Origin of the sequence: Stenotrophomonas nitritireducens, assembly GCF_001700965.1 — a bacterium.
Classification (GTDB): Bacteria; Pseudomonadota; Gammaproteobacteria; order Xanthomonadales; family Xanthomonadaceae; genus Stenotrophomonas; species Stenotrophomonas nitritireducens_A.
On sequence record NZ_CP016756.1, the window covers coordinates 1974419 to 2205104 of the forward strand.

General features: G+C 64.5%; 205 protein-coding genes, 1 tRNA gene and 2 pseudogenes (2 of these 208 cut by a window edge). 113 read left to right on the top strand and 95 right to left on the bottom strand.

Annotated elements, in window-relative coordinates; translation table 11 throughout:
- Positions 1-1417, top strand: partial view of an SIR2 family protein gene (locus BCV67_RS08365; RefSeq protein ID WP_231732421.1) — the 3' portion only. It extends 449 nt beyond the left edge of the window; 1417 of the gene's 1866 nt are visible here — the last part of the coding sequence; its start codon lies beyond the left edge, outside the window; it ends in the stop codon at positions 1415-1417.
- A gap of 218 nt (positions 1418-1635) precedes the next feature.
- The gene (locus BCV67_RS08370; RefSeq protein WP_231732420.1) at positions 1636-2865 is read left to right on the top strand and encodes an argonaute/piwi family protein; all 1230 of its coding nucleotides are present in this window, start codon (positions 1636-1638) and stop codon (positions 2863-2865) included.
- A gap of 873 nt (positions 2866-3738) precedes the next feature.
- On the opposite strand, the gene BCV67_RS20030 is transcribed toward BCV67_RS08370, so the two are convergent.
- From BCV67_RS20030 to BCV67_RS08385, 3 genes are all read right to left on the bottom strand, one after another.
- Positions 3739-3966, bottom strand: coding sequence for a hypothetical protein (locus BCV67_RS20030; RefSeq protein WP_156455933.1), 228 nt, complete (start codon positions 3964-3966; stop codon positions 3739-3741).
- Positions 3967-4028: 62 nt separating this feature from the next.
- On the bottom strand, positions 4029-5207 hold the full coding sequence (locus tag BCV67_RS08380) for a tyrosine-type recombinase/integrase (RefSeq protein WP_062171238.1): 1179 nt from the start codon (positions 5205-5207) through the stop codon (positions 4029-4031).
- A gap of 162 nt (positions 5208-5369) precedes the next feature.
- A tRNA-Arg gene (locus tag BCV67_RS08385) sits at positions 5370-5446 on the bottom strand.
- A gap of 126 nt (positions 5447-5572) precedes the next feature.
- Here BCV67_RS08385 and ubiA point away from each other — a divergent pair.
- Complete coding sequence (gene ubiA / locus BCV67_RS08390) at positions 5573-6466, top strand: 4-hydroxybenzoate octaprenyltransferase (RefSeq protein WP_062171236.1); 894 nt, start codon at positions 5573-5575, stop codon at positions 6464-6466.
- A gap of 158 nt (positions 6467-6624) precedes the next feature.
- Here ubiA and BCV67_RS08395 read toward each other — a convergent pair whose 3' ends face one another.
- The gene (locus BCV67_RS08395) at positions 6625-7206 is read right to left on the bottom strand and encodes an HdeD family acid-resistance protein (protein ID WP_062171234.1); all 582 of its coding nucleotides are present in this window, start codon (positions 7204-7206) and stop codon (positions 6625-6627) included.
- 138 nt (positions 7207-7344) lie between these two features.
- On the bottom strand, positions 7345-8070 hold the full coding sequence (locus BCV67_RS08400; protein WP_062171233.1) for a ComF family protein: 726 nt from the start codon (positions 8068-8070) through the stop codon (positions 7345-7347).
- Between the two features lie 49 nt (positions 8071-8119).
- On the opposite strand from BCV67_RS08400, the gene bioB reads away from it, so the two are divergent.
- From bioB to bioC, 4 genes are all read left to right on the top strand, one after another.
- Entirely contained in the window at positions 8120-9148 is a 1029-nt protein-coding gene (gene bioB, locus BCV67_RS08405; protein WP_062171230.1) for a biotin synthase BioB, read from the top strand.
- A 91-nt stretch (positions 9149-9239) separates the two neighbouring features.
- Positions 9240-10448, top strand: coding sequence for an 8-amino-7-oxononanoate synthase (gene bioF / locus BCV67_RS08410; RefSeq protein ID WP_065868083.1), 1209 nt, complete (start codon positions 9240-9242; stop codon positions 10446-10448).
- Between the two features lie 17 nt (positions 10449-10465).
- Positions 10466-11233: a pimeloyl-ACP methyl ester esterase BioH gene (gene bioH / locus BCV67_RS08415; RefSeq protein WP_062171228.1), complete on the top strand. Its 768-nt coding sequence runs from the start codon at positions 10466-10468 to the stop codon at positions 11231-11233.
- A gap of 92 nt (positions 11234-11325) precedes the next feature.
- Complete coding sequence (gene bioC / locus BCV67_RS08420; protein WP_062171226.1) at positions 11326-12213, top strand: malonyl-ACP O-methyltransferase BioC; 888 nt, start codon at positions 11326-11328, stop codon at positions 12211-12213.
- Positions 12214-12915: 702 nt separating this feature from the next.
- Here bioC and BCV67_RS08425 read toward each other — a convergent pair.
- Together BCV67_RS08425 and BCV67_RS08430 are read right to left on the bottom strand one after the other, a co-directional pair.
- On the bottom strand, positions 12916-13536 hold the full coding sequence (locus BCV67_RS08425; RefSeq protein ID WP_062171224.1) for a YdcF family protein: 621 nt from the start codon (positions 13534-13536) through the stop codon (positions 12916-12918).
- Positions 13521-14483, bottom strand: a complete 963-nt coding sequence (locus BCV67_RS08430) for a pyridoxal-phosphate dependent enzyme (protein ID WP_062171222.1) — start codon at positions 14481-14483, stop codon at positions 13521-13523. The genes BCV67_RS08425 and BCV67_RS08430 overlap by 16 nt, the downstream gene beginning before the upstream one ends.
- A gap of 143 nt (positions 14484-14626) precedes the next feature.
- Between BCV67_RS08430 and BCV67_RS08435 the strand changes: the two genes are divergently transcribed.
- From BCV67_RS08435 to BCV67_RS08480, 10 genes are all read left to right on the top strand, one after another.
- Positions 14627-15262: a hypothetical protein gene (locus BCV67_RS08435; protein ID WP_062171220.1), complete on the top strand. Its 636-nt coding sequence runs from the start codon at positions 14627-14629 to the stop codon at positions 15260-15262.
- Positions 15263-15754: 492 nt separating this feature from the next.
- Positions 15755-17644, top strand: a complete 1890-nt coding sequence (gene mnmG / locus BCV67_RS08440; protein WP_062171218.1) for a tRNA uridine-5-carboxymethylaminomethyl(34) synthesis enzyme MnmG — start codon at positions 15755-15757, stop codon at positions 17642-17644.
- 429 nt (positions 17645-18073) lie between these two features.
- Positions 18074-18613 (top strand): gamma carbonic anhydrase family protein, encoded by a 540-nt coding sequence (locus tag BCV67_RS08445; protein ID WP_062172049.1) that lies wholly within the window; start codon positions 18074-18076, stop codon positions 18611-18613.
- 78 nt (positions 18614-18691) lie between these two features.
- Entirely contained in the window at positions 18692-19600 is a 909-nt protein-coding gene (locus BCV67_RS08450) for a DUF2167 domain-containing protein (protein WP_062171216.1), read from the top strand.
- 181 nt (positions 19601-19781) lie between these two features.
- Positions 19782-20477: an RDD family protein gene (locus BCV67_RS08455; RefSeq protein ID WP_231732418.1), complete on the top strand. Its 696-nt coding sequence runs from the start codon at positions 19782-19784 to the stop codon at positions 20475-20477.
- The gene (locus BCV67_RS08460; protein WP_062171212.1) at positions 20474-21466 is read left to right on the top strand and encodes a stage II sporulation protein M; all 993 of its coding nucleotides are present in this window, start codon (positions 20474-20476) and stop codon (positions 21464-21466) included. The genes BCV67_RS08455 and BCV67_RS08460 overlap by 4 nt, the downstream gene beginning before the upstream one ends.
- On the top strand, positions 21456-23045 hold the full coding sequence (locus tag BCV67_RS08465; protein ID WP_062171210.1) for a DUF4129 domain-containing protein: 1590 nt from the start codon (positions 21456-21458) through the stop codon (positions 23043-23045). The genes BCV67_RS08460 and BCV67_RS08465 overlap by 11 nt, the downstream gene beginning before the upstream one ends.
- The gene (locus tag BCV67_RS08470; protein WP_062172047.1) at positions 23042-24193 is read left to right on the top strand and encodes a DUF4350 domain-containing protein; all 1152 of its coding nucleotides are present in this window, start codon (positions 23042-23044) and stop codon (positions 24191-24193) included. The genes BCV67_RS08465 and BCV67_RS08470 overlap by 4 nt, the downstream gene beginning before the upstream one ends.
- Positions 24190-25215, top strand: coding sequence for an AAA family ATPase (locus BCV67_RS08475; RefSeq protein WP_062171208.1), 1026 nt, complete (start codon positions 24190-24192; stop codon positions 25213-25215). The genes BCV67_RS08470 and BCV67_RS08475 overlap by 4 nt, the downstream gene beginning before the upstream one ends.
- A gap of 208 nt (positions 25216-25423) precedes the next feature.
- Positions 25424-26722, top strand: coding sequence for a DUF58 domain-containing protein (locus BCV67_RS08480; RefSeq protein ID WP_062171206.1), 1299 nt, complete (start codon positions 25424-25426; stop codon positions 26720-26722).
- A gap of 433 nt (positions 26723-27155) precedes the next feature.
- Here BCV67_RS08480 and BCV67_RS08485 read toward each other — a convergent pair whose 3' ends face one another.
- Positions 27156-28343 carry a glutathionylspermidine synthase family protein gene (locus BCV67_RS08485; protein ID WP_057630257.1) on the bottom strand — a complete coding sequence of 396 codons (1188 nt, stop codon included), beginning with the start codon at positions 28341-28343 and terminating at the stop codon, positions 27156-27158.
- A gap of 4 nt (positions 28344-28347) precedes the next feature.
- The gene (locus BCV67_RS08490; RefSeq protein WP_057630250.1) at positions 28348-28914 is read right to left on the bottom strand and encodes a DUF1190 domain-containing protein; all 567 of its coding nucleotides are present in this window, start codon (positions 28912-28914) and stop codon (positions 28348-28350) included.
- A 545-nt stretch (positions 28915-29459) separates the two neighbouring features.
- Here BCV67_RS08490 and ilvD point away from each other — a divergent pair.
- Positions 29460-31298 carry a dihydroxy-acid dehydratase gene (gene ilvD, locus BCV67_RS08495; RefSeq protein WP_062171204.1) on the top strand — a complete coding sequence of 613 codons (1839 nt, stop codon included), beginning with the start codon at positions 29460-29462 and terminating at the stop codon, positions 31296-31298.
- 9 nt (positions 31299-31307) lie between these two features.
- Here ilvD and BCV67_RS08500 read toward each other — a convergent pair whose 3' ends face one another.
- The gene (locus BCV67_RS08500) at positions 31308-32333 is read right to left on the bottom strand and encodes an integron integrase (RefSeq protein ID WP_065868084.1); all 1026 of its coding nucleotides are present in this window, start codon (positions 32331-32333) and stop codon (positions 31308-31310) included.
- 169 nt (positions 32334-32502) lie between these two features.
- On the opposite strand from BCV67_RS08500, the gene BCV67_RS20035 reads away from it, so the two are divergent.
- The 16 genes from BCV67_RS20035 (at position 32503) to BCV67_RS08550 (ending at position 41627) form a co-directional block, all read left to right on the top strand.
- Positions 32503-32883: a hypothetical protein gene (locus BCV67_RS20035; RefSeq protein ID WP_156455931.1), complete on the top strand. Its 381-nt coding sequence runs from the start codon at positions 32503-32505 to the stop codon at positions 32881-32883.
- 76 nt (positions 32884-32959) lie between these two features.
- Positions 32960-33235 (top strand): hypothetical protein, encoded by a 276-nt coding sequence (locus tag BCV67_RS08505; protein WP_065868085.1) that lies wholly within the window; start codon positions 32960-32962, stop codon positions 33233-33235.
- Between the two features lie 104 nt (positions 33236-33339).
- Positions 33340-33615, top strand: a complete 276-nt coding sequence (locus BCV67_RS08510; protein WP_065868086.1) for a hypothetical protein — start codon at positions 33340-33342, stop codon at positions 33613-33615.
- A 398-nt stretch (positions 33616-34013) separates the two neighbouring features.
- The gene (locus BCV67_RS20040) at positions 34014-34394 is read left to right on the top strand and encodes a hypothetical protein (RefSeq protein WP_156455930.1); all 381 of its coding nucleotides are present in this window, start codon (positions 34014-34016) and stop codon (positions 34392-34394) included.
- A gap of 62 nt (positions 34395-34456) precedes the next feature.
- The gene (locus tag BCV67_RS08515) at positions 34457-34696 is read left to right on the top strand and encodes a hypothetical protein (protein WP_062171200.1); all 240 of its coding nucleotides are present in this window, start codon (positions 34457-34459) and stop codon (positions 34694-34696) included.
- Positions 34697-34760: 64 nt separating this feature from the next.
- Positions 34761-35090: a LysR family transcriptional regulator gene (locus tag BCV67_RS20690; protein ID WP_156455929.1), complete on the top strand. Its 330-nt coding sequence runs from the start codon at positions 34761-34763 to the stop codon at positions 35088-35090.
- Positions 35091-35443: 353 nt separating this feature from the next.
- A complete protein-coding gene (locus BCV67_RS08520; protein ID WP_065868087.1) occupies positions 35444-35818 on the top strand; it encodes a hypothetical protein in 375 nt (124 codons plus the stop codon).
- 76 nt (positions 35819-35894) lie between these two features.
- Positions 35895-36173: a hypothetical protein gene (locus BCV67_RS20050; RefSeq protein WP_062171196.1), complete on the top strand. Its 279-nt coding sequence runs from the start codon at positions 35895-35897 to the stop codon at positions 36171-36173.
- 160 nt (positions 36174-36333) lie between these two features.
- The gene (locus BCV67_RS20695) at positions 36334-36645 is read left to right on the top strand and encodes a DUF7677 family protein (protein WP_428999513.1); all 312 of its coding nucleotides are present in this window, start codon (positions 36334-36336) and stop codon (positions 36643-36645) included.
- Positions 36646-36686: 41 nt separating this feature from the next.
- Positions 36687-37067 (top strand): type II toxin-antitoxin system PemK/MazF family toxin, encoded by a 381-nt coding sequence (locus BCV67_RS20700; protein WP_082746674.1) that lies wholly within the window; start codon positions 36687-36689, stop codon positions 37065-37067.
- Positions 37068-37140: 73 nt separating this feature from the next.
- Complete coding sequence (locus BCV67_RS20055) at positions 37141-37416, top strand: hypothetical protein (protein WP_156455928.1); 276 nt, start codon at positions 37141-37143, stop codon at positions 37414-37416.
- 623 nt (positions 37417-38039) lie between these two features.
- Complete coding sequence (locus BCV67_RS08535; protein ID WP_062172043.1) at positions 38040-38846, top strand: trypsin-like serine protease; 807 nt, start codon at positions 38040-38042, stop codon at positions 38844-38846.
- A 91-nt stretch (positions 38847-38937) separates the two neighbouring features.
- A complete protein-coding gene (locus BCV67_RS20060; RefSeq protein WP_156455927.1) occupies positions 38938-39153 on the top strand; it encodes a hypothetical protein in 216 nt (71 codons plus the stop codon).
- 522 nt (positions 39154-39675) lie between these two features.
- On the top strand, positions 39676-40056 hold the full coding sequence (locus BCV67_RS08540) for a VOC family protein (RefSeq protein WP_062171192.1): 381 nt from the start codon (positions 39676-39678) through the stop codon (positions 40054-40056).
- A gap of 523 nt (positions 40057-40579) precedes the next feature.
- The gene (locus BCV67_RS08545; RefSeq protein ID WP_156455926.1) at positions 40580-40825 is read left to right on the top strand and encodes a hypothetical protein; all 246 of its coding nucleotides are present in this window, start codon (positions 40580-40582) and stop codon (positions 40823-40825) included.
- Between the two features lie 10 nt (positions 40826-40835).
- Positions 40836-41627 carry a hypothetical protein gene (locus tag BCV67_RS08550; protein WP_231732417.1) on the top strand — a complete coding sequence of 264 codons (792 nt, stop codon included), beginning with the start codon at positions 40836-40838 and terminating at the stop codon, positions 41625-41627.
- A gap of 147 nt (positions 41628-41774) precedes the next feature.
- Here the strand turns inward: BCV67_RS08550 and BCV67_RS08555 are convergent, their stop codons facing one another.
- Both BCV67_RS08555 and BCV67_RS08560 read right to left on the bottom strand, forming a co-directional pair.
- Positions 41775-42314 (bottom strand): pseudouridine synthase, encoded by a 540-nt coding sequence (locus BCV67_RS08555; protein WP_062172038.1) that lies wholly within the window; start codon positions 42312-42314, stop codon positions 41775-41777.
- A gap of 143 nt (positions 42315-42457) precedes the next feature.
- Positions 42458-43351, bottom strand: a complete 894-nt coding sequence (locus tag BCV67_RS08560) for a class I SAM-dependent methyltransferase (RefSeq protein WP_172837735.1) — start codon at positions 43349-43351, stop codon at positions 42458-42460.
- Between the two features lie 144 nt (positions 43352-43495).
- Between BCV67_RS08560 and BCV67_RS08565 the strand changes: the two genes are divergently transcribed.
- Together BCV67_RS08565 and BCV67_RS08570 are read left to right on the top strand one after the other, a co-directional pair.
- Entirely contained in the window at positions 43496-44452 is a 957-nt protein-coding gene (locus BCV67_RS08565) for an aldo/keto reductase (RefSeq protein ID WP_062171187.1), read from the top strand.
- A 78-nt stretch (positions 44453-44530) separates the two neighbouring features.
- On the top strand, positions 44531-44818 hold the full coding sequence (locus BCV67_RS08570) for a hypothetical protein (protein WP_062171185.1): 288 nt from the start codon (positions 44531-44533) through the stop codon (positions 44816-44818).
- A gap of 537 nt (positions 44819-45355) precedes the next feature.
- Here BCV67_RS08570 and BCV67_RS08575 read toward each other — a convergent pair.
- Positions 45356-46261, bottom strand: coding sequence for a LysR family transcriptional regulator (locus BCV67_RS08575; RefSeq protein WP_062171184.1), 906 nt, complete (start codon positions 46259-46261; stop codon positions 45356-45358).
- Positions 46262-46383: 122 nt separating this feature from the next.
- Between BCV67_RS08575 and BCV67_RS08580 the strand changes: the two genes are divergently transcribed.
- Entirely contained in the window at positions 46384-47598 is a 1215-nt protein-coding gene (locus BCV67_RS08580) for an MFS transporter (RefSeq protein WP_062171182.1), read from the top strand.
- Between the two features lie 79 nt (positions 47599-47677).
- Positions 47678-48478, top strand: a complete 801-nt coding sequence (dkgB, locus tag BCV67_RS08585) for a 2,5-didehydrogluconate reductase DkgB (RefSeq protein WP_062171180.1) — start codon at positions 47678-47680, stop codon at positions 48476-48478.
- Between the two features lie 10 nt (positions 48479-48488).
- On the opposite strand, the gene BCV67_RS08590 is transcribed toward dkgB, so the two are convergent.
- The 3 genes from BCV67_RS08590 to mgtE form a co-directional block, all read right to left on the bottom strand.
- Positions 48489-49211 carry an alpha/beta fold hydrolase gene (locus BCV67_RS08590; protein WP_062171178.1) on the bottom strand — a complete coding sequence of 241 codons (723 nt, stop codon included), beginning with the start codon at positions 49209-49211 and terminating at the stop codon, positions 48489-48491.
- Positions 49212-49368: 157 nt separating this feature from the next.
- Positions 49369-52068 carry a bifunctional acetate--CoA ligase family protein/GNAT family N-acetyltransferase gene (locus tag BCV67_RS08595; RefSeq protein ID WP_062171176.1) on the bottom strand — a complete coding sequence of 900 codons (2700 nt, stop codon included), beginning with the start codon at positions 52066-52068 and terminating at the stop codon, positions 49369-49371.
- A 299-nt stretch (positions 52069-52367) separates the two neighbouring features.
- Complete coding sequence (gene mgtE, locus BCV67_RS08600; RefSeq protein WP_062171174.1) at positions 52368-53738, bottom strand: magnesium transporter; 1371 nt, start codon at positions 53736-53738, stop codon at positions 52368-52370.
- 302 nt (positions 53739-54040) lie between these two features.
- Here mgtE and BCV67_RS20705 point away from each other — a divergent pair.
- Together BCV67_RS20705 and BCV67_RS20710 are read left to right on the top strand one after the other, a co-directional pair.
- A pseudogene (locus BCV67_RS20705) lies at positions 54041-55171 on the top strand (monovalent cation:proton antiporter-2 (CPA2) family protein); the annotation flags it as partial.
- A 69-nt stretch (positions 55172-55240) separates the two neighbouring features.
- A pseudogene (locus BCV67_RS20710) lies at positions 55241-55852 on the top strand (NAD-binding protein); the annotation flags it as partial.
- 151 nt (positions 55853-56003) lie between these two features.
- On the opposite strand, the gene BCV67_RS08610 reads toward BCV67_RS20710, so the two are convergent.
- The 3 genes from BCV67_RS08610 to BCV67_RS08620 form a co-directional block, all read right to left on the bottom strand.
- Positions 56004-57800, bottom strand: coding sequence for a DUF885 domain-containing protein (locus BCV67_RS08610; RefSeq protein ID WP_062171171.1), 1797 nt, complete (start codon positions 57798-57800; stop codon positions 56004-56006).
- 355 nt (positions 57801-58155) lie between these two features.
- Positions 58156-60381 carry a S9 family peptidase gene (locus BCV67_RS08615; protein WP_062171170.1) on the bottom strand — a complete coding sequence of 742 codons (2226 nt, stop codon included), beginning with the start codon at positions 60379-60381 and terminating at the stop codon, positions 58156-58158.
- Between the two features lie 72 nt (positions 60382-60453).
- Complete coding sequence (locus BCV67_RS08620; protein WP_062171167.1) at positions 60454-61146, bottom strand: glutathione binding-like protein; 693 nt, start codon at positions 61144-61146, stop codon at positions 60454-60456.
- A 107-nt stretch (positions 61147-61253) separates the two neighbouring features.
- On the opposite strand from BCV67_RS08620, the gene BCV67_RS08625 reads away from it, so the two are divergent.
- Both BCV67_RS08625 and BCV67_RS08630 read left to right on the top strand, forming a co-directional pair.
- A complete protein-coding gene (locus tag BCV67_RS08625; protein WP_057629130.1) occupies positions 61254-61844 on the top strand; it encodes a TIGR00645 family protein in 591 nt (196 codons plus the stop codon).
- A gap of 198 nt (positions 61845-62042) precedes the next feature.
- A complete protein-coding gene (locus tag BCV67_RS08630) occupies positions 62043-63047 on the top strand; it encodes an energy transducer TonB (RefSeq protein WP_062171165.1) in 1005 nt (334 codons plus the stop codon).
- Positions 63048-63386: 339 nt separating this feature from the next.
- Here the strand turns inward: BCV67_RS08630 and BCV67_RS08635 are convergent, their stop codons facing one another.
- From BCV67_RS08635 to BCV67_RS08660, 6 genes are all read right to left on the bottom strand, one after another.
- The gene (locus BCV67_RS08635; RefSeq protein WP_062171163.1) at positions 63387-64580 is read right to left on the bottom strand and encodes an ABC transporter permease; all 1194 of its coding nucleotides are present in this window, start codon (positions 64578-64580) and stop codon (positions 63387-63389) included.
- The gene (locus tag BCV67_RS08640) at positions 64577-65332 is read right to left on the bottom strand and encodes an ATP-binding cassette domain-containing protein (RefSeq protein WP_057629133.1); all 756 of its coding nucleotides are present in this window, start codon (positions 65330-65332) and stop codon (positions 64577-64579) included. Before BCV67_RS08640 ends, BCV67_RS08635 begins: the two co-directional genes overlap by 4 nt.
- A 30-nt stretch (positions 65333-65362) precedes the next feature.
- On the bottom strand, positions 65363-66892 hold the full coding sequence (locus BCV67_RS08645) for an alpha/beta hydrolase (protein WP_231732415.1): 1530 nt from the start codon (positions 66890-66892) through the stop codon (positions 65363-65365).
- Positions 66893-66961: 69 nt separating this feature from the next.
- On the bottom strand, positions 66962-67159 hold the full coding sequence (locus BCV67_RS08650; RefSeq protein ID WP_062171161.1) for a helix-turn-helix transcriptional regulator: 198 nt from the start codon (positions 67157-67159) through the stop codon (positions 66962-66964).
- Positions 67160-67168: 9 nt separating this feature from the next.
- Positions 67169-67753, bottom strand: coding sequence for a hypothetical protein (locus tag BCV67_RS08655; protein ID WP_065868089.1), 585 nt, complete (start codon positions 67751-67753; stop codon positions 67169-67171).
- Positions 67754-68115: 362 nt separating this feature from the next.
- Entirely contained in the window at positions 68116-68865 is a 750-nt protein-coding gene (locus BCV67_RS08660; protein ID WP_062171159.1) for a ferredoxin--NADP reductase, read from the bottom strand.
- A gap of 98 nt (positions 68866-68963) precedes the next feature.
- Between BCV67_RS08660 and BCV67_RS08665 the strand changes: the two genes are divergently transcribed.
- From BCV67_RS08665 to panE, 3 genes are all read left to right on the top strand, one after another.
- Complete coding sequence (locus tag BCV67_RS08665; RefSeq protein WP_062171157.1) at positions 68964-69917, top strand: ABC transporter ATP-binding protein; 954 nt, start codon at positions 68964-68966, stop codon at positions 69915-69917.
- Positions 69914-70708: an ABC transporter permease gene (locus BCV67_RS08670; RefSeq protein WP_062171155.1), complete on the top strand. Its 795-nt coding sequence runs from the start codon at positions 69914-69916 to the stop codon at positions 70706-70708. Before BCV67_RS08665 ends, BCV67_RS08670 begins: the two co-directional genes overlap by 4 nt.
- A gap of 230 nt (positions 70709-70938) precedes the next feature.
- Entirely contained in the window at positions 70939-71877 is a 939-nt protein-coding gene (gene panE, locus BCV67_RS08675) for a 2-dehydropantoate 2-reductase (RefSeq protein WP_062172029.1), read from the top strand.
- A 15-nt stretch (positions 71878-71892) separates the two neighbouring features.
- On the opposite strand, the gene BCV67_RS08680 is transcribed toward panE, so the two are convergent.
- Positions 71893-72702, bottom strand: a complete 810-nt coding sequence (locus tag BCV67_RS08680) for a TatD family hydrolase (RefSeq protein ID WP_062171154.1) — start codon at positions 72700-72702, stop codon at positions 71893-71895.
- A 251-nt stretch (positions 72703-72953) separates the two neighbouring features.
- Here BCV67_RS08680 and hrpB point away from each other — a divergent pair, with 251 nt between their 5' ends.
- Together hrpB and BCV67_RS08690 are read left to right on the top strand one after the other, a co-directional pair.
- Positions 72954-75563 (top strand): ATP-dependent helicase HrpB, encoded by a 2610-nt coding sequence (gene hrpB, locus BCV67_RS08685; protein WP_065868091.1) that lies wholly within the window; start codon positions 72954-72956, stop codon positions 75561-75563.
- Between the two features lie 407 nt (positions 75564-75970).
- Positions 75971-76327, top strand: a complete 357-nt coding sequence (locus tag BCV67_RS08690) for a hypothetical protein (protein ID WP_062171150.1) — start codon at positions 75971-75973, stop codon at positions 76325-76327.
- A 94-nt stretch (positions 76328-76421) separates the two neighbouring features.
- Here BCV67_RS08690 and BCV67_RS08695 read toward each other — a convergent pair whose 3' ends face one another.
- The 8 genes from BCV67_RS08695 to BCV67_RS08735 form a co-directional block, all read right to left on the bottom strand.
- Complete coding sequence (locus tag BCV67_RS08695; protein WP_065868212.1) at positions 76422-77537, bottom strand: CaiB/BaiF CoA transferase family protein; 1116 nt, start codon at positions 77535-77537, stop codon at positions 76422-76424.
- Positions 77538-77553: 16 nt separating this feature from the next.
- The gene (locus BCV67_RS08700) at positions 77554-78732 is read right to left on the bottom strand and encodes a CaiB/BaiF CoA transferase family protein (protein ID WP_062171148.1); all 1179 of its coding nucleotides are present in this window, start codon (positions 78730-78732) and stop codon (positions 77554-77556) included.
- 535 nt (positions 78733-79267) lie between these two features.
- Complete coding sequence (locus BCV67_RS08710) at positions 79268-80440, bottom strand: acyl-CoA dehydrogenase family protein (RefSeq protein ID WP_062171145.1); 1173 nt, start codon at positions 80438-80440, stop codon at positions 79268-79270.
- A 7-nt stretch (positions 80441-80447) separates the two neighbouring features.
- A complete protein-coding gene (locus BCV67_RS08715; protein WP_062171143.1) occupies positions 80448-80966 on the bottom strand; it encodes a MaoC family dehydratase in 519 nt (172 codons plus the stop codon).
- Between the two features lie 90 nt (positions 80967-81056).
- Entirely contained in the window at positions 81057-81911 is an 855-nt protein-coding gene (locus BCV67_RS08720) for an HpcH/HpaI aldolase/citrate lyase family protein (protein WP_062171141.1), read from the bottom strand.
- Complete coding sequence (locus BCV67_RS08725; RefSeq protein ID WP_062171140.1) at positions 81908-82774, bottom strand: polysaccharide deacetylase family protein; 867 nt, start codon at positions 82772-82774, stop codon at positions 81908-81910. Before BCV67_RS08725 ends, BCV67_RS08720 begins: the two co-directional genes overlap by 4 nt.
- A 113-nt stretch (positions 82775-82887) precedes the next feature.
- Positions 82888-83730, bottom strand: a complete 843-nt coding sequence (locus BCV67_RS08730) for an SDR family NAD(P)-dependent oxidoreductase (protein WP_062171138.1) — start codon at positions 83728-83730, stop codon at positions 82888-82890.
- Between the two features lie 20 nt (positions 83731-83750).
- Complete coding sequence (locus BCV67_RS08735) at positions 83751-84059, bottom strand: REDY-like protein HapK (RefSeq protein ID WP_062171136.1); 309 nt, start codon at positions 84057-84059, stop codon at positions 83751-83753.
- A gap of 139 nt (positions 84060-84198) precedes the next feature.
- On the opposite strand from BCV67_RS08735, the gene BCV67_RS08740 reads away from it, so the two are divergent.
- The 7 genes from BCV67_RS08740 to BCV67_RS08770 all read left to right on the top strand — a co-directional run bounded on the left by BCV67_RS08740 (position 84199) and on the right by BCV67_RS08770 (position 91475).
- Entirely contained in the window at positions 84199-85437 is a 1239-nt protein-coding gene (locus BCV67_RS08740) for an MFS transporter (RefSeq protein ID WP_062171134.1), read from the top strand.
- 30 nt (positions 85438-85467) lie between these two features.
- The gene (locus BCV67_RS08745; RefSeq protein ID WP_062171132.1) at positions 85468-86142 is read left to right on the top strand and encodes an isochorismatase family protein; all 675 of its coding nucleotides are present in this window, start codon (positions 85468-85470) and stop codon (positions 86140-86142) included.
- Positions 86139-87074, top strand: a complete 936-nt coding sequence (locus BCV67_RS08750) for a polysaccharide deacetylase family protein (protein ID WP_062171130.1) — start codon at positions 86139-86141, stop codon at positions 87072-87074. The genes BCV67_RS08745 and BCV67_RS08750 overlap by 4 nt, the downstream gene beginning before the upstream one ends.
- Positions 87071-87991, top strand: a complete 921-nt coding sequence (locus tag BCV67_RS08755) for a polysaccharide deacetylase family protein (protein ID WP_062171128.1) — start codon at positions 87071-87073, stop codon at positions 87989-87991. The genes BCV67_RS08750 and BCV67_RS08755 overlap by 4 nt, the downstream gene beginning before the upstream one ends.
- Before the next feature lie 63 nt (positions 87992-88054).
- Entirely contained in the window at positions 88055-89734 is a 1680-nt protein-coding gene (locus BCV67_RS08760) for an electron transfer flavoprotein-ubiquinone oxidoreductase (RefSeq protein ID WP_062171126.1), read from the top strand.
- A 28-nt stretch (positions 89735-89762) separates the two neighbouring features.
- Positions 89763-90647, top strand: coding sequence for a methylisocitrate lyase (prpB, locus tag BCV67_RS08765; protein ID WP_062171124.1), 885 nt, complete (start codon positions 89763-89765; stop codon positions 90645-90647).
- Positions 90648-91079: 432 nt separating this feature from the next.
- Positions 91080-91475 (top strand): c-type cytochrome, encoded by a 396-nt coding sequence (locus BCV67_RS08770; protein WP_062171122.1) that lies wholly within the window; start codon positions 91080-91082, stop codon positions 91473-91475.
- Between the two features lie 8 nt (positions 91476-91483).
- Here the strand turns inward: BCV67_RS08770 and BCV67_RS08775 are convergent, their stop codons facing one another.
- Positions 91484-92260 carry a glucose 1-dehydrogenase gene (locus tag BCV67_RS08775; RefSeq protein ID WP_062171120.1) on the bottom strand — a complete coding sequence of 259 codons (777 nt, stop codon included), beginning with the start codon at positions 92258-92260 and terminating at the stop codon, positions 91484-91486.
- Positions 92261-92497: 237 nt separating this feature from the next.
- Between BCV67_RS08775 and BCV67_RS08780 the strand changes: the two genes are divergently transcribed.
- The 7 genes from BCV67_RS08780 to BCV67_RS08810 all read left to right on the top strand — a co-directional run bounded on the left by BCV67_RS08780 (position 92498) and on the right by BCV67_RS08810 (position 97538).
- A complete protein-coding gene (locus BCV67_RS08780) occupies positions 92498-93172 on the top strand; it encodes a hypothetical protein (RefSeq protein ID WP_197430041.1) in 675 nt (224 codons plus the stop codon).
- Positions 93173-93191: 19 nt separating this feature from the next.
- Positions 93192-93644, top strand: a complete 453-nt coding sequence (locus BCV67_RS08785; protein WP_065868092.1) for a c-type cytochrome — start codon at positions 93192-93194, stop codon at positions 93642-93644.
- Positions 93645-93714: 70 nt separating this feature from the next.
- Positions 93715-94206, top strand: a complete 492-nt coding sequence (locus BCV67_RS08790) for a VOC family protein (protein ID WP_062171115.1) — start codon at positions 93715-93717, stop codon at positions 94204-94206.
- A complete protein-coding gene (locus tag BCV67_RS08795; protein ID WP_062171114.1) occupies positions 94203-94922 on the top strand; it encodes a hypothetical protein in 720 nt (239 codons plus the stop codon). Before BCV67_RS08790 ends, BCV67_RS08795 begins: the two co-directional genes overlap by 4 nt.
- A 1-nt stretch (position 94923) precedes the next feature.
- A complete protein-coding gene (locus BCV67_RS08800) occupies positions 94924-95586 on the top strand; it encodes a hypothetical protein (protein ID WP_062171111.1) in 663 nt (220 codons plus the stop codon).
- Entirely contained in the window at positions 95583-97166 is a 1584-nt protein-coding gene (locus BCV67_RS08805; protein WP_062171110.1) for an FAD-binding oxidoreductase, read from the top strand. The genes BCV67_RS08800 and BCV67_RS08805 overlap by 4 nt, the downstream gene beginning before the upstream one ends.
- A 75-nt stretch (positions 97167-97241) precedes the next feature.
- A complete protein-coding gene (locus tag BCV67_RS08810; RefSeq protein ID WP_062171107.1) occupies positions 97242-97538 on the top strand; it encodes a resistance to Congo red protein in 297 nt (98 codons plus the stop codon).
- 9 nt (positions 97539-97547) lie between these two features.
- Here BCV67_RS08810 and BCV67_RS08815 read toward each other — a convergent pair whose 3' ends face one another.
- From BCV67_RS08815 to BCV67_RS08830, 4 genes are read right to left on the bottom strand one after another with little or no spacing between them, the layout of a single operon-like run.
- The gene (locus tag BCV67_RS08815; protein ID WP_062171105.1) at positions 97548-98966 is read right to left on the bottom strand and encodes an aldehyde dehydrogenase family protein; all 1419 of its coding nucleotides are present in this window, start codon (positions 98964-98966) and stop codon (positions 97548-97550) included.
- Complete coding sequence (locus BCV67_RS08820) at positions 98959-100002, bottom strand: nitrilase-related carbon-nitrogen hydrolase (RefSeq protein ID WP_062171103.1); 1044 nt, start codon at positions 100000-100002, stop codon at positions 98959-98961. Before BCV67_RS08820 ends, BCV67_RS08815 begins: the two co-directional genes overlap by 8 nt.
- Positions 99999-100331, bottom strand: coding sequence for a DUF1330 domain-containing protein (locus tag BCV67_RS08825; RefSeq protein WP_057629164.1), 333 nt, complete (start codon positions 100329-100331; stop codon positions 99999-100001). The genes BCV67_RS08820 and BCV67_RS08825 overlap by 4 nt, the downstream gene beginning before the upstream one ends.
- A 7-nt stretch (positions 100332-100338) precedes the next feature.
- On the bottom strand, positions 100339-101118 hold the full coding sequence (locus BCV67_RS08830; RefSeq protein WP_062171101.1) for an enoyl-CoA hydratase/isomerase family protein: 780 nt from the start codon (positions 101116-101118) through the stop codon (positions 100339-100341).
- 56 nt (positions 101119-101174) lie between these two features.
- On the opposite strand from BCV67_RS08830, the gene BCV67_RS08835 reads away from it, so the two are divergent.
- Positions 101175-101963: a GntR family transcriptional regulator gene (locus tag BCV67_RS08835; protein ID WP_065868093.1), complete on the top strand. Its 789-nt coding sequence runs from the start codon at positions 101175-101177 to the stop codon at positions 101961-101963.
- Positions 101964-102173: 210 nt separating this feature from the next.
- Positions 102174-103112 (top strand): VOC family protein, encoded by a 939-nt coding sequence (locus BCV67_RS08840; RefSeq protein ID WP_062171097.1) that lies wholly within the window; start codon positions 102174-102176, stop codon positions 103110-103112.
- Positions 103113-103157: 45 nt separating this feature from the next.
- Here the strand turns inward: BCV67_RS08840 and BCV67_RS08845 are convergent, their stop codons facing one another.
- Complete coding sequence (locus tag BCV67_RS08845) at positions 103158-104759, bottom strand: alpha/beta fold hydrolase (protein WP_156455924.1); 1602 nt, start codon at positions 104757-104759, stop codon at positions 103158-103160.
- A 366-nt stretch (positions 104760-105125) separates the two neighbouring features.
- On the opposite strand from BCV67_RS08845, the gene BCV67_RS08850 reads away from it, so the two are divergent.
- Together BCV67_RS08850 and BCV67_RS08855 are read left to right on the top strand one after the other, a co-directional pair.
- Complete coding sequence (locus BCV67_RS08850) at positions 105126-107240, top strand: TonB-dependent receptor (RefSeq protein ID WP_082746668.1); 2115 nt, start codon at positions 105126-105128, stop codon at positions 107238-107240.
- A 61-nt stretch (positions 107241-107301) separates the two neighbouring features.
- The gene (locus tag BCV67_RS08855; RefSeq protein ID WP_062171090.1) at positions 107302-107964 is read left to right on the top strand and encodes a hypothetical protein; all 663 of its coding nucleotides are present in this window, start codon (positions 107302-107304) and stop codon (positions 107962-107964) included.
- A gap of 354 nt (positions 107965-108318) precedes the next feature.
- Here the strand turns inward: BCV67_RS08855 and BCV67_RS08860 are convergent, their stop codons facing one another.
- Positions 108319-109611 carry an MFS transporter gene (locus BCV67_RS08860; protein ID WP_062171088.1) on the bottom strand — a complete coding sequence of 431 codons (1293 nt, stop codon included), beginning with the start codon at positions 109609-109611 and terminating at the stop codon, positions 108319-108321.
- A gap of 177 nt (positions 109612-109788) precedes the next feature.
- Here BCV67_RS08860 and BCV67_RS08865 point away from each other — a divergent pair, with 177 nt between their 5' ends.
- The 7 genes from BCV67_RS08865 (at position 109789) to BCV67_RS08890 (ending at position 116700) form a co-directional block, all read left to right on the top strand.
- Complete coding sequence (locus BCV67_RS08865; RefSeq protein WP_062171086.1) at positions 109789-110586, top strand: GntR family transcriptional regulator; 798 nt, start codon at positions 109789-109791, stop codon at positions 110584-110586.
- A gap of 8 nt (positions 110587-110594) precedes the next feature.
- Complete coding sequence (locus tag BCV67_RS08870; RefSeq protein ID WP_062171084.1) at positions 110595-111866, top strand: 3-isopropylmalate dehydratase large subunit; 1272 nt, start codon at positions 110595-110597, stop codon at positions 111864-111866.
- Positions 111863-112360 (top strand): 3-isopropylmalate dehydratase, encoded by a 498-nt coding sequence (locus tag BCV67_RS08875; protein ID WP_062171082.1) that lies wholly within the window; start codon positions 111863-111865, stop codon positions 112358-112360. Before BCV67_RS08870 ends, BCV67_RS08875 begins: the two co-directional genes overlap by 4 nt.
- Positions 112357-113199, top strand: coding sequence for a hypothetical protein (locus tag BCV67_RS08880; RefSeq protein WP_062171081.1), 843 nt, complete (start codon positions 112357-112359; stop codon positions 113197-113199). The genes BCV67_RS08875 and BCV67_RS08880 overlap by 4 nt, the downstream gene beginning before the upstream one ends.
- A 251-nt stretch (positions 113200-113450) precedes the next feature.
- The gene (locus BCV67_RS08885) at positions 113451-115376 is read left to right on the top strand and encodes a CocE/NonD family hydrolase (protein WP_062171079.1); all 1926 of its coding nucleotides are present in this window, start codon (positions 113451-113453) and stop codon (positions 115374-115376) included.
- A 532-nt stretch (positions 115377-115908) separates the two neighbouring features.
- On the top strand, positions 115909-116160 hold the full coding sequence (locus BCV67_RS20065) for a hypothetical protein (RefSeq protein WP_156455923.1): 252 nt from the start codon (positions 115909-115911) through the stop codon (positions 116158-116160).
- A gap of 189 nt (positions 116161-116349) precedes the next feature.
- The gene (locus BCV67_RS08890) at positions 116350-116700 is read left to right on the top strand and encodes a BON domain-containing protein (RefSeq protein ID WP_062171077.1); all 351 of its coding nucleotides are present in this window, start codon (positions 116350-116352) and stop codon (positions 116698-116700) included.
- Between the two features lie 253 nt (positions 116701-116953).
- On the opposite strand, the gene BCV67_RS20070 is transcribed toward BCV67_RS08890, so the two are convergent.
- Positions 116954-117118: a hypothetical protein gene (locus BCV67_RS20070; protein ID WP_156455922.1), complete on the bottom strand. Its 165-nt coding sequence runs from the start codon at positions 117116-117118 to the stop codon at positions 116954-116956.
- 92 nt (positions 117119-117210) lie between these two features.
- Here BCV67_RS20070 and BCV67_RS20075 point away from each other — a divergent pair, with 92 nt between their 5' ends.
- Positions 117211-117357, top strand: a complete 147-nt coding sequence (locus tag BCV67_RS20075; RefSeq protein WP_156455921.1) for a hypothetical protein — start codon at positions 117211-117213, stop codon at positions 117355-117357.
- Between the two features lie 33 nt (positions 117358-117390).
- On the opposite strand, the gene BCV67_RS08895 is transcribed toward BCV67_RS20075, so the two are convergent.
- Both BCV67_RS08895 and BCV67_RS08900 read right to left on the bottom strand, forming a co-directional pair.
- Positions 117391-118035 (bottom strand): hypothetical protein, encoded by a 645-nt coding sequence (locus BCV67_RS08895; RefSeq protein ID WP_062171075.1) that lies wholly within the window; start codon positions 118033-118035, stop codon positions 117391-117393.
- Between the two features lie 2 nt (positions 118036-118037).
- On the bottom strand, positions 118038-118964 hold the full coding sequence (locus BCV67_RS08900; protein WP_062172023.1) for a Ku protein: 927 nt from the start codon (positions 118962-118964) through the stop codon (positions 118038-118040).
- Positions 118965-119353: 389 nt separating this feature from the next.
- Here BCV67_RS08900 and BCV67_RS08905 point away from each other — a divergent pair, with 389 nt between their 5' ends.
- The 3 genes from BCV67_RS08905 (at position 119354) to BCV67_RS08910 (ending at position 121586) form a co-directional block, all read left to right on the top strand.
- Complete coding sequence (locus BCV67_RS08905; RefSeq protein WP_062171073.1) at positions 119354-119947, top strand: NADPH-dependent FMN reductase; 594 nt, start codon at positions 119354-119356, stop codon at positions 119945-119947.
- Between the two features lie 171 nt (positions 119948-120118).
- Complete coding sequence (locus BCV67_RS20085; protein WP_156455920.1) at positions 120119-120442, top strand: hypothetical protein; 324 nt, start codon at positions 120119-120121, stop codon at positions 120440-120442.
- A gap of 571 nt (positions 120443-121013) precedes the next feature.
- Positions 121014-121586: an Ax21 family protein gene (locus BCV67_RS08910; RefSeq protein ID WP_062171071.1), complete on the top strand. Its 573-nt coding sequence runs from the start codon at positions 121014-121016 to the stop codon at positions 121584-121586.
- A gap of 521 nt (positions 121587-122107) precedes the next feature.
- Here BCV67_RS08910 and BCV67_RS08915 read toward each other — a convergent pair.
- The 5 genes from BCV67_RS08915 to BCV67_RS08935 form a co-directional block, all read right to left on the bottom strand.
- Positions 122108-123136 carry an NAD(P)H-dependent glycerol-3-phosphate dehydrogenase gene (locus BCV67_RS08915; protein WP_062171069.1) on the bottom strand — a complete coding sequence of 343 codons (1029 nt, stop codon included), beginning with the start codon at positions 123134-123136 and terminating at the stop codon, positions 122108-122110.
- Positions 123137-123155: 19 nt separating this feature from the next.
- Entirely contained in the window at positions 123156-123671 is a 516-nt protein-coding gene (secB, locus tag BCV67_RS08920) for a protein-export chaperone SecB (protein ID WP_062171067.1), read from the bottom strand.
- A 104-nt stretch (positions 123672-123775) separates the two neighbouring features.
- On the bottom strand, positions 123776-124213 hold the full coding sequence (locus BCV67_RS08925) for a rhodanese-like domain-containing protein (RefSeq protein WP_057629188.1): 438 nt from the start codon (positions 124211-124213) through the stop codon (positions 123776-123778).
- A gap of 64 nt (positions 124214-124277) precedes the next feature.
- Positions 124278-124706, bottom strand: a complete 429-nt coding sequence (locus BCV67_RS08930; protein WP_062171064.1) for a hypothetical protein — start codon at positions 124704-124706, stop codon at positions 124278-124280.
- 25 nt (positions 124707-124731) lie between these two features.
- Positions 124732-125190, bottom strand: coding sequence for a YiiD C-terminal domain-containing protein (locus BCV67_RS08935; protein ID WP_062172019.1), 459 nt, complete (start codon positions 125188-125190; stop codon positions 124732-124734).
- A 42-nt stretch (positions 125191-125232) separates the two neighbouring features.
- On the opposite strand from BCV67_RS08935, the gene BCV67_RS08940 reads away from it, so the two are divergent.
- From BCV67_RS08940 to BCV67_RS08955, 4 genes are all read left to right on the top strand, one after another.
- Positions 125233-126015, top strand: coding sequence for a uroporphyrinogen-III synthase (locus BCV67_RS08940; RefSeq protein ID WP_156455919.1), 783 nt, complete (start codon positions 125233-125235; stop codon positions 126013-126015).
- Between the two features lie 114 nt (positions 126016-126129).
- Positions 126130-127107, top strand: coding sequence for a uroporphyrinogen-III C-methyltransferase (locus tag BCV67_RS08945; protein ID WP_062171060.1), 978 nt, complete (start codon positions 126130-126132; stop codon positions 127105-127107).
- On the top strand, positions 127104-128366 hold the full coding sequence (locus BCV67_RS08950) for a heme biosynthesis protein HemY (protein ID WP_062171058.1): 1263 nt from the start codon (positions 127104-127106) through the stop codon (positions 128364-128366). The genes BCV67_RS08945 and BCV67_RS08950 overlap by 4 nt, the downstream gene beginning before the upstream one ends.
- Positions 128367-128411: 45 nt before the next feature.
- Positions 128412-128849: a hypothetical protein gene (locus BCV67_RS08955; RefSeq protein WP_062171055.1), complete on the top strand. Its 438-nt coding sequence runs from the start codon at positions 128412-128414 to the stop codon at positions 128847-128849.
- A 55-nt stretch (positions 128850-128904) separates the two neighbouring features.
- Here BCV67_RS08955 and BCV67_RS08960 read toward each other — a convergent pair whose 3' ends face one another.
- The 3 genes from BCV67_RS08960 to BCV67_RS08970 all read right to left on the bottom strand — a co-directional run bounded on the left by BCV67_RS08960 (position 128905) and on the right by BCV67_RS08970 (position 131979).
- Entirely contained in the window at positions 128905-129453 is a 549-nt protein-coding gene (locus BCV67_RS08960) for a hypothetical protein (protein WP_062171053.1), read from the bottom strand.
- Positions 129454-129604: 151 nt separating this feature from the next.
- Positions 129605-130540: a hypothetical protein gene (locus BCV67_RS08965; RefSeq protein WP_062171051.1), complete on the bottom strand. Its 936-nt coding sequence runs from the start codon at positions 130538-130540 to the stop codon at positions 129605-129607.
- Positions 130541-130683: 143 nt separating this feature from the next.
- Positions 130684-131979: an acetyl-CoA C-acetyltransferase gene (locus tag BCV67_RS08970; protein ID WP_156455918.1), complete on the bottom strand. Its 1296-nt coding sequence runs from the start codon at positions 131977-131979 to the stop codon at positions 130684-130686.
- Between the two features lie 72 nt (positions 131980-132051).
- On the opposite strand from BCV67_RS08970, the gene BCV67_RS08975 reads away from it, so the two are divergent.
- Positions 132052-132957 (top strand): hypothetical protein, encoded by a 906-nt coding sequence (locus BCV67_RS08975; RefSeq protein ID WP_062171047.1) that lies wholly within the window; start codon positions 132052-132054, stop codon positions 132955-132957.
- Between the two features lie 393 nt (positions 132958-133350).
- Here the strand turns inward: BCV67_RS08975 and BCV67_RS08980 are convergent, their stop codons facing one another.
- The 6 genes from BCV67_RS08980 to BCV67_RS09005 all read right to left on the bottom strand — a co-directional run bounded on the left by BCV67_RS08980 (position 133351) and on the right by BCV67_RS09005 (position 140648).
- Positions 133351-133965: a superoxide dismutase family protein gene (locus BCV67_RS08980; RefSeq protein WP_062171045.1), complete on the bottom strand. Its 615-nt coding sequence runs from the start codon at positions 133963-133965 to the stop codon at positions 133351-133353.
- Positions 133966-134010: 45 nt separating this feature from the next.
- Positions 134011-134583, bottom strand: a complete 573-nt coding sequence (locus BCV67_RS08985; RefSeq protein ID WP_062171043.1) for a superoxide dismutase family protein — start codon at positions 134581-134583, stop codon at positions 134011-134013.
- A 118-nt stretch (positions 134584-134701) separates the two neighbouring features.
- Entirely contained in the window at positions 134702-137185 is a 2484-nt protein-coding gene (locus BCV67_RS08990; RefSeq protein WP_062171041.1) for a serine/threonine-protein kinase, read from the bottom strand.
- 203 nt (positions 137186-137388) lie between these two features.
- Positions 137389-138825 carry a nitrogen regulation protein NR(I) gene (gene ntrC / locus BCV67_RS08995; protein WP_062171040.1) on the bottom strand — a complete coding sequence of 479 codons (1437 nt, stop codon included), beginning with the start codon at positions 138823-138825 and terminating at the stop codon, positions 137389-137391.
- Positions 138818-139873 (bottom strand): two-component system sensor histidine kinase NtrB, encoded by a 1056-nt coding sequence (locus tag BCV67_RS09000; protein ID WP_062171037.1) that lies wholly within the window; start codon positions 139871-139873, stop codon positions 138818-138820. The genes ntrC and BCV67_RS09000 overlap by 8 nt, the downstream gene beginning before the upstream one ends.
- A 28-nt stretch (positions 139874-139901) precedes the next feature.
- The gene (locus tag BCV67_RS09005; protein ID WP_062171035.1) at positions 139902-140648 is read right to left on the bottom strand and encodes an N-acetylmuramoyl-L-alanine amidase; all 747 of its coding nucleotides are present in this window, start codon (positions 140646-140648) and stop codon (positions 139902-139904) included.
- A 39-nt stretch (positions 140649-140687) separates the two neighbouring features.
- Here BCV67_RS09005 and BCV67_RS20425 point away from each other — a divergent pair, with 39 nt between their 5' ends.
- A complete protein-coding gene (locus BCV67_RS20425; RefSeq protein ID WP_197430038.1) occupies positions 140688-141107 on the top strand; it encodes a DUF6500 family protein in 420 nt (139 codons plus the stop codon).
- A gap of 244 nt (positions 141108-141351) precedes the next feature.
- Here the strand turns inward: BCV67_RS20425 and BCV67_RS09015 are convergent, their stop codons facing one another.
- The 3 genes from BCV67_RS09015 to glnA all read right to left on the bottom strand — a co-directional run bounded on the left by BCV67_RS09015 (position 141352) and on the right by glnA (position 144968).
- The gene (locus BCV67_RS09015) at positions 141352-142767 is read right to left on the bottom strand and encodes an ammonium transporter (protein WP_062171032.1); all 1416 of its coding nucleotides are present in this window, start codon (positions 142765-142767) and stop codon (positions 141352-141354) included.
- An 88-nt stretch (positions 142768-142855) separates the two neighbouring features.
- Positions 142856-143194 (bottom strand): P-II family nitrogen regulator, encoded by a 339-nt coding sequence (locus BCV67_RS09020; protein WP_057627937.1) that lies wholly within the window; start codon positions 143192-143194, stop codon positions 142856-142858.
- Positions 143195-143558: 364 nt separating this feature from the next.
- The gene (gene glnA / locus BCV67_RS09025; RefSeq protein ID WP_062171030.1) at positions 143559-144968 is read right to left on the bottom strand and encodes a type I glutamate--ammonia ligase; all 1410 of its coding nucleotides are present in this window, start codon (positions 144966-144968) and stop codon (positions 143559-143561) included.
- Positions 144969-145181: 213 nt separating this feature from the next.
- Here glnA and BCV67_RS09030 point away from each other — a divergent pair, with 213 nt between their 5' ends.
- On the top strand, positions 145182-145976 hold the full coding sequence (locus BCV67_RS09030; protein ID WP_062171029.1) for an undecaprenyl-diphosphate phosphatase: 795 nt from the start codon (positions 145182-145184) through the stop codon (positions 145974-145976).
- An 83-nt stretch (positions 145977-146059) separates the two neighbouring features.
- Positions 146060-146869 (top strand): META and DUF4377 domain-containing protein, encoded by an 810-nt coding sequence (locus tag BCV67_RS09035; RefSeq protein ID WP_062171027.1) that lies wholly within the window; start codon positions 146060-146062, stop codon positions 146867-146869.
- 257 nt (positions 146870-147126) lie between these two features.
- Here the strand turns inward: BCV67_RS09035 and BCV67_RS09040 are convergent, their stop codons facing one another.
- The 4 genes from BCV67_RS09040 to BCV67_RS09055 are packed head-to-tail and all read right to left on the bottom strand — an operon-like array spanning position 147127 to position 151714.
- Positions 147127-147738, bottom strand: a complete 612-nt coding sequence (locus BCV67_RS09040; RefSeq protein WP_062171025.1) for a YbhB/YbcL family Raf kinase inhibitor-like protein — start codon at positions 147736-147738, stop codon at positions 147127-147129.
- A 13-nt stretch (positions 147739-147751) separates the two neighbouring features.
- Complete coding sequence (locus BCV67_RS09045; protein WP_062171022.1) at positions 147752-149821, bottom strand: tetratricopeptide repeat protein; 2070 nt, start codon at positions 149819-149821, stop codon at positions 147752-147754.
- A gap of 57 nt (positions 149822-149878) precedes the next feature.
- Positions 149879-150865: a YheT family hydrolase gene (locus BCV67_RS09050; protein ID WP_062172016.1), complete on the bottom strand. Its 987-nt coding sequence runs from the start codon at positions 150863-150865 to the stop codon at positions 149879-149881.
- A 57-nt stretch (positions 150866-150922) separates the two neighbouring features.
- Entirely contained in the window at positions 150923-151714 is a 792-nt protein-coding gene (locus BCV67_RS09055) for a lysophospholipid acyltransferase family protein (RefSeq protein ID WP_062171020.1), read from the bottom strand.
- 212 nt (positions 151715-151926) lie between these two features.
- Here BCV67_RS09055 and BCV67_RS09060 point away from each other — a divergent pair, with 212 nt between their 5' ends.
- Entirely contained in the window at positions 151927-154497 is a 2571-nt protein-coding gene (locus tag BCV67_RS09060; protein WP_062171018.1) for an EAL domain-containing protein, read from the top strand.
- Positions 154498-154983: 486 nt separating this feature from the next.
- Here BCV67_RS09060 and BCV67_RS09065 read toward each other — a convergent pair whose 3' ends face one another.
- Genes BCV67_RS09065 through BCV67_RS09085 form a run of 5 tightly spaced genes read right to left on the bottom strand, consistent with a single transcriptional unit; the run spans position 154984 to position 159125 of the window.
- On the bottom strand, positions 154984-155412 hold the full coding sequence (locus tag BCV67_RS09065) for a hotdog fold thioesterase (protein ID WP_062171016.1): 429 nt from the start codon (positions 155410-155412) through the stop codon (positions 154984-154986).
- A gap of 29 nt (positions 155413-155441) precedes the next feature.
- Positions 155442-157400: a phospholipase D family protein gene (locus BCV67_RS09070; protein WP_062171014.1), complete on the bottom strand. Its 1959-nt coding sequence runs from the start codon at positions 157398-157400 to the stop codon at positions 155442-155444.
- A gap of 23 nt (positions 157401-157423) precedes the next feature.
- Entirely contained in the window at positions 157424-157993 is a 570-nt protein-coding gene (locus BCV67_RS09075; protein ID WP_062171013.1) for a YceI family protein, read from the bottom strand.
- Between the two features lie 4 nt (positions 157994-157997).
- The gene (locus tag BCV67_RS09080; RefSeq protein ID WP_062171011.1) at positions 157998-158474 is read right to left on the bottom strand and encodes a SixA phosphatase family protein; all 477 of its coding nucleotides are present in this window, start codon (positions 158472-158474) and stop codon (positions 157998-158000) included.
- Between the two features lie 18 nt (positions 158475-158492).
- Positions 158493-159125: a ParA family protein gene (locus BCV67_RS09085; protein ID WP_062172013.1), complete on the bottom strand. Its 633-nt coding sequence runs from the start codon at positions 159123-159125 to the stop codon at positions 158493-158495.
- 133 nt (positions 159126-159258) lie between these two features.
- On the opposite strand from BCV67_RS09085, the gene BCV67_RS09090 reads away from it, so the two are divergent.
- Complete coding sequence (locus tag BCV67_RS09090) at positions 159259-160740, top strand: AAA family ATPase (RefSeq protein ID WP_062171009.1); 1482 nt, start codon at positions 159259-159261, stop codon at positions 160738-160740.
- Between the two features lie 477 nt (positions 160741-161217).
- On the opposite strand, the gene BCV67_RS09095 is transcribed toward BCV67_RS09090, so the two are convergent.
- From BCV67_RS09095 to BCV67_RS09105, 3 genes are all read right to left on the bottom strand, one after another.
- Entirely contained in the window at positions 161218-162282 is a 1065-nt protein-coding gene (locus BCV67_RS09095) for a hypothetical protein (RefSeq protein WP_156455916.1), read from the bottom strand.
- Positions 162283-162322: 40 nt separating this feature from the next.
- A complete protein-coding gene (locus tag BCV67_RS09100; protein WP_062171005.1) occupies positions 162323-163237 on the bottom strand; it encodes an AEC family transporter in 915 nt (304 codons plus the stop codon).
- A gap of 106 nt (positions 163238-163343) precedes the next feature.
- Complete coding sequence (locus BCV67_RS09105) at positions 163344-163982, bottom strand: tetratricopeptide repeat protein (RefSeq protein ID WP_062171003.1); 639 nt, start codon at positions 163980-163982, stop codon at positions 163344-163346.
- A gap of 169 nt (positions 163983-164151) precedes the next feature.
- On the opposite strand from BCV67_RS09105, the gene BCV67_RS09110 reads away from it, so the two are divergent.
- Positions 164152-167862, top strand: a complete 3711-nt coding sequence (locus BCV67_RS09110) for an indolepyruvate ferredoxin oxidoreductase family protein (protein WP_062171001.1) — start codon at positions 164152-164154, stop codon at positions 167860-167862.
- Positions 167863-168218: 356 nt separating this feature from the next.
- Here BCV67_RS09110 and arsC read toward each other — a convergent pair whose 3' ends face one another.
- The gene (gene arsC / locus BCV67_RS09115; RefSeq protein WP_062170999.1) at positions 168219-168641 is read right to left on the bottom strand and encodes an arsenate reductase (glutaredoxin); all 423 of its coding nucleotides are present in this window, start codon (positions 168639-168641) and stop codon (positions 168219-168221) included.
- Positions 168638-169378: an arsenical resistance protein ArsH gene (gene arsH, locus BCV67_RS09120; protein ID WP_062170997.1), complete on the bottom strand. Its 741-nt coding sequence runs from the start codon at positions 169376-169378 to the stop codon at positions 168638-168640. The genes arsC and arsH overlap by 4 nt, the downstream gene beginning before the upstream one ends.
- Before the next feature lie 38 nt (positions 169379-169416).
- Between arsH and BCV67_RS09125 the strand changes: the two genes are divergently transcribed.
- Entirely contained in the window at positions 169417-169731 is a 315-nt protein-coding gene (locus BCV67_RS09125; RefSeq protein WP_062170994.1) for an ArsR/SmtB family transcription factor, read from the top strand.
- The gene (arsB, locus tag BCV67_RS09130; protein ID WP_062170993.1) at positions 169731-170783 is read left to right on the top strand and encodes an ACR3 family arsenite efflux transporter; all 1053 of its coding nucleotides are present in this window, start codon (positions 169731-169733) and stop codon (positions 170781-170783) included. The genes BCV67_RS09125 and arsB overlap by 1 nt, the downstream gene beginning before the upstream one ends.
- A 217-nt stretch (positions 170784-171000) precedes the next feature.
- On the opposite strand, the gene BCV67_RS09135 is transcribed toward arsB, so the two are convergent.
- Positions 171001-172218: an FAD-dependent monooxygenase gene (locus tag BCV67_RS09135; protein ID WP_062172011.1), complete on the bottom strand. Its 1218-nt coding sequence runs from the start codon at positions 172216-172218 to the stop codon at positions 171001-171003.
- Positions 172219-172355: 137 nt separating this feature from the next.
- Here BCV67_RS09135 and BCV67_RS09140 point away from each other — a divergent pair, with 137 nt between their 5' ends.
- Positions 172356-173273 (top strand): LysR family transcriptional regulator, encoded by a 918-nt coding sequence (locus BCV67_RS09140; RefSeq protein ID WP_062170991.1) that lies wholly within the window; start codon positions 172356-172358, stop codon positions 173271-173273.
- A 1447-nt stretch (positions 173274-174720) separates the two neighbouring features.
- On the opposite strand, the gene BCV67_RS09145 is transcribed toward BCV67_RS09140, so the two are convergent.
- The 4 genes from BCV67_RS09145 to BCV67_RS09160 all read right to left on the bottom strand — a co-directional run bounded on the left by BCV67_RS09145 (position 174721) and on the right by BCV67_RS09160 (position 178605).
- A complete protein-coding gene (locus BCV67_RS09145) occupies positions 174721-175167 on the bottom strand; it encodes a DUF1579 family protein (protein WP_062170989.1) in 447 nt (148 codons plus the stop codon).
- Between the two features lie 278 nt (positions 175168-175445).
- Positions 175446-175817, bottom strand: coding sequence for a hypothetical protein (locus tag BCV67_RS09150; RefSeq protein ID WP_156455915.1), 372 nt, complete (start codon positions 175815-175817; stop codon positions 175446-175448).
- 202 nt (positions 175818-176019) lie between these two features.
- Positions 176020-177924, bottom strand: a complete 1905-nt coding sequence (locus BCV67_RS09155) for a M61 family metallopeptidase (protein WP_065868097.1) — start codon at positions 177922-177924, stop codon at positions 176020-176022.
- A gap of 48 nt (positions 177925-177972) precedes the next feature.
- Positions 177973-178605, bottom strand: a complete 633-nt coding sequence (locus tag BCV67_RS09160; RefSeq protein ID WP_062172008.1) for a DUF938 domain-containing protein — start codon at positions 178603-178605, stop codon at positions 177973-177975.
- A 153-nt stretch (positions 178606-178758) separates the two neighbouring features.
- On the opposite strand from BCV67_RS09160, the gene BCV67_RS09165 reads away from it, so the two are divergent.
- Complete coding sequence (locus BCV67_RS09165; protein ID WP_062170983.1) at positions 178759-180387, top strand: TldD/PmbA family protein; 1629 nt, start codon at positions 178759-178761, stop codon at positions 180385-180387.
- Between the two features lie 239 nt (positions 180388-180626).
- Here the strand turns inward: BCV67_RS09165 and BCV67_RS09170 are convergent, their stop codons facing one another.
- Complete coding sequence (locus BCV67_RS09170) at positions 180627-181400, bottom strand: SDR family oxidoreductase (protein WP_062170981.1); 774 nt, start codon at positions 181398-181400, stop codon at positions 180627-180629.
- Positions 181401-181504: 104 nt separating this feature from the next.
- Here BCV67_RS09170 and BCV67_RS09175 point away from each other — a divergent pair, with 104 nt between their 5' ends.
- From BCV67_RS09175 to BCV67_RS09220, 10 genes are all read left to right on the top strand, one after another.
- Complete coding sequence (locus BCV67_RS09175; RefSeq protein WP_062170979.1) at positions 181505-182404, top strand: LysR family transcriptional regulator; 900 nt, start codon at positions 181505-181507, stop codon at positions 182402-182404.
- Positions 182405-182682: 278 nt separating this feature from the next.
- The gene (locus BCV67_RS09180) at positions 182683-184317 is read left to right on the top strand and encodes a TldD/PmbA family protein (protein WP_062170977.1); all 1635 of its coding nucleotides are present in this window, start codon (positions 182683-182685) and stop codon (positions 184315-184317) included.
- Positions 184318-184338: 21 nt separating this feature from the next.
- A complete protein-coding gene (locus BCV67_RS09185) occupies positions 184339-185673 on the top strand; it encodes a TldD/PmbA family protein (RefSeq protein ID WP_062170974.1) in 1335 nt (444 codons plus the stop codon).
- A gap of 242 nt (positions 185674-185915) precedes the next feature.
- A complete protein-coding gene (locus BCV67_RS09190; RefSeq protein WP_156455914.1) occupies positions 185916-186647 on the top strand; it encodes a DUF4159 domain-containing protein in 732 nt (243 codons plus the stop codon).
- Between the two features lie 16 nt (positions 186648-186663).
- Positions 186664-187659, top strand: a complete 996-nt coding sequence (locus BCV67_RS09195; RefSeq protein WP_062170972.1) for an AAA family ATPase — start codon at positions 186664-186666, stop codon at positions 187657-187659.
- Positions 187660-187674: 15 nt separating this feature from the next.
- Complete coding sequence (locus BCV67_RS09200; RefSeq protein WP_062170970.1) at positions 187675-188577, top strand: DUF58 domain-containing protein; 903 nt, start codon at positions 187675-187677, stop codon at positions 188575-188577.
- Positions 188574-189722, top strand: coding sequence for a BatA domain-containing protein (locus BCV67_RS09205; RefSeq protein ID WP_062170968.1), 1149 nt, complete (start codon positions 188574-188576; stop codon positions 189720-189722). Before BCV67_RS09200 ends, BCV67_RS09205 begins: the two co-directional genes overlap by 4 nt.
- Positions 189719-191860: a hypothetical protein gene (locus tag BCV67_RS09210; RefSeq protein ID WP_062170967.1), complete on the top strand. Its 2142-nt coding sequence runs from the start codon at positions 189719-189721 to the stop codon at positions 191858-191860. The genes BCV67_RS09205 and BCV67_RS09210 overlap by 4 nt, the downstream gene beginning before the upstream one ends.
- Entirely contained in the window at positions 191857-193587 is a 1731-nt protein-coding gene (locus tag BCV67_RS09215) for a hypothetical protein (protein WP_062170965.1), read from the top strand. The genes BCV67_RS09210 and BCV67_RS09215 overlap by 4 nt, the downstream gene beginning before the upstream one ends.
- Positions 193588-193913: 326 nt before the next feature.
- Entirely contained in the window at positions 193914-195860 is a 1947-nt protein-coding gene (locus BCV67_RS09220; protein ID WP_062170963.1) for an N-acetylmuramoyl-L-alanine amidase, read from the top strand.
- Positions 195861-196498: 638 nt separating this feature from the next.
- Here the strand turns inward: BCV67_RS09220 and BCV67_RS09230 are convergent.
- From BCV67_RS09230 to BCV67_RS09240, 3 genes are all read right to left on the bottom strand, one after another.
- Entirely contained in the window at positions 196499-198412 is a 1914-nt protein-coding gene (locus BCV67_RS09230) for a M61 family metallopeptidase (RefSeq protein WP_156456011.1), read from the bottom strand.
- A gap of 296 nt (positions 198413-198708) precedes the next feature.
- Positions 198709-199893: an OmpA family protein gene (locus BCV67_RS09235; protein WP_062170958.1), complete on the bottom strand. Its 1185-nt coding sequence runs from the start codon at positions 199891-199893 to the stop codon at positions 198709-198711.
- A 78-nt stretch (positions 199894-199971) separates the two neighbouring features.
- Positions 199972-200877 carry a LysR family transcriptional regulator gene (locus BCV67_RS09240; protein ID WP_062170956.1) on the bottom strand — a complete coding sequence of 302 codons (906 nt, stop codon included), beginning with the start codon at positions 200875-200877 and terminating at the stop codon, positions 199972-199974.
- Between the two features lie 123 nt (positions 200878-201000).
- Here BCV67_RS09240 and BCV67_RS09245 point away from each other — a divergent pair, with 123 nt between their 5' ends.
- From BCV67_RS09245 to BCV67_RS09255, 3 genes are all read left to right on the top strand, one after another.
- Entirely contained in the window at positions 201001-201867 is an 867-nt protein-coding gene (locus BCV67_RS09245; protein WP_062170954.1) for a pirin family protein, read from the top strand.
- A gap of 183 nt (positions 201868-202050) precedes the next feature.
- Complete coding sequence (ycaC, locus tag BCV67_RS09250; protein ID WP_062170952.1) at positions 202051-202677, top strand: isochorismate family cysteine hydrolase YcaC; 627 nt, start codon at positions 202051-202053, stop codon at positions 202675-202677.
- A 140-nt stretch (positions 202678-202817) separates the two neighbouring features.
- Positions 202818-204239 (top strand): short-chain fatty acid transporter, encoded by a 1422-nt coding sequence (locus BCV67_RS09255; RefSeq protein WP_062170950.1) that lies wholly within the window; start codon positions 202818-202820, stop codon positions 204237-204239.
- A 100-nt stretch (positions 204240-204339) separates the two neighbouring features.
- On the opposite strand, the gene BCV67_RS09260 is transcribed toward BCV67_RS09255, so the two are convergent.
- On the bottom strand, positions 204340-205392 hold the full coding sequence (locus tag BCV67_RS09260) for an AI-2E family transporter (protein WP_062170948.1): 1053 nt from the start codon (positions 205390-205392) through the stop codon (positions 204340-204342).
- 215 nt (positions 205393-205607) lie between these two features.
- Between BCV67_RS09260 and BCV67_RS09265 the strand changes: the two genes are divergently transcribed.
- Both BCV67_RS09265 and BCV67_RS09270 read left to right on the top strand, forming a co-directional pair.
- On the top strand, positions 205608-206060 hold the full coding sequence (locus tag BCV67_RS09265) for a nuclear transport factor 2 family protein (protein WP_082746663.1): 453 nt from the start codon (positions 205608-205610) through the stop codon (positions 206058-206060).
- Between the two features lie 229 nt (positions 206061-206289).
- Entirely contained in the window at positions 206290-207468 is a 1179-nt protein-coding gene (locus BCV67_RS09270; protein WP_062170946.1) for a DUF3667 domain-containing protein, read from the top strand.
- Positions 207469-207593: 125 nt separating this feature from the next.
- Here the strand turns inward: BCV67_RS09270 and rlmF are convergent, their stop codons facing one another.
- From rlmF to BCV67_RS09290, 4 genes are all read right to left on the bottom strand, one after another.
- Positions 207594-208583 (bottom strand): 23S rRNA (adenine(1618)-N(6))-methyltransferase RlmF, encoded by a 990-nt coding sequence (gene rlmF, locus BCV67_RS09275; protein WP_062170944.1) that lies wholly within the window; start codon positions 208581-208583, stop codon positions 207594-207596.
- Positions 208584-208862: 279 nt separating this feature from the next.
- The gene (tmk, locus tag BCV67_RS09280) at positions 208863-209546 is read right to left on the bottom strand and encodes a dTMP kinase (protein ID WP_062170942.1); all 684 of its coding nucleotides are present in this window, start codon (positions 209544-209546) and stop codon (positions 208863-208865) included.
- 88 nt (positions 209547-209634) lie between these two features.
- Entirely contained in the window at positions 209635-210075 is a 441-nt protein-coding gene (locus BCV67_RS09285; protein ID WP_062170941.1) for a hypothetical protein, read from the bottom strand.
- Between the two features lie 124 nt (positions 210076-210199).
- Positions 210200-212338, bottom strand: coding sequence for a prolyl oligopeptidase family serine peptidase (locus BCV67_RS09290; RefSeq protein WP_062170939.1), 2139 nt, complete (start codon positions 212336-212338; stop codon positions 210200-210202).
- Between the two features lie 352 nt (positions 212339-212690).
- Between BCV67_RS09290 and BCV67_RS09295 the strand changes: the two genes are divergently transcribed.
- Positions 212691-215174, top strand: coding sequence for a DEAD/DEAH box helicase (locus tag BCV67_RS09295; RefSeq protein WP_062170937.1), 2484 nt, complete (start codon positions 212691-212693; stop codon positions 215172-215174).
- Positions 215171-216304 carry a ribonuclease H-like domain-containing protein gene (locus tag BCV67_RS09300; RefSeq protein ID WP_082746662.1) on the top strand — a complete coding sequence of 378 codons (1134 nt, stop codon included), beginning with the start codon at positions 215171-215173 and terminating at the stop codon, positions 216302-216304. The genes BCV67_RS09295 and BCV67_RS09300 overlap by 4 nt, the downstream gene beginning before the upstream one ends.
- 182 nt (positions 216305-216486) lie before the next feature.
- Here the strand turns inward: BCV67_RS09300 and BCV67_RS09305 are convergent, their stop codons facing one another.
- From BCV67_RS09305 to BCV67_RS09320, 4 genes are all read right to left on the bottom strand, one after another.
- Positions 216487-218322, bottom strand: a complete 1836-nt coding sequence (locus tag BCV67_RS09305; RefSeq protein ID WP_062170935.1) for a M56 family metallopeptidase — start codon at positions 218320-218322, stop codon at positions 216487-216489.
- Positions 218323-218325: 3 nt separating this feature from the next.
- A complete protein-coding gene (locus BCV67_RS09310) occupies positions 218326-218712 on the bottom strand; it encodes a BlaI/MecI/CopY family transcriptional regulator (RefSeq protein WP_057629239.1) in 387 nt (128 codons plus the stop codon).
- A gap of 97 nt (positions 218713-218809) precedes the next feature.
- A complete protein-coding gene (locus BCV67_RS09315) occupies positions 218810-219925 on the bottom strand; it encodes a saccharopine dehydrogenase family protein (protein ID WP_062170933.1) in 1116 nt (371 codons plus the stop codon).
- Between the two features lie 114 nt (positions 219926-220039).
- Entirely contained in the window at positions 220040-221089 is a 1050-nt protein-coding gene (locus BCV67_RS09320) for an SDR family oxidoreductase (protein ID WP_062170931.1), read from the bottom strand.
- Positions 221090-221364: 275 nt separating this feature from the next.
- Between BCV67_RS09320 and BCV67_RS09325 the strand changes: the two genes are divergently transcribed.
- On the top strand, positions 221365-221691 hold the full coding sequence (locus BCV67_RS09325) for a hypothetical protein (RefSeq protein WP_065868098.1): 327 nt from the start codon (positions 221365-221367) through the stop codon (positions 221689-221691).
- Here the strand turns inward: BCV67_RS09325 and BCV67_RS09330 are convergent.
- Positions 221675-222718, bottom strand: coding sequence for a DNA topoisomerase IB (locus tag BCV67_RS09330; RefSeq protein WP_062170929.1), 1044 nt, complete (start codon positions 222716-222718; stop codon positions 221675-221677). The two genes, BCV67_RS09325 and BCV67_RS09330, sit on opposite strands and share 17 nt — an antisense overlap.
- 104 nt (positions 222719-222822) lie before the next feature.
- On the opposite strand from BCV67_RS09330, the gene BCV67_RS09335 reads away from it, so the two are divergent.
- The 3 genes from BCV67_RS09335 (at position 222823) to BCV67_RS09345 (ending at position 229513) form a co-directional block, all read left to right on the top strand.
- Entirely contained in the window at positions 222823-223209 is a 387-nt protein-coding gene (locus BCV67_RS09335) for an I78 family peptidase inhibitor (RefSeq protein ID WP_062170928.1), read from the top strand.
- A gap of 308 nt (positions 223210-223517) precedes the next feature.
- Positions 223518-227972, top strand: coding sequence for a glutamate synthase large subunit (gltB, locus tag BCV67_RS09340; RefSeq protein ID WP_062170926.1), 4455 nt, complete (start codon positions 223518-223520; stop codon positions 227970-227972).
- Between the two features lie 95 nt (positions 227973-228067).
- Positions 228068-229513 (top strand): FAD-dependent oxidoreductase, encoded by a 1446-nt coding sequence (locus BCV67_RS09345; protein ID WP_062170924.1) that lies wholly within the window; start codon positions 228068-228070, stop codon positions 229511-229513.
- Between the two features lie 97 nt (positions 229514-229610).
- Here BCV67_RS09345 and BCV67_RS20090 read toward each other — a convergent pair whose 3' ends face one another.
- Positions 229611-230084: a hypothetical protein gene (locus BCV67_RS20090; protein ID WP_156455913.1), complete on the bottom strand. Its 474-nt coding sequence runs from the start codon at positions 230082-230084 to the stop codon at positions 229611-229613.
- A 173-nt stretch (positions 230085-230257) separates the two neighbouring features.
- Here BCV67_RS20090 and BCV67_RS09355 point away from each other — a divergent pair, with 173 nt between their 5' ends.
- Positions 230258-230686: the 5' end (the start) of a methylglyoxal synthase gene (locus BCV67_RS09355; protein WP_062170922.1), read on the top strand. 444 nt of this gene lie beyond the right edge of the window; only the first 429 of its 873 coding nucleotides appear in the window; its start codon is at positions 230258-230260; its stop codon lies beyond the right edge, outside the window.

Genomic DNA, 230686 nt, shown 5'->3' on the forward strand with positions numbered 1-230686 from the left:
AGAATCCAGCCTACTGGCGGCATCGCTAATGTCTCCTGGCACCGCAGCCAAGCCGACGGTTGCGACTCTAGACTCTGCCAACCTGGCTACGCGCTGTCTGGATGAGTCTGATTGGCCCCTCATCACCAAGCTTCATGGCGACTACCGTTCAACATCCCTGAAGAACACCACAAGCGAGCTGGCTTCCCAAGACCATGACCTGCGCCGGGCCATGGTTGAAGCCTGCAAGCGATTCGGTCTGGTCGTCGTTGGCTACAGCGGCCGCGATTCCTCCGTGATGGAGGCACTTGAGTCCGTCCTGACCTACGAGAACCCCTTCCCCAGCGGTCTCTATTGGTGCGCGTCTTCCCGCTCCAAGCTCCTACCAACTGTGAGTGATTTCCTGAAAAAGGCTGCCTTTGCGGGCGTCAATGTCTTCATCATCGAGTCCGCCACGTTCGACGAATTGGCCGGCGACCTGCTCAATCAAATCAGCCTTCCAGCCCCGCTGCTGGACCATGTTCTATCGTTCCAGCCTGTCCAGCTCGCAGCCCCCATCCCCGTGCGCACGGCGGAAGCCCGGAAGTTCCCCGTGCTGCGCCTCTCCGCGTTGCTCGTGGAGAGTCTCCCCACCACAGCCAGAAAAATGACCCTGGGTCATCCATCCTCCATTTTTGAGGTGCGGGAAATGCTCAAGGCCAGCAAGTGCCGGGCAGCGGTGGCAATGGTTGGAAACGAGCTCGCAGCCTTCGGCAAAGACGCTGAGATCCTCGCGTCATTGCACAGCCTGAAGCCAGTGCTAAACGGGCATTGGGCACTGGATCCCATCCAAGAAAGTTGGGCGCTAGGACTCATCTACGATGCCCTTCTGCGTGCTTTGGCTCGGCGGCGACCGCTGATTCCCAGACTGAAACGTTCTGGGCACTCCCTTTTTGTTGCCAGCGCGAGAGACGGCGAAACCGACGAGCAGCGACATCGCCGCGAAAGCCAATTATCCAAGCTCAGAGTCGCCTACGGAAGCGAGCTCACGGGGACCAAGTTTGGTCGCAACTACAACGAAGCCATTTCGATTCGGCTCGAGGAGATTGAGGGACGCTGGTGGTGCACGTTTGACCCCTACACCGCCGTGGAGGTGCCGCGTGATGAGCGGACTGCTCCTTCAGACGCAGCCGAGAGCGACCCTCTGGCTTGGTCGTCGCAGCGCCGGCCAGATCCGACTGCTGACTGGAGAAGAGAGCTGTGGGCCACCAAATACAACGGCGCTTGGGCCAACATCATCGAGGCGTGGGCGAGCTTGCTCACGTCTCCACGGGGGATAACCTTTCAAGCGTTCGGAATCGAAGATCAAGAGGGAGTCGACGCGGCTTTTCGCATTTCACCGCTCACCGGCTTCAGTCGCCCTGGACATCAAGACAAATACTTTGACCGGAGACAGTGATGGTAGATGTTTCTCGCTCGCAGCTACCGCCGCTGTCCTTGCTTTCGGAACCGGAGCTGGCCTTTTCTCCTGAGCACTCCGGGTGTCGAGACGTCCACCCCCTTCGCGGGCTGGCGCACTATGGCCCCTTCTCGTCCCAGACATTCAGCCAGTTCACGCCCACCGTTCGCATTGCCACAGTGGGCCCGGCAAGTACGTTCAGGACTCGAGGGGCGCTTATGGCATCGCTGAAGGAGCAACATGCAGCCAGCGATAGAAGCGGCTACGCCCCAGATTTCCCAGGCTTCGCCAGCGTCTTCGGCGTGGACTTGGCTTCCTCTGACAAGGCCAACCACATCCGTTGGCCCGACGCCATCAACGATCTTCCAGGATCGGGACCACCTCAGCAGCGCCTCGTGACCGCCTTCGATGCAGCCCTCTCGCAACTAAGCGCAAGACATGAGCAGTTTGATGTGGTCCTGGTTCATCTCCCAGAAGCGTGGCTTCCTCACACGGCCGGGGACGGTTTTGACGCGCACGATGTCCTCAAAGCATTGGGAGCAAAGCACGGCATCCCAACCCAAGTGGTCAACGACCGGACCTTCAGCTTCTCAAACAGAGCTCAGCTGGCTTGGAGACTGTCGATCGCGCTCTATGTCAAAGCCGGAGGCATTCCTTGGAAGCTCGCCCCTCTGGCGGGAGTGCCTGCGGATACTGCCTACATCGGTTTGGCATACGCGCTGAAGAAGGTCAACGACGAAACCCACTTTGTCACCTGCTGCTCGCAGGTGTTCGACATGGACGGGGGCGGCATGCAGTTTGTGGCGTTCGAAGCCAAAGATCCCGTCAAGGACGTGCGCGAAGCACGAAGGAATCCTTTCTTATCACGAGAAGACATGCGAGCGGTCATTGCCCGCAGTCTGTCGATCTACCAACAGCGCAATGGAGGCATTCTTCCCCGGCGAATGGTCATTCACAAGAGCAATGCGTTCAAGGAAGACGAAGTTCTGGGTGCTCGCGATGCGTTGACCGCCGTCCCCGAGGTAGAGTGCATTGAGATCAGCTCCAGACCGACTTGGCGGGGCGTATGGTTGGTCAAATCCTCTGGCGGCACCGCGCCCACCCGACCCGCCAGATACCCGGTGCCGCGAGGCACTTTTGTTCCCCGGTCTGGCACGTCTGCTCTTCTCTGGGCCGCTGGCAATGTTCCAGATGTCTCAAGCAAGTCAGACTACTACCAGGGCGGGAAGAGCATTCCCCGACCACTCCTGCTGACCCGTCACGCGGGAACTGGGCCGCTAGAAACGATCGCTCACGAAACGCTGGCGCTGACGAAGATGGACTGGAACAACGACGCGCTCTACGACCCAGTGCCTGTCAGCATCCGCTACTCCCAGAAGCTCGCTAGGACCATCTCCAACGTCCAAGATCTTCCTGGAAATAGTTATCCCTACCGACTGTTCATGTGATCCCAACTCTCAACAACAGAAAAAGGAGCTCAACGTCACGATCGGCAAGATGTAGGAAGCTTTCATCGAAAAGCAGTCTGGGGAAGTGAAAGGCCCCTACCAAGCCACCTTTGCAGGAACCACCGTAATCTTGAAGGACCCGACCGCAGACGTGGACTCTGGCGACTACGTGACCCGAGCGCTTTCAAGCGGTAAAGCTGAGCGTTCCTACATCCAGAACGCCACCTTCTATGACGTCGGCATCGGTGGCATTGCGCCACACTTTCAACTCAAGATTGGCACTCCCCCTCACTTCAGTCGCGCTCGCACTCCATCCAAATTGGCAACCACAACACTCAGAACGTCGTGAATTCAGCCCAAACGCTCGCCCATGCGATCGAGGCCTCAAGCGGAACCGAGGACCAAAAGGTAGACGCAGAATCCAGGCTGGCCAAACTTCTTGAGCACCCAATCCTAGCAAACGTGCTGGGCGGCCTCGCTGGAGCGGCCGCCAGATCAACCCCGATTTTCGGACAACGTGGCATCTAGAGCAGGCATTGGCTACGGGTTTTCTTTATTGTGAATCCGCGCACATCGCCAACTCTTGCCGATGCGGAAACAGCTGTTTGGATGAGTATCTATTCCACCGCGCCAAGAAGCACTATGCCATCCCCTCAACTTCGAATCGCGTCAAGGCTTCTGGGGCATCAGCCTTGGCAAACACTGACGAGAGAACTCCCTGAGCGCAAGGAGGAAGTCCAGCAGGCGGGGAATGTCGCTAGCGCGCTACTACAACTGTCACGGGACATCGAACCGTAGGTCAGTGACTGGTCAACCCATTCACACAAGACTTTGGACAAGCCCCTTCATCAGGCGCACCGAGAGACAGACTTATCAGTTGGTTGGCGAGGATTGGAATTCTGAAACTGCAAGGAGACCTTGCGATCCATCCTGGAAGGTATGGTCAGCACAGAGCACACGATCACCACGAGTGAATTCCCAAACCTCGTCCAGATCCTGCCACTCATCAATGATTTCAAACACGTGATCGGAGATTCGCTTAGCATCCACCGGGCGGAACACTTCGACGCCCTCATTGACCAACCGAACAAAAACAATCATCTAAAACTCCGACAGACCACTGGTCGAGTTGCGCAACGCGGCATTGGGCACAGATCTTTCTTCTAAGCTCGCAGCTTGTCCAAATAGTCTGCCCATTCCTGCATCATCTTGCGGCGCTCGCCCAAGTGAGCAGTGCGGTTGTAGGCACGTCCATTGGGATCACGAACCGCATGAGCAAGTTGATGCTCGATGTAGTCGGGGCGGAACCCTAGTATCTCATCAAGAATAGTCCGCGCCATTGCACGGAACCCATGCCCCGTCATGGTTTTTGAGTCAAACCCCATCCGGCGTATGGCCGCGTTTATCGTGTTCTCGCTCATCGGACGTCCTTTGCCATGAAGGCTCGGGAAAACGTACTGGCCTCGTCCGGTGAGAGGGCGCAGCTCAGTGAGAACTTCAATTGCTTGCTTGGACAACGGAACAATGTGGGGTGTGTCGGTCTTGGTAGCGACATACCTCCACTCCGCTGCATCAAGGTCGATATCTGCCCAGCGTGCGCTACGCAGCTCGCCGGGGCGAGGAAATAGCAAGGGCGAGAGCTTCAACGCGGCGGTTACTATGGCACTACCTTCGTACCCCCAAATGGCACGTAGAAGCGGCGCAACCGCGGATGGCTCCGTCAAGCTAGCGAAGTGCTTCGTCTGAGGCGCTTCCAACGCGCCGATCAGGTCCACAGCAGGATTTCGCTCTGCCCTACCTGTAGCGATTGCGTACCGGAAAACCATTCCTGCAATGCCACGCGCTCGATGCGCCGTCTCCACCGCCCCCCTCTTCTCCATCTTTCGCAGCACTGCGAGCAGTTCGACGGCGGAAATTTCATTGATCGGCCTATCGCCAATGTAAGGATTGAGATCCTTCTCAATGATCCTTCCGTTCCTTACAGCCGTAGATTTCGCGTTCTTCTTGGTTCGCATAGCGAGAAGCTCCAGCGCAATCGCGCCAAAGCTGTTCTCAGAGCCTCCGCTGCGAACCAGCTTTTCGAGCTTCCGCTGCTCGCCAGGGTCAATGCCGTTAGCCAAGGTCTTTCGTGCCGCCATGTGCTTCTCACGGGCTTCAGCCAAGCTCACCTCGGGGTATGAACCCAAGGCCAGCCGCTTTTCCTTTCCAGCAACGCGATACTTCCACCGCCACAGCTTGCCACCCGAAGGGCTGACCTCGAGGTATAGCCCTCCGCCATCGAAGAGTCGCTGGGGCTTCTCGGCAGGTTTGGCTTTACGTACTTGGATGTCAGTCAGGGCCATTGGGGGCATGTCCGTATTTCGGGGGTCGGGATGCCCCCGAAGTTGCCCCCGGATGACCCGGATTGCAATAGATGCCCCCGGACCTGATTGGACTACGGATAAAGAAAAACCCCAGATTTCTCTGGGGTTTTGGACATCCTGAGACATGCTCGGACTTCAATCTGGCGCGCCCGGAGGGATTCGAACCCCCGACCAATGGCTTCGGAAGCCACTACTCTATCCGGCTGAGCTACGGGCGCATTGTCTACCGCACGGCTTGGCTGGGCGGACGCGCATTCTAACGGCAAAAGCGCCCGCAGGTCTGCCCCCATCGGCAGATCACTGCGGGTGGGCGGAAAATTCCGGCCAGCTGGTAACCTTTACGCATGAGCCGTCTCCCACATGCACCGCCCACCGCAGGCACCACCTCGCGGTTCGGGCACTATTGGAAATTGATGCGCGCCGACCGCCCGATCGGCACCTTGCTGCTGCTGTGGCCCACCTGGTGGGCGCTGTGGCTGGCTGCCGACGGCCTGCCGCCGCTGTGGATACTGTTCGTGTTCAGCGCCGGCGTGTGGCTGACCCGCTCGGCCGGTTGCGTGATCAACGATTACGCCGACCGCTGGCTGGATCCGCACGTCAAACGCACCAGGGATCGCCCGTTGGCCACCGGCGCGATCTCCGGCCGGGCGGCGCTGATGCTGTTCGCCGGGCTGATGCTGGCCGCGTTCGCACTGGTGCTGACGCTGAACGGCCTGACCATCGGCCTGAGCTTCATCGGCGTGTTCCTGGCTGCCAGCTACCCCTACCTGAAACGCTACACCCACCTGCCGCAGGTCTATCTGGGCATGGCCTTCGGCTGGGGCATCCCGATGGCGTTTGCCGCCATCCAGGGCGAGATCCCACCGCTGGGCTGGGTGCTGTATGCCGCCAACATCCTCTGGTCCACCGCCTACGACACCTGGTACGCCATGGTCGACCGCGACGATGACCTGAAGGTTGGCTCGCATTCCACCGCCATCCTGTTTGGCGATCTGGACCTGGTCATCCAGGGCATCCTGTACGCACTCTTCTTCGCCGCGATGGCCCTGGTCGGGCAGCGCGCGGGGCTGGGCTGGGCCTACTGGGCCAGCATCGGCGTGGCGATGGCGCTGGTGATCTACGAGTTCTGGATATGCCGCGACCGCGAGCGCGAGCCCTGCTTCAAGGCCTTCCTGCACAACAACTGGGTCGGTGCGGTGCTGTTCGCCGGCATCGTTGCCAGCCAGTATCTGGATTAAAAAAAACGGCCCGCAATGCGGGCCGTTTTTTGTTGCTGTGCCGTTGTCCCGTTGTAGGAGCGGCGTAAGCCGCGAAGCCCACAATGTCGGATGGCGCAGCCCTCCCTGGATCTGATGGACTATCTGCTTCGCGGCTGACGCCGCTCCTACAAGCAGCCTCAGACCGCGCCGATGGTTTTGCCCAGCGAGCGCAGGCGGAAGGCAGCGATTATCTGCAGCACGCCGTACATCAGCGCCAGCACGCCGATCCACAGCGAGGTCACCGCCAGCCCGGCCAGCGGGTTGAGGGCGAACATCACGCCCAGGGCCACTGCCAGCAAACCGCTGAGGATCAGCAGCCACTCGCCGCTGATCTGCTTGCGTACGCGGATGGCGAACACGATCCGATAGATGCCGCCCACCACCAGCCATGCGGCCAGGAACAGCAACAGCACACTTGCCGTGGCCAGCGGGTTGATCACCGCCAACACGCCGAATGCGATCGACACCAGCGCATAGAAAATCGCCCAGCCGCGCGATACCGGCGCCGAGCCTTTGAAGGCCGAGATCAGTACGACCACGCCTTCGACAATCGCCATGATGCCCAGCCACCACGCCAATACTGCGGCGGTGCGCACCGGCGCCATCACCGCCAGTACGCCGAAGATCACCGCGAACAGGCCGAACAGCAACAATACCCACCAGTTGCGCGCCACCGTGCCAAACAACGAACCAGCAGGAAATCCGGGGGATGCACCCATGTCTGTCTCCTCATGTTGACTAGTTGTAAACGCCTTGGGTCCAGTCTAGGCCCATAACTGTGCCAATGACATGTAGCGCCACCCGGCGCGGTTTCAACCCCGCTGTGCAACCTGACGTACAGGCCGTGTACCGCGAAATCACGGCACCCGTGCGCAGACCCAGGCATCCACCCGCTGCACGCCTGCGCGGTGCAGGGTGAGCGCGGCCGCATGCAGGGTAGCGCCGGTTGTCATCACGTCATCCAGCAGCACCACATGCGCCGGCAACACCCCCACCGCGCTGAAGGCACCCCGCAGGTTGCGCCGGCGCTGCACCGCATCCAGCTCCGATTGCGGCTGGGTTGAATGGCGCCGCTGCAGGCCCCGGCACAAGGGCAACTGCAGCGCGCGCGCCACCGGCCTGGCCAGCTCCCAGGCCTGGTCATAACCGCGCTGGCGCAGCCGCGACAGGTGCAGCGGCACCGGCACGATGGCCTGCGGCCGCTCCGCGCTGGCCACGGCATCGACCAGCAGCGCCGACAGCAAACGCCCGGCACTGAGATCATGGTGAAACTTGAAGCGCAGCAGCAGGCCGTCAACCGGCGCGCCGTACACGAACGCCGCCCGCACCGCCTGCAGTGGCGAGGACGAGCGCTGGCAGGAGCCACACAGGGCATCGGCATCGGCGCCGGGCAGCGGCAATGCACAACGCCGGCAGGCAGCCCACAGCCATGGCAGGCCGGTGCTACAGGCCAGGCACAGGTCCCGCCCCGGCAGCCCCGGCTCGGCGCATACCAGGCAGCGCGGCGGGAACAGCAGCCCCGACAAGCGGCCCCCAAGCCTGTAAACCCAATCTTTCATGTGATGGTTGACAGCAATGCCCATGCTGACCAGACTGCGCCGCTTCCATCGCCCCATCTGTCAGGTAACACCGATGTCCACTGTCCTCCGCCACGACTGGAAGCGCGAAGAGCTGCTGTCCCTGCTCGAACTGCCCTTCCCCGAGCTGCTGCACCTGGCCGCGAGCGTGCACCGCCAGCATTTCGATCCGGCGCAGGTACAGGTCTCCACCCTGCTTTCGGTCAAGACCGGCGGCTGCCCGGAAGACTGCGCCTACTGCCCACAGGCACAGCGCTACGACACCGGCGTGGACGCACAGAAGCTGATGGACACCGACAGCGTGGTGGCCCGCGCCCGCGCCGCCAAGCAGGCCGGCGCCTCGCGCTTCTGCATGGGCGCGGCCTGGCGCTCGCCCAAGGACCGCGACATCCCCAAGGTCGCGGCGATGATCCGCGAGGTGAAGTCGCTGGGCCTGGAGACCTGCGCCACCCTGGGCATGCTCGAAGGCCACCAGGCGCAGGCACTGAAGGACGCCGGGCTGGACTACTACAACCACAACCTGGATACCGCGCCGGACTATTACGACTCCATCATCCACACCCGCCAGTACCAGGACCGGCTGGATACCCTGGAGCACGTGCGCAACGCCGGCATGAAGACCTGCTGCGGCGGCATCGTCGGCATGGGCGAAACCCGCGAGCACCGCGCCGGCCTGCTGCAGGCACTGGCCAACCTGCCCGCCCACCCGGACTCGGTGCCGATCAACCGCCTGGTGCAGGTCGCCGGCACCCCGCTGCATGGCAGTGCCGAGCTGGACCCGTTCGAATTCGTGCGCATGATCGCGGTGGCCCGCATCGTCATGCCGCGCTCGATGGTGCGGCTGTCGGCCGGCCGCGAAAGCATGAGTGACGAGCTGCAGGCGCTGTGCTTCCTGGCTGGCGCCAACTCCATCTTCTATGGCGAAAAACTGCTGACCACCGGCAACCCGGACACCGAGCGCGACCAGGCCCTGTTTGCCCGCCTCGGCATCAGCCCGATGCAGGTCAGCGTGGATGCCGAGGAACATGACCACCCCGGCACCGTGCACCTGGATATCGCTCCGGCCTGCGCCCAAAGCGCCTGACCCGGCCGGCGCTCCCCGGCGGGGGGCGCCGCTTGGGCATTCTTACAGGCAACCGGGTACGCTACCTCCCCGTTTGACCATGAACACTGCCATGGCCCGTCCTGATATCCACGAGCGCATCCAAGACCAGCGCAAACTGCGGCTTGCCCAAGGCCGCATCCGCACCCGGCGCAGCATCAGCCGCCGTGATGGCGTGCGCCTGGAGCTGGACGGCCGCTGGTTGACCGGCTTCTGCAGCAACGACTACCTCGGCCTGTCGCAACAGTTCGAGGTGATCGCCGCGCTGCAGGACGCGGCCGCGCGCGAAGGCGCCGGCAGCACCGCCTCGCATCTGGTCTGTGGCCACCACAGCCTGCACGAGCAGCTCGAGCGCGAGATGGCGGACTGGCTCGGCTATCCGCGTGCGCTGCTGTTCGACAGCGGCTTCATGGCCAACCTGGCCGTGCAGCAGGCGCTGCTGAGCGAGGAAACCGACATCTGCGTGCAGGACCGGCTCAACCACGCCAGCCTGCTCGATGCCAGCCGTCTGGCCGGTTGCCGCCTGCGCCGCTACCCGCACCTGGACAGCGAAGGCGCCATGCGCCAGCTCAAGAACACCGCCGACGGCGCCGCCATGCTGGCCACCGACGGTGTCTTCAGCATGGATGGCGACATCGCCCCGCTGCGCTCGCTGGCACTGGTGGCACGCATGCAGGAGGCGTTGTTCTATGTGGACGACGCGCACGGCATTGGCGTGGTCGGCGAGCACGGCCGCGGCTGCGTGGCCGATGCCGGCCTGGGCGTGAACGAGGTTCCGCTGCAACTGCTGACGCTGAGCAAGGCGCTGGGCGGCCATGGCGCGGTGGTGGTGGGCGAAGAATCGCTGATCCAGCACCTGGCCGAAACCGCGCGCCCCTACATCTACACCACCGCCCTGCCCCCTGCACAGGCCGCCGCCTCGCTAGCCGCGGTGAAGCTGGCGCGGCGCGACCATTGGCGCCGCGACAAGCTCACCGAGCTGATCGCCGGCTTCCGCGAAGGCGCGCGTCGCAACGGGCTGGAGCTGATGGCCTCGGAAACCCCGATCCAGCCGCTGCTGTGCGGTGACGAAGCCACGGTGATGGCCTTGTCGGCAACGCTGGAGCAGTCCGGTTTCCTGGTCAGCGCGATCCGTCCGCCAACCGTGCCCGAAGGCAAGGCGCGCCTGCGCGTGACCCTGTCGGCGCTGCATACGCTGGACCAGGTCAAGGCGCTGGTGGATGCCATCGCCAAGGCCCGCGATGTCGTGCTGTACCAGAAGTCCCTGAACACTGTTGCCTGAGAACCGGTTGTAACGCCATGCATATCCACGTCACCGGCAGCGGACCGGCCCTGGTCCTGATCCACGGTTGGGCATTGCACGGCGGTATCTTCGCGCCGCTGGTCGAACGACTGGCGCCGCATTTCGAACTGCATGTTGTCGACCTGCCCGGCCACGGCCACAGTCGCGACGACGCCACCCCGTTGCGCCTGCCCCATCTGGTCAACGCCATCGCCAGCGCCACCCCGGCAGCGGTGTGGTGCGGCTGGTCGCTGGGCGGGCTGGTTGCCCTGCATGGCGCCGCCACGCTGCCGCAGGTGCGCGGGCTGGCGATGCTGGCGGCCACGCCACGCTTCGTCCGCGATGCCGATTGGCCCGACGCGGTGGAGCCGCAGGTGTTCGAGCAGTTCGGACGCGATCTGGAGCAGGACTACCGCGGCACGCTGGAGCGCTTCCTCGCGCTGGACGTGATGGGCTCACAACACGCGCGCAGCGAATTGCGCGCCCTACGTGACGCGCTGGTCGAACGCGGTGAGCCGACGCCACGCGCCCTGCACGAAGGCCTGGCCCTGCTGGAGCGCGCCGACCTGCGCGGCAGCCTGCCCAGCCTGCTCAAACCCGGCCTGTGGATAGGCGGCCAGCGCGACCGGCTGGTGCCGTCCAAGGCCATGCACCAGGCCGCGGCCTTGGCGCCGCCGGGCCTGCATGCCGCACACACCATCGACGGTGGCGGCCACGCCCCGTTCCTGGGCCATGCCGACCACGTCGCCAGGCTGCTGCAACAGTTTGTTGCCGGCTGCGCGTGAGCGGTTACGCAGCCATTGCTGCAGCCTGGCCGATCATGCTTCAGGCAGGCTGAAAGCACCGCCGTTCCCAACCCGAATTCCGAATTACTGCCATGTCTTCTCTGTTCGACCCAAAACACGTCCGCCGCGCCTTCTCGCGCGCCGCCAGCAGCTACCGTGCCGCCGCCGTGCTGCAGCAGGAAGTGGCCAAGCGCCTGCTGGAATCGCTGGACTACCTGGAAGACCGGCAACCGCAGGTGGTGCTGGACGTGGGCAGCGGCCCGGCCCACGCCACCGCAGCAATGAAGAAACGCTGGCCCAAGGCGCAGGTGATCGCGCTGGATCTGGCCCTGCCGATGCTGGCCGAAGCCAAGAAGCAGGCCGGCTGGTGGCGCCCATTCTCGCGCATCTGCGCCGACGCCCGCGCCCTGCCGCTGGCCGACAACAGTGTGGACGTGATCTACAGCAACCTCTGCCTGCAGTGGGTGGAAGACCTGCCGGCGGTATTCGCCGGCTTCCGTCGCGTGCTCAAGCCCAACGGCCTGCTGGTCTGTTCCACCTTTGCACATGACACGCTGGTGGAGCTACGGCAGGCGTTCGCGCAGGCCGATGACACCGCGCACGTAAGCCATTTCGTGCAGATCGCCCAGTTCGGCGATGCCCTGATGATGGCCGGCTTCCGCGATCCGGTACTGGACCGCGACATGTTCACCCTCACCTATGACGACCTGCCCACGCTGATGCGTGAGCTCAAGGCGATTGGCGCCACCAATGCCATGCACAACCGTCGCCACACCCTGACCGGACGCAGCCGCTTCGCCGCCGCCCGCGACGCCTACGAGCCACTGCGCCGCGCCGACGGCAAACTGCCGAGCAGCTGGGAAGTGGTCTATGCACACGCCTGGGCACCCGCACCAGGCGCACCAATCCGTGAGCAGGGACACGACGTGGCGAGCGTGCCACTGTCGGCGATTCCGATCCGGCGGAAGACGACGGAGTAAGGATTCGGGGAAGTTGGCTTTGGCTTTGGCAGTTGATTTTCTCCTCTCCCCTTGTGGGAGAGGATGCCGAAGGCAGGAGAGGGGACGCGGCGAAGCCGCCAAGCTCCTGCCCCACCAGATTTCAAGCCAATCGATCGCCAAGCGCCATCAGCTTCGCGGCTGACGCCGCTCCTACAAAAAAGCCAGAAAGCCAGCCTGCTCGTCGCCACTGCAGGCTGCTGCTTGGCACCTGCTTTTGACTTTCTCCTCTCCCCTTGCGGGAGAGGATGCCGAAGGCAGGAGAGGGTGGCGGCGCAGCCGCCAAGCTCCTGCCCCACCAGATTTCAAGCCAATCGGTCGCCAAGCGCCATCAGCTTCGCGGCTGACGCCGCTCCCACAAAAAAGCCAGAAAGCCAGCCTGCTCGTCGCCACTGCAGGCTGCTGCTTGGCACCTGCTTTTGACCTTCTCCTCTCCCCTTGCTGGAGAGGATGCAGAAGGCAGGAGAGGGTGGCGGCGCAGCCGCCAAGCTTCTGCACCACCAGATCTCAAGCCAATCGGTCGCCAAGCGCCATCAGCTTCGCGGCTTACGCCGCTCCTACAAGAGCAAACGAAAACGCAGCTACGTAGTGCCCAGCCATGCTTGGCAGGGGCTTTGCAGACAATCCATCGGAAAGCGCGCCAGCTTCGCGGCTTACGCCGCTCCCACAACCCGACTACGCCGCTCAAGCACCTTTTACGAACAGGTCGCGGTGGAAGAAATACACTTCCTGCAGCAGAAATCGCCAGCTGGTATGAAAGCTGCGGAAGCGCGTACTCGGCGTGGACGATGCCAACGCATCAATCCCCAATTCCTTGGACAGGCGCAGCGCGCGGGCCATGTGCAGCGGATCGCTCACCACGATGACCTTGTGCATGTCGTGCTTGCGCATCACCTGCTTGGCTTCCACCAGGTTCTGCCGGGTGGTACGTGACCGCGTTTCGATCAGGATGTCCCTGCCCGGCACCTGCTGCTTGAGTGCATAACGGCGCGCCACCTGCGACTCGGAAAAACGCGCGCCCGCGCCACCGAAGCCACCGGTGAAAATCAGCTTCGGCGCATAGCCCTGATGGTAGAGATCCAGTCCGTGGCGGATGCGCTCTTCGAACACCGGCGAAGGCTTGGCGTCATAGGCCGCAGCACCGAGCACGATGATGGCGTCGGCGGGCGCGGCCTGGTCGCGGTCGCCCACCCAGATGATCCACGCTGCCACGCCCAACAGCCACAACAACACCAATGCACACAAGCGCCACACCCAGCCCAGCAAGCCCGTGCGTCCAGCAGCTGCCTTCATGCCTGCCCCCATGGCAAGGCATCCAGGTCGACGTTGCCGCCGGACAACACCAGGCCGACAGTGCGCCCGGCAAAGCGTTGCGGCTGTGCCAGCACTGCCGCCAGGGTGATGGCCGACGACGGCTCCACGGTCTGCTTCATCACCTGCCAGATCAGGCGCATCGCCGCCACCGTATCGGCATCCTCCACGCTGATCACCTGCGCCGCATCGCGCAGCAGCCCGAAATTGGGCGCACCCAGTGCGCCGCGCAGGCCATCGCAGAGCGTGTCGGGAACAAAATCGATCAGGTGCTCACCTGCGGCCAGCGAACGTGCGGTATCGGCAGCACCGGCCGGTTCGGCCAGTACCAGCTCGCAGTGCGGCAACAACTGTTGCATGGCCAGCAGGCTGCCGGCGGCCAAACCGCCGCCGCCCACCGGCACCACCAGCACATCCAACGGTGCCGCCGCCTGGCGGATCAGCTCCAGCGCGGCCGTGCCCTGGCCGGCGATTACCAGCGCATCGGTGTACGGATGCACCAGCGTGGCGCCGGTTTCCCGCTGCACGCGCAGGCATTCGGCCTCACGCGCGGCCTGCGTGGGTGCGCAACGCCACAGCGTGGCCTGGTTGCGTTCGATATTGGCCAGCTTCGCCGCCACCGCGCCTTCGGGCACAACCACGTGGCAGGGAATACCGCGCGAATGCGCCGCCAGGGCCAGCGCGGCACCATGATTACCCGAGGAATGCGTCACCACGCCGTGGCGGGCATGTTCCACATCCAATGCCCATACCGCGTTGCAGGCGCCACGGAACTTGAATGCACCGCTGCGCTGCAGGTGCTCGGCCTTGAAATGCAGGCTGGCGCCGGACAGTGCATCCAGCGCGCGTGAGCGCAGCACCGGGGTGACGGTCGCATGGCTGGCAATCCGCGCTGCTGCTGCCAGTACCTCGGCAAATCCGGGCAAAGGGAGTTGATTCATGGTGAAAGGTTAGCCCAGGCCCCGGCCCTGCGACCATCTCATCTGCGCACACGTTGTATGTTCAGCCACGTAGATGCGAATTAAGGGCCGATTCAACGCCATGGCCCGAAGCTGGATGCCATTCCCACTGGGGGGGACAACTCATGATCAAGCGCCTGATTATTTCCACCGGCCTGCTGCTGGGCCTGTCTGGCTGTGCCACCTATGACTATGTCGGCGGCGGCTCGGGCGGCTATTACCATGGCTCCCCTTCAGTGCAGTACAGCTACCCGTATGGCTACCCGAACAGTGGTTACGGGTATGGCGGCTATGGCTACGGCAGCGGTTATTACGGCTATGGCAGCTACGGTTACCCGGTCTACCGGCCCAACTACAACCGCCCGCGCCCGCCGTACCACGGCAACGGCAACGGCCAACGTCCGCCAGGCCATGGCCATGGCGGCAACCGGCCCCACCCCGGCGGCGATGGCGACCATAACCATGGTGGCAACCGCCCGCGCCCACCCGGCAACGGCAATGGCGGCAACGAAGGACGTCCGCCGCGGCCACCACCGGTGAATGGCGGCGGCAACAAGTCGCCCTGGCGCAACCTGGACAACCTGCACCGGCCGCAACCGCGCGCCAACGCCCAGCCGATGCAGCGGGCCCAGCCCATGCAGCAGGCCATGCAACGCCCGCAGGCGGTAGCGGACCGTCCGGCTGTTCAGTCGCGGCCGGCACCGGCACGACAGCCGTCACAAACTCGGCGACCGACCGGCATCCGGATCCAGGAGCGATAAAAAGGTTGCATTTGGTGAAAATGCAGGCATTCTTGAATCCACGGGTGACCGCTAGCGTCGCATAGTGACCTAAACCGGCCTTGCCCAGACAGTTCAATGTCGATGTCCGTCAGGAAATCTGGATCCCCCCTGTTCCGGCCCTGTCGGGCATCGGCGCCTAAAAAGACAAAGCCCCGGCCTAGGCCGGGGCTTTGTCTTTTAACGCTTTCCCGCCAAGGCGGGCCTTGCTGGATTGCAAGGCCGGTAGTCCCCCGACTACCGGCCCCCTGCTTCCCCAACGTACGCTTCGGTCGGCCCCTGTTCCAATTCCGACCTTGTTGCGCCTATGTCGCATGCCACGTTGGGTGCAATGTATTAACTGCAGGTTGCGTGCCAACTTTAGGGTTCATGCGTACCTGATTGCCCTTGGCGGTAAAATCGCCATACACGCCGTCGAGCCGTGGGTTTACCCCGGCGACCAACTTCACACTTTCCCTTACCGATCTCACGCCCATGAGCGACTCCTTCTACCGCTACGACGTCATCGTCATCGGCGGCGGCCATGCCGGTACCGAGGCGGCCTTGGCCGCAGCACGCGGCGGTGCCCGTACCCTGCTGCTGACCCACAACGTCGAAACCGTCGGCGCGATGAGCTGCAACCCCGCCATCGGCGGCATCGGCAAGGGCCACCTGGTCAAGGAGATCGACGCCCTCGGCGGGGCCATGGCCCACGCCGCCGACCGCGCCGGTATCCAGTGGCGCACGCTCAACGCCTCCAAGGGCCCGGCCGTGCGCGCCACCCGCTGCCAGGCCGACCGCAACCTGTACCGCATGGCGATCCGCGGCATGGTCGAGGCGCAGCCCAACCTGACCGTGTTCCAGGCGGCGGTGGACGATCTGGTCATTGAAGGCGACGCCGTGCGTGGCGCCATCACCCAGACCGGCCTGACCTTCCACGCAGCCGCCGTGGTGCTGACCGCCGGCACCTTCCTGGCCGGCAAGATCCACATCGGCGAAACCCAGTACACCGCCGGCCGCATGGGCGACCCGCCGGCCACCACCCTGGCCGCGCGCCTGCGCGAGCGCCCGTTCGTGATCGACCGGCTCAAGACCGGCACCCCGCCGCGCATCGACGGCCGCTCGCTGGACTACAGCGTGATGGACGAGCAGCCCGGCGATGATCCGTTGCCGGTGATGTCCTACCTGGGCGATGTCAGCGAACACCCGCAGCAGGTGAGCTGCTGGATCACCCATACCAGCGAGCGCACCCACGACATCATCCGTGGTGCCCTGCACCGCTCGCCGCTGTACAGCGGCCAGATCGAAGGCATCGGCCCGCGTTACTGCCCGTCCATCGAGGACAAGGTGGTGCGCTTTGCCGAGAAGAACAGCCACCAGATCTTCGTCGAGCCGGAAGGCCTGGATGTGGTGGAGATCTACCCCAACGGCATTTCCACCTCGCTGCCGTTCGACGTGCAGCTGGAACTGGTGCGCAGCATCCGTGGTTTCGAGCAGGCGCATATCACCCGCCCCGGTTATGCCATCGAATACGATTTCTTCGACCCGCGCGGTTTGAAGAACACGCTGGAGACCCGCCAGGTCAACGGCCTGTTCTTCGCCGGCCAGATCAACGGCACCACCGGTTATGAAGAAGCCGGCGCGCAAGGCCTGCTGGCCGGCATCAATGCCGCACTGTTCGTGCAGGGCAAGGACGGCTGGTGCCCGCGCCGCGACGAGGCGTATATCGGCGTGCTGGTCGACGACCTGATTACCCACGGCACCACCGAGCCCTACCGCATGTTCACCAGCCGCGCCGAATACCGGCTGCAGCTGCGCGAAGACAATGCCGACACCCGCCTGACGCCGACCGGTCGCGAACTTGGTCTGGTCGACGACCGTCGCTGGGCCGCGTTCGACACCAAGCAAGCTGCAGTCGCCAGCGAAAGCGCACGCCTGCGCGGCATCTGGGCAACCCCGGGCAATGCGCTTGGCCGCGAAGTGGCCGATGCCACCGGCGTGGCGGTCAGCCGCGAAACCAATGTGCTGGATCTGATCAAGCGCCCGGAACTGGACTACGCAAAGCTGATGCAGGTGCCCTCACTCGGCCCCGGCGTGGACGACGCACGCGTGGCCGAGCAGGTTGAAATCAGCGTCAAGTACGCCGGTTACCTGGACCGCCAGCGCGAAGAGATCGAGCGCCAGCAGCGCCATGAAAACACGGCGATTGTTGAAGGTTTCGATTTCGCCTCGGTGCGTGGCTTGTCGGCCGAAGCCTTGCAGAAGCTGGAACGCGTGCGGCCGCAGACCATCGGCCAGGCGCAGCGCATTCCGGGCATGACCCCGGCAGCGATCTCGCTGCTGCTGGTGCATCTGGAGCGGGCGCGACGCGGCAAGGTGGCTTGAGTTTTTTAGGTAGGTTTTTGGTTTTTGGTTGTGGGGTGCTGAAGCTTAAAAGCTACCCCTCCCCAACCCTCCCCTGCGCTTCGCGCAAGGGAGGGGGCTGTTCATGCGCCCTGTCAGTTCGCTGCAATGCCGCTCTTGCTCCCTCCCTTGCGCGAAGCGCAGGGGGTGAAGAGGGCCGCTTGCACGCCACTGGCGTGCGGCCTGATGAACGACCGAAGGCTGTGCCTGAGGGCCGGACGGGTTGGGGAGGCGTGCCTTTCGCGAACATCCCACCATCAGCCGCGCACCGCCGACGCCACATCAATGCAGCCGTATTGCAGATGATTCTCAGACAATCGCCATAGGCGCATGCGTACCTGCAGTCACGGCTGTCCATAGGCCCCGCGTTATCATGCGCAGCAACGCTTCTTGCCGAACTTGAGCCGCAGCATGCCCGCACTACGCCCCTTCCTCGACAAAACCCCCACCCTCGGTGAGCGCGTCTATATCGACGAGGCCTGCACCATCATCGGCGATGTGCAGATTGGCGACGATGCCTCGGTCTGGCCGGGCACGGTGATCCGCGGTGACGTGAATTACGTGCGCATCGGCGCGCGCACCAATGTGCAGGACGGCACCATCATCCACGTCAGCCATGACAGCCCCTACAACAAGGGCGGCTATCCGACGCTGATCGGTGAAGGTGTCACCGTTGGCCATGGCTGCATCATCCACGCCTGCAGCATTGGTGATTACTGCCTGATCGGCATGGGCGCCTGCATCCTCGATGGCGCGGTGATCGAAGCCAATGCCTTCATTGCCGCCGGTGCGGTGGTGGGGCCGGGCAAGGTGGTGCGCAGTGGCGAGCTGTGGGCCGGCAACCCGGCCCGCTTGATGCGCCAGCTCAGCGACAAGGACATCGAAGGCCTGCGCTACTCGGCCGACCACTACGTGCAGGTAAAGGACCAGTACCGCGGCATGCAGGGCTGAGCCGGCAGGCATTGTCGAAGCCCGGCCCGGCAGTGCAAACTGCCGGCCCTGGCGTGGGGACGCCTTCGAGGGTTTGACATGAAGTCGATGCGAATCGTGGCGCAGCGCCTGTTGGCGGCTGCGGCACTGCTGTGTGCAGTTTCCTTTGCCGCCTCCGCCCAGGAAGAACCGGGCATGAGCGCGGAGCAGTTCGAGCAGTCGCTGCAGTTCCGCAGCGGGCAGATCGAGGTGCCCGAGGCCCGGGCCCATTTCAATCTGGATGGCGATTTCCGTTTCCTGGACAAGGCCGACGCGCGCCGCGTGCTGGAAGACATGTGGGGCAACCCGCCCGATGACAGCGTGCTGGGTTTGATCGTGCCACGCAGCCCGGGCCTGACCGAGCCGGAAAGCTGGGCGGTGGTGGTGACCTGGTCCGACGATGGTTACGTGTCCGACGAAGATGCCAGCAAGATCGACTATGACGATCTGCTCAAGACCATGCAGACCGCTACCCGCGAGAGCAACCCGGAACGCGAGAAGGCCGGCTACGGCTCACTCGACCTGGTGGGCTGGGCGGTGCCGCCGCGCTATGAAGCCGGCAGCAAAAAACTCTACTGGGCACGCGAGCTGGCCTTCAACGACCAGCCTGACCACACCCTCAACTACGACATCCGCGTGCTGGGACGGCATGGCTACCTGAGCTTGAATGCGGTGTCAGGCATGTCCGAACTGGCGCTGGTGCGCGAGGGCATGGACAAGCTGCTGCCGATGGCCGAGTTCGACCAGGGCGCGCGTTACGCCGACCACAATCCCAGCACCGACAAGGTGGCTGCCTACGGCGTGGCAACCCTGATCGGCGGCGGGCTGGCGGCCAAGGCCGGCCTGTTCGCCAAGCTCGGCCTGCTGCTGGCCAAGTTCTGGAAGCTGCTGCTGATCGGCGTGCTGTTCCTGGGCGGCGCGGTCAAGAAGCTGTTCACACGTGGCGACGACAACCGTAGCGTGCGTTGAACCGGCCCCGCCTGGCCCACTGGTCAATCGGTGGGCTGGGTTTTCCTGCTGCCGCCCGCTACAGTCAGCACTCTGATAAGGACGTAGCAGAGACACGAATGCCACAGGCATCCGTCCGGGCCGGACTCCGGGCTTCCATTGGCTACAGGCAAGGCCAGCACCGCGTGCTGGAGCCATTGCAATGAACACAGCACGGCCGATGCTGGACACCTACCGCGAAGTCATCACCCCTGAAGGCGTGCCCTTGCAGCTGCCCGCCGCCGGTCCGGTGCCGCGCGCCCTGGCCTGGCTGATCGACCTGTGCGTGCGTTTTGGCGTGCTCGCAGTGATGAGCCCGCTGCTGGTGGCGTTGGGCGAATTCGGCAAGGGCCTGTACCTGGGGTTGATGTTCCTGATGTTCTGGGCCTACCCGATCGTGCTGGAGGTGTGGTTCGGCCGCACCCTCGGCAAGAAGGTCATGGGCCTGCGCGTGGTTGCACGCGACGGCGCACCACTGGGCTGGATGCCGGCGATCGTCCGCAACCTGCTGCGTACCGTCGACGCCCTGCCCTTTGGCTATGCGCTGGGCCTGGTCACCTGCCTGTTTGATGCGCACGGCCGCCGCCTGGGCGATCTGGTCGCCGGTTCGCTGGTCATCCATACCGCGCCACGCCCGGCCGCCGCACCGGCGCGCATCGAAGCCGTGCTGGCACCGCCGCTGCCGCTGCAGCCCGGCGAACAGGCTGCCTTGGTCGCGTTCGCCGAACGCGCGCCGGCATTGTCACCGGGGCGCCAGCGTGAGCTGGCCGACATCGTCAGTGGGCTCAGCCATGAACGCGGCCAGACCGGCGTGCTGCGCCTGTATGCGATGGCCAACTGGCTGCTGGGGCGGCGATGAGACAGGAGCAGTTCGTCACCCGCTACCAGCACGAATGGCAGCAGTTCGAGGACTGGCTGCAACGCCGTGGTGAACATTCGCGCAAGCAGCTGCGCACGCCACAACCGGACCTGCTGGGCGATGAAACCATCCCGCAGCGCTACCGCCGCCTCTGCCAGCAGCTGGCATTGGCGCGCCGCCGCGGCTACAGCCCGCAGCTGGTGGAACGCTTGCAACAGCTGATGCAGCGCGGCCACAACCTGCTCTACCGCACGCCGGCACCCCGCTGGCAGCGCGCGGTTGAATTCCTGTTCGCCGATTTCCCCAGCACCGTGCGCAGCCAGGCCGGGGCGATGTGGGTGGCCTGCGCGTTGTTCGTCATTCCGCTGCTGGGCATTTTCGTCCTGCTGCAGTACAAGCCCGACCTGATCCACATGCTGATGGATCCACGCCAGCTCGCACAGATGGAAAAGATGTACGACCCGGCCGCCGATCACCTGGGCCGCGACAGCGGCACCGACTGGGCGATGTTCGGCCACTACATCATGAACAACATCAGCATCGGCCTGCGCACCTTCGCCAGCGGCCTGCTGGCCGGCATCGGTACCGTGCTGGTGCTGCTGTTCAACGGCATCACCATCGGCGCGGTCGCCGGCCATCTGCAGCAGATCGGCTCGGGCGACCCGTTCTGGCGCTTCGTGGTGGGCCATGCGCCGTTCGAACTGACCGCCATCGTCATTGCCGGTGGCGCCGGTCTTCAGCTCGGTCTGCGGCTGCTGGCACCGGGCCGCAAGCGGCGCATCGATGCCTTGATCGAAGGCGGTGTGATTGGCGCGCGGCTGTGCCTGGGCGTGGCCTTCATGCTGCTGGTGGCCGCCTTCATCGAAGCGTTCTGGTCGTCGATCGCCTGGGTGCCGATGTGGGGCAAGTTGAGCGTATCGGCCGTGCTGTGGACGGTGGTGCTGCTGTGGTTGTGGCGCGGCGGACGCGGGGGTGGTCATGCGCATTGACCAACTCGATGTGGTCCTGCGCGCGCGTTCGCAGTGGGAAGCCATGGAGCTGGGTACCGCGCTGGTGCGCCGGCATGCGGCGGCCATCTGGAAGCCGTGGCTGCTGCTGACCTTGCCGGTCTTCGCCCTGCTCAACCTGCTGGGCTGGTGGCTGGACAACTTCTGGCTGTCCAGCCTGATTCTTTGGTGGCTCAAGCCTGCGTTCGAGCGCATACCGCTGTACGTGATATCGCGCGGCGCCTTTGGTGCCGAACCCAGCACCGGCCAGACCCTGCGCGCGCAGTGGAACTGGGGCTGGCGCGGGGTGGTGGCTTACCTCGGCTGGCGAAGGCTCAGCCCGGCGCGTTCGCTGCTGATGCCGGTCGACCTACTGGAAGGTGGCGACGCCACGCAACGGCGCGCGCGCCGGCACGCGCTTGGCGGTGCCAGCTACGGGCATGCCACGCTGCTCACGTGGGTGTGCTGGCATTTCGAGATGATGCTGCAGCTTGCCGGCGTCGCCCTGGTTTTCATGTTCGTGCCGGTGGAACTGCTGTCCGAATCGCTGCGCGCCACCTGGGAGCTGATCGGCACGGACACCCCGGCCTGGGCCTGGATAGGTTTCAACCTGCTGGCATGGCTGGCCATGACCCTGATCGGCCCGTTCTACAGCGGCGCCGGGTTTGGCCTGTACCTCAACCGTCGTACCCAGCTTGAAGCCTGGGATGTGGAAATCGCCTTCCGCCGGCTGCGCGACCGCCTGGCCGGGCTGGCGCCGATGCTGGTACTGCTGCTGGCCGTGTTTGCCTTGCCGTCGCTGCAGGCGCGGGCGCAGGACAGCACCGAGCCCGCCAGCATCAGCAGCCACGGCAACCACAAGGACGCCGCGCCGGAAGCTGCAGCCACCGCCACAGCAACCACGCCGCAACAACTGTTCGGTACCGCGCCAGCCGACACCAACGGCTTCCGCCAGGCCGCCGCGCGCGCCTATGAAGACCCGCAGCTGGGTGCCAAGCGCAAGGTCAGCCGCTGGGTGAAGAAGGCATCGGACAAAATCACCGAGACCAAGCAAGAAAGCGACAAACCCGATCCCGGCCCGATCCTGGGCGCCATCGCCAAGGCCGTGGCGCTGATCGGCGAGAGCATCCTGTGGATTCTGCTTGGCGTGCTGCTGGTGGTACTCGCGCTGACCGCCCGCTGGTGGCTGCCCTGGCTGCGCGGCAGTGGCCGCAGCAGCCGCGTCGTACAGGCGCCGGCCATCCAGGAAGCCCTGCAACTGCCCGAAGTGCTGCCACCGGACATCCTCGGCAGCGCGCGCCGGCTGTGGCGCGAAGGCAAGCCACGGCACGCCCTGGCCCTGCTTTACCGCGCCTCGGTCGACGTGCTGGTCCAGCGCGGCAACGTGGTGCTGCCGCCCGGCGCCACCGAGGCACAGTGCTTGCGCGCGTCACGCAAGATGCCGCAGGAAGCCGACCGCACCCTGTTCGCACGCATGGTCCGCACCTGGCAGTACGCCGCCTACGCCGGCCGCCTGCCCAGCGACGATGAGTTCAATGCGCTGATCAGCGAACTGCACCAGCACTACGGATGGCCGGCATGAGCGCGCCCGTACGCAATACCGTGATCGGGGTGGTGCTGCTGATGCTGGTCGGCTTGATCGCCACCTGGTTCCTGAGCAGCTTCGAGAAGGGCAGCGAGGAAATCACCCTGCCGCCGTATGGCGAGCCCACCTACAACGCGCTGTATGCGCTGCGCGAAACCCTGATCCGCGACGGCAGCAAGGCCGAAAGCCGGCGCCAGCTGGATCTGCCAGCCATGCAGCTGCAGCCCGGCGACACCGTGCTGATGCTGGACGACCCGCGCCAGCTCACCCCGGCACAGGTCGAAGGCCTGCTCGACTGGGTGCAGTTTGGCGGCCACCTGCTGCTGCGCGTGCCCGATGCGGACGAAGACCTCGACGGCAACGAGCAGGGCCTGCTCGAACGCCTGGGCGTGGTGACCACCGATGCGGCAGCACGCTGCCAGATCTGGCAGGTGGAAGGCCAGCCGTCGCACGATGAATTCTGCAGCGGCAGCCGCTTCAGCCTCACCAGCAAGGCGCGCGCCGAACACCGCTGGGCCGATGCCGGCGGTGATGACACGCTGGCCTATGCCCGCCTGCGTTACGGCCTGGGCCGGGTGGACGTGCTGGGCAGCATGGACTTCCTGCTCAACGGCGAAGGCCCACACGACACCGGCCTGCGCGACATCGCCCACCGCGATCTCACCCGCCTGCTGCTGGCCCCCAGTTACGGCAAGGGCACCACCCATCTGATCTACGCGATGGAGATGCCGTCGCTGTGGAAGACGCTGTTCCAACGCGGTTGGCCGGTATGGGTGCCGCTGCTGCTGGCCCTGCTGGCGTGGCTGTGGATGCGCTGCCAGCGTTTCGGTGCGCTGTTGCCTTCGCCGCGCGAAGACCGCCGCTCGCTGCTGGAACACGTCCGCGCCAGCGGCGAGCACCTGCACCGTTATGGCAAATCGCCGCTGCTGTATGACGCGGTACGCCAGGCGTTCCTGACCCGCCTGCGCCGGCGCGCGCCGGTGGCGGCTGCGCTGACCGGTGATGCCCAGGCCCAGGCCATCGCAGACCATCTGCAATGGCCCATCAGCCGCGTGCAGACCGCACTGCAGATTCCTCCCTCGCAGGACGATGTCGCCCTGCGCGAACGCATCCGCTTGCTCATCCAGATGAGAAACCAGCTATGACCGACACGTTCACTCCGCCTGCCCTCCCCGGCGATGCACCCGCACCTGCGACTGCACCCAGCCCGGGCAACGCTGCCCTGATCGAACGTGTCGAACGCATCCGCAACGCGGTCGGTCACGCCTTCATCGGCCAGGCTGACGTACTCGACCAGATCCTGATCGCGCTGCTGGCCGGCGGCCATGTCCTTATCGAAGGCGTGCCCGGGCTGGGCAAGACCCTGCTGGTACGCGCCCTGGCGCAGGCACTGGAGCTGGACTACGCACGCGTGCAGTTCACCCCGGACCTGATGCCCAGCGACGTCAGCGGCCATGCCGTCTACGACCCCAAGACCGAGAGCTTCAAGATCCGCCGCGGCCCGGTGTTCACCAACCTGCTGCTGGCCGACGAAATCAACCGCGCCCCGGCCAAGACCCAGTCCGCGTTGCTGGAGGTGATGCAGGAAGGCCAGGTCACCATCGAAGGCAAGGGCTTCCAGCTGACCCCGCCGTTCCTGACCATGGCCACGCAGAACCCGGTGGAGCAGGAAGGCACTTACCCGCTGCCGGAAGCGCAGCTGGACCGCTTCCTGCTGAAGGTCTTGATCGACTACCCGCAGCTGGAAGATGAAAAGCAGATGGTGCAGGCGATCACCACCGGCCGCACTGCCAGCGACTTCAACCTCAGCCAGGTGCCGCGCGTACTCAGCGGCGCCGACGTGGTGGAACTGCAGAAGGCCGTGGCGGCGATCACGGTTGACCCGCAGGTGATTGATTACGCCGTGCGCATTGTCGCCGCCACCCGCAAATGGCCGGGCATCGCGCTGGGTGCAGGCCCGCGCGGCAGCATTGCACTGGTGCGCGCCGCACGTGCCCAGGCCGTGCTGTCCGGCCGCGACTTCGTCACCCCGGACGACGTCCGCGAGATTGCCAAGCCGGCCCTGCGTCACCGCATCGCACTGGCGCCGGAACTGCAGATCGAAGGCCAATCTGCCGACGACGCCCTCACCGCCCTGCTCGCCAAGGTGGAGGCGCCGCGCAAGTGAGCAAGGCGGCAAGCAGCAGCATTCCAAACGAAACCCTTGCCTCAGCCCCCTCCCTTGCGCGCACAGCGCGAAGGGGAGGTCTGAGGAGGGGTGCCGTTGCTGCCCCCTCCCTTGCGTGCGCAGCACGGAGGGGAGGGCTGGGGAGGGGTGCCTTTGTTCTTGCTCTAGCTCCTCCACCCCCAACACACCCAAAAATCAGGGCCACGCAGTGAGACCCGCCCCCCTATTGATCACCCTGCTGGTGCTGTGGAGCCTGCTCGGCCTGCCGGTGGCCCTGCACTACCTGCCGCTGCAGGCATGGACCCTCACCGGCACGGCCATCGCCCTGCTCGCGTTGCTCGACATCCTGCTGCTCTGGCGCAGGCCCAGCCCGCAGGTGCGACGCGAACTGCCCGACTCGCTGGCCCTGGGCGTCGAACGCGAAACCTGGCTGCAACTGGATTCCTATGGCAAACAGCGCGTCGATGTTTTCGACCTGCTGCCAGATGGCTGGAACAGCGACGGCCTGCCGCGCCGCCTGAAACTCGGCAAGGCCAGCGAAACCCGTTTCAGCTACCGCTTCACCCCGGCCAACCGCGGCACCTTCGCGTTTGATGGCGTGCAGCTGCGCCTGCATTCGCCGCTGCGGCTGTGGTGGCAGCAGCGCACTGTCGGTACGCCGCAAACCGTACGCGTCTATCCCAATTTCGCCCCACTGACCCGCTTCGCCCTGCTCAGTGCGGAGATGGCCTCGCGGCTGGTGGGCGCGCACCTCAAGCGCCGCCGTGGTGAAGGCACCGACTTCCATCAGATGCGCGAATACCGCGTGGGCGACAGCCTGCGCCAGATCGACTGGAAGGCCACTTCGCGCGCGCGCAAGCTGATTTCGCGCGAGTACCAGGACGAAAAGAACCAGCAGCTGGTGATGATGATCGACACCGGCCGACGGATGATGGCCGACGAAGGCGGCCTGTCGCATTTCGACCATGTGCTCAATGCTGCGTTGGTGGTCTCGTATCTGGCACTGCGCCAGGGTGACGGCGTCGGCCTGTTCGCCAGCGGCGGTGACAGCCGCTGGGTAGCGCCCAAGCGCGGCATGGGCGCGATCGACAGCCTGCTGCGGGCCAGCTACGACCTGCAGCCGAAACCGGTGGCCACCGACTATTTGGCCGCAGCCACCGAGCTGTCCTTGCGGCAATCGCGGCGCAGCCTGGTGATGCTGGTCACCAATGTTCGCGATGAAGATATCGAGGACCTGCTGGCGGCCGTGCGCCTGCTGCAGAAGCGGCACCTGGTCTGCGTGGCCAGCCTGCGCGAACGCGAGCTGGACCAGGCACTGGCACGCGAGGTTGAAACCCTGCCGGATGCAATCCAGGCCGGCGCCATCGCCGGCTACCTGCAGCAACGCAGCGACGCGCATGAAGCACTGCGCAGCCATCGGGTGATGGTGCTGGACGTAACCGCTGAAGAGCTGCCGGCGGCCTTGGTTGAACGCTACCTCGCAGTAAAGCGCGACGGCCTGCTGTAAGCGCGTCACCGCCGCAAACCGTAGTGCCGAGCCATGCTCGGCAGAGGCTTCACCAGCAATGCCCACCTGTAGTGCCGAGCCATGCTCGGCAGAGGCTTCACCGGTAATGCCCCAGCCGAGCATGGCTCGGCTCTACAGGGCATTTCAGGCATTGCCTGCTTCGCGGCTTACGCCGCTCCTACAAAAGCCCCACCTGTAGTGCCGAGCCATGCTCGGCAGAGGCTTCACCGGTAATGCCCCAGCCGAGCGTGGCTCGGCTCTACAAGGCATTTCCAGCATTACCAGCTTCGCGGCTTACGCCGCTCCTACAAAAGCTTCAGCTGTAGTGCCGAGCCGTGCTCGGCAGAGGCTTCACCGGTAGTGCCCCAGCCGAGCAGGGCTCGGCTCTACAGAGGCATTTCCAGCATTACCTGCTCCGCGGCTTACGCCGCTCCTACAGATAGATACGCGTTGTGCCCTGCGGGGCGTCATCAATGATGGCGTGCGGTACAAAGCGCGCACTGTCGCGGGTGATGCGGCTGTTGTCCTCGCGGATGCCGACGCCACAGGCGCGGTCGCCCACCACCCAGCTACCTACCAGCGGATAGTTGCCGTCGAACACCGGCAATGCATGGAAGGCCTGGCGAATGCTGGGGCCGGTGTAAGGGCCTTCGCTCTCCTGCCAGCTGCCATCGTTCATGTGCATCGCCACGTTGGCGCCTTCGCGCGAATGCAGCGGCTTGCGCACCCAACCTGCCGGCAAGGCACTGCCGTCATCGAAGTGACATTCCAGCAGATTCGGGTGGCCACGGTGGCGCTGCCACAACAACGGCAGGATGCCCTTGTTGCTCAATACCGCCTTCCACGCCGGCTCCAGCAGCTGCACGCCCGAACGCGGCAAGGCTGCGCCGAATTCTTCGCGCATCAGGTCTTCCAGCGGGTACAGCTTAAACAGGCTGCCGATCACCACATCGTCCAGATCGGTGAAACGACCATCCGCCGACAAGCCGATATCCTCGATGGCGATGGCCGCGGCGCGCAGCCCGGCCTGTGCCGCGCAATCGCGCAGATAGGCCACCGTACCCTGATCTTCCTCGGACTCTCCCACCGCGCTGAAATACAGCGGCGGCGGCAGGCGTGAGGTCAACTCGGCAAACCGCTCCACCAGGGTTTCGTGGATGGAATTGAACTGGTCCGCCTGCTGCGGCAAGGCGCCACGGTTGCGCTGGTCTTCCAGCCATTGCCACTGGAAGAAAGACGCTTCGTACAGCGAGGTTGGCGTGTCGTAGTTCAGCTCGTACAGCTTGGCCGGGCCATTGCCGTCATAGGCAAAATCCAGGCGACCGTAGAGATGCGGGTCGCGGCGACGCCAGCTTTCGGCGATCCAGTCGCGGAACGCTTCCGGGATGGCCAGTTGCGCCATCAACGCCTCGCTGCCTACCACCTCGTCAACCAGATCCAGCGCCATGGCATGCAGCTCGGCGCTGGGGTCTTCGATATCGTTCTCGATCTGGCGCAGGGTGAACGCGTAATACGCGCTTTCATCCCAGTACGGCGCACCGTCGATGGTATGGAAACGGAACCCCGCCTCGGCGGCACGGTCCCGCCAGTTGCCGCGCTCGGCAATTGCTACACGCTTCACTGCATCAACCGCCGACGCTGCTGCGGCCGCCGCTGCGCGAACCAAAACCACCACGGCTGGCGGTAACGGCGCGGTTCGGCTCGGCATTGACCGGGGCCAGGCCGGCCTTGCCGGCACCAATGCCGCTACCGGTGTTCAAACCGCCGCTGCCACCCGGTGCGGCCGGCTTGGCCCAACCATTGGCGTTGTCCTTGAATGCCGGCTGCGACGCCGGCGGTGCGGCCACAGCGCCACGGCTGCCGTTGAGCATCTGCGACATGAAGAAGCCCATCATCATCGGGCCGATGAACGAGGTGCCGGCGCTGGTCTGCTGCTGCACGCACTGCTCGGCCGGGTATTCCTTGGCGCACTCTTCCTTGCTGGCGTACTTGGGCGCGGCATCAGCCGACTGCTTCTGTGCGGTGGCAAATGCCTCGCGGCAGCTGGACGGGTCGCCGGTCGCTTCGCTGCAGGCCTCCACCGAGGTGTACAGCCCTTCCTGTGTCTGCACGGCCTCTTCCTTCTGGCAGGCAGTCAGCAGCAGCGGTACGGCGCTCATCAGCACCAGCGCGGTGGCCTTGGATCGCTTCATGGTCGGTTCCCCGTCAATGTGATCCGCCAATGATGCCCGATGAAGGCTGCAAGGCGGAAACCGGATAGCTCCCGAAGCTGAATCGGATTTCAGGTGATGTATTGGAAATGCTTGGGGCGGCTGGGTTTCCGGTATTTCCCTGCTCTTGGCGCTATTCAACGCATGGGCGCTGCTGGTGCGATGAAAATGCAGAATCCAGAGCACCCCTCCCCAACCCTCCCTTGCGCACAGCACAAGGGAGGGAGCTGTTTGCTGCGCTCGTTCGGATCGCAGCGCAGCCGCTTCTACCCCCTCCCTTGCGCGCAGCGCAGGGGAGGGTTGGGGAGGGGTGCCTTTGCCTTTGCCTTTGCTTTTGGCTTCGTCTGTAACTTCAACTTCGACTCTGGCCCCGGCACACCAGAACCCTGACAACCAACCACCAACATCCACCCAATCGCCCTTTTCCGCCCTCACCCTTCCCCCATCCGATGGTTGCAGCTGCAACCGGGAACTTCATGCAGAATCAATCGCACTGCACTTCTGCACGACCGCCCCGCTCGCTCGCCATGCCTGAATACCGCTCGAAAACCTCCACCGCTGGCCGCAACATGGCCGGCGCCCGCGCCCTGTGGCGTGCCACCGGCATGACCGATGGTGACTTCCACAAGCCCATCGTTGCGGTGGTGAATTCCTTCACCCAGTTCGTGCCCGGCCACGTGCACCTGAAGGACCTCGGCCAACTCGTGGCGCGCGAGATCGAAGCCGCCGGTGGCGTGGCAAAGGAATTCAATACCATCGCCGTGGATGACGGCATCGCCATGGGCCATGACGGCATGCTGTACTCGCTGCCCAGCCGCGAGATCATCGCCGACTCGGTGGAATACATGGCCAATGCCCACTGCGCCGATGCGCTGGTGTGCATCTCCAACTGCGACAAGATCACCCCGGGCATGTTGATGGCCGCCTTGCGCCTGAACATCCCCGCGGTGTTCGTGTCCGGCGGCCCGATGGAAGCCGGCAAGACCAAGCTGGCCGACCACAAGCTCGACCTGATCGATGCGATGGTCGCCGCCGGCGATGACAACATCAGCGACGAGCAGGTAGCGGCGATCGAACGCAGCGCCTGCCCCACCTGTGGCTCGTGCTCGGGCATGTTCACCGCCAATTCGATGAACTGCCTGACCGAAGCGCTGGGCTTGTCGCTGCCCGGCAACGGCACCGTCGTGGCCACCCACAGCGATCGTGAGGCGCTGTTCAAGCGCGCCGGCCGCCTCATCGTCGAACTGTGCCACCGCTGGTACGGCGGCGAAGAAGCCAACGTGCTGCCGCGTGGCATCGCCACTTTCGAAGCCTTCGAAAACGCGATGACGCTGGATATCGCCATGGGCGGTTCCACCAACACCATCCTGCACCTGCTCGCCGCTGCGCAGGAAGCCGAAGTCGCCTTCGACCAGCGCGACATCGACCGCCTGTCGCGGCGTGTGCCACAACTGTGCAAAGTGGCGCCGAACACGCAGAAGTACCACATCGAAGACGTGCACCGCGCTGGCGGCATCATGGCCATTCTCGGCGAGCTGGCACGCGGCGGCCTGCTGCACACCGATGCCTCCACCGTGCATAGCCGCACGCTGGGCGCGGCTATCGCGCAATGGGACGTCACCCAGACCCAGGACGAAGCCGTACATACCTTCTACAAGGCCGGCCCGGCAGGGATTCCAACGCAGGTGGCTTTCAGCCAATCCACGCGCTGGCCGTCATTGGATGTGGACCGCGCCGAAGGCTGCATCCGCGACGTTGCCCACGCGTTCTCCAACGAAGGCGGCCTGGCCGTGCTGTACGGCAACCTCGCCGCCGATGGCTGCGTGGTGAAGACCGCCGGTGTGGACGAATCCATCCACGTCTTCGAGGGCAATGCCCGCGTCTACGAAAGCCAGGATGCGGCAGTCAAAGGTATCCTCGGCAACGAAGTACAGGCCGGCGACGTGGTGGTGATCCGCTACGAAGGCCCCAAGGGTGGCCCGGGCATGCAGGAAATGCTGTACCCGACCAGCTACCTGAAATCCAAGGGCATGGGCAAAGCCTGCGCCCTGCTCACCGACGGCCGCTTCTCCGGTGGCACCTCCGGCCTGAGCATTGGCCATTGCTCGCCGGAAGCCGCCGCCGGCGGCACCATTGGCCTGGTGCGCGACGGCGACCGCATCCTGATCGACATCCCGCAGCGTGGCATCAACCTGCTGGTGGACGATGCCGAACTGGCCCGTCGCCGCAGCGAGCAGGATGCCAAGGGCTGGAAGCCAGCCGAAGCGCGCCCGCGCAAGGTGACCACGGCGCTGAAGGCATATGCCCTGCTTGCCACCAGCGCCGACAAGGGTGCGGTGCGCGACAAGGCGTTGCTGGACGGTTGATTGCCGCCATCACACCGGGAGTAGCTTCACTCCCGGTAGCCGGTCCAAGGGGCTGAGCAGACCTCCTGCGCCCCGCCCAAGCACGTGCGTATAGATCTGGGTGGTAGCGACATCCTTATGCCCCAGCAGCTCCTGCACCGTGCGAATGTCGTGACCGGCCTCCAGCAGATGCGTCGCAAGGGAGTGACGCAAGGAATGGCAGGTCACACGCTTGGCGATGCCTGCCATGGCCCGTGCCAACTTCACCGCATGCTGCAATGGCTCTTCGCTGACGTGATGCCGCCCGATTGCCCTGGTTCGCGGATCGGTAGACATCCGCGCAGAAGGGAACAGGTATTGCCAACCCGGCTCTGCGTTTGCATTCGGATACTTGCGTGCCAGCGCATGGGGCAACTGTGCCCGGCCCATTCCTGCATCGATATCCGCGCGATGCATCAACAACGCCCGTTCGCGTTGCCGCAGCAGCCGCTCACAGAGCGAGATGGGCAGCGGCACACGTCGATCCTTGTTGCCCTTGCCGCTACGCACACAGATTTCGTTGCGCCCGAAATCCACGTCCTTTATGCGAAGCCGAACACACTCCATCAAGCGCATACCCGTGCCGTAAAGCAGTTGAGCCATCATCGCCGTTTGCCCTTCTGGAATGGCTTGCAGCAATCGCGCAACTTCCTCCTGTGACAAGACAACCGGAAGACGACACGGCCGCTTGGCGCGTACCACCTGATCCAGGCGCGGAAGCTCCATGTCAAGCACCACGCGATAGAGAAACAGCAACGCCGACAATGCCTGGTTCTGGGTAGAAGCCGACACGTTTCCCTCCGTAGCCAGACCGGTCAGGAAATCTCCCACTTCGGCAGCACCAAGGTCCTGCGGATGGCGTTTGCCATTGGCAAAGATGAAGCGCCGTATCCAGCCCACATACGCCTGCTCGGTTCGCAAGCTATAGTGCCGGACCCGGATATGCTCCCTTACCCTATCCAGCAATCGCGGGGGTTTAGCTGCTTTTACGCCTGCTGAAACAGGGGTGTATTCCATATCAAGGCTTCCGAGCGGTATTAAGCTTGGAGACTGATATGGCGATACAGGCTTTAGAATCCCGCAAGCCATTGTTTCTTTGTGAGAAATTTCCGATTCAAACGCGACACAAAAGTGGGCATAATCGGCTTTACACCGCTTTTAGGCGGTCTACTAAGAGTTAGCCCTCATGGTGCAACCTAAGTCTCTTCTCCTATCCGAGCAGTTCCCATACAAGGAAGAGCTGATTTCCGCCTTACAGAATGGCGAGCCATGCAGAAGAATGGACGAAGGAGATTTCTTAGCTGGCAGGCTTGCAGGGACATACCAAATCCGTTTGAGAATCGCTAAGGATGCAGCCGTTAGAGGCCACCTGATTTGTGATTATGATTTAGCTGTCCGTGATCTCACGATCCTGGTCGATCGGCTGCTTTCGGCCGCACCTGAAGCTGTCTTAGCTGTCTACTCCGTAGGTCCTACAAAAGATGGGTTCAAATATCACCTCTTTGAAAAAAAGTGTGATGGTCACTTTGTCGGTTGTCTCCGCAGTCCTTATCCGGATGAGGGCTAACAGTTCATTCAAGCCGACGCCGCTTCGCGGCGCGGCTTAATTCCAGAGTTAGGCAGATCAGGCATTGAGTGAGCCAATGACAGAAGACGAGATTCGTCATCGCGCAGAGAATATGCTCTCTGAGTTGCTGAAACTTGATGCTTTAGCTACCAGCGAGGGACAGCGACGAGATTTCAAAGAAGCACGCGAACATTTGGCCCGTGCAGCGAAAAACGGCGTAGAGGCCGATCTTCGGATTGGATCTTACTGGTTGGCGGTTGTTTCCGCCAAGGTCCGCATGGTGCAAGATGGAAAGCTAAAGGGCGAATTGCGTGCGGCAAGAAGAGCAGACAAGGGTAAGGAGTCTGCCTAACAGTTCATTCAAGCCGAACTCGCTTCGCGAGTCGGCTTAATTCCAGAGTTAGGCATCGTATAGTCGTTCCCGCGAGACAACAGACCAAGTCACCGCCAGCTCATATGACCCATTTGTATCGCTACATACCAATTTGGCGTCGTGTACAAAGCGGCGCAGTTCTTTATCGCGTCTTTGAGGTCATCGGTATTGGATTCACCGTTCAAAGCAAAGACTACTTCCACGCAGGCGCACCGGTTGGCGCCATGGCATCACTGGAAGCACAATTCTTGGAGCTGCTAATTGAGCAGGATCCACATCACCGGTTTGGGACTTCATCAACGATTGAGGCGGCGGTTTTGGCGTTCGACCAGTACTTTGAGTCTACCGCCGATGCCTAACAATTCATTCAAGCCGAACTCGCTGCGCGAGCCGGCTTAATTCCAGAGTTAGGCGGTGGTGTTCTTGGTTGGCTGGCCCTTCTCCTTTCGGCAGCATCATCGGCAAGTCACCGGTCGGCTCCGGGTAGCAGTTCCAACTGTTCCTGGCAGCGACAAGCCCGCCACTTCGTCTTACGCTTCACTGCCCTGCCGCAATCATTTCATCGCACTTCGGCGGCAATGCTCGGCAAGGTTTCCTGAGCAAGCTCCGTCTCGCAAGCTGTGGCATGATCGGCTCGCGTTGGGTTGCACAAGCAAGGCAGCATTGGTCCGGGGGTCGGTAAGTGGCCACAGCCGCCTAACAGTTCATTCAAGCCGACACCGCTTCGCGGCGCGGCTTAATTCCAAGGTTAGCCCTCATGGTGCAACCTCAATCTCTTCTCCTATCCGAGCAGTTCCCATACAAGGAAGAGCTGATTTCCGCCTTACAGAATGGCGAGCCATGCAGAAGAATGGACGAAGGAGATTTCTTAGCTGGCAGGCTTGCAGGGACATACCAAATCCGTTTGAGAATCGCTAAGGATGCAGCCGTTAGAGGCCACCTGATTTCTGATTATGATTTAGCTGTCCGTGATCTCACGATCCTGGCCGATCGGCTGCTTTCGGCCGCACCTGAAGCTGTCTTAGCTGTCTACTCCGTAGGTCCTACAAAAGATGGGTTCAAATATCACCTCTTTGAAAAAAAGTGTGATGGTCACTTTGTCGGTTGTCTCCGCAGTCCTTATCCGGATGAGGGCTAACAGTTCATTCAAGCCGACGCCGCTTCGCGGCGCGGCTTAATTCCAGAGTTAGGGCTCACATAATGAATATGCAGCAACTTCTACAAAATATCGTCGCTGGCCACACCAGCTTCGATCCGTCCGGAAGTTCAGAGTCGGAGCTTCGTGCGTTTCAGCTCATTGCGGCATTAGTACTCAAGGCCGAGGAGCTCGGATACGTTACCGATGTTCTGCTCCACCAAGAGTCGGATAGCGGCAACGACTACTACGATACGGTAGTTGTCGGCGGCATCACCAAGCGCGGCCGCGAGGTGGCGGGGTGAGTCCTAACAATTCGTCTAAGCCGATGCCGCTTCGCGTCACGGCTTAACTCAAGCGTTAGGCCTCATGACAACAATCCCACTAGACCAGTTGACGTACCGCAACCTCGTCGCGTTCTACTACGTGGCATCAAGGGGATCACTGAGAGAGGCTGCAAAATGCCTAGAACAGCCACATCGCGAAATCGCAATGATGATTCGCCAGCTTGAAGACCAACATTGTACAAAGCTGGTCATTTTCAACGATTCGTCTGCGGCTATAACCCCAGAAGGTCAGAGGCTCCTAGAGGCTATTGATCCTTGTCTTCTAGGCTTGGCAGCCGCCTTAGATGTCGCCACAAAAGGATCTGTTCTCCCGGATGGGAGTATCGTGTGGAAGCATGCAAATGAGGCCTAACAATTCATTCAAGCCGACGCCGCTGCGCGAGTCGGCTTAACTCCAGAGTTAGGCGCCACGGGAGATTCCTCGATGCACCAAATTTGGGCAGATCTCATATGCGGCGATCATCACTGCTGTTTTTGTGGAGCATGGATAGAGCAAGACCTGCAACCGATTTTACTGCCACTTGCCGGGGAGGCTATTCAAGCCCTCAGCGCTCACGGCTCCTGCTTGAAACAGTGCATTGATAAAGCTATTCCATATCTTTCTTCCAGCGAGGCATGCGAGTGATGACGCCTAACAATTCATTCAAGCCGGCGCCGCTTTGCGGCGTGGCTTAACTCAGAGTGTTAGGCACCTCGCCAAGTACCATGCTCGTTCGGTTCACTACCCTCGTTACTGATCCCGATTCTGGCCATGCGGGCGGAGTATTAGTTGCTGCGCATGATTTGCGCGATGACGGAGACCTGTCTGCCGACGAACACTCGGACCTCCGAACCATACTGGCTTGGTTCAATGAGTATTTGTTCGTTCCTGCCATGCTCGAGGCAAAGAAGCATCGCCGCGCCATTTCCTGGTTCAAGCCCTCGGCATCTGAGGCCATTAGACGGATGTGGCACGTCAAGGAGGTTCTGGACCTCCATGGAATCCACGTTGAGGTGCTTCGCACCTCGGACCCGGGTACAGTTGTTTACGAGGATGATTGGCAGGTCATCGCCAAGCCTCACAAAGGGCAGCGCTTCTAGTTCAACGAGTATTGCCTAACGGTTCATTCAAGCAGAACTCGCTTCACGGGTCGGGCTGATTCCGGAGTTAGGCCTCATGTCAGATGACCAGCACGTCGATCTAGAGAAGCGCCTTCTGAGTGTTGCTTTGTTCAACCTGCGGGTTCTTCTTGCAAGCCACATCGACCCCGAGGATCAAAGCCCAGCGAGTGATGCCGCATGGCTTGCCTACTCTCTTCACAATCAAGCGCTCTCGGTGCTTAACGGGCAAACATTCGATGTCGCCCAAGCACCACAAGCGGTAGAGCGACTGGAACCAAGGCTTGGCAAGGCGTATGTGCGGCAATTTCGGCAAGCCGTTCTCAATGAGGCCTAACAGTTCAATAAAGCCGAACCCGCTGCGCGGGTCGGCTTAGTTTCATAGTTAGGCCACGGACCGCATGCTCGAACTACTCGGAAATGCTCGTTACGACGCGCTTAGAACATTCAGCTTCTCGGTTGCTAATGGTTCTGCCGGCTTGCGACTCCTTTGAGACATCGACTATCGGCAAACGATGATTGACGAGCCGAGCATGTTGGAGAATGCCTATGCGATTTTTGCAAACGTGCTTGAGTTCAATGTGTCTGGTTCCCCGGTCAACGCAAAATACGCCGAGCTCCGTGCCGCCCAATACATACGATGGTACTGTGATGCATCGTACATGGCATCATCTCCGTCTGAGATTTGGGAGCAAGAGCTGCATGATCCACCACCGCGAAGCGACTCCAAACCTTGTCCACCGTGCGCTGGTGCCTGGCAGTTCATGCAGACTCAAGCCGCTTCACGGCTCGGCTTGTTCAGACGTTAGGCCACAACCTGGATATCGTCGCGAAGGATAGAGAAGCAAAGATGAAACACGATGAGGCAGGGCCCCAGATCAATTACGGGGATATATTCTGGGTTGCCGCGGATGAATTTATCGGGTCAATTTCTGGATCACCTCACCCGCATGTCTTGGTCCAAGCCGACGTCTTTAACCATTCCCGGATTACTACAGTCGTGGTCTGCTCGCTCAGTTCCAATCTAAAGCGGGCGTCTGAGCCTGGGGTGCTACTCCTAGATGCTGGCGAGGGTGGGCTGGAGCGGCAAAGCGTGGTGATTGCCTCGCAGGTTTCAAGCATCCCCAAGAGCCGATTGGGTGCGTTTATCGGATCGCTCTCCACTCAACGTACGGACCAAGTTGTTGCAGCATTATGCTATCTGCAGGCCTCTCATTTCCGCGGCCGCTGAGTGGCGGCCAGCCAACGCGTTCAAGCCGAACCCACTTCGTGCGTAGTCTTAACTCCAGAGTCAGGTGCTGAACATGCATCAATCCGAGCTTGTATCTAAGCTAATCAGGCCACTCTCAGAACTTGATGAGCATGTCTCTCCAAAATCCGTAATCATGGCTGCTATCAATTGGCCAACCCAAGGCTGGATTCAAGAAGCATTGGATTGGATCGACCAAGGGGTACCGATAGACGATGAAATTGCAGATGCTCTTGAGTTTTTCGCTGCCGACAAACGCCATGCGCAAGCCATTCGACATAGGGCATTTGCAACTTCCAAAAGGTGGCGTCGCAAGCAGAGTCGCACCTAGCAGTTCATTCAAGCCGACGCCGCTTCGCGGCGCGGTTGGGTTCCGGTGCCAGGTGCCAGGTGCCGCAGATGGTTCCATACGAATTGAGCAAAGATCGGTTCGCATCGATGTATCAGCGCAAACTGGATCGGCTGTCAGATCACGCTGTCCGCACTTTCCAAAGTCTGCCGACCTTACCCATTGCCCCCGGTGAAGATGAGGCAAATCTCGAAATATTCCCGGATGAGTACGGCGGGACACCGGATGTATGCGCGTACTGGTGTGGCAAGAACAACAAGGTCGATCACGCAGACCCAAGTCTCTTCCCCGGGAGCTCGCTTGAGCTTGAGCCTGGCCTCAATGCCTCGCAGAAATAGATGAGCGATACTTCGTAGGGTCTGATGAGTTTCCCGGCCTTCGACTGGCCGTTTCGCTACTCTCACGCTGGCTGGCAGAGGCGTTGTGGAAAGCTGGTGGGTGGGCAGTCCCTGTGCCAACGATACTTGCTGTTAATGACTTTAGGCCTTACGAGTGGGTGCAGCTTTTCGAGGGTAGTGGCTGACAGTTCATTGAATCCATGGCCGCGGCGCGGCTTGGCTAAACTTAGCCATCAGCCTCTTTAGACATCGCCAATGGTTCAGCCCATGCCAAGACTCTTGTTGCTCGCACTGTTTGTTCTTCCCTTCAGTGCAAGTGCCATCGTGATTCGCGATGACATTGACGACTCGAAATATCGCGCGCCAGCGTCTGAATTTCCTGCTCTCGTTGACATGCCTGGCGAAGGGCATGGCGTATTGATTGCGCCGCAGTGGATTGTTACCGCTGCGCATGCGGTCACCTGGCAATCTGAAATTTTGCAGGTGACCATCAACGGAACACCCAGGGAGGTTGATCGTCTCGTAGTACACCCAGGTTACAAAAAGCCGCCGCAGAAACTGCTTGAGCAGGCGCTGGCCACGTGGGATTGGACGCTGTTCAGGGTGCTGCTCGCTGGTTCGGATGACATCGCACTTGTCAGACTGAAGCAGCCGGTTACCGATGTTTCTCCCGTCTCGATCAACAAGAGCGATGACGAGTTCGGGCAAGCAATCAAGGTCCTTGGAAAAGGCGCTACCGGCAATGGCGTTACCGGCTACGAATTCAGCGATCCCCACCGCACGGGGCTTCGCCGCGCGTACAACAAGGTTACCAGCGCCGATGGTCGTTGGCTATGCTACGTCTTCGACGCGCCACCGGATGCGGTGCCGCTGGAGGGCGGAACAGGAAGCGGAGACAGTGGTGGCCCCGTCCTTATCCAGGTGAAGGACGATTGGCTGTTGGCGGGACTGACTTCCTGGTCGGACCCTCAGAGCACCAACCGAACACCCGGACGCTATGGCCAAGTCAGTTGCAATGTTCGTTTGAGTCATTACAAGGACTGGATTGAAGGTGTTATCTCTGCACTGCCATAAGCAATGGCTAGAACCTAATTGAACCAACGCCGCTTCGTGAGGCGGACCAATCTCAGTAGGCATTTGAACGATCAGTCGAGGATCTCGCTGCATGACGAACAGCAATAGATTTCTAGTTGTATTTTTCCTGGTTTTTGCAGCAATCAACCTGATAGATTTTGCGTTCTACGGGCAGAACCTTCGCAACCTTGTGGGAACTGCCGGATTTGGCCTGATAGCGTACGGTTGCCACAAGAATCATCGTTCCGCATCTATCGTTGGTGTCGTTCTGGCAGTCGGTTCGGTACTCATCAAGTACGTGACTTGAACACCGGGGTGACATCCCCACGTTCTTCGAGCCTTTCGGCTCAAGCCCCTTGCCGAAAGATCCTGATGCTCATTCAAACCGGCGATACTCTGCGGTGCTGCTTGATTCGGGCCTAAGCACTGAATGGTTGCAGCAACGTATACGGCGGCAAGGAGCTGGCCCGCGACCTCGCAACGCATCAACTCATCGATGAGTTCTGGTTCACGGTAAGTCCTTACCTCTGTCAGCCGGCCCCAGGATTTTCGACCAGTTGGGCTGCATTCCGTTGGAGCTCATCGGTACCAGAACGTTTTCGGGAGGCATCGTGCAGCTTTGCTACCGGCCTCTGGCTGGGTGGAGATGCACCACGGTCGGGAATGACCTCCAACTGCGATTGTAAGAGTACATTGCGTTCACGATCACCCGTCTCTGCGGCCGCAGTGGTGCTCGTTGACAGTTGCACTCAACTGCAGCCGAAAATGCTGGCTAGGCCACGTTCGAACTGGCAACCCCGCTACAACCACTAAGCCCAGGAGGTTCAGCATGAAGCGCGTAACCGGCATTGGCGGCATCTTCTTCAAGTCGAACGATCCCAAGGCCTTGTCCGCCTGGTATCGCGAGCACCTTGGGCTGGATGTCAGTGACTGGGGCGGAGCGGTGTTTCAATGGGGCGGCGCCGACAGCCCGACGGGTGCGACGATCTGGAGCCCGTTTGCCGCCGACACCGACTACATGGCGCCCTCCCATGCGCCGTTCATGATCAATTTTCGCGTGGATGATCTGGACGCGCTGCTCGCGGCGCTGCGCAGCGAAGGTTGCGATGTGGTGGGTGAGCCGCAGAGTTCCGAGCAGGGAAAATTCGGCTGGGTGATGGACCCCGAAGGCAACAAGGTTGAGCTCTGGGAGCCGCCAGCCGGGCAGTAGCCTGCCCCTGCGCCTGTTGCCGGTCCGGTACGCCCTGTCGGCTTGTGACAACGCCTTCCAGTGCACCGTGTTTTCGCACCACTGCCGCATGGCAGTCATCGCTGATGTCCCAGCTCAACATTCGGACCCGCAACGTGTCAGCAGAATAGATCGGCATCAATGCTGCGGAGCGCCGAGCACAAATGCATCACGTTGCTTCGGCAAGCGACCATGGCGTGCTTACATGCCACCGCCATGCCGCCTCATGCCAAGTGATAACAAGGCGATTCGGCAAAACTCTCGTATCCTCTCGACTCCAAAACAACGGCGCCCATCGCGGTGCATTCGCACCGGCAGGCGATGTTCAACACCATCGGTGATTGAAGACGCTGCGTTGATCCATGTATTCGCCGCAGCCGGGTGGCCATAGGAGAGTTTCATGCACGACGGGCGCCGTTCCCGGAAAACCGGCTGTGCCGACTTCTGCCATTTCGATACGAGAAAGAAATGCGAAGCCGCAGTGCAACGAGATGAGCTGGCCATCTTGCACCTGCTTCCTGAAGAACTTGGCGGCACCTGCGCGGCGGAAAACCGCGTATTCGTGCCGCCATGGGTCGCAGCACAGAAGCGCAGCATCGATCTGCTGACGGTGTTGCCGATGATGCGCGCCGGCAAGTTGAACCGCTACTCGGCCGTACCGGTTTTCCGCGGCAGCAGCTTCGTTCCGGCGGAGATTGCAATCCATGCACAGGACCCGGCCGGCTTTGCCACCACCATCGATATCTGGTGACCACACATGCATGGGCGTGGCCGCCAGTGCATTTCAAACAACGACCAACAAGGATGTAGTCATGGGCTGGGATATTACCTATCACCCAATTGCGGAAGACGATGTTCGCTCCCTGTATTTTGCCGGCATTGAAGACCCGCTTTTCTACAAGACGCTGCTGCAACGCTTCGGTGTTGATGCCTTCTATGCCGAGCAGCTGCGCCTGCGCTTCGACGAGGCGCGCAAGATCGATGACGGCGTTTCATTTGCCCGCGGCCATGCCTATTACGTGGCGATCATCTCCGGGTTTCTGCGCCCACACCATTACATCCGCGGCGGCGGTTTCTCGTTCCTGTTGAAGGATGCGTTGATGGCCAGCTACGCAGGCGACTGGAAATCACTGGTTCCCGAGCGTCTGCAGCATCTGCATTTCGACAACCACTTGACCCAGAATTATTGCGGCGGCGTCTATCTGCCGCATCAGAGCCTGAAGCGCCTGCGCAGTGATTACCACAGCGATGCACGGGTTCGTGCGCAGATGGATGATGTGTTCTCGCATGGGCGGCTGCACATCTTCTGGCAGGCGTTGGATACGGCAATCAGTGCCGGACTTGGCCTGATCGAGGCCTCGGAAGTGGTGGAGCCCAGCCCCTTCAATCTCAACGAAAGCCGCAGCCTGTCAAACCTCTTCAACTGCCATCCCGATGGTGCGCTGCTCTATGCGCAGGCCGCTGCACAGCAGCTGGGCCAAGCCCTGCACGAAAACCAGGACAGCTTGCCGGTCAGGCGCTCCGGAACAATTTCCCGGCTGTTCGGTAAATAGCTTCCGTGCGGCAGTGCTCTCGACAAGGATGTGGGAGCGCCGCCGCCCCCGACGGTCAACAACCAATTGGCTGGTGTCACGTCGGCCCTTCTTCGCGGCGGCTGAGCTATCCGGCGCAGCCCTGCCAGAGCAGGCCAACACATTTGGTCAATCCAGCTGGCGCCACTGCCCAGGCTGAAGGTCGCCCAGTGCGTACGGTCCCATCACTGCCCGCACCAGCCGCAACGTCGGCAAACCTACGGCAGCGGTCATGCGCCGCACCTGGCGGTTGCGACCTTCGCGCAAGGTTATAGCCAGCCAGCTGTCCGGTACGGTCTTGCGGAAGCGTACCGGCGGCGTGCGCTCCCAGATCTTCGGCGCGGCCGGCAGCAGTTCAACGCGGGCAGGCAGGGTTGGGCCGTCATTGAGCTGCACGCCATCACGCAGCGCCTGCAGCTTGTCTTCGCTCGGCACGCCTTCCACCTGCACCCAATAGGTCTTGGCTTGCTTGTGGCGCGGGTCGGTCAAGTGATGGGCGAGCGTGCCATCGTCGGTGAGCAGCAGCAGGCCTTCGCTGTCGTAATCCAGACGGCCCGCCGCATACACATTGGCGGGCAGACCGAAGCCGGCCAGGGTGGCGCGCGGCGGCTGGCTGCGGTCGGTGAACTGGCACAGCACGTTGAAGGGTTTGTTGAAGGCGATAAGCATGTGCAGCAGCAACTGTGGAGGGGGATCGGGGAGCACCGCTGGTGATGCGCAGCAAGTGGCCATCGGCCGCGTTGCAGGCGGGCCGCGTGTCTTCCACGACGGCCCGCTATTGTCTCACTCCCCTGCCCTCAATCGCCGCTCGCTCAGGGCTTCACGAAGCGCAACGTCATGCGGTCGCTTTCACCGATGGCCTTGTACTTGGCGGCATCGGCCTTGTCGTGGTTGTTGGACGGCGGCAAGGTCCACACACCGTTGGGGTGGTCCTTGGTATCGCGGGGGTTGGCATTCACCTCGCTGCTGCCATCGAGTTTGAAGCCGGCCGCTTCGGCCATGGCGATCACCTGCGCCTGGCCCACATAGCCGCTCTTGTCATCGGCTGGCACGTCGGTTTTGGCGCGGTGCTCCACCACACCCAGCGTGCCGCCGGACTTGAGCACGTCAAAGAAGGCCTTGAACATGCCCTCGGCCTGGCCGGACGAACGCCAGTTGTGGACATTGCGGAAGGTCAGCACCAGATCCGCCGAGCCCGGTGCACCCAGCACCGGTGCGGCCGGGTTGTAGGCTACTTCGCTTGCCCGGTCGAACTGCGCCGGAGCATCGGCGAACTTCTTGCCCAGGCCATCGCGCGAACGCTGCTGGTAGTCACGGCCGCCGCCGGCCGGCAGTGCGGCCGGGTCCACCACGGCGGCAACATACTTGCCGCCATCGCGCAGGTAGGGCGCCAGGATTTCAGCGTACCAGCCGCCGCCGGGGGTGATTTCGATGACCGTCTGCTTCGGCTGCAGGCCGAAGAAGGCCAGCGTCTGCGCCGGATGGCGGTATTCATCGCGCAGCACATTGGCAGGGGTGCGCCAGCTGCCGGCGACGGCCGCCTGCAACTGTGGCGAGACCTGCGCCTCGGTGGTACCGGCAACGGCACCATGGGCCAGTACAGCGCTGGCAGGAAGGGCGCTGGCAAGCGCCAGCAGACAGGCACACAGCAGCGGGGCAGGCTTGTTCATGCGTAACTCCGGCGATTGAAACGGCGAGCCTAGCATGCAGCTGCAAGTGCAATGCAGCATGCAAATGTTTACATAGCGTTAGCGCTGAAACGCCACGCGGAACGCAGTTTTCAGCACGCTGCCACGGAATTGGAACCCATGCCGTTTATGCTGTTGCGCTGAACAACAAAGGAGCAAGGCATGCCCCAGTCACGCGAACTTGGTCGCTCGGGCCTACACGTCAGCCCCATCGCTTTCGGGGGCAACGTCTTCGGCTGGAGCGCCGATGAAAAAACATCCTTCGGCCTGCTTGATGCCTTTGTCGATGCCGGCTTCAACCTGATCGATACCGCCGATGTCTATCCGGCATGGGTGCCGGGCAACCGCGGCGGTGAATCGGAGACCATCATCGGCCGCTGGCTGCAGCGCAGCGGCAAGCGCGACAAGGTGGTGGTGGCCACCAAAGTGGCCAAATGGGCCGAGCACCCGGGCCTGTCGGCCGACAACATCAATGACGCGGTGGAAGATTCGCTGCGCCGCCTGCAGACCGATGTGATCGATCTGTACCAGGCCCATGAAGACGACGACTCGGTGCCGCTGGAAGAAACGCTGGGTGCGTTCGCGCGGCTGATCGAAGCGGGCAAGGTACGCGCGATTGGTGCATCCAACTACAGCGCCGAGCGCCTGCGCGATGCATTGAAGGTCAGCGCCGATTACCACCTGCCGCGCTACGAAACCCTGCAGCCGGAGTACAACCTCTACGACCGCAGCGGCTATGAGGCCGAACTGGAACCGCTGGCACGCGAACAGGGCATCGGCGTGATCAGCTATTACTCGCTGGCCAGCGGTTTCCTCAGCGGCAAATACCGCAGCACCGAAGACGCGGCCAAGAGTGCGGCGCGTGGCGCGAAAGTCGCTGATCGCTACCTCAATCCGCGCGGCCTGCGCATTCTGCAGGCGCTGGACGATGTGGCTGCCAGCCACAAGGCCACGCCGGCCCAGGTGGCGCTGGCGTGGCTGATCGCACGCCCGGGCATCACCGCACCCATCGTCAGTGCCACCAGCGTGCAACAGCTGCATGAGGTGCTGGCTGCGGCACAGCTTGGTTTGAGCCCGGCACAGATCGCGCAGCTGGACGCCGCCAGCGCCGAAAGCTGAATGCGGCCGGTTGCGTACCCCCTGCCCGCCCCGTAGGATCGACAGGACAGGGGGTAGACCGCGAATGGAGTCCTACCCATGCAGACCACATCCGCAGCCCAGCGCAACCTGGATCGCGACGCCGAACTGACCTACTGGCGTGGCGTCCACGCCATCGGCCATCTTGGCCAACACGACTTCGACCATTACCAGCGCCTGCTGGAGATGGGTTACGACGTGTATCAGGCCTACCCGCGTGCCAACGAAGAACAGCTCTATAAAGTGCTGCAGGACAGCTATCACCGGCATAGCCCGGCGTTGGCGGTGTCCTGGGATGAAGCACGCTGGCTGGTTCGGCATGCCTGGCACCACGTAGAGCAGCATTAGGGGTGCGGGTTTGTTGATTGGCTTGTTGTAGGAGCGGCGTGAGCCGCGAAGCTGGTGCAGCTTCAGAACGCCAACAGCCAACCCCTCCCCAACCCTCCCCTTGGCCTACGGCCAAAGGGAGGGAGCTGATCGTGCACGCACTGCCTTTTTGTAGGAGCGGCGTGAGCCGCGAAGCCGGTGCAGCTTCAGAACGCCCAACAGCCAACCCCTCCCCAACCCTCCCCTTGGCCTGCGGCCAAAGGGAGGGAGCTGATCGTGCATGCACTGCCTTTTGTGGGAGCGGCGTTAGCCGCGAAGCTCGGGGGTTTCAGGCATCCGTGGTCTCGCGGCTTGCGCCGCTCGTGCCGCACCCTCTCCCCAACCCCTCTCCCGTGAAGGGAGAGGGGCTATAAGAGGCGCAGCCTGCTGCTTCATGGGTCTGCTGCTTCTGGGGTCTTCTGCTGCTTCAGGCGCCTGATGCTTCAAGTGCCTGCTGCTTCAACCTCAGGTATCCGCTATCGCATGCCGCTGCGGCTTCAACATCTGTGGCTTCGCGGCTTACGCCGCTCCCACAACGGGTTGGGCCATCGCTTCGGCCAGGTAATCGAGGAATGAGCTGATGCGTGCCGATACCGCGGTGTTGCGGTAGTACACCGCGTGGATGGGTTGGCGTGAGTCCAGGGTTTGTTTCGTCAGCAGCTGCACCAGCTGCCCTTTCGCACGCGCCGCTTCGGTCAGGAAATCGGACAGGCAGACGATGCCTACGCTTTCCACTGCCAGGCGGTGCAGGATCTCGCCGCTGGATGCGGCCAAGGTCGGACGCACGTGCAGCGGTGCGCCTTCTTCGCCCGGCAACGGCCACTGGTTCAGCGAGTCCGGTTCGTTGAAGCCCAACAAAGTGTGTGCCTGCAGTTGCGCAACCCGCGTCGGGGTGCCGTGCTGCTGCAGGTAGGCCGGGCTGGCGAGGATGCGCAGGCGGCTATGACCCAGCGGCCTGGCATGCAGGGTGGAGTCGGCCAGTGGGCCGATCCGGATGGCCACATCGGTGCGCCGTTCCAGCAGGTCGATGTAGCGTTCGCTGCTGTTGAGCTCCAACTCCACCTGCGGGTAGCGGGCGCGGAAACCGGCTACCAGCGGTGCGATCACGTGCAGCATGAACGGCATCGCCGCATCCACCCGCAGCCGCCCGGAAGGAGTACCACGGCGCGCAGCGATCTGCTCCTCGGCGGCATCCACCGAGGCAACGATGGCGCGGACGTTGGCGAGAAACGCCTCGCCCTCGTCGGTGAGCTGCAGGCGCCGCGTGGTGCGGGTCAGCAAGGTGGTGCCCAGCTTCTGTTCCAGCCGGCCGAGGGCGCGGCTGACGCCCGAGGTGGTCTGGCCCAGTTGTTCGGCGGCGGCAGTGATCGAGCCGGTGTCGATAACGGCAATGAATGCCTGCATTTCGTCGAGGGTGATCTTCATCGGGGTGTCCGCAACGGCGCTAAGCGATTATTGACTTGAATTCAATAGTAATTCATAGAAATGCGCATTTTTCGGCAAGAGTTCAAGGATCAGACTGCGCAGCCCTTTCCGAGGATTCGCCCATGTCCCGCGGTATTCCCCTTGCCCTGCTGGCGTTGACGCTGGGCGCGTTCGCGATCGGCACCACCGAGTTCGTCATCGTCGGCCTGATCCCGACCATTGCCGCCGATCTGCACGTCAGCCTGCCATCAGCTGGCCTGCTGGTTTCCCTGTATGCGCTGGGCGTGGCGGTTGGTGCCCCGGTGCTGACCGCCCTGACCGGGCGGGTACCGCGCAAGACCCTGCTGGTGGCGCTGATGCTGCTGTTCACCATCGGCAACCTGGTCGCGTGGATAGCACCGGGCTACGGCTCGCTGATCGTGGCGCGGGTCCTGACCGGCCTGGCACACGGCGTGTTCTTCTCGATCGGCTCGATCATCGCCACCTCGGTGGTTGCCAAGGACAAGGCCGCCAGCGCGATCGCCATCATGTTCACCGGGCTGACCGTGGCGCTGGTCACCGGCGTGCCGCTGGGCACGTTCATCGGCCAGCATCTGGGTTGGCGGGCGACCTTCCTGGCGGTGGCGGCGCTGGGCGTGATCGCCCTGCTCGGCAGCCTGCTGTTCGTGCCACGCGAGTTGCCGCGCAGTGCTGCGGCCACCTTCGGCCAGCAGTTCGCGGTGTTGGCGCAGCCGCGTCTGTTGCTGGTCTATGCAATGACTGCGATGGGCTACGGCGGCACCTTCCTGTCCTTCACCTTCCTCGCCTCGATCCTGCAGGACGTCAGCGGTTTCTCCGCCAATGCCGTGAGCGCGGTGTTGCTGGTCTATGGCGTCTCGGTGGCGATCGGCAACCTGTGGGGCGGGCGTCTGGCCGACCGTCGTGGGCCGATCCCCGCTTTGAGCTTGATCTTTGGCCTGTTGGCGCTGGTGCTGCTGGTGCTGACCTTCACCGCCTACAACCAGTGGCTGGTGCTGCTGACCGTGCTGGCGCTGGGTGCGGTCGCCTTCGGCAATGTGCCCGGGCTGCAGGTGTATGTGGTGCAGCAGGCACAGCGCTTCGTGCCGCAGGCCACCGATGTCGCATCGGGCCTGAACATCGCCGCATTCAACATCGGCATCGCCCTGGGTGCGTGGCTCGGCGGGCTGGTGGTCGACCATATCGGCCTGATGCACACGCCGTGGATTGGCGCGCTGGTGGTGCTGGCAGCGCTGGCGCTGACCGTGCTGAGCGGCCGCCTGGATCGACGCGACGGCATCGCTGCACGTGCCGACGGCATCGCCGTGGCTACGCACTGATGCAACACGCTGTTACCCCATCCTGGCTTTTCGTTCGCACTACGCGGCGTAGGCTGTCATCGCACTTCTGGAGGTTTCAATGAACATTCCCGCCATCGGCCTGGGCACCTATCGCCTCAAAGGGCAGGTATTGACCGACTCCGTGCACAACGCGCTCGAGCTGGGTTACCGCGCCTTCGACACCGCCCAGATCTACGACAACGAAGCGGACCTGGGGGCGGCCATCGCCAGCGGCCCGGTGCCGCGCGAGCAGCTGTTCCTGACCACCAAGGTATGGATCAGCAACTTTCATCACGACGACCTGCTGGCCAGCCTGGCCGAGAGCCTGCGCAAGCTGCGTACCGATCATGTCGACCTGGCCCTGATCCATTGGCCCTCGCCCAACAACGAGGTGCCGATGCGCGAATACCTCGGTGCGTTGCGCGAGGCCAAGGCACTGGGCCTGACCAAGGCAATCGGTGTTTCCAACTTCACCATCGACCTCACCCGCCAGGCCATCGCGATTCTCGGTGCCGATGCCATCGCCACCAATCAGATCGAAGTGCATCCGTATCTGCAGAACCGTGCGCTGATCACCTACCTGCGCGCGCAGGGCATCCATGTCACCGCGTTCATGAGTCTGGCCTATGGCGCGGTGCTGAAAGACCCGGTGATCCAGGCCATCGCCGACAAGCACCAGGCCACCGCCGCACAGGTGGCGCTGGCCTGGGCGTTGCAGCAGGGCTATGCGGTGATTCCCTCATCAACCAAGCGCGAGAATCTTGCCGGCAACCTGCAGGCGGCAACGCTGCGCCTGGATGATGAGGACATGGCGCGAATTGCTGATCTTGATCGCGGCGAGCGTGTGGCCAACCCGGGGATCGCGCCGGCCTGGGATTGAGGCGCGATCACTACGCTGTCGCAAGCAGCCATGCACGCATGGCTGCGTTGACTTCGCCGGGCTTTTCCAGCGGCGCCAGATGGCCGCAGTCCTCGATCACCACCAGATTCGATTGCGGCATCAGCGCGGCCATCTGCTCGCTGACCGGCAAGGGCGTGATTGCATCATTGCGCCCGCACAGGATCAGCGCCGGGCCCTGCCAATCGCGCAGCACCAGGCTGCCATCCGCCCGCTGCAGCTGGCTTTGGCGCAGGAACACTTCCGCGCCCAGACGCGCGGTCATGCTGCGCACGGTATCCACAAGCACGTGATCGTCCAACCGCGATGCATCGATGTAGCTGCGCATCAGCTTGTCGCCAAAGCCATGGAAGGTGCCGGGCAGGCGCACGCTGTTCTGCTGCGCCTGCCGCTGCGCGGCACGCTCGGGCGAGTCGGGCTTGAACGAGGTATCCAGCAATGCAAGCTTGAGCACCCGCTGTGGTGCGATGCGCAGGATTTCCTGGGCGACGTAGCCGCCAAGGGAGAAGCCGGCAAGGGCGAACTGTGCAGGAGCCTTTTCCAATACGTCTTCGGCGACGGCGCGCATGGTGGTCTGCTGGGTGAGGTCACCGACCTGGCAATTGGCGATGTCGGCAAGCGCGTCGAGTTGGGCCTGCCAGAGGGTGGCGTCGTTGAGCAGGCCGGGCAGCAGTAGCAGCGGGGTTCTGGCTGCTGGATCTTGGTTCGTTTGCATGGCGCTATTGTCGCGCCTTGGGTGTGATTGGGGTGAGGGCCAGAGCAACAGCAACAGTCAAAGGCACCCCTCCCCGGCCCTCCCCTTGCCTGCGGCAAAGGGAGGGAGACAGGCGCTCTCCGCTGCCCCTCTCGTTCCTGGTTCCTGCCCCTGGTTCCTAGCTCTTACCTACCGGCAGCGTCACATTCATGATGGTCGAGTCATCAGGGTCGGCCTTCACCTTGAAGCCCAGGCTCTGGCACATGGCCAGCATGGTGCTGTTCTCGCGCAGCACCTGCCCTTCCACCATGTTCAGGCCCAGCCAGCCGGCGTACTCGATCATGATCTGCATCAGCTTCCAGCCGATGCCATGGCCCTTCAGGTCCGAGCGGATCAGGATGCCGTACTCGCCGCGGTTGTAATCGGCATCGGCATGCAGGCGTACCGCGCCGAGCATTTCACCGGTCTTCGGATCGATTGCCACCAATGCGATCGAGCGGGCGTAATCGAGCTGGGTGAGGCGGGCGATGAACTCGTGGCTGAAATGCTTCACCGACTGGAAGAAGCGCAGGCGCAGGTCGTCATCGGTGACACGGGCGAAGAACGCGCGGAACAGGCCGTCGTCCTCCGGCCGCACCGGGCGGATGAAGGCCTTGCCGCCGTCGGACAAATCAATCGTGCGCTCCCACTCGGTGGGATACGGGAAGATCGCAAAACGCGGATGGCCGCGGCCCTTGTGCAGGCGCTTGACCGGGGTGATCGCGATGCGTGCATCCAGCGCGACCACGCCGTGGCGGTCGGCCAGCAGCGGATTGAGATCCAGCGTGCGGATTTCCGGAATATCCGCCGCCAGCTGCGCCAGTTTGACCAGCACCATCGCCACCGCACGTTCATCCGCCGCCGGCACGTCGCCATAGGCCTTGAGGATGCGCGAAACGCGGGTGCGGCCAATCACTTCATGGGCCAGGCGCAGGTCCAGCGGCGGCAGTGCCAGGGTCTTGTCGTCGATCACTTCCACCGCGGTGCCACCACGGCCAAACACCACTACCGGCCCGAATACCGGGTCGTCGGCAATGCCGGCGATCAGCTCGCGTGCCTTGGGCCGGGTCAGGCTGGGCTGTACCAGCACGCCTTCGATACGGGCCTGCGGGCGCTGCTCGCGGGCGCGCTGCAGGATGGCGGTGGCGGCAGCCTGCACCGCACGCAGGCTGCTCAGGTTCAAGCGCACGCCATCGACTTCGGATTTGTGCGGGATGTCCGGCGAGAAAATCTTCACCGCCACGCTCATGCCCTGCTCCAGCAACGGCTGCGCCAGATCCATGGCCTCGTGCGGATCACGCGCGACCATCACTTCCAGCGTCGGGATGCCGTAGGCCTGCAGCAGCTTGTGGGTTGCCACCGGGTCCAGCCATTGCTGATCGTTGGCCAAGGCCGCCTCCACCAGCGCGCGCGCGGCCGGCACATCCACCACGAAATCCGCTGGCAGGCTGGGCGGGGTTTCCATCAACGCGGCCTGCGCCTCGCGGTAGCGCACCAGATGCTGGAAGCCGCGCACGGCTTCGGCTTCGGTGGGATAGGTGGGTACGCGTGCGGTATTGAGGGTGACCGTGGCGCGGTCGTCGTTGCCCAGCCATACCGCGAACACCGGCTTGTCGCGCAGTTGCCGGGAGCGCTGCCCCAGGGTGGTGGTCAGCGCCTGCGCGGCTTCGGCGGAAGAAGTGAACGCGGTAGGCACGTTGATCACCAGCACCGCGTCGTTGGCATCATCGGACAGCAATGCCTCGATCGCGGCGGCATAACGGCCGCCATCGGCGTCGACCACGATGTCGACCGGGTTGTCGCGCGACCAGCCCTGCGGCAAGGCCTTGTCCAGCTGCGCGACGGTGGCCGGTGACAGATCCGCCAGGCTGCCGCCCAAGGCCTGCAGCTGGTCCACCGCGAGCCGGCCGACACCGCCACCATTGCTGAGGATGGCCAACCGGCGACCGGGGAAGGTACCGAGCCGGCCCAGCGTTTCGGCGGCGGTGAACAGCTCGTCCAGCGCATTCACGCGCAACAGGCCGGCGCGATTGAAGGCCGCGCCGTAGACCGCATCGGAATCGGCCAGGGCCTGCGAATGGGTGGTGACCACATCGCCATTGCCGCGCGGTTTGCGCCCGGATTTGACCACCACCACCGGCTTGGCACGGGCAGCGGCGCGCGCGGCTGACATGAACTTGCGCGCATCGCTGATCTGGTCGACATACAGCAGGATGGCGCGGGTGCGGTAGTCGCTGGCGAAGTAGTCGAGCAGATCGCCGAAGTCGACATCCAGCGCATCGCCCAGCGACACCACCGCCGAGAAACCCACCGAACGTGCCACGCCCCATTCCACCAGCGCGGCAGCAATCGCGCTGGATTCGGAAATCAACGCCAGATCGCCGGCCTGCGGCGTATGTGCGGCGATGCTGGCATTGAGCCGGGCATGCGGGGCGATGACGCCCAGGCAATGCGGGCCGAGCACGCGCATGCCCTTGGGTCGCGCCGCGGCTTCCACCTGCGCGGCCAACGAGCCGGGGCCCTTGCCCAAGCCGGAAGTGAGAATGATGGCCGCTGCCACGCCCAGTTCGGCGGCCTGGCTTACGACCTGCGGCAGCAGGCTTGCCGGCACCGTGATGACCACCAGATCCGGGATCCACGGCAGGTCCTTGAGCTTCTTGACCGTGCGCATGCCGTCGATTTCGGCGTAGCGCGGGCTGACCCAACCGATCTGCCCGGCGAAGCCACCGGCACGCAGGTTGCGGATCACCGCGCGGCCGGCGGAGCGATCGCGCGGGCTGCCGCCAACCACGGCCACCGAGCGGGGGCGGAATACGGTCTGCAGGTGATAGGTGCTCATTGCGACGCCTGTTGCGGGTACCGGCTCAAAGGTACACGGCTGGCGCGCGCGGCGGGCTGCGTTGGATCAAAGTGTGGGGCGTTTGGGGCGTTTGCTTGGGAGCGACCTTGGTTGCTGCGAAGAGCCCCCTCCCCGGCCCTCCCCTTGGCTGACGCCAAAAGGAGGGAGACAAGCTGCGGACTGGCAGCTGGCCGCCAACTGCCCCCTCCCTTTGCCGCAGGCAAGGGGAGGGTTGGGGAGGGGTGCGCTTGCGTTGATCTACGGGCAAAGCCCCTGCCGAGCATGGCTCGGCACTACAGTTAGAGGAGCGTTCCGCCGAGGATCATCGCGGCGATGCTGAAATAGATCACCAGGCCGGTGACATCGACCAGGGTGGCCACGAACGGCGCCGAGGCGCTGGCCGGGTCGAAGCCCAGGCGCTTGAGCACGAACGGCAGCATCGAGCCGGACAGCGAGCCGAAGGTGACGATGCCGATCAGGGCCGCACCGATGGTCAGCGCCAGCAGCTTCCAGTGCTCGCCGTAGTCATGCAGGCCAGCCAGCTGCCAGATGGTGATGCGCACGATTGCCAGCAGGCCGAGAATCGCGCCCAGCACCACGCCGGTCGGCAACTCGCGCAGGGCCACCTTCCACCAGTCGCGCAGGCGCAGTTCGCGCAGCGCCAGCGAACGGATCAACAGCGATGTGGCCTGCGAACCCGAGTTGCCACCCGAGCTCATGATCAGCGGGATGAACAGGGTCAGCACCACCGCGCGGGCAAGCTCATCCTCGTAGTGCTGCATGGCGCTGGCGGTCAGCATCTCGCCCAGGAACAGCACGCTCAACCAGCCGGCGCGCTTGCGCAGCATCTCCAGGAAGCCGATCTGCATGTACGGCTTGTCCAGCGCCTCCACGCCGCCGAACTTGTGCACGTCCTCGGTGGATTCGTCGATCAGCGCGTCCAGGATGTCGTCGACGGTGACGATGCCCAGCATCTGCTGCTGTGCATCCACCACCGGGATTGCCAGAAGATCGTGGCGGCGGATCAGCTGCGCCACTTCTTCCTGGTCCAGCAGCGGGTCCACCGTCACCGGCGGGTTGACCTGCGCCACCGCCAGGATCGAATCCTCCGGTTCACCGGTGATCAAGCGCCGCATCGTCACCACCTGCAGCAGTTGCCGGCTGTGCGGGTCCAGCACGTAGATGGCGTAGACGGTCTCGCGGCTGCGCTCCACCTCGCGGATGTGCTGCATGGTCTGCGCCACCGTCCAGTCCGCCGGCACGGCGACGAACTCGGTGGTCATCAAGGCACCGGCGGTATTGGGCGGGTAGCTCAGCAGCAGCTGGATGGAACGCCGTGCTTCCGGCGCCAGCAGCGGGATCAGCCGCGCACGCTCGGCGGCATCCAGCTCATGCACGATGTCGGTGGCACGGTCGTCGGCCATCAGCCCCAGCAACGCCGCCGCGCGGGTTGCCGGCAGGGCCGCGACCAGTTGCCCGGCACGCTGCAGTTCGGGCGCCTCCAGCAGCTTGACCGCACGCGGCAACGGCGCTGCCGCCAACAGTTCAGCGGCGCGTGGCAGCGCCAGCGTGTTGAGGAATTCCACCGCGTCGGCGGTGTTGTAGTCTGCCAGGGGTGCGCTCAGGGTGGTTGCATCCACCACGGGGCGCAGGAGCTTCTTCTGATTCATCGTGATTCGCCTGTTGCGGGTTGCCATTGCAACGCCAGCACGGGCGAACCGGCCTACTCAGGCCGCTGCCAGTGCTGGCGTCGAACAAGATCGACTTCTACTGTCGCTGGGCATGAGTTGGACTCCGGAAAGATGCTGCGCGGACGTACCGGCAGCGGGGCGAGTCTGGTCCCGCACGGCGCCCGGGTCAACCCGTCCGGGCAGGACCGCAGGTTGCGGTTGGGCCGGCGTTCGCATTCGTTGACGGCGCAGTCCGCATAATGGCGCCCGTCATCAATGGTTTTATCCAGGAGCACGGCAAGATGCATGGCAGCGGTCTCGAACTGGCCTTGGTACTGCTGCTGGCCGCAGTGATCGCCGTGCCGGTGTTCAAGCGCTTCGGGCTGGGCGCAGTGCTGGGCTATCTGGCCGCCGGTGTGGTGCTGGGGCCGCATGTGCTGGGCTTCGTGCAGGACGCCGACCGCATCCTCAATGCCGCCGAGATCGGCGTGGTGATGCTGATGTTCGTGATCGGGCTGGAGTTGTCGCCCTCGCGGCTGATGGTGATGCGGCGGCCGGTGTTCGGCGCCGGCACGGTGCAGGTGCTGCTCAGTGCCGCGGTGCTGGGCGGGCTGTTGCTGCTGAATCATTTCTCGTGGAAGAGCGCGCTGGTGATCGGCACCGCGCTGGCCTTGTCGTCCACCGCGGTTGGCCTGCAGCTGCTGTCCGAGCACAAGGCACTCAATACCGATTACGGCCGGCTCGGCTTCGCCATCCTGCTGTTCCAGGATCTGGTCGCCATCCCCTTGTTGGCGGCCATTCCGCTGCTGGGCGGGGTCAAGAATGAAACCCTGAGCTGGCAGGATGCGTCCATCGCCCTGGGCGCACTGATGCTGGTGATCGTGCTGGGCCGGCCCATGCTGCGCCAGCTGTTCAACATCGTCGCGCGCACCCGCATGCCGGAGGTATTCACGGCTACCGCCCTGCTGGTGGTGCTGGGCACGGCCTGGTTCATGGCCGAGGCCGGGCTCAGCGCCAGCCTGGGGGCATTCATCGCCGGTGTGCTGCTGGCCGATTCCGAGTTCCGGCATGAGATCGAATCGCAGATCGAGCCGTTCAAGGGCCTGCTGCTGGGCCTGTTCTTCATCGCCGTGGGCATGGGCATCGACCTGAAGCGGGTTGCCGCCGAGCCGGAGATCATCGCCGCAGGCGTGGCCATCCTGCTGGCGGTGAAGTTCTCCCTGCTGGTGGTGCTGGGCCTGGCCGCGCGCATGTCGCTGCGCAATGCGCTGATGCTGGGCAGTGTGCTGTGGCTGGGCGGTGAGTTCGCCTTCGTGGTGTTCAACGAGGCCGAGCGCGCGCACCTGCTTGGGCGCATCAACCATGACCGGCTGGTGGCCATCGTCAGCGTGTCGATGGCGATCACCCCCTTGCTGCTGCTCGCCCTGCAGCGCTCGCTGCTGCTCAAGCCAGCCGCACCGCCGCCACAGCCCGCGCCGGACGAGACGCTGAAAGATGCCGGCGCGCAGCGGCCGCAGGTATTGATTGCCGGCATGGGCCGCTTCGGCCAGATCGTCGGCCGCCTGCTCACCGCGCAGCGCATTCCCTTCGTGGCCCTGGAAGCCGACCCGGACACGGTCAAGGACCTGCGCCGCTTCGGCAACCAGCTGTACTACGGCGACCCTACCCGCCCCGACCTGCTGCGGGCGGCCGGCGCCGAGCACATCCGCGTGTTCGTGATGGCGATGGATGACACCGACACCAACCTGCGCGCAGTCCGGCTGGTGCGGCGCATGTATCCCTCCGCCACGGTGCTGGCGCGGGCTCGCAACCGCCAGCACGCCTGGAAACTGATGGACATGTCGGCCGAACCCTTCCGCGAGGTGTTCGGCTCCAGCCTGGAAGCCAGCGAACGCGTGCTCACCGCGCTGGGCATTCCAGAAAGCATTGCCCGCGATCATGTGCAGCGTTTCCGCGAACACGATGAAGCCCTGCTCAAGGCCCAGCACTTGGTCTACGACGATGAGGCGGCGGTGATGCAGACCTCGCGCGATGCCCGCGAAGACCTGATGCACCTGTTCGAGGCCGATGCCAGCGACAGCACCACGGTGGCGCCTTCCAACGGCAAGGATTGAGCTGCGGCCTTTTTGTTCTTGTAGGAGCGGCGTAAGCCGCGAAGCCGCCGCACCATCAGGTAGCGAAGACACCACAGCCTTCAGCAATATCAGCTTCGCGGCTTACGCCGCTCCTACAGGAACAAAGGGCGCCTTGCGGCGCCCTTTGTGCTTACTTGCGGCGCTGGGCCGGTACAAAGACCTCGTTGACCGCGGCGGCCAGCTGATCCGGCGGCAACAGGCCCTGGTCCAGCAGGAAGTTGTTGAAGGCCAGGCGGTCGAACTTGTCGCCCAGTGCCAGCTCGGTCTGCATGCGCAGTTCCATGATCCGCGTATAGCCGTAGAAATAGCTGCAGGCCTGGCCCGGCGAACGCACGGTGTAACGGTCCAGTTCCTGCGTGGCCATGGCCTCGGACAGACCCACACCTTCGATCAGCACCTTGCGTGCGCGCTCACGGTCGGTCTGGCCCAGGTTGAGCGCCGGGTCCAGCATGGCGCGGGCGGCGCGCAGCAGGCGGAACTGCAGGGCGATCATCTGCCCGTCCAGCGGCTCGAACGGCACCATCTCGGCTTCGGCATACAGCGCCCAGCCTTCCACGTTGACCGAGTTGAACGCGAACATGGTGCGCGCCAGCGAGATGCCGCGCTCCACCATCGCCGCGAACTGCAGGTCGTGGCCGGGGCGGCCTTCGTGGGCGCTCAGCGTCCATGCCGCCGAGCCGAAGTTGAAGTCGTCGTACTGCGCCTTCTCGCCCGAGGCCGGATTGCCCAGCGGCAGCACGAACGTGCCCTGCTGCCCGGTGTTGCCGACCAGCGGTGCCGGCAGGTAATGCGGTGCCGGCGAGGCGGCGCTTTCGGCCTCGCTGCCCAGCCGCATCTGCAGCGGGCGCTGCGGCACATCGACGATGCCCTGCTTGCGGATGATCGGATCGATCGCATCGATGACGCCGCGGTAATGCGATTCGAGCTGGTCGTTGCCGATCTTGTCCTGCTTCAGCGCGCGGATCACCGCGATGTAGTCGGTGTTGTCGGCAACCTTCAAGCCCTTGGCCTGCACCACCAGCGGCGCCAGCTGGCGCATCATCGCGCGGGTTTCCATGTATTCAAGCTGGGCGCGCTGCATCAGCAGGGCCGGGTCGATATCCACGCCCACTTCCTTGAGCTGGAAGGCATACAGCTCGGCCGGCAGGCGGTTGTCGGTGCGCGCCTTGGGCAGCACTTCCTTGCTGGTCCAGGCGATGTAGTCCTTCATCTGCGTGGACAGCGCGGCCAGCGAGGCATCGGCGCCGTCGATCTTGTATTTGGCGAACAGCTTGCCGATGCCGGCGATATAGGTATCGACATTGGCCAAGGCCTGATCGACTTCAATCTTGGTCGGCTGCAGCAGGTTGGGCGTGCCGCTCTTTTCCTCGTAACGCTGGCGCGCCAGGGTGGCCAGCGGCTGCGTGCCTGGTGCCTTGCCGAGGTAAGCATCGAGCCGATCCAGCGCCTTGGCCCGGCGCGCTTCGGGCACCTGGTCGGACAGCAGGCCGTTGATGCCGCCAAACACGGTCTGCGGCACATCCATCCACGGCATCAGGTGTTGTTCGTTGAGGGTACTGCTTTCGATGTTGCGCTCGGCCGCGCCGATCATGATCTGCAGGTCCTGGCGCAGGTTGGGATCGCGCTCGACCTGCAGCTTCTCGCGTAGCTGGTCGCGCGCCTTGTTCATGGCGGCGCGGTAGCGCGCGGCGTTGTCCGGCCCCAGGTCGACGACCTTGTCGTCATAGCCGGGCACGCCAAAGAAGCTGGTCATCTCAGGCTGGAACGGTGCCTGCGCCTGCAGCAGGATCTGCGCCAGCTCGTTGCTGCGCGCAACCCAGGCCGGGGCGGCGGGAGTGGTCTTGGTCGTTGCGGGTGCGGCGGCGGTTGCGGTGAGCGGCAGCGGTGCGGCCAGGGCAAGGGCGACGGCGAGAACGAGAGGCTTCATGGGCAGCTCCGGATGGGATGCGCTGACCGTACGCAGTCACCGCCGGGGCGGCAAGGGTAGGAAGTGGGGGTTGGGCCGGATTGGAAATTCGGGGTTGGGGCAGGAGCAACAGCTAGGAGCACCCCTCCCCAGCCCTCCCCTTCGCTTCGCGAAAGGGAGGGGGCGCAACTTACCTCTCCCCGGCCCTCCCCTTGGCCTTCGGCAAAGGGAGGGAGACAAGCGGCAGCTCAGCGCGCTCGCAGGTTGTCGCGAACAGCCCTCTCCCTTTGCCGAAGGCAAGGGGAGGGTTGGGGAGGAGTGCTTTTCGCGTTGACCTGCGACCACCCTCACCCGTCGATCACAAAAACAAAGCGACTCAGGGCTTCAAGCAACGTCCAAGGAAGTTCTCCGCCACCCGGTAACGGTGCAGGGCATCGGCCCCCGCCAAACCATGCTTGGCGCCCGGATAGGTCATCAGCTCGAACGGCTGGCCACGCTTCTGCAAGGCACTCATCAGGCTGGTGGAATTGGAGAACAGCACGTTGTCATCGGCCATGCCGTGGATCAGCAGCAGCGGCGAGGTCAGCCCGGCGATATGGGTGAGCACGCGCGCTTCGCGATAACCGTCGACATTGGCCGCCGGCAGGTTCATGTAGCGCTCGGTGTAATGCGTGTCATACAGGCCCCAATCGGTGACCGGGGCGCCGGCCACGCCACAGGCGTACTCGTCCGATGCCTTGGCCAGCAGCATCAGCGTCATGTAGCCACCGTTGGACCAGCCCTGCACGCCGATGCGGCTGCCATCCACCCACGGCTGCGCCTTCAGCCATTCCACGCCCTTGAGCTGGTCGGCCACTTCCACCGTGCCCTGCGCGCCGTACAGCGCGCCGCCGAAATCGCGGCCGCGACGCGGCGTGCCACGGTTGTCCAGCGAGAACACCACATAGCCGCGCTGGGCCAGGTACTGGTTGAACAGGTGGTCGCCACGACCCGGCCAGCTGTCGGTCACGGTCTGCGACGCGGGGCCGCCGTACACGTAGACGGCGACCGGGTACTTCTTCGCCGGGTCGAAGCCTTCGGGCTTGATCACGCTGTAGTTCAGCGGGGTCTTGCCATCGGCGGCGGTCAGCGTGCCGTATTCGACCGGACGCTGCGCGTCGCGGTATTTGGCGAACGGGTGCTTGGCGTCGGCCAGGTTGTTGTCCAGCAGGGTGGCGATCTTTTCACCATTGGCGCGGAACAACTCGATCTGCGGCGGCGTGCTGTGGTTGGACCAGCTGTCCACGTAGACGCTGGCGTTCTTGGCGAACGCCGCGCTGTGCATGCCCGCGGTCTTGGACAGCTTGGTCGGTGCACCGCCGGCCAGCGGTACGGAATAGATTTCGCTGCGCAGCGCGGATTCCATGCCGGCACGGAAGTAGACGGTGCCGGCCTCTTCATCGACGGCCAGCAGCTCGTCCACCGGCCAGTTGCCGGAGGTCAGCGCGGTCATGTTGCTGCCGTCGGCGTTGGCCACGTACAGGTGCTGGAAACCGCTGCGCTCGGACGACCACAGGAAGCGGCCATCCTTGAGGAACTTCAGGCTGTTATGCAGTGGCACCCAGGTCTTGCCGGTCTCGGTGACCAGCACCTGCTGCTTGCCGTCTGCCAGGTTGGCTTCGATCAGCTCCAGCGTGTGCTGGTCGCGGCTCTGCCGCTGGAAACTGAGGTGCTGCGGATCACGCCAGTTGACGCGGGTGAGGTAGATGTCGGTCTGCTTGCCCAGGTCCACCCAGTTGACCGCCGCATTTGCACGCGGGGCGACCACGCCCAGGGTGACCAGTACGTTGTGGTCACCGGCGGCCGGATAACGCTGCTCGATCATCTCCACGCGGTCGGCATACATTTCGTAGCGCTTCTGCACCGGTACCGGGGTTTCGTCGATGCGGGCGAAGGCAATGGCCGAGTCATCCGGCGCCCACCAGTAACCGGTGTGGCGGTCCATTTCCTCATCGGCGACGAACTCGGCCACACCGTTGCCGATGGTGGCGCTGCCATCGCCGGTCAGCTGCAGCTGCTTGCCGCTGGCCAGGTCGATCACCCACAGGTTGCGCTCGCGCACGAAGCTGACAAAGCCGCCCTTGGGCGAGAGCTTGGCGTCGGTGCTGAAGCCTTCGCCGTTGGTGAGCTTGCGTACCGCATCGCGGCCCTGCTTGCCCAGGTCGTACAGGTACAGCTCGCCGCCGAGCGGGAACAGCAACGTCTTGCCATCCGGCGACCACTGGTAATCGACGATGCCGCTGTAGGCGGCAATGCGCTGGCGCTCGCGGCGGGCCTTTTCGGCATCGCTCAGGGTTTCGGTGCCGGGCAGCACCACCTTGGAATCGACCAGCAGCCGGGTCTGGCCGCTGGCGATGTCGTATTCCCACAGGTCCAGCTGTTTGACGTCACTGTCCTTGCCGCGCAGGAAGGTGACCCGCGAGCCATCCGGGGCCACCTTGGGCTTCATCAAGGTCGGCCCGGACAGCGGCGCATTGCCGGTGATGGCTTCGAGGGTGAGCTTTTCAGCGTGCACGGCGGGGGTGGCTAGGATCATGGCAAGGGCAAGAAACAAGGGACGCATGGTTTACCTGTCGGGGACAGCACGGATCGGGCCATCCTAGCCGAGCCCCGCCCGGACCGCCCCTGCCGTCAGTCAGTCACGCTTGCCGAACAGCAGGCGCTTCTCCTCATCGCTGAGCGACTGCCCGGCCTGCGGATTGACTGTCGGACCTACCGCATAGGCGCGCTGCGTGGCCGGGCGCGCGGCAATGGCCTGGTGCCAGCGGCGCAGGTGCGGGAACGCATCGAAATCCACCGGCAGCTTGGCGTAGGCGCCAATCCACGGGTAACTGGCCATATCGGCGATGCCGTAGTCCTCACCACCCAGATAAGCGCTCTCGGACAGGCGCTTGTCCATCACCCGGTGCAGGCGCCGCACCTCGCTGTCATAGCGCTCGATGGCGTAGGGGATGCGCTCGGGCGCATAGACGTTGAAATGGCCCATCTGCCCGCTCATCGGGCCCAGCCCGCCCATCTGCCAGAACAGCCACTCCAGGGTGGCGGCGCGGCCACGCACATCGGCAGGAATGAAGCGGCCGGTCTTCTCGGCCAGGTACAGCAGGATCGCGCCGGACTCGAACACGCTCAGCGGCGCACCGCCATCGGCCGGGGCATGGTCGACGATGGCCGGCATCTTGTTGTTCGGCGAAATGGCCAGGAATTCCGGCAGGAACTGGTCGCCCTTGCCGATGTTGACCGGGTGGACGCGGTATTCCAGGCCCGCTTCCTCCAGGAACAGGGTGATCTTGTGGCCATTGGGGGTGGGCCAGTAATAAAGGTCGATCATGAATACGCCTCTGCAGAACCATCCTCAGGGGCCCCTACGGTAGCCGCTTGGCAGCCTTCCGGGCGACCGGTAACCTCCCCTCTTTCCGCAACGCACCATCCTTCCCAATGTCTGAATACAAACCGCTGAGCCCGCTTTCCTCCCTGATCTTCGCCTCCCGCTGGCTGCAGCTGCCGCTGTACCTGGGCCTGATCGTTGCCCAGTGCGTTTACGTATTCCTGTTCGGCAAGGAGTTGTGGCACCTGATTTCCCATGCCACCAGCTGGAACGAGCAGCAGATCATGCTGATCGTGCTGGGCCTGATCGACGTGGTGATGATCTCCAACCTGCTGGTGATGGTGATCGTGGGCGGCTACGAGACCTTCGTCTCGCGCCTGCGCCTGCAGGGCCATCCTGATCAGCCGGAGTGGCTGAGCCACGTCAATGCCTCGGTGCTGAAGGTGAAACTGGCGATGGCGATCATCGGCATCTCCTCCATCCACCTGCTCAAGACCTTCATCGAGGCCAGCCAAGTCGGCCTGCCGCTGTGTACCAAGGCGCTGATCGCCTCCGGCGACCTGTGCACCAAGTTCACCAGCGACGGCGTGATGTGGCAGACCATCATCCACTGCGTGTTCATCCTGTCGGCGATCGGCATTGCCTGGACCGACAAGCTGATGTCCAACGGCCACGCCAAGCCGGCCGCCAACGCACACTGAGCCTTCTCCGGTACGGGCGTCACAGCATGTGACGCCCGTCACCTTTTCACCCCGACGTCATCATCGACCGCCGCATCCCATGCCGGCGATGCTAGATTCGCGCATCACTGCTGAAATGGGCACGGCATCGGGAAATGCCGGCAGCCCGCGCCGTCGGGGCATACGCAGTCCACGTTCGTCGATTCAAGGGGATGTTTGATGTCGTACGTCATGAATAAAGGCAAGCTGCGCCTGCTGGCGCCCGCTCTTCTGCTGACCACGCTGGTGGCCTGTTCCGGCAAGGATGAGACCGCCGCACCGGCTGCTGCGCCCGCCACGCCGGCTGCAGCCGCACCCGCCGCACCGGCGGTAGCCGAAAAAGTCCAGACCATGGACACCCAGCAGCTGCGCGACCTGGCCAGTGCCGCCCTGCGCGAGAACCGCATGTATGCGCCGGCCGGCGACAACGCCATGGAGTACTACCTGGCGCTGCGCGACAAGCTGCCCGACGACGCCTCGATCAAGAGCGCGCTGACCGACCTGCAGCCCTACACCCTGATTGCCGCCGAGCAGGCCCTGAGCCGCGAGGACTTCACCGAAACCCAGCGCCTGATCGCACTGGTGGAAAAAGTGGACCCCACCGCTCCGGCACTGCCACGCCTGAAGCAAGGCGTCACCGGCAGCATGCAGGTTGCCGAGCGCCGCACCGTTGAAGAGGCCGACAAGGCCAAGAAGGACGCCGAAACCCGCGCCAAGCAGCAGGTCGAGCAGCAGCGCATGGCCCAGCAGCAGGCTGCCGAAGCCAGCGCCGCCCAGCAGCTGGCCGCCAAGCAGGAAGCCGCACGCAAGGACAGCGAACGCCAGGAAGCCGAGCGCCAAGCCGCCAGCCGCCGTGAGGCCGAGCAGCGCAGCGCAGCACAGGCCGCCGCCCAGCAGGCCGCCGCGCCCAAGCCGGCAGCTGCCGCTGCACCCACCCTGCGTGCGGTCAGCACCCCGGCCCCGCGTTACCCGGCCGACGCCCTGCGCTCGGGCACCTCCGGTGAAGTACTGGTGGAACTGAGCATCGGCACCGACGGCTCGGTCACCGACGCCCGCGTACTGCGCGCCACCCCGGCACGCGTTTTCGACCGCGAAGCCTTGAATGCGGTGAAGCGCTGGAAGTTCGAGCCGATCAACAGCCCGACCACCACGCGTCGTACCCTGGCGTTTGCGCCGAACAAGTAATTGGATTTTGTCTGCGAAAAAGCCCGGAGCGATCCGGGCTTTTTTTGTTTTTGTTTTTGTTTTTTGTAGTGCCGAGCCATGCTCGGCAGAGGCCTTGCCGGGAAAGCCCCTTGCCGAGCATGGCTCGGCACTACAGATTCGGCTTGCCGAGCATGGCTCGGCACTACGGGTGAAGCAAAAACAAAGGCCCGGATCGCTCCGGGCCTTCGCGGCTTTTGGTAGTGCCGAGCCACGCTCGGCAGAGGCCCTACCGGTAAAGCCCCTTGCCGAGCATGGCTCGGCACTACACATCACGCATCCGCCTTGCCGAGCATGGCTCGGCACTAGAGGGGCGTCTTGTCAGCCTGAGATCGCCAGGCGCTCCTGACGGTAACGCCATACCGCTACTGCCCACAGCAGTACCGCCAGCAATGCCGAGGCCGCCAGATACACCGCCCATTGCGTGGCCGATGGCATCTCGCCGCGCGTCACTTTCACCAGCATCTGGTTCTGCGACAGGAACGGCACCGCGTACTGCCACAGCTGGGTGTCCTTCAACGGGTAGGCCATCAAGGCATAGCCCGGCAGCATCGGCAGCAGCATCAGCCAGACCATATGGCTCTGTGCTTCCTTCATGCTCTTGGCGCTGGCTGACAGGCAGGTCAGCAGCGCAGTGCCGATCAGCACCAGCGGCAGCAGGATCACCAGCAGCTTGCCCATCGCCGCGAAGCTGACATCCAGCGAGCGCGCCGCGCCGCTGCCGATGCTGGCACTGATCTTGAACGAGATCAGGATCAACAACATCGAGGCCAAGCCCAGTACCACCGCCGCCAGCATCTTGCCGCTGACCAGCGCGCCGCGTGCGGCCGGCGTGGCCAGCAAGGGTTCCAGCGATTGCCGCTCACGCTCGCCGGCGGTGGTGTCCATCGCCAGGTGCGAGCCGCCGATGAAAGCGAACAGCATCAACACCAGCGGCAATACCACCGACAGGAAGATGCCGCGCTTGGCCTCGGCCGTTGCAAGATCACGTGTGCCGACATTGAGCGGTGCGGCCACCGCCGGATTGACGCCACGTGCCAGCAGACGCAGCGCGCCCACCGATTGCCCATAGGCTCCCAGCACACTGCGTACCCGTGCGATCTGCACGTCGCCGGTACGGCGGGTGGTATCGGCGACGATCTCCACCTTGGCCGGCTTGCCGGCCTGCCAGTCGGCGGCGAAGTTCTCATCGATCACCAAGGCCAGATCTTCGCGCTGGCTGCGGATCAGGGCTTCGTAGTCAGCAGTTGCTTCGGTGGCATTGATGCCGCGGCTGGCCAGGAAGGCGACCAGGTTCGGCGCGCGTGCAATGCCCATCACCGGGATGCTCAAGTCCTTCTCCAGCTGCGTTTCGGCACGCAGGTTGGTCAACTTGTTCATGCCCAGGAACAGCAAGGGGTAAAGCAGCGGTGCGGTCAGCAGGGTCAGCAGGAAGGTGCGCCGGTCGCGCGCGAAATCCCGCAGCTCCTTGCGCATCACCGTGAAGATGGCGCGGAAGTATCCAGTCTGGCTCATGCGTGCAGGCCCTCTTCGCTGCCGATCAGTTTCACGAACGCATCTTCCAGGTTGTTCTCGTGGGCCTGCTCGCGCAGTTCCTCCGGCGTGCCCTGCGCCACCACCCGGCCCTGGGCAACGATCACGATGCGGTCACACAAGGCGGCCACCTCCTGCATGATGTGGCTGGAGAAGATCACGCAGCGGCCTTCCTCGCGCAGTTCCTTGAGGAAGCCACGCAGGCCGCGGGTGGTCATCACGTCCAGGCCATTGGTCGGTTCGTCGAGGATGACGTTGCGTGGATCGTGGATCAGCGCGCGGGCGATCGCGGTCTTGGTGCGCTGGCCCTGGCTGAAGCCTTCGGTTGCACGATCGAGGAAATCCTCCATCTGCAATGCCTTGGCCAGGCGTGCGGTGCGCTCGACGATGGCGGCCGAACTCATGCCGTGCAGCTCGCCGAAGTAGTCGATGTTCTCGCGCGCGGTCAGGCGCTTATAGACACCACGCGCATCCGGCAGCACACCCAGACTGCGGCGCACCGCGTTGGGATCGACGGCGGCGTCGACGCCATCGACCAGCACGCGGCCGCTCTCCGGCGTCATCAGCGTGTACAGCATGCGCAGCGTGGTGGTCTTGCCGGCGCCGTTGGGGCCGAGCAGACCGGTGATCTGGCCGTCATGGGCGGTGAAGCCCACGTCATCCACGGCAATCACCGGCGTCTTGTCCTTGCCCTTGCCGGGGAAGGTCTTGCGGAGTCGTTCTGCAACGATCATGGAAGCGGATTCCTCAGTGATGCGGTGATGTCACGGTTCCCAGCCATTGAAGCTGGTGAACGGCGGCACGTAGTTGAGTTTTTCCAGGCAGGCACCGTCGAGCGCCTTCGGGTCGGTCTTTTCAATGAACTGCGCAAACAGCTTGGGCATGCAGCCGGCACCGATCACGTTGTGGCCCTGGCCACGCAGCACGAACAGGCGCGCGTTGGCCAGGTGCTTGACCACCTCCTCGCCATAGCGTGGCGGGGTGACCGGATCGAACTCGCCTTCCAGCACCAGCGCCGGCACCTTGCCCGACAGCGGCGTGTGGAAGTCGGCCGGTGCGGTGCCCTTCGGCCAGCTGGCACACATCGCGCTCATGCTTTCGGCCATCTGGTTGCCGAGCACGGTGTCCGCATCGGCGCTGTTGGCCACCATGCTTTCGTTGTCCTCGCTGCACACCACCGACAACTGCATGCCCATCGCCATGGCGTCCTTCATCTCGCCCTGCAGCATCTGCGTCAACGCCATCAGGTTGTCGTAGCGCCCGCCATTGGCTTCATGGATCAGCTTGGGCAGCAATGCGCCGGCAGCCGGCATATAGGCGTACATGCGCACCAGCCCGGCCACGGTTTCCGCACGCAGTTCGCCCTGCTGCTGCTCGCCGGTGCCGGCATCGCGGTACTGCACCGTCACCGGCTGCGCACGCAGCTTGGCCAGCAGCGCGTCCAGCTCGGCGCGTGGATCACCCAGCTTGTCCTTGCACGAGGCGGTCTTGGTGCATTGGGCGAACTGCAGCGCCAGTGCGTCATCCAGATTGCGCGCGAAGATGTTGCCCAGCTGCAGGCTGTTTGGCACCACCGAGTCGAGCACGATACTGCGCGTGGCCTGCGGGTGGCGCATCGCATACTGCTGCGCAACGCGGGTGCCGTAGCTGACCCCGACCAGGTTGATCTGCGGCGCGCCAATGGCCTGGCGCACCGCCTCCAGATCTGCCACCGCGTCGGTGGTGGTGTAGAAGCGCAGATCGGCCTTCTGCGACAACTGGGTGGCGCAGTTCTGTGCCGCGGCCTGCATCGCCGCGGTGCTGAAGTCGGCATCATCCGGCGTGTCGCAGGCCAGCAGATTGGATTTGCCGGTGCCGCGCTGGTCCACCAGGATCACGTTGCGGTGCTTGCGCACCTCGGCAAATGCCGGGTCCACCTGCGGATAGGTGGCAACCGCCGCCTGGCCCGGGCCACCAGCGAGGAAGAACACCGGGTCCGGCTGCAGGTCGCTCTCTTTCTCCGGGGCAAGCCAGGCGATGTTCAGTGCGATCTTGCGGCCCTGCGGGTTTGCCCGGTCTTCGGGCACTTCCAGCGTGGTGCACTGCGCTTCCAGGCTGTCGCCGCCGCCGTCCGTGCTCAGACTGCAGGGTTGGAAGTGCAGGCTGCCCAGCGTCTGCGGCTTGCCGGTGACAGCGCTTGCGGCAGCGGCCTGCGCTGCGGCAGGCGCGGGCGTGTCGGTTGACCGCACCAGGCGGTAGCCGACGATACCGGCGATCACGGCCAAGGCGAGGATGGTTTGGGTCTTGCGGGACATCATCGGAACAGCCCCTCACGGTTGAAGGAAAAGAACGGATCTACCTGCATCCAGACGCGGGCGCGGCAGCTATGTGACATCAGGAAAGAAAATTTCTTCGATGCGGCTTTCATACAGGCGGGCGATGCGGAATGCCAACGGCAGGCTGGGATCGTACTTGCCGGTCTCCAGCGCATTGATGGTCTGCCGCGAGACTTCGAGCCTCTCGGCCAACTCACCCTGTGACCAGCCCTTGGCCTCGCGCAGTTCGCGCAGTCGGTTATCCATGGCCGGCGCTCAGTTGTAGCGCCGCACGACCACGGCCTTGGCCAGCCCGTAGGCCAGGCAAACCAGCGGAAACACCCAGATCATTGCCGCACCGGCAGGAATGTCGATCACCTTGGCGACCTGCAGGAAGCCACCGGTCAGGTAGACCAGCGATATGAAACCGGTGGCGAAGCTGACCGCCTCCAGCTCGATGCGTTGCTGCAGTTCATCCACATCGCGGATGTAGCGGACCATCGCCCGCAGCATCAGCACGACCGGCGGCACCGGCAACAAGGCGACGAGTGCACGCAGCAGCGGTTCGTCCACCCGCTTGAGCAGCAGGCTCGATGCGATCAACAGCACCATATAGCCGGCCATGGCCAGCATCACCTCGCGGGTATAGCGCTTGCGCAGCTTGGCCGGCGCGGCGTCGCAGCCATCGGGCATCACGCGGCGCAGCAGCGCGGCCAAGCCCAGACCCAAGGCGATACCAAACAAAATGCCGGCAAACTTCGGCTGCGCGCCCATCGGCTGCCATAGCAGCAGGGCGCAAGCGAGCAATGCGGACGCGGCAGCCGCAAACAGCATGCCGACGGTCCAATAGCTGCGGCTCATCGCCCTGCCCCTTGCGCCAGCAGCTGCTGGCCGCAGGCGACGACGACGGTGATCGCGACAAACTGGCGGGCGACGGAACCCGTCGTCGTGGAACAGACAAGACAGCTGCAATGACGCATGGCCCAACTCCTGTAAAGCACGCTTGACACATCCTGCGGTCAGCCCGGTCAGCCTGTCAAGCAGCCTTTACAGATGGAAACCGCCATTACGCTATCCCTTGCCCGAGCCCAGCCCTGCAAGACCGCATCCACAACGAAAAAGGCGCGAACGAAAGCGTCGCGCCTTTATGCGGATCAAAACCAGATGCGAGCCGGACAGGCCGGCTCGGCAGCAGGGGCGACTGCAGCACAGCCGCCAAGGCCTCATTTGCTGCTGACGTACTTCTCGCGGCGGATCTGCGGCATCGTCAGCCCCGCTTCCTTCAGCGCTTCCACGCAGGTGTCGACCATGTCCGGGTTGCCGCACAGGTAGGCGATATCGCGGGCCGGGTCCGGCGCGATCTCCGCCAGCTGCTGCTGCACATAGCCCTTGCGGACATCCGGGTGCGGGTTTTCCGGCAGCTCGCGCGACAGGCAGGGCATGTAGCGGAAACCAGGGTTGGCCGCGGCAAACGCGTAGAAATCGTCGCTGTAGAGCAGCTCTTCCGGCGACCGCGCGCCCTGCAGCAGCACCACCTCCACGCCACGCTCGACCATCGCCGCATGCAGCTGCGGCAACATCGAGCGGTACGGGGTGACGCCGGTGCCGGTGGCGATCAGCACATAGCGGGCATTGTGGTCGCCCGGCTGCAGGCAGAACCGGCCGAACGGACCGCTGCCGCTGACGTGGTCGCCCAGGTCCATGCCTTCGAACAAGGCCGTGGCAGCACCGCCCGGGACGAAGCTCACCGCGATTTCCACCGCCTCGCCCGGGCCCAGGGCGCGGTCATGGATGGTGGCCAGGGAGTAGCTGCGCTTGGTCGGGGTACCGTCGGCGTAGTCGAAGTGAATCTGAATGAACTGGCCGGGCAGGAAATCCAGCGGCTGACCGTCATCGCGGACGAACTGGTAGTGGCCGATGCTGGGCGCCAGCATGTAGCGGCCGACCAGCTTGAGGGGGAATTGGATTGGCACAGGAGGGGAACAGTGTGTAACCGGGCATGGACCACGGGGCCTTCTATAATACCGGCCTGCACTTATCCGACGCCTGTACTCGGCGCGAAGGCCAACGATTGGACTCCCGTACCCCTCCCAGCGCAGCCGCGCTGCGCATCACCGACCTGCGCAAGACCTATGACAACGGCGTCCAGGCCCTGAAGGGCGTGTCGCTGGAAGTCGCCCCGGGCGACTTTTTCGCCCTGCTCGGCCCCAACGGTGCCGGCAAGTCGACCTTGATCGGCATCGTTTCTTCACTGGTGAATCTGAGCGAAGGCCAGGTACAGGTGTTCGGCAGCGACCTGGTTACCGAACGCAGCGCGACCATGCGCCTGATCGGGCTGGTGCCGCAGGAGATCAACTTCAACCTGTTTGAGAAGCCCTTCGACATCCTGGTCAACTACGCCGGGTTCTACGGTATTCCGCGTGCCGAGGCCGAGGTCCGCGCCGAGGAGGAACTCAAACGCGCGCACCTGTGGAACAAGGCGCAGATGATGAGCCGTACCCTGTCCGGCGGCATGAAGCGCCGGCTGATGATCGCCCGCGCGATGATGACCCGGCCGCGCCTGCTGATCCTCGATGAACCCACCGCAGGCGTGGACATCGAGATCCGCCGCGACATGTGGAAGACGCTGCAGGAGATCAACGCCGCCGGCACCACCATCATCCTCACCACGCACTACCTGGAAGAAGCCGAGCAGCTGTGCCGCAACCTGGCCATCATCAACCACGGCCGCATCGTCGAGCAGGGGCCGATGCGTGACCTGCTGGCAAAGCTCGACGTGGAAGGCTTCATATTCGACATCGACGGTGCGCTGCCCGCGCAGCTGCCGCATATCGAAGGCGCCACCCTGATCGCCACCGACGCGCACACCCTGGACATGGACATGCCGCGCGCGATGGACCTGAACCGTGTATTCGACGCCCTGGGTGCCGCCGGCATCCGCGTGCGTTCGATGCGTACCAAGAGCAACCGCCTGGAGGAGCTGTTCGTGCGCCTCACCGGCAACCTGGAGAACAGCGCCGCATGAGTACCCCCGTTCCCGTGACCGACAGCAGCCGCAACTGGGTGGCGCTGGGCACCATCGTTCGTCGCGAGGTCAGCCGCATCCTGCGCATCTGGGGCCAGACCCTGGTACCGCCAGCCATCACCATGACCCTGTACTTCCTGATCTTCGGCGGCCTGATCGGCTCCAAGATCGGGCAGATGGGTGGCTACAGCTACATGCAGTTCATCGTGCCGGGCCTGGTGATGATGAGCGTGATCCAGAACAGCTACGGCAACATCAGCTCCTCGTTCTTCGGCGCCAAGTTCGGCCGGCATATCGAAGAACTGCTGGTCAGCCCGATGCCGAACTGGGTGATCCTGGGCGGCTATGTGGCCGGCGCGGTACTGCGTGGCCTGATGGTGGGCGTGATCGTGCTGATCATCGCCATGTTCTTCACCCCGGTGCGCATCCCGCATCCGCTGGTGACGCTGAGCACGGTGCTGCTGGGCGCCACGATCTTCTCGCTGGCCGGCTTCATCAACGCCGTCTATGCGAAGAAGTTCGACGACGTGGCGATCGTGCCGACCTTCATCCTGACCCCGCTGACCTACCTGGGCGGCGTGTTCTACTCGGTGACTTTGCTGCCGGGTTGGGCACAGGCGATGACCCATGCCAACCCGATCTTCTACATGGTCAACGCGTTCCGCTACGGCCTGCTGGGCAGCAGCGACGTGCCGTTGTGGGTGTCGTATGCCTTGATGCTGGGCTTCGTAGTCGCGCTCACCAGCCTGGCCTTGTGGCTGCTGCGACGCGGCGTAGGCCTGCGCAGCTGAAAGAAGGCGCCGAAAGGCGCCTTCTTTTTGTTTTTATTTTGGCTTTGTGGGAGCGGCGTAAGCCGCGAAGCTCGTGCAACATCAGCCCAGGATGGCTCTGCAACCAACATATCGCGGGCGATGTTCTCTGCGGCCGGACGCAATATCAGCTTCGCGGCTCACGCCGCTCCTACAACACCCCGAGCACCTATGATGGCTCCACTCCCCTTTGGTTGATGGATATCCAAGCGATGCGCATCCTGATTCTCGGTGCTGGTGGTACTGGTGGTTACTTTGGTGGTCGGCTGGCCCAGGCCGGCATTGATGTCACTTTTCTGGTGCGGCCCAACCGCGCTGCGCAGCTGGACCGCGATGGCCTGGTGATTCGCAGCCCGCTCGGCGATGCCGCGTTTCCGGTCGCCCACGTCACGGCCGAGACCTTGCCGCAACTGGCAAAGGAAAATCCCTTCGATCTGGTCATCCTCAGCTGCAAGGCCTATGACCTGGACAGTTCGATCGACGCGATCGCGCCTGCGGTAGCTGCCACCACCACGGTGCTGCCCATCCTCAATGGCCTGCGCCACTACGCGGTGCTGGATGCACGCTTCGGACCCGAGCGCGTGCTCGGCGGGCTGTGCTTCATCAGCGCGACCAAGGCCGAGGATGGCGCGGTGCTGCACCTGGACAAGCCGGCCAAGCTGACCTTCGGCGAACGTGATGGCGTAGCTGACAGCGCGCGCGTGACCGCCTTGGCCAAGGCCTGCGAACAGGCCGGCATCGATCACGTCGCCTCGGCCGACATCGCCCAGGAGCAATGGATCAAATACAGCTTCCTGACCGCACTGGCCGCCGGCACCTGCCTGATGCGCGCCGATGTAGGCACCATCGTCGCCAGCGACCACGGCAGCGCTTTCATGCAAGCCTTGTATGCGGAATGCCTGGCGGTCGCCGCGCAGGCCGGCCAGCCGATTCCGGCGAAGGCACAGGAGATCGCGCTGGGTGCCATCACCAAACCCGGCTCACCGATCAAGGCGTCGATGCTGCGTGACCTGGAAGCCGGTCAACGCGTGGAAGCCGCGCATATCGTCGGTGACATGCTGGGCCGGGCGCTGGCCGCCGGGCAAGCCGCACCGCTGCTGCAGGCGGCGTATTGCCACCTGCAGGCCTACGAGGCCCAGCGCGCGGTTTGAAGCCGGCGCCTGCGCTCAGACCGGCGGCAGGCGGAAGAAGGCACGGGTCGCCGCGGTCGCATTGGCCGCGGTAACAGCCACATCCTCGCCGCGGTCGCGTGCAAGTTCTTCGACGATATGCGACAGGAACGCCGGCTCGTTGCGGCGGTCCTTGGGCAGCGGCCGCATCGTGCGCGGCAGCAGGTAGGGCGCGTCGGTCTCGATCATCAGCCGCTCGGCGGGGATGTGTTTGACCAGCTCGCGCAGGTGCGCACCACGGCGTTCGTCGCACAGCCAGCCGGTGATGCCGATGTACCAATCGCGGTCCAGGTAATCGAACAACTCGCGACGCTCGGCGGTGAAGCAATGCACCACCGCCGGGCCGAGCTTGCCGTCGAAGTTCTTCATCATCGCCAGGAAGTCATCGTGGGCATCGCGCTGGTGCAGGAACAAGGGCTTGCCCACGCCATCAACTGCCAGGTCCACGGCAATCTGCAACTGCTGCTCGAAGGCCTTGCGCTGGGCCGGACGCGGCGAGAAATCGCGGTTGTAGTCCAGCCCACACTCGCCCACCGCCACCACCTCCGGGTGTGCCTGCAGCGCGCGCATTTCGGCATCGCATTCGTCGGTGTATTCACTGGCGTGATGCGGATGCACGCCGGCGGTGGCGTACAGGAAACCGGGATGGCGCTGCGCCATTGCCAGCGCCATCGGCGAATGCTCGCGGCTGGCGCCGGTGATCACCATCTGCACCACGCCGGCGGCCTTGGCGCGCTCCAGCACCGCGTCCAGGTCGCGATCAAAGGATTCGTGGGTGAGGTTGGCGCCGATGTCGATCAGTTGCATTGAGCTGGAAATAGGCAGACAGAAAACGTGATTGTAGAGGTTTGGTTCCAACCCAGCCCCCGAACCATGAACGAAGCCCGGTAGCCCGGGTAAGCGCAGCGCACCCGGGGCAGTTTGCTGAATCGCAGGGACCGCGCGAAAAGCCCCGGGTGCGCTGCGCTTACCCGGGCTACGGGCTTACCCGGGCTACGGGCTTACCCGGGCTACGCGGCTACCGGGCGCTTGGCGCGTGCGGCTTCTACAATGCGCCGATGGCAACTGCATTCCCCATCACCCCGCTGCTCCCTGACATCCTGCAACAGCTGGCCGCGCATTCGCGGCTGGTACTGGAAGCACCGACCGGCGCCGGCAAGACCACCCAGGTGCCGCTGGCACTGCTGGACGCACCGTGGCTGCAGGGCGGCAAAATCCTCATGCTGGAACCACGCCGCGTGGCCGCGCGCAGCGCCGCCACCTTCATGGCCCGGCAGCTGGGCGAACCGGTTGGCGAAACCGTTGGTTACCGCATCCGTTTCGAGAACACGGTTTCCGCGCGTACCCGCGTTGAAGTGGTGACCGAAGGCATCCTGACCCGGATGCTGCAGGATGACCCGCTGCTGGAAGGCGTGGGCGCGCTGCTGTTCGATGAATTCCACGAACGCCATCTGTCAGCCGACCTGGGCCTGGCGCTGGCGCTGGACGTGCAGGCACAGCTGCGCGAGGACCTGCGCATCGTGGTGATGTCGGCCACCCTGGATGGCGAGCGGCTGGCACAGTTTCTGGACGCGCCGCGCCTTTCCAGCGAAGGCCGCAGCTACCCGGTGGACGTGAGCCATTTCCCGGCGCGACGCGACGAAACCCTGGAAGCACAGACACGCCGCGCGGTGGAACAGGCGGTGGCCGAGCATCCCGGCGATGTATTGGTGTTCCTGCCGGGGCAGCGCGAGATTGCGCGGGTGCAGGCGGCTTTAAGCCCCTCCCCCTCTGGGGGAGGGGTTGGGGAGAGGGTAAGTGGCGCAGCCCACATCGGCCAACTACAGCAGGCTTCGCCCGCACCCTCATCCGGCGCTACGCGCCACCTTCTCCCACAGGGAGAAGGGTACGACGTCCTCCCCCTGCACGGCGAACTGCCAATCGAACAACAAACCCGTGTGCTGCAGCCCGATCCCGACGGCCGTCGCCGCGTGGTGTTGGCCACCAATGTCGCCGAATCCTCGGTCACCCTGCCCGGCGTGCGGGTGGTGATCGATGCCGGGCTGGCGCGCGAGCCGCGTTACGATCCCAACAGCGGTTTCTCGCGGCTGGATGCGGTGAACATCTCGCAGGCCTCGGCCGACCAGCGCGCCGGCCGTGCCGGCCGTGTGGCATCCGGCTGGGCGTGGCGGCTGTGGCCGCAATCGCAACGACTGGAACCGCAGCGCCGCCCCGAAATGGCGCAGGTGGAACTGGCCGGGCTGGCGCTTGAGCTGGCCGCCTGGGGCAGCGACCAGCTGCGCTTCGTCGATCCGCCACCGGCAGGCGCGCTGTCCGCCGCGCGCGAACTGCTGCGTGGCCTCGGCGCCTTGAACGAAGACAACAGCATCACCGCGCTGGGCAAGCGCATGCTGGCGATGGGCACCCACCCACGGATGGCGGCGATGCTGCTGTCCGCGCAGAACCCGCACGAACAAGCCTTGGCCGCCGACCTGGCCGCGCTGCTGGAAGCCCGCGATCCACTGCGTCAGGGCGGCGATGCGCTGGCGGCCCGCTGGCGCGCCTTGGCTGCGTTCCGCAGTGGCCGCGCACCGCACGATGCCAACCGCGGCGGGCTGGCCGCGATCGACGCGGCCGCCAAACAATGGCGGCGGCGCCTGCGCTGCGAGGCGCTGCCCCCGGCCGATAGCGAAGCACACGCGCTCGGCGATCTGCTCGCCCATGCCTTCCCCGACCGTATCGCCACCCAACACCCGACCGATCCACAGCGCTATCAACTGGCCAACGGCCGCAGCGCGCGCCAGTTCGACAACAGCGACCTGCGCGGCGAACCGTGGCTGGTGATCAGCGAACTGCGCCACGATCCGCGTGATGCACTGATCCTGCGTGCGGCACCGGTAGACGAGCAGCGCCTGCGCCAAGACTTCCCCGAGCGTTTCAAGACCCAGGACGTGGTGCGCTGGAACAGCAGCAAACGGGCGCTGGAAGCACGCCGCGAAAGCAGCTTTGAGCGCATCGTGCTGGACAGCCGTTCCGCCGGCCAGGTGGACCCTGCGCGGGCCGCACGTGCATTGACCGATGCGGTGCGTGAGCTGGGGCTGGACGCCTTGCCGTGGACCGAGAACCTGCAGCAATGGCGCTGGCGGGTGATGGGGCTGCGCCAATGGATGCCGGAACTGGAACTGCCCAACCTCTCTGACGCGGACTTGCTCGCCACGCTGGATGATTGGTTGCTGCCGGCCTTCAACGGCAAGACGCGGCTGGATGCCTTGGTCGAAGACGAACTGGGGGAAGCGCTGAAATCCGGTCTTGATTGGGGCAGGCGGCAGCTGGTGGACAAGCACGCACCGCTGCGCGTCAGCGTGCCCTCGGGCATGGAACGGCGCATCGACTACGCACTCGACGATGACGGCATCAGCCCGCGCCCACCGGTGCTGGCGGTGAAGCTGCAGGAACTGTTCGGCCTGGCCGATACACCGCGTATTGCCGATGGCCGCGTGCCCTTGCTGCTGCACCTGCTGTCACCCGGCGGAAAGCCGCTGCAGGTGACCGGCGACCTGCGCAACTTCTGGCAGAACACCTATGCCGAAGTCAGGAAGGAAATGAAGGGGCGTTACCCCAGGCATCCGTGGCCGGATGATCCGTGGAGCGCTACGGCGACGCATAGGGCGAAGCCGCGCGGGACTTGATTGGGGTTTGGCTGGGGTTGCGGCAAAGGCAGAAGCGAGAGCAAAGGCAAGAGCAAAAGCAAAAGCACCCCTCCCCAACCCTCCCCTTGCCTATGGCAAAGGGAGGGGGCGGTTCCTGGCGATCTGTCAGCGTGCAGCGCAGCCGCACTGGCCCCCTCCCTTGCGCTACGCGCAGGGGAGGGTTGGGGAGGGGTTGCCGTTGGCTTTGATCCGGCCGTTGACTCCGATCTAACCTTTGGCGGTGATCCTGACGCTGGCTGCGAGCCTTGCCGGCCGTGCAGCTCCGCGTTGCCATTGCTTCAGCTTCGCCCCCTGCAAACCGCATTTTGCGCTTCCCGGCTAACATCCCCTACACGCCCCTCTGGTAAAACTTAGGGCCTGACCTGTAACCACAAGGAGTCCCCCACATGAGCAAGTTCAGCGATATCACCGGACCGGCACTGGAACGCGCCCTGGAACTGGTCAACAACGCCGGCGGCGGCATCAAGCACGGCGGCTCCAGCGCTGCCGAATGGCTGAAGACCGGCGCGGCGATTGGCGCTATGAAAACCGGCGGCCGTGCGGTTACCCGCGCAGCCAAGCGCAACCCCACCGCTACCGTGGCCGTGGCGGCCGTGGGCCTGGGCCTGCTCGGCTATGCGCTGTACCGCCGCAACAAGCGTGACAACGAAGCCATTGAAGCCAAGTCGCGGCAGATCGCGCAGCGCCGTCGCCATGCGGCCAGCGTGACTGACGAAACCAGCGATATCGGCAGCGACGCCTGAGTCTGGTTTTTTGGGGTGGTGCTTGAAGCACAAGCACCCCTCCCCAGCCCTCCCCTTGCCGTTGGCAAAGGGAGGGAGCCGGTCCCGCAGTTTGTTAGAGGCCCAGCTCGGCCATTACAGCTGCGGTGGATTGGCCGATGCCGTCGAGCTGCGGATTGATGCGTCCCGGCTCGTTGGCGAACTTGATCGGAATGCCCAGGTGGGTACCACCCTGCGCATCGGTCCAGACCATCTCCCGCGCACGCGTATGCGGATCGTTGAAGGCCTCGGTAAGTGTCTTGACCGGCGCCCAGCACACGTCGATGTCGTGCAGGAACAAGGTCCACTCCACCAGCGTGCGGCGTGAGAAGGTCTCCGACAGGAATTCCTTTACCGGATCCTGACCGGGGCCAGGCGGCAGATGGCATAGATGGATCAGATCGGCACGGCCCAGCGCATTGAGCAGGTTCTCGGCGAACTTGTGCTCGGCGCCGCCCAGTGCGATCCAGCGGTCGTCGGAGCAGCGGTACAGTTTGTACAGCGCATTGCCACCCCAGCTGCGTTCTTCCTTGATCACCGGGTCACGGCCAAGCGCGAACGGCGGCCCCAGCACGTTCGGCAGCCAGGCCATCAGCGCGTCCTGCATCGACAGGTCGATGTAATCACCCTCACCTGTCCGCTCGCGGCGGAACAAGGCCATCAGGATGCCGTTGAGCGCCATCAGCGAGCCGGCCATATCGGCCACCGGCATATGCGGCATGGCCGGCGTGCCATCCGGCGCACGGTTGAGGCTGACCACGCCGGTATCGGCCTGCATGGCCAGATCGTGCGCGGGGCGGTTGACCTTGGGGCCGGTCTGGCCGAAAGCACTGATCGCGCAGTACACCAGCCTGGGGTTGATCGCCTTGCAGCTGGCGTAATCAATGCCCAGCCGCTTGGCCACACCGGGGCGGAAGGCTTCCACCACCACGTCGGCCCATTCCACCAGCTTGGCGAACGCCAACTTGCCGGCCTCGCTCTTCAGATCGAGCACGATGCAGCGTTTGCCGCGATGGGTGTTGCGGAACCAGGTGCTGACCCCGGCCTGCTTCAGGCCGACCTCGCGCACCGGCTCACCACTGGGCGGTTCGATCTTGATCACCTCCGCGCCGTGGTCGGCCATCACCATGGTCAGGTGCGGACCAGGCAGGAACAGCGAAAGATCCAGTACACGTACACCTTCAAGCTTCATCATCAACTCCGTTGCCTCACGCGCCAAGCAGGCGCGCGCGGTCTGCATCGTTGTAACCGAGTTCGCGTAGCAGGGCGTCGGCATCGGCATTGAGCGGCGGGCAGGCGTTGCCGCTCAGGCGCTGGCCATCGAGCTTGATCGGATTGCGCAGCAGGCGCTGGCTGCCGCTTGCATGCGCCACGTCCTGCAGCATGTCGACATCGCGCACATAAGGGTTGTCCAACGCCTGGGCGATATCCAGTACCGGCGCGATCGGGATGCGGCCGGCGAACAGCGTCGTCCAGTGTGCGGTTGGCTGGGTGCCGAGGATGGCATCAACCAGCACAGTCAGTTCCTCACGCACCTTGCGGCGCTCGGCGAAATTGGCGAAGCGCGGCTCGGCGGCCCAGTCCGGATTGCCGATGCCTTCGACAAAGGTCTGCCAGAACTTCTCGAGCATGCACATCACCATCACCCAGCCATCGGCGGTGCGGTAGACCTGGCACGGCACGGTGGACGGATGCGCGCTGCGCGACAGCCGCTCGGTGCGGTGGCCTTCGTTGAGGTACCAGGTGGCCGGGTAGCTGAGCTGATGCAGGGCCACATCGAACAGGCTGACATCGACATCGCGGCCCTGGCCGGTGCGCATGGCACCGATGATGGCGGCCAGCAGGCCCATCGACAGGGTGGTGCCGGTCATGAAATCGACCATCGACAGGCCGAAGCGTGCCGGCGGCGCGTCCGGCTCACCGGTCAACGCCATGAAGCCAGCCTCGGCCTGCATCAGATAGTCATAGCCCGGCCACGCCGCGCGCTCGTTGTCGCGGCCATAGGCGGACAGATGGGCACAGACGATCTTCGGGTTGAGCTTGGACAGCGTGGCGTAATCCAGACCGAGCTTGCCGGGCTGGTCGCCACGCAGGTTGTTGAGCACCGCGTCGGCGCTGGCAACGAGCTTCTCGAACACTTCGCGGCCTTCGACGGCCTTCAGGTCCAGGCGCAGGGAGCGCTTGTTGAGATTGAAGGTCTGGAAGAACAGGCTGTCGCCTTCGCCCAGGAAATACGGACCGGTGGCGCGCGAGATATCGCCGCCCGGCGGGGATTCGATCTTGATGACTTCGGCGCCGAGGTCGGCCAGGTGCATCGAACCATAGGGGCCGGCACCGTACTGTTCGACGGCAAGGATGCGTAGTCCCTGCAGGGGAAGGTCTTTCATGTGTGGCCTCTGGTTTGTAAAAAGCACCGCGGCTGGTTGAGGACCGCGGCGAAAGAGATGCTGCTTTCCTTCTCCCTTCGGGAGAAGGTGCCCCGTAGGGGCGGATGAGGGTTGGATCTGCTGCTAGCGCTGGTGCTTTGCTTTTGGCTTTTGGCTTTTGGCTTTTGGCTTTTGGCTTTTGGCTTTTGGCTTTTGGCTTTTGGCTCTTGCTGTTGCTGTTGCTGTTGCTTTGGCTCTTGCTGTTGCTTTGGCTCTTGCTGTTGCTGTTGCTTTGGCTTTGGCTTTGGCTTTTGGCTTTGGCTTCTGGCTGTTGCTTTGCTCCGTCCCTTCTCCCGCCTGCGGGAGAAGGTGCCCAAAGGGCGGATGAGGGGAGCTTTTGGCTTCGCTTGTAGAGCCTGCCCTCACCCCAACCCCTCTCCCGCAGGCGGGAGAGGGGCTACTGGGTTTCCGGCATTGCTTGTAGAGCTTGCCCTCACCCCAACCCCTCTCCCGCAAGCGGGAGAGGGGCTACTAGGGCTCTGGTCTGCTTGGGCTTTTAGATCTTGTTTCTTGCCACCAGTTGCTTGGCAATGATGATGCGCTGCATTTCGTTGGTGCCTTCGCCAATGCACATCAGCATGGCGTCGCGGTAGAACCGCTCGATGTCGTATTCCACCGAGTAGCTGTATCCACCAAAGATGCGCATGCCTTCCTGCGCGCAGTACGCGCCGGTCTCTGTGGCGAAGTACTTGGCCATGCCCGCTTCCATGTCGCAGCGCAGGCCCTTGTCGTAGGCATTGGCGGCGCTCTCGATCAGCAGCTTGGATGCCTCCACCTTGGACGCCATCTCGCCCAGCTTCAGCTGGATGGCCTGGTGCTCGGCGATCGGTTTGCCGAAGGTCATGCGCTCCTGCGCATAACGCACTGACAAACGCAGCGCGCCTTCGGCAATACCGCAGCCGCGTGCAGCCACGTTGATGCGGCCCAGTTCCAGGCCACCAACGGCATGCTGGAAACCCTGCCCTTCCACACCACCGAGCAGGCAGTCGGCCGGCACCTTGTATTCCTGGAAAACCAGCTCGCAGGTGTCGATGGCGCGGTAGCCGGACTTCTTCATCTTCTTGGCGACGATGAAGCCCTCGCCCTTCTCGGCGATGAACATGCTCATGCCCTTGTGGCGCGGCTGCGCCTCCGGGTCGGTCTTGACCAGCAACAGCACCATGTCGCCATACATGGAATTGGTGATCCAGGTCTTGGCGCCATTGATGACGTAATGCTCACCCTCACGCTTGGCAACACTGCGGATCGCCTGCAGGTCGGTACCGGCATTGGGCTCGGTCAGGCCCAGCGAGCCACGCAGCTCGCCGGTGGCCATGCGCGGCAGGTACTTGCGCTTCTGCTCTTCGGTGCCGCAACGCTCGATGGCCGCGGCCATGATCAGGTGCGAGTTGAAGATGCCGGTCGGCGCCATCCATACCGCCGACACCTTGATCACGATCTTGGCGTAGATGCGGGCCGGCAGGCCAAGGCCACCGTACTCGGGCGAGATGGTGGCACCGAACAGTCCCAGATCCTTCATCTCCTCGACCAGGTGATGCGGGTACTTGTCTTCGAGGTCGTATTCCTGGGCGATCGGTGCAACGGATTTCTCGACCCAATGGTCGATCGAATCCAGCAACGCCTGCTCTTCGTCAGGGCCCCACAGCTGTTCCTGTTCCGTGCTCATCATCGTGCCCTCAGTAGTTGACCTTGTCTTCCACCGAGTGACCCTGCTTGGCGATCAGCATGGTGCGGCTGAAGCTGCAGATCAGCTTGCCGTCCTGGTTGAAACCCTCGGTCTGCACGGTGACGATGCCGGCGCCCGGGCGCGACTTGGACTCGCGCTTGTCCAGCACCTTGGACTCGGCCACCAGGGTGTCGCCGACAAACAGCGGGTGGGTCATCTTGATGTCGCTCCAACCCAGGTTGGCCACCGCCTTCTGGCTGACATCGGTGACGCTCATGCCGACCATCAGCGCCACGGTGAACGGCGAGCAGACGATAACCTTGCCGAATTCCGAGGCCTTGGCGTATTCCTTGTCGAAGTGCATCGGATGGGTGTTCATCGTCAGCAGGGTGAACCAGGTGTTGTCGGTTTCGGTGATGGAGCGGCCGGGGCGGTGCTCGTAGATGTCGCCGACATTGAACTCTTCGTAGTAACGGCCAAAGGTTTCGCGGAAGCGGTTTTCGGAGATCTGCTTGACGTTCTGAACCATGACAATGTCCTTTTGGAGCGGGTTGGGCTGGCGCTGGGCGCAGCTTGGTCAAAGAGGGGCGTGAATCAGGCGTTCAATGGAGCGGTGAGGTCAGCCGGCGCGCACGCCAAGCGCACCCAGTGCGATGGCGCGTTCGGCGGCGATTTCGATGGGGCGGTCCACCAGCTTGCCGTCCAGCTGGATGGCTTCGCCGCCGCTGGCGGCCAATGCCGCGACCACGCGTTGGGCGCGGTCAAACTCGGCGGCGGTGGGCAGGTAACGGGCCTGGATGGCGTCGACCTGTGCCGGATGGATGGCGGCCTTGGCGGTGAAACCCAGATCGATGACGCGGTCGGTTTCGCTGACCAGGCCGGCTTCGTCCTTGATGTCCAGGTAGGGTACGTCCATGCAGGCGACGCCGGCTTCGGCGGCAATCGTTGCCAGCTGCACGCGCGGATGGAAGAAGCTCTCCCAGCTGGCGCGGCCGCGCAATGCGACGATGTAGTCGAAGCCACCAAACATCAGCGCCTGCAGGCGCGGAATGGCGGTGGCCAGCGCGCGTGCGTCCAGCAAGCCCTTCGGCGTTTCGATCTGCGCGATGAAGGCGGTGTCGATTGCCGCCAGCGCCGCGTCGGCCTGCTGCAATTCGGCCACGGTTTCGACCTTGGGCAGCATGACGAAGGCCGGCTTCAGGCCCGAAGCAGCCAACGCCTTCAGATCAGCCTGGCCCAGTTCGGTGGACAGCGGATTGATGCGCAGGCCGATCTCGCTGCGGGTCTGCGGCAGTTCGGCGAGAAAGGCGAACAGCGAGGCACGCGCGCTTTCCTTGTCGCCCGGGGCAACCGCGTCTTCCAGATCAATACAGACCTGATCGGCACCGGTGGCCACGGCCTTGGCGTAACGCTCCGGGCGCGAGCCCGGCACGAACAGCAGGCAGCGGCGCGGGTTGTTGATCGCAGTGCTCACGGCGCACCGACCTGGGAGGCGAAGTGTTCGGCGATCTGGCGGCGCGTTGCGTACCAGGTGCCCGGCTTCTGCGCGACGTACTGCAGGAATTTCTCGAACGCGCCGATGCGGCCCGGGCGGCCGATGATGCGCAGGTGCAGGCCCAGCGACATCACCTTGGGGCTGTGCTCGCCTTCGGCGTACAGCGTGTCGAAGCTGTCGATGGCATAGTCCAGCCAGTCCTTGGGCAGGTAGGACGGGGCCACCCACATCTTCATGTCATTGGTGTCCAGCTGGTACGGCACCACGATCATGGGCTTGTCGCTGCCGTCGACATCGCCCCAGAACGGCGCATCGGCCGAGTAGTCGTCCATGTGGTACAGGAAACCTTCTTCCTGCAGCAGGCGACGGGTGGAGGCGGTGTGCAGGTAACGCGACAGCCAACCGACCGGGCGCACGCCGCTGGTCTTCTCGATGCTGTCGGCGGCATCGCGGATGAACTGGCGTTCCTGGTCTTCGTTGAAGCGGAACTGGTGGATCCAGCGGTGGCCATGCGAGCAGACCTCATGGCGGCTGCCACGCAGGTAATCGGCGATTTCCGGCGCGCGCTCCAGCGATACCGCGGCGGCGGTATACGTGCTGGTCACGTTGTACTTGTCCAGCAGCGCGGCGACGCGCGCATGGCCTTCGTTGACGCCGTAACGGTAGTTGGATTCGTTGCCGTAGTTGCGCACCGGCTTGGACAGGGTCACATGCAGCTCGTCCACCGGTTCGGTGATCTTGTCACCCTGGCCGACGTTGTACTCGGACAGCTCTTCGACATTGACGACCACCGACAAGGCCAGGCGTGCGTTGTTGGGCCACTGGTAGACGGGTTTGGACATGGCAATCTCGTTACGTTTATGGGGGTGCGTGGTGGGGACTGCTGTGCTGCTTGGTTCTCATGCCGAGCGTTGTGCGCAGGCGGGTACGAGCCGGTGGTGAGCCGGCGCGGCCTTCAGTGGTTTTCCTCACCACCGGAAACATTGATCGCCTCACCGGTGATGTAAACCGCGTCGTCCGAGCACAGGAAGGCCGTCGCTGCCGCCGTATCCGAGGGCAGGCCCGGGCGACCGGCGGGAATGCGCGCGCGCATGTCGGCCAGGTACTGCTCGACGGTCTTGCCCTGCTTCTCGGCAAAGTATTCGTTCTGCCAGGCGCCCAGGCCGGTGGTGACGTGGTTCGGGCAGACTGCATTGACGTTGATGCCATGGGCCGCCAGTTCCAGCGCGGCAACGCGGGTCAGGCCGACCAGGCCGTGCTTGGACGAGCAATAGGCCGCCGCATGCGGGAACGCCGACTTGGCGGCCTGCGAGGCGATGTTGACGATGCGGCCGCCGCCCTGGGCAATCATCTGCCGGCCGGCGTGCTTGATGGTCAGGAAGGCGCCGCGCAGGTTCACGCCCAACACCGCGTCCCATTCCTTCGCATCGATGTCGACCAGCGACTTCATCAGGTAACCAATGCCGGCGTTGTTGACCAGGATGTCGAGGCTGCCAAAGCGTTCCACCGTGGCCTTGACCACCGCTTCCACCTGCGCCTCTTCCAGTACGTCCAGCGCCATGGCCACGCATTCGCCCCCGGTGCTGGCGGCCAGCTCGGCGGCAACCTGGGCCATTTCCTCGTCGGTGCCCACGGCAGTGACCGGCATCTCGGCGCCACGCACCTGGCCGATGTCGGTCAGCACCACCTTGCAGCCTTCCTGCAGCAGGCGGCGGGCAATGCCCTCGCCCAGCCCGGCGCGGCGACCAGCGCCGGTGATGAGTGCGACCTTGCCCTGCAATTCGGGGAAACGAGCCATGACCAATGTTCCTTGTGCGCTTACAGCGCGCTGGTGAGGATGAACAACGGATTGTCAGCGTATTGCCGGAACTGCGCCGCACCGGCTTGCACCGCCGCATCGGCCATGTCGGCGCCGAAGGCGGCCATGTCCGGGATACGTATCAGCTCGATGTACGCGTACGGCGAGCTGCCCTCACCAATCAACAGACCGCTGGCCTTGAGTACCTCGAACTTCTCCACCGACGGCAGCGCATTGACCACCGGCAGGTCGCTGGCACGGGCCCAGGCCTCGTATTCCTCGGCGCTGACGCCGGGCTTGAGGTTGAACAGGACGATGACGGTTTGCATGGCTTCCTCCCAGGTAAAAGACTGTGGCACACTTTGTCCGGACAAAGTGTAGGCATGCCCTTCGCCCCCGGTCAACGCCGGCGGCGGAAATCCCCCCACAGGCGTATCTACCTGCCGTAACCCACTCTTGAGGTGCTTGATGAAGATGAAGCGTTATTACCCGTGGTTGATGGCGGTGATGGGGATGTTGGTGCTGCTGGTCTCCAACGGCCTGACCGTGACCGGCCTGACCGCCTTTGACGAATCCCTGCTCAAGGATTTCGGCTGGACCCGCAGCGAGCTCAAGCTGCGCGACCTGATCACCCTGGTACTGGCCGGCTGGATGGCGCCGTTCCTGGGCGCGCTGATCGACAAGGTCGGCCCGCGCAAGCTGATCCTGGGTGGCATCGCCCTGCTCGCGGCGCTGTATGCGGCCTATGCGCATATCCATTCGCTGGCCCACCTGTACTGGATACACGTCGGCTTTGCCGCGGTGCTGGTCGCGGCCGGCCTGAATGTGGCGGTGATCTTCGTCTCGCAATGGTTTGCCACCCACCGTGGCACCGCCATTGGTATTGCGCTGGTCGGCACCAGCCTGGGCGGCATGGTGTTCCCCAAGCTCGGCGTACATCTGATGCAGACCATGGACTGGCGCGCCGCGCTGCTGTGGGAAACCGCCATTCCGCTGGCCTTCCTGATCATCGCCTTCCTGTTCGTGCGCAGCCCGCGCGCGGGCGGCATCCAGCCCTGGGGTGCCGACACGCTGGCCGCCAAGGCGGCAGCAGGCAAGCCGGCTGCGTCCTCGCTGCCGGACCTGAGCTACCAGCAGGCGATGCGCACGCGCACTTTCTGGGTGCTGGCGTTCGTGGCGATGACCACCTTCTTCTCGATCATGGCGGTGGCCTCCAACCTGTTCCTGCACATGCGCGACCTGGGCTTTGAACCGGCCACCGCCGGCAATGGCCTGGGCCTGATGTTCGGCCTGGCGATGGTGGGCAAGTTCGTGTTCGGCTTCCTCGCCGACGTGCTGCCGCCCAAGCGCGTATTCCTGGTCAACCTGGCGATCATGGCCGCTGGTGCGGTGATCCTGGCGACCCTGCGCGCCGACCTGATCTGGTATTCGCTGGCCCTGTTCGGGCTGGGCTGGGGCGGCCTGTACACGATGATCCAGCTGCTGGCGGTCAATGCCTTCGGGCTGAGCTCGGCCGGCAAGATCCTCGGCACCATCACCCTGCTGGATGCGACCACCGCCGGCCTGGGCATCTGGGTGACGGCCAAGATCTTCGACCTCACCAAAAGCTACCACATCGCCTTCAGCCTGATCTGCGGGCTGATCGTGCTGGCCCTGCTGGCCGCCACGCTGGTGCGCGACGAACGTTCGCGCGCCGCCCAGGCCTGACCCCAACCACTGCTGCAACGGAGAGACCCCATGCCCGTGATGGAAACGTCCAACCTCACTGCCCGCCAGTACTGGGAGCAGGTCAAGGCCAACCCGAACCGCGCCAAGTTCGGCTTCGGCGCACGCCCGGCCATCGTCAACATCGATGTGCAGCGCGCCTACACCGACCTGGCCGCGTTCAAGACTGCGTATGAAACCGACCCGCGCCAGATCGAACACATCAATGCGCTGTCGGCGCAGGTGCGCGCGCTCGGCCTGCCGGTGGTGTGGACCTATGTGGCCTACCTGGAATCGGGCGAGGACGCCGGTACCTGGGGCACACGCACCAATACGCCGGACTCGCTGCAAAACATCAAGCACGGCTCCGAGCGCGCCCAGTTCGACCCGCGTGCCGACGTGCAGCCGGGCGACATCGTCATGCACAAGCGCATGGCCAGCCCGTTCTTCGAAACCAACCTGTGGTCGCTGCTCACCTTCCACAAGATCGACACGCTGATCATCACCGGCGGCTCCACCTCCGGCTGCATCCGCGCCTGCGTGATCGACAGCCTGTCGCGCGGCTACCGCAGCATCGTTCCGGAAGAGTGCGTGGCCGACAAGCACGAGATCCCACACTTCGCCAACCTCAGCGACATCATGCTCAAGTACGGCGACGTGGAATCGGTCGAGCACGTGGCCGCGCAGCTGCAGGCACTGCGCGCATGAACGGCGCGCCGAAGTCCGACCCGGGCCTGTTTGATTACTGGCCCTACGACAGCCGGCCGAAGATCCAGTGGCCGGGCGGTGCGCGTGTGGCCTTGTGGATCGCGCCCAACATCGAGTTCTACGAGTACGCACCGCCGGCCAACCCGCAGCGCAAGCCGTGGCCGCGCCCGCTGCCCGACATCCAGGGCTACGGCACCCGCGACTACGGCAACCGCGTCGGCCACCAGCGGATGATGCGGGTGATGGACCAGTACGGCCTGCGTGGCTCGGTGTCGCTGTCCACCGCCATGCTCAAGCACCACCCGGAAGTGATCCAGATGGCGGCCGAGCGCAACTGGGAATTCTTCAGCCACGGCATCTACAACACCCGCTACACCTACGGCCTGGACGAGGCGCAGGAGCGGGAGATGATCGAGCATTCGATGGCGCTGATTGCCGAGCACACCGGCCAGCACTGCGCCGGCTACCTGGCGCCGGCGCTGTCGCATTCCGATGCCACCATCGACCTGTTTGCCGAAGCCGGTGGCCTGTATACCTGCGACCTGTTCCATGACGACCAGCCGACGCCGGTGAAAACCCGCTCGGGCAAGCGCTTCGTGTCGGTGCCGTACTCGCTGGAGCTCAACGACACCATCGTCTACGTCACCAACAAGATCGAGCCGCGCCGCTACGGGCAGATGATCAAGGACGCCTTCGACCGCCTGTATGCCGAAGGCGAGAACTCCGGCACGGTGATGTGCGTGCCGCTGCATGCCTACCAGGTCAGCCACCCGCACCGGCTGGCGGCGTTCCACGACGCGATGGACTACATCTGCAGCCACGACAAGGTGTGGAAGGCGACCGGCCGCGAGATCGCCCAGCATTACCTGGACAACCACTACGACGACGCGCTGGCCTCGATGGCGGCGATCAACGCGGAGGACGCGGCATGAGCCTGGATCGCAGCTTCCTGGAATACCCGCACCTGCGCCACGGCATGGACCACGACCGCTACAGCTGGTCGATGCTGGCCGAACGTCCGCCCGTGCGCTGGCCGGACAACAAGCCGCTGGCGGTATGGATCAACCTGAGCCTGGAGCACTTCCCCCTCAACCCCAAGGGTGAGGGCTTCAAGCCGCACGGTTCGATGGTCATGCCCTACCCGGACCTGCGCCATTACACCCTGCGCGACTATGGCAACCGGGTCGGCGTGTTCCGCGTACTGGATGCGCTGGAAAAGTACGGTCTGCGCGCCAGCACCGCCGTCAATGGCGAGCTGGCCGAGCGCTACCCGGCCCTGCTGCGACGGCTCAAGGCGCGCAGCGCCGAGCTGGTGGCACATGGCTGGAACATGGACAGCGTGCACTACGGCGGGCTGGACCCGGCGCGCGAAACTGAATACATCCAGCGCAGTTTGGCCGCGCTGGCCCCTTATTCGGACGGCCCGATCCAGGGCTGGCTGTCACCGGCCCGCTCGCAGTCGCAGAACACCCCGGAACTGCTGCAACAGGCCGGTCTGCAATGGTTTGGCGACTGGATCAACGACGAGCTGCCGTACCTGTTCCAGACCGCCAACGGCCCGCTGACCGCCCTGCCATTGTCACTGGAATTGGAAGATCGCTTCATCGTCGGCGAAAATCTGCATGCCGAGGCCGAGTATGCGGACCAGATGGTCGATGCCTGCGATTTCCTGCTTGAGGAAGCGCAGCGCAGCGGACAGGGTCGCCTGCTCGCGCTCAACATCCATCCGTGGGTGATGGGCCAGCCGCACCGCATCAAGCACCTGGAACGCGTGTTCGCCCATCTGGCCGACCGCGCAGGGCTGATCTGGAATGCTGCGCCTTCGCAGATCATCGCCGCCTCACGTTGAGGCGGCGGTTCCAGGCAACCGTCGTCGCCACAAACGCGCCGGCCTTTACCCAAGAGCCCTTGCATGAACACTGAAGCCAACACCGCCCTGCCGCCGCGCGAAGCGATGGAATTTGACGTCGTCATCGTCGGCGCCGGCCCTGCCGGCCTGGCCACCGCCATCCGCCTGCGCCAGCTGGCCGTGGAGAAGGGCCAGGAGCTGTCGGTGTGCGTATTGGAAAAAGGCTCCGAGCCGGGCGCGCACATCCTGTCCGGCGCGATCATGGACCCGCGCGCGCTCAATGAACTGTTCCCGGACTGGAAAGAACGCGGTGCGCCGCTGAAGCAGGCCGTCACCCGCGACGAGTTCCTGTTCCTGGACGAAACCACCGCCAAGGCCACTCCGCACGCATTGCTGCCCGAGTGCTTCCACAACGATGGCAACTACATCGTCAGCCTGGGCGAAGTGAGCCGTTGGCTGGCGCAGCAGGCCGAGGCGATGGAAGTGTCGATCTTCCCGGGCTTTGCCGCTGCCGAAGTGCTGTACGACGAGGCCGGCGCGGTGATGGGCGTGGCCACCGGCGACATGGGCATCCACAAGGACGGCACGCAGGGCCCGAACTACGAGCGCGGCATGGAACTGCATGCCAAGTACACGATCTTCGCCGAAGGCTCGCGCGGCCATCTGGGCCGCCAGCTGATCAGCAGGTTCAAGCTCGACGCCGGCAAGGACCCGCAGTCCTACGGCATCGGCATCAAGGAACTGTGGCAGATCGACCCGGCCAAGCACGAGCCGGGCCTGGTGGTGCACGCCGCTGGCTGGCCGCTGGACAACGACACCTACGGCGGCGCCTTCCTGTACCACGCCGATGGCGGCAAGGTTTCGATCGGCTATGTGGTCGGCCTGGACTACAAGAACCCGTGGCTGAGCCCGTTCGAGGAATTCCAGCGCTTCAAGACCCACCCGGCCATCCGCAAGCACCTGGAAGGCGGCAAGCGCATCGCCTACGGTGCACGCGCGATCACCGCCGGCGGCATCCTGTCGCTGCCCAAGACCGTGTTCCCGGGCGGCGCGCTGGTCGGCTGCGAAGCCGGCTACCTCAACGTCAGCCGCATCAAGGGCAGCCACGCCGCGATCAAGACCGGCATGCTGGCCGCCGAGGCCGCGTTCGATGCACTGGCCGCCGGCCGCTCGCGCGATGAGCTGAGCGCCTATCCGGAAGCGTTCGAGAACAGCTGGCTCAAGACCGAGCTGCTGCAGTCCAAGAACTTCAAGCAGTGGTTCAAGAAGGGCCGCACCCTTGCCACGCTGATGACCGGCATCGAGCAGTGGCTGCTGCCCAAGCTGGGCATTCGCAATGCGCCGTGGACCATCCACCGCACCAAGGCCGACCACGAGTGCCTGGAACCGGCCGCCAGCCAGCCGAAGATCGTCTATCCCAAGCCGGACAACGTGCTGACGTTCGATCGTTTGAGCTCGGTGTTCCTGTCCTCGACCAACCACGAGGAAGACCAGCCCAGCCATCTGACGCTGAAGGACGCCAGCATTCCGGTCAAGGTCAACCTGGCTACCTATGCCGGCCCGGAGGCCCGTTACTGCCCGGCCGGCGTATACGAATTCGTCGGTGAAGGCAGCGATACCCGCCTGCAGATCAACGCGCAGAACTGCGTGCACTGCAAGACCTGCGACATCAAGGACCCGACCCAGAACATCGTGTGGGTAACCCCACAGGGCGGCGGCGGTCCGAACTACCCGGCGATGTAAGCATCGCCAACCAACCACAGGAGTTTCGATGAGCATTGTCAGTCCAGGTGCCCGCTTCCGCGCGGCGCTGAAGGAAGAGAGCCCGCTGCAGATCCCGGGCGCCATCAACGCCAATCACGCGTTGCTGGCCAAGCGGGCCGGTTTCCGTGCGGTCTACCTGTCCGGCGGTGGCGTCGCCGCCGGCTCGCTGGGCCTGCCGGACCTGGGCATCAACACCATGGACGACGTGCTCACCGACATCCGCCGCATCACCGACGTCTGCGACCTGCCGCTGCTGTCGGACATCGACACCGGCTTCGGCCCGAGCGCGTTCAACATCGCGCGCACGGTGAAGTCGCTGATCAAGGCCGGTGCGGCCGCCTGCCATATCGAAGACCAGGTTGGTGCCAAGCGTTGCGGCCACCGCCCGAACAAGGAAATCGTGTCGCTGGGCGAGATGGTGGACCGGGTAAAGGCCGCGGCCGATGCCAAGACCGATCCGGATTTCTTCCTGATCGCACGTACCGACGCCATCCAGATGGAAGGCGTGGATGCCGCCATCGAGCGCTCGCTGGCCTGCGTGGAAGCCGGCGCTGACGGCATCTTTGCCGAAGCTTCGTATGACCTTGAAACCTACAAGCGTTTTGTCGACGCGGTGAAGGTACCGGTACTGGCCAACCTGACCGAGTTCGGGCAGACGCCGCTGTTCTCCACCGAGGAGCTGGGTTCGGTGGGCGTGGCAATGTGCATCTACCCGCTGTCTGCGTTCCGCGCGATGAACAAGGCGGCGGAGAACGTGTACACCGCGATCCGCCGCGACGGCCACCAGCGCAACGTGGTGGAGACCATGCAGACCCGTGAGGAGCTGTATGAGCGGATCGGGTATCACACGTTCGAGCAGAGTCTGGACAAGAAGTTCGCTGCGAAGAAATGAGGTTGTTGGGGTCGGTGCGTTGAAGCTGAAAGCTAGAAAGCTAGAAAGCTAGAAAGCTGAAAATCCTGAAGGACAAAGGCCTAAGAGCTGCCCTCACCCCTACCCCTCTCCCGTAAACGGGAGAGGGGCTGCTCCGGCAATATGATGTGAGAGCCGGCATTGCTGGCTTCGTCGGGCTCGGCGAAATCCAGCCGGAGCCTCGGGCCCAACGCCGAGGAAATATGTGAAGCATCCCTTCTCCCGCATGCGGGAGAAGGTGCCCGAAGGGCGGATGAGGGGGCCTTTGCTCCGACTTCCGCTCCTGCTCCTGCCTTTGCTCCAAGCCTCTTCAAAAGCTCAGCCTGCACCCAGCCCCCCTTTGCTTTCCCCGCCCAGCACCGGCCATCATTGCCAGCGCCGTACAACCTCGGCCGCCAACGCAATGAGTCAGCAATGTCCCGTCTGCCCTTGATCGCCCTCGCCTGCCTGGCACTCACCGCCTGCGGCCAGCGCGACGCCTTCAACCACAGCGCCAGCGCCGACCCGCACCAGCGCGAACTACAACGCGCCTTCGCCATCTGCGCCGGCTGCCACGACACCCGCGCCGAGCTCGGCCATCGCGTCGGCCCCAACCTGCATGGCGTGATCGGCCGCAAGGCCGGCACCGCACCGGGCTACAACTATTCCGATGCGATGAAGGCCAGCGGCATCGTCTGGGATGCGCAGACCCTGGACGCCTTCATCAAATCACCGGCCAAGCTGGTACCCGGCAGCAAGATGGTCAATGCCACCGCCGACCCGGCGCGCCGCCAGGCCGTGATCGAATACCTGTCCTCGCTGCCGGACTAAGCCGCCGATCAATCCAGCGTCTGCACGCCACCGCCATTGACGAACAGGGTCTGGCCGCTGACCCAGTTGGATATCGGCGCGGCGAAGTACAGCACCGCACCGGCGATATCGTTCGCTTCACCCAGGCGCTTGATCGGCGTATGCGACAGCATGCGCTGCTCGATCTCCGGCGTAAGCACGGTCGCCAGCGCATCGGTACGCACCGCTCCCGGGCCCACCGCATTGACGCGGATTCCGGCCGGACCATAGTCATGCGCCAGGTTCGCGGTCATGTGGTTGATCGCCGCCTTGGACGCCGCATAAGCGCTGATTGCCTGGCTCTTATTGATCGAACTCATCGACGACATGTTGATGATGGAACCGTAGCCACCCTTTTCCATGTGCGGCGCGCACAGCTGCGACAAGCGCCAGGCGCTGAACACATTGATCTGGAAGGGCCGCTCGAACTGCTCCAGTGTGATCTTGTACGGGCTCTCGCGGCCGGCACCACCGCCACCGGCGTTGTTCACCAGGATGTGGATGCCGCCCAGTTCGCTGGCGGTGCGTTCCACCACACGCACCAGATCCTCGTCCTTGAGCACATTGCATTCCAGCGCCAAGGCCTTGCCGCCAGCGGCGGTGATTTCCGCCGCCACTTTTTCAGCGGCGGCCAGCTTCAGGTCGGCGATGGCCACGGCCGCACCATAGGCGGCCAACATCAGGGAACTGGCGCGGCCAATGCCATTGCCACCACCGGTAACGATGGCCACTTTGCCGGTCAGATCGAAATGGGCTTGCGGAATCATGACGGAGCGCTCCTGTTGCGTGGAAGATGCCTATGCCAAGGCGATGATGCACCTGTACAGGCTATCTCACGATGAAGAAGCGTCGCAGGCAGGCCCCGCGATTGTGCTGACCGCATCCGCAGCGAGGGAGATTGCCTCACACACAATGCCACCTTGCAGCTTTTCTTCCCGCGTCCTTTCTGATATTTGTTTGTCCGGACAAATATGGCTACCCGCTTCGCGGGCGAAGGACGGGACGTGGCTGCACTGCAGTATCCAATCCTGGTATATGCACACCTGCTGCTGTTCGTGCTGTGGCTGGGCGCCGACGTCGGCGTGTTCCTGCTCGGCCAGCACTTCCGTCGTCGCCACGCCTATTCGCTTGAGCAACGCATCGCACTGCTGAAGCTGCTGGTGGAAGTGGACATGGTGCCGCGCAGCGCGTGGGCGCTGATGGTGCCGGTCAGTCTGAGCGTGGTGCATGTCGGCGGTTACTGGACGCTGCCGGGCTGGGGCTTGCTGTTGGCCTGGCTTATCGGTGGGTTCTGGCTGTGGCTGGTGTGGGATGCGCATCGTCATGACCAGAGCCCACGCGCCGCGCGCGATCGCCGCATCGAATCGGTGCTGCGCTGGCTGCTGGCGCTGTTCTACCTGTGGCTGGGGCTGGCCTCGCTGCTGCACGGCGCGCCGCTGGCGCCGGCCTGGCTGGCCAGCAAGGCGCTGATGTTCGGCGTGATATTCGCCGCCGCCATCATGATCGATGTCAGCTTCAAGCCGGTCGGCGCGCAACTGGGCGCACTGATCAAGCAGGGCAGCAGCGATGCCACCGAACTGCCGCTGCTGCGCACCATGAACCGCACCCGGATCTGGGTGTGGGTGGTCTACCTGATGTTGCTGGCCACCGCCTTCCTCGGCGTGGTCAAACCCTTCTGATCCCCCACCAGGACTTGTCATGCGCTCTTTGTTGATACTCGCCGCCGCCCTGCTTGTCGTGGGCTGCAGCAAGCAGGCCGAACCCGCCCCAGTCGCTGCCACGGTGCCTGCTGCAAGCCAGGCAACTGCACCGGCAGCAGCGGCCGCTGCTGCACCAGAAGCTGCCCCCGCTGCGCCCGCGATCAGTGGCGAACAGGCCTTCGCCATGTGCACGGCCTGCCACAGCCGCGATGCTGCTGCGCCACAGCGCATGGGTCCCAACCTGCACAACCTGGTCGGGCGCAAGGCCGGCAGCAATCCTGGCTTCGCCTATTCGTCGGCGCTGAAAGCCAGTGACATCACCTGGGATGCCAAGCAACTGGATGCCTATCTCACTGCGCCATCGAAGCTTGTGCCAGGCACGCGCATGGTCATCGCGGTGCCGGACCCGGCACGTCGGCAGGCGCTGATCGAGTACCTGTCGGCCCCCTGATTTTCTCTCCGTGGCAGTGCGGCTGCGGATACCGCTGCCGTTGCTGCCCTGCGCAGCAACGAGGATTGGCATGAAACTTCAGTTCGAACGCTTCACCGTGTTCTGTCGTGACCTGGAGGCATCGCTCGGGTTCTATCGCGATGCACTGGGCCTGATGGTGGTCGAGGAAAAGACCCTGGAAGGCGCAATGGCCGGCGGCCTGCTGCAGCTGCCGGCCTGCCGCATGCGCATCGCGCTGCTGGCGGCCGACGCGGATGCGCCGGTCATCGTCGGCCTATTCGAAATCAGCCAGACACCGCTTGCGGCGCTCAGCCCGCCACTGGGCAAACCGGCGCATGGGCAGAGCGCACTGGTGCTGTCCACCGATCGATTTGATGCGCTGCACGCCGCGCTCAGCGCGGGCGGCCATCGTTTCCTGACACCACCGCTGGCCTATCCCAAGCGGGTGGCCAGCACGCGTTCGCCGGCTGGCCTGTACCGCGAAATGATCGTCTACGATCCGGACCACGTGCCGGTGAGCATCCTGCAGATCGACCCGCTTCCCGAGGAGACCATGGCATGACCGGCATCGCCCGTTCCATCAGCGGCACCATCCAGTACACCAGCAACCAGAGTCACCGCCAGGGCGCCGAGCGCGGCCGCGAGAACTTCCAGCTCGACGTGCACCGCGATGGTTCGCGGGTGCTGGCCGCACATTGCGAGATCGACGATGCGCCGCCAGTGGTACGCGACGTCAACCTGCGCGTGGATGCGGACAACCTGCCGCGCGAGTGCTTCGTACGCATTGCCGTGGGCGGCCAGTTCCGTGGCTCGGGCTGGTTCAACTTCAGCCCGACCGAAGCACAGTGCGAATCCAACACCACGGTCGAAGGCCGGGTCTCGCAGCGCTTTCCATTGCAGTCACCGCTGCTGGCCTTCGGCAACCACGCCATCATCAATGATGCCTATGCGATGTCCTTGTATGACCTGTCGCAGGGGCCCGGCAAGCAGAGCTTCTTCATGCTGCTGTCCTCGCCGGATCACCGCGGCGCCACCGGGCCGATGATCTTCCCGGTGCAGCTGGCCATCGAGTACGTGGGCGAGGAAGAAATCGAGGTGATCGCCGGCCGCTTCAAGGCCCGCCACTTCCGCATCCTCGATGTCGGCATGCCGGAAGAACACCCCGACTACGATCTGTGGGTGACCGCCGACGAGCACTACATCGTGTTGCGCGCCACCGTCACCGGTTACATGCAGACCGCCTACGAACTGAGCAGTTATACCGTGGTGGAGCACTGAGATGCTGCTGCAGATCCTGCTGGTGGCGCATATCACCGTGCTCGGCTATTGGCTGGGCTCGGAGCTGGTGATCAACAGCACCTACCGCTATGTCTCCTACGGCAGCCACATCCCCTTCGCCGAGCGCAACCGGCTGATGGAGCACGTGATGCACGTGGACCAGCACGTGCGCTACGCGCTGGTGCTGCAGGCTGGCTTGGGCTTCTCGCTGGCCGCGCTGTACGGCCTGATCCCCGGCGCTGAAACCACCGCCAGCATCGCCGGCCTGCTGTGCGTGCTGTGGCTGGGGTTTGTCGAAGCTGTGCATCGGCTGCGCCACAGCCGCATCGGCGCCACCCTGGGCGCGATTGATCGCGGCTCGCGCTATGTCTTCATGGCCCTGCTGGTCGCGCTGGCCACCGGCTTGCTCGGCGGCAGCTGGGAGATGCCACTGTGGCTGCGCCTGAAGCTGGCGCTGTATGCCGGCGTGATGGCATCGGGCGTCGGCATCCGCCTGGCCCTGATCAGTCACTTCCGCACCTGGAAAGTGATGGCGCAGGAAGGCCCGAGCGACGCCACCAACGCCATCATCCGCCGCACCTATGTGAAGTCAACTTCGGTGCTGGGCGTGCTGTGGCTGTTCATCGCCGCGATCGTCGTTGTCAGCGTGCTCAAGCCAACATGAGCCTCAGCGACCACAGCGCGCTGCTGGCATATCTGCGCGCCGTGCTGGGTGAGGCCGCCGTGCTGTGCGATGCCACCACCCTGCAGCTGATGGCAGGTGATCTGTACAGCAGCGGGCCGCTGCCATTGGCGGTGATCCGTCCCGGCGGCAGCGCGACGCTGGCGCAGGCGGTCGCACGGATAACTGCCGCCGGTCTGTCGGTGGTCGCGCGTGGCGGCGGCCTGAGTTATACCGGCGGCTATCTATGCGAAGACGCCGGCAGCGTGCTGGTCGATCTTTCCGCGTTGAATCGCATCGAGCACATCAGCGCCGAAGACATGTACGTGGTGGCGCAGGCAGGCGTTACCTGGAAGCAGCTGTACGACGCACTGACGCCGCTGGGCCTGCGCCTGCCCTACTTCGGCACCTTCTCCGGCGCAGGTGCCAGCATCGGCGGTGGGCTCAGCCATGGCGCGCTGTTCTTCGGCAGCGCGCGTTATGGCGCCGCTGCCGACAACGTGCTCGGCGTTGAAGTAGTCAGCGCCGATGGCACCCTGCTGCGCACCGGGCAATGGGCGTTGAAGGCGGACGCGGAGCCGGTATTCCGCAATTTCGGCCCCGACACCACCGGCTTGTTCATGCATGACGGTGGCGCCTTCGGCATCAAGACCCGCGCTGCTTTCCGTTTGATTCCACTGCCCGCGCATAGCGACTATGCCTCGTTCGCGTTCGCTGATTTCGAGGCTGCTGCACTTGCGTTGTCAGCGGTTGCCCGCGCTGGTCTGGCCGAGGAAGCCTATGTACTCGATGCCGGTGCGGTGGCCGCCAATGCCGAGCGTGACCGCAGCCTGCGTGCTGCGTTGCGAGCACTGCGGCAGGTGTTCAACAGCGCATCCGGCCTGCGTGGCAGATACAGGGCGCTCATGGGCATGGTCAAGGCCGGGCGCCAGCTGATTCCCGACAACGCCTTCAGCCTGCACCTGGTGGCGGCTGGTAACTGCGCCGCTGCGGTTGCACATGATCTGGCCTGCGCGCGGGCGCTGGCACATCAGCATGGCGGTATTGATATCGCTGCGACCGTGCCGCGCATTGCCCGCGCCGATCCCTTCCCCGGCCTCGATGCGGTGCTCGGTGCCAATGGCAGCCGCTGGGCAGCGTTGAATGTGAAGGTGGCGCATTCACGCGCATCAGCGCTGATCCGCGCGCATCAGCAATTGATCGCAGCACACAGCACCGCCATCGAACGATGCGGTGTGCGGGTCACCTATCTCTGCTCGGCGCTGTGCAACTACAGCTTCAGTTTCGAAGCGGTGTTCCATTGGCAGGACAGCTGGCAGCCCCTGCATGCTGCCGCACTGCCACCGGCACGCTTGCAGATGCTCACACCGGGGAGTGACAACCCGGACGCACGCGCCTTGGTCGCGCAGTTGCGGCAGCAGACCTGCGCCTTGTTCGCGCAGATGGGCGGCGCATCCAACCAGATTGGCCGCACCTATCCGTTCCTGTCCGAAATGGACGATGCACCCGCGCGCCTGCTGCGTGACATCAAGCACTTGTGCGATCCGCACGGGCGGATGAATCCCGGCGTATTGGGGCTCTGACCACAAGTTGTGGCAGGATCGACCTCTGACGCATCCATCAGGGGAATCGTCCACATGCCATCTGCTGCACCGGGAGTGACCCGGTCCCTGCTCGCCGCTGCCCTTTACGCGGCATCGCCGCTGGCGCTGGCCATGACCCAGTGCCCGCAGGAATCCGGCGAAAAATCCACCGCGTTCTGGCTGCTGGGCTGGGCGATATTCGCGCTGTTCGTGATTGGCGGCGTGGTGTTGATGCTGTTGATCTTCCGCACCACCCGCCATGCGCAGCGGCGCCCACGCTGGCTGCTGCGCATCGCCAGCATCCCGGCGATGCTGGCACTGTGGATGCTGGGCTTCGGTATTTTCCTCAGCCAGTTCGTGCTGGTGTGCTGAGGCAGCGCGTCACGCTGCCGGGAACCACCATGGCGATGCACTGCCGGTATTGATCAGCAAGACACGGGCGCGAACAAAGCGCCGGATCGAGGCGGTGCCCATGCGCGAGCCACCCATGCCGGACAACTTGAAGCTCTGCTTTTCAGCGGTCTGCACCATGCCGGTCAAACAGGCATCGTTGATCGAGATGCCACCGGCCTGCAGCTGACGCGCAACACGCTGCGCGCGCTCCGGGCTCTGCGTGAACACCGCGGCCGACAGGCCGAACTCGGTATTGTTGGCGCGGGCAATGGCCTCGGCCTCATCGGCCACCACCATCACCGGCAAGACGCTGGCAAAGCTTTCATCGGCGACCACCGCCATCTCATCGGTGACATCCACCAGCACCGTCGGCGGGCACCAGATGCCCCCATGGTCGATCAGCTCGCCACCGGTCAGCGCACGCGCACCCTTGGCCTTGGCATCGGCCAACTGCCCGCGCACCAGCTCCACCTGCGATGCAGCGATCACCGGGCCGATCTGGCCCTGCTTCGGGTCCGGCCAGGCCAGTTCCAGTGCGGCGGCTTCTTTCACCAATGCAGCGATGAAGGCATCAGCCACCGGCGCTTCCACATAGACGCGCTCGATCGACATGCAGCTCTGGCCGCCATTGACGAAGCTGCCCCACGCCAATGCTCGCGCAGCATGGTCGATATTGGCATCGGACAACACCAGCGCCGGGTCCTTGCCGCCCAGTTCCAGCGAGGCCGGAATGAAGCGGCGCGCGCAGGCTTCGCCAACCTTGCGGCCAGTGGCGACCGAACCAGTGAAGCAGATCTGGTCACTGGCCTCGATCACCGCCTGGCCGGTAGCGCCGGCGCCAGTGACCAGCTTGAATACCTCGCCCAGCCCCGCCTCTTCCAGCGCATCGCGCAGCAAGGGCACGAAGCGCGAGGTGACTTCGCTGGGCTTGGCCAGGATGCTGCAACCGGCAGCCAGTGCCGGCACTGCATCGATCAAGGTCAGCATCAACGGAAAATTCCATGGGCTGATCACCCCGACCACGGCGTAAGGCACCCAGGTCTGCTGGCTCTGGATGAAGGGGATGGCTTCCTGTTGCGCGGGCTTTTCAAGCAGGCAGGCGGCTGCCTGCTGCGCCCAGCGGCGGATCGCGCCCACCGTGCCATCCACTTCGATCTGCGACTCGTGCCAGCGGCCGGTATCGGCCAGCAAGGCATCAAGAAATCCGTCGCGGCGTGCAACCAAGGCATCGGCCAGGGCATTCAAGCGCGCACAGCGCTCCTCGATGCTGCGTTCGGCCCAGGCCAGCTGTGCCACGCGAAGGCCGGCGCCCAGCGCGGCGACGTCGGCAGCTGCGGTGATCGGCAGCTCGCCGTCGGATTGGCCGGTGCGCGGGTTGCGCAATGGCAGCGTGGTGGCTTCAGTCATTGCCTATAACTCCGGCGCTCAGCAGTGCATCAAGGGTGGCTTTCTGGCGGGCGGCGAAATCAGCCCGCTGCGGAATCTTCAGCGTGTCGCCGTCCAGCAGCGCATTGGGTTTCAAGGCAGTGCTGCCGAGGCCGGCAGTGATCGCGGCCTGCGGCAAACGCGACAGGAAATTACCCATGCCCGGGCGCAGGCGGCGACGGCGCAGGCCGGCGATATCCAGATCGGCATAGGCCGCCATCGATTCACCGGTGCCGGCTGCCGACAGCACGCGGCCTTGGTCGTCGACGATCTTGCTCATGCCATCGGCACTGCCCAGGGGAATATCGACACCGCTGATGCCGGCCGTATTGGCCGAGACCACATACGCCATGTTCTCCAGCGCGCGGGCGCGCTTGGCGATGTCCTTCGGGGTCAGTTCCGGGCTGCCAACTTCGCTGGTGGAATGCAGGAATACCTCGGCGCCACGCAGGCCCATCGCGCGCGCGATTTCCGGATACAGGATTTCTTCGGAGGCGATGCACGACAAGCGCCCGATCGGTGTGCGCGCCACCGGGAATACGCCGTCCACGCCATAGACATCGAGGTACTTGTCCCAGACATCGTGCGGGCTTGGCGCATACAGGGAGATCAGCCGGCGGTAGCGCAGGATCTGGTTGCCGCTGTCATCCAGGATCACCGAGGACTGGAAGTACAGCCCGGGGAAGTTCGGGTCACGCTCGTAGGCGTTGGAGCACAGGTAAACGCCGTTGTCCTGGGCGATGCGGCCGAGCTGTTCGTACTCGGCGCCATCCATCGCGAAGCAGCCCTTGGCCGCCCAGCCCGGAATGGTGTCGCCCAGCGGATAACTGGTGGCGAAGTATTCCGGCAGCACCACCAGCTTCAGGTCGGCGCCGATGAAGGCCTTGGAGGCGCGGATCTGCCGGCCGACACGTTCGATATTGTCGGCCACGGCGGCAGCCGCGTCTTCCGGCGTGGTGCAGCTGTTGATGGCGCGACACGTGGTCTGCAGCGCCAACGCACGATAAGCATCGATCATGGAACCTTACCTTCGGTTGCGGTGTCGGGGAGGATCTGGATCTGCGCACCGTCGGCCAGCAGCACGCGGAACGTACCGGTACCGGCCCGCAGCGGCTTGATCGCGGCGTATTCGGCGCTGTGCCAGAACGCCAGCGCAGCAGCACGGTCCGGCCAGTGCGAGATCACGGTGCGGGCCGGCGCATGCTCGCCTTCCAGGCTCTGCTGCGCGCCGCCCATCACCAGGTACTGGCCGCCGTAGCGGGCAGCGACTTCCGGGGTGGCGCAGGCATAGGCGGCAAAGCCCTGCGGGTCGGTGATATGCGCTTCGATGATCAGATAGGCGGACATGAGGCTCTCAGCTGAAGCGCGGCGCGCGCTTTTGCAGGAAGGCGGCGGCGCCTTCGACAAAGTCGCTGCTGCTGAAGGCGGCGTTGAAGGCCGCATCGGCCTGCGCCAGGGAGATGCTGGCATCGCCGCCCAGATGACCGAGCACGGTCTTGATGGCGCGGCGGGCCTGGCCGGAGGTGGCCAGCAACTGCTGTACCTGTGCCTGTTGCAGCGCCTCGATGCCCTCCTCGCCGGCCAGCTGGTTGACCAGCCCCCAGTCCAGCGCGGTGGCGGCGTCGAGCAGACGGCCGGTGAGCAGCATTTCGCGGGCACGGGCCATGCCAACCGTGTTGAGCAACCGGCGACTGTCATCGGCGCTGTAAACTAAACCGAGCTTGGCTGGGGTGATAGCGAAGCGGCTGCGGCTGCTGGCCAGCCGCAGGTCGCAGGCCAGGGCCAGGCCAAGGCCGCCGCCCACGCAGGCTCCGTCGATGACGGCCAGCGTGGTCTGCGGCAGGCGTTGCAGTTTGAGCTGGGTGCGTTGCACCTGGGCGTTGTTGGCGGCAAAGGCCTCCGGAGCGGTGAGCAGCTGACCGAGTTCGTCGATATCGGCGCCGGCACTGAACGCCCCCGGCACGCCCGACACCACCACGATCTGGGCATCACTGGCGGCAATGGCATCCAGTGCGGTTTCGATCGCTGCCCAGTGGCGGGTGGCCAGGGCGTTGCGCTTGTCGGGTCGTTGGATGTCGATGCGGGCGAGCGCGCCGTCACGGCTCCAGCAAATCACGGTTTCTTCAGTGACCATGGCCTATCCTATTTGTTCTATCGTTATAGCATTAAGCCAAAGGAGGGTGAAGCGAGATGTCCCAAGACACACTGGCCACACTATTGAGTGCCAACGCACACAAGCTGCTGCGTAACGACTTGCCGACGCCGCTTTACCACCAGATGTTCAGCCTGCTGCGCGACCGCATCCTCAATGGCGAGATCCCGCGCGGCGCCCGTATCCCTACCGAGTTCGACCTGGCCGACGGCTTTGGCGTGTCGCGCATCACCGCCAAGCGGGCGCTGGACGAACTGGCCGCCGAAGGCCTGGTGGAGCGTCGCCGCGGCAAGGGCACCCACGTCATCCACCGCTCCCGACCCAAGCCCATGCACAGCCCGCTGACCGGGCTGCTGGAGAGCCTGGAGGTGCTGGCCGAGCACACCAAGGTGCAGCTGCTGCAGTACCGCCGTGCGGTGCCACCGGAGCCGATCCGGTCCCTGTTCGATACCGGCCCGCGCGATGTGCTGGTGCATGCCATCCGCCTGCGCCTGCGCGGCGATACCCCGTTCGGCTACTACAACAGCTGGACCAATACCGATCACCCCGACTTCAACGAAGCCAAGCTGGCCAACAGCTCACGGCTGAAGCTGTTCCAGGCCGCCGGTATCCAGATCAAGCAGGTGGAGCAGGTGCTGTCGGCGGTCAACGCCGACGCGATTGCCGCCCTGCACCTGAAAGTAGAACCCGGCACTGCTCTGCTGGCGCTGGAGCGCCGCTCCTATGACGGTGACGGCAACATGGTCGACCTGCTGAGCGTGCAGTACCGCCCGGATCAGTTCACCTACCAGATGACGCTGGATGTGGACGCCGGCGGCCACGACTGAAGGCAGTTAGATCATGTAGTGCCGAGCCATGCTCGGCATGGGCATTACCCCTGTAGTGCCGAGCCATGCTCGGCATGAGGCCTTCCCTGGTAACGCCTCTGCCGAGCATGGCTCGGCACTACAGTTGAGGTGCACTGGACAATTTGTCCGGACATATTGCAGGATCGGAACAGGTATGACCTTTCCACGTTCCTGTAACAGGAGTCCGGCATGTTGTCCGAAGTGAAGGCTGTCACCCTTGGCGTAAGCGATCTGCAGCGAGCCTGCGCCTTCTATGAAAATGCACTTGGCTACCGCGTGCAGGCACGCGGCGCACTGTCTGCCGAGCTCGCGCCGCTATGGCGTTTCGATCCTGCGCTGCAAGGCGAATACGCGGTCATCGCCCCGGATGATTCCGGCCTCGGTCGGATCCGCCTGGTGGCCTTCGATGCGCCCGGCCAACGGCTGTGGAATGCCGACAATCTGTACAACGGCAGCGGCTACTACGCACTCAACTTCCGTTGCCGTGATGCCTTGGCGACCATGCAGGCGATCAAGACAGCCGGCGGCAGCAGTGCGCACGAGCCCAGCTATTGGGAAGTCAGCGAGGAAGTCGCGGTGCGCGATTCGATCAACGACGATCCCGATGGCATCCGTCTGGACGTGTTTTCCTATGAACGCGGCGGCGACCTGCGCGGCCCGCTCAATACCGATGTCAGCGTGGTGCAGACGATTGCCCTGGCCACACGTGACGTGGCGCGCTCGGTGGCCTTCTACAAGGCGCTGGGCTTCGAGGTGTTGTTCGACCGTGTACTCGACTTCCCCGAACTGCAGACCCTGCTGGGCACCGACCGGTCGGTGCGCATCCACAACGTCAACCTGATCAAGGATGGGCATATCGTGCCGGGGCGCGTGGAAATGTTTGCCTACCTGGACATGGAGCATCTGCCGGATGCGCCGCTGCGGGATCTCGCCGTGCCGCCGAATATCGGCATTCTCTCGGCCACCATGCTCAGCGATGCATTGGACGCCGATGTCGCCCAGTTGCAGCAGCTGGGCGCGCAGTTGATTGCACGTGCCGAACTCGACGTGCCCGGCTTCGGCCACTGCCGCATCGCCACACTGCTCGGCCCCGATGGCGAACAGCTGGAGCTGTTGCAGCCGGCGTGATGCCAACACAAGGCAGCCGCTGCAAGGCGGCTGCCTTGTGTTTGATCAACGTGCTGCCAGCTTTGCCGCCAAGGCCGCGGTACGCCCCTGATAATCGTCCTGTGGCTGGGCATGCAGCGTCACCGGTACCTGCAGTGCGAGCAGTTGTTGATCGCAGCCAGCCAGCGCGTCGCCCTTGAACAGTTCCGGCAACTGCGCGCCGATGCGCAGCAGCTCGACCACATTGGCGTGTACCTGCGCGGTATCCGGCGCGGTCACCATGCGACGCGCAGCTGCGCTGGGCTGCAGCCACGGCCATAGCAGATGACGCTCGCGCTCCCACTGCCAGGCTTCGGCCATATGCCCACCGGCGGCGTGGATGCGCGGATCCGGCAGGCGTGCCAGCAGCGTTTCGCATTCGTCGGGCTGCAGCAGCCAGGGCTTGTGCAGCACCACTTCGGTAAGACGGGTGCCCAGCCAGTCTGCGAGCGCCGGAACATAAGCCACCGCCGCTTCATGTGCATGCACGGCGATGGCCTGCCCTGCTGCCAGCTGATCAATCACCGCACGCAAGGCCGCCTGCATGGTGTCTGCGTTGAGCGGCGCGCTGATTTCCGCCGAACCGGCATGGCCGGGAAGTTCGATGGCGATCTGGCTGCGTGGGTCCATCGGCAAGCTGCCTACCGGCAACGGTGCCTGGCCCGGCGCGTGGATATGCAGCACGGCTTCGTCGCTGCCGCGTTGCAACCACGCTGCGACTTCACCTACCGGCGTATCGACGATGCGCCGTGACCAACCGGGCAGCTCGCGCGCGGCCAGCGCCACCGGTGTTGTTGGCGCCGACGTGGCCTGCTGCAGGATGGCATCCATGCGCCGATGCAGCCCTTCCACGCCATCGGGCTCTTCCACACTGATCACGTTGTCCGGCAAGGCTGGCAGGCGCTGCCGATGGCTCAGCAGTACATCGTCGTGGCGATAGATCAGCCAGCTCGGGCAACGCAGCTCACCCACGCGCTGCCGTTCGGTATAGCGGAACGCGGCGCCGTAGCCACTGCGGTAATTGTCGCCGACATCGAGGATGTCCATCGCTGCATCATGCGTACCCTGCGCGTCATAGGGTTGCAGCGCGATCGCGCACTCCGCCGAAGGATCGCACCACGGGAAGAAGTACAGCTGCTCGCGCATGCGCGACCACAGCCAACGCAGGTGCCCGCCGTCCCAGCTCGGCACGAACGGCGGCAGGTAGCGGTCGGTATAGCGCGCGCGTTCGGCATCGTTGAACAAGGCATAGCCATCGATGATCAGGCAGTGCAGACGCTGCGGTGCAATCCAGGCCAGGTGCATGCCGATCAGGCCGCCGGTATGCATGCCGAACAAGGCGAAGCGCTCGATGCCGAGTGCATCGGCAAGCTCCAGCGTGGCCTCGGCAAAACGGTCGACGCCCGGCGCGGCGTCTGCCAATGCATCGGAATGACCAAAGCCCGGTGTGTCCGGTGCGATCACCGTATAGCGGTCCGCGAAGCGTTCGATCATCTGCAACCACATGCGCGAATTCTGTGGCGATTGATGCAGCAGCATCAGCACCGGGCCCTGCCCTGCGTAGCGGTAATGCACGGTGCGATCACCAATACGGATGAACTGGCGATGGCTGCTTGCTGCGTTCGACATGGGTGTGTCCACGGTGGCGATAATCACTATTGTTATATCAATAATTCAATTAAGTCCGCGTTTGATGCAACGCAGGGATTCGCCCATCAAGTAAATGTGCTGCAACCGCAGCAAAATCCCGCAAATGACTTATCAACCAAACCTATAGAACAAAGAAACTTCCCCATTCACTTTCTATAAAACGATCAATTTCAGCTAGATACGCCTGATTTCAGGTGCGTGGAGCAGGCGTAAAAAACCTGCAATAGTCCGGTTGATTGTCCGGACAAATGGCGGAATACTCATTAGGAAGCATTGATATATCTATATAGCGATGCTTGCCCCCACCCGAACGAGCTTTTCCTTCATCACGCTACGAGGCGAGTCATGAAAGATGTTCTGTACCGGAGTGCTTTGACTGTTGCGATCATGACGGCCATCGGCAGCGGCGATGCCTACGCCCAGTCGTCCGAAAAAGAAGCCGTGCAGCTGGACCAGGTCAGCGTGACCGCCCAGCGACGCGAAGAACAGATCCAGAAAACACCGCTCAGCATGAGCGTGATCAGCGGCCCGGCATTGGACCGCATGCAGATCAAGCGCGTGGATGACATCAAGTTCACCACCCCCAACATCATCATCGAGCAGAACACCGGCACCAGCTCTGGCGCCAAGATCATCATGCGCGGCGTCGGTGCCGACGAGTCGATGTTCACCAATGACCCGGCCGTGGCGCTGTACATCGACGATGTCTATATCGCCCGCCAGAACGGCGCCATGCTCGACCTCTACGACGTGGACCGCATCGAAGTGTTGCGCGGCCCGCAAGGCACGCTGTATGGCCGCAATGCCACCGGCGGCGCCATCCGCTACATCTCCAAGAAGCCGACCGGCGAGGACAAACTCAGCTTCGATGGCAGCATTGGCAACCTCGGCCGCCTGGATGGCCGCGCGATGTTCGCCACCCGCATCGGTGAAACCCTGGACGTGTCGGCAGCAGTATTGAGCCGCAACCGCGACGGCATCATGCATGACATCACCAACGACCGTTGGGTCAACGACCAGAAGGTGCTGGCCGGGCGGCTGTCGTTTGCCAGCACTTGGGGCGAGTCGTCCTATGCCACGCTGAGCATCGACCGTCTGCGCGAACGCTCCACCCCGGCCTGGGGCACGCCGGTAGCGCTGGACAAGGCAACCGACACCGTAACGCCCAAGCTGGGCAGCTATTACAAGACCGAGACCGATACGCGCGGCATCAACGACCTCGACCAGTTCGGCGTGGCCTTGACCAACGAAACCGACTTCGGCGCGTTCTCCTGGCGCAGCATCCTGCACTACCGCACGCTGGACCACCACTTCTACATGGACGTGGATGGCACCAACCAGATGCGTTACCACCTGGAGCAGGACCAGAAGCAGAACCAGAAGGGCTACGAAGCGCAGTTCACCTCGCAGCTGGATGGCCCCTTCAGCTGGGTGGCTGGCGTGTTCGCCTTCTGGGAACACAACAACCAGCCAACCCGCAATGACATCTTCACCCGCGGCGGCACCAACTTCGTCGAGCAGGATACGTCAGCCTACGCGGCCTACGCGCAGGGCAACTACAAGTTCACCGACAAGCTGACCCTGACCCTGGGCGGCCGCTACAGCTACGAAAACAAGGACTTCTCGGTACGCTCGGTGAAGGCCAACGGCGACCCGAACTACAGTAAGGCGCTTGAAAAGAGCTGGAACCGCCCGGACTGGAAAGTGCTGCTGTCCTATGACTTCAGCGACAACGTGATGGGCTATGCCAGCGTCACCACCGGCTTCAAGAGCGGTGGCTTCAACGGCCGTGGCACCACCTATGCCACCGTCACTCCGGTGGATGCGGAAACGCTGCGAGCGTACGAGGTCGGCGTGAAGTCGACGCTGTGGGACAACCGGCTGCGCTTGAATGCGGACTACTACCGTCTGGACTACGACGGCATCCAGCTCACCGCGGTGAACTCAGATGGCGTGTTCGTGATGACCAACGCCACCGGTGCGCTGATCCAGGGTTTCGAAGTTGAAGCGCAGGCGCAGCTGACCAGCAAGCTGCGCGTGGATGCCAGCATCGGCACCATCGACGGCGAGTACAAGGACTATGCGGCGGTCAACGCCGCCTACTTCAACGGCCGTTCGATGAAGAGCTCGCCGGACATGCAGTGGACCCTGGCCGGCACCTACGTGCAGCCGGTCGGCGATGCCGACCTGGTGTTCAGCGCGCAGGCCCGCCACACCGATGAGTACTACCAGAACCAGGACACCTCTCGGCTGATCATGACCCGCGCCAATACCGAGTACAACGCGCGCATCTCCTACGAGCCGCGTGATGCCAACTGGTCGGTGGCGGCCTGGGGCAAGAACCTGAGCAACGAGTTCTCCTCCACCGGTGGCTTCGATATCGCCGGCCTGGGCATCGGCGTGATCTACCCGAACGTGCCGCGCACCTACGGCGTCGAGTTCAAGTACCGCTTCTGGTAAGCCCGAGCCGTTTGCTGCACCCATCGCTCCCAACCGGGAGCGATGTCTTTTGGAGAACACGATGGATTACCAATTGCTGTTGTTGTTGCACCTGTTGATCGGCGGCTACTGGCTGGGCGGTGACCTAGGCGTGTTCTACATCGCCGGCAAGATCGCCGATCCGGCGCAACCGTTGCCGGTGCGCCTGTTTTCGGCCAAGGCGATGATGCTGCTGGACATGATTCCGCGTACCTGTCTGATCATGGCGCTGGGCACCGGCCTCACCATCGCCAGCAAGGCCGGCCTGCTGCCGCTCGAAGGTTGGCTGTGGCTGGTATGGCTGGGCACCCTGGCCTGGTTGGGTTTGGCCTGGGCAGCCTTCATCAAGGAACACTCCGCAGCAGGACTGCACATCGCCCGCGTCGATTTCTATCTGCGCCTGCTGGTGCTGGTGGGCTGTGTCGCGGCCGGCATTGATGCCTTGAGCGATGGCGGCTTCATCGCACAGAGCCGCTGGCTGGGCGCCAAGCTGATCCTGTTCGCCGGCATCATCAGCATGGGCCTGCTGGTACGCATCCAGCTGCGTCCATTCGGCCCGCTGTTCGGCAAGGTGGTCACCGGTACCGCCAGCGATGCCGACCAGCAATCACTCAAGCAACTGGTGGCACGGGTGAAGATCCCGGTGCTGTGCATCTGGATGATCATCCTGGCCATCATGGTATTGGGCAAGCTCAAGCCGTTCTGAGTTGTGCTGCATGCTGTGAACAGCAAAGGCCCGCGTAAGCGGGCCTTTGTTGTTGTGCAGCCCCTCACGATGCCATGGCCGTCGTAGGAGCGGCGTAAGCCGCGAAGCCCGCACATCATCAGATTGCACAACTGTCCGCGACTTCAACAATGTCGGCTTCGCGGCTGACGCCGCTCCTACAGGAAACTCGCGGTCCGCGCCTGCGCTGACACTTGCTTTTTTTCTTTGTGGGAGCGGCGTCAGCCGCGAAGCAAGCGCATCATCAGATGGCACAACTGCCAATGACTTCAGCAATGTCAGCTTCGCGGCTTACGCCGCTCCTACAACAAGCGCGGCGCTGCAGCTACCATTCACTCAAACCAGCCCGCGCACCACCGAAGAATCCTGCCCAGGCACCTGCGTACCTTCGCCCTCGCCTGCCGCCGCCGCATGTGCCAGGCGCCGCTCATCGCGTACGAAGAACGAGGCCAGCAGACCGATCGCCACCAGCACCGCAATCACCGTAAACGCAACGTGGTAGTTGCCGAAGTGATCGAACATCACCGCGGTCAGCCAGATCCCCAGGCCGGCCGAGGTGGCATCCATCAAGGAGATGGTGCCGAGGATCTTGCCGGCGGCGCTGAGCCCGAATGCCTCGACGATCTGCAGCTGCAGGATCGCGTACAGACCGCCCCAGCCCAGCCCCATCACGATCAAGCCGGTCCACAGCAGGTCGCGGTGCTGCAGGGCGATGATCACCGCGCCCACCGCCATCAAGGCCACGTTGCAGACGAACACCTTCTTGGCCGTGGTCACGTCGGCCAGGAAGCCGAACAGGAACTTGCCGACCATGCCCAACCCAAACAGCAGGAACATGCCGTTGCCCGCCTGCTCACCACTGAAACCCAGGTCCTTCATGTTGAGGATCAGGTGCGAGGACAGCGACATGATTCCCCAGAACGTGGTCACCGCCACTACCGCCAATGCCCAGAAGGTGCGGGTGCGCAGGGCCTGACCATAACTGAGGTCGGGCAGGCTGCTGCTGCAACCGGGCGCGCCGGCGCTGCTGGTCTGGCCCTCGCCCCAGCGGCGCAGCCCCTTGCCATCGGGCGAGCGCACCAGCGCCAGGCACAGCACGAACAGCGCTACCGGTATCACCGCCATCAGCAGGAAGCTGCCGCGCCAACCGTGTTCGGGCAACAGCGCGATGATGATCTTGGGTACCAGCATGCCGCCCAGGCTGCTGCCGACCAGGGCGATGCCCAGCGCGGTGCCACGGCGGGTCTGGAACCACTGCGAGACCATGATCACCGCCACGCTCAGGCCGCTGCTGACCACCACCGCGGCGAAACCAACATGGATCAGATAGACGTGGGCGATGGAATGCACCTGCGAGTAGGCCGCATACAGCACCGCCAGCAGCAGGCTGCCGAACAAGGCCAGGCTGCGCACGCCGATGCGGTCGATCAGCGCGCCGACAAAGGGCGACATCAGTGCCGCCAGCAGCAGGTTGAACATGTCGCGGAACTTGAGCTGGCCACGGCTCCAGCCGAATTCATCCAGCAGTGACGGGTCGAAGGCGGTTATCCCGGTCATGGTCATGCCATTGGAGATCGCCAGCATCAGCATGGCCACGATGCAGATCAGCCACGGGTAGAAACGTTTCATCGGCACACCTGTTACGGGAGGGGTGAACGGGGAACGCATGCCACTACAACAATGTCCGGACAAAGAATGGCACAGTCCGGCCGCCGGATGTAGCCCGAACCGCGGATTGCGGCATCGGTCAAATATAGTTATATAGATATATCATTAAGATTATTCTGAGCTGCCAGGCCTGCTGCCGTGGACCCGTTCACCACCCAATCCCTGGAGGGCGTCCTCCGCCGCGACGTGCACGCGCCGCTCTATCACCAGCTGCAGTGCTTCCTGCGCGGGCTGATCGAGCGCGGCGAGATCGGCGATGGCGAGCAGTTGCCACGCGAGGAAGAGCTGGCCCGGCGCCTGCGCATCTCGCGGGTGACGGTGCGCCAGGCCCTGCAGCTGCTGGCCGATGATGGCCTGCTGGTACGCCAGCGCGGCCGTGGCACCCGCGTGGTCGGCGGCAAGGTCCGCACCTCGACCATCCCCATGCCGCTGAAGACGCCGCTCGGCGAGCTGCTACACACGCTGGACACGCTGGCAGGCAACACCCAAGTGCGGCTGCTCGGCTGGGAACGCATCGTGCCGCCCGAGCCCATCCGCGAACTGTTTGGCAGCGCGGCCGATGAGCCACTGGTGCGCTGCGTGCGCGTGCGCAGCCGCCATGGTCATCCTTTCGGCTACTACGGCAGCTGGACCCGCACCGTGCATCCGGATTTCAACGCCGAAAACCTGGCCTATGGCTCGCGCATCGACCTGTTCCGCCGCTGCGGCATCGAAGTGGTCAAGGTGCAGCAGACCGTGTCCGCCAAGCGGGTGGGCGCGCTGTCGGCCATGCACCTGCAGATGTCGACCGGCCAGGCGGTGATGACGCTTGACCGCCGTTCCTACGATGCCAACCAGCAGTTGCAGGATCTGCTGGAAATCCAATACCGCCCGGACCAGCTGCGCTACCAGATGCGCCTGGACTACGAAGCCAACAACCCGGAGACGTCTGCTTGAGTGCGACCGTGAGTGCAACGCTTGCCGAAAAAATCCTCGCCCGTGCCTGCGGGCGTGAGGCCGTGCGCGCCGGTGAAATTCTCACCGCCAGGCTCGACCTGTTGATGATGCACGACTCCGGCGGCCCCCGCCGGGTGGCCTCGCGCCTGGAAAAACTCGGTGCCAAGGTGTGGGACCCGAACAAGGTGGTGGTGGTCTCCGATCACTTCGTACCCGCCGTGGACATGGAAAGCGCCGACATCCTCGCGCTCACCCGCAAGTGGGCGCAGGCCCAGGGCGTCACCCATTACGACATGCTCGGCATCTGCCATGTGGTACTGCAGGAACACGGCCATGTGCAGCCGGGCATGTTCTGCGTGGGTGGTGATTCGCACTCGCCCAGCGGCGGCGCCTTCGGTGCCTTCATGGTCGGCATGGGCGCCACCGACATCACCGGCGCGCTGGTCACCGGCGAAGTCTGGCTGCGTGTGCCGCAGACCACCCGCGTGCAGCTGGACGGCGTGCTCGGCGCCGGTGTCAGCGCCAAGGACGTGATGCTGATGCTGTGCGGCCAGTACGGCATGGGCAACGAAGGCCAGGTGTTCGAGTACGGCGGCAGCGCGGTGCAGGCGATGCCGATGCATGAGCGTCTGACCCTGTGCAACATGGCTGCCGAACTGGGCGCGGAAACCGGCATCGTCGAACCCGATGCGACCACGCTTGCGGCACTGGAACAGGCCGGCAAGCCCTTCCACGGTGACCTGGCGCAATGGTGCAGCGACGCCGACGCCAACTACCTGCATCACTACCGCTACGACGCCGCGCAGATCGCGCCGCACGTGGCCGCACCGCACAGCCCGGCCAATAGCCGGCCGGTGGGTGAGCACGGCAACGTGCATATCGACCAGGCCTATATCGGCGCCTGCACCGGTGCCAAGCTCACCGACCTGCGCATGGCGGCTGAGGTGTTGAAAGGCCGCAAGATCGCCAAGGGTATGCGCCTGTTGATTGCCCCGGCCTCGGTGGCGATGACCGCACAGGCGGCTGCCGAAGGCACCCTGGCCACGCTGACCGCAGCCGGTGCCATCCTGCTGCCGTCCGGCTGTGGCGCCTGCGCCGGCATGGGCGCGGGCATGCTCAGCAGCGGCGAAGTGTGCATGTCCACCACCGCGCGCAACTTCAAGGGCCGCATGGGCTCGGCCGAAGCGCAGGTCTATCTGGGCTCGCCGTACAGCGTTGCAGCGGCGGCGGTGAAGGGCGAAATCTGTGATCCGCGCGAACTGCTGGGAGAAAGCGCATGAATGTCCGTGGCAAGGCCTTCGTCTTCGGCGACCGCATCGACACCGATGTGCTGGCGCCCGGCCCCTACATGCGCGAACCGATGCGCGTGCTTGCCAGCCACTGCCTGGAAGCGGTGGATCCGGCATTCGCCAGTGAAGTGAAGCGCGGCGACATCGTGGTCGGCGGCGAGTCCTTCGGCATTGGTTCCTCGCGCGAGCAGGCGGTGCAGGCACTGGCCGAACTGGGCGTGGGCGCCATCATCGCCAAATCCTTCGCGCGCATTTTCTATCGCAATGCGCTGAACCTTGGCGTGCCGGCGCTGGTGTGTGCGAACCTTGAGGCATCGCGCGGCGATGAACTGGAAGTACGCCCGGTGGAAGGACGCATCATCAATCACACCACCGGCCGCGAATTCGACTGCGAGAAAATCCCCACCGAGCTGATGGAAATCGTCGCCGGCGGCGGCCTGATGCCCTGGCTTGAGCGCAAACTGGCCACGGAGCGCCGCACATGAAGCAAGGCATCATCCACGCCACCTTGATCGCACCGGACCTGCAGCAGGTCTGCGACGCCTATGCCGCGCAGCTGGGGCTGTTCGTGCAGCAACAAGGCACGCTGAGCGGCGAGGATGCCGCCGCGCTGGATCTGCACGATCTGGCAGGCGCGCCGTTGGCGTGGTTGGCCAACAGCGCGGGCGAGCCGGTGTTGCGGGTAATCGAGGACCCCGCTGCGGTTCTCGGTGAACCGATGTACCGCCACGGCTGGCTGTCACTGGAAGTGCTGGTCGGTGACATCGATACGCTGGCCGCCAGTTTGCAGCCGCCCTTCAAAGTGCTGGGCGCCGCCGCCAACCTGGAACTGAGCGATGCCATCCGTGCCGCGCAGGTGCTGGGCCCGTGCGGCGAGCTGCTCTACCTCACCCAGATCAAGGCACAGGTGCCGCCATTCGATCTGCCGGTGACAGATGCCAGGGTGGCCTCCACCTTCATCGGGGTGATGACCACGCCGGATCGCGATGCCTCGCAACGCGCCTGGTCGGCTTTGCTGGGCGCGAAAGGCTGGGCCTTCGACACCAAGATCACCGTACTCAACCGCGCCTATGGCATGCCACTGGAAGGCCGCTTCCCGGTCGCCGTGGTGCCGATGCCGGGGCAATGCATGGTCGAAATCGATCAGGTGGAATTGCCTCCTGCAGCCAAGGTCCGTCATGCCGGTCAGTACAGTCTTGCGATGCGTTTGCCGGCGGTGGAGGACAGCGTGCTGCGTGAGGCCGGTTGGCAGCTATGCGCTGTCGGTGAGTGCCGCAGCCTGCGTGGGCCGGCTGGGGAGCATGTGGAGTTGCTTGCTGGGTGAGTTTGGGGTTGAAGCGTAAAGCTTTAAAAGCACCCCTCCCCAACCCTCCCCTGCGCTCTGCGCAAGGGAAGGGGTAACGGCGGTACCCGTTGACCTGACACGGCGCAGCAATCAGCCCCCTCCCTTGCGCAGAGCGCAGGGGAGGGTTGGGGAGGGGTGCCTTCCGCATCAACCCCATGACCTTTGCCATGTGTAACCACCGCTACACAGGCATAGCGTCAGCGTTTGCCCCGAACGCGTGAGGTCGAGCAATGCGGATCCAGATCCTGGCAGCAACCGTCGCCGTCGTCTGCGGCATCGGCATTGCACCCAGCGCAGCGGCGCAGGTCTCGCCGATGACGCCGGACATCACCGGCAAGAAGTTCGTTGCCCCCGAACCGGCGCGCGACTTCATCAAACGCGAGGTGATGATCCCGATGCGGGACGGGGTCAAGCTCTACACCGTGATCATGATCCCCAAGGGCGCGCACAACGCGCCGATCCTGTTCACCCGCACGCCCTACAACGCGGCCGGCCGGGTGGATCGCACGCCGGGCGCGACACGCCTGGTCGACGCGCTCGCCCAGGGCGATACGGTATTCGCCGAAGACGGCTATATCCGCGTGTTCCAGGACGTGCGCGGCAAGTACGGCTCCGAAGGCGACTACGTGATGACGCGGCCGCCGCGCGGTCCGCTCAACCCGGGCAAGATCGATCACAGCACTGACGCCTGGGACAGCATCGATTGGCTGGTCAAGCACCTGCCCGAGTCCAACGGCAAGGTCGGCATGCTCGGCTCGTCCTACGAAGGCTTCACCGTGGTGATGGCCCTGCTAGATCCCCACCCGGCATTGAAAGTGGCCGCGCCGGAAAGCCCGATGATCGATGGCTGGATGGGCGATGACTGGTTCCAGCACGGCGCCTATCGGCAGGTGAATCTTGGCTACTTCACCGGCCAGATGACCGCACGCGGTGCCGGTGCGAAAATGGCCATGCCCGGCGCCGATGACTACAGCAGCTTCCTGCAGGCTGGCTCGGTCGGCGCGTTTGCGAAGGCGCAGGGACTGGAACAGATACCGGCCTGGCACAAGGTCAGCGAGCACCCGGCCTATGACGCGTTCTGGCAGCAGCAGGCGTTGGACAAGCTCTTGGCCAAGCTGCCCGAAATCACGGTACCCACCATGTGGGAACAGGGCGCGTGGGATCAGGAAGACATCTACGGCGCACATACCGCCTGGGCCGCGCTGGAACCCAAGGACCACGACAACACCCGCAACTTTCTGGTGATCGGCCCGTGGCGGCACAGCGGTGCCAATTACAACGGCAGCTCGCTCGGCGCGCTGGACTTCAACGGTGATACCGCGCTGCAGTGGCGCCGCGATGTGCTCAAGCCGTTCTTCGACCAGTACCTCAAGGACGGTGCGCCAACCGCCAACACACCACCGGTCTGGGTCTATGACGCCGGCGAGAACCGCTGGAACACCTACACCACCTGGCCGCAGAGCTGCAGCAACGCCTGCGGCGCCAGCGCACGCCGCCTGTACTTGAACGCCGACGCGCAGTTGGCTTTTGACAGCAGCGGCGGCGAAGCACAGTACGCCGAATACGTCTCCGACCCGGCCAAGCCGGTGCCGTTCGTGCCGCGCCCGGTGAACATGGGCGACCGCGACGTATGGACCACGTGGCTGGTGCGCGACCAGCGTTTCGTCGATGGCCGCACCGATGTACTCACTTACACCGGGCCGGTGTTGGACAAACCGATGAAACTCGCCGGCATGCCGCAGGTGCAGCTCAATGCCTCCACCTCCGGCACCGACAGCGACTGGGTGGTCAAACTTATCGATGTCTACCCCGATCAGTATCCCGACAACCCGAAGCTGGCCGGCTATCAGTTGCCACTGGCGATCACGATCTTCCGTGGCCGTTACCGCGACAGCTTCAGCCAGCCCGCACCGCTCAGCGCCAATGCGGTGCAGTCCTACCAGTTCGATCTTCCCAACGTGAACCAGACTCTGCAACCCGGCCACCGCTTGATGGTGCAGGTGCAGTCCAGCCTGTTCCCGCTGTACGACCGCAACCCGCAGCAGTACGTCGACAACATCTTCTTTGCCCAACCCGGCGACTACCGCAAGGCCACGCAGCGCATCTGGAACACCCCAGAACATCCGAGCTTCATCACCCTGCCCGTTGTTGAATGATACGGTTGCAGGCGTGCTTCGCATTGCCGATGCCGGTGCAAGCACACCGCGCACGTGGATCACTTCTTCGTGCGCTATGCGTCAACCCACGCGCATCGGCAGTTGATTCACTGCTGATGCTTCACTGTCGGACCATTGCCGCCGGGCAGCAATACTGAACCGGGCGTCACGCACAGCACACACACGTTTGCTTGGCGTTTCGGAAGTGCGTGCTATAGCAGTAGCTGGCACTATCGCCTGCAATGCACAGGAGCGTGTATGAAGCGCAGAAGGTTCAGCCAGCGCAGCATCATCCTGATCGGCATCGCCGTCATCGTCTTGGTCATCACGCTGTCCATCGCGCCTTGGTAATTGTTCCCTGGTAGCTCTTCAACGCTGGCTGGCCCAGCGTGCTACGCCGCACACCAAGGTGCGGCGCCAACCCAATGAGCGCCAATGCGCAGTTCTGCGCATTCAGTCATTGCCGCTCATCCTGCTCCCCGCTATAGCTGCAACAGCCAGATGCGGGGGGATCGCATACCGGAGCATGTAAATGCACAACGTTCAATTTTTTCTGGAAGGCCCTGGCCGTCAACGACGCCCGGTGACGCTGCTGGCAACAGAGTCTAAAAGCGTGCCCAAGGGCAGCAACGATGGGCGTCGCGTGGCCACCATCGGCCTGGTTGATGTCTGCTTCCATACGATGATCGATGCGCAGGGCAACATCGCCCAGCAGATCGACTTCGATGGCTACCGTTTCAAGTTCAGGGATTCCAACCTGCCGTGGGACCTGATGATCGCCTGAGTTGTTTGAGCTGCGCTGATTCCGGCAGATGCCCCCTGCGTCAGCGTCCGCTCTACCCCACTGCAAGCTGTACGCGTTACGCCACGTTTGCATTTCGTGCACCTGCTCGTCACTCCCTGCAGGCACCGCCTTAATCGCCATCCATGCATTCTGCAGGTGGAGCATCGTTGCTCCCTCAGGAGATGCGCCATGGATACCCGCAATATGAAGAAGCTGCTGTTCGCCGGCATGATCGCCGTGGGTTGCGCAGGTACTGCGCTCACCGTGCAGGCTGCCGGTCAGCAGGCCATGCAAGGCCATGAATCCGAGCAACCCGGCACCGACACCTGGATCACCACCAAGGTGAAAGCCGAGCTGCTGACCACCAAGGATGTCTCGGGAATGGAAATCAAGGTCGAAACCGTCAATGGTGTTGTCAGCCTCAGTGGCACGGTTGCCACCAAGGTCGAAGCTGACCGCGCCATCGCTGCCGCCAAGGGCATCAAGGGCGTAACCAGCGTCGACAGTTCACAGCTGAAGGTGGCCGGCGCACATCATTGATCATGCGCTGATGCAGCAACCTGTGTGCATGCCTGGCATGCAACACGGATGAAGAAGGCGGCACCTCACGGTGCCGCCTTCTTTTTCTCTACCGGTTTTTCGCCAGGTGCTTTCTTGTCCGGCGGCTTGCAAGGTGTATCGGGAGCGGGTTGATGTGGCGGTGGATCCTGCACCGGCACGGTTGACGATGCATCGCCGGCCCAGATGCCACGCCACGGCTCAACCCCACCGAAAACCGAGACCCGCGCCGGGGTCACTCTTCTTCTTCGTTGTCGCGCTGCGGGGCCTTCTTCTCGCGACCGGGTTGTTCGCGGTCGGGCTGATCGGGTTTGCCCGGCTGTTGCTGCGCGTGGCGTTGCGGGTTGCTGCGGGGATCCTGAACGTCGCTGCGCTGTGGCGTGTTGTGTTGGGTGGACATCGAACTTGCCTCGCATTTGGCGGCAGGGGCGCCGCACGCACAGACTCGCCCCGGCCCCGTTAGTGCGGGGTCCTTAATTCGTTTTTCCGCGCATGATCCTGATGAACAGGCCAATGCGTTCAGCGCCGCTTGCTGTTGGCACGGCGCACACAGCAGCGTGCGCGGCGATGCTGCTGGCCAGCGCGTTCGGGCCGCGCGATCACGCAGTGCTTTGCGCTGATACCCGCTTCATCGTCTGAACAGAGCAGGCGTGCGCGGACGCCAGCGCGAACTCACCACTGGCCCGCAGCGGTGAGCAACAGGCTGTTGCGCGCGTGCCAGGCGTGCAGCTCGGCGGACACCAGCCCATCGATGGGCAGTTGCAACGCGGCGTAGGCATCCAGCCCGTCGCGCAGGCGCAGCAGCCCCGGGTGTGCGGTGGCGGCCGGCCAGGTTGCCGGCGCACCGAAGCCGCTGCTCGCGGCCTGTTCCGCACTGGCCAGCAGCTCTGCCTGGCGGGCAAGCCGCTCGCGCACCCACACCTGCAACGAAGGGTGCACCGTGAAGCCCTCCAGCTGCAGCGCATCGCGCAACTGGCTCAATTCACCCAAGGCACCGCGCAGCCATTCTGTGTGTCCGCCGGCGCGTGCAGGCACCGTCAGTGGCGCCGGTGCCGCATGCGCGCGCAATTGCCGCTTCCAGCGTGTTTCCCAGCTGCGCGCCTCCTGCTCGGTTTCGGCCTCCACCAACCACCCCAACGGCAGATCGAACAGCGAGTAATAGCGCGATGAGAACGCCTGCAGCCGCGTCATTGGATCGGTGGCGATGCCGAGCTTTGCGTAGTCTTCGCCGGCGCAGGGAAACACATACAGATATGTGCGCCCGCGCAGCCGCCTGCCACCATTGCCCAGCGCCACTATCCGCCGCGCGCCGGCCATTGCTAGCGCGCAGCCGCCTTGCGCGCGGTTTTTGCGGGCTTGCCGGCAGTTGCCGCCTTGCTGGCCTTCTTGGCTACCTTGGCTGCCTTGGCTTTCTTTGCCGGTGCACGTTTGCGCGCGGGGGTACGTTTGTTCTCGTCCAGACTCTTCTGCAGCAGCGACATGAAGTCGACCACATTGGTGGTGGCATCCTCCGGCTCGGGCGCCTGCTCGTCGATGATGCGGGTGGTGGCGCCCTTGGCTTTCAGGCGCTTGCGGATGATCGCCTGCAGCCGTTTGCGGAACTCGTCTTCATAGCTTTCCGGCTGCCACGGCGTGGCCATGGATTCGATCAGGCTGGCCGCCATCTCGGTTTCGCGGCTGCTGATGCGGTAATCGGAAGCCTTGCCGCTGGGCAGCTTGTATTCGGAAGGGTCCACCAGTTCCTGCGGGTAGCGCAGCATCAGCAATACCAGCGCGTCGCCTTCGGCGGCAACAGCGCACAGGTATTCGCGGGTGCGGATGACAACCCGCGCCACCCCCACCTTGCCGGTTTTCTTCAACGTCTCGCGCAGCAGCACATAGCCTTTTTCGGCCTTCTTGCCCGGCACCAGCACATAGGGTTTCTCATAGAAGCGCAGGCCGATGGCATCGCGATCAACGAATGCCTCGACGTCGATGGACTCGTGGGTCTGCGGTGCGGCCGAGGCGATGTCCTCCTTCTCCACCACCACATAGCTGCCCTTGTCGTACTCGAAGGCCTTGATGATGTCCTTCCACGGCACCTCTTCGCCGGTCTCGGCATTGACCCGCTCGAAGCGGATCGGCTTCTTGTCGCGCGAGTCGAGCATGCGGAAGCTGATGTCCACCTTGCGTTCGCCGCTCATCAGCGATACCGGCACGTTCAGCAGGCCGAAGGAAAGGGTGCCACTCCAGATGGGACGGGCCATGGTGTCGACCATAGGTGGGAACTGATGCAACGCTCGCCGGGCAGCGCGAAAACCTGCGTGAAGAAAGCACCACGCGTATTCACACTGAGGGGAACGCCCCGGCCACGCGCGCGGCTTCGCGGGTGCGGCCGGTGAGCGCCTTGTCGATGACCAGCAACGCATGCTGTTTGCGGCGCGGGGGATGGCCGTCACCCAGTCGCTCGGCAACCAGCCGCCTTCGTGCCGGTCCCGAACGCCTGTCTGCTACCAAGGGCGCTGGCGGGTCAACGTCTTGCCCCGCTGCTCTGGGAAAACCTGGCATGCGGCGGCGCGCCGACTGCATCATGGGCATGGCGCTGCTGGCCAGTGCGGCCCTTCTTCTGATTTGAATCACGCAAAAGGAAAACCCGATGTCCCTCGATGCTCGTCCCATACATGTGCTTGCCTTCGCTGGCAGCCTGCGCCGCAACAGCTACAACCGCCACCTGCTGGAAACCGCTGCCCTCGCCGTCCCGGAGGGCATCCAGCTGACGGTGTACGACAGCATCGCCGACGTGCCATTGTTCGACGAGGACCTGGAGGCGGAAAACCCGGCCGGTCCGGACGGCGTGCGCCGCCTGCGTGCCGCAGTCGCGGCCGCCGACGCGGTGCTGATCGCCACGCCCGAATACAACCAATCACTGCCCGGCGTGCTGAAGAACACCATTGACTGGCTGTCGCGCAAAACACCCGATGGCCAGGAAGTGCTGGCCGGCAAGCCGGTCGCCATCATCGGTGCCACTCCCGGCCCGTGGGGCACGCGCCTGGCCCAGGCGCAGCTGCGCCAGGCACTTGTGGCCACCGGCTCGCTGGTGATGACGGCACCGATGCTGTTCGTTCGTGATGCCGCACGCGTCTTCGACGCGGACAGCGGCCACTATGACGCGGCAACCCAGAAACGACTCACGGCCGTACTTCACTCCCTGCAACGCTGGTCCCGGCAGCAACTCGCCAGCCTCGACTAAGCGCGTGGCGCCCAGGCCGCCCTGCGCGTTTGGGCGAACACAGCAGCTGCACGGCGGCGGCCAGCATCAGCACCCTGTCGTTGTCGTTCATCGCCTGTGCGATCCGGCCGTTATCCGCTGTGTTCACTGTTCAACTCCTTTGATTCAAATGGGAAGTGCAAGCACCTCGCGATGCCTGCCAACTGCGTCTGGAAGTACGGTGCCGGGTTCATGCCGCCATCAGCCGCGCAACGCGCGCAGCCCTTCAAACAACGGTCAACGCCGCGCGCGATCCGCATACCGCTGTCGGTATGCCTTGGCGATTCACGCCATAACGCGGCGTCCATGCGTTGGCGGCGTATTGCGAGAACGCTGCTGGTGCCCGCAGCACGCCTGTGCGATTGCGGGCCTGCTATCGCGCTGCACCGCAATGGCAATGGACGGATCGCGGTTTTCTGCCGGCAGGCGTGCAGCGCTTTGAGCTGTTTTATGGGCCTGAAGCAGATGCACCGGTGAAATGGAAACCCGGCGATGGCGGCGAATTATCTGCGTGCACACCGGACAGATACATCAGAAATAACTCAAACCACGCCACTCTTTTCTTGAGCAGGCGTGGGTGTTCCGCTTATGAAGGAACGAGGAAGATGCTGGCTTTCGCCCCACTTGATTCACTAGTGAAACCGCATCGCGAGTGACGACGCTCAAGCAAGTGCCGGTGCAGGTACCGCACGGTGCAACGCAGGACCGCGACCGTCGCCATGAGCGCAGCCTGTGCGCGACGCAATGCGGATCGCAGCGTGATGCGTTCAACCTCCGCCGCGATTATCCAGCGCCATCACTCACCACGATGGGTAGAACGTCATATGGCGGGGACGTCACTGGGAGCGATGACGTTTCAAGCGCGCAAGCGTTCGCTTTGTGGCCAACACAAACCGTAGCCAAAGTTCCCGCGTTGTTCGCCTAATTTATGTACTGGTCAGTTTGGTATTCAGGATGGGTTCCGTCGGCTAACGGATAATTCACAACTATCGAACGGCCACAGATTCAGGTCGACATCGATCAAGACCAATAACGAGGTAATGCCGAAATGAAGACTTCTTTGATCGCTTTGGGCCTGTTGGCCGCCCTCCCGTTCGCCGCTTCGGCTGCCGATGGCCTGTCCTACAACTATGTTGAAGGCGGCTACGTGAATACCGATACCAAGGGCGGAGACGCCGATGGTTGGGCAGTGAAGGGCTCGGTTGCGGTGCACCCGAACTTCCATGTGTTCGGTGAGTACAGCGCCCAGGAAACCGACAAGTTCAAGGATGACGTGGACCAGTGGCGCCTGGGTGTTGGCTACAACTACACCGTGGCCCCGAACACCGACCTGCTGGCTCGTGCGGCCTATCAGAAGCTGGATCTCGAGTACGGCCCGAAGTTCAGCGGCTACAGCGCTGAAGTCGGCGTGCGCACCGCCTTCAACCAGAACTTCGAAGGCTATGCCCTGGCTGGTTACGAGAACTACAGCAAGAAGCGCGGCTACGACCCGGATGGCGAGTTCTACGGCCGCGTTGGCGCCACCGCCAAGTTCACCCCGAACTGGGGCCTGACCGGCGAAGTGAAGCTGGCCAAGGCTGGCGACAAGGAATGGTTCGTCGGCCCGCGCTTCACCTGGTAAGCGACAAAGCTGCAAGCAACAAATAGTGGTGTTGTATGGCGCGTGACCTCTCTCCCACGCGCCGCTGGAAGCCCGGTCCTCCCCCGACCGGGCTTCTTTTTTTTGCGCGCCCGGCGCCGCTTGCTTCGGTAGTGCCGAGCCATGCTCGGCAGAGGCTTCACCAACAACACCCTCAGCCGCAAGATTTCTGTCGAATCCAGAGAGCCAGTACCTCCCGGGTGCGCTGCGCTTACCCGGGCTACGTCCCTGGCTCATGTAGTGCCGAGCCATGCTCGGCAGGGGCTTCACCAACAACCCCGCAGCCGCAAAATTCCTTTGTGGGAGTGGCGTAAGCCGCGAACCCGATGCCTCATCAGATCGCATAGGTTGCCAAGGGTTTCAGCAAAGTTAGCTTCGCGGCTTACGCCGCTCCCACAAAGAGCCAGAGAGCCAGAGAGCCCAGCGCATCCGGGGTGCACGAAAAGAAGGAAGAAAAGAAAAAGCCCGGCATTGCCGGGCTTTTCTTCAATCTTCGCGCATCCTTACTTGAACAACGTGTCCGGGTATTCCGGCTTCTGTTCGCGGGCCAGCAGCTGCTGCAGGCCTTCGGACGGGCTCAGTTCGCCGTGCAACACCGACTGCACCGCCTTGGAGATCGGCAGGTCGATGCCGTGACGGTCGGCCTGGCGCATGACTTCATCGGCGGTCTGCACCGATTCCACCACCTGGCCGATTTCCTTCACCGCATCGGGCAGGCTCTGGCCACGGCCGAGCGCCAGACCCAGGCGGCGATTGCGCGACAGGTCGCCGGTACTGGTCAGCACCAGATCGCCCAGGCCAGCCAGGCCCATCAGCGTTTCCGGTTTGCCGCCAATGGCAGCCGCCAAGCGCAGCATTTCGTTGAGACCACGGGTGATCAGGCCGGCACGGGCGTTCAGGCCCAGCTGCATGCCATCGGCCACGCCGGTCGCCACCGCCAGCACGTTCTTCATTGCCCCGCCCAACTCGGCACCGACCATGTCGTCACCGGTATAGGCGCGGAATGCCGGGCCGTGCATGGCGTCGGCCACCTGCTGGGAAAACGCCTCGTCATCGCCGTGCACGGTGATGGCGGTGGGCAGGCCCAGGGTGACCTCCTTGGCGAAGGACGGGCCGGTGACGACGGCCAACGGCACGTCCGGGCCCAGCACTTCGCGCGCGACTTCATGCAGGAAGCGGCCCGAGCCGGGCTCGAAGCCCTTGGTCGCCCAGGCCACGCCCGCACCCGCCGGCCGCAGCGGCGCCAGCGCGCGCACGGTTTCGGCAAAGGCATGTGACGGCACCACCACCAGGATCCAGTCGGCACCGGCAACGGTGGCCGCCAGGTCGGTGCTGGCACGCAGGGATTCGGGCAAGGGAATCCCCGGCAGATACCGGGGATTCTCATGACGCTGATCAATCGCTTCGATTACCGCTGCATCACGCCCCCATAGCACGGTCGTATGACCGTGCCGGGCCAACAGCGTGGCCAGCGCGGTGCCCCAGGAGCCCGCGCCGAGAACGGCGATCTTTTCCGCGTCGTTCGTACTCATGCTTGAACGCAGACGCCGATCAGGCGTTGCCAGCCGGCTCGGAGTCGGCCAGCGACGGCTCGCCCTGCTGCTGACGCTGACGCAGGGTTTCGGCGTACAGGCCTTCAAAGTTGATCGGCTGCAGGTAGAACGGCGGGAAGCCGCCAGCCTGGATCAGGTCCGACACCATCGAACGCACGTACGGGAACAGGATGTTCGGGCACTGGGTGCCGAGCAGCACGTCGATGGCCTGCGGCTCCAGGCCGATCAGGCCGAACACGCCAGCCTGCTCCACTTCGGCCACATAGGCGGTCTTGTCACCGGCCTTGCAGGTCAGGGTCACGCCCAGCACCACTTCAAAAGCGGTGTCGGACAGGCGCTGCACCTTCTGGTTCAGGTTCAGCTGCAGGTCCGGCTGCACGTTCTCGTTGAAAATGGTCGGGGAGTTCGGCGACTCGAAAGAAACGTCCTTGACGTAGATCTTCTCGATGGTGAAAGCCGGGCCGTTGGCGGATTCGTCGGCCGGGACTACGCCGTTGGTGTTCTCTTCGGACATTGCTCAAGACTCCAGAACAGATTGTTCATTGAATGGGATTAGTACAAGACCAGCGATGGGGGCGGTTGCCCACCGACACAAGCCCTGTCTGAAAATTTGCTGACTCAGTTGCGGCCCTTGACCAGCAGCAGGTCCGCCGCCTGCCATGCCGGCAGGCCACCGTCGAGCACATAAACCTGCTCGTAACCGGCTTTTTTCAGGGCTTTAGCGGCCGTTGCCGAGGCATTGCCGGTACGGCACAGCAGCACCACCGGGCTCTGCTTGGCATTGGCCAGCAGCTTGTGCGCGGGGGTCAACTGCGCCGGCTGCACATTGCGGCTACCGGCAATATGGCCCTTCTCGAAGTCGGCCGCGGCCGACAGATCGATCACGGTCGCACCGCCGGCATTGATCATATGGGTCAATTCGGACGGCTTGAGCGATTTGTAGCCGCGGAACAGGCGCGCGATCTCGGTGGCGATGATGGCCACCGTCAGGCCGACCAGGGCCAGCGACAGCATCGGATTTCGGCCGGCGAAGGCCAGCAACTCTTCGTAATTCACTCAGGTCACGGGTCGATAAGCGGGCGTGGATTGTCGCACAGCCGGTGAAAGCCCAGCCAATGGCTCATTGGCCCTGCCATAGATCCGGCAAACCGGCCGCCTGCCACCAGCGTTTGGTCTGTGCATCCCAGCGCCAGCGCTCGTTCACCATGACCAGGCGTTCGGCCTGGGTATTGCGGTTGATCACGCCCATTTCCACCCGCCGCTCGATGCTGCCATCGGCGCCCACGCCGGCCGAGCGCTCGCGGTAGCTGGACACCTGGATCTGCCGGTAGCGCTCGCGCTGCAGGTCGCTCAGCGGGTGCTGCTGCAGGTACTGCGGGTCGATGAAGCCTTCAGCCTTGTCGAAATCGCCCCAGCGTACCGCCGCCACATAGGCGTCCTGGGTGGGCACCAGCTTGCTGCGCTGCGCCCGGCTCGGGCCTTCGGCCTGGGCCATGCCGGCCACCAGCAACAGCGCGACAGCAGCGGACTTGAACGGATATCGGAACATGCGGTCCCCTCGGTGATGGCTGATCTTAGCCCTTGCTCAGCGCCACGAAACGCCCTTCGAACTCGGCCGCACCGCCTTCGATCGCTGCCCGCACGGTCACCCTGGCCCGGCCGCGCTTGCCGAACAGGGCCAGGAAGTCGTCCCAGTCCTGCTCCGGTGCCAAGCGGGCGGTCGCCAGCAGATCGCCATAGACCGGTGCGCGATAGCGGATATTGCTGTCGGCCACGTACACCTCGGCCTGCTTGCCGGCCAGAGCCAGGCGCATGCTGACCAGCGCCCAGCCGGCCAAGGTCATCACCGAGGCCAGGCTGCCGCCAAAGGCATTGCCCTTGTCGTTGACGTTGGCATCCAACGGCGCCTGCATGCGCAGCACGCCATTGTCGTAGCTGGCAATGCGGATACCCATCGCCGCAACCGGCGGCATTGCCGCCAACGTGCGCTGGAGTTCTTCCAGCAACACGGGTTCATCAATATGTTCGGACATGAAAGAGAACGCAAATCGGAAAGCGCCTGCATAATGCATGGAATGAACCGCCCCGCCTATGTGCCAGCCGACACGGTCTGGCATCTCATCTCGATGCGTCCGCAAGGGCAGCACGACACCCTGCGCAGCGCGGCGGCACGTTTGGGTGCACGTACGCTGGCGTTGTCACCGTGGCGGCTGCAGATGCGTACCGATGAGGCAACCCGCGCGCAGCTGAACGCCGCCCGCGACTACGACCGCGTGGTGTTCACCAGCCCTGCCGCCGCCGAGGCTGCAGGGCGTCTGCTGCGCCTGGCGGAACTGCGTCCGGGCAGCGTGGTTGCCGTGGGCGAGGGTACAGCGCGCGCATTGCGCCGCTACGGCGCGCTGGATGTGCAGGCGCCCAGCCGCATGGACAGTGAAGGCCTGCTCGCCTTGCCGGCCATGCAACAGCTGCGCGGGCTGCGTGTGGCCCTGGTCACCGCGCCCGGTGGCCGTGGCGTGATTGCTGCGCAGATCAATGCACGCGGCGCATCACTGCAGCGCATCGATGTCTACGAGCGGGTGCCGCTGCCGGTGAGCAAGGCCACCCTTGCCCGCCTGCAGGCCCTGCCGCAGCCCTACGTGCTGGCACTGAGCAGTGGCGAAGCACTGCAGACGGTGCTGCCGCATCTGCCCGCCGCATTGCTGCAGCAGTGGCAGCAGGCGCCGGTGGTTGCCGCCAGTGAACGGCTGGCCGAGCTGGCCGCCGAACTGGGCTTCTGCAAGCTGCATGTCGCTGCGGGGCCATTGCCTGGGCAACTGGCCAGCGCTGCCCATGCCGCACTGTTTCCGGCCGCAGGCTGAGCACGCAACCAAAGGCGACTTGCAGGCCTGCAGCGCGCGGGCGATGCTTTGTCAGCACCAATTGCGTGGTCACCCTTGTGCCGTGGCCAGGCCCGCCAAGGATGTTGCCCCCCGATGAATGATGTTGCCCCCGCTCCACCCCGCCGCCCACTGCGCTGGCTGCTGCCACTGATCGCGATTGCCGCACTGGGCGCGGCGGGCTGGTTTGGCTGGCACAGCTGGCAGGCCCGCGAGCAGCAGGCCAACCTGGCCCGCGACAACGCGCTCCAGCAGCTCACCGCCATGCAACAGGGGCTGGAGGCACTGCGCCGCGATCAACGCGCCAACGCCCGCAGCATCCAGGACGCGGCCGCCACCAACCGCGTGCTGCGCGATGAGGTCCTGGGCCTGGGCCAGCGCAGCGCGCTGCTGGAACAGAACCTGGCCCAGCTGGCCAACAGCTCGCGCCAGGGCGCGCAGGCCATACACCGCGAAGAAGCCGAACTGCTGCTCAACCAGGCCCAGCAACGGCTGGTCTATGCCGGCGACCTGGATGGCGCTCGCCGTCTGTACGGCTTGGCTGCCAACGCCCTGGACAGCATCGACAGCCCCGACTATCTCAACCTGCGCCAGGCGTTGATCCAGGAACGCAATGCGCTGGATGCATTGGGCCCGGGTGTGCGCGCCCGCACTGCGGCCCAGCTTGACCAGTGGGCCGGGCAACTGGAGCAGCTGCCCGAACACCTGCCCATGGCCGCCGATACCGCCCAGCCGTGGTGGCAGCAGATGTTGTCGCCGCTGGTGCAGATCCGCCCGGCCGACGGCAAGGTGCTGGTCGCCCGCTCCGAGCGCATCGCCGCCAATGACTCACTGCAGATCGAACTGAGCCTGGCCCGCGCCGCCCTGGAACGCGGCGATGACAAGGCCTGGCAGCAGGCGCTGGACCGCTGCGACGTCTGGCTGCAGCGGCTGTGGCCGGATACCCCGCAGCGCCAGCAACGGCGCGCAGAACTGCGCCAGCTGCGCGCCGTGGAACTGCGCCCCACCCTGCCCGAACTGGGCAGCACCCTGCAGCAGCTGCGCAGCATGCGCGCCGCGGAGGTAACACCATGAAGGCTTTCCGATCCCTGTTGCTGGGGCTGCTGGTCGCGGCCATCGGCATTTTTGGCGCGCAGTGGCTGGGCCAGGACTCGGTGCGTGCGCTGGGCGAGGTGATTGTCCGCGCCGGTGACCACGACTACATCGCCACCTTGCCGCAGGCCGCCTTGGCGGTGCTGATTGCCGCGTTGCTGCTGTGGCTGCTGTGGAGCCTGGTCAGCACCCCGTTCCGGGCCTGGGCTCGCCACCGCCGCAAGCAGGGCCGCGCCCGCCTGATCGATGGCCTGCAGGCACTGGACAACGGCCAGTGGCAGCGCGCCGAAAAACTGCTGCAGAGCGCAGCCAGCGACAGCACCGTGCGGCCGATCGCACTGGTCGCGGCGATGCGCGCCGCTGAAGCGCGCGCGGACAACAGCAGCGCCGGCCAATACCTGCAGCAGCTGGCCGAGGCCGACCCGCACCTGCATGCCCTGCACAGCGCCGAGCGCTGGCTGCAGCTGGACAAGCCTGTCGAAGCAATCAACGCACTGGACCTGCCCGCCCTGCAACCGCTGCCGCCGCGCGGCCTGCTGCTGCGCACCGAGGCGCTGCAGCGTGCCGGCCGCGCCGAAGAGGCTTACGGCCAACTGGGCGCGCTGCGCCAGCAACAGGTGCTGCCGGCCAACGCGGTGGCCGAACTGGAAACCCAGCTGGCGCTGCAGATGCTCGATGAAGCCAGCGACGTCAACGCGCTGGCGGCGCGCTGGGAAGTGCTGCCCAAGTCGCTGCGGGTCAGCCCTGCGGCGGTTGCGCGCTATGCGCAACGCGCGGTGGCGTTGAACTGGGGCGACGTGGCCCTGCGCAGCATCGAGCAGACGCTGGACAGCCATTGGGATGAAGCCCTGGTCACGCTGTACGCGCAGCTGCCGGTGGACAAGCTGGATTCACGTCGCGCCAGTGCGCAGCGCTGGCTGCAGACGCATCCGTCCAGCCCGGCGCTGCTGCTGGCGCTGGCGCGGCTGGCCGGCGGCCAGGGTCAGTGGACGCAGGCCGAGGAATTTCTGCACCGTGCCATCGCCCAGGGCGCTGGCGCCGAGGCCTGGGAAGCCCTGGGTGAGAATTTCGCCGCGCAGGACGAACCGGCGCTGGCCAACCAGTGCCTGCTCAATGCCGTGCACGCACGACGCGGCCAGCCCGTGCAGCCGATCCAACACCGCAGCCTGCACCAGCAGATCCAGGACCAGGCCGTAGCCGAGGAACGCGACGCGCATGGCTACCCGCGATTGCCGGGTTGAGCTCCGGCTCCGGCACCTGCACACCGCCTTTGGCAACGAACCGCAATGAACATACCTACCGATATCCATGCCCGCGTGGTCGCGCTGACCGACGCCATCCTCGACGCCTGCGAGGACCCTGAAAACGACACCGCAACAGCGCTGTACGCACAGCTGCACGCGTATTGCGATGCGGTTGCCGCAGCCGGGCGCGATCACCCGTTCCTGTGGGAAACACTGGCCGACTTCACCGCCGACGACCGCACCGCCATCGCGCACTACAACCGTGCCCTGGCACTTGCCAGCGCGGCCCGGGCCAGCAGTTACGAAGCCTCGATCGGCCTGGCATTGGCCGAGCGGTACTCCAACCTGGGCGATGTGGCCGCCGCCCGTCAACATGCGCTGCAGGCCGATACGGTGGCCCAGCACAGCGACGACCTGCCACTGCGCAAGGCCATCAGCCAGTTCCTGCTGGATCACTCGCAGGCGGCCGACGAAGGCTGAGCTGCAGCCAGGGCCCGCGCGGATGGCGGCGGGCCCTGACAATGACCGTCAGCGGCTAGTCGCGGCGGTACGGGTAGCGCGGCAATCGCGCCAAGAATGCCGTGGATACCCCGCGATACACCGCCAGCTCCACATCGATCTTCTTCGGCTTGAGTATCTGCATTCCGATCAAGCCCCATAGCAGCATCACCAGGAACGCCAGGATACCCAGGCCGATCACCGCGCCGCTGTCGAACAGGAAGCAACCGAACAAGGGCACCAGCGACGACCACGCCATCAGGATGAAATTCAGGCGCCGCTTGCGGTGTTCGGAACACAGCCCGACGTGATGCACCGCCTGCTTGCGCACCGCCAATGCCGCAATCAGATAGACCAGGAAGTGCAGCAGGATGAGCAGGTACAACCAGGGTGAGTGCCAATAGAAACTGCGCTTGCGGTATTCCAGCGCCGGCCGCCCACACTTGACGCAGTACCGTGGCAGATCGCTATGCGGCAGTGCCAGCAGCTGATCATCATCGCGCCAGCAGGTGGCCTCCGCAGACGCGCTGTTGGTCAGCGGCGGCGGCACCGCCTCCGGCGCAGCATATGGGTTGAACTCATCCATCGATTGCATCCCCTGTGAGTGTGCGGCGGGCCGCCTCCCGAGCGACCCGCGCCTGCGCCGACGGCGTGACAACTAAGTATGTGGCAGCCAGCTCTCCCGGCGGAATATCGGCAGGCGGGCAACACGTCGCGCCGCCCTGCACCGGCAGTGCTCAGCGTCGGCGCTGGTCCGGCGCGACCTCACTGGCCGCTTCACCGGCCTCCGCGTCGACGGCCATTTCCGCCGCATGGACCGCATCTGCAGCCGCTGCGGCAGCATCGGCTGCATCAACAGCCGTGTCTGCGGCGGCCTGCGCAGCGGACGCCGACATGTCACCAACCACCGCAGGCAACCTCTCCGTGGACGTGTTGTCCAGCGGCGCATTGGCATCCACCGCCATGGCGCTCATCGCATTGTTGGCGGCGATAAGCTGCAGCTGCTGTGCAATTTCGGCGGCGTACTGCCGGCGGGTAGATTCGCTCTCCGGCCCGACCACCAGCTTTTCCGGCAACGGCTGCAGGCGCTCAAAGCGGGCACGCGCGGCGTCGAACTGCGACAGCCTGCGTTCCCATTCGCCCAACAGCATCTGGCAATGCAACCAGGGCGCATCGCGTTCGGCCGCAGCGCGCGCATCCGGGCACTGCTGGGCAACGGCCGCCGACGCGGCCTGCACGTAGCGCGGGTATTGCTCGGGCGAGGCCTGCCAGGTTGCGCTCTGCAGCACACCGGCGCGGTCGCGGGCCGGCGCGCCAACCGCTTCAAACAAGTGCGCCAGTAGCCAGTAGCTGGTCTCGGTGCCGCGCATTCGCTGGTATTCATCGCTTGCGACCACCGCGCTCAACCGCTTGATCTCCTCGGCGCTGAAATCATCCTTGTAGATCACGAAGCCATTGCCCGGGCACGACACCAGTGGCCAGGGCGACTGGATGGCGCCGTGCAGGCGGCCGTCCAGGAAATGCCCGAACGCCGTGCCCGAACCCATTTCCTGCGCGCTGAAGCGCTCACCGCCAATCGGGCAGACGTGCTCCACCTTCATGAAGGTCATCGCAGCGGCCGGCGCCGCTACCGCCGACAACAGCACAGCCAAACCGATCGCAATGCGCTTCATGCCCTGTCCCCATCCTTTGGTGAGCAAACCTAATGCCGACCCATGGTCGGCAGGATAATCACATGCAGTGCCGACCCATGGTCGGCAAGGGGCATTACCGGTAACGCCTCTGCCGTGCATGGCTCGGCACTGCAAACAGCGCCTCAGCGCTCGACGATGGCCACCACGCCCATGCCCCCGGCGGTGCAGATCGACACCAGCGCACGGCCGCCGCCGCGTGCGGCCAGTTCCTTGGCAACGGTGCCGATGATGCGGGCGCCGGTTGCTGCGAACGGGTGGCCAGTAGCCAGCGACGAACCCAGCGGGTTGATCTTGTCCGGATCGATGCGGCCCAATGCGGCATCCAGACCCAGGCGGTTGCGGCAGTACTCCTCGCTCTCCCACGCGCGCAGCGTGCACAGCACCTGCGCGGCGAAGGCTTCATGGATTTCGTAGATGTCGAAATCCTGCAGGGTCAGACCGTTGCGCTTGAGCATCTCCGGCACGGCGATGGTCGGTGCCATCAGCAGGCCTTCACCATGCACGAAGTCCACCGCCGCCACCTGCGAATCGCGCAGATAGGCCAACGGCTCGTGGCCGTGGGCGCGCGCCCATTCCTCGCTGGCCAGCAGCACGGCAGCGGCACCGTCGGTCAGCGGGGTGGAGTTGGCGGCGGTCAAGGTGCCACGGCCGGAGCTCTTGTCGAAGGCCGGCTTCAAGGTGGCCAGCTTTTCCAGCGAGGTGTCCGGACGCAGGATGTTGTCGCGCTCGACGCCACGGAACGGCGCGATCAGGTCGTTGAAGAAGCCGCGCTCGTAAGCAGCAGCCAGCTTCCTGTGCGAGGACACCGCCCACTCATCCTGGGAATCGCGCGAGATGTTCCATTCCTTGGCCATGTCCTCGCAGTGGTCGCCCATGCTCTTGCCGGTGCGCGGCTCGGCGACGCCTGGGAACTCGGGCTTGAGCTCGGAGAACTTGAAGCCCTTGAGCAGGGTACGGATCTTGTCACCGGTGCTCTTGGCACGGTTGGCGGCCAGCAGGCGCGCCCGCAGCTTCTTGCCATAGACGATCGGCACGTCGGAGGTGGTATCCGAGCCACCGCCGATGCCCGACTCGATCTGCCCCAGGGCGATCTTGTTGGCCACGGTGATGATGCTGTCCAGTGAAGTACCACAGGCACGTTGCAGGGTGATGCCCGGGGTCAGCGGCGACAGCCCGGACGACAGCGCGGCCTCGCGGCCCAGGTTCCAGTCGCTGGGGTGCTTGATCACCGCGCCCATCGCCACTTCGCCCAGCTGCTGGCCGTGCAGGCCGAACCGTTCAACAAGCGCACCGAGCGTACGGACTGACATACCAAGATTGCCAACATCCGAATAAGCAGTGTTCTGACGGCAGAACGGGATGCGGACGCCACCGAGAATGGCGACTGGACGAGCGCTGGGCATGCGGGTACCTGACATGGGAAAGGGTATGCGACGTGGCCTGCACGCGATAGCAGGCATAATGGCGTTGAGTGTAGCTTCGAGGCCGTGATGGGCCAACCGCGAATCATGAGCAATTCAAACCCTGACGTGAACGCCCTTGGCGTAGTGGCATTGGAACTGGCTGGCGGCGAGCAGCCCGGCAAGGCGGCGCTGGGCTCCGAGCAGGCCGGCGAACTGGTGGCGCTGATTGGCCGCGACCTGACCAAACTGGTCCCGCAGGTCAGTGAACTGGATCTGGTTTTCGCTGCCGCGCATTTCGACCCGGCCGAAGTCCTGCGCCCCGGCCTGCCCATTCATCGCCGCCTGGAAGAACTGCAGATGCGCGCGCCAGGGCGCAACCACGGCGCGCGCCTGCTGGCCTTCGGCGCCGATGCCAACGGCGAGATTCCGCTGCCGCTGCAGGCCGATCCGGCCCTGAGTGGCGGCGCGCTGCGGCTGTTGCCATTCGTGCTGGCCGGGGGTGAGGCGGCCGTCCGCAGCGACGTGCGCGATGCGCTGGAAGAGGTGCTGCTGGCCAATGGCATGGCGCAACCGGATACCGCGCTGCTGGCGCAGAACAGCTTTGCCGCGCAGATCGAACATGCGCGCTATTTCACCGTCAACGACTTGGCCGCGATGATGGCCATGCAGTACGACAACCAGGGCCTGGCCGATCTGTGGCCGCTGCTGGAAACGGCGATGTTCGCGCCCAACGAGGAACAGTGGCTGGACATGCCGCCCGAGCCGTTGCTGCGGTATGTGGGTGGCGAAGTGCGCATGGCGCTGTTCGATCCGGCCGGCTGGTGCGCGCACTACGCCCAGGACAAGAGCGACTGCGAGCGACTGCAGCGCGTCTACGAGCAGTACATGATGCGCCAGCGGCAGATGGCCGCCGTGCTGGAAGCACATGGCATCGATGTGCTCTACGTGCACGTGAATGCCGGCCAGGACGCGAAGGCGCTGCTGGCGCACTGAGCGCCAGTGAGTACCTGCTGAAAAGGCCGCGCAAGCGGCCTTTTCTTTCGCTGGAGCCTGAGTGCTGCATGCACAGCCCCTCCCTTTGCCGAAGGCAAGGGGAGGGCTGGGGAGGGGTGCGGTTGTCTTTTGCCCTTGCCTGTCTCACCCAAACAGAAGGATCAGCGGCGAGTCATGGCGAAAAATATGAGTGGAGAGCAAGTGCAAAAGCCAAGGCCAGAGCCAAAGCCAAAGCACCCCTCCCCGACCCTCCCCTGCGCGTTGCGCAAGGGAGGGAGACAAGCCAGAAGCGCAGCTAAGCACACAACAACAGCAAAGGGCCGCGTAAGCGGCCCTTTGCTGTTGTTGTGCTGCCTTTACGAGTTCCTCGTTCCTGGCAACTAGTTCCTTGCTTCAAGGCACCTTGGTAATCACCGCACACGCCAGGCGTGCGCCGGCATTGCCGGTCGGCTGGGTCTTGTAGTCGTCCGGGTCGGCATGCACGATCAAGCCGCGGCCGACGATGTCGAAACCATCGCCTACGCCAACGTTGACATTGCTCGCCACCGGGCCGTCGATGTGCGCGTTGCCCTGCGCGTCGGCCTTGATGTTGGGCATGTCGCCACCGTGGTGCATGGCGGTGCTGATGCTGCCGTGCTCGCTGCTGCCCGGGTTGAAGTGGCCACCGGCGCTGCTGCCGTCCGGCGCGCTGCAATCACCTTTTTCGTGGATATGGAAGCCGTGTTCGCTGTCCGGCTTCAGGCCGCTGATGTCGCCGCTGGCACGCAGCTGGCCATCGACCAGGCTGAAACTGATGGTGCCGGCAACCGTGCTGTCCTTGGTCGGCTGCAGCTGGGCGGTGGCGATCGGCTTGGCCATTTCCGGCGGTGCGGCCGGGTCGGTGGCCGGGGTGGTCGCTGCCGGCGGGGGTACGCTGTCGGCCGGCGCCGCATCGGGCTCGGCACCCTTGTTGCAGGCGGTCAGGGCCAGGGCGCTGGCGAGGAACAGGCTGGTGTGGATCAGTCGCATTGGGTAACTCCTTTGCTGGTCTGGATCGAATCAGGGTTGGCGCGCTCAGCGCACCACGCGGATCACCGCACAGGCGACACGCGCACCGGCGTTGCCGGCCGGTTGGCTGCGGTAATCGTCGGCCGTTGCATGCACTACCAGTGCGCGGCCGGCGACGTCGTTTGCAGCACCACCGCCGAGGGTAACGCCACGCAGGTGTACGTCGACGTGAACCACGCCTTCGGCGTTGGCCTGCAGGTTGTCCATGTCGCCGGCATGATGCGCGCCAGCACCGGCACGCCCGTGCTGCTGCATGGCGGGGTTGAAGTGGCCGCCGGCGCTGCTTGCATCCATCGCGCTGCAGTCGCCTTTTTCATGCACGTGGAAGGCGGCCTGCTGGCCACGCGGCAGGCCACCGATGACCCCGGTGATGTGCACGCCGCCGGTTTCGGGCACCAGCGCCAGACGGCCGCTGACCAGGCTGGCCGAGGCCGGCGCGAGATTGGCTTCAGCCATGCGGGCGGTGCTGACGGTGGCTACCGGCGGCGCAGGCGGCTCGGCCTTGGTGCCTGGGCCGGAACCACAGGCGGCAAGCAGCAGGGTGCTGGTGGCGGTCAACAGGAACAGGCACTGGCGCATCGGGAACTCCTCTGAATACATGCCGGGCAGGCATGGGTCCTGCCACGGCGTTGCGTTGTTGCGAACATGTCGCGTCAACGATGCCTGTTTGTGGCCACGCGGTCGAGCGCTGCGTCGGTCAATCAGCACCCGCGCCGGCCGCCACTGTACCGGTGCCTGCGGCTTCCACCTTCTGCAGGGTGGCACGCGCATCGCGCAACGCGCCCGCATGCTGATCGCCATACACCTGGCGCATCGCCTGCAGCGCGGCGCTGGCGTGCAGGCGTGCGCTGCCGCGCTCGCCCAGGGCCAGTTCGGCTTCAGCCAGGCCGCGCAGGACTTCGGCGGTAACGTGATTGGCACGGCCCAGGCTGCGGTCCGCAATGGCCAGCAATGCCTTCTGCTCATCCCGCGACTGGCCAGCCTGGCCGGCAGCCAACAGCCAGTTGGCATGGTTGTGGCGCGCGACCAGCGTTGACAGCGACTCGGCGCCATAACGCTTCGCACACCACTCCATGCTTGCGCGGTAATGCGGCCCGGCTTCGGCAACTTTTCCCTGTTCACGCAGGGCACTGCCGAGCATGCCGCGCACCCCCATGGGATAGGCGTTGTCGGCGCCATACATGCGTTCGTAGGCTGCCAGCAACTGCCGGAGCTCGGGTTCGGCGCCGGCAAAATCGCGCATGCGCAGCCGTGTCGTCACCAGATCACGGCGCGCAACCAGTGTCAGCGCGTGGTCCGGGCCATTGCGCCGGGTGCGCCGCTGTACCACGTCCTCCATCAGTGCGATGGAGCGCGGGTAGTCGCCACTGGTGGACAACATGTTCGCGTATCGCTTGGCTGCGTCCAGCCGCTGCTGGTCGTCAGCAGGACCCATGCGGTCCAGCGCATCCAGCGCCTGCTTTGCCAACTGCAGGGCTTGCTGTGCCCTGCCCTGCTGGAACCAGACCCATGCCAGCCGCGACCGCAGGTCGGACGCCAACCGCAGATGCCCGGGGCCACCCGCATCGGCCTCGGCGATTCCCTCCTGCAATACCGCCTGTGCCTGTGCAAGCTTGCCGTTGACGACATGCATATCACCCAGTATCTGCAGCGCGCGCAGCCGTTGCTGCTGCAACCCGGGGTGCTGGTCGGCAAGCGCACGCACCGATTGCAGATGGGCGAGCGCGCGCGGGTAGTCCTCGAGCTTGATCTGGTTGGCGGCGATGATCAGCTGCATGTCCGCGAGGATGTCCGGATGTGCCGCCAGATCGTGTGGCGCACGCCGGGACGCGTCCTCCAGCACCCGCAACATCAAGCTGCGGTCCAGGCCATCGGCCATGGCCGGGTCCATGCTGTCCAGCACCGACGCGAGGAAGCGCGAGGACACCTTGGCACGCGCTGCTTCCTGGCGTGCTTCGTGCAGCGCCCAGCTGCTGGCCGCCAGGCCCGCCAGCAGCACCAGCCCGACAACCGCGGCCGCCCCCACCATCAGACGGTTGCGGCGCGCGAACTTGCGCAGTGCCAACAGCCGGGTGCGGCCTGCCGCCTGCGGCGGGTAATGGCACAGCCAACGGCGCAGATCCTCCAGCAGCAACGACACCGACGCGTAGCGTTCGCCACGCGCAGGCCGCAACGCCTTCAACGCGATGGCGTCCAGGCCATCGCGCAACTCCCTGCGCAGACGCGCCGGCGTGCTGGCGCGGGCGCTGGCCAGCTGTTCCTGCCGCTGCGCGGCCAGCCCCTGCAGGTGCTGCGACGGCGATTGCAGCGCGTCGGCATCCACGCAGCTGCCGCAGGCCAGTTCGTACAGGATCGCGCCCAGCGAATACACGTCGCTGCGCGCGTCGACATCGCTGTCTGGCTGCGACTGTTCGGGGCTCATGTAACCCGGCGTGCCACCGCTGCTGCCGCGCTGCGCGGCCTCAGCCTCGATCGCGATACCGAAGTCGATGATCTTCGGCGCCGGCTGCCCGTCAACACTGCCCACCAGCACATTGCCGGGCTTCAGGTCGCGATGGATCACACCTTTCTGGTGTGCGTGCTGGACCCCTTCGGCAACCCTGGCCAGCAGCGCCACGCGTTCGCGCAGACTGGCCCGGTGCTGGTCGCACCACGCGGTGATGGGCTGGCCCTGGATGTATTCCATGACCAGGTAGGCACGGCCTTCCGGGTCGGTCCCGGCATCATGGATCTGCGCGATGGCAGGGTGCTGCATATGCGCCAGCAGGCGACATTCGTACGCGAAGTGCGCGTACCGGCGCTCGCTCAAGGCCGGCGTGTTGACCAGCTTGAGCGCGACCTCGCGGGTGTAGGCACCATCGGCGCGCTGCGCCAGATACACCCGGCCCATGCCACCGGCCCCGATCATCCGCTCCACCGACCACGGACCAAAACGGGTGCCGGCAATCACCTCGGCCTCGGCGGCCTGCAGCAGCAACTCGGCCGCACGTTGCATCGGCTCGCGCAGCCGCCGGGTGGCGTCGGTAGCGGCATCGGCGGCGATCAGCGCCAGCAACTCCCGCTGCAACACCGGATCGTCGGCGGTCTGCGCATGGATGAAACGGATTCGCTCGTTTTCAGGAAGATCGGTTGCTTGGCCGAACAGCTCGACCAGCCGGTTCCAGGCATCGGCGCTCAGCATGTTGCGGGGCGCCGTACACGACGGCGCGGCACCGCTGCGCGGGAGCGGCCGTGCGGGTGCACGGGAAACGCCATGGGCATACGCCGATCAGCGCATTGCCAGCGCCGCATCCGCCTCTTGCCATGCACCAACGGTGTCGTGGTTTCCATGGGGAGCCGAGTATACATACGGCCATTCAGCTGGGTTGGGCGGGCCGTCGCAGCTCAGCGACGGCGGCCCGGCCCCAGCTTGCGGGTGATGGTATTGCGGCCCAGCCCGAGCCGCGCGGCGGCATCGGCACGGTGGCCATCGGTGAAGTCCAACGCTGCTTCCAGCAGCGCCGTGTCCAGCCGCTCGCGGGCCTCGGCGTGCAGGCCGCTGGCACCTTCGGCCAGGCGCTGGCGCGCCCACGCGGCCAAAGCACGATCCCAGTGTTCCGGGGCAAGCGGCGGGGTGGCGTGGGTGGCGCGGCCACCGCGGTTCAAGGCGGCCTTTACGTCCTCGGCCGATACGGTATCGGCCACCGCCAACGCAGCCAACCGCCAGCACACGTTTTCCAGCTCGCGCACATTGCCCGGCCAGCTGTGCTCGCGCAGCGCCTTCACCGCAGCCACGGACAGGCGCTTGGCCGGCATGTCGAGCCGGCGTGCAGCGTTGACCAGGAAGTTCTCGGCCAGTTGTGGCACGTCGCCCAGTCGCTCGCGCAGCGGCGGCAGCAACAGCCGCACCATGTCCAGGCGGTGCAGCAGGTCGGCGCGGAAACGGCCCTGTTCGACCAGCGTTTCCAGATCCTGGTGGGTGGCGGCAACCACGCGTACATCGACGCGGATCAGCTCGCGGCCACCGACGCGGAAGAACTCGCCCTCGGCCAGCACGCGCAACAGCCGGGTCTGCAACGCCAGCGGCATGTCGCCGATTTCATCGAGGAACAAGGTGCCGCCATCGGCCTGCTCGAAGCGGCCGATGTGGCGTTTGCTGGCGCCGGTGAAGGCGCCGGCTTCATGGCCGAACAATTCACTTTCCAGCAGTTCGGCCGGTATCGCGGCGGTATTGAGCGCGACGAACGGGCCTTTGGCGCGCGGCGATTCGCGGTGCAGCGCATTGGCCACCAGCTCCTTGCCGGTGCCGGTTTCGCCATTGATCAACACCGACAACGGTGCCTGCGCAAGCCGGCCGATGGCGCGGAACAAGGCGCGCATGGCCGGGGTGTCGCCGATCAGCTGCGGCGGGCCTTCCTCTTTCTGTGTGGGCGCCAGCACCGCGACGGGCGCGGGCTGCTCTTCGACTTCGGGCAGCGCGCGCCGCGCCAGTTCAACGGCGTCATCCAGGTCGAACGGTTTGGACAGGAACTCATGCGCGCCGCCGCGGAAGGCGCCGGCGGTGCTGGCCACATCGGTATAGGCCGACATCACGATCACCGGCAGCTGCGGGTGCGCGGCCTTGAGCTTGTCCAGCAATACCAGGCCGTCATCGCCGGGCATGCGCACGTCGGTGAACAACAGGTCCGGTGGCGGCTGCTGGGCCAACGCAGCCAATGCAGCAGCGGCGCTGTCGAAACCCTCGACGCTGTAACCGGCATCGCGCAGTGCGGTGCTCAGCACGAAGCGGACCGAACGGTCGTCATCAACCACCCAGACGGTGGCGGCGGTGGGCTTATACATCGCCCACCTCCGGCGCGTCCTCGGCGGCGGGCAACGGCAGTAGCACGGTGAACACGGTATGGCCGGGGCGCGAACGGTAACTCAGCGTGCCGCGGTGTTCGCGGGCTACCTGCTGGGCCAGTGCAAGGCCGAGCCCGGTGCCTTCGGCGCGGCCGCTGACCAGCGGCAGGAACAGGTGCTCGGCTAGTTCTTCCGGCACGCCGCGACCGTCGTCGGCCACTTCAAGGCGCAGGGCAAGCGCATACGGTTGCTCGGCGATGCGCAGGCCATGCTCCACGCGGGTACGCAGGGTGACGCTGGTGGCACCGGCCTGGATGGCATTGCGGACCAGGTTCAACAGTGCCTGGGTCAACCGATCAGCATCACCGGCGAACTCCGGGATGCTGGGATCGTAATCGCGCAGCAGGCGTACCGACCAGCCGGCCTCGTTCTCGACCAGGCGCAGCACCCGCTCCAGCGCGGCATGGATGTTCAGCGGTGCGTGCGGGCGCTGCGGGGCCGGCGACAGCAGTTGTTCCAGCAAGGTGTTGAGGCGCTCGATCTCGGCGCCGATCAGTTCGATCAGCTCGCGTTCGTCGGCATCGCGGCCACTGGCGCGGCGCGCCAGCAGCTGCGCGGCGCCCTTGAGCCCGGCCAGTGGATTGCGCAGTTCGTGGGCCAGGCCTTTGAGCGCGGCACTGAATGCGCCCGGAAGTACCTGGGCCGGGTCGGCACCTTGGAACTCGTCCACCGGATGGGCTTCCAGCAGCCAGCCGCCCTGCTCCACCGCACTCAACCAGCCATCGGCGAAGCGCGGCGCTTCGCCCGGCAAGGCAAGGGTCAATCGCGGCAGGCGGGTCATGTCGGTCACCGGCAGCGCCAGTCGCTGCGCCAGGGCCTCGCCCTGCGCTTCCAGCGACACCAGCGGCTGACCCAGCAGGCGCCGCACGCTGACCCCCAGCCAGCGGCAGAAGGCCGGGTTGGCCCCCTGGATGCGGCCGTCCACATCACTCCAGACCAAGGGAGTGGCCATCAGATCCGGCGAAGGGCTGAAATCAGGGTCGGTCATTGCACCAATATAGTGCAAACCGACCGCATCACTGCTTCTGCTGGAGCAGGGAGTACAGGATGCGGGCGTCTTCCACGTCGAGCTCGGCCGGTAGGGTGTCGCTGCCACGGAAGCGGCGATGGAAGGCGCGCGCGGCGGCTGCACGGTCGTCCAGCGCATAGCCGAAGGCCTGCATCGCCATCCAGCTGTCGAAGCCGGCCGGTGCCGGGCCGTGCTTGGGGTCGGGCCACAGGCCGAAACCGGCTTCGGCCAGTTGCTGCCACGGGAAGTAGCGGCTGGGGTCGGCCTTGCGGGTTGGTGCCAGGTCGGCATGGCCGATGATCTGGCTGCGCGGGATGTTGTAGCGGGTGCACAGGTCTTCGAGCAGGCGCAGCAGGGTGGCGATCTGCGGCTGGGTGAAGGGGCTGCTGCCGTTGTTGTCGATCTCGATGCCGATCGAGGTCGAGTTGAGATCGCTGAAACCACCCCAGCGGCCGCCACCGGCATGCCAGGCGCGTTCGCCATCGGCCACAAGCTGGTAGAGGTCACCATCGCGGCCCACCAGATAATGCGAGCTCACCTGGCCACCGCTGTTGGCGGTGCGCAGCGTGTCCAGGCTCTCCTGCACCGAGCCCTGCTCGGTGTGGTGCAGCACGATCACCACCGGCTGGCGTTCGTTGTAGTTCGGCGACGGCACCCACTTCGCCAGCGGATTGCGCTCCGGCGTGGAGGTACAGGCAGTCAGCGAGGCCAACAGGGCGAGCGGCAGCAGCAGTTTGGTCTTCATGTCCGGCATTGCACGTTGCCGCGCGCCGCTTTGCAAGTGCACTCGGGCATGGAATGGACGCTGCGCCGACAGCTGCGGCGATGGGGCTTGCTTGCATGGGAGGGCCTGCGCAGTGAGGTGGGAAGTCCGGCGGGTGCCGCCGGCGCGGAACAAGCGCTGCAGGTTGGGAACACTTTCTGCTGGGGATGGCTGCCCGTTGTGGCTAGGCTGGGCGGATTCGTTGTTCGGCAGTCTGCTGGAGAGGCAATGCGCGATTCACTGAAACAGAAATTCATCGCCGTCTGCGATGCCAGGATCGCTGCGAAGGGCCCGACGGTAGGGCTGTCGTTCTATGCGTTTTTTTCGAATCGAAACGATGATCCGGAATCGTTGATGGAAGCGGCTACGTGGTGGATCCAGATCCATCGTCTGGATCATTTTGAGAAAGCTGAAAAGGTGAAGGCCTTGGTGTTGGCTGAGGGCCTGTAGTACCGAGCCATGCTCGGCAGGGGCTTTCCCGGTAACGCCCCAAAAGCTGCCCTCACCCCAACCCCTCTCCCGTTAAACGGGAGAGGGGCTAGAGCTGTAGTGCCGAGCCATGCTCGGCAGGGGCTTTCCCGGTAATGCTCCAAAAGCTGCCCTCACCCCAACCCCTCTCCCGCACGCGGGAGAGGGGCTTTGGTCTGTTTCGGTAGAGGGGCTTTGGTCTTTTGCAGGAGAAGGGCCAACGCAATCACGCCTCGTACGCAGACTCACCATGGGTAGTCACGTCCAAACCAGTACGTTCGGCTTCTTCGCTAACGCGCAGACCAACCAGCGCGCGTACAACCAGCAGCACCGCTGCGGTAACCGCCGCCGACCACAGCACGGTGAAGCCGACACTGACCACCTGCACCCACACCTGGTGACCGATATCCAGATCCACCTTGGTGCCGCCCAGCGACTGCGCACTGAACACGCCGGTGAGGATGGCGCCGACAATGCCACCGACACCGTGCACGCCGAATACGTCGGCGGTGTCGTCCGCCTTCAGCAGGCGCTTCAAGCCGGTCACGCCCCAGACGCAGACGATGCCGGTGACAAAACCAATCACGATCGCGCCGAGCGGACCCACGGTACCGCAGGCCGGCGTCACGCCAACCAGGCCGGCAACCGCACCGGAGGCCGCGCCCAATGCCGACGGATGGCCCTTGGTGATGGCTTCCACCAACGTCCAACCCAACACGGCGGCCGCAGTAGCAAGCACGGTGTTGATGAAGGCCAGCGAAGCCACGGTGTCAGCGGCGGCAGCCGAGCCGGCGTTGAAACCGAACCAGCCCACCCACAGCAGCATCGCGCCGATCCAGGTCAACGGCAGGTTGTGCGGCTTCAATGCGGTCTGGCCATAGCCCAGGCGCTTGCCGACGAACCACGCTGCCACCAGACCGGCGACACCGGCATTGATGTGCACCACGGTGCCGCCTGCGAAATCGATCGCGCCCATCTCGCCGAGATAACCGCCACCCCACACGATGTGCGCCATCGGGATGTAGCTCAGGGTGAACCAGAGTGCGGAGAACAGCAGCACCGCGCGGAATTTGATGCGCTCGGCGAAGGCGCCGACGATCAGTGCGGTGGTGATGCCGGCGAAGGTCGACTGGAAGGCGACGAACAGAAAATCCGGCAGTCCGGCGATAGGCGTATTGCCCACCGAGTCCGGGGTGAAGCCTTTGAGGAAGGCAAATTCCGTGAATGAGCCGAAGAATTGGTTGCCGGTACTGAATACCGCGCTATAGCCATAGGCCACCCACAGGATCAGTACCAGCGAGAACACCACCAGCACCTGGCTGAGCACCGACAGCACGTTCTTTGCGCGCACCAGGCCACCGTAGAACAGTGCCAGGCCGGGCACCACCATCATCAGCACCAGCAAGGTGGCGGTGAGCATCCACGCTACGTCGCCCTTGTCGAAGGTAGCTGCGGCCGCTGCCGCAGGTGCGGCTGCAGCCTGCGTTGTTGCGGCAGCCACTTCCGTGGCTGCGGGCTGCGCCTGCGTATCCTGTGCCCAGGCGCTGCTGGAAAACATGCCCAGCATCATCGCGCCAAGTATGAAAGACAGGCACAGGCCTCCGAGCCGGGCTTTCAACCCGGTGAAAAATTCCGTTCGCATTGTCGACTCCGGTTGTGGGGGTGGAACCTGCCAGCGACCCGTTGTCACCTGGCGGTCGCTGCCGCCGGAGGACGGGTTCAGCGGGCTCTTACAGCGCGTCGGCGCCTGTTTCACCGGTGCGGATACGCACCACTTGTTCCAGCGCGGTAACGAAGATCTTGCCGTCACCGATCTTGCCGGTGCCGGCCGCGCCCTGCAGGGCTTCGATCACCGCCTCGACGTTGTCGTCGGTGACGGCGGTTTCGATGCGGATCTTGGGAAGGAAATCGACGACGTATTCGGCGCCACGGTACAGCTCGGTGTGACCTTTCTGCCGGCCAAAGCCCTTGACCTCGGTGACGGTGATGCCGGAAACGCCTGCGGCGCCCAGGGCTTCACGCACTTCGTCGAGCTTGAATGGCCGGATGATCGCGGAGATTAATTTCATGCGCATGTCCCGATGTGGAGGAGACCGGCCTGCGGCTGCGGGCCGGCATCGTGTCTTCCACCGGCCGGTGTGCGGCCGCTGGCTGTTGCGCCGAACGCATCATGGGCCTGGCGGTTGCCACCGGCATTGCTGCCGGCCGCAACAACCACGCGGGAGGGAGGAAGGCCCATGCCGCGCGCTCGGATTCTCTTGCCCCTGCAGATGCGCTGCGGGCTGTTGCCTGGCCTGTGTGCTCCCCAGCAACAAAGGCGGCGGCGATGACGCAGATGGGAGGGGGAGGGTCCACGCCACCGCCGCCTAACAACAGCTAGCAACTGCATCCGGTGTTGCCGGCGGCCAACGCAGTACGCTGGCCGCCGTTACATCAGCTCGCGTAGTACAGCTGGTATTCCAGCGGATGGGTAGCGGCGCGGAACGCGGTCACTTCCTTCATCTTCAGCGCGATGTAGGCATCGATGAAGTCGTCGCTCATCACGCCACCGGCCTTGAGGAACTCGCGGTCCTTGTCCAGTGCTTCCAGCGCCTGGTCCAGCGAGGAACACACCTGCGGGATCAGCTTCTCTTCTTCCGGCGGCAGGTCGTACAGATCCTTGTCGCTCGGTGCGCCCGGGTCGATCTGGTTCTTGATGCCGTCCAGGCCGGCCATCATCAGCGCGGTGAAGGTCAGGTAGCCGGACTGGATCGGGTCCGGGAAACGCATTTCGATGCGGCGTGCCTTCGGGTTGGACACCCACGGAATGCGGCACGAAGCCGAACGGTTGCGGGCCGAATAGGCCAGCATCACCGGTGCTTCGAAGCCCGGCACCAAGCGCTTGTAGCTGTTGGTGCCGGAGTTGGCGAAGGCATTGATCGCACGGGCGTGCTTGAAGATGCCGCCGATGTACCACAGCGCCATCTGGCTCAGGCCGCCGTAGCCGTCACCGGAGAACAGGTTGTTGCCACCCTTGGCCAGCGACTGGTGCACGTGCATGCCGCTGCCGTTGTCGCCGACCAGCGGCTTGGGCATGAAGGTCACGGTCTTGCCGTTGCGGTGGGCAACGTTCTTGATCACGTGCTTCATGCGCTGCAGTTCGTCAGCCTTGGTGACCAGGGTGTTGAACTTGGCGCCGATCTCGCACTGGCCGGCATTGGCCACTTCGTGGTGGTGCACTTCGACTTCGATGCCGACCTTTTCCAGCACCTTGCACATCTCGGCGCGGATGTCGTGCAGCGAGTCGGTCGGCGGCACCGGGAAATAACCGCCCTTCACTGCCGGACGGTAGCCGGTGTTGGTGCCGTCATAGCTCTTGCCGGTGTTCCAGGAACCTTCTTCAGAGTTGATCTTGTAGAAGCTGTTGCCCATGTCGTTGGCGAACTGGACCGAATCGAAGATGAAGAATTCCGGTTCCGGGCCGAAGAAGGCCAGGTCGGCGATGCCGGAGGACTTCAGGTAGGACTCGGCGCGCTTGGCGATGCCGCGCGGGCAGCGGCCGTAGCCCTGCATGGTGGCCGGGTCGAGCACGTCGCAGGTCAGCACCAGGGTCGGGTCGGCGTAGAACGGGTCGATGTAGGCGCTGTCAGCGTCCGGCATCAGCACCATGTCCGATTCGGCGATGCCCTTCCAGCCTGCGATGGAGCTGCCGTCGAACATCTTGCCTTCTTCAAACAGCGACGGCTCGATGATCGAGGCCGGGAAGGTCACGTGCTGCTCGATGCCACGCATGTCGACAAAACGCAGGTCGATGAACTCGATCTGGTTGTCCTTGATCAGCTTCTCAACATTTTCCAGCGACATCGGGTGCAACCTCGAATTGATGGTGACGTGCCTGTATCAAAGCAAATGGCGTGCCAACTTTTTGTTAACTACAAGTTGTTGTTTTGATTGGCATCCGTGGAAAACTGCCAGTGGTTATAAGCACCAATTTGGTGCTGTTTTCGTGCCATGCACCATTCAGGTGCGAAGCACTGAATGCACTATGCTGTGCCCGCCTCCTCAACTCCCGCTCCCATGTCCGACCTGCTCTCCGCCCTGCTGCTGGGCATCCTCGAAGGCCTCACCGAATTTCTCCCCATTTCCAGCACCGGCCATCTGCTGATCGCCCAGCACTGGCTGGGCGCACGCTCGGATTTCTTCAACATCGTCATCCAGGCCGGCGCGATCCTGGCAGTTGTATTGGCGTTCCGGCAGCGCCTGTGGACGCTGGCCACCGGCTTGAACCAGGCCGAAAACCGCGACTACGTGATGAAGCTGGGCGTGGCCTTCCTGGTCACCGCCATTGTTGGCCTGCCGGTACGCCTGGCTGGCTGGGAACTGCCTGAAACCGTCACCCCGGTGGCGTGGGCACTGGTGATCGGCGGCGTCTGGATGCTGCTGGCCGAGCGCTTTGCCGGGCGCCTGCCCGACAGCACCACCATCACCTGGAAAGTAGCCGTGGCCGTTGGCCTGGCACAGGTGGTTGCCGGCGTATTCCCGGGGAGCTCGCGTTCGGCCGCGGCGATCTTCGTGGCGATGTTGCTGGGCCTGACCCGGCGCGCGGCAGCGGCCGAGTTCGTATTCCTGGTCGGCATCCCCACCATGTTCGCCGCCAGCGGCTACGCCTTGCTGGAGATGGCCAAGAAAGGCCAGCTCGGCAGTGAGAACTGGACCGATGTGAGCGTGGCCTTCGTCGCCGCGGCCATCACCGGCTTCATCGTGGTGAAGTGGCTGTTGAGCTACATCAAACGCCGTCCCTTCACCGGCTTTGCGCTATATCGCATTGCATTGGGCTTCGGCCTGCTGCTGTTCCTGCCTGCTGGTAACTGAACGCGCCCGCGCAAGTGCAACCCCGGCAGCCGGCCATGGCCGTTTGTCGTCCTGACTTTCCCAACGCTACCAAGGAGTTCACCATGAAGCGCATTCTTCTGTTGGCACTGCCCATCGCCCTCATGACCGCCTGCAGCAATCCGCCTGCAAGCACCAAGAGCGAAACCACCGCAGCCCCCAGCACCAGCACCGCTGCTCCTGCCGCGAACATCGACGCCGCACAGCTGGGCGCCAACCATTGGCTGCTGGACAACGCGGTGGACTCGGCCGGCAAGCGCGTCGACGGCCTGTTCGTGAACGCCGACAAGCCGCTGACCCTGGATTTCAAGGACGGCCGCCTGTCGGTCAGCAATGCCTGCAACAACCTGGGCGGCGCCTACACGCTGGAAGGCAACACCCTGACCGTTGGCAACATGATGTCGACCAACAAGGCCTGCCAGGGCCCGCTGATGGCGCTGGACGGCCTGGCCAGCGAACGCCTGCAGGGCAAGCTGACCGTGCAGGCGCTGGACGCATCGGCAATGCGCCTGGTCGCCGCCAATGGTGACGTGCTGAGCTTCCGCGCCGAGCCGACCGCCGAAACCCGCTACGGCGGCGCAGGCGAGACGGTGTTCATGGAAGTGGACGCACAGGCCAAGCCCTGCCCGCATCCGCTGATGAAGGACGCTACCTGCCTGCAGGTACGCGAAGTGAAGTACAACGAGCAGGGCCTGGAACAGGGCAAGCGCGGTGCCTACGAAAACTTCTACGGCAACATCGAGGGCTACAAGCACGAGCCGGGCGTGCGCAACGTGCTGCGCCTGAAGCGCTACCAGATCAAGAACCCGCCGGCCGACGCACCGTCGCAGGCCTATGTGCTGGACATGGTGGTGATGTCGGAAACGGTCAAGTAAGCCCATCGGGCTTACGCAAACAGAAAGGGCGCCGCAAGGCGCCCTTTCTGTTTTGCGGTGTCTTGTAGAGCCGAGCCATGCTCGGCTGTGGCCTTACCGGCAACGCCTCTGCCGAGCATGGCTCGGCACTACAGGTGACGCTTTTGCCGAGCACGGCTCGGCACTACACCCCTCCCTTTGCCGCAGGCAAGGGGAGGGTTGGGGAGGGGTTGCTCCTGCCCCTTGCCGAGCATGGCTCGGCACTACAGGTGGCGCGCCTAGGCCAGCTTCGGGTTCAACGTGTAGGTGCCGTGCACCGCTGCTTCGGCCAGCACGTGGCCTTGCATCGCGCGGTAAACGTCGGCAGCGGTGAACGCACCTTCCACCGGCAGACGCTCCACGTCCACCGCGAACAAGCGGAAGAAATAGCGGTGCAGGCGCTCGTCGTTGAACGGCGGGTACGGTCCGTCATAACCGTAGTAGGTGCCGGCCATCTGCGCGTTGCCGGCAAACCAGCCGGTGTAGTCGTTGATGCCCTGACGCGCACCGGCCGGGCCGGCCGGCTGGGTCTTGCCGTGCGCGATGAAGCCGTCGCTGCAGCTGCCGGCTGCGATCTCGCGCAGCTCGGCCGGCACATCCACCATCACCCAATGCACGAAGTCGGCACGCGGCTGGTCCAGCGGAATGCTGACATCATCGCGGCCGACCAGCTCCGGCACGGTCGGTACATCCGGGTCCACGCAGATCAGCGCGAACGAACGCGTGCCGGCCGGCACATCGCGCCAGCTCAGCTGCGGGTTGCGGTTGCCGGCAAAGCCATTGGCATCACCCGCAGCAAACTCGGCCCGCAGCGGCTGCCCGTTGTGAAAACTCTGACTGTCCAGTTTCATGCTTGCTCCTTGATCAGGCTTCGGGATAGCCCAGGCGCACCGCGACCGGGGTCAGCAGCGCGAATTCCGATGCCAGCACCTGCGCGTACTTGCGCCAATGGCCCGCGTCGATCGTACCTTGGCCAAGGCTGCGTACCGGCGGGAAGCGCAGGCCAAAGGCCTGTTCCAGCAGTGCACCCATTGCCGCCGGGTCGTTCACCGCATCGTCGGTACGCAGGATCAGGTGGGTATACAGGTCCTGCTCGTGCAGCAGTGCAACCTGCGCCAGCGCGCGCGCCAGCCACTGCGCGGCCTCGTTGGACGAGGTGACCGCCAGCGGCGCCGGTGCGCCCAGTGCCAGCCACTCCACCAGCATGTCGCGCGGGTCACGCAGGGCAATGACCAGGCGGCCTTCCGGCAGCTGCGGGCGCAGCGCCCACAACAAGGCGTTGTCCCACCACAGCAGCCAGTCGATGACGTTGCCGTCTTCGATGCCGCGTGCCGGCAGCGCGTCGCGCCACTGCTGCACCAGCTGCTCCGGGGTCAACGCATCGGTGGCCAGGCGCTGCAGGGTCAGGAAGTTCTGGAAGGCGTCGTTCGGGGGATTGGGCCCGAAGCGGTCGCCACGCAGCACGCGGCTGCCGGCGGCCATCACCGTTGCCACCCGCTCCACGCCCGAGCCCGGCGCGCCCCACAGGAACATCGGCCGCACCGGGTTGTCAGCGGCCACCTCGCCCATCGCCGGCCACTCGGCCGGCGCGCGGGCCTGCTGCGGCAACGGCAACCGGTTGGGAGCCATTTCCTCATGCATCTGCAACCAGGTCGCCACCGCAGCGGCGTGATCACCGGCACGGTCCTGGGTTGCGCCCAGCCAGCTGCGCACAGCCAGGCGTGCCGGCTCCGGTGCGTTGTCCAGCAGCCGCTGCACATGGGCAATGGCGGCGGCCGGCTCGCGCTGCAGCAGCGCTTCGACAATGCGCTGCTCGCCGCTGACCCGGCCGGGCTCCAGCGCGATGATGTGATGGGCAACCGCTTCGGCTTCTTCAGCCTGGTCGTTCATGTCATGCAGGCGCATGCGCGCTTCCAGCGCCGGCAGATGCTCGGGCATGGCGGCCAGCCAGCGCTCGACCACATCCACCGCTTCCTCGCTGCCCACCGGTGCCACGGCCAGCCGCGCCATCCACAGGTCGTGGTGCTGGGTATGCGCCTGCACGGCCGCGTCCAGTTCGCTGCGCGCTTCCTCTTCGCGGCCCAGGCGCTGCCAGGCCATCAACAGCATCTGCAGCGCGGCACGGTCACCCGGCACCTGCTGCAGCAACGGGCGCAGGTGTTCCAGCGCCTGCAACGGCTGGTCCGAGGCCAGTTCCAGCTCACCCGCCAAGCGGCGCAGGCCCGGGGTATCACCCTGCGCCGTGGCCAGGACTTCGCGCATCATTTCCGCAGCGCGGTCCAGATGCCCCTGGCGCAGCGCCAGCTGCACCACCAGCCCGCGCAGCGCGTGATTGCCGGGGTTCAATTCGATCACGCGGCGGAACGCCTGCTCGGCGAAGGCCAGCATGTCCTTGCCCAGATAGGCGAAGCCCAATGCATACAGCACGCGGACATCGCCCGGCAGCTTGGTAGCGGCCGCTGACAGAATCGCCAGCGCGCGGTCGGCGTCGCCACGGCGCAGTGCCACCATGCCTTCGATCGTGCCCAGCTCGGGGCTGTCCGGGTCCACGCGCGCCGCCATGCGGCTGAGCCGATCGGCCTCGTCGATGTCGTCGCGGCCCAGGGCCAGATGCGCCTGCATCAGGTAGGCGGAAAATTCGTTGGGATTGAGCGAGGTGCTGCGGTCCAGCGCCTGCCCGGCGGCATCGATCTGACGCAGCGCCAACAGCAGGCCGGCATGCTGCAGATGCAGGGCCGCGTCATCCGGGGCCAGCCCCAGTGCAACCTCCAGGCTGGCTTGGGCCTGCTCCAGCTGCTCCTGCTGCTGCAGCGACAGGGCCAGCCAACGGTGGGCTTGGGCCTGTTGCGGTTCCGCGCCAACCCACGCCTGGGCCAGGCTCACAGCCTCGTCGGTGGCGTTGCGGCGCAGGGCTTCAATGATCTTGTCTTGCATGGCGGTCCAGCGTTAGCGCAAACCCGCATTGTAGCGGCGCGGCCGCGCCCGCTGGGTTCAGCCGACGGCGGCGGCCAGATGCTGCGCCACCCAGCGCTCGGAGAAGCCATCGCCACGCAGGTTCTCGATGAAGCCGCAGTGCCCGCCCCAGCGCGCGATCTCCAGGTGGGCACTGGCCGGCAGCTGCCAGTGGTCGAAGGTGGTGAACGGGATCACCGGGTCATCAGCGGCCATCAGGATGTCGGCCGGCACCTGCAGTGCGGCCAGCTTGTTGCCGGCGATGGAGTACCCGTCGAAGTACTCCTGCAGCGAACCGAACTCGGTGTGATGGTCAACCAGCCAGCCGGTCAGCGCGCGGATATCCAGCTTCAATACGCTGTCATCCCAATCGGCCAGCTCCGGGAACAGCGCGCGCTTGCGGCGCAGCGAGCCGGTCCATTTGCGCCGGAAGTACCAGTCATACATCGCCGGGCCACGCTCGATGCTGTCCATGGTGATGGCCGGATCCAACACCGGGCACACCGACGCCACGTGCAGCAGCGGTACCCCGGCGGCGGGCGCATGCAGGGCCAGCCGCAGCACGAAATTGCCGCCCAGCGAATAACCGGCCGCCACCATCGGCAGGCCGGCGAAGCGCTGCGCCACATCGGCGGCGGCGTTGACCACTTCATCGATGCGGCAGGAATGGAAGATGCCCGGGTTGAGGTGATGGGTATTGCCGTGGTCGCGGAAATTCAGCCGCACCACCTCGAAGCCCTGTTCGAGCAGGCGCGCGGCGGTCATTCGCATGTAGCTGGATTCGGCGCTGCCTTCCCAGCCATGCAGCAGCAGCGCCAGTGCCTTGGGGGTCGTACCCGGAAGCCGGCTGTGCCAGGCCTGCAGGCGCACGCCGTCGCCGCCATCAAGGATCAGTTCCTGGGTGAGCGCACCGCTGCCGGCCAGCAGTTGCTGGCCACGCCGCAGCCGCACCCGGCTCGATGCCAGCATCGACTGCAGATGGGGATTGCGCAGCCAGCGCGGGGGCTGGTAATTGCAGGCGCTCAGCATGGCCGGCCCGGTTGGCGTTGATTGCCCACCACAGTGTTGGCCGTGATGCGCACCTTACGGCCCTTCCATCACCGCCACGATGCGCGCACGCGAGGTCTCGGCGATACGCCGGCGGCCTTCCAGGTCCTGGACCGCGATCGGCTCCAGGAAGTGCACCTCGCCACGCCGTGCCGGCTCACCCAGCAGCCGCAGGAAATTCCCGAAGAAGCTCTCGCCCGGCGCGAACGCCACGGTGGTCTGTGCGTCACCGCGCACGCCATAGCGCAGCGCGATCGGCTGCACCGGCACGCCGGCCTCCACCGCAGCCTGGAAGATGCGCGCATGGAACGGACCCACGTCATGGCCGCCACGGGTACGCCCTTCCGGGAACACCGCCACCGGCCGCTGCTCCTGCAGGCGCTTGACCATCTCTTCCATCACCCCGCCCAGCGACTCGGTATTGCCGCGCTGGTGGAAGATGGTGTGGCCACGGCTGGCTACCCAGCCCACCACGGGCCAACCGGCGATCTCGCGCTTGGCGACAAAACCGACCATCTTCTGGCTGTGGATCACGCTGATATCCACCCAGCCCACATGGTTGGCCACGAACAGCACCGCACCCGGCAGGGGCTGGCCGTAACGCTGCAGGCGGAAGCCGAAGATCCACATCAAACCACCCGACCACCAGCGTACGACCCGCTCTTCCAGCGGGTTGTTGGCGGGGCCCATGCGCCCCCACGGCTGCGTCATCAGCAGCAGGATCAGCGGCAGAAACAGGACAATGTGAACCAGCAGCAGCGGGGCGCGGTACAGGTAACGGAACACGCGGGCCACACCGCCCTGGCGGGCGGGACGGGGGGAAGTCATCCGCGCACGATACCGGATGCGGTCCAGCTTCCGCCAGCGTGGCAGGCACGGCCGCCGGCATTGCCAGGGCCTGCCCGAAGCGCGCACCCAAACGGTGCGCCGTGCCACACTATCGCCAGGAAGGACCGGCCTCCCCTTCGATTCGGGGTACGCCGGCAGCTTTCCCGGCATGAAGTGTGTAAAACGACACTATCGTTCAGGGGAGCGGCAAGATGGACCGGCAGCTGCTGTCATCGACAGAAGACATGCTGCATTTGTTTTCCGCGGCATTGGAACAGATCGGCAATGGCGTCATTCTGTTCGACGACGCCAACACCATCCTGTACGTCAACCACGCCATGGAGAACATTTCCGGCTGGTCACGTGCGGAACTCCAGGGCAAGAACCTGGGCACGCTGGCGCCGGCCAGCATGCGTGAGCGCTACAACACCCGCCTGTATCCGGGCGCCAGCAACCGCGTGCAGGAACTGGCCGCCGACCCGCATGACATCCAACTGGTCCGCAAAGACGGCGTTGCCTGCTGGATCAGCGTCACCCTGTCGCAGATCGCCGACAATGGCCGCAACATCCATCTGGCGCTGGTCAACGACGTCACCGCCCGGCGGCTGGCGCAGGCGCGCGAACGGCTGCTGTCGCTGGGCTTCGATGAAACCCAGAGCGCGGTGCTGATCACCGATGCCGATGGCCGCATCGTGCATCTGAACAAGGGCTTCCGGCGTCTGTTCGGCTTCCTCGACAGTGAGGCGATGGGCCAGTACGTGCCGGCCCTGCTGTCCCCGCACGACTACTCGCCCGAGCAGATTGCCAACTACCTCAGCCGGCTGCTGGCCGGCCAGCCGATCCGCGGCGACGAACGGCTCTACCGCAAGAACGGGCAGCCGCTGTGGTGCTCGGTCAGCACCAACCCCATCTTCGACGACTACGGCACCCTGGTGAACCTGGTCATCGTGCTGATGGACATCACCCGCACCAAGGTGCACGAAGTGCTGCAGCACAAGATGCTCGATGCGATGGTGCGCGAAGTGCCCACCGCCGAGGTGATGCAGATGATGTGCCTGGAGGTGGAGAAGATCGCCCCGCAGGTGCTGTGCTCGGTGCTGCGGGTCGAGGACGGGCGCCTGCGCCACCTGGCCGGGCCCAGCCTGCCCGAGGCCTACATCCGGCTGGTGGATGGCGTGCCGGTGGGGCCCAAGACCGGCACCTGCGGCACCGCCGCTTACAGCGGCCAGACCGTGCTCAGCCGCGACATCGCCACCGACCCGAACTGGGAAGGCCTCAGCCACCTGGCCCTGCAGCATGGCCTGGCCGCCTGCTGGTCGACGCCGATCAAGGCCAATGATGGCCGCGTGCTCGGCACCTTCGCCTTCTACTGCCGCCAGCCGTACGACCCGGACGAGTTCCACTACCGCCTGGTCGAGGTGATCGTGCACCTGTGCGCGCTGGCGCTGGAACGCGAGGAAGCCCGCAACCGGATTCGCCGGCTGGCGTTCTACGACGACCTCACCGGCCTGCCCAACCGCAGCCTGCTGCATGCCCAGGCCGACCAGGCGATCACCGCCGCCAGCCATCAAGGGCAGACATTGGCGGTGATGTTCATCGATCTGGACCGCTTCAAGCAGATCAACGATTCCTTCGGCCACCCCGGCGGCGATGAGCTGCTGCGCACGGTGGCGCGCCGCCTGCAGGAAGAAACCGGGCCGATGGATATCGTCGGCCGGCTCTCCGGCGATGAGTTCGTGGTGGTCCTCAACCGCTGCGACATGCCCACCGCCAGTGAACGCAGCGAGCGCATCCTGCGCACCCTGGGCCTGCCGCTGCCGCTCGGTGACATGGAGATCCGCCCTTCGGCCAGCATCGGCATCAGCATCTTTCCGCATGACGGCAACGAGATGGACTCGCTGCTGCACCACGCCGACGTGGCCATGTACCAGGCCAAGCACAACGGCCGCAACCGCGTGCGTTTCTACAGCAGCGAGATGGACGAATGCGCGCAGGAGCGCATGGCCCTGGAAGCGGCGCTGCGCGAGGCGCTGGAGCAGGGCCAGCTGCAGCTGCATTACCAGCCGCAGATCGATATCCACAGTGGCCGCCTGCACAGCGTGGAGGCCTTGGCCCGCTGGCAGCACCCGCGCCTGGGCAGCGTGCCACCGATACGTTTCATTCCGTTGGCCGAGGAAGCCGGGCTGATCGGCGACCTTGGCCAATGGGCGCTGGGCGAAGCCTGCCGGCAACTGGCCCGCTGGCGGCGCGACGGCCTGCAGGTGCCATCGGTGTCGGTGAACCTGTCGCCGACCAATTTCCACAGCGCCGCGCTGCCGGAGTGGATCAGCCAGATCCTGCAGCAGGAATCGCTGTGCGCCAGCGACCTGACCCTGGAGATCACCGAGGACGTACTTCTGGACGGCGACCCGATCACTCTGCAGACCCTGCATCAGGTGCATGCACTGGGCGTTCGGCTGTCGATGGACGATTTCGGCACCGGCTATTCCAGCCTGAGCTATCTGCGCCAGCTGCCGATCAGCGAGCTCAAGCTGGACCGCAGCTTCGTGCACGGCATCGAAGGCGACAAGGTCGCCAGCGCACTGACCCAGGCCATCGCCCATATCGGCCAGAGCCTGCAGTTGAAGGTGGTGGCCGAAGGCGTGGAGAGCGTGGAGCAGCTGCGCCTGCTGGGCGCGCAGGGCTACCAGATCGCACAGGGGTTTCACTTCACCCCGGCGTTGCCGGCGCCGGCGCTGGCGCTATGGGTGCGCGAGCACCTGCCGGTGGCCGTGCCGGTTTAGCTGGCTGGAGCAAGCGCCGAAGCAAGTGCCAACCCCTTCCCCGCCCTCTCCTTGCCTGTGGCAAAGGAGGGAGCAAAGCCGGAGCAAGTGCCAACACCTCCCCAACCCTCCCCTTGCCTGCGGCAAAGGGAGGGAGCGAAGCCGGAGCAAGTGCCAACCCCTCCCCCGCCCTCTCCTTGCCTGTGGCAAAGGAGGGAGCAAAGCCGGAGCAAGTGCCAACCCCTCCCCAGCCCTCCCCTTGCCTGCGGCAAAGGGAGGGAGCAAAGCCGGAGCAAGTGCCAACCCCTCCCCAACCCTCCCCTTGCCTGCGGCAAAGGGAGGGAGCGAAGCAGGAGCAAAGCACGTGCAGACGCAGAAAGCCGCGCCGTTACCCCCTCCCTTTGCCGAAGGCAAGGGGAGGGTTGGGGAGGGGTGCTTTACGCTTCCAGCTCTCCGCTTCAGCTCCCAGCTCCAAACCTCTGGTTCCTGGTTCCTACCGCCTAGTTCCTAGCCTCTAGCCACAACCGCCAAAGTCAGCCGCGAGATGCACACCGGCTTGCCGGCCTCATCCTCGATGCGGATTTCCCACACCTGGGTGGTGCGGCCCACATGCAGCGCACGCGCGGTACCGGTCACCACGCCGCTGCGGGCGGCACGCAGGTGGTTGGCATTGATCTCCAGCCCGACGCAGACCTGCTCGGCGGGGTCCACGCACAGATTGCCGGCGCTGCTGCCCAGCGTCTCGGCCAACACCACCGAGGCGCCGCCATGCAGCAGGCCGTAGGGCTGCTTGGTGCGCGCATCCACCGGCATGGTTGCCTGCAACCAGTCATCGCCAGCGGCGGTGAACACAATGCCCAGATGGTCGATCAGCGTGTTGCGGCTCATGGCGTTGACCAACTGCAGGTCAACCGGCGCGCGGAATACTTGGCTCATTGTTTTACCTGTTGGGGGAACAAGGACAGTTACAGGATCGGCACCAGGCCGGCGCCGAACGCGGTGAGCATGCGCACCAGCACCCACTTCGGGCCGACGTCCACTTCCGGAAAGTCACCGACCGCGGTGTAGCAGGTGTGGAAACGCGGGTCCTGCCGGCGCAGCGGTTGCGGGCACTCCGGGCCGGGCACGAAGGCGTAGTCGGTGGCGTAGCGCCACGGCCAGAAATCCAGCACCGGCAGCGCCTCGGAGGCCTTGCCAAGGCTGTAGTTCAACCCCGACAGCACCGGCGGTTTCTCGCGCGGCGCCACCACCCAGGAATTGTCCGGGTGCACGTCGCGCAGGATGCTCTGCGCCAGTTGCTCGGCGAATACCGGGTCATCGATGATCACCGCGCCTTCGGTGTTGTAGTTCTCGCTGCGCGGGTCGAAGTTGTGGGTGCCGATCACGCCGATGCGGCGGTCCACCACCAGTGATTTGGCATGCAGGCCCATGCGCGCGCCGCGGCGGGTCACCGGCAGCGGCTTGTTGACCGCGCGCGTACCCAGGAACGAGGGCCGGGTTTCGGTACGCAGTACATCGCGCTCGACTTCACTGCCATCGGCGCTGAGCCGGCGCCCGGAACCACTGCCGCGCACATTGCTGCCGGCCGCGCTGCCGCCGATCAGCCGATTACGTGACGTCGGCTGCGGCCGCAACGATGGCTCACCCTCCAAGGGGGCGGGCAGCAGCTGCGCGTAGTTGATCGGGGCATCCAGCGGGAACGGCTTGTACTCGTAGATGTTGAAGCCCAGCTCGCGCATGTTGCGGCGTTTGTATTTGTACGACAGCGCATAGACGATGGGGTTGTCGGTTGCCGCCAGGCTGTTGGTCGACACCACCACGCGCGGCGGTGTCTCACGCTGACGCAGGCCCTTGAACAGCGCCTGCGCAGGCTTGGACAACACCAGGTACGGCGTCTGCAGCAGCACTTCGGTCTGCGCGTGCGAAATCAGGGCATCCAGCCGCGGCTCGGTCAGGTGCTGGCCGTTGAGTGGCTGCGCCTCGCGCTCGCGGCGATGCTTGCGCGGCAGGTCGGCCACATAGCTGACCGAGCGCACCGGCAGGGCGGTAGCGACGAAGGCTTCTTGGATGAACTGCGGATCGGAGGCTTCCACATCCACCCGCGCAATCCGCTCCGGGCGCCGGAACGCCGCCTGCGGCATGGCCGGCACGCCCTCGTTTAACAGGGTCTTGCCGACATCGTTGAGGCGCTCGGCCGGCACGCTGCGGCGCGCATCCCAGAAGGCCTGGAAGTTGGCCGCCATCTCGCGCGCTTCCGGCCCGGCCACCACCACGTCACGGTCGCGGAAGTTGTATTCCTTGTCCCAGTCGTAATAGTCGTCCTGGTAGTTGCGCCCGCCAACCACCCCGATCACATCATCGATCACCAGCAGCTTGTTGTGCATGCGCTGGTTGAAACGGCGGAAGCAGCACAGCACGCTGCCTGCGTAGTCGAAGTAATTGAGCTTGGCCTTGCCGAACGCCGGGTTGTAGACGCGCAGCTCGAAGTTGGCGTGGGCGCCGGCCAGGGCGCCGAGCATCTGCACGTCCGAGATCGCCGAGAGCTGGTCGATCAGCACCCGCACCTTGACCCCGCGCCGGGCCGCCGCCAACAGTTCGTCGATCACCATCCGCGCGCTGTCGTCGGTGTCGAAGATGTAGGTTTGCAGGTCCACGCTGCGGGTGGCGCTGCGGATCAGGTTCAGCCGCGCCACCAGTGCCAGCTCGCCCTCGTCGACGATGGTGGCGTAATGCCGCGGCAGCTGCGCAGTGGACTCGGCAATGGCCTGGCCGCCCAGCGCACGCAGCGGCGAATCCAGCGCGCAGCGATCCGGGCGGTCGCAATCAATCACGGTGGAACGGGCCGCAACCGCGATGCCCTGGGCACGCTCGCGCTGCTGATTGGACAGCGAGGCACAACCGCTGGCCAGCAGGGCCGCCAGCATCAGCAGAAGACGGATAACAGGTTTCACGTTTTGGGGGCGCCAACCAGGCGTGTACGCAGTACGAATATCACTCGATCACTCAGGGCCATCTGCCAGCTGTCCATGCCATAACGGCCGCGCAGGATGACGCCGCGGCTGACGAGGTCGCAATCATAGCCGGGCCGGGCGCATTCAGGCTTTGCCAGACGCATCACTTCGGGCCGGCTGATACCTCGGATCGACAATCGGCCCTGCAGATCGCCGCCGGTCTGGGTCAGCTGCGGCGGGTAGGGATCCGAATCGAACTCCACCACCGGGTAACGGGCCGCGTCAAAAAAGTCCTCGCCGCGGATCCAGCCGGTGTAGCGCGGCCGGTCCGGGATTTCCACGTATTCGCTGTACATACGCAGCCGCACCTGGTGGCGACCGTCGGGCAGCACCGTGATCCAGCCTTCGAAGCGCGGAAAGACACCCTCCACCTTCTGACCGAAGCGGGTACGTATTTCAAACCCAAAACGGGAGTGCGCCGTGTCGAAATGCAATGGCTCGGCCGCAAGGGCCGAGCCAGCCAGCATCAACAGGAGCAGCAGCAGCCCGGACCGCGCCGCCGCCATGGACTCAAGGCCACCAGAATGCGGTCAACTTGGCGATGCCCGGTTCGATCGACGCCTCCATCGGCAGCGACAACACCGCCACCGATGCCGGCGGCATGCCGCGGTAGTCGCCGGTCTGGCCGCTGTGCATCAGCGCCACCAGTTGTTCCAGCCCCGGGTTGTGGCCCACCACCAGCAGGCGCTCCACCTCGTTGTGTTCGTCCAGCAGGGCCGCCAGGGTGCCCGGCACGGCATCGTAGATGCGCTCTTCCAGGCGTTGTTCGACGTAGCCGGTACGCTCCAGCACCGCCTCCAAAGTTTCCCGGGTGCGCCGCGCGGGCGAGCACAGCACCCGGTCCGGCACCAGCTTGTGCTCCTGTAGCCAACGGCCGGCGGCTTCGGCCTCGGCCAGGCCATGCGGTGAGAGGGGCCGGTCGATATCGGCTTGGCCATCGGCCGCCGGTTCGGCATGGGCATGTCGCAGCAGGATCAATTCACGCATGGTCGGGTAGTACTCCTGTCAGACCTTGTTCAACCACTTGAGCAGCGGCTCCCAGTCCTGCTGGTGCTCGCGTACCTGTGCAGAGTGATAGTCGAACAGGCTGCGCCCGAGCCCGACCATCACCACATAACTCTGGCTGTCGCGCAGCTGCGCGACCACCTCGTACGGCCACTCGGCCAGCATCTGCCGGGCCTGTTGCGAGGTCTGTGTCCACGGCTTGGTGCGGTTGAGCACCAGCCCCACCGGCACGGCGCGCGAGTGGATTCGCTTGATCTTGGCCAGGCTGTTGAGGAAGCCGACGATGGCCTCGATATCCAGCGCCGAGGGCAATACCGGCACCACCACCGCATCGGCGGTATCGATGAAGCGCTCCAGGTCCTCGCCATAGGCACCGGCCGGGGCATCGATGATGACCTGCTCGGCACCGTCGGGGATGAGCTTCTCCCAGTTCTTCTTGCGGTGCACATCCACCGGCAGCACGGCGCTCTCCAGGCTGGAGCGGCGCTGGGCCCAGCGGGTGCTGGAACCCTGCGGGTCGGCATCGGCGATCACCGTTGCCTTGCCGGCCAAGGCCGAGTGTGCGGCCAGATGGGTGGCGATGGTGGTCTTGCCGACACCGCCCTTGGAGCCGGCTACCAGGATCGTCTTCATGCACGCCTCGTTTTCGCGGGACTTGCCAGCAGCGTACACCGGCCCGCGTTACCAAAGGTAGTCACCGGGTGAGGAAGCCGCCCCGGCATGGCCCCGGGCTTGCTATCGTGTCGCCCCCGGCATTGGAACCACCATGAGCGAGCTGCAGGACCTGACCGCACTGATCCGCGCCAACACCCCGCTGATCGTCATCGAAACCCAGGACGAGACCCGCATCGTGGGCCTGTTCCGCGAGGCGTTGATGCATGTGTGGCGGTCCCTTTACCGTTGGTCGATCACCGAGGGCCTGCGCCGCATCGACATGGACCGCGAAGACGAGGCGGTCGGCCCACCCGATGCCAGCGCGGCGCTGCGGATGATCCAGGAGGCCGACCAGCGCGGCATCTACCTGCTGCTCGATTTCCACCCCTACCTGGGCTATGCCAGCCACCAGCGGCTGCTGCGCGACATCATCCAGCGCCGCCACAGCCAGCCCCACGTGGTGGTGCTGGTGGGCACCAAGGTGGAGCTGCCGGCCGAGCTGGAAGCGCTGGCGACCCGCTTCAACCCGCGCCTGCCCGATGCCAACGCGCTGCTGAAGATGCTGCGCGAGGAAGCGGCCAGCTATGCCCAGGAGAACGGCGGGCGGCGCGTGGAAGTGGACCAGGAGGCCGTGCAGCAGATCCTGCGCAACCTGCGCGGGCTGAGCATGACCGACGCCCGCCGCATCGCCCGCCAGCTGATCTATGCCGACGGCGCGCTGCAGGCCGATGACCTGCCGCAGCTGGCCAAGCTCAAGTTCGAGCTGCTCAACCGCAGTGGCCACCTGCATTACGAATACGACTCGGCCCGTTTCAGCGACGTGGCCGGCGCGCGCCGGCTCAAGCGCTGGATCGAGCAGCGCCGCGCGGTCTTTGTCTCCGGCAATGCCCCGCCCGGGCTGGACCCGCCCAAGGGCATGCTGCTGCTGGGCGTGCAGGGCTGCGGCAAATCCATGTTGGCCAAGGCTACCGCCGCCGGTTTCGGCGTGCCGTTGCTGCGGCTGGATTTCGGCACGCTTTACAACAAGTACCACGGCGAGACCGAGAAGAACCTGCGCGATGCGCTGGCCTCGGCCGAGCAGCTGGCGCCCTGCGTGCTGTGGATAGACGAGGTGGAGAAAGGCCTGGCCAGCAGCGGCGAGGACGGTGGCGTGTCGCGCCGCGTGCTCGGTTACCTGTTGACCTGGATGGCCGAACGCAAGGCGCCGGTTTTCATCGTCGCCACCGCCAACCAGGTGCAGGAACTGCCGGCCGAACTGCTGCGCAAGGGCCGCTTCGACGAGATCTTCTTCGTCGACCTGCCCTCGCCCGATACCCGCGTCGAACTGCTGCACCTGCACCTGGCACGCCGCCAGCTGCAGCCGGATCTGTTCGCGCTGCCGGCGTTGGCAGCGGCCAGCGATGGGTTCTCCGGCGCCGAGATCGAGCAGGCCGTGGTCGCCGGCCTGTACGCCGCCCACGCCGAGCAGAAGCCGCTGGACACCGAGCTGCTGATGGCCGAGATCCGCAACACCAAGCCGCTATCGGTATTGATGGCCGAGCAGGTGCAATCCCTGCGCCACTGGGCGCACGAGCGCACCGTGCCGGCGGATTGAGGCCGGGCAAAGAGCCTAAGCACTTGTGTCGTTCGGCACGCGCAAGTGAAAAGCCAAAACGTAGTGCCGAGCCATGCTCGGCAGAGGCTTTACTCATAATGTCCAGCACGCAGCCCGGGTAAGCACAGCGCACCCAGCCTACATCGACGGCAAGAAGACCCGCTCTTTGTAGGAGCGGCGTAAGCCGCGAAGCGCGCCCTGCATCAGATGGCACAGCTGCCCAGGTTTTCAACAAGGTCAGCTTCGCGGCTCACGCCGCTCCTACAAGCAGCCCATTTCCCCGATAAACGCAACGCACCCGGCCTACATCGACGGCGAGTGGACCCGCTCTTTGTGGGAGCGGCGTCAGCCGCGAAGCTCGCACTGCATCAGATGGCGCAGCTGCCTAGGCTTTCAACTAGGTCAGCTTCGCGGCTTACGCCGCTCCCACAAGCGTCTCGCAGCTCCCGGCTAAGGGGCCACGCGTTGCGCTTGATGTCAGCGGGTTGGCGTCACTGGCGGCGCTACCCACCCAGCTGGCGGCAGCACGGGCTCACCACGGTGTTGCAGCAATCTGCGCATTGCCGGGATCTCGCCCTCCTCACCAAACCAGCGCATATATACCTGCGGCTCCACAGTCGATGCTTTCTGCGCGGGGTCATTGTTGTTCAACAGCTGGGCGCTACGAAAGAACAACCAATCCAACTGCCGAAGATATTCAGCTGAATTACGGACGCTTTCAGATTGCGCCTCGATCCGTGCCAGCCGTTGCGCACCGGCCTTGGCGATGATCATCGTGTCGCTGTCCACCATTCGCTGCAGCAGGTTGCGGCATTGCTGACGCTGATGGATGTCGGATTCATCCGCTGGACAGAGCGCCAATGCCGCTTTCAACTCCGGCTGCCACATCCCCAGCGCGATGCTGAAAAGCGTTATCACGCGCTCCTGTTCCGCATAACGACCATTATTGGCCTGCTCCCACTGCGCCGCCCGCTCTTGCTGGACCACAGGCCATGGCATGTCCGCAGTCGCCTCATCCAGAAGCCGAATGATCAAACGCAGCTGATCACCGTAGCGCGGCGCATTCAACGCAGCCTGCCTGGCCTTTTCGGCGCCGGCCTGGTCCCCGCGCTGCTGCGCCCACCGCATCAACAACAGTTGCGCATCGGCGGTCTGCTCGCTCTGCAAAGTCAGCACTGCTTTTTCCACGGCGCAGTCGCCACCATCAAGGCAACGACGCACGGCCGTGGCGGCGATCAAGGGCTCATTGCTGCCTTTGGCAATGGCCTCCAGCAACCATGCCTGCGCTTGCGGCTCAGCCTTGAGCTGGCCGTTCTGTAGATCCAGCGAAAGCGGCGCCAGCCCGGCAGCAGCATACAACTTGAGCGGTTCGCCAGTGCTTGCCAGCTTGCGCGCCTGTTCCATCCGCGCCTGATTCTGTGCCTGTACCTGTACCAGCAGTGCTTCAGGAGCAATGCCATCCTGTTCGTCTGCAGGTGACTGTGCGTTCACCGTTGCGGTCACCGCCAACAACAGCAGCATCCACATTCCTTGTCTACGCATAGCCCTCTCCTTTCATCCATCTGCGCACTATGACGCCGGCTCAACCCACCCGACCCAGTACCCAGACCCAGGCTGGCAAGGTCACCAGCGACAACACAATGCCATAACCCACCATCGCTGCTGCCAATCGCGGCGCCAACCGGTGCGAGATGGCCAGGGCGGCGGCGGTGATCATCGTCGGCATCGCGGTTTCCAGCACGTTGACCCGCAGCATCTCGCCCTGCAGGCCGAACGCCCATGACAAGGGCAGTGCTGCCGCCGGCAGCACGACCAGCTTCAGCAGCAGGCCGATGCCCAGCGGTGCCAGTTCGGCGCGCGACAGCCGCAGCTGGATGGTCAGGCCCACCGCCAGCATCACCAGCGGCAGCATGGCGTCGGATACATTCTTCAGCGCGCCGGCAATCCAGCTGGGCGGGGTTGCCGGCATCACCAGCAAGGCGAAGATCAGTGCCCACAGCGGCGGGAAGCGGGCAATGCGCAACAGGATCTGGCCGGTGCTGGGCGGCGTGTCGCCGCTGTAACGTGCAAGCACGTACAGGCCGAACGTGGACAGCATCACGAAGGTGCCGAACTGGTCGTAGACCACCGCATACGGCAGGGCATGGTCACCCAGCAGCGCGCGCACCATCGGGTAACCGATGAAGCTGGAATTGCACAACGCCACACACAACAGCAGCACCGCGTGCACCTGCCGTTCGAACCCGAACACGCGCGTGGCCAAGCTCACCAGTGCCAGCGTCAACAGCATCAGCAGCCACGGCGTGAGCATGATGCCAAGCAGAGAGACATCCAGCTGCAAGCGCGGCACATAGGTCAGCACCGCTGCCGGCTGGCAGATGTACAGCACCACCTTGTTGAGCACGTCCGCCGCATTGTCCGGGAACACCCGTAAGCGTGCGAACAGCATGCCCAGTGCGAGCATGGTCAGGATCAGTGCGAATGCGTCGAGTGCCATGATGCAAGCTTGCGCCGCGCGGCCCCGCAGGGGGAATCAGCGCCGGCTCAAAACCTCCTGTCGCCGTACCCGCCTGTGCTGCGGGTACGGCAGTGCGACCTTGGCCTTACGGCCATGCCGGCGGATTGGCCGCCCATGCCTGCTGCACCTGGGCCAGCTGCGTGCGTTCGGCATCGGTCCACAACGGCAACAGCTGCGGATAGGCCGCCGCCGTGGTCCATTGGCCCGGCTCGGTGCGCACGGCGGCCGCATACCAGGCCACCGCCTCGTCCTTGCGGTCCAGGCTCCACAGGGCCAGCGCCAGCGTCGGCGGCACCCACGATGGATTGCCGCGCGTACCCTCTGCAACCTTGGTCCAGTGGTTCAGGGCGTCCTGCGCATCGCCCCGGCGATACAGGTCCCAACCGTGGTTCCAGCGCAGGCTGCGCGCCTGCATCGAGTTGTCCGCAGTTGACGCCAAAGCCTCCTGGTACAGCTTCAGGCCCAGCTCGTCACGGCCGTCGCGGTAGGCGATGCTGGCCAACTGGGCCGTGGCTTCCACGCCCTTGCGGCCGCGCTCGCGCAGCTTCATCAGCTGGTCCAGCACGTCGGCCTGTTCAGGCGCCACGACGATGAACGGCTTGGCCGCGGCATCCTCGTCGAAATAGAACTCGTTGATCTTCGGCAGGCTCTGCGCCTGCACGTTTGAAACAAGCAGACCCGCCAGCAGCAACGCGCCGGCGACCATGCGCCTTGTAACCCCCATGACTACAACCCCCATAAAACAGTTATCCCCCACCCGGCCCCGATCCTAACCGCTCCCGGCGCTACGCGCGACAGGGTTACAGGGTGATGAAAGCCCCACTGCTACAATCCGCGGCTGCCGCCGGCCCCGCCGGCCGGCGCCTGCCAGCCGTTTCCGCAATGGGCCAGCCATGACCAGTACCGCCGAACTTACCTCGCCCGCTTCCGCCAACGATCCGCTGATCGGCGTGCGTGATTCCGATTACACACTGGAGCACAAGTACACGCGTACCGATGGCCGCATCTACCTGAGCGGTGTACAGGCGCTGGTACGTCTGCCCTTGATGCAGCAGCAGCGCGATGCCGCCGCCGGCCTGAACACCGGCGGCTTCATCAGCGGCTACCGTGGCTCGCCGCTGGGCGGCTTCGACCTGGAGCTGTGGCGCGCGCGCAAGCACCTGGAAGCGGCCAAGGTGAAGTTCATCCCCGGCCTCAACGAAGACCTGGGTGCCACCATGGTCTGGGGCACGCAGCAGACCAACCTGTTCCCCGGCGCCAACGTCGATGGCGTGTATGGCATGTGGTACGGCAAGGGCCCGGGCGTGGACCGCTGCGGTGATGTGTTCAAGCACGCCAATGCCGCCGGCACCTCGAAGCACGGTGGCGTGCTGGCGCTGGCCGCCGACGACCACGCCTGCCGCAGCTCCACCCTGCCCCATGGCAGCGAAGAAGAGTTCGTCAGCGCGATGATGCCTGTGCTGAACCCGGCCGGCGTGCAGGACATCCTCGACATGGGCCTGGTCGGCTGGGCGATGAGCCGCTATACCGGCCGCTGGATCGGCTTCAAGACCATTGCCGAGACGGTGGAATCCTCGGCCTCGGTGGACGTCAACCCGTTCGCCCGCCAGATCATCCTGCCGGAAGATTTCGAGATGCCGGCCGCCGGCCTCAACATCCGCTGGCCGGACCCGCCGCTGGAACAGGAAATGCGCCTGCACCGTTATGCGGTGAAGGCTGCGCAGGCCTTTGCCCGCGCCAACGGCATCGACAAGGTGGTGATGGATTCGCCGCGCGCGCGGCTGGGTATCGTCACCACCGGCAAGAGCTACCTGGACGTGCTGCAGGCACTGGAATACCTGGGCCTGGACGAAAAGGCCTGCGCCGATATCGGCATCCGCGTCTACAAGGTGGGCATGACGTGGCCGCTGGAACCGCAGGGCATCGGTGAATTTTCCCGCGGCCTGGAAGACATCGTGGTGGTGGAGGAGAAGAAGGCCTTCATCGAGCGGCAGATGAAGGAATACTTCTATAACTGGCCGGCAAACTGGGGCGCGCGCCCGTCCATCGTTGGCAAGTACGACGAGCAGGGCGAATGGATCCTGCCATCCACCGGTGAGCTGACCCCGGCCACGATCGCCGGTGTGATCGGTCGCCGCATTCAACGTTTCTTCAATACCGAATCCATCGAAGAGCGCCTGCGCTGGATGGACGTCAAGGAAGCCGAAATGGCCTTGCCGCGCGCGCAGTTCCCGCGCGTGCCGCATTACTGCTCCGGCTGCCCGCACAACACCTCCACCAAGGTGCCGGAAGGCTCGCGTGCGCTGGCCGGCATCGGCTGCCATTACATGGTGACGTGGATGGACCGCGACACCGACACCTTCACCCACATGGGCGGCGAAGGCGTCACTTGGGCCGGCCAGGCCGCGTTCACCGCTACCGAGCATGTGTTCCAGAACCTCGGCGACGGCACCTATTTCCACAGCGGCTCGCTGGCGATCCGCCAGGCCATCGCCGCTGGCGTCAACATCACCTACAAGATCCTCTACAACGATGCGGTGGCGATGACCGGCGGCCAGCCGGTGGACGGCACCCTGACCGTGCCGCAGATCGCCCACCAGATGCGTTCGGAAGGCGTGTACACCATCGTGCTGCTGTCCGACGACATCCAGAAGTGGAAGTCGCGCCGCCACGAGTTCCCGAGTGATGTGGAATTCCACGACCGCGCCGAACTGGACAGCGTGCAGCAGCACCTGCGCACGGTGAAGGGCACCAGCATCCTGATCTACGAACAGACCTGCGCCACCGAGAAGCGCCGCCGCCGCAAGCGCGGCAAGATCGTCGACCCGGCCAAGCGCACCATGATCAACTCGCTGGTCTGCGAAGGCTGCGGTGACTGCGGCGAGAAGAGTTTCTGCGTTTCCGTGCTGCCGAAGGAAACCGAGTTCGGGCGCAAGCGCGACATCGACCAGTCCAACTGCAACAAGGATTTCTCCTGCACCACCGGCTTCTGCCCGAGCTTCGTCACCGTGCACGGCGGCCAGCTGCGCAAGGGCAGCAAGAGCAGCGCCGCCAGCCTGCTCGACAACCTGCCGGCGCCCACTTTCCGCACCGATTTCTCGCAGCCCTGGAACATCCTGATCACCGGCGTCGGCGGCACCGGCGTGGTCACCATCGGCGCGCTGCTCGGCATGGCCGGCCACCTCGAAGGCAAGGGCGCCAGCGTGCTCGACCAGACCGGTCTGGCGCAGAAGGGCGGCGCGGTCACCACCCATATCCGCTTGGCCAACAGCCCCGCCGACATCCACGCCGTACGCATCGCCGCCGGCGAAGCCGACCTGGTGCTGGGCTGCGACATGGTGGTGGTCAACGACTACTGGGCGCTGTCCAAGGTGCGCGGCGAGCGCTCGCAGGTGGTGTTGAACACCTATGAAGCGATGCCCGGCACCTTCACCACCCACCCGGACATGCAGTTCCCGGCCGCCGACATCATTGCCGGGGTGAAGCTGGCATTGGGCGGGCGCGAACCGATCCTGCTCGACGCCACCCAGCTGGCCACGGCGCTGCTCGGCGATGCGATTGCCTCCAACCTGTTCATCCTCGGCTTCGCCTGGCAGCAGGGCCTGGTGCCGTTGTCGCTGGAATCGCTGATGCGCGCGGTGGAGCTCAATGGCGCCGCCGTGACCATGAACCAGACTGCGTTCGCCTGGGGCCGCCTGGCCGCGATCGATCCGCAGGCCGTGCAGCAGGCCGCCGGCCTGGTCCACAACGCGCCGACCGATGCCGAGCGCAAGCCGCACGTACTGCGCGAACTGCCGCCGGGCGAGTGGGAAGGCAGCGAAGCCGGCGCACCGTCGGCACCGCGCAACCCCGGCAACGAGCCGGACGTGCGTGGCCTGCCGGCCGCCAGCCGCAGCAGCGGTGAAGCCGCCTTCGCCTCACTCGACGACGCCCACCTGTCGCGCTCGCTGGACGAGCTGATCGCCCGCCGCAGCAGCTTCCTCACCGACTACCAGGACGCCGCCTACGCCAACCGGTACCGCGCCCTGGTGGACACGGTGCGCAAGGCAGAGCAGCAGGCAATCCCCGGCAGCACTGCATTGAGCGAAGCCACCGCGCGCTACTTCTTCAAGCTGATGGCCTACAAGGACGAATACGAAGTGGCCCGCCTGTACACCAGCGGCGACTTCATCAAGCGCGTGGGCGAGCAGTTCGAAGGCGACTACCAGGTGCGTTTCCACCTGGCCCCGCCGCTGTTCGCCAAGCGCGACGAACAAGGCCAGCTGCAGAAGAAGGAATACGGCCCGTGGATGTTCAAGGCCTTCGGCCTGCTGGCCAGGTTCAAGGGCCTGCGCGGCGGCCGCTTCGACGTGTTTGGTTACACCGAAGAACGCCGCGGCGAACGCCAGCTGATTGCTGACTATGAGAAGACCTTGCAGGAACTGATCAGCGGCCTGGATGCACACCGTCTGGCGCTGGCGGTGGATATCGCCAGCATCCCCGAGCACATCCGCGGCTACGGCCACGTCAAGGAAGCGCACCTGCACGAAGCCAAGGCCCGCGAAGCAGCCTTGCTGGCGACGTGGCGTAATCCGAAAGCGCTGCATATCGTGCAGATGGCCTGAGCAGGCAACGGATAGGTTGCCGATGCGCAATGCAACCTATGGGTTGCATTGCGCGGCTTGAGTTTCAGCGTCTACGTTGAAGCTGCAGATTGTTTCTGAGCTGAAATTGCTTCAGCGGATCTCGAAATCCGTGGACACCAATAATCGCCGCGCTTGCCTGCCAACCTGTGCCGGCGACCATGGGAGCGGGTGTGACGCGTTTGCCTAACGCCGGCTTTGTGCTGCAGGAACCAGGGTTGTTGGAGGATGTCGGGGCAGCGCAGCGTCTTTCAGCAAGGACGAGACAGCGACGTTCAGTGAAGTTGTTTGAAAGTCTTCATCGCCTGCCCTGCAGCGGCTGCGCTTAGCAGTGACTATCAGGATGCGGTTCTGTTCCCGTGCGCATCGATGACCACCTCGCCGTCTTCCTTTACGAAGGGAGTGGCTACCGCCGGCAGGATTGCAAGGACGGTCTCTGACGGGCGAGCAAGCCGCACACCCAGGTCCGTTTCCACGAACGGTCGGTTGATCAGGATGGGATGCGCCAGCATGGCATCGATCAACTGATCGTCGGTAAGCGCCGCATCGTCCAGGCCGAGATCAGCGTAGGGCGTTCCTTTCTGGCGGATTGCTTCCCTCACGGTCAATCCAGCCTTACTGATGAGTTCAGCCAATCGCGCCTTGGATGGCGTGTCGGTCAGATAGTCGACGATCATCGGCTCGATGCCGGCATGCCTGATCAGAGCCAGCACGTTCCTGGAGGTTCCGCAGCTGGGGTTGTGGTAGATGGTTGCCTTCATGCTGCGGCTCCTGCGGCCGCTTGAGGAGAATTGGCGCCGGAGGCCGCCGCAAGAGCCGCCACCGCGGCGTCACCCTTGCGCTCACTGTAGCGATCAACCAGATAGTCACTGCGATCCCTGACCAGCAGGGTGAACTTCACCAGTTCCTCCATCACGTCGACGACCCGGTCGTAGTACGCCGATGGCTTCATCCGGCCATGTTCATCAAACTCCTGCCAGGCCTTCGGTACCGACGACTGGTTGGGGATGGTGACCATGCGCATCCAACGCCCCAGCACGCGCAACGCGTTCACCACATTGAAGGATTGCGAACCCCCGCTGACCTGCATCACCGCGAGCGTGCGGCCTTGGGTGGGACGAATGCCAGCCTCCTCCAGCGGCAGCCAGTCGATCTGGTTTTTCAGCACAGCGGTCAATGTCCCGTGCCGTTCCGGGCTGATCCAGACCTGGCCTTCGGACCACAGCGAGGCCTCGCGCAATTCGCGCACCTTGGGGTGATCGACCGGCACCGCGTCCAGCATCGGCAGCTCATGCGGATCGAACAACCGGGTTTCGGCACCGAAGTGTTGCAGCAGGCGCTGCGCCTCCAGGGCCAGCTTGCGGCTATAGGACTGCGGACGGAGCGAGCCGTAAAGGATAAGGATGCGCGGCCGGTGCGTGCTCGGGCTGATGACGTCCAGAGCGGAGTGGGCAGGTTGTTGCAGGGAGCCGGCGTGGATATTTGGGAGGTCGAGCATGGGTTGTCCCTGGAAATCATTTCCATTATTCTAGATCTATGGAACATAAGTCCGCAACGCAAGCACTTGCCGCTCTTGGTCATGGAACGCGGCTGTCGATCTACCGTCTGCTGGTCGAGGCAGGTCGCGGCGGCAAATTGGCAGGCGAGATCGCCCAGGCACTGACACTTCCCGGCGCCACCCTCTCCTTCCACCTGAAGGAGCTGGCCGCCGCTGGCCTGGTCACTTCCGAGCAGCGCGGCCGCACCGTTTGTTATCGCGCCAATTTCGACGCGATGACCAGTCTGGTCGACTACCTGACCGAGAACTGCTGCGCGGGCGATCAAACCTGCGGCACGCCGACGCGCTGCTGATGAAGGACAAGGCAGAGGCGCCTGCCGAGCGCCTGTCATTCATTGATCGCTTCCTCACGGTCTGGATCTTCCTGGCAATGGCGGTCGGCGTGGGCCTGGGCTTCGCCTTTCCAGGGCTGCAGCAGCGGATAGACGGGCTGAGCATCGGCACCACCAATGTGCCAATCGCCATCGGCCTGATCCTGATGATGTTCCCGCCGCTCGCCAAGGTGGACTACGCGCAGCTGGGCGTGGTGTTCAAGGACAAGCGCGTACTGGCGCTGTCGCTGATCCAGAACTGGCTGATAGGCCCGGCGTTGATGTTTGCCTTGGCGGTGATCTTTTTGCGCGACCAACCGGGGTATATGACCGGGCTCATTCTGATTGGTCTAGCCCGCTGCATCGCGATGGTGCTGGTCTGGAACCAGCTGGCAAAAGGTGACAACCAATACGTCGCCGGATTGGTCGCATTCAATTCACTGTTCCAGATCGCGTTGTTCAGCGTCTACGCCTGGTTCTTTCTCTCCTGGTTGCCGGCTGCGCTGGGGTTGGAGGGAGTCGTACTCAATCTTGGATTCTGGCCAGTTGCCGAGGCCGTCCTGATCTACTTGGGCATCCCGTTCGCTGCCGGGTATCTGGTGCGCCGGGCGTTGACCAGGTCGAAGGGGCTTCATTGGTATGAGCAGACATTCCTGCCTGCCATCAGCCCGATAACCCTGGTCGCCCTGTTGTTTACGATCACGGTGATGTTCGCCATGAAGGGTGGCGATGTGGTCAAACTCCCGTGGGATGTTTTGCGGATCGCTGTTCCGCTGGCGATCTACTTCCTGGTCCAGTTCGCCGTCAGCTTCTTCATGGGAAAACTGATCGCCAAAGACTATCCACGCACTACTGCAATCGCTTTCACAGCTGCCGGCAACAACTTTGAGCTTGCGATCGCGGTGGCGGTAGCTGCGTTCGGCATCAGCTCGCCCGTCGCATTCGCCGCCGTCATTGGCCCTCTGATCGAAGTGCCGGTTCTGATCATCCTGGTGAACGTCGCGCTCCGGCTGAAGCAACGCTGTTTCGCGTAGAAATTCCCCAAAGAGATGCGCGTAATTTGAGTGGCCGCTTTCGGCCAAAAGCGGACACTCTGTACCGATTCCCCGGTCCAAGACTCCATTGCCAAGAGCGACCTGGCCAGCTCCGCTCCGCAACAGGTCGCACTGTGGAAGCGATCATCAGGCTCCGATCATATGGAGGCTTCTTCCGCGCTCCCTTGCCATATGCCGACCAGACCACGATTGCCCTTCATAGGCGATACAAACTGCCAGCGCCATTCGCTGGACTCCGATCGGTGCACGCTGCCATCGGCAATCCCTGCGACCACCCTGCCGCCATCGCATGCGCATCGCGCACCGGATCGGACGCCTTGGCGCGCTCATCGCGAATACGGCAGGCCTCTGGGTCGGTGGTGAAAAGCCCGCGCGCGAACATTCGTCCCTGCTCTGCCAGCTTTGTGGTTTTTGGCCCGCGGACCGATGCGAAGCGCAGCAGTGCTTCGTCCAAACAACCGCCGGCCCCATCCAGGCATCGCGCAAGATGCCACGCGTCTTCCAATGCCTGACAAGCGCCCTGTCCCGAGGTCGGCAGTGGCGCATGCGCCGCATCTCCGATCAACAGCACATTCGCCCGGCTCCATGTCTTCAGCGGCTCCAGATCGTGCACGGCAATCTGTTGTATGGAGTGCGACGGCGTGGCATCGATGAGGCGGGCGACAGGACCGGGCCACCCTGCAAACAGATCCATGACTTCTTTATGCAGATCCGTCGCGGGCTCCTTCCCAGGCAATGGCCGCGCCTGAGCGGCTGCCCAGTACACCAGATCTGTACGGATCGCGACGCAACCAAAACGATGGCCGGAACCCCAGTAGTCCTGGATGCCGATGTCGTTCACCAGTGCATCGTTCCCCTGTGCAACCCCGATCCAGTTCACAAAGCCTTGGTAGATCGCGCGGTTGTCACCTGCGACGAAGCTGCGCGCCACCGAGTTCATGCGCCCATCGGCGCCAATAAGCAGATCTGGGCGGATCCGCTCCCCGTTTTCAAACCGCGCCACGGCCCTGCCACTGCCATCCAGGTCAACTGCTACCACGCGATGTCCGAACTCCACCGGGATACCCGCCCGTGCCACATGGTCCAGCAGCACCGCCTGCAGGTCCCGACGCAGGATCGTGTGGGTCGGGTATCCCATGATCTGGTCCAGCAGCGTGATATCCAGGCCTCCGAGCGAATCACCCGCAGCGTCCCTGCGCTGCACTGACACTGGCCGCCCGCCCGCTGCCGCGACATCCTCCAACAACCCTAGTTCCTGCAGCACAAAGCCGGCGTTGGGCCAAAGTGTCACACCCGCTCCCATGGTCGCCGGCCCGGCCCTGCGTTCGTATACGCGGAGGGTGTGGCCCTGCCTGTGCAACGCGAGCGCAACGCTCAAGCCTGCGATTCCGCCACCCAGTATTCCGATGTCCATTCCGATGCACTCTTGTTGAATTCGCCCGGACGCGCCACTGAAGGGCATCCGTCGGACGGGAGTGCATCCTAGACCCTGCCAAATTCCGGAACTAGCATGCGAAAGTGAGCGACTTTCATACCCAAATCGGGACAATCATGCGCAGCGCCCTCGACCTGAACACCGTCCGCGTCTACGTGGCCGTAGTAGATGAGCAGAGCTTTTCCGGCGCGGCGCGCCTGCTGGCCGTGCCGTCCTCCAACGTCAGTCGCTACGTCGCCTCGCTGGAACGCAGGCTGGGAGTTCGCTTGCTGGAACGCAGCACCCGTCACTTGCGTATGACGGAAGCCGGCAGGCTGTTGTACGAACGCGCGAAACCGCTGCTGGACGCGCTGCTCTCCACCGAAGACGAACTCGGCGCAGTACAACGCGAGTTGAAGGGGCCTCTGCGAATGTGCATGCCAAACGAAGCACCAAGGCTGCTGGCTCCCATCCTCGCCGAATTCTGCAGCCTCCATCCCGGCATTGAACTGGAATGCGATACACGCCCAACCGGCCTGGAAGTGCTGCGGGAAGACATGGACCTCTCCATCGTCTTCCACCGCGGGCGCCAGGATGACAGTGCGTTCATCACGCGCGAACTCGCGACGTTGCCCAGCATCGTGGTCGCGGCGCCCGCGCTACTGGCCAAGACCGGGATGCCACGCCAAGTGCGCGAACTCAAGTCCTTGCCTTGTATTACCACCGTGAGTGCACTGAAGGGGCAACCCTGGCAGTTTCTCGACACGGCGGGCGACATCGTGAAGGTGCCTGTGCGCAGCCGCTATCGCGTCAACAGTGGGGAGCTTGCGGTAGCGGGCGCGCGTCAAGGCCTTGGCTTCGCAATCGTAGCGGCCTACCCATGCCAGGAAGATCTTGCTGCGGGGCGGCTGCAGGAAGTACAGCTGGATCTGGACCCTGCGCCGCTGCAATTGCTTGGCGCCTACAGTCACCGTCATTCGGTCACTGCCCGGGTTCGGGCGTTGCTGGAATTCATCCAGACGCGGCTGCAGTCAATCGAAGGCCTTTCGAGATGAATGCCAAACAGCGGCGTCCGGGCGAAGTTTCCGTAAATCGTTCTGCCTTTGAGCATAGGAGTGCTCAAAGGGCTCGATGCATGAAGCGTCAAAGTCAGACTTCAAGGACGATCTTCTCTGCCGTACCCATCTGACAAATGGATTACGGACAGTCGTATGTCCGGTGTCTGCTTTCGGCCAGAAGCGGACGTCAACCAGCGCCCCGACTCGTCCGAGTGAAGCCGCGCCGGAAATCGGCGTTGGCTTGACGAATTGTTAGTGCTCTGTAGCGTCGTCCTGCACTCTCGCTACTGTGCCACTCTCAATTTTCCAGAGTCCGGCAGGGGTAGAAACGTACATTGGCTTGGCTGCCCATAGCGCCCAGAACACGTGCGCCTCGGTCGGCACTGGGTCAAGCAAGTGCGTGACCATCATCGCCGCAACACGTGGCCCTGATCCAAGTTGGATGCAGGTGCGTGTGAAGCCCCGTTGGCCGAGCACAGACTTTCCATCAGATGCTATGTCCAAGCGATAGGTGCCGCCCAACGGAACCACGCCTTGTTTGGTTGTACCTGGGAGGAGGTAAACACGCCAACCCCGCAGCGGCGTGTCATTCGCTGGCAGAACAACCGTATTGTAAGTAGATGCGCAAGGCGAAAACCCAGAGGCTAGTGCTGCCGATCGAGCAGTGAACGCTGCTGCCTCGTACGCCGTTAGCTCCTCCGGGATATCCAAAGCTAGTGGCGCTCCAACTATTAGGCCTCCAGTAGTAACAACTGCTCGGTACAGGGCCTTCGTGACCAGAGCGTCTTGTGACCCCACAAACGTGACTGAGATATTTCCCTCTTTTTCTTCCGTGACCCAGCCTGCGACACGTCGATCTTTCCGAAATCCTCTGATTTTCAGTAAGGCATCAGTTGCTACCTCGGCTGCGCGATCGTGGACGAACAAAACTCCACCGATAGATTCAGCGGCGGAAATGCTTGCCCTTTCCTCAGTTGAGGTGAGTCCCTCGGGTTGATTGTCTTGCGCCTGAGCGGGGGCGACGATAAGTAGCAAAGTCAATAAACAGGTTCGATACAAGGGGAAACCTCATCAGAAAGCAAGCTACCTAATAGAAGGGCAGGTGGATCCGGTTATGCGGCCTGTACGCAAAGCACCATATGGCGTGCTACCCACTTTGGTACAGCTCGATCCTGGGGCGGCGAGGTCCAGCGAACAAGCTATCATGTGACCTGACTCAGCGGCGGTCTCGACCGTACCAATGCCCGCTATGGCTCGCAACCGGCTATTGAGACAGTCCGACGAGCCAGTAAATGAAGCGGGAAACAATGGTCAAAGGACGGTACACAGGTAACAGAATGGTCATCCAACAAGTTCGACCCCGATCAATCTGAACTTAATCCCTGCAACCCGAATTCCGGAGCTCCGGAATCTGCTATGAGCTACATAGGTTTGACCCTGATTCTTACAACGTCTTCTCAAGCAGGATCCTGACGAATGGCTTCCAGTGGTCGCCATCCAATTGCGTCCACTCGCCCATCAACCGGGACCCATCATCGCTGAAGCGTCCAACGAATCGTTGGCTCCTTCCGTCACTCGTGTAGTTGCACCCGTCGATTCTGGATACGAAATCATTCGTGTTGCCATCGTGATCGTAGCTTCGGCTGAAGAACTCGCCGGAAATGCTGTTGACCCCGATGATCTCGACCGACTGCACGCGCTGCGACCCCATCATGGCATCCACCTCATGCATCAGGAAGTGGCCGTTCGGCAGCCATGAGTAGATATCGGTCGCTCGGGAGGTCTCCCCTTCGCTGCCGTCAGGCTCCAGTGCTGTGATGGTGGTCTGCCACGTGCCGTTCAGGACATCGAGGCGGTGGTGATGCTCGGAATGGAAGGCGCTCTGGATCATGGAATTCTCCTGTGTGTGTCTACTCGACGAACCAGAGCGGTGAATCTCGACATGCCGATGCACTTTTCTTTGTCGGCCAGTCCGTGATCGCAGTGCGCATCTACTGCAAGCATGAAATTCCGCATCGATTGAGGGCGGTGCTCTTGGTCACTGGCAGATCGCTCACAGGTCCACCGCATCAACGACACCTTCATTCCATGCATTTTCTTTCGCCCAGTAGAGACACCTTCAACCGCTGACATGCCGCACCGCGAAACGGCGCCTGCGTGAACAGATTTTCAGTTGCCACGCCTCTCCTGCGAGCAGGCGTAACACATGTCCCGCACCGTCCTGCTGATTGACCAGGCTTCTTGGGATTTGTCATAGCTGAAACAGACGTTGGTGTCCGGAAAGCCTTTGTAGCTGAAATCGATCGTCTGGGTGATCAAGCCGTTAACTTTGAACGTCGCGCTATATGTCCCCGACGATTTGAGAACAACCATGGAGGCAAGCGTGCCCGGGCGCAGGACATCCATTTCGTAGCCATTGCTGAAGGATATTGTGTGCATATCTCCCGCTCTGGCGGGCGTACCGCCATTTACGCAGGCCAGTGGTTCGTCCTCCAGGATCGGCCTTGATGCGTGCGCCCAAGGTGACAGCAGGATCAACATGATCAGTACGACTGTTCTCATGGTGCCAGACTCTGAAGTTGGGGTTGTTCGCGTAGCGGGTTGAACTATTGGGCGCCGGACTGTGGCTTCCTGTTGCTGTTGTGGAGGTACTTCTTTCCTTAGAAGCTCCCCTCATCCGCCCCTTCGGGGCACCTTCTCCCGCTGGCGGGAGAGGGGACATTCATGCTCCACGTACGCGGCCTTACCTCCGCGCCGCCAGAATCCGAGTCAACAAATCCGCCGTCCCCTCAATCCGGCGCAGATGCGGATACCGCAATCCCTCGCGGTAATCGATGCGCACCGTGCGGAAACTATCCGCCTGCCGCACGATCAACTCGATCGGTGTGCTGTTCTGTTTGCCATCCTTCACTGCCTGCTTCAACCGGCCACCGCTGTAAGCCAGGCCATTCACCGCAACAATCGTCACGTCCTTGGCCAGGCCCGCCTTGAATGCCGGGCTGTCCCAGCCAACAGCCTGCAGCACGCCATCACTGCCCGCCTTCAAACCCAGCGAGTACTGCAGGTCCGTTGCGCCATCTGCCTCGCCGTCGGCAATCACCAGGTTCGGTTGCTCGTCGTAGTACAGCTCCCAACCGGCGGCAGCCAAACCATCCGGTGCCTTGCCATCGCGTGCATCCAGGCGGCTGCCGATGAAGGCGTCCCAATCGCCGGGTTGCACGGCTTCCAGTCCCTGCATCACGTCGGCGCGCTCATATAGACGGATGTCGCCCTGCTTACCGCCTTGATGGAAGCGCTTGGCGAAATCGTCCAGCGTTACCTTGCCTTTGGACAAACTACGCAGCCGCGCATCCACGCCCAGCCACAGCAAGGTGCTTTCGTTGTAGAACTCGAACGCTCGCTGCCAATCGGCCCAGGCCTGCGGCTTGGAATTGAAATCAAGAATGCCCTGGTGCACGGTGTCCTGCAGGTCACGCCATTGGCGGCCGGGCTGGGTGGCGTAATTGGCCTGTAGCTGGGCCAGCATCGCCATGGCGTAGTCCGGCTTCCACAGGCCCGAACGTGCGGCCAGTACAACTGCCCAGTATTGGGTCTGGCCTTCGTACATCCACAGGTCGTCGTTGAACATTGGCGCGTTGTAATGCGGCACCCAGGTTGGGCGCGGGCGCCAGGCCTTGCCTATCCACGCGTGGGCGTATTCGTGCGGCAGCAGGTCGTTGTCGGTATACGGGCGCTCACCGCGCAGGTAACCGTCGTGCATGCCGTTCTCGCTGCTCTGCGCATGTTCCAGGCCGATGCCGCTGAATACATCCGACACTGCCAACAAGAAGTTGTAGCGCGTATACGGTCGCGAACCGAACACCGCATCGGCCTCACGCACCAGCGCGCGATGTGCGTCCAGCACCTTGGCATCGGCTTGCAGGCCTTGCGGGTTCTCGCCGACCACGTCCAGCCACACCGGTTGCTTGGACGCTTCATCCAATGCGAAGCGCTTGAAGTACTGGCCCGCGAATACCGGTGAATCAATCAGGGTCATCAGCGACACCGGCTTGTACTGCTCCGTGCCACCGCTGTGCTGGGCGACGTCCAGGGCGGTGCCGCTCTGCCAGCCTTCCGGCAGACGCAGGCTGGGTTTGATCTGGATGCCACGCGCGTCGTAACCGGCCGGGTACAACAGCACGCGGTGCCATTGCAGGTCGAGCATGTTCGGCGTCATCGCCACGCGGCCCTGGTCGGACGCGGTCGGTGACAGGTACTGGAACTCGATATCGAGCATGCTCACGCCTTCCGGCACCTGCAGCTTGAAGGCGTACATATCGCCGGAATCACGCGTCCATTGCAGTGCCTGGCCGTTGCCACGGATGACCAGGCCGGCCATCTGGTTGATCGGGCCGGTAGGCGCGTGGTTGCCGGGGATCCACTGCGGATACCACAGGGTCAGCGCGCCGGCCGACACCGGAATGCGCTGGTGCACGCGCTGGATGCGGCGCTGCAGGTCACTGGCATCCACCTCCAGCTCGATCATGCCCGGGTAACTGGCCTGCACCTGCATTGCCGCCGCGCGTGCATCCATGGGCTGCGCCTGCGCGCATGCCAACGGCGCTGCGGCACCCAGCATCATCGCCAACAACCAGTTACGTCCCCGCATCACGCACCGCCCTTTGCCTGAAGTGATTGCATCCTAGCCCGGTCAGCTTCAGCCGCGCATCCGCTGCCATACCAGGCAACGGTTGTTGGCAGGCATGGCCGCATCCTCACGCAGCACCAGCTGCTGCGCACGCGCCAAGGCGTCGACGGCCTCGAAATCGCGGATGCCCGAGCGCGGGTCCCGCGCCTTCAACCAGCCGTCGAAGTTGTGGTTGCTGTCGCTGGTGAATGCACCGTTGTAGTTGAACGGCCCATAGGCGATGAACAGTGCATCGGGCGCCATCAACATCGGCAAGCCAGCAAACACCGCCTGCACCTCCTCCCAGCCCATGATGTGCAGGGTATTGGCGGTGAACACTGCATCGAAGCCGGCCACGTCGTCATGCACGGGCAGCGGCGGCAGCGGTTGCAGGCCGCCGCCGACCACCGCCTGCAGTTCCAGCGCTGGCGGGGTATTGGGCAAACCGGCCTCGTCCAGCCATAGGCTGATGCCGGGCAGATGATCGCGGTGATCGCTGGCCTGCCAGCGCAGCCAAGGCAGTGCGGCGGCGAAGTGCACGGCGTGCTGGCCGGTGCCGCTGCCAATCTCCAACACGCTGCAGGCCTGGCCGAGGTAGCGCTGCAGCACCCGCAGGATGGGCGCGCTGTTGCGCTCGCAGGATTCGGCGTAGGGCTTGGTCATGATCGGGGCCTGTTGATAACACTGCAGATTGTGCCGCAGTGCCGATTTGCGGCCATGCATGACGATGGTCACTTGTGCTCAAACCCTCGTCCCGCCGAGATTCAAGGGTCTTGTGCGGTGCAGTGCATCGCTGGCTCTGGAGTTCCGTCCGTCATGCAACGCCGCCAGTTTCTTTCGCTTTCCGGCCTCGGCCTCGCCGGTTTCATGCTGCCCAATGCCCAGTTGATTGCAGCTGAGGAGTTGTTGGCTCCGGCCGATGTAGCCAAGAAGAAGCTGCTGGCTGACACCGTGCTGGCGCTGGCCAAACAGGGCGGCGCCAGCTACTGCGATGTGCGCATTGGCCGTTACCTCAACCAGGCCATCGTCACCCGGGAAGCGCAGGTACAGAATGTCACCAACAGCGAGTCGGCCGGCGTTGGCATTCGTGTGATTGTCAATGGCGCCTGGGGCTTTGCCGCCAGCAACCAGTCCACCGCGCAGGGTGTGGCCGCGGCGGTGGCGCAGGCGCTGGCCATTGCCCGCGCCAACGCGAAGATCCAGACCAAGCCGGTGCAGCTGGCACCCACGCCGGGCGTGGGCGAGGTGCAGTGGAAGACGCCGTTCCGCCAGAACGCGATGGCCGTGCCGGTCAAGGACAAAGTAGAGCTGCTGCTGTCGATCAACGCCGCTGCGATCAATGCCGGCGCCAACTTCATCAACTCGCAGCTGTTCCTGGTCAACGAGCAGAAATATTTCGCCTCCAGCGACGGCTCGTGGATCGACCAGGACGTACACCGCATCTGGCTGCCCTTCACCGCCACCGCCATCGACAAGGCCAGCGGCAAGTTCCGCACCCGCGCCGGGCTATCGGCGCCGGCGGGCATGGGCTGGGAATTCCTGGAAGGCAACGCCGCCGACAAGCACCCGCTGCCCGGTGGCGTGGTCGGCTATGGCCATTCCTATGACCCGGTGGAAGACGCCATCGCTGCCGCCAGGCAGGCACGTGCCAAGCTCACTGCGCCTTCGGTGAAGCCGGGCAAGTACGACCTGGTGCTGGACCCCTCCAACCTGTTCCTGACCATCCACGAGAACGTCGGCCATCCGCTGGAACTGGACCGCGTGCTTGGCTACGAGGCCAATTACGCCGGCACCAGCTTCGCCACCCTGGACAAGCGCGATGCCGGCTTCCGTTGGGGCAGCGACATCGTCAATTTCACTGCCGACAAGACCGCGCCTTACAGCCTGGGTGCGGTGGGTTACGACGATGAAGGGGTGAAGACCCGCAAGTGGGATCTGGTCAAGGACGGCGTGCTGGTCAATTACCAGGCCACCCGCGATGAGGTGCATATCCTCGGCGAGAACGCCTCGCACGGTTGCAGTTATGCCGACTCGTGGAAGAGCGTGCAGTTCCAGCGCATGGCCAACGTGTCGCTGGCGCCGGGCAAGACGCCGCTGGCCCCGGCGCAGATGGTCAAGGACGTGGAGAACGGCATCTACATCCATGGCCGTGGTTCGTATTCGATCGACCAGCAGCGCTACAACGCGCAGTTTGGTGGTCAGCTCTGCTACCAGATCAAGAACGGCGAGATTGCCGGCATGGTCGAGGACGCGGCGTACCAGATCCGTACGCCGGAGTTCTGGAATGCCTGCGCGGCCATCTGTGATGAGCGCGATTTCCGCATGGGCGGTTCGTTCTTTGACGGCAAGGGCCAGCCGGGGCAGGTATCGGCGGTGTCGCATGGTTCGGCGACTACGCGCTTCAATGGGGTGAACATCATCAATACGGCGCGGTCGTTGGGGTAAGGCATAGAGCTGCCCTCACCCCAACCCCTCTCCCGCAAGCGGGAGAGGGGCTATCAGATCGCAGGCTTGGCCGTGGACTCGCAGATCGCAGGCTTGGCCGTAGACTCCCTTCTCCCGTCTACAGGGTTAAGAACAGGCGCTTACGAGCCCAAGGCTCGTGACTGTTCGTACGCCCCGCGTGCTACGCGGGGCCGGGGCGCGCAGCGAGGTGTCCCGAAGGGGCGGATGAGGGGAAGCTTTCAGCGCGTCGTATAACCACCATTGACCAGGATCGTCTGCCCGGTCATCCACCAGCCGTCCGATACCAGGAAGCGTACCCACGGCACGATGTCCTCGATGTCGGTCAGGCCGGTCTTGGAGAACGGCGACAGCGCTGCCGCCGTCTTGTGGTACGCCACCGCATCAGCACCCTCGGCCGGGTAAAAGAACGGCGTATCCATCGGCCCCGGGCCGATCGCGGTCACCGATATGCCGCGCTCGCCGAATTCCTTGGCCGCCGCACGCGTGTAGTGCTCCACCGGCGCCTTGGTGCCTGCATAGCTGGAATAGAACGGCGTGAACGCGCCCAGCAACGAGGTCACCAGCGTGCATACCTTGCCGTTGTCGGCGAGATGAATGCCGGCTTCCTTGAGGAAGAAGAAGGCGGCCTTGTTGTTCACCGCATCCATCGCATCGAACTCGGCTTCGCTGATCTGCGTCATCGGCTTCTTCAGCACCTTGCCAACCGTGTTGACCGCGATATCGATGCGGCCCAGTGCCTGCTTCGCATCGTGGAACAGCTGCTCCATCGCCGCGGCCGAGGTCAGGTCGGCCTGGAACAGATGCGCATCGGCGCCAGCGGCACGCACTGCCTCGGCAGTGGCTTCGGCCTCGGCCCGGGCAGCGTTGCTGTTGTAGTGGATGGCGACGCCGCGGGCGCCCTGGCGGGCGAAGTCCCGGGCCAGCAGGCCGCCCAGGTTCTTGGCGCCACCGGCGATGAGGACGGTCTTGCCTTGGATGCGATGCTCGGTCACGGCGAACTCCTGTGGTTGGGGAATGCCTCAGAGCCTATCGGCTTGGTTTTCCGGATAAAGCCGGTCATCCTGACTTCACTTGTCGGCCAACCCGGACAATCGCCGTGGACCGTATCGAGCTGTACCGGGTTTTCGTCCGTGTGGTGGACTGCGCCGGCTTCACCCGCGCCGCCGACCAGCTCAACCTGCCCCGCTCCACGGTCTCCGAAGCGGTGCGCACGCTTGAACAACGCCTGGGCACCCGCCTGCTCCACCGCACCACCCGCCAAGTCACGCCCACCCAGGATGGCCTGCTGTTCCATGCCCGCTGCCAGCAGTTGATCGCTGATGCGGACGAGGCCGAGCAGTTGTTCCGGCAATCGCCACAGACCCTGAGTGGGCGGATCAAGGTGGACCTGCCCGGGCGCATCGGCCGCCTGATCGTCGCCCCGGCATTGCCCGGTTTCCTGCAGGCACATCCGCAGATCGACGTCGAGCTGGGCATGACCGATCGCAGCATCGACCTGGTCGAGGACGGCGTGGATTGCGCGCTGCGGGTCGGCCCGCTGCAGGACTCACGCCTGGTGGCGCGCGGTGTGGGTCAGCTGCCGCTGATCAACGTGGCCAGTCCTGCCTATGTGGAGGCGCATGGCATGCCGCTGCATCCCTCGCAGCTGGGCACGCATTGGGGTGTGCTCTATGCATCGCCCGGCAGCGGCCGGGTGGAAGCTTGGGAATGGCGCGAGAACGGCATCCTGCGCAGCCAACCGATGGTGGGGCGTGTCACCGTCAACAACGCCGAAGCCTATATCGCCTGTTGTATTGCCGGTCTGGGCCTGATCCAGATTCCCGCCTACGACGTGCGCGCGGAGCTGGCTGCCGGCAGCCTGCTGGAAGTCATGCCGGCGCATCGCGCCGATCCCATGCCGATGCATCTGCTGTTTCCGCATCGTCGTCATCCCTCGCAGCGCCTGCGGGTATTCGTGGAGTGGTTGCAGCAGGTGCTGGAGGATGCGGTTGGGTGAGTGGATTCTTTTTTGCCTGCCACAAGGCAGTGCAAAAGCTTACCCCTCCCCAACCCTTGGCCTATGGCCAAAGGAAGGGGGCGTACTCCCTCCCTTCGAGGGTTGGGAGGGGTTGGCTGTTCGCAGAAAATCCAAATAACCACCGCTTCCATGCCTAAAGTCACTACCGCTGCAAACCCGGTCCCGCAAAAATCGAACAGTTCGCAGATCACCGCGAAGCCACCGTCGTTTGTTGCCGTAGTGCCCGCCTTGCGGGCCTTGCCCCGTGGAGAGCAGCCTTGCAGAGACGTGACTTCCTAGCCCTGACCGGGCTTACCGCTGGCGGCCTGATGGTGCCGTCCTTCTTCGGCAAGGCCATCGCCGCCGAACAACTGTTGACCGCGCTCGATCCGGCCATCAAGAAGCGCCTGGCAGATGACGCACTGAATGCAGCGCGGGCTGCCGGCGCCACGTACTGCGATGTGCGCATCGGCCGCTACCTGCGCCAGTTCGTCATCACCCGCGAGGACAAGGTCCAGAACGTGGTGAACACCGAATCCACCGGTACCGGCATCCGCGTCATCGTCAATGGTGCCTGGGGCTTTGCCGCCACCAACGACCTGAGCCCGGCCGGTGTGGTCAAGGCCGCACAGCAGGCCGCCGCCATCGCCAAGGCCAATGCCAAGGTGCAGACCGCGCCGGTGCAGTTCGCCAAGGCGCCCGGCTACGGCGAGGTCAGCTGGCGTACGCCGATCAAGAAGAACGCAATGGAGGTGCCGATCAAGGACAAGGCCGACCTGCTGCTGGGTGTGAATGCCGCCGCCATGGGTGCTGGCGCCAGCTTCGTCAATTCGATGCTGTTCCTGGTCAACGAGCAGAAGTACTTCGCCTCCACCGACGGCTCCTATATCGACCAGGACGTGCACCGCATCTGGGCACCGATGACGGTCACCGCCATCGACAAGGCCAGCGGCAAGTTCCGCACCCGCGCCGGCCTGTCCTCGCCGATGGGCCTGGGCTACGAATACCTGGATGGCGACGCCTCCGGCAAGACCGTGCTGCCCAACGGCGTCACCGTCTACGGCCAGTCCTACGACATGCGCGAAGACGCCATCGCCGCCGCCAAGCAGACGCAGGAAAAGCTCAAGGCGCCGTCGGTCAAGCCGGGCAAGTACGATCTGATCCTGGATCCGTCGCACACCTGGCTGACCATCCACGAATCGGTTGGCCATCCGCTGGAGCTGGACCGCGTGCTCGGCTACGAAGCCAACTATGCCGGCACCAGCTTCGCCACGCTGGACAAGCGCGAGGCGCATTTCCAGTACGGCAGCGACAAGGTCAACATCTTCGCCGACAAGACCCAGCCCGGTTCCTTGGGCGCGGTGGCCTACGACGACGAAGGCGTGAAGACCAAGCGCTGGCCGTTGATCAGCGATGGCAAGCTGGTGGACTACCAGACCATCCGCGACCAGGCGCACATCCTGGGCAAAACAGAGTCCGATGGCTGCTGCTATGCCGATTCGTGGTCCAGCGTGCAGTTCCAGCGCATGGCCAACGTCTCGCTGGCCGCCGGCAAGACCCCGCTGTCGGTGGCCGACATGATCAAGAATGTCGAGAACGGCATCTACATCATCGGTGACGGTTCGTTCTCCATCGACCAGCAGCGCTACAACGCGCAGTTCGGTGGCCAGCTGTTCTACGAAATCAAGAACGGCCAGATCACCCGCATGCTCGAGGACGTGGCCTACCAGATCCGCACGCCGGAATTCTGGAACGCCTGCAGCGCCATCGCCGACGAACGCGACTACCGCCTGGGCGGTTCGTTCTTCGACGGCAAGGGCCAGCCTGGCCAGGTCTCGGCCGTATCGCACGGCTCGTCCACCGCCCGTTTCGACGGCATCAACGTCATCAATACCGCGCGCAGCCTCGGCTGATCGTCAAGGAGCTTCTGAACCATGAGCATCTTCACCGAACAGGAAGCCAAGGCCATCCTGGACAAGGTCATCGCGCTGTCCAAGGCCGATGAATGCACCGCCACGCTGGCCGGCTCGGTCGACGGCAACATCCGTTTCGCACTGAACAACGTCTCCACCAGCGGCATTGTCAGCAATGCCGAACTGGCCGTGCAGGTAGCCTTCGGCAAGCGCGTCGGCACCGCCTCGATCAACGAATTCGACGACGCCTCGCTGGAACGTGTGGTGCGTCGTGCTGAAGACCTGGCCAAGCTGGCGCCGGAAAATCCGGAATTCATGCCGGCCATCGGCAAGCAACAATACCGTTCGAGCCCGACCTTCAGCGAATCGACCGCGGCCATCACCCCGGAGTTCCGCGCCCAGGTAGCGGCTGACTCGATCACTCCCTGCCGTGGCCACGGACTGATCGCCGCCGGCTTCCTGGAAGACGGCAATGGTTTCGTCGCCATCGCCAACAGCAATGGCAACTTCGGTTACCAGAAGACCACCAACTTCAATTACACCTGCACCGTGCGCACCGAAGACGGTCGCGGCTCGGGCTGGGTGGGCCGCAACCTCGCCAACGCTGCCGACTTCAAGGCCGACCAGGACATCGAGATCGCCAAGCGCAAGGCCACCGAATCGGCCGAAGCCAAGGCACTGGAGCCGGGCAAATACACGGTGATCCTGGAACCAGCAGCCGCCGCTGGCCTGATCAGCTTCATGATGAATTTCTTCAGCGCACGCTCGGCCGATGAAGGCCGCAGCTTCCTGTCCAAGAAAGGCGGCGGCAACAAGCTGGGCGAGCAGGTCTACGACAGCAAGGTGAATCTGTTCGCCGATCCGTGGCATCCGGACGCAGCGGTGCTGCCGTGGGACGGCGAAGGCATGCCGCGCGAGCGCATCGCCATCATCGAGGACGGCAAGGTCGCCAACCTGGATTACTCGCGCTACTGGGCGCAGAAGCAGGGCAAGACGGCCAAGGCCAGCGCCGGCAACCTGCTGATGAGCGGCGGTACCAAGTCGATCGCCGAGCTGGTGCGTGGCACCGACAAAGGCATCCTGGTCACCCGCACCTGGTACATCCGCATGGTCGACCCGCAGACCGTGCTGCTGACCGGCCTGACCCGCGACGGCACCTTCTACATCGAGAACGGCCAGATCAAGCACCCGGTGAAGAACTTCCGCTTCAACGAATCGCCGGTGATCATGCTCAACAACATCGACGAGCTGGGCAAGCCGGTGCGTGTTGCCGGTGATGAGTCGAGCTTCGTGATGATGATCCCGCCGATGAAGCTGCGTGACTTTACGTTTACGTCGTTGTCGGATGCTGTTTGATTGAAACTTCTTGGAGTTCGAGTTGTGGCTTGAGCCGTAGCTTCCGGGTTCGGCTTTAGCTTCTGGCTTTAGCTTCTGGCTTTTGCTTGCAGCTTCTGATTTGGCTGTTGCTTCATCCCTTCTCCCGCCTGCGGGAGAAGGTGCCCCGAAGGGGCGGATGAGGGGAGCTCTTGCTCTACGTGCGTTAAGAGCGCCCTCACCCCAACCCCTCTCCCGTAAACGGGAGAGGGGCTTTCAGCTTCCTGAGATTTTGGCCTTTGTCCTCACCCCGTCTAACGCGAGCGCAATTCCTTCACCTGCTGCTGGGCGGCGCGGTGACGGCCGCCTTGCCCGGCGTGGCACGCGCACAGGCCAGCCGCTACGACTTCTGGTTCACCCGCCTGCGCTATGACTCCGGTGACTGGGATGTGGATGCGCGCATGCCGTCCAACCTGATCACCTCGCTGGTCGACTACACCACCCTGCGCGTGGACCCCAACGAACATGTGATCGCGCTGTCCGACCCGAAGATGCTGCGCGCACCGTTCTGCTACCTGGCCGGCCACAAACTGGTCGAGTTCAACCCGGAAGAGCGCCGCAACTTTGAACGCTACGTGCGCAACGGCGGCTTCGTCTTCGTCGATGACTGCAACCACGATATCGACGGCCTGTTCGCCACCTCCTTCGAAGCACAGATGCGCAGCATCTTCGGCGCCACCGCATTGAAGAAGCTGCCCAACAACCACGCCGTCTACAACAGCTTCTTCAAGTTCCCCGAAGGCCCGCCCGCCACCGGCTTCGAGCTCAATGGCTGGGGCGACGACCTGGTCCATGATTACCTCAAGGGCATCGAAATCGATGGCCGGCTGGGCGTGCTCTACAGCAACAAGGACTACGGTTGCGAATGGGACTACGACTGGCGCAACAAACGCTTCCTGGCCGAAGACAACACCAAGTTCGGCGTGAACATCGTGATGTACGCACTGACGCATTGACCCCACAGGTGACCGCATGACTGCCCCCGATCCCAGCCACGATGTCGATTCACTGCTGCCGCGCCTGGCCGAGCTGCGCAGCGCGCTTGCGCAGGCCGTGGTGGGCCAGCATGACGTCGTCGAACAACTGCTGATCGGCCTGCTGGCCGGCGGCCACTGCCTGCTCGAAGGCGCGCCCGGACTGGGCAAGACCCTGCTGGTGCGCTCGCTCGGGCAGGCGCTGGAACTGCAGTTCCGCCGCGTGCAGTTCACCCCTGACCTGATGCCCAGCGACATCCTCGGCACCGAGCTGCTGGAAGAAGACCATGGCACCGGCAAGCGCGCGTTCCGCTTCCAGCAGGGCCCGATCTTCACCAACCTGCTGCTGGCCGACGAACTCAACCGCACGCCGCCCAAGACCCAGGCCGCCCTGCTCGAGGCCATGCAGGAACGCACGGTCAGCTACGCCGGCACCACCTACGCCCTGCCCTCGCCGTTCTTCGTGCTGGCCACGCAGAACCCGATCGAGCAGGCCGGCACCTACCCGTTGCCCGAAGCGCAGCTGGACCGTTTCCTGCTGCATGTACGCGTGGACTACCCCAGCGAAGCCGAGGAGCGCGACATCCTGGCGCAGACCACCGGCAGCCACAGCGGCGTGGTGCCCAAAGTGATGAACGCCGAAGCGGTGAAGGCACTGCAGGCAGCAGTGCGCGACGTGCACATCAGCCCCGACCTGCTGAGCTGGATCACCCGCCTGGTCCGCGCCAGCCGCCCCGGCGACGGCGCACCGGCGGAAGTGAACAACTGGATCAAATGGGGCGCCGGCCCGCGTGCCGGTCAATCATTGGTGCTGGCCGCCAAGGCCCGCGCCCTGCTGCAGGGCCGCTTTGCCGCTACCCGCGAGGATGTGCAGGCGCTGGCCGCACCGGTGATGCGCCATCGCCTGCTGCTGTCCTTCGCCGCCGAGGCCGAGCACAAGAGCGCCGATGACGTGATCGCCGCGCTGCTGCGTGCGGTGCCGTTCCCGGCCTGATACGACCACTGAAGCATGGCCGCCCCCACGCCACCGCTGATCCCCGCCGATGTGCGCAGCCGCCTGCGCAGCCTGCGGCTGTGGCCGCAGCGGGCCAGCGGCAGCCGTGGCATCGGCGCGCACGCCAGCCGCAGCCGCGGCGCCGGGCTGGAGTTCGCCCAATACCGCGCCTATGAACCCGGCGACGAACTGCGCCAGATCGACTGGAAACTCTACGCACGCTCGGACCGCTTCTTCGTACGCGAATCCGAACGCGAAAGCCCGATCACCGTCTGGCTGCTGCTCGATTGCAGCGCCTCGATGGGCCAGGCCGACCAGGCACGCCCGCACTGGCAACGGCTGGACGCCGCCAAGGCATTGGTCGCCTGCGTTGCCGAGCTGGCCATGCAGCAAGGCGACGCCTTCGGCCTGATCGCGCTGCGCGATGATGGCGTGCAACTGCTGCCCGCCGGCAATGGCCTGCGCCAGCGCGATCGCCTGCATCTGCAGCTGCACGCCCTGCGTGCGCACGGGCAATGGCCGCCACAACAACGTCTGTCGCCGCTGTGGGAACGCATTGCCAGCAACGACCTGGTGGTGATGATCGGCGACGGCTTCGACGAAGCCGGCATTGAACTTGCCGAGCGTCTGGCCAAGGCTGGGCGCGATGTGGTGCACCTGCAGTTGTTGACGGTGGAAGAACGCGATTTCCCGTTCCGCGATGGCCATCGCTTCCGCGACCCTGAAACCGGCGACGAACTGCTCAGCGACGGCGCCAGTGTGCGCAGCACCTATCTGTCGCGGTTCGGCGAAGCGCAGCGCGTTCTGGATGCACGCCTGCAGGCGGCCGGCATCCGCCACGACACCGCCTATCTGGACGAGGCCATCGATGCGCCGCTGCAGCGCCTGTTCGGGCGCCGCGCCGGGAGTGGTGCATGAGCCTGCTGTGGTTGTTCCCGGCCGGCTTCATCGCGCTTACGGCACTGCTGCTGCCGCTGCTGATCCATCTCGCCCGCCGCAGCGAACAACGCATCATCGATTTCGCCGCGCTGCGCTGGCTCTCGGCCAGGCCACGGCCGCGTCGGCGTATCCGTTTCGACGAATGGCCGCTGCTGCTGCTGCGGCTGCTGCTGCTTGCCTTGTTGGCGCTGCTGCTGGCCCGGCCGGCACTCACCGGCGTGGCCGACATGCAACCCCGTGTCGCGGTGCTGCCTGGCATCGATCTGGCCGTTGCCCGACGTGCCGTAGCAGATGCAGATGCGAAATGGCTGTGGCTGGCACCGGGCTTCCCGCCCATCGCCAAGAGCGCAGCACCGCCAGCTGCACAGCCCGTCTCCAGCCTGCTGCGCGCGTTGGACGCCAGCCTGCCGGCCGGTACCGCGCTGACCGTCGTGGTGCCATCGGTACTCGATGGTCTGGATGCCCAGCGCCCGCGGCTGTCGCGTGCATTGCATTGGCAGGTGGTGGAGCAGCCAGCATCGACCGGTAAACCAGTGACCATTGCGCCGCCTGCGATGCAGGTTCGCCACGACGAGGCCGGCAAGCAAGGCCTGCGTTACCTCAATGCCGTCGCCAGCGCATGGAATGGGCCCAGGCCTCAAGCCGCAAACGACAGCAGCGCTTTCAGCGATGACGACAAACTGCATGTGTGGCTGTTGGCCAAGCCGCTGCCTGCCGATACAGCTACCTGGTTGCAACATGGCGGCCGCCTGCTGGTGGACGCACGCACGCCTGTGCCCGCCGATGCGCAGCGCACACCGCTGTGGCGCGATGACAGCGGCGTGCTGATCATCGAGCAGGTCAGCACGCCTCGCGGCCGGTGGTTGCGTTGGGCGGCGCCGCTGCAACCTGCAAGCCTGCCGATCCTGCTTGATGCCGACTTCCCGCGCGGTCTGCGCGCCGTGCTGCAGGCCGCACCGACGCCACGTCGCGCCCTGGCCGCAACGGTGCAGCCGGAAACCGGCGCCGCCGCGTATCCGCAGCCCGCGAAGGAGCTGTCGCATTGGTTGCTGCTGGCAATTGCCTTGCTGTTCCTGCTTGAACGCTGGTTTGCCAGCGCGCCCCGCCGCAGGAGCCCGCAATGAACGCGCGCGCCTTGCTGCAGGCGGCACGCCGCCGCACGCTGCTGATATGGCTGTGCGCCAGCCTGCCGCTGGCCCTGGCCACCGGCCTGTTGGCGGCGCGCGTGCTGGGCTTCGATGCCGGCTATATCGTCTGCACGCTCGCACTGTTGATGGCGGTCGGCGCTGCTGTCTGGCGCGCGCGGCGCCTGGATGTGCGCTGGTTGATCGCCCGGTTGAACGAGCACCCGCGCTTCGAGGACAGCGCCGATCTGCTGTTTGCCGCAGCCAGCACACTCAATCCTTTGCAGCAGCGGCAGCGGCAGCACATCGAACAGCGCCTGCAGCGCGATCCAGCTGACCTTCGCCCACGCTGGCCCTGGCGGCGCGTGCTGCTGTGCTGGCTGATTGCGGCGCTGGTGGTGGCCGCTACGCTGCTATGGCCGCGCAGTGCAGGCAATGCAGCGGTTGCCGTGGATGCAGAGCCGGTTGCCAGCAGTGCAGGCAACGGCGTGCCGGCACTGCGTGGCAGCTGGCTGCAGATAACGCCGCCGGCTTACAGCGGCCAAGCCGCAAGCTCGGGCGACAAGCTGGATGCGCGTGCGCTGCAAGGCAGCCGCCTGCAATGGCGCCTGCAGTTTGCGCCGCAACCGCAGCAGGCTTGGCTGCAGTTCCACGATGGCCGTCGCGTGGTCTTGCAACGTGATGACGACGACTGGCGCGGTACTGAAGTGCTGCAGCGTGCAGGCCTGTATCGGATCCACACACTGCCAGCCATGGCCGATGCCGGCCGCGCCTATCGTCTTGACGTGATCGTTGATCGTCCGCCGCAGGTGAAAGTGATCGAGCCGGCGCAGACGCTCAACCAGGCCGCACCGCGTCAACGCAGCTGGCAGCTGCGCTTCGAGGCGACCGACGATTTCGGCGTCAACAGCGCAGCGACGCTGGACATCACCACGGCAAAAGGCAGCGGCGAGAACATCAGCTTCCAGCAGCGCCAGCTCAGCCTGAACGGCAGCGGCCCGGCTACGGCGCGGCGCTTCGCCTATAGCGCAGACCTGGCCGCATTGGGTCTGGAGCCGGGCGATGAAGTGGTCGCACGCCTAAGCGTGCGCGACAACCGCAACCCGCAGCCGCAGGAAGCGCGCAGCGCCAGCCTGATCCTGCGCCTGCCCAGCGAACAACAGGTGCAGGCCAGCGATCTGGAAGGCGCGATCAAGAAAGTGATGCCGGCCTATTTCCGCAGCCAGCGGCAGATCATCATCGATGCAGAAGCGCTGCTCAAGCAGCGCGGCAGCCTGGACGCGGACACCTTCATCAAACGCTCCGACGCCATCGGCGTGGACCAGCGCATCCTGCGCCTGCGCTACGGCCAGTTCCTGGGCGAGGAAGCAGAAGGTGGCGCGAAGGCTCCGCCCACCGGCGATCTGCCCACCAGCGATGCACCCACGGCCGACAGCCATGCCGATCACGCCAACGATGACGGCCACGATCACGGCGGCAGAACCGCAACCGCACCGGTATTCGGCAGTGCCACCGATGTGCTGTCCGAGTACGGCCACACCCACGACCACGCCGAAGCCGCCACCCTGCTGGACCCGCAGACGCGCGCCATCCTCAAGGCCGCGCTGGATCAGATGTGGCAATCCGAAGGCCATCTGCGCCAGGGTCATCCCGATCAGGCACTGCCGTATGCCTACAAGGCGCTGGCCTTCATCAAGCAGGTGCAGCAGGCCGAGCGCATCTATCTGGCGCGCGTCGGCAGTGAATTACCGCCCATCGACATGGCCCGGCGCATGACCGGCAAGCGCGAAGGTCTGGGCAATCGTGCGGTGCAGCTCAGTGCGCGACCGGCCGCTGATGCGGTCGCCGCCAACGCATGGCAGGCCTTGGCGGACCGCGACGCCGCCGTCGATCTGGACGCGCTGTCGCGCTGGCTGGATGCCCATCCCAATGCCGTGCCCGATCCACTGGATGTTGTCGCCGCGATCGACGCACTGCGCCAGCAACCCGAATGCCAGCCGTGCCGGCACGCACTGCGCGCGCAGCTGTGGCCTGCACTGCGGCGCGCTGAAGGCCCGCCCGCGCGCCGCAACGGTGCCGATGCCAGTGGCCGTCGCTACCTTGAAGCGCTGTCGGCACCGCAGGAGTCCGCACGATGATGGTTTGGCTCCCCCTGACGCTGATCATGCTGGCCGTGGTTGTGGCCAGCCTGCGCTTCGCGCTGCCACCGCGCCCACCTGCGGTTCGACTGGCAACCCTGCTGTTGCTGCAGCTGGCTGCCGGCATCCTGCTGTACTTCACCCTGCAACCGCCCTCGCGCCCAGGCCACGCCGGCACGCTGGTGGTGGCGACGTCCGGCGCCAGCGCGACGGATTTGGCTGCGGTCCCGGCCGCAGCGTATGTACGCCTGCCTGAAGCGCCCGTCTTGGCGGCTGCGACAGCGGTGCCGGATCTGGCCAGCGCGCTGCGCCAGCGTCCAGGTACGCGCGAGCTGGTGGTCGTTGGCCAAGGTCTGCCGGCGCGCGACCGCGACACTGCCTTGCCACCATTGCGCTTCCTGCCCAACGCCGCACCGCTCGGCCTGGTGGAACTGCAGGCGCCGCCCCTGCTTGCACCCGGCGCTGCGTTCAGCGTCCACAGCCGTGTGCAGGGCATGCCGGGGGCGCGCGTGGAGCTGCTCGATCCTGCCGGTCATCGCGTGGATATCGTCGCGCCCGATGCCAGCGGACGCGTCACCCTGCATGCCAGTGCCCGTGAGCCTGGCGATGTCGGCTTCGTGCTGCGCGTGCTGGACGCGGGCGGCAAGGTCCTGGATCAACTGCCGGTGCCGGTGCGTACGCGTGCAAGCAGCGCCCCGACGATACGCGTGCTGGCCGGCGCGCCCGGCCCGGAGCTGAAGTATCTGCAGCGCTGGGGCAGCGACATCGGCGCGCGGCTGCAGACCAGCATGCTGATCGGCGGCGGACTGCAGCTGGGCGATGCACCGGCCGCGCTCGATGCAGCCAGCCTGGCGCGGCTGGACCTGCTGCTGCTCGATGAGCGGCGGCTCGCCTCACTATCCTCCGCGCAACGCGCGGCCATCACCGACGCGCTGCGCGCCGGGCTCGGTGTGCTGGTGCGCACCGGCAGCGCATTGGACGGCAATGCGCGACGCACATTGCGCGACTGGGGCCTGGATGCACACGGCGGCGATCAGGCCAGCACGGTGACACTGCGCACACTGACCGATGCCGAACAGAACAAGACGCCGCTCGTGGTTGAACGCTTCAACCTGGAATTCGGCAGTACGGAGGTGGTGCCTTTATTGCACGCCGCAGATGGCACGGCGATAGGCGGCTGGCGTGCGCTGGGCTTGGGCCGGATTGGCGTGCTGCCGATCACCGACAGCTATGCGCTGGTACTGGCGGGCCATGCCGATGCACACGCCGAACTGTGGAATGCCGCACTGGCAAGCGTGGCGCGGCCCCTTCCGGGCGCCTCCACGTCGCCATCGCCGGCATGGGCATGGAGCGGCGAGCGCCTAAGCCTGTGTGGTATGGCCGCGCCCGTGCAGATGATTGCCGATGACGGCAGCCGCACCGCGCTGCTGCCAGATCCTTCGGCTGACAACTGCGTTGCCGCGTGGCCGCAGAAGGCCGGCTGGCTACGTATTGAAGCGGGCGATCAGCACGACAGCATCCTGCTGCTGGATCCTGCCAAGGCAGTTGCACTGCATGCACAGCAGCTGCGTGATGCGACGTTTGCACTGCGAGGAAGTGCAGCATCTTCAACGCCGCTGCCAGTTCCGGGCCCACGCTGGCCTTGGCTGCTGGGCTTCGTACTGGTTGCGGCCCTGCTTTGGTGGTTGGAGCGCAGGCGGCCGGCTGGATTGGCAACGCAGGGCTGAAATCGCTTCGACAGTGCGTGGCGTTCCTGCAGCAACGGCATCAACGTCACTCTTCCGCATGGCGGCCATCTCTGCACGCTAGTGAGGCGGGCAGATCGTGAGCTCGCCTTGCATGCGAGCTCACGATCACCCTTCACGTACTCGCATAGTGGACAGGAGGATTGGGCAGAGCTACCTTCAAGATGCCGGTTCCCGCCCAGGCTGCATGCAGGCAAATCCGCAACTCCTTGAACCCCATCACTGATTCACCTCCGCCTTCACCCATGCGCCACCGCGCTGCGGTAGAACCACAGGCGCAGGGGGTTCCATGCTTGGGGGTCCTACCGATGATGCACCGTCATACCGCCGTGCTGCTGTCTGCCGTCATCACCAGTGCCGTAGCCGTTCCCGCTTTTGCTCAAACCACCATCAAGCCACCTGTCGCCGACAACGAACAGGTGCTGGATATGCAACTGAAGATGGAAGAAGCACGCATGCTGCCCTTGCGGGCAATGTATGTGCGCTACTTCCAGCAAGCCTATCGTCGCTATCCCGGCATTCCGCGCGGCACGCTGGAAGCGTTGGCCTTTGTGCAAAGCCGCTGGTCACCGTTGCAACCGGACGCGCTTGACCAGGACGATGCACACTTGCGCATGCCGCCTTCCTGGGGCGTGATGGGCCTGTATGCCGGCGGTGGTTTTGAAGACCAGGTAGGCGAAGCCGCCAAGCTGTTGGGGGTGTCTACTGCTGCAGTGCGCACCGATGCAGCCACCAACATCCTCGCCGCCGCCGCTTTGTTGGACGCGCAGATCCGCCAGGACCATCCCAATGCGGGCAAGGCCGGTGCACCGGCGCCGGAAGCCATCCGCCCAGCGCTGATGCGCTATGCAGGCTATGCGCCGGCCAGTGCCACGGTCGGCGCGAGAAGCGCGGTTGATGACTATGCGCGCACCAGCTTTGCCTACGACGTGCTGCTGGCGCAGGACCGGGGCGTCAATGATCGCGGCATCGTGGTGCCCGAACGCGCGATCGCCTGGGAACAGGCCTTCGATGCGCCGCAGCTGGTGACGTTGCGGGCACCGATGGTGCGCCTGGACATCAGCCGGGACCGGGTGGAAACCGATACCTTCCGGATTGATCCCATCAGCGAAACCCTGCAGCCACGAAACGCGGCTGCCGCAGCCACTGCCGTCAGCCCCGCGCTGGATGCCGGCATCCAGAGCACTGACTATGGCCCGGCGATCTGGAGCCCGGCGTCGACGTCCAACTATTCCAGCTCACGTTCGGCAGCGGTAAGTGCGGTGACCATCCACACCACGCAAGGCAGCTACGCCGGCACCATTTCCTGGTTCAAGAACGCATCGGCGCAGGTCAGCGCGCACTATGTGATCCGTTCCTCCGATGGCCAGGTAACGCAGATGGTGCGCAACGCCGATACCGCTTGGCATGTCGGCAGCCAGAACAGTTACACCTTGGGCATCGAGCATGAGGGCTACGTCGACAACAGCTCGTGGTACACCAATGCCATGTACGACGCCTCGGCCGCACTGGTACGCAACTTCTGCGCCACGTACAGCGCGATCAGCTGCGCCAGCGCCTACAGCGGTGCGTCCAGCAGCGGCATCAACGTGCTGGCCACCAGCGTCAAGATCAAGGGCCACCAGCACTTCAGCGGCCAGACCCACACCGACCCCGGCATCAACTGGAACTGGTCCAAGTACTACGGGCTGCTGAATCCTGGCAGCGGTGGCGGCACCGGCACGGTCACGTATCTGGATCGTTTTGAAAGCAGCGTCGGCCATTTCGACACCAGCCCCAGCTATTCGGGCAGCACCACCGGCATCAGCACCGCATCCACCGCCACACGCGATTGCACCACGCAGAAGAACGGCAGCTGTTCGTTGCGGGTGTTGCTGAAGGACAACACCGCCAGCACGGCGGACTGGGCTGTGCGCCTGTTGTCGGGCAGTGGCACGCCAGCCAGCAATACCGCCTTGACCCGTGCCAACGGCGTGATTGGCTTCTGGGTATGGAGCGGCGGCAGCGGCACCACCGTGGGGCTTGGCATCGATGACAGCGACGGTACCGAGCGTTCAACCAGCAAGGCGGTGGCGGCCGACACCTGGACCTATGTGTCGTGGTCGTTGAGCGACGCGGCGCAGTGGAACGCGTGGGTGGATGGCAACGGCACGATCACCGGCAGCAGCGTCAAGCTGGATGCGATCTGGCTGTATCACGCCAATACCGCGTACGACCTCAATGTGTACATCGATGATGTGCAGATAAAGAACTGAGCGCGGTGGTTTAGGTAGGCGGGGTGCCGGGGGTTCTGTGCATGGAGCCCCGGGTGCGCTGCGCTTACCCGGGCTACGGATGGATCGCTTTTGGCTTTGGCTTTGGCTTTGGCTTTGGCTTCGGCTTCGGCTTCGGCTTCGGCTTCGGCTTCTTCCCTTCTCCCGCTTGCGGGAGAAGGTGCCCCGAAGGGGCGGATGAGGGGGAGCTTTTGGTTTTGCGGTAAGGCCCCTGCCGAGCATGGCTCGGCACTACATGGCCCGCTTTGGCTCTGCTTCAGCCCTTCTCCCGCTTGCGGGAGAAGGTGCCCCGAAGGGGCGGATGAGGGGGAGCTTTTGGTTTTGCGGTAAGGCCCCTGCCGAGCATGGCTCGGCACTACATGGGCCGCTTTGGCTCTGCTTCAGCCCTTCTCCCGCTTGCGGGAGAAGGTGCCCCGAAGGGGCGGATGAGGGGGAGCTTTTGGTATTGCGGTAAGGCCCCTGCCGAGCATGGCTCGGCACTACATGGCCCGCTTTGGCTCTGCTTCAGCCCTTCTCCCGCTTGCGGGAGAAGGTGCCCCGCAGGGGCGGATGAGGGGGGCTTTTGGTTTTGCCGGGAAAGCCCCCTGCCGAGCATGGCTCGGCACTACGGTGGCTATGCTTTATTTGCGGGCGCTGAAGATCGGGGTCAGGTAGTCGGCCTTGCCTTCGATGCGTTCCAGCGTCGGGTAACGCAGGCCGTCGTGGTAGTCGATACTGAGCGTGCGGTAGACATCCATTTCCTTGACCAGCAGGCGTACCGGCTGCTTGCTGTCCTTGGCTGCGCGTACTGCTTCTTCCAGTTCGTCGGCGCTGTACTGCAGGTCATTCACCGCCAGCACCTGCATGCCGGTGCCAACACCGGCATTGAACGCGGCGCTGTCCCAACGCACTTCATTGACGTAACCGGCAGGGCTCAGCGACACCCCCAGCGAATAGATGAAGTTGGCACCACGACCCTTCATCATCGCCTTGAAGTAGGCGCTGGGTTTGTCCTTGTAGACCAGCTTCCAACCCGCTGCCTCGATACCGCCAACCAGGCCGGCGCGATGATCCACACGCTCAGCCAGGAACTTCGACCAGTCGCCGGTGGGCTGCACCTGCTCCAGGGTCGCGGCGACATCGTCGAAGGTATAGGTGTCAGGGCGTTCCCATTGGCCGTCGTTCTGGCCAAAGAATGCCTTGGCGAAATCGTCCAGGCTGCGCTTGCCGCCGCTGAGCGTGCGCAGGCGCACGTCGGCTTCCAGCCACAGCATCTGTCCGCCCTGGTAGTAATCCTCGCTCATCTGGTAGCCGCGGTAGGGCTTGGGCTTGCGACGGGCGATCACCGGGTCGTTGGTGGTGTCGCCCAGCGAACGCCACTCCAGGCCGGGGCGATTGTCGGCATAGGTGGCCGCCGCCATCGCCAGCGCATCGCGCGAGGCTTCCTGCGGCCGGATGCCGGCGCGGGCAGTCAGCACATTGCCCCAGTACTGGGTCTGGCCTTCGTATACCCACAGCAGGCTGCCCTGCATCGGCACGTTGTAGTTCAGCGTGGCCAGGTCGGCCGGGCGGCGGTACTTGCCATCCCAGGAATGGGTGTATTCGTGGCCGAGCAGATCGCTGCTGCCGATCTTCGCGTCCCAGCCGCTGAAGTAGTCGCGGTCTTCGCTGTTCTCGCTGGAGCGCTGGTGTTCCAGGCCGATACCGCCGAGCTGGTTGGTCACCGCGAACAGGAAATCGTAGTGGTCGTAATGCTCGGCACCAAACAGCTTGCGTGCCTGGGTGACCAGCGCGCGGTGCTGTTCGATGTGCTCGGGCTTGGCTTCCAGGTCCTTGGCGCGATCGGCAAACACATTCAGGCGTACCGGGCGGGTGCCGGCCGGGGCCAGCTCGAACATGCGGTGGTAGCGGCCGGCGAACACCGGCGAGTCGACCAGGATTTCGAGATTGGTCGGCGCGTAGTTGACGGTATCGCCATTGCGGCTGGCCATGGTCAGCGCGCTGGCCGCGTCCCAGCCCTGCGGGTAGCGTGCACTGGCCTGGTAGGTGATGGCATGCGCGGCGTGGCCGGCCGGGTACAGCAGCATCGCATTCCACTGCAGGTTGAGCATGTTCGGCGTCATCACCGTGCGGCCCTGCGCCGAATCGGTGGGACTGAGGAACTGGAAGTCCATGCGCAGTTCGCTTACGCCCTCGGGCACCTGCACGTTGAAGGTGTAGACATCGAGCGGGTCACGCACCCACTGCAGGCGCTGGCCATTGGCATTGATCACCAGGCCGGCCAGTTTCTCGATCTGGCCGGTGGGCGAATGGCTGCCCGGCAACCAGGCCGGGTAATGGAAGCGCTGCAGGCCCGGTTGTACCGGCACCGTCTGCCGCACCTTGAACACGCGCTGGCCCAGGTCGGTGGCGTCGATCTCCAGGCGGATGGTGCCCGGGTACGCGGCTTCGCTGATCTTCACCCCACGTGCATCGACATCAGCCACCTGCGGCGACGCATAGGCCAGACCCATGGCGGCCATCAGGGCCACCCCCAGTACTGCAGGACGGAACACATGCATCGGCAACCTCTGGCTTATCTGAGAGGGCCATGATGCGACAAGCCTGCTGGGCATGACACGGGCCGATGGTCATCTGTGGGGGTTTTGGCTTTGCGGGTTCTGGTTGTTGTGGGAGCGGTGTAAGCCGCGAAGCCGGCAATGCCTGTGGGTTCGGCATTGCTGGCTTCGCGCATCGCCTCGGTGTGGATCTGGTTGTCTGCTGCTGCGGGAGAAACAGTGGCTTCGCGGCTTATGCCGCTCCTACAAGGCAACAGTGGCTTCGCGGCTTACGCCGCTCCTACAAATGACAATCAGGTCCTTACAAATATCTCCACGCGGCGGTTGAGTTGGCGGCCGCCGGGGTTGTCCTTGCCGTTGACCTCGTTGGCTGCCACCGGCTGCGTTTCGCCATAGCCGTGCGCGCTGGCATCGGTGGCACTGCCGCGCTCGCGCAAGGCCGCCAGCACGGCCAGTGCGCGGCGTTCGGACAGGTTCTGGTTGTAGTCGTCGCTGCCCTTGGCGTCGGTATGCCCACGGATCTCCATCGCGCTGGAAGGTACCTTGCCCAGCGCCGTTGCCAGCACATCCAATACCTTGCCGGCGTCGGGACGGATGGCGTCCTTGTCGAAATCGAACAACACCTTGTCATTGAGCGTGATGACGTAGCCGCAAGGCGCACCGGAGGGCTTGAACTTGTCCAGCAGCGGGAAGGTTCCCGCCGGCGGCAAGGGCGGCAACGGTGCCATCTTCACTTCGCGCGGCACCGCACCGATGGTGCCGGTGCCGTCGCCACGGTTTTCAACGATGCCCTCCGGGCCGCCGATCCACTTGCCCGAGCCGTCGGCGTTGATCTCGATGTGGCCGTCGCTACCCACCCAGCTGCCGGAGCCGTCGCCATGGTTGGCGATGGTGCCAAAGCTGCCCACCCAATTGCCACCGCCCTTGCCATCCAGTTCGATGGTGCCGTGCTCACCCACATAGGTGCCGGAGCCATCCGCCTCCACTTCAAACGTGCCGGCATCGTTGACGACACTGCCGCTGCCATCGGGCTTCACCTGCACCACGCCGTCGCCGGTGATCGCCTGGCCACTGCCATCGGCGCCGATAGTGAAAACGCCATGCCCGCCTATGCGCTCCAGGTTGCCCTGCGCGTCGACATTGGTGAAGCCGCTTTCATTGACCAGGCCGCCGTCGGTGGCGCAATTGGCCGGGCGCACGCTGATGCCGGCCAGCGGATCGATCAGCGATTGCATCGACAGCTCCAGCCGCTTCTGCGCCGGGCCGCTGCCGATGATGCTGGGCACCAGGATGGTCGGTATCACCGGGAACTCGATGCTGCCGGCGGTGAGCACCTCGCTGCCGGCCGGTGCTGCTGCCGGTGCGGCCGCAGCGGGTGTTTCAGGTGTTGCGACAACGGCTTTATCGGGGGATGGCCCGCGCCCGCAGGCAGCGACCAGAACGGTGGCACAGGCCAGTGACACGACAGCAACACGCATGCAGCAACTCCCTTTGTGCGAAGCCGCCATTTTTGCCAGCGCGGCGTTCAATTTCCGTGACCATCACCGGCTTGCCGCTCAGGATTCATCCAGCGCCGCGAACGATGCGGCCAGGTGGTCGATGAACAAACGCACCGACGGCAGCAGGCCACGCCGTGACGGGAACACGGCGTGGATGATCTCCTTCGGCGGTGCCCAATCCGGGGCCACGTTGACCAGCTGCCCTGCCTGCAGCGCATCGCGCACGATCATTGTTGGCAACTGCGCCACGCCCACGCCCGCAAGTGCGGCCGCGCGCAGCGCCGTCATGCCACGGGTTATCAGGCGGGGATGATGCGGTACTTCGGCACTGGCGCCTTCCGGGCCGATCAGGCGCCAGACGTGCTCACCCTGCGGCACGCCCAACGCAACGCTGGGCAATAGATGCAGATCGGCCGGGCCCTGCGCATGGCCGTGGGTGTCCAGCAGCGAGGGCGCCGCTACCAGGCACTGGGTGCGCTCGCCCAGCACCTTCAGCACCAGCTCGCTGTCTTCCAGTGGTGGTGGGCGCACGCGGATGGCGACGTCGAAGCCTTCGGCGATGACATCGACGCGGCGGTTGGTGGCGTCCAGGTGCACTTCCACGTCCGGGCAGTGCGCCATGAAATCGGCCACCATCGCTGCCACCCGGAAATCCAGCAGCATGGTCGGGCAGCTGACCCGCACCACGCCGCGCGGCTGCGAGCGGGTCACCTCGATCGACTCGGCAGCCGCCTCGGCTTCGACCAGCATGGCGCGGCAGTGGGCGTAGAAGGTCTGGCCGATCTCGGTGACCGAGAAGTGGCGGGTGGAACGCTGGATCAGCCGCACGCCCAGGCGTTCCTCCAGCAGCGCGATGCGCCGGCTGAGCTTGGACTTCGGCTCGCCCAGCGCGCGCCCGGCCGGGGCAAAACCACCGTGCTCGACCACCTTGGCGTAGTAGTACAGGTCGTTCAGGTCCTGCATGCCGGCTCCAGCGTTCACCAAATAGGACTATGAGACCATTTTTTGCCGTCTACCGGCGTGATCGTCCCAAATCTATCTTTACTCCATCGCTGGCGCACCCCGCGCCGCCCAAGGAGCAGACAGATGAAGAAGATCAGTGGCCTGTATAGCGCCCCCCGCCCGCATTGGGTTGGTGATGGCTTCCCGGTCCGTTCGTTGTTTTCGTACAACACCCATGGCCGCCAGCTCAGCCCGTTCCTGCTGCTGGACCATGCTGGCCCGGCCGAATTCAGCCCCACCGACAGCCCGCGCGGCGTTGGCCAGCATCCGCACCGTGGCTTCGAGACCGTCACCATCGTCTATGACGGCGAAGTAGCGCACCGCGACTCCACCGGCGCCGGTGGCGAGATCGGCCCGGGCGACGTGCAGTGGATGACCGCTGCCTCCGGCATCCTGCACGAGGAGTTCCATTCCGAGGCGTTCACCCAGCGCGGCGGCAAGCTGGAAATGGTGCAGCTGTGGGTCAACCTGCCGGCCAAGGACAAGATGGCCGCACCGGGCTACCAGAACATCGGCAATGCCGACATCCCGGTGGTGCCGCTGGCCGATGACGCCGGCACGGTGCGGGTGATTGCCGGTGAATTCGGCGGCCAGCGCGGCCCGGCCCGCACGCACACGCCGATGGACGTGTGGGACCTGCGCCTGCAGCGTGACAAGCACACCACCCTGCAGTTCGCCGAAGGCCACACCGTGGCGATGGTGGTGCTGCGCGGCACCGTGCAGTTCAACGGCAGCCAGCTTGTCCGCGAAGGCCAGATGGTGCTGTTCGACCGCGCTGCCGGTGAAGTGGAAATGGAAGCCAATGCCGACGCCACCGTGCTGGTGCTGGCCGGCGAGCCGATCGACGAACCCATCGCCGGCTACGGCCCATTCGTGATGAACACGCAGGAAGAAATCCGTCAGGCGATGGACGACTTCAACTCCGGCCGCTTCGGCCAGATCGCAGCGTAACCGCTTCAAGCCCCGCGAGCCCCTCTCCCGTATGCGGGAGAGGGGTTGGGGTGAGGGCAAACGAAGCCAGCACTCGTCAACAACCCGTGCATTTCAACGTTCAACGATGCATTGCAACCGCACCCTCATCCGCCCCTTCGGGGCACCTTCTCCCGGGGGGAGAAGGAAACACCAGGAGTTTTCATGAGCAAGCCCTATACCCGCCTCGACAAGGACAACGTCGCCGTACTGCTGGTCGATCACCAGACCGGCCTGCTGTCGCTGGTTCGCGATATCGACCCGGACAAGTTCAAGAACAACGTGCTGGCACTGGCCGACATCGCCAACTACTTCAAGCTGCCCACTGTTCTCACCACCAGCTTCGAAGATGGCCCGAACGGCCCGCTGGTGCCGGAGCTGAAAGCGCTGTTCCCGGATGCGCCGTATATCGCCCGCCCCGGCCAGATCAATGCGTGGGACAACGAGGATTTCGTCAAGGCGGTCAAGGCCACCGGCAAGAAGCAGCTGCTGGTTGCCGGCGTGGTCACCGAGGTGTGCGTGTCATTCCCGGTGCTGTCGGCACTGGCCGAAGACTTCGAAGTGTTTGTCGTCGCCGATGCCTCGGGCACCTTCAACAGCATGACCCAGCAGGCCGCCTGGAGCCGCATGGAACAGGCCGGCGCGCAGCTGATGACCTGGTTCGGCGTGGCCTGCGAGTTGCACCGCGACTGGCGCAATGACGTGGAAGGCCTGGGCGCGCTGTTCTCCAACCACATCCCCGACTACCGCAACCTGATCAACAGCTACACCAAGCTCACGGCCGGCAAATAAGCCCGCTGCCGGCAACGCGACGCCGCCTGTCCGCAGGCGGCGTTTTTGCATGAATACGCAGGCACTATCCGAAGGTCCAGTTCCGCGCTTCGCCCTTGCCGCGCTACCGTCCCCCGGTTGTTTCCACACGGTAGTAGCCCATGCAATCCACCACCCAAGACACCGCCTCGGCGCGCTTCGCCATCCGCTGCGCGAACTTTGCCGAGCGCTGGTTCCCCGATTCCTGGGTGTTCGCCGCCCTCGCCCTAGCTGCGGTGTCGCTGGCCGCGCTGTCCATCGGCGCCGCGCCTACCGATACCGCCAAGGCCTTCGGTGACGGCTTCTGGAGCCTGATTCCCTTCACCATGCAGATGGCCTTCGTGGTGATCGGCGGCTACGTGGTGGCCTCGTCCGGCCCTGCCTCGCACCTGATTGATCGTTTGGCACGCGTGCCCAACAACGGCCGCACCGCCGTGGCCCTGGTGGCCATCGTGTCGATGACCGCCTCACTGCTGAACTGGGGCCTGAGCCTGGTCTTCGCCGGCCTGCTGGTGCGCGCACTGGCACGCCGCAGCGAGCTGAAGATGGATTACCGCGCCGCCGGTGCCGCTGCCTATCTCGGCCTGGGCGCGGTATGGGCGCTGGGCCTGTCCTCGTCGGCCGCGCAGCTGCAGGCCAACCCGGCCAGCCTGCCGCCGTCGATCCTGTCGATCACCGGCGTCATTCCGTTCACCGAAACCATCTTCCTGTGGCAATCCGGCGTCTTGCTGGCCGCGCTGGTGCTGGTGTCGCTGGTGATCTCCTATGTCACCGCGCCGGCCGCCAACTCTGCACGTGATGCCGCCGATTGCGGTGTGGACGTCACCACCGATGCGGCACCGGCCAAAACCAAGCCCACCCGCCCGGGCGAATGGTTGGAGCACAGCCCGCTGCTGATCCTGCTGCTGGTGGCACTGGCGGCAGGCTGGTTGATCCATGAGTTCAGCACCAAGCCGGCCATCCAGGCCATTTCCGGCCTGAACACCTACAACCTGCTGTTCCTGATGGCCGGCGCGCTGCTGCACTGGCGCCCACGCAGCTTCCTCGATGCCGTGGCACGCGCAGTGCCGTCCACCACAGGCGTGCTGATCCAGTTCCCGCTATACGGTTCCATTGCCGCCATCATGACCACGGTCAACGGCAGCGAAGGCCATAGCGTTGCGCACATCATCTCCACCTTCTTCACCCAGATCGCCAGCCACGACACCTATGCGCTGCTGATGGGCAGCTACTCGGCGGTGCTGGGCTTCTTCATTCCGTCCGGTGGTGGCAAGTGGATCATCGAGGCCCCGTATGTGATGCAGGTAGCCAATGATCTGCATTACCACCTCGGCTGGTCGGTACAGATCTACAACGCTGCAGAAGCGCTACCCAACCTGATCAACCCGTTCTACATGCTGCCGCTGCTCGGCGTGCTCGGCCTGAAGGCACGCGACCTGATCGGCTTTACCTTCGTGCAGCTGCTGGTGCACACACCGCTGGTGTTGCTGCTGTTGTGGGCATTGGGCGCGACGCTGACCTACACGCCCCCAGTAATCCCCTGAAGAAACGAGAGGCCACGCAAAGCGTGGCCTCTTCGCTCATGTAGTGCCGAGCCACGCTCGGCAAAAATCCCGCCCAGCAAGCGCCACCACAAACGACCACCTACTTCCCAGTCACCTGATCACGCCCAGGAATCGGCGTCTCCGTCCCCAGCGCCTCCACCACATACAGACGCTTCACCAAGACAAAGATCACCACCGTCATCGGCGCGGCCAGCAGCACGCCCGGCAAGCCGAACAAGGCACCAATCCCGAACAGGGAAATCAGCAACAAGGCCGGCGGCAGATCCACCGCCCGCTGCTGGATAAGCGGCTGCAGCACATGGCCTTCAATCTGCTGCATCACCACGAACACCGCCAGCGCACCCAGCGCCACCTGCGGGCTGACGGTGAAGCCCAGCAACACCGCCGGGATGGCCGCCAGGATCGGCCCGACGATGGGAACGAAATCCAGCAAGGCGGTGATCAGGCCCAGCCCGAACGCCACCGGCACACCAAGCGCCCACAGGCCCAGGCCGGTCAGCGTTCCCACCACCACCATCGCCAGCAGCTGGCCGCCCAGCCAGGCCCGCAGCGCCGTGCCGCTGGCGTCGAGTGCATCGCCCATCAACGCGCGCCGGTCCTTGGGGAACAGCTTGAGAGTGCCGTTGCGGTAGACCTTGGGCTGTGCGGCCAGATAGATGCCACCAACCACCATCAGCACCATGTCGGTGAGGTTGCCCGAGGCCGACATCGCCAGCGCCCCGGCCTTGGCCGCCCATCCGCTCATGCCGGCGTGCAGCTGATCGATGCCCTGCTTGGCCACCGGCCCCAGCGGGCTGGCATCCAGCCACTCCTTGAAGTGCGCCCAGGCCTGCGGCAGCGATTGCTTCAAGGACTCCATCTCGCCCGCCACCTGCGCACCGAACATCCACATCAGCAGCGCGAAACCCATCACCAGCACGACCAGCACCGCGCCCAGCGCGATACCGTCCGACAGCGGCGTGAAACGGGTGACCAGCCGCACCAGCGAATGCAACAGCACCGCCACCACCACCGCACCGAAGATCACCAGGACCAGGTCCGACAACTGCCAGACCAGCACGGCCAGGCCGACCAGGGCCAGCGTGACCAGTACGCGTGCGACATAAGGCCGCAATGAGGTGGAATATTCCATGGCACATCCGTTCCGGCGACATGCCGGTGATGGAAGTACGTTAGAAAACTGCCTGCGTGCGGGCTGTGATGACAATGGATAAATGCACGCGTGCAGGTTTGAATGATGTGCGTGGTTTCCGTGCGCAAAGGCCCGCCCACGGCAATGACTTCCGCCCCATTGCAAGCCCGCCGACGACCCGCCACGCTGCAGCCAGCCACCTTCAGGAACGGGCCATGACCCTGTCAGCTGCACTGCGTTTGTTCATTGCGGGGATGCTTTGTGTTGCCGGCAACGCGATGGCGGCGCCACCGGATGCGGCCACGCTGCAGGCCATCGAGGCCACCGCTTACGACTATATGGACGGCCAGCTGGAAGGCGATGTGGCGCGGGTGACGCGCGCCCTGCACCCGGACCTGGCCAAGCGGAACATCGTTGCCAATCCGAATGAAACCCTGGGGCTGGGGCGGATGAGCTCGGATGAACTGATCCGCTTTACCCGCGAGGGTGCCTTGAAGACGCCGCGTGCGCGGTGGCAGCGATCGGTCACGGTGCTGCAGGTGGATGAGGATATCGCGACCGTGCGACTGGAAAGCCCGTGGTTCATCGATCATCTGCAGATGGGCCGGTTTGATGGGCGCTGGGTGATCGTCAATGCCTTGTGGCATCGGAAGGTTCGGGGGGGTTGAGTGCTTTTGGGATGGGGCTTTGGGCTCTGCTTGTCAGGAGCTTCCCCCACCCCAACCCCTCCCCCGCAGGCGGGAGAGGGGCTCTACTTCGTTCCGGCTTTGCTTCGTGCCCGCTCTGCTTGAGCCTGGCCTTGCTTCGTTCTCGCCTTTTTATTGAGCTGCCACTGAACAGACTCGGCAAAGCCCGTTATCGTATGCGGCTTCTGCCTGCAGCCCGCCGTGCCCGCCCATGAGCCAGACCGACGTAGTGCCCTCCGCTTCAGAACATGGCAGCTGCGAGAACTGCCGCACGCCACTGCATGGCCACTTCTGCCATGGCTGCGGGCAGTCGGCGCATAACCCGTTGAAGAATTTCGGGCACGCGGTAGAGGAAGTATTCGAATCGTTCTGGCACCTGGACGGCCGCATCTTCCGCACCCTGCGCGACCTGCTGGTGCCGGGGCGGGTGACGGTCAACTTCCTCAAGGGCCAGCGCGTGGGCTACGTGCAGCCGCTGCGGCTGTTCGTGATCCTCACCATTTTCACCTTCTTCGTCGGCAAGCTGACCTTGCATGCCGATGACTTCGGCACTGGTAGCAATGCCGATCCGGCCTATGCCAAGGCGCAGACCGTGGCCGAGGTGGAGACGCTGCGTGCCGCGCAGATGGCGCAGATGGAACAGCAACAAAAGAGCAACCCTGCCGCAGCCGCCGCCTTTGCCATGGCCATTGCGGCGATCAATACGGCGGCGGCCCAGCGCGCGGCCGAAATCGAAGCCGACGTGCAGCCCGCTGCCGCCGACGCCACCTCCTCGGCGGTAGCGCGTGCCAACCGCGCCGCCGCACGCGCCGCTTCCGGCCAGCGCGGCACCTTCATCAACGTCCCGGTCAACGGCAAGCCCTGGGACGCGGAAACCAACCCCATCGTGCTCGATGGCTGGCCGCGCTTCGTCAGCAACTGGCTCAACCACCGCCTGGCCAATGGCCAGGCCAATGTCGACCGCATGGGCAGCAAGACCGACCTGTACGTGCAGGCCATTCTCACCGCGCTGCCGGGCGCGCTGTTCTTCCTGATGCCGATCTTCGCGCTGGTATTGCGCATCGCCTATATGCGGCGACCGATGGGTTACCTGGAGCATCTGGTGGTGGCGCTGTACAGCCATTGCTGGCTGATGCTGGTGCTGCTGACCACCTTCCTCATTGCCGGCATCAGCGGTGCGATCGGCAACGCCGTGTTCAGTTCGATCTGCGTCTGGCTGTATGTGCTGCTGTGGTTTGCGGTGCCGGTGTATCTGTTCTGGATGCAGCAGCGCGTCTACGGCGGCAACCCGATACTGACGATGCTGCGCTACACCTTCATCGGCGGCATCTATCTATTCCTGGTGACCTTCGTGGTGATGTACGCGGTGCTCGCCGGCGTCTCGGCCTGATTCAACGTAGCCGGGTAAGCGCAGCGCACCCGGGAAGCGGCGATCAGAAGTTCTTTCCGACCAGCCAGCCACAACCCCGGGTGCGCTGCGCTTGCCCGGGCTACGGTGTTTGTGGATGCAACGGTTCAAGCCTGCGCTTGCTGCAGCCAATCCTTGCGCACATCAGCTGAGTGGAAACTCCAGGCAACAAAGCGGCTCTGCTTGTTGCCCTGTGCCATCGGCACTTCGCGCACCTCGGCGGCGCCCGCCTTGCCCAACTGCTTGTGGATGTCGGCCAGGTGCTCACTCTTGGCAACCAGCGAACTGAACCACAACACCTGCTGCTGGATGTCCACGCTTTCGCGGATCATCCGCCGCAGGAAAGAAGCCTCGCCGCCGGTGCACCACAGCTCATTGGCCTGACCACCGAAATTGAGCGGCGGGGGCTTGCTGGCGCGTGCCTGCGTGCCACCCAGGTTGCGCAGCTTGCGTTGGCTGCCTTGCGCCGCTTCCTTGGCCGAGGCGTGGAAGGGCGGGTTGCACATGGTCAGCTCGAAACGCTCATCGGCCTGCAACAGGCCGGCGAACAGATTGCCGCGCGCCGGCTGCAGTCGCAGCGCGATGCGTCCACCGAGGCCGTTGGCCTGCACATTGGCATTGGCGGCCTGCAGCGCGTCGGCATCGATATCGCTGCCGAGAAAACGCCAGCCGTATTCGGCCTGCCCCAGCAACGGATAGATGCAGTTGGCGCCAACCCCAATATCCAGCGCGCGCACGCCGGGGCCGCGTGGAATCACCCCGTTGTTGTCTGCCGCCAGCAGATCGGCCAGGCCGTGCAGATAGTCCACCCTGCCCGGCACCGGCGGGCAAAGATAGCCGTCCGGGATATCCCAATGCCGGATGCCGTAGTCACTGGCCAGCAGCGCGCGGTTGAGCTCGCGCACGGCCACAGGCTTGCTGAAATCGATGCTGTCTGTGCCTGCCGGGGTGCGGATCAGGTGCGCACGCAAGGCCGGATTCACCGCAACCAGCCGCACCAGGTCGTAACGGCCCTGGTGGCGATTGCGCGGATGCAGCAGCGGCTGTGCCGATGCAGCGGCAGGCTTGGCACGGGGGCGTTGAGGCGAAGAAGTCATGTGCGTATTGGAACAAACCGGAGACATTGGTTGTTTGTAGGAGCGGCGTCAGCCGCGAAGCACGTACATCATCAGATCACGCCCGCTTCTGGCGCTTCAGCAAACGCGACTTCGCGGCTGATCGCATCCACGGACCAAGATTCAGACATTTGCCTGCACGACGCAGATGCAAGATCCGCAGCGACAAGCCTACCCCTCCCCAACCCTCCCCTTTGCTGCGCAAAAGGGAGGGAGCAGACGCCGGGGCGCTGAAGCACCCTGACCCAGACACATACAGCCTCAACCAGCGGCTGTTGCCTTGCCCAGATCCAACCCCTGCACGTTCTGCAGCAGCTGCGCGCCATCTACGCCCACGCGCAGCGCCAGCGCGGCGGCAATCGCCGCATATGCATCACCCAGCACTTCGGTCTCGTTCTGGCTGGCATCGATGAGCTGCTTATTGGGCAGATCGAGCTGCTGGAAGATCAACCGGCAGCGCTCCAGGTTCTGTGCGGTCTCGAAGTGGTTGGGCTTGTCGCCACGGGCGCGGATACGCTCAAGCCCCTGTTCCGGCAGCAGGTCCAGCAACAGCAGCAGGTTCGGGCGCGGGGCGAAATCATTGGCCTGCAGCATCTGGTCCAGCGGCAAGCCGGCCGCGCCCTGGTAGGCCACCATCGACGGGAAGTAGCGGTCGAGGATGACGATCTCGCCCCGGGCCAGGGCCGGTGCAATGACATCTTCCACATGCTGGCGGCGGTCATGCAGCAGGTATTCCACCTCCTGCTCGGGGCTCAGCCGGCCAGTGGCGGCGGTGGCGCGCAGGCGTGTGCCCCAAGGGCCGTTGGTCGGTTCCTTGCCCAGTACGACCACTGCCCCTGCATCGCGCAGGTGCTGGGCCAAGGCATGGGCAAGCGTGGTCTTGCCGGCGCCATCAATGCCTTCGATGGCAATGAGCAGGCCGCCGGGAATCTGTTGGTTATCCATGGGCGCTACTTTAATCGGATCCGGCCGATACCACACGGCTGGACAGGCCCGCAGCATGACCAACCGCCATGTCTGGAACAGTCCGCCGTCAGCGCTCGGGCGCGGTGCAGCCGTTGGCGGCGCAGTAGTCTGCGGCCCGCTGGCGCTCCTGTTCGCTTAGCTCCGGCGGCGGCCGGGCGATGGCGGACTGGATCTGGTCCGGGCCGCCAGTGAGCTTGTTCAGGCCCTGCGCGGCCTTGGTAACGCCGTAGACGATGCCCATCATCACGTAGCCGCCGCTCATGCCCACCTGCTCGGGCGTGGGTGGCTCGCTCCAGTTCTTGCTGAACCGGTTGGGTGCGGGCTGCACCGGGTTCTTGAAGCGGTACAGGTCCAGCGGCTGGTCGTCTTCGGGCTTGATGGCACGCACCTCGCCCAGGGTGGTGACGTTGTCCTGCGGCGGCACCGCGCTTGTCCCGGCCTGATCCACCGCAGGCGCAGGCTCGGCAGGCGTTGCCTGCTGTGCGTGTGCCGTTCCGGCCAGCATCATCCCTGCCACCACTGCTCCCTGCCATGCGCGTGCTGCCACCACTGCCGCCTCTCGCCGTTACCCGAACAGGCAGGATACGGATACAAGCTTCAGATTTTGTTGCGTGCGCTGAACGTGATCGCATTCACTTCGTGATCGGCGGCGCCGGCATGTCCAGCGCCTTGGCGGCAAACGCCAACCGGTCCGCGCCGGCCTGTACCGCCTGCGATACGCCGCCACCGCCGCCATGGCCGGCGCCCTCCACCACCGACAGCAGCACGGGGACATCCGCAGCAGCAACCGACTGCAGCCGCGCGGCGAACTTGAAGCTGTGCGCCGGCGCTACCCGGTCGTCGGTATCGGCGGTGGTGATCAAGGTTGGTGGATAGGCCTGGCCGGCGTGCAGGTTGTGGCACGGCGAATAGGCCAGCAGCACCCGCAGCATTTTCGGGTCGTCCGGCGAACCGTATTCTTCCGACCACAAGGCGCCATTGCTGAAGTGCGGGTAGCGCAGCATGTCCAGCACCGCCACATCCGGCAGCGCTGCACCCAGCAGCCCCGGGCGTTGGGTGATCGCCGCGCCCACCAGCAAGCCGCCGTTGCTGGCGCCGGAGGCCACCACGCGGCCGGGCGCGGTCCAGCCGCGCGCGATCAGTTGATCGGCCGCGTCGAAATAGGCATCGAACACGGCCTGCTTGCGCTCGCGCATGCCGGCGCGGTGCCAGGCCTCACCGTATTCGCCGCCGCCGGGCAGGGTGACATACGCATACACGCCGCCCATATCCATCCACACCACGTCTTCGGCCGAGAATGACGGCGTGCTGCTCAGGCCGAAGCCACCGTAGCCACGCAGCAGTACCGGCGTCCGTGATGAGGGCTGCAGGTCGCCACGACGCACCACGAACATCGACAGCAACTTGCCATCACGTGCGCGGAACCGCAGCTGCTCGGTGACATAGTCCTGCGGCGTCACCGGCACCGCCGGTTGCCAGGTCGGCAGCAGTGCCTGTGTGGCCCGCGTATAGCGCCATTGCGCGGTGGGCCTGGCAAACGAGGTGAACTGGAAATCCACGCTGGCACGGTCATCGGCAACGGTGATTGCATGAACGCTGCCCTTGTCCGGCAAGCGCACCTCTTCGCGCTTGCCGGTGTCGGCATCCACCAGCAGCACGTGGTCCGCCGCATCCTGCAGCAGCGTCACCACCAGCAGGCCGTCGCTGACAAATGCCTGTTTGATCACCCCGCCATCGCTGGCGAATATTTCCTGCGGCGCTGCCTCGGGCTGGTCGGCACGCACCATCACTACGCGGTCGCCGCGTCCACCTTCATTGGTCTGGAAGTACAGGCGGTCATCGCGTGCGCCGGCATAGCGGTAACTCACGCCCACCCGTTCGCTGCGCTGGAACGGCCGCCACAGCGGGCCACCGGGCAGCGCGCGGATGCCGACAAAGGCGCCGCCGCCGGTATAGCCGCTGTTGATCACCAGCCAGCGCCCATTGCCGGACAGGCCGGCCTGGAACAGATGGTCCGGTGTTTCCGGTTGGGCGTAGACCACGCTGTCCTGCGCCGTGGGCGTGCCCAGCACATGCCGGGCCAGGTACTGGTTGCGGTTGCCGGCGGTGAACTCGCTACCCATGGCCGGTTCCGGGAAGCGGGTGTAGTACAGGCTGCGGCTATCGGCTGACCAGAATGCATCGCTGAACTTGTTCCAGCGCAGTTGATCGGGCAGCAACGATTCACTGGCGATATCCATCACCTGCCAGCTGCGCCAGTCCGATCCCGAACTGCGGGTGCCATAGGCCAGGTAGCGGCCATCGGGCGAAATGCTCCAGCCCGACAACGCGACACGGCCTTTCGCATCCCAGCGCAGGGGATCAAGCAGACGCCGTGCAGGCTGGCCATCAACGGCTAGCCACAGGCTGACCTGCTCATCACCTGCCGCGCGTCCGCTGTAGAACGTGCGGTTGCCCACACGGCGCGGCAATGACCTGCTCTCCACCTTCGCCAGCGCCTGCAGGCGCGTGACGATGGCGGCGCGCAAGGCAATGCCATCCAGGAACCGGCGGCTGGTCGCGTTCTGCGCTGCCACCCAGGCGGCAACCTCGGCCGACTGGCGCGGGTCCTGTTCCAGCCAGCGGTAGGGATCGCGGAGGGTCTGCCCGCCGACACTGTCCTCGACCGGCTGCACCGGCGTGGCCGGATAGTCCAAACCGCCGGTTGCCGCCCCTGCAGGCGCCACGCAAGCCAGGATAGTCAGCAACCAGACGAAGCAGAAACGGTGCATGCATGCTACCCAGCAGAATGATCCTGCTATCTAGCCATGGCCGCGCAGCGCTGTATTGAACGCAGACGCCGGCGGCAATGCGGGGCTCGGCACAAATGCGGCTGCCGTAGCGGAACCGCCTGCCGGCGCCGGCCTCGGCAGCTGCCAGAGACAATCCGCCCCGCCTCTCTTGCGACCCATTCAGCCGAACATCCGCCGCGGCATCGACCGCAGCCGCGCCGCCTTGCCCCGGCCTTGCGGCACGGACGGCGCACATCTACGCGGGACAGCATCAGCGTTGCGGCCCATCGGTGTCTCACGGGGTGAGACACCCTTGTGGTTCCATAGTGATCTTTGATCGGCAGTTGCGTGCATGGCGTTTTCCCTCGCTCCCCGCACCGAAGCCAGCGAACGGGCGCTGGCAACCACCGATGGCCTGCCCTCGCGTGACGGCTCGCTGCTCGGCCAGCGGCTGGCGCGGCGCTACAAGGATCGGGTGACAGGCAGTTTCACCATTCCCGGCCGTGAGGGCAGCTATGCGCCCATTCCCGACGACGTGCCCGAGGCGCTGAAAGCCGCCCTCAAGGCGCGCGGCATCGAGCAGCTGTACTCGCACCAGGCCGAAGCTTGGGACGCCAGCCAGCGCGGTGAGCACGTCGCCATCGTCACCCCCACCGCATCCGGCAAGTCGCTGTGCTACACGCTGCCGGTTGTGAGCGCGGCGATGCAGGGCAACGCCAAGGCGCTCTACCTGTTCCCGACCAAGGCCTTGGCGCAGGACCAGGTGGCCGAGCTGTTGGAGCTGAACCGGGCCGGCGATCTGGGCGTCAAAGCCTTCACCTTCGACGGCGACACCCCCGGCGATGCGCGGCAGGCGATCCGCCTGCACGGCGACATCGTGGTCAGCAACCCGGACATGCTCCACCAGGCCATCCTGCCGCATCACACCAAGTGGGCGCAGTTCTTCGAGAACCTGCGCTATGTGGTGATCGATGAGATCCACACCTATCGCGGCGTGTTCGGCAGCCATGTCACCAATGTACTGCGCCGGCTCAAGCGCATCTGCGCGTTCTACGGTGTGCAACCGCAATTCATCCTGTGCTCGGCCACCATCGGCAACCCGCATGCGCATGCCGAGGCGCTGGTCGAAGAGAAGGTGCACGCCATCACCGAATCCGGCGCACCCACCGGCCCCAAGCACGTGCTGTTGTGGAACCCGCCGGTCATCAACCCGGACCTGGGCCTGCGTGCGTCCGCCCGTTCGCAGGCCAACCGCATCGCCCGCATCGCGATCAAGAGCGGGCTGAAGACGCTGGTGTTCGCGCAGACGCGCTTGATGGTGGAGGTGCTGACCAAATACCTGAAGGACATCTTCGACAACGACCCGCGCAAGCCGGCACGCATCCGCGCCTATCGCGGTGGCTACCTGCCCACCGAGCGCCGCGAGGTGGAACGGGCGATGCGCGCAGGCAACATCGATGGCATCGTCAGCACCTCGGCGTTGGAGCTGGGCGTGGATATCGGTGCGCTGGATGTGGTCATCCTCAATGGCTATCCGGGCAGCGTTGCCGCCACCTGGCAGCGCTTCGGCCGCGCCGGCCGTCGCCAGCAGGCGGCGCTGGGCGTGATGGTGGCCAGCAGCCAGCCGCTGGACCAGTACGTGGTGCGGCATCCGGATTTCTTCGCCAATGCCACGCCCGAGCACGCACGCATCTCGCCGGACCAGCCGCTGATCCTGTTCGATCACATCCGCTGCGCCGCATTCGAACTGCCGTTCCTGGCCGGTGAACCGTTCGGTCCGATCGACCCGCTGGTATTCCTGCAGGCGCTGGCCGAAACCGAAGTGGTGCACCAGGAAGGCGACCGCTGGGAGTGGATTGCCGACAGCTACCCAGCAAACGCGGTGAGCCTGCGCGCGGTGGCCGATGGCAACTTCGTGGTGGTGGACCGCAGCGACGGCAAGCAGCAGATCATCGCCGAGGTGGATTATTCCGCCGCCGCACTCACCCTGTACGAAGGCGCCATCCACATGGTGCAGAGCACGCCGTATCAAGTGGAGCGGCTGGACTGGGATGGCCGCAAGGCCTACGTCACCCGCACGCACGTGGACTACTACACCGACAGCATCGACTACACCAAGCTCAAGGTGCTGGACCGTTTCGACGGCAACGGCGCCGGCCGTGGCGATTCGCACCATGGCGAAGTGCATGTGGTGCGGCGCGTGGCCGGCTACAAGAAGATCCGCTATTACACGCACGAAAATATCGGCTACGGCCCGGTCAACCTGCCCGACCAGGAACTGCATACCACCGCGGTGTGGTGGCAGTTGCCGCAGGCCACGCTGCTGCGCAGCTTCGCGCAGAAGCAGGACGCGCTGGATGGTTTCCTCGGCGCGGCCTATGCGCTGCATATCGTCGCCACCGTCGCGGTGATGGCCGATGCGCGCGATCTTCAGAAGGCAGTGGGCAACGGCGATGGCGCCTGGTTCGCGGTGGCCGACCAGACCGGCCGCGGCCAGCTGCGCGGCAATGAAGCCGGCGAAGGCACGGTGGAGCTGATGCAGAGTTTCGTGCCGACGGTTTATCTCTACGACAACTTCCCCGGCGGTGTTGGCCTCAGCGAGCCGTTGTGGCAGCGCCAGGGCGAACTGGTGACACGTGCCCTGGAGCTGGTGGAGCGCTGCGACTGCAATGCCGGCTGCCCGGCCTGCGTCGGCCCGGTGCTGGCCGCGCAGGAAGAGGAGAAGGGCGAAACGCCGCGCTCGTTGGCCTTGAAGGTGTTGTCGCTGCTGTCGGCCGAGCGTTGCGATCAGGTGCAGCCGGTCAGCGTGGACGAGGCACTCGATCTGCTGCCATGAGTCTCAGCCTGGACAAACTCAAAGCCCTGCGCAAGCAGGCCGGGCTGTCGACGGCGGCGCCAGCAGGGTCTGTAGCGCCCATGGCTGTTGTGGGAGCGGCGTCAGCCGCGAAGCCAACGATGGTGGAAGCTGCAGAGGGAATTGTTGCTGCGGATGCATCTGGTTCTTCGCCGGCTGCGGATGCTTTGCCAGCTTCGCGGCTGACGCCGCTCCTACAGGAGACGGATGCTGTATCGGCTTCGCGGCTGACGCCGCTCCTACAAGAACAGCGACAGCAGAACTCCGTGTTCGGCTGGGTCGATCAGATCCAGCACAAACCGGCAAAACCGCAGGATGGCGCTGCGTTGCGCCGCCTGCTGGCCACACGCAATCGCGCGGTGGCACCTGCGGTGGCAGTCGAGCGCGGGCCGGTGGATCGTGATCTGCCCGGTACCGAGATTGCTCCCGGCCTGCATCTGATCGAAGCCTTCATCCCGCAGTCCATTCCCGCCCAGCCCTTGTCGCTGGCTTTCAGCAAACGCCACGAAGAATCCGTCGCACCGCAGGATCTGTTGTTCTTCGACACCGAAACCACCGGCCTGGCCGGCGGCACCGGTACCCGTGCGTTCATGATCGGCGCAGCCGATTGGCATCACGATGCAGCGCGCGGCGAAGGCCTGCGCGTGCGCCAGCTGCTGATGTCGACGATGGGCGCGGAGAGCGCGATGCTGGAATTGTTTGCCAGCTGGCTGGCGCCGAGCACGGTGCTGTCCAGCTACAACGGCCGCTGCTATGACGCGCCGCTGCTGAAGACACGTTATCGGCTGGCCCGCCGTGGTGATCCGATCTCGGCACTGGATCATGTGGACCTGCTGTTTCCCACCCGCCGTCGCTATCGCGGCACCTGGGAGAACTGCCGTCTGGCGACCATCGAACGCAACCTGCTGCTGATCGCGCGCGAGGATGACCTTCCCGGTTCGGAAGCACCTGCAGCGTGGCTGAGCTATCTGCGCGGTGGCAGCGCGCGCAACCTGCGCCGCGTTGGCGAACACAATCACCAGGACGTGGTGACCTTGGCGCAGCTGTTCCTGCGATTGGTGCAGGCAGAAGCGGATGAGCGGGCGGAGTTGGCGTTGGAGGCTGAGCGCTGAGCTCAGTCCTTCGCTAGGCATTTCTCGAAGATCTTACCCCTCCCCAACCCTCCCCTTCGCTTTCAGCGAAAGGGAGGGGACCAAGCTCTGCTCCCTCCCTTTGGCGTAGCCAAGGGGAGGGTTGGGGAGGGGTGCTTTTGCCTGGGATCTAAAGCCAGACACCAGCAAACCCTCCCAAAAAATCACCCGCCAATCGGCCGCGCAATCCCGCTGCTGATCGCCTGCTGGATCATCTGCTCGGCCTCACGATTGGCCTTGGCACTTGCCGCTGCCTGCTGCCGGCCCAGCTCGGCCTGTTGCCTGCCCAACACTGACTGCTGTGCCGCCAGGCTTTCCATCTCTGCACGCATCGCCGGGTTGTCCATTTCCTCGCGCGCCTGGTCGAGCTTGCGACGTGCTTCTTCCGATGCGCGACGCTGTGCGTCGCTGCGTGCACCCGAACTCAATGCCAGCTGTACCTGCTCGTTGGCCAGCTCACCGATGCGCGCGCCGATCTCGCCCATGCGCTCACCGATCTCACCTTGGCGGTCGCCCAGCTGCCCCTGCCGGTCACCCAGCCGGCCTTGCGCATCCCCCAGGCGCACGCTTTCGGCATACAGCTGCTCGAAGCGCGACAAGGTAGCCACATCGCGCACCACATAGCGCTTGCCGTCACGGCGCAGCAGCAGCACGCCCTTGCCATCGTCCAACTGCTTGGCTTCGCGCAGATCGGCGACGGTGCCGTTCATGACGTTGTGGTCGCCCTTGATCAGTACATAGCCATCGGCGTTGTGGGTGCTGGAAAGGTGGATGACGCCTTGCGTACGCAGCGGAGCAGCAGGTGCTGCCAGCGGTGCCGGGGGCGCTGGCGGTATAGCCAGCGATGCGGGCGCCGCAGGAGGAGCAGGCGGTGCCGGCGGCACGGCAGCGTCATCTGCTCCTGCAACCACCGTATGCACCACTGAACGGGCAAGCGGCGCGACCGGGGCTGCCAAGGGCGCCAATGGGGCGACGGGCGCCGCCAACGGTGCGGGCGGCACCGGGGGTACCGGCATCGCCACCAGCCGCAGCGGCGCAACGCCGACCAGGGCAACGGCGACCAGGATCAGGGCCGCACCGACGCGCGGAAAAGAGGACGTGTTCTGCAACATGAGCAATCTCCGCTTGAGACTCAGGAAGGTAGGCGAGGCACTGGCCAGGCCGGCGCCCGGCCGTGGCGCGACGCCCAGTTGCAACAGCAGGCGGCCGTAGTGCTGGCGGCAATGCCGGTCACCGGCGACGACGGCGGCATCCACCGCCGCTTCGCGGGCAATGGCGTATTCGCGGGCGGCCAGGTGCACCACGGGGTTGAAGAAGAACAGGTGCTGGGCCAGGGCCGGTACCAGGCCCAGCCACAGGTCATGGCGCTGCAGGTGCACCAATTCGTGAGTCAGGGCCATGTCCAGCTGGTCATCGCCCATGCGCTGCAGGCCACGCGCCGGCAGCAGCAGCACCGGACGCCATGGGCCAATCAGCTGCGGCGAATCGATCGCATTGCTCAGCATCAGACGCGGTGCACGGCGCAGGCCGTGTGCTTCGGCGGCGAGTGCAAGCGCGGCGTTGAGTTTGTGATCGCGGCAGGGCTGCGCGGCACGCAGCTGGGCCCGGCTTGCGCGCAGCGCCAGTGTGGTGCGCAGTGCCATCACCAGCACGCCAGCCAACCACATCGCCATCAGCAGCAGGCTCCACGACCAGCTGCTGTCCGCCGGCAAGGGCTGCATCACGATAATCGGCGCGGTGGTCACCGGCGCGGCGGTTGCGGCAGCCTGCACCATCATGGGCGCGGCATCGACCGCAGGCAGCAAGGGCAGCTCCAGCGGCGACATCCAGAACAGGCCAACCACCGCCTGCAATGCCACCAACCACCACAGCGCACATTGGGTGCTGGCCGGCAGACGCCGCACGTAACGGCACAGCAGCCACACCAGGCCGGCCAGCAGCGCAGTCTGCACGCTGGTGGCCAACAGTCGGCTGCCCAGCAACTCAAGCGTCATCGACATGGCTCAATCCTCCCGGCGCTGCGATTGCAGCTTGCTGACCAGCGCTTCCAGTTCGGCCAGCTCGTTGTCGCTGACCTCGGCCTTTTCCGACATCCATGCCACGAACGGTGAAATCGAGCCCTGCAGGGTCTTCTCGACAAAACTGCCGACCGCGCCGTTGACCACTTCCTGCTGCTCGGCCGTGGTGCTGTAGCGGAACACGCCCTCGTCCTGTTCGCGCTGCAGGTAACCCTTGGTACGCAGGCGCTCCATCATCGTCAGCACGGTGGAGCGGGCCAGGCCGCGGGCCTCACCAAAGCGCGCGGCAACCTCGCCAACGCTGGTGGGTTCGTTCTCTCCGATGTACTGCAGCAGGGCCAGTTCCTGGTCCCCGATGGTCTTGCGGCGCATGGCCGTCTCCGTGACTACATTTGTCGCCACGGTAGATCTGCCTACATTTGTAGTCAATAGCCCGGATGGCACCCTGCTGGCCGTCAGGCTGAATGATTCAGCTCACAGCGCTGTCGATCTGCCAACGCGCGAATTCGCTTTCGAACTCGGCCAAAGTCAGCAGGCCCATGCAGGTACGGGCGCCGCTGGGCAGCCCTTCGCCACGGGCGAAACGGCGCGCCAACAGCACGGCGGCAAAGGTTGGGATCTCCGGGCCGTGCAGCATCGGCGCGGTCAGGTCCCAGTGCAGGCGATGCTCCAGTCCATCGCGCTGGCCACGCAGGGTGATGCGCATGCCGCCCAGATCGGTGCCGAAACGATCGAACCAACGCCCTGCGCTGGCGAACACACCGGCCAGTGCCTCCATCGGCAACGGCAGGCCATGCCCGCGCAGCCAGGCCATGGCCGCCAGACAACGCGACAGGAACGGCAGCTCCAACGCCGCGCGGAAACGCACCGTCGCCACGCCCGGGTAACGCTGTACCAGCAGCGTGTGATCGGGCACGTCGCAGGGCGAGGCCAGGCGCGGGCCAATGCGGGCAAAGCGTACCGGTTGCGGTTTGGCCCAGCCACGCTGCGTTTGCCAGCGGCCATCGATCCAGCATTGGAACGGTTTGCCGCAGTACGACAGCACCGCACGCACCGTGGCCATGCCCAGCGGCGTGGCCTGTGCCGGCGCGATCACCATGTCGATGCTGTGCAACTGCTCGAAGTGCGGCGCAAGCGCGTCCACCACCGCGCTGGACAGCGCCGGCAAGGTGCTGGCACCGCTGATCGCGCTGCACTGGGTCTGCTGTGCCAAGGCCTGCAACTGCTGCGGAAAGCCGACAACGAAATCACGTCCATCGGCCAGATCGATGTAATGCATGCCGGCACGCAGGCAGGCCTGCGCAACCCCGTAACCTTGGCCCTGGAAGGGGCCGGCGGTATGGATCACCAGCGCTGCCCGCGTCCTGGTGAGCTGGGCTTCGAAATCCGGCGCAGCGGTATCCAGCCTGCACAGCTCAATGGTTTTCAGATCCACGCCCGGCAGCTTGGCTGCCGCCTGCGAAGGATTGCGGCCAGCGGCGATGACAGTGATGCCCGGCGTAGCGGCAAGTGCACGCACGATGCGCGCGCCGAAGTGGCCGTAGCCGCCGAGCACCAGAACACGACAGCGTTCCTGCTGTGACATCCGAGCTTCCTGTGAGGATTGCGGCAGGGATTATCCGCGAGGAGAGCTGCGTTGTGCCTTCCCGGTGCGCAAGGGAGGATGCAATCCCTCGCCCATTTGGCGCAGCCAGTACGGTCAACCGCGCGGGCCACCCATTACCGGCAGGATCGCGCCGCTGATGTAGCTGGCGGTACTTGGCGATGCCAGAAAAACATACGCCGGCGACAGTTCTTCCGGCTGCGCAGGCCGCCCCATGTCGCTGTCCTTGCCGAACTCGGCCACATCTTCGGCAGCCTTGTCGGCCGGGTTCAATGGCGTCCATACCGGCCCCGGCGCCACGCAGTTCACGCGTATGCCGCGCGGCAGCAGCTGGCTGGCCAGCGACAGCGTGAACGCGTGGATCGCGCCCTTGGTGGCCGAATAATCGATCAACGATTTGCTGCCGAAGATGCCCGTTTCCGAGCCGGTGTTGATGATGCTGTCGCCTTCGCCCATATGCGGAAGCACCGCGCGCGCCATGTGGATGTAACCGGCGATGTTGGTCTGCAGCGTCTCCTGCAGATGCTCGTCGGTGAGGTCTTCAAGATGATGGCAATGCAGTTGGAATGCCGCGTTGTTGACCAGCACGTCGATGCCGCCAAATGCCTTGGCAACCTGTTGTACGGCGCTGTCGCAGAACAGCGGATCGCGCACATCGCCACTGATCGCCAGGCTCCGCTGGCCCTCCTGCTCGATGTGCTCGCAGGTGACCTTGGCATCCTCGTGCTCGCTGAGGTAAAGCACGGCCACATCGGCACCTTCGCGCGCGAACAGGATGGCCACCGCGCGGCCAATTCCCGAATCACCGCCGGTGACGATGGCGCGCATTCCCTTCAGTTTGCCGCTGCCCTTGTAGGACGGTGCCAGATAGCGCGGCGCCAGCTCCAACTCATGTTCATTGCCCGGCTTGCGCAGCTGCTGCGCCGGCAGGGTGCTCGGTTGCTTGCGGGTGCCGGCCTGCACGCTGCCCTTTTTCTTCGGCATCGCGCTGCGCAGCTTCTCCTGTTGCTGCAGATCTTCCTGCAGCCGCCGCTGACGGCTGGCGGTGCGCTGGGCAGCGGTTTGTGCGGCGGATGCGGTATCGGCAAGCGGCGGCCTAGCCTTGGTGGCTTTCTTTGCGGCTACGGGCTTCTTTTTTCCTGCCATGGGGGCTTCCTCATGTTTACGCGGCGTAGGCGCGTAGTGGTCGCAGCAACAGATGCTGCCGTGAGCATCCGCAACGGGCAGACGCTCACGCATTCATGGTGTGCGCAGCGGGGCCCGATCACCTGTGCCTTCCGCTGTCGCAGTGAGTGGCAGTGTGCGCAACAGCGGGGGTCGCGGGCAGTGAAAAAAGCGTGGTGAGCACGTGTATTTCATCCGCTGCATACGGCGTGGCGGCGATGCTTCAACCTGTTTTCTACTTTTTGCAGGAGTAACCCATGATCCGTCTGCTCGCCGTTCCCGCCGCCCTCCTGCTGCTGTCGGGCTGCAACGCAGCCTATGTCAACAACGTGCAACCGATCGACGGTGTTGTCTCCGGCCAATGCCATACCGACATGGTGCGCGGCGCGGTCGGTCTTGCCGCTGCCCCCGATACGGTTGAACGCGCCCGCGTGGACAGCGACAGCCTGCAGGTTGCCGTGGTGCGCGGCAATGATGCCGCTGACACCTCCGCCTCGATGCAGACCCCGGCATCCACCGGCGGCGAGCGCCTGACCATCGAAGTGGGCCGCACCAACAACATCACCGCTATGCGCTGCGGCTGAGCCCGCGGTGGGCGCTGCGCAGGAAGCGCAGTGCCGCCGCCTCCCATTGGCGCGGGCCGCGCAGTGATTGCAGCGCGCCCAGCCGGCCATCGCGCCAGCCTTCGAACACGCACGGGTCGATATACGATTTGCGGCACACTGCCGGGGTATTGCCCAGCATCGCCGCCACCGCGGCAATCACCTGGTTCTGTATCTCCGCCAACGCGCGTTCGCCGCCGGTATCCGGCAAGGGCCGCTGCGCCAGCTCGCGCAGCGCCACGAGGGTGCCGCCCCAGGTGCGGAAATCCTTGGCGCTGAAATCATCGCCGGTGGCCTGGCGCAAATAGTCGTTGACGTCACTAGAACCCACTGGCCGTACCTTGCCGTCCTCGTCGCGGTACTGGAACAACAACTGCCCCGGCAACTGCTGGCAACGGCGCACCAGCCCCGCCAGATGCCGGTCATCGATGACCATCTCCTGCGCCTGCCCGGACTTGCCGCGGAAGCGCAGTCGCGCCTGGCCCTGCCCGGCGCTTTCCAGGTGGCGGTTGCGCAGCGTGGTGAGCCCATAGGAATGGTTGTCACGGGCATAGGCATCGTTGCCGATACGGGCGAGCGTGCGGCCCATCACCGCCACCACGATCGCCAGCACCTTGGCGCGCGGCAGGCCAGGCAAGGCCAGGTCGGCGCGCACGCGCCGCCGCAGGCCGGGCAACGCCTTGCCGAAGGCAACAATGCGATCGAACTTGCTGTCACTGCGCATCCGTACCCATTGCGGGTGGTAACGGTATTGCTTGCGGCCGCGCGCATCACGCCCGCTGGCCTGCAGGTGACCATTGGCCTGGGCGCAGATCCACACCTGGGTGTAAGCCGGTGGAATGGCAAGGCGGCGGATGCGTTCGAGCGTGGCGGCGGCGCGTACCGGCTTGCCACGGGCATCCACGTAACGGAAACCGCGCCCGGCACGCTGCCTGAGGATGCCCGGCTCGGCATCGTGGCTGTGACGCAGTGCAGGGCTTGCCGGTGTTGCGGCCATCGCTGCTCCCATGCTGAAACGGTGCCGGAGTATCGCGCAGGCCCATGCGACGCAGCGTCAACACGGCCGTCACTTGGCTATATGCTTGGGCAGACCCTCAACACCCTGGAGTTCCGATGCAGTTCCAGTCGACGCCGCGCGCCCTGCGCCGCCCCGCCGCCCTGATTGCCACCGCCACCCTGTTGCTGGCCCTGAGTGCCTGCACCAAGCCGGCACCGGAAGAACAGGATGAAGCACTGAACCAATCCCAGCAGGCCGCACAAGCCGCCGCTGCGCCCGCTGAAGCCACGCCGCCGCCGGGCGCCTGCGACGCCAGCCAGGTGCAGGGCCTGGTCGGCCAGGCCTATACCGAGGCCATGCAGGCCCAGGCCAAGGAAGACGCCGGCGCCACCGACGTGCGCGTGCTCAAGCCCAACCAGCCGGTCACCATGGAATTCATCGGCGAGCGCCTGAACATCGAAATCGATGAGAAAGGTATGGTCAGCGGCGTGCGCTGCGGTTGATTTTTGTATAGCCAAAGCCTTGCTGGGCAAGGCTTTGGTTGCGCTCGCAACGATGTATTGCGGCGTTGCAGCAACTGTGATTTAGTCGAACCATCCGGTGACCTCAAGGTGCGCTCCAGGTTGAGCACATCATGTGCATTGGATGGGCGCGAGGGCGCTTGGATCAGGCGTAAGACGCCGTCAGGGCGCGCGCCGGGTGCTATCCCAACGGCACGTGCGGCAGCACGGCGCGAACCATCTGATAAGCATGACGTGCTCAGCGAGCGGGTTGAAGTGTCGCCGCTCACCTGAATCGCATCGAGGCACAGATGGCAGTCCGCACCCAGCAAGGGCTTTACGACCCGCAAGACGAACGCGACGCCTGTGGTTTCGGCATGGTCGCCCAGCTCGACGACCAGCCATCGCGCCTGTTGGTGGATACCGCCATCGCCGCCTTGTCGCGCATGACCCACCGTGGCGGTGTTGCCGCCGATGGACTGACTGGCGACGGCTGCGGCCTGCTGCTGCGCAAGCCCACGGTGTTCCTGCGCCAACTGGCCGAAGAAGCCGGCATCGCGCTCGGCCCCAACTTCGCCGCCGGTGTGGTGTTCCTGCCACACGATGCCACCGCTGCGCAGCGCTGTCGTGACGAACTGGATGCCCAACTGCGCACCGCCGGCTGCCATCCGCGCGGCTGGCGTGAAGTACCCACCGATGACAGCGTCTGCGGCCAACTGGCGCGCGACACCTTGCCGAAGATCGAACAGGTATTCGTCGATGCAGGCATCGAGCAGAGTGCCGAGCAGTTCGCCCTGGCCCTGTTCATGGCCCGCCGCCGCAGCGAACAAAACCTGCGCGATGTCGCCGATTACTACGTCACCACGCTCAGCGCCGAGGCCATCAGCTACAAGGGCATGGTGCTGCCGGACAAGCTGAGCACCTTCTACCCGGATCTGCAGCGCCATGAACTGGCGTCCAGCGTGGTGGTTTTCCACCAGCGCTTCTCCACCAACACCATGCCGCGCTGGCCGCTGGCACACCCGTTCCGCATGCTCGCCCACAACGGGGAGATCAACACCATCGAAGGCAACCGCCACTGGGCGCAGGCGCGCAGCAAGGTGTGGAAGACGCCGAAGTTCGACATCGCCGAGCTCGACCCGGTGATCTCGATGCACGGTTCGGACTCGCAGAGCATGGACAACATGCTGGAGCTGATGGTGTCCGGCGGCATGGAGCTGATCCAGGCGCTGCGCATCCTGGTGCCACCGGCGACACAGTCGCTGGAGTTCAAGGACGCCGACCTGGCCGCCTTCTACGAGTTCTACGGTTTGAACAGCGAGCCCTGGGATGGCCCGGCCGGCATCGTTGCCTGCGATGGCCGCTACGCCGCCTGCACGCTGGACCGCAACGGCCTGCGCCCGGCGCGCTGGATGCTGACTTCCGACCGCCACTTCCTGGTGGCCTCCGAAGCCGGCGTATGGGAAGTGCCGACCGAGCGCGTGGTGCGCAAGGGCAAGCTTGGCCCGGGCCAGATGATGGCCATCGACCTCAAGCGTGGCGACCTGCTCGATTCGGAAGCCATCGACCGCATCAACCGTGCGCGTGCGCCGTACAAGCAGTGGCTGCACCAGGGCGTGACCTATCTGCAGACCGAGCTGATCGATCCCTCGCTGGCCGAGGAGCCGTTCGACGAAGCCACGCTGCGCAGCTACCACAAGCTGTTCCAGCTCACGACCGAAGAACTGGAACAGGTGCTGCGGCCGCTGGCCGAAACCGGGCAGGAAGCCACCGGCTCGATGGGCGATGACACACCTATCGCCGTGCTCAGCCGCAATACCCGTCCGCTGTACGACTACTTCCGCCAGGCCTTCGCGCAGGTCACCAACCCGCCGATCGATCCGCTGCGCGAAGACTGCGCGATGTCGCTGACCACCCAGCTCGGCAAGGAGACCAACATCTTCCACGCCGGTGCGGAGACGGTGAACCACGTCATCCTCAACTCGCCGGTGCTGAGCCAGCGCAAGCTGCGCCAGTTGCTGAAGATGGAGCAGTACGTCGAACGCAACCGCCTGATCGACCTGTCCTACAGCGTCGAGGAAGGCTTGAAGGCCGGCATCGAGCGCATCTGCGCCGAGTGCGAACAGGCCGCGCGCGAGGGCGTGGTGATGCTGCTGCTGTCCGACCGCTACCCGGTTGCCGACCGGCCGATGGTGCATGCCCTGCTGGCCACCAGCGCCGTGCATCACCATCTGTCCAAGGTCGGCCTGCGCTGCGACGTCAACCTGATCCTGGAAACCGGCACCGCGCGCGATGCGCACCATATGGCCTGTTTGCTGGGCTTTGGTGCGACCGCGGTGTACCCGTACCTGGCCTACCAGACGCTGTTCGATCTGGGCCGTCGCGGCATCCTGCTGCTGAAGAAGGGCGGTGAGGTCTCGCAGATTGGCCGCAGCTACCGCAAGGGCATCTACAAGGGTCTGAGCAAGATCATCTCCAAGATGGGCATCTGTACCGTCGCCAGTTACCGCGGCGCGCAGTTGTTCGAAATCGTCGGCCTTGATCCGGATGTGGTTGAACTGTGCTTCCCGGATACCGCCGCCCGCATCGGCGGCGTCGGCCTGGCACGGCTGGATACCGAAGCCCGCGAACTGATGGTGCGTGCGTGGAATGATCTGGCACAACCGGAAGTTGGCGGCCTGCTCAAGTACGTGCATGGCGGCGAATACCACATGTACAACCCGGACGTGGTGATGACGCTGCAGCGTGCATCGCGTACCGGCGACGCAGCCGACTGGCGCAAGTACATGGACGCGGTGCATTCGCGCCCGACCTCGGCGCTGCGCGACCTGCTGCAGCTCAAGCCGGCCACCACGCCGGTGCCGCTGGACGAAGTGGAACCGGCCGAAGCGCTGTTCAAGCGTTTCGACACCGCCGCCATCTCGCTGGGCGCGTTGTCGCCGGAAGCGCATGAAGCATTGGCGATTGCGATGAACCGCCTCGGCGGCCGCTCCAACTCCGGCGAAGGCGGCGAAGACCCGGCGCGCTACGGCACCGAGAAGCGTTCCAAGATCAAGCAGGTCGCTTCCGGCCGCTTCGGCGTCACCGCCGAATACCTGGTCAATGCCGAAGTGCTGCAGATCAAGGTCGCGCAGGGCGCCAAGCCCGGCGAAGGCGGCCAGCTGCCCGGCCACAAGGTCAACGAGCTGATCGCGCGCCTGCGTTATGCCAAGCCGGGCATCGGCCTGATCTCGCCGCCGCCGCATCACGACATCTATTCGATCGAAGATCTGGCGCAGCTCATCTACGACCTGAAGCAGGTCAATCCGGATGCGCTGGTGTCGGTGAAGTTGGTGTCGCATGCCGGCGTCGGCACCATTGCTGCTGGCGTGGTGAAAGCCGGCGCCGACCTGATCACCGTGTCCGGCCACGACGGCGGCACCGGTGCGTCGCCGATCAGCTCAATCCGCTATGCCGGCGTGCCGTGGGAACTGGGCGTGGCCGAATCGCACCAGGCACTGGTTGGCAACGACCTGCGCAGCCGCACCATCCTGCAGACCGATGGCGGCCTGAAGACCGGCCTGGACGTGGTCAAGGCCGCGCTACTGGGCGCCGACAGCTTCGGCTTTGGCACGGGCCCGATGATCGTGCTGGGCTGCAAGTACCTGCGCATCTGCCACCTCAACAACTGCGCCACCGGCGTGGCCACCCAGGACGAACGCCTGCGTGCCGGCTACTTCACCGGCCTGCCGGAGCGCGTGGAGAACTTCTTCCGCCTGCTGGCCGAAGAAGTGCGCGAATGGCTGTCCTTCCTGGGCGCGCGTTCGCTGGATGAAATCGTTGGTCGCACCGACCTGTTGCAGCAGCTCGACGTGTCGCCGCGCGAAGGCGTCAAGGTTGATCTGTCGCGGCTGTTGGCGCCCGCCCATTACGACGGTGCGCATTGCGCCGCACAGCGCCTGTACCAGTCGCCGGACAGCCTGGCCACGCAGATGGATGACCTGCTGGCCGATGCCATTGCCCACAAGCGTGGCGGCGAGCATCGCTTCCTGATCCACAACACCGACCGCTCGGTGGGCACGCGCCTGTCCGGCACCATCGCCCGCGCGCATGGCAACCACGGCATGAGCGAAGCGCCATTGAACCTGCGCTTCCGCGGTACCGCCGGGCAGAGCTTTGGTGCCTTCAACGTCGGCGGCCTGAACCTGGAAGTGGAAGGCGAAGCCAACGACTACGTCGGCAAGGGCATGGCCGGCGGCCGCCTGGTGGTGCGTCCACCGCGTGGTGCGCGCTTCGAAGCACGCAACACCGCCATCGTCGGCAACACCTGCCTGTATGGCGCAACAGGCGGCGAACTGTTTGCCGCTGGCCGTGCCGGCGAGCGCTTCGGTGTGCGCAACTCCGGCGCGCTGGCAGTGATCGAAGGTGCCGGTGACCACTGCTGCGAATACATGACCGATGGCGTGGTCGCGGTGCTGGGCAAGGTTGGCCTGAACTTCGGTGCCGGCTTTACCGGTGGCCTGGCCTACGTGCTGGATATCGATCGTGATTTCGTCGACCGCTACAACCACGAACTGATCGACATCCATCGCATTTCCGCCGAAGGCTTCGAGAACTACCGCCAGCACCTGCACAGCCTGATCAGCCGCCACCGCGAGTTGACCGGCAGCATCTGGGCGCAGCAGATCCTGGACGAGTTCCGCGATTACGTCGGCAAGTTCTGGCTGGTCAAACCCAAGGCCGCCAGCATTGAATCGCTGGCCGAAGCGCTGCGCAGCGCAGCCTGAGGCCAGGAACCAGTGAAGAGAAAACAGAAACGAGTATTTGCTTCTGCCTTCACTGATTCCTGGTTCCTACCTACTAGTTTCTGAGCCTTAAAACCATGAGCCGCAAGCAAGCCTTCCAGTTCCTCGATCTGCCCCGCACCATGCCGCAGCGCATTCCGGTGGAATTGCGCACGTCCGGCGATTGGGGCGAGCTGCATGGCAAGTTCGACAAGGCCGACGCGCAATACCAGGCCGGTCGCTGCCTGGACTGCGGCAACCCGTACTGCAGTTGGAAGTGCCCGGTGCACAACGCCATCCCGCAGTGGCTGCAGCTGGTGCAGGAAGACCGCATCCACGAAGCGGCGACGCTCTGCCATTCGACCAACCCGCTGCCGGAAGTCTGCGGCCGCGTCTGCCCGCAGGACCGCCTGTGCGAAGGCAGCTGCACGCTGGAGGAATTCGGCGCGGTCACTATCGGCGCAGTCGAGAAATACATCGTCGACACCGCCCTGGCTACCGGCTGGAAGCCGGATCTGGTCGCGGTCGAGAGCACCGGCAAGCGCGTGGCCATTGTCGGCGCCGGCCCTGCCGGCTTGGCGTGTGCTGATCGACTGGCCCGTGCCGGCGTGCAGGCGGTGGTGTTCGACCGCTACGAACAGATCGGCGGCCTGCTGCAGTTCGGCATCCCCAGCTTCAAGCTTGAAAAGGACGTGATCCAGCGTCGCCGCGAGATCCTGGAAGGCATGGGTGTGCAGTTCCGTCTGGGCGTCGAGATCGGCCGCGACATCAGCATCGAGCAGTTGCAGAACGACTATGACGCGGTGTTCCTCGGCACCGGTGCCTACCGTTACACCGACGGCGGCCTGATTGGCCAGGACTTGAAGAACGTACTGCCGGCACTGCCTTTCCTGGTGCAGAACAGTCGCATCGTCAGTGGCGACAATCCGCACGGCCGGCCAATTGCCGGCTGGGAAGACCAGATCGCCCTGCCCGACCTCAACGGCAAGCGCGTGGTGGTATTGGGCGGCGGCGACACCGGCATGGACTGCGTGCGCAGTGCGATTCGCCTGGGCGCCGCCAAGGTGACCTGCGCCTACCGTCGCGACGAAGCCAACATGCCGGGCTCGGCCCGCGAAGTGGCCAATGCCCGCGAAGAGGGCGTGCGCTTCCTGTTCAACCGCCAGCCACTGGCGATTGAAGCCGGTGCCGATGATGAAGTGATCGGCGTGAGCGTGATCGAGACCGAGCTGGGCACGCCCGATGCCAATGGTCGCCGCAATGCCGTCGCCATCAAGGGCAGCGAATCGCTGCTGGAAGCGGACGTGGTGATCATCGCCTTCGGTTTCTCACCGACCTTGCCGGAATGGCTGGCATCGCAGGGCGTGGAAGCAAGCAGCAACGGCCGCATCATCGCCGGCGGCGCCACCCGCCTGCCGTTCCAGACCCATAACCCGAAGCTGTTCGCCGGTGGCGATGTGGTACGCGGTGCCGACCTTGTGGTCACCGCTATCGCCGAGGGTCGTGATGCGGCGGAGAGCATTGTTGCTTTGTTGAAGCGTTGATAGCGGGATAGCGCGAACAGCGCCCTCATCCCTACCCCTCTCCCGTTGAAACGGGAGAGGGGATTGCTTCGGGGTGATCATCTGCGCGTTGGGCTGGCTACTTCGGTGTGATCTTCTGCACGTTAGCTGGCTGCTTCGGCGGGCAATTATCTGCGTCCGCTATAGCCACCGATTCCATCGCTACAGAATCCGCGATGATGTCTACGCGCGGTCGTTTTGGTTTCCCCTTAGATTCGCTTATAGCTTCGGCCCCAGCTTCTGCCTTAGCCTGCGCTTTGGCTTTGGCTTTGGCTTTGGCTTTTGCTTTGGCTTTTGCTTTTGCTTTTGCTTTTGCTTTGGCTTTTGCTTTGGCTTTTGCTTTGGCTTTTGCTTGGGCTTTTGCTTGGGCTTTTGCTTGGGCTTGGGCTTGGGCTTGGGCTTGGGCTTGGGCTTTTGCTTTTGCTTGGGCTTGGGCTTGGGCTTGGGCTTGAGCTTTGGCTTGAGCTTTGGCTTGAGGTTTGGCTTTGGCTTTGGCTTTGGCTTGGCTTTTGCTTCTGCCTTGGCTTCGGCCTTGGACTACCAGCTCGCGCAATAACTACTTGCTTCCTTCTCCCGCAAGCGGGAGAAGGTGCCCGAAGGGCGGATGAGGGCAGCTTTGCCTCTGCTTCCTGATTCAGTTCCTTGGCTGGCTTTCACCTCAACACCACCCACAAGCCGACACCCCGCTGTCCTACACTCAAGAACTCCGCACAAAGAGAAGTCGCAATGCGCATCGGTCTGGCCGCAAACCGTCTCCATCACGAAAGCGCCGACGCAGCACTGTTCCGCTGGCTGCGCGCCAGCGAAACCGGCATCCGCGAACTTGGCGTAGGTTTGCACGCCGTAGGACGCACTTACGACGCTATTGCCAGCACCTATCCGCTGCAGGACTATCCAGCACTTCAGCGCTATCCCAACGGTCGCGAAGGCGGCCTGATGAAGCTGGTGGCCGAGGTAGTCGGCATGGGCACCCCCGAGCGCACACTCGATGGCGCGATCTACTTCATTGATCCGGTCGATCCCTCATCGGTATTCCCCGAAGCCATCGCCCTCAAGCGCCAGTGCGTCATCCACGGCAAACCCTTCATTTCCACGGTGGCCACCGCGCGCGACTGGATCGAGATGGAGCGCATCCACGCAGGCTTCGCCCCGGAT

Coding starts and splice junctions, on each gene's coding strand:
- BCV67_RS08370 (WP_231732420.1), top strand. CDS start 1,636: ATGGCATCGCTGAAGGAGCAACATGCAGCCAGCGATAGAAGCGGCTAC.
- BCV67_RS20030 (WP_156455933.1), bottom strand. CDS start 3,966: ATGATTGTTTTTGTTCGGTTGGTCAATGAGGGCGTCGAAGTGTTCCGC.
- BCV67_RS08380 (WP_062171238.1), bottom strand. CDS start 5,207: ATGGCCCTGACTGACATCCAAGTACGTAAAGCCAAACCTGCCGAGAAG.
- ubiA (WP_062171236.1), top strand. CDS start 5,573: ATGAGCCGTCTCCCACATGCACCGCCCACCGCAGGCACCACCTCGCGG.
- BCV67_RS08395 (WP_062171234.1), bottom strand. CDS start 7,206: ATGGGTGCATCCCCCGGATTTCCTGCTGGTTCGTTGTTTGGCACGGTG.
- BCV67_RS08400 (WP_062171233.1), bottom strand. CDS start 8,070: ATGGGCATTGCTGTCAACCATCACATGAAAGATTGGGTTTACAGGCTT.
- bioB (WP_062171230.1), top strand. CDS start 8,120: ATGTCCACTGTCCTCCGCCACGACTGGAAGCGCGAAGAGCTGCTGTCC.
- bioF (WP_065868083.1), top strand. CDS start 9,240: ATGGCCCGTCCTGATATCCACGAGCGCATCCAAGACCAGCGCAAACTG.
- bioH (WP_062171228.1), top strand. CDS start 10,466: ATGCATATCCACGTCACCGGCAGCGGACCGGCCCTGGTCCTGATCCAC.
- bioC (WP_062171226.1), top strand. CDS start 11,326: ATGTCTTCTCTGTTCGACCCAAAACACGTCCGCCGCGCCTTCTCGCGC.
- BCV67_RS08425 (WP_062171224.1), bottom strand. CDS start 13,536: ATGGGGGCAGGCATGAAGGCAGCTGCTGGACGCACGGGCTTGCTGGGC.
- BCV67_RS08430 (WP_062171222.1), bottom strand. CDS start 14,483: ATGAATCAACTCCCTTTGCCCGGATTTGCCGAGGTACTGGCAGCAGCA.
- BCV67_RS08435 (WP_062171220.1), top strand. CDS start 14,627: ATGATCAAGCGCCTGATTATTTCCACCGGCCTGCTGCTGGGCCTGTCT.
- mnmG (WP_062171218.1), top strand. CDS start 15,755: ATGAGCGACTCCTTCTACCGCTACGACGTCATCGTCATCGGCGGCGGC.
- BCV67_RS08445 (WP_062172049.1), top strand. CDS start 18,074: ATGCCCGCACTACGCCCCTTCCTCGACAAAACCCCCACCCTCGGTGAG.
- BCV67_RS08450 (WP_062171216.1), top strand. CDS start 18,692: ATGAAGTCGATGCGAATCGTGGCGCAGCGCCTGTTGGCGGCTGCGGCA.
- BCV67_RS08455 (WP_231732418.1), top strand. CDS start 19,782: ATGAACACAGCACGGCCGATGCTGGACACCTACCGCGAAGTCATCACC.
- BCV67_RS08460 (WP_062171212.1), top strand. CDS start 20,474: ATGAGACAGGAGCAGTTCGTCACCCGCTACCAGCACGAATGGCAGCAG.
- BCV67_RS08465 (WP_062171210.1), top strand. CDS start 21,456: ATGCGCATTGACCAACTCGATGTGGTCCTGCGCGCGCGTTCGCAGTGG.
- BCV67_RS08470 (WP_062172047.1), top strand. CDS start 23,042: ATGAGCGCGCCCGTACGCAATACCGTGATCGGGGTGGTGCTGCTGATG.
- BCV67_RS08475 (WP_062171208.1), top strand. CDS start 24,190: ATGACCGACACGTTCACTCCGCCTGCCCTCCCCGGCGATGCACCCGCA.
- BCV67_RS08490 (WP_057630250.1), bottom strand. CDS start 28,914: ATGAAGCGATCCAAGGCCACCGCGCTGGTGCTGATGAGCGCCGTACCG.
- ilvD (WP_062171204.1), top strand. CDS start 29,460: ATGCCTGAATACCGCTCGAAAACCTCCACCGCTGGCCGCAACATGGCC.
- BCV67_RS08500 (WP_065868084.1), bottom strand. CDS start 32,333: ATGGAATACACCCCTGTTTCAGCAGGCGTAAAAGCAGCTAAACCCCCG.
- BCV67_RS20035 (WP_156455931.1), top strand. CDS start 32,503: ATGGTGCAACCTAAGTCTCTTCTCCTATCCGAGCAGTTCCCATACAAG.
- BCV67_RS08505 (WP_065868085.1), top strand. CDS start 32,960: ATGACAGAAGACGAGATTCGTCATCGCGCAGAGAATATGCTCTCTGAG.
- BCV67_RS08510 (WP_065868086.1), top strand. CDS start 33,340: ATGACCCATTTGTATCGCTACATACCAATTTGGCGTCGTGTACAAAGC.
- BCV67_RS20040 (WP_156455930.1), top strand. CDS start 34,014: ATGGTGCAACCTCAATCTCTTCTCCTATCCGAGCAGTTCCCATACAAG.
- BCV67_RS08515 (WP_062171200.1), top strand. CDS start 34,457: ATGAATATGCAGCAACTTCTACAAAATATCGTCGCTGGCCACACCAGC.
- BCV67_RS20690 (WP_156455929.1), top strand. CDS start 34,761: ATGACAACAATCCCACTAGACCAGTTGACGTACCGCAACCTCGTCGCG.
- BCV67_RS08520 (WP_065868087.1), top strand. CDS start 35,444: ATGCTCGTTCGGTTCACTACCCTCGTTACTGATCCCGATTCTGGCCAT.
- BCV67_RS20050 (WP_062171196.1), top strand. CDS start 35,895: ATGTCAGATGACCAGCACGTCGATCTAGAGAAGCGCCTTCTGAGTGTT.
- BCV67_RS20700 (WP_082746674.1), top strand. CDS start 36,687: ATGAAACACGATGAGGCAGGGCCCCAGATCAATTACGGGGATATATTC.
- BCV67_RS20055 (WP_156455928.1), top strand. CDS start 37,141: ATGCATCAATCCGAGCTTGTATCTAAGCTAATCAGGCCACTCTCAGAA.
- BCV67_RS08535 (WP_062172043.1), top strand. CDS start 38,040: ATGCCAAGACTCTTGTTGCTCGCACTGTTTGTTCTTCCCTTCAGTGCA.
- BCV67_RS20060 (WP_156455927.1), top strand. CDS start 38,938: ATGACGAACAGCAATAGATTTCTAGTTGTATTTTTCCTGGTTTTTGCA.
- BCV67_RS08540 (WP_062171192.1), top strand. CDS start 39,676: ATGAAGCGCGTAACCGGCATTGGCGGCATCTTCTTCAAGTCGAACGAT.
- BCV67_RS08550 (WP_231732417.1), top strand. CDS start 40,836: ATGGGCGTGGCCGCCAGTGCATTTCAAACAACGACCAACAAGGATGTA.
- BCV67_RS08555 (WP_062172038.1), bottom strand. CDS start 42,314: ATGCTTATCGCCTTCAACAAACCCTTCAACGTGCTGTGCCAGTTCACC.
- BCV67_RS08560 (WP_172837735.1), bottom strand. CDS start 43,351: ATGCTAGGCTCGCCGTTTCAATCGCCGGAGTTACGCATGAACAAGCCT.
- BCV67_RS08565 (WP_062171187.1), top strand. CDS start 43,496: ATGCCCCAGTCACGCGAACTTGGTCGCTCGGGCCTACACGTCAGCCCC.
- BCV67_RS08570 (WP_062171185.1), top strand. CDS start 44,531: ATGCAGACCACATCCGCAGCCCAGCGCAACCTGGATCGCGACGCCGAA.
- BCV67_RS08575 (WP_062171184.1), bottom strand. CDS start 46,261: ATGAAGATCACCCTCGACGAAATGCAGGCATTCATTGCCGTTATCGAC.
- BCV67_RS08580 (WP_062171182.1), top strand. CDS start 46,384: ATGTCCCGCGGTATTCCCCTTGCCCTGCTGGCGTTGACGCTGGGCGCG.
- dkgB (WP_062171180.1), top strand. CDS start 47,678: ATGAACATTCCCGCCATCGGCCTGGGCACCTATCGCCTCAAAGGGCAG.
- BCV67_RS08590 (WP_062171178.1), bottom strand. CDS start 49,211: ATGCAAACGAACCAAGATCCAGCAGCCAGAACCCCGCTGCTACTGCTG.
- BCV67_RS08595 (WP_062171176.1), bottom strand. CDS start 52,068: ATGAGCACCTATCACCTGCAGACCGTATTCCGCCCCCGCTCGGTGGCC.
- mgtE (WP_062171174.1), bottom strand. CDS start 53,738: ATGAATCAGAAGAAGCTCCTGCGCCCCGTGGTGGATGCAACCACCCTG.
- BCV67_RS08610 (WP_062171171.1), bottom strand. CDS start 57,800: ATGAAGCCTCTCGTTCTCGCCGTCGCCCTTGCCCTGGCCGCACCGCTG.
- BCV67_RS08615 (WP_062171170.1), bottom strand. CDS start 60,381: ATGCGTCCCTTGTTTCTTGCCCTTGCCATGATCCTAGCCACCCCCGCC.
- BCV67_RS08620 (WP_062171167.1), bottom strand. CDS start 61,146: ATGATCGACCTTTATTACTGGCCCACCCCCAATGGCCACAAGATCACC.
- BCV67_RS08625 (WP_057629130.1), top strand. CDS start 61,254: ATGTCTGAATACAAACCGCTGAGCCCGCTTTCCTCCCTGATCTTCGCC.
- BCV67_RS08630 (WP_062171165.1), top strand. CDS start 62,043: ATGTCGTACGTCATGAATAAAGGCAAGCTGCGCCTGCTGGCGCCCGCT.
- BCV67_RS08635 (WP_062171163.1), bottom strand. CDS start 64,580: ATGAGCCAGACTGGATACTTCCGCGCCATCTTCACGGTGATGCGCAAG.
- BCV67_RS08640 (WP_057629133.1), bottom strand. CDS start 65,332: ATGATCGTTGCAGAACGACTCCGCAAGACCTTCCCCGGCAAGGGCAAG.
- BCV67_RS08645 (WP_231732415.1), bottom strand. CDS start 66,892: ATGTCCCGCAAGACCCAAACCATCCTCGCCTTGGCCGTGATCGCCGGT.
- BCV67_RS08650 (WP_062171161.1), bottom strand. CDS start 67,159: ATGGATAACCGACTGCGCGAACTGCGCGAGGCCAAGGGCTGGTCACAG.
- BCV67_RS08655 (WP_065868089.1), bottom strand. CDS start 67,753: ATGAGCCGCAGCTATTGGACCGTCGGCATGCTGTTTGCGGCTGCCGCG.
- BCV67_RS08670 (WP_062171155.1), top strand. CDS start 69,914: ATGAGTACCCCCGTTCCCGTGACCGACAGCAGCCGCAACTGGGTGGCG.
- panE (WP_062172029.1), top strand. CDS start 70,939: ATGCGCATCCTGATTCTCGGTGCTGGTGGTACTGGTGGTTACTTTGGT.
- BCV67_RS08680 (WP_062171154.1), bottom strand. CDS start 72,702: ATGCAACTGATCGACATCGGCGCCAACCTCACCCACGAATCCTTTGAT.
- hrpB (WP_065868091.1), top strand. CDS start 72,954: ATGGCAACTGCATTCCCCATCACCCCGCTGCTCCCTGACATCCTGCAA.
- BCV67_RS08690 (WP_062171150.1), top strand. CDS start 75,971: ATGAGCAAGTTCAGCGATATCACCGGACCGGCACTGGAACGCGCCCTG.
- BCV67_RS08695 (WP_065868212.1), bottom strand. CDS start 77,537: ATGAAGCTTGAAGGTGTACGTGTACTGGATCTTTCGCTGTTCCTGCCT.
- BCV67_RS08700 (WP_062171148.1), bottom strand. CDS start 78,732: ATGAAAGACCTTCCCCTGCAGGGACTACGCATCCTTGCCGTCGAACAG.
- BCV67_RS08710 (WP_062171145.1), bottom strand. CDS start 80,440: ATGATGAGCACGGAACAGGAACAGCTGTGGGGCCCTGACGAAGAGCAG.
- BCV67_RS08715 (WP_062171143.1), bottom strand. CDS start 80,966: ATGGTTCAGAACGTCAAGCAGATCTCCGAAAACCGCTTCCGCGAAACC.
- BCV67_RS08725 (WP_062171140.1), bottom strand. CDS start 82,774: ATGTCCAAACCCGTCTACCAGTGGCCCAACAACGCACGCCTGGCCTTG.
- BCV67_RS08730 (WP_062171138.1), bottom strand. CDS start 83,730: ATGGCTCGTTTCCCCGAATTGCAGGGCAAGGTCGCACTCATCACCGGC.
- BCV67_RS08735 (WP_062171136.1), bottom strand. CDS start 84,059: ATGCAAACCGTCATCGTCCTGTTCAACCTCAAGCCCGGCGTCAGCGCC.
- BCV67_RS08740 (WP_062171134.1), top strand. CDS start 84,199: ATGAAGATGAAGCGTTATTACCCGTGGTTGATGGCGGTGATGGGGATG.
- BCV67_RS08745 (WP_062171132.1), top strand. CDS start 85,468: ATGCCCGTGATGGAAACGTCCAACCTCACTGCCCGCCAGTACTGGGAG.
- BCV67_RS08750 (WP_062171130.1), top strand. CDS start 86,139: ATGAACGGCGCGCCGAAGTCCGACCCGGGCCTGTTTGATTACTGGCCC.
- BCV67_RS08755 (WP_062171128.1), top strand. CDS start 87,071: ATGAGCCTGGATCGCAGCTTCCTGGAATACCCGCACCTGCGCCACGGC.
- BCV67_RS08760 (WP_062171126.1), top strand. CDS start 88,055: ATGAACACTGAAGCCAACACCGCCCTGCCGCCGCGCGAAGCGATGGAA.
- prpB (WP_062171124.1), top strand. CDS start 89,763: ATGAGCATTGTCAGTCCAGGTGCCCGCTTCCGCGCGGCGCTGAAGGAA.
- BCV67_RS08770 (WP_062171122.1), top strand. CDS start 91,080: ATGTCCCGTCTGCCCTTGATCGCCCTCGCCTGCCTGGCACTCACCGCC.
- BCV67_RS08775 (WP_062171120.1), bottom strand. CDS start 92,260: ATGATTCCGCAAGCCCATTTCGATCTGACCGGCAAAGTGGCCATCGTT.
- BCV67_RS08785 (WP_065868092.1), top strand. CDS start 93,192: ATGCGCTCTTTGTTGATACTCGCCGCCGCCCTGCTTGTCGTGGGCTGC.
- BCV67_RS08790 (WP_062171115.1), top strand. CDS start 93,715: ATGAAACTTCAGTTCGAACGCTTCACCGTGTTCTGTCGTGACCTGGAG.
- BCV67_RS08795 (WP_062171114.1), top strand. CDS start 94,203: ATGACCGGCATCGCCCGTTCCATCAGCGGCACCATCCAGTACACCAGC.
- BCV67_RS08800 (WP_062171111.1), top strand. CDS start 94,924: ATGCTGCTGCAGATCCTGCTGGTGGCGCATATCACCGTGCTCGGCTAT.
- BCV67_RS08805 (WP_062171110.1), top strand. CDS start 95,583: ATGAGCCTCAGCGACCACAGCGCGCTGCTGGCATATCTGCGCGCCGTG.
- BCV67_RS08815 (WP_062171105.1), bottom strand. CDS start 98,966: ATGACTGAAGCCACCACGCTGCCATTGCGCAACCCGCGCACCGGCCAA.
- BCV67_RS08820 (WP_062171103.1), bottom strand. CDS start 100,002: ATGATCGATGCTTATCGTGCGTTGGCGCTGCAGACCACGTGTCGCGCC.
- BCV67_RS08825 (WP_057629164.1), bottom strand. CDS start 100,331: ATGTCCGCCTATCTGATCATCGAAGCGCATATCACCGACCCGCAGGGC.
- BCV67_RS08830 (WP_062171101.1), bottom strand. CDS start 101,118: ATGGTCACTGAAGAAACCGTGATTTGCTGGAGCCGTGACGGCGCGCTC.
- BCV67_RS08835 (WP_065868093.1), top strand. CDS start 101,175: ATGTCCCAAGACACACTGGCCACACTATTGAGTGCCAACGCACACAAG.
- BCV67_RS08840 (WP_062171097.1), top strand. CDS start 102,174: ATGTTGTCCGAAGTGAAGGCTGTCACCCTTGGCGTAAGCGATCTGCAG.
- BCV67_RS08845 (WP_156455924.1), bottom strand. CDS start 104,759: ATGTCGAACGCAGCAAGCAGCCATCGCCAGTTCATCCGTATTGGTGAT.
- BCV67_RS08850 (WP_082746668.1), top strand. CDS start 105,126: ATGAAAGATGTTCTGTACCGGAGTGCTTTGACTGTTGCGATCATGACG.
- BCV67_RS08855 (WP_062171090.1), top strand. CDS start 107,302: ATGGATTACCAATTGCTGTTGTTGTTGCACCTGTTGATCGGCGGCTAC.
- BCV67_RS08860 (WP_062171088.1), bottom strand. CDS start 109,611: ATGAAACGTTTCTACCCGTGGCTGATCTGCATCGTGGCCATGCTGATG.
- BCV67_RS08875 (WP_062171082.1), top strand. CDS start 111,863: ATGAATGTCCGTGGCAAGGCCTTCGTCTTCGGCGACCGCATCGACACC.
- BCV67_RS08880 (WP_062171081.1), top strand. CDS start 112,357: ATGAAGCAAGGCATCATCCACGCCACCTTGATCGCACCGGACCTGCAG.
- BCV67_RS08885 (WP_062171079.1), top strand. CDS start 113,451: ATGCGGATCCAGATCCTGGCAGCAACCGTCGCCGTCGTCTGCGGCATC.
- BCV67_RS20065 (WP_156455923.1), top strand. CDS start 115,909: ATGCACAACGTTCAATTTTTTCTGGAAGGCCCTGGCCGTCAACGACGC.
- BCV67_RS08890 (WP_062171077.1), top strand. CDS start 116,350: ATGGATACCCGCAATATGAAGAAGCTGCTGTTCGCCGGCATGATCGCC.
- BCV67_RS20070 (WP_156455922.1), bottom strand. CDS start 117,118: ATGTCCACCCAACACAACACGCCACAGCGCAGCGACGTTCAGGATCCC.
- BCV67_RS20075 (WP_156455921.1), top strand. CDS start 117,211: ATGATCCTGATGAACAGGCCAATGCGTTCAGCGCCGCTTGCTGTTGGC.
- BCV67_RS08895 (WP_062171075.1), bottom strand. CDS start 118,035: ATGGCCGGCGCGCGGCGGATAGTGGCGCTGGGCAATGGTGGCAGGCGG.
- BCV67_RS08900 (WP_062172023.1), bottom strand. CDS start 118,964: ATGGCCCGTCCCATCTGGAGTGGCACCCTTTCCTTCGGCCTGCTGAAC.
- BCV67_RS08905 (WP_062171073.1), top strand. CDS start 119,354: ATGTCCCTCGATGCTCGTCCCATACATGTGCTTGCCTTCGCTGGCAGC.
- BCV67_RS20085 (WP_156455920.1), top strand. CDS start 120,119: ATGCCTGCCAACTGCGTCTGGAAGTACGGTGCCGGGTTCATGCCGCCA.
- BCV67_RS08910 (WP_062171071.1), top strand. CDS start 121,014: ATGAAGACTTCTTTGATCGCTTTGGGCCTGTTGGCCGCCCTCCCGTTC.
- BCV67_RS08915 (WP_062171069.1), bottom strand. CDS start 123,136: ATGAGTACGAACGACGCGGAAAAGATCGCCGTTCTCGGCGCGGGCTCC.
- secB (WP_062171067.1), bottom strand. CDS start 123,671: ATGTCCGAAGAGAACACCAACGGCGTAGTCCCGGCCGACGAATCCGCC.
- BCV67_RS08930 (WP_062171064.1), bottom strand. CDS start 124,706: ATGTTCCGATATCCGTTCAAGTCCGCTGCTGTCGCGCTGTTGCTGGTG.
- BCV67_RS08935 (WP_062172019.1), bottom strand. CDS start 125,190: ATGTCCGAACATATTGATGAACCCGTGTTGCTGGAAGAACTCCAGCGC.
- BCV67_RS08940 (WP_156455919.1), top strand. CDS start 125,233: ATGAACCGCCCCGCCTATGTGCCAGCCGACACGGTCTGGCATCTCATC.
- BCV67_RS08945 (WP_062171060.1), top strand. CDS start 126,130: ATGAATGATGTTGCCCCCGCTCCACCCCGCCGCCCACTGCGCTGGCTG.
- BCV67_RS08950 (WP_062171058.1), top strand. CDS start 127,104: ATGAAGGCTTTCCGATCCCTGTTGCTGGGGCTGCTGGTCGCGGCCATC.
- BCV67_RS08955 (WP_062171055.1), top strand. CDS start 128,412: ATGAACATACCTACCGATATCCATGCCCGCGTGGTCGCGCTGACCGAC.
- BCV67_RS08960 (WP_062171053.1), bottom strand. CDS start 129,453: ATGGATGAGTTCAACCCATATGCTGCGCCGGAGGCGGTGCCGCCGCCG.
- BCV67_RS08965 (WP_062171051.1), bottom strand. CDS start 130,540: ATGAAGCGCATTGCGATCGGTTTGGCTGTGCTGTTGTCGGCGGTAGCG.
- BCV67_RS08970 (WP_156455918.1), bottom strand. CDS start 131,979: ATGTCAGGTACCCGCATGCCCAGCGCTCGTCCAGTCGCCATTCTCGGT.
- BCV67_RS08975 (WP_062171047.1), top strand. CDS start 132,052: ATGGGCCAACCGCGAATCATGAGCAATTCAAACCCTGACGTGAACGCC.
- BCV67_RS08980 (WP_062171045.1), bottom strand. CDS start 133,965: ATGCGACTGATCCACACCAGCCTGTTCCTCGCCAGCGCCCTGGCCCTG.
- BCV67_RS08985 (WP_062171043.1), bottom strand. CDS start 134,583: ATGCGCCAGTGCCTGTTCCTGTTGACCGCCACCAGCACCCTGCTGCTT.
- BCV67_RS08990 (WP_062171041.1), bottom strand. CDS start 137,185: ATGCTGAGCGCCGATGCCTGGAACCGGCTGGTCGAGCTGTTCGGCCAA.
- ntrC (WP_062171040.1), bottom strand. CDS start 138,825: ATGTATAAGCCCACCGCCGCCACCGTCTGGGTGGTTGATGACGACCGT.
- BCV67_RS09000 (WP_062171037.1), bottom strand. CDS start 139,873: ATGACCGACCCTGATTTCAGCCCTTCGCCGGATCTGATGGCCACTCCC.
- BCV67_RS09005 (WP_062171035.1), bottom strand. CDS start 140,648: ATGCCGGACATGAAGACCAAACTGCTGCTGCCGCTCGCCCTGTTGGCC.
- BCV67_RS20425 (WP_197430038.1), top strand. CDS start 140,688: ATGGAATGGACGCTGCGCCGACAGCTGCGGCGATGGGGCTTGCTTGCA.
- BCV67_RS09015 (WP_062171032.1), bottom strand. CDS start 142,767: ATGCGAACGGAATTTTTCACCGGGTTGAAAGCCCGGCTCGGAGGCCTG.
- BCV67_RS09020 (WP_057627937.1), bottom strand. CDS start 143,194: ATGAAATTAATCTCCGCGATCATCCGGCCATTCAAGCTCGACGAAGTG.
- glnA (WP_062171030.1), bottom strand. CDS start 144,968: ATGTCGCTGGAAAATGTTGAGAAGCTGATCAAGGACAACCAGATCGAG.
- BCV67_RS09030 (WP_062171029.1), top strand. CDS start 145,182: ATGTCCGACCTGCTCTCCGCCCTGCTGCTGGGCATCCTCGAAGGCCTC.
- BCV67_RS09035 (WP_062171027.1), top strand. CDS start 146,060: ATGAAGCGCATTCTTCTGTTGGCACTGCCCATCGCCCTCATGACCGCC.
- BCV67_RS09040 (WP_062171025.1), bottom strand. CDS start 147,738: ATGAAACTGGACAGTCAGAGTTTTCACAACGGGCAGCCGCTGCGGGCC.
- BCV67_RS09045 (WP_062171022.1), bottom strand. CDS start 149,821: ATGCAAGACAAGATCATTGAAGCCCTGCGCCGCAACGCCACCGACGAG.
- BCV67_RS09055 (WP_062171020.1), bottom strand. CDS start 151,714: ATGACTTCCCCCCGTCCCGCCCGCCAGGGCGGTGTGGCCCGCGTGTTC.
- BCV67_RS09060 (WP_062171018.1), top strand. CDS start 151,927: ATGGACCGGCAGCTGCTGTCATCGACAGAAGACATGCTGCATTTGTTT.
- BCV67_RS09065 (WP_062171016.1), bottom strand. CDS start 155,412: ATGAGCCAAGTATTCCGCGCGCCGGTTGACCTGCAGTTGGTCAACGCC.
- BCV67_RS09070 (WP_062171014.1), bottom strand. CDS start 157,400: ATGCTGGCGGCCCTGCTGGCCAGCGGTTGTGCCTCGCTGTCCAATCAG.
- BCV67_RS09075 (WP_062171013.1), bottom strand. CDS start 157,993: ATGGCGGCGGCGCGGTCCGGGCTGCTGCTGCTCCTGTTGATGCTGGCT.
- BCV67_RS09080 (WP_062171011.1), bottom strand. CDS start 158,474: ATGCGTGAATTGATCCTGCTGCGACATGCCCATGCCGAACCGGCGGCC.
- BCV67_RS09085 (WP_062172013.1), bottom strand. CDS start 159,125: ATGAAGACGATCCTGGTAGCCGGCTCCAAGGGCGGTGTCGGCAAGACC.
- BCV67_RS09090 (WP_062171009.1), top strand. CDS start 159,259: ATGAGCGAGCTGCAGGACCTGACCGCACTGATCCGCGCCAACACCCCG.
- BCV67_RS09095 (WP_156455916.1), bottom strand. CDS start 162,282: ATGCGTAGACAAGGAATGTGGATGCTGCTGTTGTTGGCGGTGACCGCA.
- BCV67_RS09100 (WP_062171005.1), bottom strand. CDS start 163,237: ATGGCACTCGACGCATTCGCACTGATCCTGACCATGCTCGCACTGGGC.
- BCV67_RS09105 (WP_062171003.1), bottom strand. CDS start 163,982: ATGGGGGTTACAAGGCGCATGGTCGCCGGCGCGTTGCTGCTGGCGGGT.
- BCV67_RS09110 (WP_062171001.1), top strand. CDS start 164,152: ATGACCAGTACCGCCGAACTTACCTCGCCCGCTTCCGCCAACGATCCG.
- arsC (WP_062170999.1), bottom strand. CDS start 168,641: ATGAAGGCAACCATCTACCACAACCCCAGCTGCGGAACCTCCAGGAAC.
- arsH (WP_062170997.1), bottom strand. CDS start 169,378: ATGCTCGACCTCCCAAATATCCACGCCGGCTCCCTGCAACAACCTGCC.
- BCV67_RS09125 (WP_062170994.1), top strand. CDS start 169,417: ATGGAACATAAGTCCGCAACGCAAGCACTTGCCGCTCTTGGTCATGGA.
- arsB (WP_062170993.1), top strand. CDS start 169,731: ATGAAGGACAAGGCAGAGGCGCCTGCCGAGCGCCTGTCATTCATTGAT.
- BCV67_RS09135 (WP_062172011.1), bottom strand. CDS start 172,218: ATGGACATCGGAATACTGGGTGGCGGAATCGCAGGCTTGAGCGTTGCG.
- BCV67_RS09140 (WP_062170991.1), top strand. CDS start 172,356: ATGCGCAGCGCCCTCGACCTGAACACCGTCCGCGTCTACGTGGCCGTA.
- BCV67_RS09145 (WP_062170989.1), bottom strand. CDS start 175,167: ATGATCCAGAGCGCCTTCCATTCCGAGCATCACCACCGCCTCGATGTC.
- BCV67_RS09150 (WP_156455915.1), bottom strand. CDS start 175,817: ATGTTGATCCTGCTGTCACCTTGGGCGCACGCATCAAGGCCGATCCTG.
- BCV67_RS09155 (WP_065868097.1), bottom strand. CDS start 177,924: ATGCGGGGACGTAACTGGTTGTTGGCGATGATGCTGGGTGCCGCAGCG.
- BCV67_RS09160 (WP_062172008.1), bottom strand. CDS start 178,605: ATGACCAAGCCCTACGCCGAATCCTGCGAGCGCAACAGCGCGCCCATC.
- BCV67_RS09165 (WP_062170983.1), top strand. CDS start 178,759: ATGCAACGCCGCCAGTTTCTTTCGCTTTCCGGCCTCGGCCTCGCCGGT.
- BCV67_RS09185 (WP_062170974.1), top strand. CDS start 184,339: ATGAGCATCTTCACCGAACAGGAAGCCAAGGCCATCCTGGACAAGGTC.
- BCV67_RS09195 (WP_062170972.1), top strand. CDS start 186,664: ATGACTGCCCCCGATCCCAGCCACGATGTCGATTCACTGCTGCCGCGC.
- BCV67_RS09200 (WP_062170970.1), top strand. CDS start 187,675: ATGGCCGCCCCCACGCCACCGCTGATCCCCGCCGATGTGCGCAGCCGC.
- BCV67_RS09205 (WP_062170968.1), top strand. CDS start 188,574: ATGAGCCTGCTGTGGTTGTTCCCGGCCGGCTTCATCGCGCTTACGGCA.
- BCV67_RS09210 (WP_062170967.1), top strand. CDS start 189,719: ATGAACGCGCGCGCCTTGCTGCAGGCGGCACGCCGCCGCACGCTGCTG.
- BCV67_RS09215 (WP_062170965.1), top strand. CDS start 191,857: ATGATGGTTTGGCTCCCCCTGACGCTGATCATGCTGGCCGTGGTTGTG.
- BCV67_RS09220 (WP_062170963.1), top strand. CDS start 193,914: ATGATGCACCGTCATACCGCCGTGCTGCTGTCTGCCGTCATCACCAGT.
- BCV67_RS09235 (WP_062170958.1), bottom strand. CDS start 199,893: ATGCGTGTTGCTGTCGTGTCACTGGCCTGTGCCACCGTTCTGGTCGCT.
- BCV67_RS09240 (WP_062170956.1), bottom strand. CDS start 200,877: ATGCAGGACCTGAACGACCTGTACTACTACGCCAAGGTGGTCGAGCAC.
- BCV67_RS09245 (WP_062170954.1), top strand. CDS start 201,001: ATGAAGAAGATCAGTGGCCTGTATAGCGCCCCCCGCCCGCATTGGGTT.
- ycaC (WP_062170952.1), top strand. CDS start 202,051: ATGAGCAAGCCCTATACCCGCCTCGACAAGGACAACGTCGCCGTACTG.
- BCV67_RS09255 (WP_062170950.1), top strand. CDS start 202,818: ATGCAATCCACCACCCAAGACACCGCCTCGGCGCGCTTCGCCATCCGC.
- BCV67_RS09260 (WP_062170948.1), bottom strand. CDS start 205,392: ATGGAATATTCCACCTCATTGCGGCCTTATGTCGCACGCGTACTGGTC.
- BCV67_RS09265 (WP_082746663.1), top strand. CDS start 205,608: ATGACCCTGTCAGCTGCACTGCGTTTGTTCATTGCGGGGATGCTTTGT.
- BCV67_RS09270 (WP_062170946.1), top strand. CDS start 206,290: ATGAGCCAGACCGACGTAGTGCCCTCCGCTTCAGAACATGGCAGCTGC.
- rlmF (WP_062170944.1), bottom strand. CDS start 208,583: ATGACTTCTTCGCCTCAACGCCCCCGTGCCAAGCCTGCCGCTGCATCG.
- tmk (WP_062170942.1), bottom strand. CDS start 209,546: ATGGATAACCAACAGATTCCCGGCGGCCTGCTCATTGCCATCGAAGGC.
- BCV67_RS09285 (WP_062170941.1), bottom strand. CDS start 210,075: ATGATGCTGGCCGGAACGGCACACGCACAGCAGGCAACGCCTGCCGAG.
- BCV67_RS09290 (WP_062170939.1), bottom strand. CDS start 212,338: ATGCACCGTTTCTGCTTCGTCTGGTTGCTGACTATCCTGGCTTGCGTG.
- BCV67_RS09295 (WP_062170937.1), top strand. CDS start 212,691: ATGGCGTTTTCCCTCGCTCCCCGCACCGAAGCCAGCGAACGGGCGCTG.
- BCV67_RS09300 (WP_082746662.1), top strand. CDS start 215,171: ATGAGTCTCAGCCTGGACAAACTCAAAGCCCTGCGCAAGCAGGCCGGG.
- BCV67_RS09305 (WP_062170935.1), bottom strand. CDS start 218,322: ATGTCGATGACGCTTGAGTTGCTGGGCAGCCGACTGTTGGCCACCAGC.
- BCV67_RS09310 (WP_057629239.1), bottom strand. CDS start 218,712: ATGCGCCGCAAGACCATCGGGGACCAGGAACTGGCCCTGCTGCAGTAC.
- BCV67_RS09315 (WP_062170933.1), bottom strand. CDS start 219,925: ATGTCACAGCAGGAACGCTGTCGTGTTCTGGTGCTCGGCGGCTACGGC.
- BCV67_RS09320 (WP_062170931.1), bottom strand. CDS start 221,089: ATGGCAGGAAAAAAGAAGCCCGTAGCCGCAAAGAAAGCCACCAAGGCT.
- BCV67_RS09325 (WP_065868098.1), top strand. CDS start 221,365: ATGATCCGTCTGCTCGCCGTTCCCGCCGCCCTCCTGCTGCTGTCGGGC.
- BCV67_RS09330 (WP_062170929.1), bottom strand. CDS start 222,718: ATGGGAGCAGCGATGGCCGCAACACCGGCAAGCCCTGCACTGCGTCAC.
- BCV67_RS09335 (WP_062170928.1), top strand. CDS start 222,823: ATGCAGTTCCAGTCGACGCCGCGCGCCCTGCGCCGCCCCGCCGCCCTG.
- gltB (WP_062170926.1), top strand. CDS start 223,518: ATGGCAGTCCGCACCCAGCAAGGGCTTTACGACCCGCAAGACGAACGC.
- BCV67_RS09345 (WP_062170924.1), top strand. CDS start 228,068: ATGAGCCGCAAGCAAGCCTTCCAGTTCCTCGATCTGCCCCGCACCATG.